The sequence below is a fragment of the Mucilaginibacter sp. genome, assembly GCF_965225845.1.
Classification (GTDB): Bacteria; Bacteroidota; Bacteroidia; order Sphingobacteriales; family Sphingobacteriaceae; genus Mucilaginibacter.
In genome coordinates, this window is sequence record NZ_CBDDBL010000002.1 from 749,728 (window position 1) to 980,413 (window position 230,686).

The 230,686-nt window shown below is 40.7% G+C and carries 175 protein-coding genes and 2 tRNA genes (1 of these 177 cut by a window edge); 84 read left to right on the forward strand and 93 right to left on the reverse strand.

Annotated elements, in window-relative coordinates:
* The 3 genes from ACYZ0U_RS07275 to ACYZ0U_RS07285 all read left to right on the forward strand — a co-directional run.
* A protein-coding gene (locus tag ACYZ0U_RS07275) for a PAS domain S-box protein (RefSeq protein WP_461451350.1) crosses the window boundary here: on the forward strand, window positions 1-1,005 show its end. Its footprint begins 1,545 nt before the window's first position; 1,005 of the gene's 2,550 nt are visible here — the last part of the coding sequence; the start codon falls outside the window, past its left edge; it ends in the stop codon at window positions 1,003-1,005.
* A gap of 43 nt (window positions 1,006-1,048) precedes the next feature.
* Complete coding sequence (locus ACYZ0U_RS07280; RefSeq protein WP_461451352.1) at window positions 1,049-1,897, forward strand: ThuA domain-containing protein; 849 nt, start codon at window positions 1,049-1,051, stop codon at window positions 1,895-1,897.
* Window positions 1,898-1,981: 84 nt separating this feature from the next.
* Window positions 1,982-2,055: transfer RNA gene (locus tag ACYZ0U_RS07285), tRNA-Arg, on the forward strand.
* Between the two features lie 127 nt (window positions 2,056-2,182).
* Here the strand turns inward: ACYZ0U_RS07285 and ACYZ0U_RS07290 are convergent.
* Window positions 2,183-2,443 carry a hypothetical protein gene (locus ACYZ0U_RS07290; protein ID WP_461451354.1) on the reverse strand — a complete coding sequence of 87 codons (261 nt, stop codon included), beginning with the start codon at window positions 2,441-2,443 and terminating at the stop codon, window positions 2,183-2,185.
* 154 nt (window positions 2,444-2,597) lie between these two features.
* Window positions 2,598-3,728 (reverse strand): pepsin/retropepsin-like aspartic protease family protein, encoded by a 1,131-nt coding sequence (locus ACYZ0U_RS07295; protein WP_461451356.1) that lies wholly within the window; start codon window positions 3,726-3,728, stop codon window positions 2,598-2,600.
* A gap of 232 nt (window positions 3,729-3,960) precedes the next feature.
* Here ACYZ0U_RS07295 and ACYZ0U_RS07300 point away from each other — a divergent pair, with 232 nt between their 5' ends.
* From ACYZ0U_RS07300 to ACYZ0U_RS07320, 5 genes are all read left to right on the forward strand, one after another.
* Window positions 3,961-4,353 (forward strand): glyoxalase superfamily protein, encoded by a 393-nt coding sequence (locus ACYZ0U_RS07300; protein ID WP_461451358.1) that lies wholly within the window; start codon window positions 3,961-3,963, stop codon window positions 4,351-4,353.
* Between the two features lie 168 nt (window positions 4,354-4,521).
* Complete coding sequence (locus tag ACYZ0U_RS07305; protein WP_461451360.1) at window positions 4,522-4,809, forward strand: DUF4174 domain-containing protein; 288 nt, start codon at window positions 4,522-4,524, stop codon at window positions 4,807-4,809.
* A gap of 28 nt (window positions 4,810-4,837) precedes the next feature.
* On the forward strand, window positions 4,838-4,975 hold the full coding sequence (locus tag ACYZ0U_RS07310; RefSeq protein ID WP_461451362.1) for a DUF2256 domain-containing protein: 138 nt from the start codon (window positions 4,838-4,840) through the stop codon (window positions 4,973-4,975).
* A gap of 167 nt (window positions 4,976-5,142) precedes the next feature.
* The gene (locus tag ACYZ0U_RS07315; protein WP_461451364.1) at window positions 5,143-6,114 is read left to right on the forward strand and encodes an NADP-dependent oxidoreductase; all 972 of its coding nucleotides are present in this window, start codon (window positions 5,143-5,145) and stop codon (window positions 6,112-6,114) included.
* Between the two features lie 5 nt (window positions 6,115-6,119).
* The gene (locus tag ACYZ0U_RS07320; RefSeq protein ID WP_461451366.1) at window positions 6,120-7,037 is read left to right on the forward strand and encodes a helix-turn-helix domain-containing protein; all 918 of its coding nucleotides are present in this window, start codon (window positions 6,120-6,122) and stop codon (window positions 7,035-7,037) included.
* Window positions 7,038-7,045: 8 nt separating this feature from the next.
* Here ACYZ0U_RS07320 and ACYZ0U_RS07325 read toward each other — a convergent pair whose 3' ends face one another.
* Window positions 7,046-7,765, reverse strand: a complete 720-nt coding sequence (locus tag ACYZ0U_RS07325; protein ID WP_461451368.1) for a hypothetical protein — start codon at window positions 7,763-7,765, stop codon at window positions 7,046-7,048.
* A 301-nt stretch (window positions 7,766-8,066) separates the two neighbouring features.
* Here ACYZ0U_RS07325 and ACYZ0U_RS07330 point away from each other — a divergent pair, with 301 nt between their 5' ends.
* On the forward strand, window positions 8,067-8,645 hold the full coding sequence (locus ACYZ0U_RS07330) for a Crp/Fnr family transcriptional regulator (protein WP_461451370.1): 579 nt from the start codon (window positions 8,067-8,069) through the stop codon (window positions 8,643-8,645).
* A gap of 88 nt (window positions 8,646-8,733) precedes the next feature.
* Window positions 8,734-9,627: an SDR family oxidoreductase gene (locus ACYZ0U_RS07335; RefSeq protein ID WP_461451372.1), complete on the forward strand. Its 894-nt coding sequence runs from the start codon at window positions 8,734-8,736 to the stop codon at window positions 9,625-9,627.
* Between the two features lie 78 nt (window positions 9,628-9,705).
* On the opposite strand, the gene ACYZ0U_RS07340 is transcribed toward ACYZ0U_RS07335, so the two are convergent.
* The 3 genes from ACYZ0U_RS07340 to ACYZ0U_RS07350 form a co-directional block, all read right to left on the reverse strand.
* Window positions 9,706-10,644, reverse strand: a complete 939-nt coding sequence (locus ACYZ0U_RS07340; protein WP_461451374.1) for a manganese catalase family protein — start codon at window positions 10,642-10,644, stop codon at window positions 9,706-9,708.
* Window positions 10,645-10,765: 121 nt separating this feature from the next.
* Entirely contained in the window at window positions 10,766-11,563 is a 798-nt protein-coding gene (gene cysQ, locus ACYZ0U_RS07345) for a 3'(2'),5'-bisphosphate nucleotidase CysQ (protein ID WP_461451376.1), read from the reverse strand.
* 79 nt (window positions 11,564-11,642) lie between these two features.
* Window positions 11,643-12,443 carry a glycosyltransferase family 2 protein gene (locus tag ACYZ0U_RS07350; RefSeq protein ID WP_461451378.1) on the reverse strand — a complete coding sequence of 267 codons (801 nt, stop codon included), beginning with the start codon at window positions 12,441-12,443 and terminating at the stop codon, window positions 11,643-11,645.
* Between the two features lie 460 nt (window positions 12,444-12,903).
* Here ACYZ0U_RS07350 and ACYZ0U_RS07355 point away from each other — a divergent pair, with 460 nt between their 5' ends.
* The 4 genes from ACYZ0U_RS07355 to ACYZ0U_RS07370 all read left to right on the forward strand — a co-directional run bounded on the left by ACYZ0U_RS07355 (window position 12,904) and on the right by ACYZ0U_RS07370 (window position 17,091).
* A complete protein-coding gene (locus ACYZ0U_RS07355; protein ID WP_461451380.1) occupies window positions 12,904-14,478 on the forward strand; it encodes a right-handed parallel beta-helix repeat-containing protein in 1,575 nt (524 codons plus the stop codon).
* Window positions 14,479-14,630: 152 nt separating this feature from the next.
* A complete protein-coding gene (locus ACYZ0U_RS07360) occupies window positions 14,631-15,422 on the forward strand; it encodes a CHAD domain-containing protein (RefSeq protein WP_461451382.1) in 792 nt (263 codons plus the stop codon).
* 5 nt (window positions 15,423-15,427) lie between these two features.
* Complete coding sequence (locus ACYZ0U_RS07365) at window positions 15,428-15,916, forward strand: CYTH domain-containing protein (protein ID WP_461451384.1); 489 nt, start codon at window positions 15,428-15,430, stop codon at window positions 15,914-15,916.
* Between the two features lie 50 nt (window positions 15,917-15,966).
* Window positions 15,967-17,091, forward strand: coding sequence for an AI-2E family transporter (locus ACYZ0U_RS07370; protein ID WP_461451386.1), 1,125 nt, complete (start codon window positions 15,967-15,969; stop codon window positions 17,089-17,091).
* A 10-nt stretch (window positions 17,092-17,101) separates the two neighbouring features.
* Here the strand turns inward: ACYZ0U_RS07370 and ACYZ0U_RS07375 are convergent, their stop codons facing one another.
* Window positions 17,102-17,320, reverse strand: coding sequence for a hypothetical protein (locus tag ACYZ0U_RS07375; protein ID WP_461451388.1), 219 nt, complete (start codon window positions 17,318-17,320; stop codon window positions 17,102-17,104).
* 106 nt (window positions 17,321-17,426) lie between these two features.
* Entirely contained in the window at window positions 17,427-18,002 is a 576-nt protein-coding gene (locus ACYZ0U_RS07380) for an alpha-ketoglutarate-dependent dioxygenase AlkB family protein (RefSeq protein ID WP_461451390.1), read from the reverse strand.
* Window positions 18,003-18,128: 126 nt separating this feature from the next.
* Here ACYZ0U_RS07380 and ACYZ0U_RS07385 point away from each other — a divergent pair, with 126 nt between their 5' ends.
* The 4 genes from ACYZ0U_RS07385 to ACYZ0U_RS07400 all read left to right on the forward strand — a co-directional run bounded on the left by ACYZ0U_RS07385 (window position 18,129) and on the right by ACYZ0U_RS07400 (window position 21,349).
* A complete protein-coding gene (locus ACYZ0U_RS07385; RefSeq protein WP_461451392.1) occupies window positions 18,129-19,307 on the forward strand; it encodes a metallophosphoesterase in 1,179 nt (392 codons plus the stop codon).
* A gap of 63 nt (window positions 19,308-19,370) precedes the next feature.
* Complete coding sequence (locus ACYZ0U_RS07390) at window positions 19,371-19,604, forward strand: hypothetical protein (protein WP_461451394.1); 234 nt, start codon at window positions 19,371-19,373, stop codon at window positions 19,602-19,604.
* A gap of 193 nt (window positions 19,605-19,797) precedes the next feature.
* Window positions 19,798-20,856: a type III polyketide synthase gene (locus tag ACYZ0U_RS07395; RefSeq protein ID WP_461451396.1), complete on the forward strand. Its 1,059-nt coding sequence runs from the start codon at window positions 19,798-19,800 to the stop codon at window positions 20,854-20,856.
* A 1-nt stretch (window position 20,857) separates the two neighbouring features.
* Window positions 20,858-21,349, forward strand: coding sequence for an isoprenylcysteine carboxyl methyltransferase family protein (locus ACYZ0U_RS07400; RefSeq protein WP_461451399.1), 492 nt, complete (start codon window positions 20,858-20,860; stop codon window positions 21,347-21,349).
* Window positions 21,350-21,494: 145 nt separating this feature from the next.
* Here the strand turns inward: ACYZ0U_RS07400 and ACYZ0U_RS07405 are convergent, their stop codons facing one another.
* Both ACYZ0U_RS07405 and ACYZ0U_RS07410 read right to left on the reverse strand, forming a co-directional pair.
* Window positions 21,495-23,033 (reverse strand): S10 family peptidase, encoded by a 1,539-nt coding sequence (locus tag ACYZ0U_RS07405; RefSeq protein ID WP_461451401.1) that lies wholly within the window; start codon window positions 23,031-23,033, stop codon window positions 21,495-21,497.
* A 65-nt stretch (window positions 23,034-23,098) separates the two neighbouring features.
* Entirely contained in the window at window positions 23,099-24,238 is a 1,140-nt protein-coding gene (locus ACYZ0U_RS07410) for a GAF domain-containing protein (protein WP_461451403.1), read from the reverse strand.
* Window positions 24,239-24,615: 377 nt separating this feature from the next.
* Between ACYZ0U_RS07410 and ACYZ0U_RS07415 the strand changes: the two genes are divergently transcribed.
* The gene (locus ACYZ0U_RS07415) at window positions 24,616-24,846 is read left to right on the forward strand and encodes a hypothetical protein (protein ID WP_461451405.1); all 231 of its coding nucleotides are present in this window, start codon (window positions 24,616-24,618) and stop codon (window positions 24,844-24,846) included.
* 12 nt (window positions 24,847-24,858) lie between these two features.
* On the opposite strand, the gene lysA is transcribed toward ACYZ0U_RS07415, so the two are convergent.
* Together lysA and ACYZ0U_RS07425 are read right to left on the reverse strand one after the other, a co-directional pair.
* Window positions 24,859-26,031 (reverse strand): diaminopimelate decarboxylase, encoded by a 1,173-nt coding sequence (lysA, locus tag ACYZ0U_RS07420; protein WP_461451407.1) that lies wholly within the window; start codon window positions 26,029-26,031, stop codon window positions 24,859-24,861.
* A 144-nt stretch (window positions 26,032-26,175) separates the two neighbouring features.
* Window positions 26,176-27,486: an aspartate kinase gene (locus ACYZ0U_RS07425; RefSeq protein ID WP_461451409.1), complete on the reverse strand. Its 1,311-nt coding sequence runs from the start codon at window positions 27,484-27,486 to the stop codon at window positions 26,176-26,178.
* 205 nt (window positions 27,487-27,691) lie between these two features.
* Between ACYZ0U_RS07425 and ACYZ0U_RS07430 the strand changes: the two genes are divergently transcribed.
* Window positions 27,692-27,886 (forward strand): cold-shock protein, encoded by a 195-nt coding sequence (locus tag ACYZ0U_RS07430; RefSeq protein ID WP_158990334.1) that lies wholly within the window; start codon window positions 27,692-27,694, stop codon window positions 27,884-27,886.
* Between the two features lie 142 nt (window positions 27,887-28,028).
* Window positions 28,029-28,424, forward strand: a complete 396-nt coding sequence (locus ACYZ0U_RS07435) for a YtxH domain-containing protein (protein ID WP_461451412.1) — start codon at window positions 28,029-28,031, stop codon at window positions 28,422-28,424.
* Window positions 28,425-28,494: 70 nt separating this feature from the next.
* Here ACYZ0U_RS07435 and ACYZ0U_RS07440 read toward each other — a convergent pair whose 3' ends face one another.
* On the reverse strand, window positions 28,495-30,369 hold the full coding sequence (locus ACYZ0U_RS07440) for a M1 family metallopeptidase (protein ID WP_461451414.1): 1,875 nt from the start codon (window positions 30,367-30,369) through the stop codon (window positions 28,495-28,497).
* 223 nt (window positions 30,370-30,592) lie between these two features.
* Complete coding sequence (locus tag ACYZ0U_RS07445) at window positions 30,593-31,099, reverse strand: DUF892 family protein (protein WP_461451416.1); 507 nt, start codon at window positions 31,097-31,099, stop codon at window positions 30,593-30,595.
* 159 nt (window positions 31,100-31,258) lie between these two features.
* Here ACYZ0U_RS07445 and ACYZ0U_RS07450 point away from each other — a divergent pair, with 159 nt between their 5' ends.
* Window positions 31,259-32,203 carry a Smr/MutS family protein gene (locus tag ACYZ0U_RS07450; RefSeq protein ID WP_461451418.1) on the forward strand — a complete coding sequence of 315 codons (945 nt, stop codon included), beginning with the start codon at window positions 31,259-31,261 and terminating at the stop codon, window positions 32,201-32,203.
* Window positions 32,204-32,208: 5 nt separating this feature from the next.
* Here the strand turns inward: ACYZ0U_RS07450 and ACYZ0U_RS07455 are convergent, their stop codons facing one another.
* Window positions 32,209-33,060 (reverse strand): beta-1,6-N-acetylglucosaminyltransferase, encoded by an 852-nt coding sequence (locus tag ACYZ0U_RS07455; RefSeq protein ID WP_461451420.1) that lies wholly within the window; start codon window positions 33,058-33,060, stop codon window positions 32,209-32,211.
* Window positions 33,061-33,471: 411 nt separating this feature from the next.
* Between ACYZ0U_RS07455 and ACYZ0U_RS07460 the strand changes: the two genes are divergently transcribed.
* The gene (locus tag ACYZ0U_RS07460) at window positions 33,472-35,208 is read left to right on the forward strand and encodes a phospho-sugar mutase (protein WP_461451422.1); all 1,737 of its coding nucleotides are present in this window, start codon (window positions 33,472-33,474) and stop codon (window positions 35,206-35,208) included.
* A 51-nt stretch (window positions 35,209-35,259) separates the two neighbouring features.
* On the opposite strand, the gene ACYZ0U_RS07465 is transcribed toward ACYZ0U_RS07460, so the two are convergent.
* Both ACYZ0U_RS07465 and ACYZ0U_RS07470 read right to left on the reverse strand, forming a co-directional pair.
* Window positions 35,260-35,682 carry a VOC family protein gene (locus ACYZ0U_RS07465; RefSeq protein ID WP_461451424.1) on the reverse strand — a complete coding sequence of 141 codons (423 nt, stop codon included), beginning with the start codon at window positions 35,680-35,682 and terminating at the stop codon, window positions 35,260-35,262.
* A gap of 91 nt (window positions 35,683-35,773) precedes the next feature.
* Window positions 35,774-36,814 (reverse strand): family 16 glycosylhydrolase, encoded by a 1,041-nt coding sequence (locus tag ACYZ0U_RS07470; RefSeq protein WP_461451426.1) that lies wholly within the window; start codon window positions 36,812-36,814, stop codon window positions 35,774-35,776.
* 637 nt (window positions 36,815-37,451) lie between these two features.
* Here ACYZ0U_RS07470 and ACYZ0U_RS07475 point away from each other — a divergent pair.
* The 3 genes from ACYZ0U_RS07475 to ACYZ0U_RS07485 all read left to right on the forward strand — a co-directional run bounded on the left by ACYZ0U_RS07475 (window position 37,452) and on the right by ACYZ0U_RS07485 (window position 43,046).
* Window positions 37,452-38,312, forward strand: a complete 861-nt coding sequence (locus tag ACYZ0U_RS07475; RefSeq protein WP_461451428.1) for a DUF535 family protein — start codon at window positions 37,452-37,454, stop codon at window positions 38,310-38,312.
* A gap of 131 nt (window positions 38,313-38,443) precedes the next feature.
* Entirely contained in the window at window positions 38,444-39,748 is a 1,305-nt protein-coding gene (locus ACYZ0U_RS07480; RefSeq protein ID WP_461451431.1) for an NRAMP family divalent metal transporter, read from the forward strand.
* Window positions 39,749-39,902: 154 nt separating this feature from the next.
* Window positions 39,903-43,046: a glycoside hydrolase family 31 protein gene (locus ACYZ0U_RS07485; RefSeq protein WP_461451433.1), complete on the forward strand. Its 3,144-nt coding sequence runs from the start codon at window positions 39,903-39,905 to the stop codon at window positions 43,044-43,046.
* Window positions 43,047-43,067: 21 nt separating this feature from the next.
* Here ACYZ0U_RS07485 and ACYZ0U_RS07490 read toward each other — a convergent pair whose 3' ends face one another.
* On the reverse strand, window positions 43,068-44,837 hold the full coding sequence (locus ACYZ0U_RS07490; protein ID WP_461451435.1) for an alpha-L-rhamnosidase-related protein: 1,770 nt from the start codon (window positions 44,835-44,837) through the stop codon (window positions 43,068-43,070).
* Window positions 44,838-45,033: 196 nt separating this feature from the next.
* Here ACYZ0U_RS07490 and ACYZ0U_RS07495 point away from each other — a divergent pair, with 196 nt between their 5' ends.
* From ACYZ0U_RS07495 to ACYZ0U_RS07510, 4 genes are all read left to right on the forward strand, one after another.
* Window positions 45,034-46,269: an MFS transporter gene (locus ACYZ0U_RS07495; RefSeq protein ID WP_461451437.1), complete on the forward strand. Its 1,236-nt coding sequence runs from the start codon at window positions 45,034-45,036 to the stop codon at window positions 46,267-46,269.
* 75 nt (window positions 46,270-46,344) lie between these two features.
* Complete coding sequence (locus ACYZ0U_RS07500) at window positions 46,345-47,589, forward strand: arsenic transporter (protein WP_461451439.1); 1,245 nt, start codon at window positions 46,345-46,347, stop codon at window positions 47,587-47,589.
* Between the two features lie 68 nt (window positions 47,590-47,657).
* Window positions 47,658-48,260, forward strand: a complete 603-nt coding sequence (locus ACYZ0U_RS07505; protein WP_461451441.1) for a 2OG-Fe(II) oxygenase — start codon at window positions 47,658-47,660, stop codon at window positions 48,258-48,260.
* Window positions 48,261-48,431: 171 nt separating this feature from the next.
* Entirely contained in the window at window positions 48,432-50,927 is a 2,496-nt protein-coding gene (locus ACYZ0U_RS07510) for an alpha-L-rhamnosidase-related protein (RefSeq protein WP_461451443.1), read from the forward strand.
* Window positions 50,928-51,079: 152 nt separating this feature from the next.
* On the opposite strand, the gene ACYZ0U_RS07515 is transcribed toward ACYZ0U_RS07510, so the two are convergent.
* Window positions 51,080-52,642, reverse strand: a complete 1,563-nt coding sequence (locus tag ACYZ0U_RS07515; protein WP_461451445.1) for a glycoside hydrolase family 28 protein — start codon at window positions 52,640-52,642, stop codon at window positions 51,080-51,082.
* 132 nt (window positions 52,643-52,774) lie between these two features.
* Window positions 52,775-52,848: transfer RNA gene (locus ACYZ0U_RS07520), tRNA-Asn, on the reverse strand.
* A 232-nt stretch (window positions 52,849-53,080) separates the two neighbouring features.
* Here ACYZ0U_RS07520 and ACYZ0U_RS07525 point away from each other — a divergent pair.
* Complete coding sequence (locus ACYZ0U_RS07525; protein WP_461451447.1) at window positions 53,081-54,025, forward strand: PfkB family carbohydrate kinase; 945 nt, start codon at window positions 53,081-53,083, stop codon at window positions 54,023-54,025.
* On the opposite strand, the gene ACYZ0U_RS07530 is transcribed toward ACYZ0U_RS07525, so the two are convergent.
* The 3 genes from ACYZ0U_RS07530 to ACYZ0U_RS07540 are packed head-to-tail and all read right to left on the reverse strand — an operon-like array spanning window position 53,997 to window position 55,099.
* Window positions 53,997-54,236, reverse strand: a complete 240-nt coding sequence (locus ACYZ0U_RS07530) for a cytochrome b5 domain-containing protein (protein ID WP_461451449.1) — start codon at window positions 54,234-54,236, stop codon at window positions 53,997-53,999. The two genes, ACYZ0U_RS07525 and ACYZ0U_RS07530, sit on opposite strands and share 29 nt — an antisense overlap.
* Window positions 54,229-54,918, reverse strand: a complete 690-nt coding sequence (locus ACYZ0U_RS07535; protein WP_461451451.1) for a lycopene cyclase domain-containing protein — start codon at window positions 54,916-54,918, stop codon at window positions 54,229-54,231. The genes ACYZ0U_RS07530 and ACYZ0U_RS07535 overlap by 8 nt, the downstream gene beginning before the upstream one ends.
* 40 nt (window positions 54,919-54,958) lie before the next feature.
* The gene (locus tag ACYZ0U_RS07540) at window positions 54,959-55,099 is read right to left on the reverse strand and encodes a hypothetical protein (protein ID WP_461451453.1); all 141 of its coding nucleotides are present in this window, start codon (window positions 55,097-55,099) and stop codon (window positions 54,959-54,961) included.
* Between the two features lie 246 nt (window positions 55,100-55,345).
* On the opposite strand from ACYZ0U_RS07540, the gene ACYZ0U_RS07545 reads away from it, so the two are divergent.
* Complete coding sequence (locus ACYZ0U_RS07545) at window positions 55,346-56,848, forward strand: phytoene desaturase family protein (RefSeq protein ID WP_461451455.1); 1,503 nt, start codon at window positions 55,346-55,348, stop codon at window positions 56,846-56,848.
* A 62-nt stretch (window positions 56,849-56,910) separates the two neighbouring features.
* Here the strand turns inward: ACYZ0U_RS07545 and ACYZ0U_RS07550 are convergent, their stop codons facing one another.
* From ACYZ0U_RS07550 to ACYZ0U_RS07605, 12 genes are all read right to left on the reverse strand, one after another.
* Window positions 56,911-57,618 carry a DUF4136 domain-containing protein gene (locus ACYZ0U_RS07550; protein ID WP_461451457.1) on the reverse strand — a complete coding sequence of 236 codons (708 nt, stop codon included), beginning with the start codon at window positions 57,616-57,618 and terminating at the stop codon, window positions 56,911-56,913.
* Between the two features lie 178 nt (window positions 57,619-57,796).
* Window positions 57,797-59,884: a hypothetical protein gene (locus ACYZ0U_RS07555; protein WP_461451459.1), complete on the reverse strand. Its 2,088-nt coding sequence runs from the start codon at window positions 59,882-59,884 to the stop codon at window positions 57,797-57,799.
* 87 nt (window positions 59,885-59,971) lie between these two features.
* A complete protein-coding gene (locus ACYZ0U_RS07560) occupies window positions 59,972-60,214 on the reverse strand; it encodes a DUF3253 domain-containing protein (RefSeq protein ID WP_461451461.1) in 243 nt (80 codons plus the stop codon).
* 41 nt (window positions 60,215-60,255) lie between these two features.
* Window positions 60,256-60,999 (reverse strand): 3-oxoacyl-[acyl-carrier-protein] reductase, encoded by a 744-nt coding sequence (gene fabG / locus ACYZ0U_RS07565; protein WP_461451463.1) that lies wholly within the window; start codon window positions 60,997-60,999, stop codon window positions 60,256-60,258.
* A gap of 85 nt (window positions 61,000-61,084) precedes the next feature.
* Window positions 61,085-61,297, reverse strand: coding sequence for a cysteine-rich CWC family protein (locus tag ACYZ0U_RS07570; RefSeq protein WP_461451465.1), 213 nt, complete (start codon window positions 61,295-61,297; stop codon window positions 61,085-61,087).
* Entirely contained in the window at window positions 61,297-62,076 is a 780-nt protein-coding gene (locus ACYZ0U_RS07575; protein ID WP_461451467.1) for a hypothetical protein, read from the reverse strand. The genes ACYZ0U_RS07570 and ACYZ0U_RS07575 overlap by 1 nt, the downstream gene beginning before the upstream one ends.
* Before the next feature lie 129 nt (window positions 62,077-62,205).
* Window positions 62,206-64,578: a ribonucleoside-diphosphate reductase subunit alpha gene (locus ACYZ0U_RS07580; protein WP_461451469.1), complete on the reverse strand. Its 2,373-nt coding sequence runs from the start codon at window positions 64,576-64,578 to the stop codon at window positions 62,206-62,208.
* 170 nt (window positions 64,579-64,748) lie between these two features.
* Window positions 64,749-65,723, reverse strand: a complete 975-nt coding sequence (locus tag ACYZ0U_RS07585; protein WP_461451471.1) for a ribonucleoside-diphosphate reductase small subunit — start codon at window positions 65,721-65,723, stop codon at window positions 64,749-64,751.
* A 416-nt stretch (window positions 65,724-66,139) separates the two neighbouring features.
* Window positions 66,140-66,505, reverse strand: coding sequence for a methionine-R-sulfoxide reductase (locus tag ACYZ0U_RS07590; protein WP_461451473.1), 366 nt, complete (start codon window positions 66,503-66,505; stop codon window positions 66,140-66,142).
* Between the two features lie 182 nt (window positions 66,506-66,687).
* Window positions 66,688-67,566 (reverse strand): succinate--CoA ligase subunit alpha, encoded by an 879-nt coding sequence (gene sucD, locus ACYZ0U_RS07595; RefSeq protein WP_461451475.1) that lies wholly within the window; start codon window positions 67,564-67,566, stop codon window positions 66,688-66,690.
* A gap of 234 nt (window positions 67,567-67,800) precedes the next feature.
* A complete protein-coding gene (dctA, locus tag ACYZ0U_RS07600) occupies window positions 67,801-69,030 on the reverse strand; it encodes a C4-dicarboxylate transporter DctA (protein WP_461451477.1) in 1,230 nt (409 codons plus the stop codon).
* A gap of 137 nt (window positions 69,031-69,167) precedes the next feature.
* Entirely contained in the window at window positions 69,168-69,719 is a 552-nt protein-coding gene (locus tag ACYZ0U_RS07605) for an isochorismatase family protein (RefSeq protein ID WP_461451479.1), read from the reverse strand.
* 135 nt (window positions 69,720-69,854) lie between these two features.
* Between ACYZ0U_RS07605 and ACYZ0U_RS07610 the strand changes: the two genes are divergently transcribed.
* Complete coding sequence (locus ACYZ0U_RS07610; RefSeq protein ID WP_461451481.1) at window positions 69,855-70,367, forward strand: hypothetical protein; 513 nt, start codon at window positions 69,855-69,857, stop codon at window positions 70,365-70,367.
* 143 nt (window positions 70,368-70,510) lie between these two features.
* Here the strand turns inward: ACYZ0U_RS07610 and ACYZ0U_RS07615 are convergent, their stop codons facing one another.
* From ACYZ0U_RS07615 to ACYZ0U_RS07645, 7 genes are all read right to left on the reverse strand, one after another.
* A complete protein-coding gene (locus ACYZ0U_RS07615) occupies window positions 70,511-70,726 on the reverse strand; it encodes a hypothetical protein (RefSeq protein ID WP_461451482.1) in 216 nt (71 codons plus the stop codon).
* A 17-nt stretch (window positions 70,727-70,743) separates the two neighbouring features.
* On the reverse strand, window positions 70,744-71,157 hold the full coding sequence (locus ACYZ0U_RS07620) for a hypothetical protein (RefSeq protein ID WP_461451483.1): 414 nt from the start codon (window positions 71,155-71,157) through the stop codon (window positions 70,744-70,746).
* A 57-nt stretch (window positions 71,158-71,214) separates the two neighbouring features.
* Window positions 71,215-71,805, reverse strand: coding sequence for an RNA polymerase sigma factor (locus tag ACYZ0U_RS07625; protein ID WP_461451484.1), 591 nt, complete (start codon window positions 71,803-71,805; stop codon window positions 71,215-71,217).
* Window positions 71,806-72,055: 250 nt separating this feature from the next.
* Window positions 72,056-72,976 (reverse strand): DUF6263 family protein, encoded by a 921-nt coding sequence (locus ACYZ0U_RS07630; RefSeq protein WP_461451485.1) that lies wholly within the window; start codon window positions 72,974-72,976, stop codon window positions 72,056-72,058.
* Window positions 72,977-73,078: 102 nt separating this feature from the next.
* Window positions 73,079-73,564 carry a hypothetical protein gene (locus ACYZ0U_RS07635; protein ID WP_461451486.1) on the reverse strand — a complete coding sequence of 162 codons (486 nt, stop codon included), beginning with the start codon at window positions 73,562-73,564 and terminating at the stop codon, window positions 73,079-73,081.
* A 99-nt stretch (window positions 73,565-73,663) separates the two neighbouring features.
* Entirely contained in the window at window positions 73,664-74,872 is a 1,209-nt protein-coding gene (locus ACYZ0U_RS07640; RefSeq protein ID WP_461451487.1) for a DUF3810 domain-containing protein, read from the reverse strand.
* A gap of 44 nt (window positions 74,873-74,916) precedes the next feature.
* On the reverse strand, window positions 74,917-75,453 hold the full coding sequence (locus tag ACYZ0U_RS07645; protein WP_461451488.1) for a DUF2911 domain-containing protein: 537 nt from the start codon (window positions 75,451-75,453) through the stop codon (window positions 74,917-74,919).
* 263 nt (window positions 75,454-75,716) lie between these two features.
* Between ACYZ0U_RS07645 and ACYZ0U_RS07650 the strand changes: the two genes are divergently transcribed.
* Both ACYZ0U_RS07650 and ACYZ0U_RS07655 read left to right on the forward strand, forming a co-directional pair.
* Window positions 75,717-77,366, forward strand: a complete 1,650-nt coding sequence (locus tag ACYZ0U_RS07650) for an ArnT family glycosyltransferase (protein WP_461451489.1) — start codon at window positions 75,717-75,719, stop codon at window positions 77,364-77,366.
* 138 nt (window positions 77,367-77,504) lie between these two features.
* Window positions 77,505-78,119: a hypothetical protein gene (locus ACYZ0U_RS07655; RefSeq protein WP_461451490.1), complete on the forward strand. Its 615-nt coding sequence runs from the start codon at window positions 77,505-77,507 to the stop codon at window positions 78,117-78,119.
* Window positions 78,120-78,462: 343 nt separating this feature from the next.
* On the opposite strand, the gene ACYZ0U_RS07660 is transcribed toward ACYZ0U_RS07655, so the two are convergent.
* The 3 genes from ACYZ0U_RS07660 to ACYZ0U_RS07670 all read right to left on the reverse strand — a co-directional run bounded on the left by ACYZ0U_RS07660 (window position 78,463) and on the right by ACYZ0U_RS07670 (window position 80,932).
* Window positions 78,463-78,978, reverse strand: a complete 516-nt coding sequence (locus ACYZ0U_RS07660; protein WP_461451491.1) for an SgcJ/EcaC family oxidoreductase — start codon at window positions 78,976-78,978, stop codon at window positions 78,463-78,465.
* 59 nt (window positions 78,979-79,037) lie between these two features.
* Window positions 79,038-79,859: a helix-turn-helix domain-containing protein gene (locus ACYZ0U_RS07665; RefSeq protein ID WP_461451492.1), complete on the reverse strand. Its 822-nt coding sequence runs from the start codon at window positions 79,857-79,859 to the stop codon at window positions 79,038-79,040.
* Between the two features lie 68 nt (window positions 79,860-79,927).
* The gene (locus ACYZ0U_RS07670) at window positions 79,928-80,932 is read right to left on the reverse strand and encodes a fumarylacetoacetate hydrolase family protein (RefSeq protein WP_461451493.1); all 1,005 of its coding nucleotides are present in this window, start codon (window positions 80,930-80,932) and stop codon (window positions 79,928-79,930) included.
* A 775-nt stretch (window positions 80,933-81,707) separates the two neighbouring features.
* On the opposite strand from ACYZ0U_RS07670, the gene ACYZ0U_RS07675 reads away from it, so the two are divergent.
* Both ACYZ0U_RS07675 and hppD read left to right on the forward strand, forming a co-directional pair.
* Window positions 81,708-82,865: a homogentisate 1,2-dioxygenase gene (locus ACYZ0U_RS07675; protein WP_461451494.1), complete on the forward strand. Its 1,158-nt coding sequence runs from the start codon at window positions 81,708-81,710 to the stop codon at window positions 82,863-82,865.
* 113 nt (window positions 82,866-82,978) lie between these two features.
* Complete coding sequence (gene hppD / locus ACYZ0U_RS07680) at window positions 82,979-84,103, forward strand: 4-hydroxyphenylpyruvate dioxygenase (protein ID WP_461451495.1); 1,125 nt, start codon at window positions 82,979-82,981, stop codon at window positions 84,101-84,103.
* 77 nt (window positions 84,104-84,180) lie between these two features.
* Here hppD and ACYZ0U_RS07685 read toward each other — a convergent pair whose 3' ends face one another.
* The 3 genes from ACYZ0U_RS07685 to rlmH form a co-directional block, all read right to left on the reverse strand.
* Complete coding sequence (locus tag ACYZ0U_RS07685) at window positions 84,181-85,179, reverse strand: cation diffusion facilitator family transporter (RefSeq protein WP_461451496.1); 999 nt, start codon at window positions 85,177-85,179, stop codon at window positions 84,181-84,183.
* A 35-nt stretch (window positions 85,180-85,214) separates the two neighbouring features.
* Window positions 85,215-86,144 (reverse strand): aspartyl/asparaginyl beta-hydroxylase domain-containing protein, encoded by a 930-nt coding sequence (locus ACYZ0U_RS07690; RefSeq protein ID WP_461451497.1) that lies wholly within the window; start codon window positions 86,142-86,144, stop codon window positions 85,215-85,217.
* Between the two features lie 120 nt (window positions 86,145-86,264).
* Entirely contained in the window at window positions 86,265-86,738 is a 474-nt protein-coding gene (rlmH, locus tag ACYZ0U_RS07695) for a 23S rRNA (pseudouridine(1915)-N(3))-methyltransferase RlmH (protein ID WP_461451498.1), read from the reverse strand.
* A gap of 66 nt (window positions 86,739-86,804) precedes the next feature.
* Between rlmH and ACYZ0U_RS07700 the strand changes: the two genes are divergently transcribed.
* Window positions 86,805-88,613 carry a MutS-related protein gene (locus tag ACYZ0U_RS07700; RefSeq protein WP_461451499.1) on the forward strand — a complete coding sequence of 603 codons (1,809 nt, stop codon included), beginning with the start codon at window positions 86,805-86,807 and terminating at the stop codon, window positions 88,611-88,613.
* A gap of 61 nt (window positions 88,614-88,674) precedes the next feature.
* On the opposite strand, the gene ACYZ0U_RS07705 is transcribed toward ACYZ0U_RS07700, so the two are convergent.
* The 3 genes from ACYZ0U_RS07705 to ACYZ0U_RS07715 form a co-directional block, all read right to left on the reverse strand.
* On the reverse strand, window positions 88,675-91,212 hold the full coding sequence (locus tag ACYZ0U_RS07705; protein ID WP_461451500.1) for a TonB-dependent receptor: 2,538 nt from the start codon (window positions 91,210-91,212) through the stop codon (window positions 88,675-88,677).
* Window positions 91,213-91,392: 180 nt separating this feature from the next.
* Window positions 91,393-94,212 (reverse strand): leucine--tRNA ligase, encoded by a 2,820-nt coding sequence (gene leuS / locus ACYZ0U_RS07710; protein WP_461451501.1) that lies wholly within the window; start codon window positions 94,210-94,212, stop codon window positions 91,393-91,395.
* Between the two features lie 142 nt (window positions 94,213-94,354).
* Complete coding sequence (locus ACYZ0U_RS07715; RefSeq protein WP_461451502.1) at window positions 94,355-94,621, reverse strand: DUF3072 domain-containing protein; 267 nt, start codon at window positions 94,619-94,621, stop codon at window positions 94,355-94,357.
* A 123-nt stretch (window positions 94,622-94,744) separates the two neighbouring features.
* On the opposite strand from ACYZ0U_RS07715, the gene ACYZ0U_RS07720 reads away from it, so the two are divergent.
* Window positions 94,745-96,511: an ArnT family glycosyltransferase gene (locus tag ACYZ0U_RS07720; RefSeq protein ID WP_461451503.1), complete on the forward strand. Its 1,767-nt coding sequence runs from the start codon at window positions 94,745-94,747 to the stop codon at window positions 96,509-96,511.
* A gap of 85 nt (window positions 96,512-96,596) precedes the next feature.
* On the opposite strand, the gene miaA is transcribed toward ACYZ0U_RS07720, so the two are convergent.
* The 9 genes from miaA to ACYZ0U_RS07765 all read right to left on the reverse strand — a co-directional run bounded on the left by miaA (window position 96,597) and on the right by ACYZ0U_RS07765 (window position 103,788).
* Window positions 96,597-97,526 (reverse strand): tRNA (adenosine(37)-N6)-dimethylallyltransferase MiaA, encoded by a 930-nt coding sequence (gene miaA, locus ACYZ0U_RS07725; protein ID WP_461451504.1) that lies wholly within the window; start codon window positions 97,524-97,526, stop codon window positions 96,597-96,599.
* A gap of 101 nt (window positions 97,527-97,627) precedes the next feature.
* On the reverse strand, window positions 97,628-98,293 hold the full coding sequence (locus ACYZ0U_RS07730; RefSeq protein ID WP_461451505.1) for an IS1096 element passenger TnpR family protein: 666 nt from the start codon (window positions 98,291-98,293) through the stop codon (window positions 97,628-97,630).
* A gap of 125 nt (window positions 98,294-98,418) precedes the next feature.
* A complete protein-coding gene (locus tag ACYZ0U_RS07735) occupies window positions 98,419-99,828 on the reverse strand; it encodes a CCA tRNA nucleotidyltransferase (RefSeq protein WP_461451506.1) in 1,410 nt (469 codons plus the stop codon).
* A 148-nt stretch (window positions 99,829-99,976) separates the two neighbouring features.
* Complete coding sequence (locus ACYZ0U_RS07740) at window positions 99,977-100,297, reverse strand: hypothetical protein (RefSeq protein ID WP_461451507.1); 321 nt, start codon at window positions 100,295-100,297, stop codon at window positions 99,977-99,979.
* 24 nt (window positions 100,298-100,321) lie between these two features.
* The gene (locus ACYZ0U_RS07745; protein WP_461451508.1) at window positions 100,322-100,888 is read right to left on the reverse strand and encodes an L-threonylcarbamoyladenylate synthase; all 567 of its coding nucleotides are present in this window, start codon (window positions 100,886-100,888) and stop codon (window positions 100,322-100,324) included.
* 2 nt (window positions 100,889-100,890) lie between these two features.
* A complete protein-coding gene (locus ACYZ0U_RS07750) occupies window positions 100,891-102,000 on the reverse strand; it encodes a glycosyltransferase family 4 protein (protein WP_461451509.1) in 1,110 nt (369 codons plus the stop codon).
* Window positions 102,001-102,108: 108 nt separating this feature from the next.
* Entirely contained in the window at window positions 102,109-102,927 is an 819-nt protein-coding gene (locus ACYZ0U_RS07755; RefSeq protein WP_461451510.1) for a 2,3,4,5-tetrahydropyridine-2,6-dicarboxylate N-succinyltransferase, read from the reverse strand.
* 194 nt (window positions 102,928-103,121) lie between these two features.
* Window positions 103,122-103,562, reverse strand: coding sequence for an outer membrane beta-barrel protein (locus tag ACYZ0U_RS07760; RefSeq protein ID WP_461451511.1), 441 nt, complete (start codon window positions 103,560-103,562; stop codon window positions 103,122-103,124).
* The gene (locus tag ACYZ0U_RS07765; RefSeq protein ID WP_461451512.1) at window positions 103,549-103,788 is read right to left on the reverse strand and encodes a hypothetical protein; all 240 of its coding nucleotides are present in this window, start codon (window positions 103,786-103,788) and stop codon (window positions 103,549-103,551) included. The genes ACYZ0U_RS07760 and ACYZ0U_RS07765 overlap by 14 nt, the downstream gene beginning before the upstream one ends.
* 210 nt (window positions 103,789-103,998) lie before the next feature.
* Between ACYZ0U_RS07765 and trxA the strand changes: the two genes are divergently transcribed.
* The 3 genes from trxA to ACYZ0U_RS07780 all read left to right on the forward strand — a co-directional run bounded on the left by trxA (window position 103,999) and on the right by ACYZ0U_RS07780 (window position 107,029).
* Complete coding sequence (gene trxA, locus ACYZ0U_RS07770; protein ID WP_461451513.1) at window positions 103,999-104,316, forward strand: thioredoxin; 318 nt, start codon at window positions 103,999-104,001, stop codon at window positions 104,314-104,316.
* 125 nt (window positions 104,317-104,441) lie between these two features.
* On the forward strand, window positions 104,442-105,362 hold the full coding sequence (locus ACYZ0U_RS07775; RefSeq protein WP_461451514.1) for a DUF58 domain-containing protein: 921 nt from the start codon (window positions 104,442-104,444) through the stop codon (window positions 105,360-105,362).
* 152 nt (window positions 105,363-105,514) lie between these two features.
* Window positions 105,515-107,029: a glycoside hydrolase family 130 protein gene (locus ACYZ0U_RS07780; RefSeq protein WP_461451515.1), complete on the forward strand. Its 1,515-nt coding sequence runs from the start codon at window positions 105,515-105,517 to the stop codon at window positions 107,027-107,029.
* Here ACYZ0U_RS07780 and ACYZ0U_RS07785 read toward each other — a convergent pair.
* From ACYZ0U_RS07785 to ACYZ0U_RS07795, 3 genes are all read right to left on the reverse strand, one after another.
* Window positions 107,026-108,378, reverse strand: a complete 1,353-nt coding sequence (locus tag ACYZ0U_RS07785) for an APC family permease (RefSeq protein ID WP_461451516.1) — start codon at window positions 108,376-108,378, stop codon at window positions 107,026-107,028. The two genes, ACYZ0U_RS07780 and ACYZ0U_RS07785, sit on opposite strands and share 4 nt — an antisense overlap.
* Window positions 108,379-108,464: 86 nt before the next feature.
* Entirely contained in the window at window positions 108,465-109,469 is a 1,005-nt protein-coding gene (locus tag ACYZ0U_RS07790) for a glycosyltransferase family 4 protein (RefSeq protein ID WP_461451517.1), read from the reverse strand.
* Window positions 109,470-111,746, reverse strand: a complete 2,277-nt coding sequence (locus ACYZ0U_RS07795) for a glycosyltransferase family 4 protein (RefSeq protein WP_461451518.1) — start codon at window positions 111,744-111,746, stop codon at window positions 109,470-109,472.
* Between the two features lie 252 nt (window positions 111,747-111,998).
* Here ACYZ0U_RS07795 and ACYZ0U_RS07800 point away from each other — a divergent pair, with 252 nt between their 5' ends.
* Window positions 111,999-112,691, forward strand: coding sequence for a helix-turn-helix domain-containing protein (locus ACYZ0U_RS07800; protein WP_461451519.1), 693 nt, complete (start codon window positions 111,999-112,001; stop codon window positions 112,689-112,691).
* Here the strand turns inward: ACYZ0U_RS07800 and ACYZ0U_RS07805 are convergent.
* The 5 genes from ACYZ0U_RS07805 to ACYZ0U_RS07825 all read right to left on the reverse strand — a co-directional run bounded on the left by ACYZ0U_RS07805 (window position 112,688) and on the right by ACYZ0U_RS07825 (window position 117,277).
* Window positions 112,688-114,196, reverse strand: coding sequence for an alpha/beta hydrolase-fold protein (locus ACYZ0U_RS07805; RefSeq protein WP_461451520.1), 1,509 nt, complete (start codon window positions 114,194-114,196; stop codon window positions 112,688-112,690). The genes ACYZ0U_RS07800 and ACYZ0U_RS07805 overlap by 4 nt on opposite strands.
* A gap of 265 nt (window positions 114,197-114,461) precedes the next feature.
* The gene (locus tag ACYZ0U_RS07810) at window positions 114,462-115,019 is read right to left on the reverse strand and encodes a cysteine hydrolase family protein (protein WP_461451521.1); all 558 of its coding nucleotides are present in this window, start codon (window positions 115,017-115,019) and stop codon (window positions 114,462-114,464) included.
* 14 nt (window positions 115,020-115,033) lie between these two features.
* Window positions 115,034-116,317 carry an MFS transporter gene (locus tag ACYZ0U_RS07815; RefSeq protein WP_461451522.1) on the reverse strand — a complete coding sequence of 428 codons (1,284 nt, stop codon included), beginning with the start codon at window positions 116,315-116,317 and terminating at the stop codon, window positions 115,034-115,036.
* Entirely contained in the window at window positions 116,318-116,626 is a 309-nt protein-coding gene (locus ACYZ0U_RS07820; RefSeq protein ID WP_461451523.1) for a hypothetical protein, read from the reverse strand.
* A 78-nt stretch (window positions 116,627-116,704) separates the two neighbouring features.
* The gene (locus ACYZ0U_RS07825; protein ID WP_461451524.1) at window positions 116,705-117,277 is read right to left on the reverse strand and encodes a Crp/Fnr family transcriptional regulator; all 573 of its coding nucleotides are present in this window, start codon (window positions 117,275-117,277) and stop codon (window positions 116,705-116,707) included.
* A gap of 307 nt (window positions 117,278-117,584) precedes the next feature.
* On the opposite strand from ACYZ0U_RS07825, the gene ACYZ0U_RS07830 reads away from it, so the two are divergent.
* Genes ACYZ0U_RS07830 through ACYZ0U_RS07840 form a run of 3 tightly spaced genes read left to right on the forward strand, consistent with a single transcriptional unit; the run spans window position 117,585 to window position 120,313 of the window.
* Window positions 117,585-118,325 (forward strand): (Fe-S)-binding protein, encoded by a 741-nt coding sequence (locus ACYZ0U_RS07830; protein ID WP_461451525.1) that lies wholly within the window; start codon window positions 117,585-117,587, stop codon window positions 118,323-118,325.
* 4 nt (window positions 118,326-118,329) lie between these two features.
* Window positions 118,330-119,703, forward strand: a complete 1,374-nt coding sequence (locus tag ACYZ0U_RS07835; RefSeq protein ID WP_461451526.1) for a lactate utilization protein B — start codon at window positions 118,330-118,332, stop codon at window positions 119,701-119,703.
* A gap of 22 nt (window positions 119,704-119,725) precedes the next feature.
* Window positions 119,726-120,313, forward strand: a complete 588-nt coding sequence (locus ACYZ0U_RS07840; RefSeq protein ID WP_461451527.1) for a LutC/YkgG family protein — start codon at window positions 119,726-119,728, stop codon at window positions 120,311-120,313.
* 3 nt (window positions 120,314-120,316) lie between these two features.
* Here the strand turns inward: ACYZ0U_RS07840 and ACYZ0U_RS07845 are convergent, their stop codons facing one another.
* Complete coding sequence (locus ACYZ0U_RS07845) at window positions 120,317-121,765, reverse strand: sialate O-acetylesterase (RefSeq protein ID WP_461451528.1); 1,449 nt, start codon at window positions 121,763-121,765, stop codon at window positions 120,317-120,319.
* Window positions 121,766-121,997: 232 nt separating this feature from the next.
* On the opposite strand from ACYZ0U_RS07845, the gene ACYZ0U_RS07850 reads away from it, so the two are divergent.
* Window positions 121,998-122,702, forward strand: a complete 705-nt coding sequence (locus tag ACYZ0U_RS07850) for a DUF3826 domain-containing protein (RefSeq protein ID WP_461451529.1) — start codon at window positions 121,998-122,000, stop codon at window positions 122,700-122,702.
* Here the strand turns inward: ACYZ0U_RS07850 and ACYZ0U_RS07855 are convergent.
* The 9 genes from ACYZ0U_RS07855 to ACYZ0U_RS07895 form a co-directional block, all read right to left on the reverse strand.
* Window positions 122,699-124,078, reverse strand: coding sequence for an FGGY-family carbohydrate kinase (locus ACYZ0U_RS07855; protein WP_461451530.1), 1,380 nt, complete (start codon window positions 124,076-124,078; stop codon window positions 122,699-122,701). The two genes, ACYZ0U_RS07850 and ACYZ0U_RS07855, sit on opposite strands and share 4 nt — an antisense overlap.
* A gap of 42 nt (window positions 124,079-124,120) precedes the next feature.
* Window positions 124,121-125,395, reverse strand: coding sequence for a TIM barrel protein (locus tag ACYZ0U_RS07860; protein WP_461451531.1), 1,275 nt, complete (start codon window positions 125,393-125,395; stop codon window positions 124,121-124,123).
* A 124-nt stretch (window positions 125,396-125,519) separates the two neighbouring features.
* Window positions 125,520-127,640: a bifunctional aldolase/short-chain dehydrogenase gene (locus ACYZ0U_RS07865; protein WP_461451532.1), complete on the reverse strand. Its 2,121-nt coding sequence runs from the start codon at window positions 127,638-127,640 to the stop codon at window positions 125,520-125,522.
* Between the two features lie 20 nt (window positions 127,641-127,660).
* The gene (gene rhaT / locus ACYZ0U_RS07870) at window positions 127,661-128,791 is read right to left on the reverse strand and encodes an L-rhamnose/proton symporter RhaT (RefSeq protein WP_461451533.1); all 1,131 of its coding nucleotides are present in this window, start codon (window positions 128,789-128,791) and stop codon (window positions 127,661-127,663) included.
* Between the two features lie 264 nt (window positions 128,792-129,055).
* Entirely contained in the window at window positions 129,056-130,624 is a 1,569-nt protein-coding gene (locus tag ACYZ0U_RS07875) for a sodium:solute symporter family protein (protein WP_461451534.1), read from the reverse strand.
* Window positions 130,625-130,641: 17 nt separating this feature from the next.
* Window positions 130,642-131,799 carry a four-carbon acid sugar kinase family protein gene (locus tag ACYZ0U_RS07880; protein ID WP_461451535.1) on the reverse strand — a complete coding sequence of 386 codons (1,158 nt, stop codon included), beginning with the start codon at window positions 131,797-131,799 and terminating at the stop codon, window positions 130,642-130,644.
* Window positions 131,800-132,849: a 4-hydroxythreonine-4-phosphate dehydrogenase PdxA gene (pdxA, locus tag ACYZ0U_RS07885; RefSeq protein ID WP_461451536.1), complete on the reverse strand. Its 1,050-nt coding sequence runs from the start codon at window positions 132,847-132,849 to the stop codon at window positions 131,800-131,802.
* Window positions 132,836-133,774: a dihydrodipicolinate synthase family protein gene (locus ACYZ0U_RS07890; RefSeq protein ID WP_461451537.1), complete on the reverse strand. Its 939-nt coding sequence runs from the start codon at window positions 133,772-133,774 to the stop codon at window positions 132,836-132,838. Before ACYZ0U_RS07890 ends, pdxA begins: the two co-directional genes overlap by 14 nt.
* A 3-nt stretch (window positions 133,775-133,777) precedes the next feature.
* A complete protein-coding gene (locus tag ACYZ0U_RS07895) occupies window positions 133,778-134,938 on the reverse strand; it encodes an iron-containing alcohol dehydrogenase (RefSeq protein ID WP_461451538.1) in 1,161 nt (386 codons plus the stop codon).
* A 594-nt stretch (window positions 134,939-135,532) separates the two neighbouring features.
* Between ACYZ0U_RS07895 and fbp the strand changes: the two genes are divergently transcribed.
* Window positions 135,533-136,582, forward strand: coding sequence for a class 1 fructose-bisphosphatase (fbp, locus tag ACYZ0U_RS07900; RefSeq protein WP_461451539.1), 1,050 nt, complete (start codon window positions 135,533-135,535; stop codon window positions 136,580-136,582).
* Between the two features lie 76 nt (window positions 136,583-136,658).
* On the opposite strand, the gene ACYZ0U_RS07905 is transcribed toward fbp, so the two are convergent.
* The gene (locus ACYZ0U_RS07905) at window positions 136,659-138,314 is read right to left on the reverse strand and encodes a polysaccharide lyase (RefSeq protein WP_461451540.1); all 1,656 of its coding nucleotides are present in this window, start codon (window positions 138,312-138,314) and stop codon (window positions 136,659-136,661) included.
* Window positions 138,315-138,622: 308 nt separating this feature from the next.
* On the opposite strand from ACYZ0U_RS07905, the gene ACYZ0U_RS07910 reads away from it, so the two are divergent.
* The 8 genes from ACYZ0U_RS07910 (at window position 138,623) to ACYZ0U_RS07945 (ending at window position 157,324) form a co-directional block, all read left to right on the forward strand.
* Complete coding sequence (locus tag ACYZ0U_RS07910; protein WP_461451541.1) at window positions 138,623-140,182, forward strand: MGH1-like glycoside hydrolase domain-containing protein; 1,560 nt, start codon at window positions 138,623-138,625, stop codon at window positions 140,180-140,182.
* A 209-nt stretch (window positions 140,183-140,391) separates the two neighbouring features.
* Window positions 140,392-143,136 (forward strand): alpha-d-galacturonidase, encoded by a 2,745-nt coding sequence (locus tag ACYZ0U_RS07915; protein ID WP_461451542.1) that lies wholly within the window; start codon window positions 140,392-140,394, stop codon window positions 143,134-143,136.
* 3 nt (window positions 143,137-143,139) lie between these two features.
* A complete protein-coding gene (locus ACYZ0U_RS07920) occupies window positions 143,140-145,995 on the forward strand; it encodes a glycoside hydrolase family 95 protein (RefSeq protein WP_461451543.1) in 2,856 nt (951 codons plus the stop codon).
* Window positions 145,985-149,551 (forward strand): malectin domain-containing carbohydrate-binding protein, encoded by a 3,567-nt coding sequence (locus ACYZ0U_RS07925; protein ID WP_461451544.1) that lies wholly within the window; start codon window positions 145,985-145,987, stop codon window positions 149,549-149,551. The genes ACYZ0U_RS07920 and ACYZ0U_RS07925 overlap by 11 nt, the downstream gene beginning before the upstream one ends.
* Window positions 149,552-149,568: 17 nt before the next feature.
* On the forward strand, window positions 149,569-152,331 hold the full coding sequence (locus ACYZ0U_RS07930) for a family 78 glycoside hydrolase catalytic domain (protein ID WP_461451545.1): 2,763 nt from the start codon (window positions 149,569-149,571) through the stop codon (window positions 152,329-152,331).
* A 12-nt stretch (window positions 152,332-152,343) separates the two neighbouring features.
* Window positions 152,344-153,474 carry a glycoside hydrolase family protein gene (locus tag ACYZ0U_RS07935; protein WP_461451546.1) on the forward strand — a complete coding sequence of 377 codons (1,131 nt, stop codon included), beginning with the start codon at window positions 152,344-152,346 and terminating at the stop codon, window positions 153,472-153,474.
* 8 nt (window positions 153,475-153,482) lie between these two features.
* Entirely contained in the window at window positions 153,483-154,913 is a 1,431-nt protein-coding gene (locus ACYZ0U_RS07940) for an arabinose isomerase (RefSeq protein WP_461451547.1), read from the forward strand.
* Window positions 154,914-154,918: 5 nt separating this feature from the next.
* Complete coding sequence (locus tag ACYZ0U_RS07945; protein WP_461451548.1) at window positions 154,919-157,324, forward strand: sugar-binding domain-containing protein; 2,406 nt, start codon at window positions 154,919-154,921, stop codon at window positions 157,322-157,324.
* A 147-nt stretch (window positions 157,325-157,471) separates the two neighbouring features.
* Here ACYZ0U_RS07945 and ACYZ0U_RS07950 read toward each other — a convergent pair whose 3' ends face one another.
* Complete coding sequence (locus ACYZ0U_RS07950; protein ID WP_461451549.1) at window positions 157,472-158,365, reverse strand: AraC family transcriptional regulator; 894 nt, start codon at window positions 158,363-158,365, stop codon at window positions 157,472-157,474.
* 393 nt (window positions 158,366-158,758) lie between these two features.
* Here ACYZ0U_RS07950 and ACYZ0U_RS07955 point away from each other — a divergent pair, with 393 nt between their 5' ends.
* The 19 genes from ACYZ0U_RS07955 to ACYZ0U_RS08045 all read left to right on the forward strand — a co-directional run bounded on the left by ACYZ0U_RS07955 (window position 158,759) and on the right by ACYZ0U_RS08045 (window position 196,236).
* Window positions 158,759-159,433 carry a DUF3826 domain-containing protein gene (locus ACYZ0U_RS07955; RefSeq protein WP_461451550.1) on the forward strand — a complete coding sequence of 225 codons (675 nt, stop codon included), beginning with the start codon at window positions 158,759-158,761 and terminating at the stop codon, window positions 159,431-159,433.
* 84 nt (window positions 159,434-159,517) lie between these two features.
* A complete protein-coding gene (locus ACYZ0U_RS07960; RefSeq protein ID WP_461451551.1) occupies window positions 159,518-162,778 on the forward strand; it encodes a SusC/RagA family TonB-linked outer membrane protein in 3,261 nt (1,086 codons plus the stop codon).
* Between the two features lie 12 nt (window positions 162,779-162,790).
* Window positions 162,791-164,710, forward strand: a complete 1,920-nt coding sequence (locus ACYZ0U_RS07965) for a RagB/SusD family nutrient uptake outer membrane protein (protein ID WP_461451552.1) — start codon at window positions 162,791-162,793, stop codon at window positions 164,708-164,710.
* A 67-nt stretch (window positions 164,711-164,777) separates the two neighbouring features.
* Window positions 164,778-166,448 carry a polysaccharide lyase gene (locus ACYZ0U_RS07970; RefSeq protein WP_461451553.1) on the forward strand — a complete coding sequence of 557 codons (1,671 nt, stop codon included), beginning with the start codon at window positions 164,778-164,780 and terminating at the stop codon, window positions 166,446-166,448.
* A gap of 17 nt (window positions 166,449-166,465) precedes the next feature.
* Entirely contained in the window at window positions 166,466-167,269 is an 804-nt protein-coding gene (locus tag ACYZ0U_RS07975; protein ID WP_461451554.1) for a hypothetical protein, read from the forward strand.
* Window positions 167,266-169,617: a DUF6298 domain-containing protein gene (locus ACYZ0U_RS07980; RefSeq protein WP_461451555.1), complete on the forward strand. Its 2,352-nt coding sequence runs from the start codon at window positions 167,266-167,268 to the stop codon at window positions 169,615-169,617. The genes ACYZ0U_RS07975 and ACYZ0U_RS07980 overlap by 4 nt, the downstream gene beginning before the upstream one ends.
* A gap of 3 nt (window positions 169,618-169,620) precedes the next feature.
* The gene (locus tag ACYZ0U_RS07985) at window positions 169,621-170,991 is read left to right on the forward strand and encodes a glycoside hydrolase family 140 protein (protein WP_461451556.1); all 1,371 of its coding nucleotides are present in this window, start codon (window positions 169,621-169,623) and stop codon (window positions 170,989-170,991) included.
* 23 nt (window positions 170,992-171,014) lie between these two features.
* A complete protein-coding gene (locus ACYZ0U_RS07990) occupies window positions 171,015-171,938 on the forward strand; it encodes a glycoside hydrolase family 43 protein (RefSeq protein ID WP_461451557.1) in 924 nt (307 codons plus the stop codon).
* Window positions 171,938-173,785 carry a sialidase family protein gene (locus ACYZ0U_RS07995; RefSeq protein ID WP_461451558.1) on the forward strand — a complete coding sequence of 616 codons (1,848 nt, stop codon included), beginning with the start codon at window positions 171,938-171,940 and terminating at the stop codon, window positions 173,783-173,785. The genes ACYZ0U_RS07990 and ACYZ0U_RS07995 overlap by 1 nt, the downstream gene beginning before the upstream one ends.
* Window positions 173,785-175,242, forward strand: a complete 1,458-nt coding sequence (locus tag ACYZ0U_RS08000) for a sialate O-acetylesterase (RefSeq protein WP_461451559.1) — start codon at window positions 173,785-173,787, stop codon at window positions 175,240-175,242. The genes ACYZ0U_RS07995 and ACYZ0U_RS08000 overlap by 1 nt, the downstream gene beginning before the upstream one ends.
* Before the next feature lie 7 nt (window positions 175,243-175,249).
* The gene (locus ACYZ0U_RS08005) at window positions 175,250-178,060 is read left to right on the forward strand and encodes a glycoside hydrolase family 2 TIM barrel-domain containing protein (protein ID WP_461451560.1); all 2,811 of its coding nucleotides are present in this window, start codon (window positions 175,250-175,252) and stop codon (window positions 178,058-178,060) included.
* The gene (locus tag ACYZ0U_RS08010; RefSeq protein WP_461451561.1) at window positions 178,057-180,825 is read left to right on the forward strand and encodes a glycoside hydrolase family 78 protein; all 2,769 of its coding nucleotides are present in this window, start codon (window positions 178,057-178,059) and stop codon (window positions 180,823-180,825) included. Before ACYZ0U_RS08005 ends, ACYZ0U_RS08010 begins: the two co-directional genes overlap by 4 nt.
* Before the next feature lie 49 nt (window positions 180,826-180,874).
* A complete protein-coding gene (locus ACYZ0U_RS08015) occupies window positions 180,875-181,960 on the forward strand; it encodes a sialidase family protein (RefSeq protein WP_461451562.1) in 1,086 nt (361 codons plus the stop codon).
* 10 nt (window positions 181,961-181,970) lie between these two features.
* Window positions 181,971-183,386, forward strand: a complete 1,416-nt coding sequence (locus ACYZ0U_RS08020) for a DUF4974 domain-containing protein (RefSeq protein WP_461451563.1) — start codon at window positions 181,971-181,973, stop codon at window positions 183,384-183,386.
* A 1-nt stretch (window position 183,387) separates the two neighbouring features.
* Window positions 183,388-185,310, forward strand: coding sequence for a right-handed parallel beta-helix repeat-containing protein (locus ACYZ0U_RS08025; RefSeq protein ID WP_461451564.1), 1,923 nt, complete (start codon window positions 183,388-183,390; stop codon window positions 185,308-185,310).
* A 2-nt stretch (window positions 185,311-185,312) separates the two neighbouring features.
* Window positions 185,313-187,487 (forward strand): alpha-L-rhamnosidase-related protein, encoded by a 2,175-nt coding sequence (locus ACYZ0U_RS08030; RefSeq protein ID WP_461451565.1) that lies wholly within the window; start codon window positions 185,313-185,315, stop codon window positions 187,485-187,487.
* Window positions 187,488-187,490: 3 nt separating this feature from the next.
* Window positions 187,491-190,793 (forward strand): glycoside hydrolase family 2 TIM barrel-domain containing protein, encoded by a 3,303-nt coding sequence (locus ACYZ0U_RS08035; RefSeq protein WP_461451566.1) that lies wholly within the window; start codon window positions 187,491-187,493, stop codon window positions 190,791-190,793.
* A gap of 7 nt (window positions 190,794-190,800) precedes the next feature.
* Entirely contained in the window at window positions 190,801-194,190 is a 3,390-nt protein-coding gene (locus tag ACYZ0U_RS08040; protein WP_461451567.1) for a glycosyl hydrolase, read from the forward strand.
* A gap of 6 nt (window positions 194,191-194,196) precedes the next feature.
* A complete protein-coding gene (locus tag ACYZ0U_RS08045) occupies window positions 194,197-196,236 on the forward strand; it encodes an aceric acid hydrolase (protein ID WP_461451568.1) in 2,040 nt (679 codons plus the stop codon).
* Between the two features lie 2 nt (window positions 196,237-196,238).
* Here the strand turns inward: ACYZ0U_RS08045 and ACYZ0U_RS08050 are convergent, their stop codons facing one another.
* The 6 genes from ACYZ0U_RS08050 to ACYZ0U_RS08075 are packed head-to-tail and all read right to left on the reverse strand — an operon-like array spanning window position 196,239 to window position 206,289.
* Window positions 196,239-198,557 carry a DUF5703 domain-containing protein gene (locus ACYZ0U_RS08050; protein ID WP_461451569.1) on the reverse strand — a complete coding sequence of 773 codons (2,319 nt, stop codon included), beginning with the start codon at window positions 198,555-198,557 and terminating at the stop codon, window positions 196,239-196,241.
* The gene (locus tag ACYZ0U_RS08055) at window positions 198,557-200,452 is read right to left on the reverse strand and encodes a glycoside hydrolase family 88 protein (protein WP_461451570.1); all 1,896 of its coding nucleotides are present in this window, start codon (window positions 200,450-200,452) and stop codon (window positions 198,557-198,559) included. The genes ACYZ0U_RS08050 and ACYZ0U_RS08055 overlap by 1 nt, the downstream gene beginning before the upstream one ends.
* Window positions 200,453-200,482: 30 nt before the next feature.
* Window positions 200,483-202,135, reverse strand: coding sequence for a UxaA family hydrolase (locus ACYZ0U_RS08060; RefSeq protein ID WP_461451571.1), 1,653 nt, complete (start codon window positions 202,133-202,135; stop codon window positions 200,483-200,485).
* Between the two features lie 10 nt (window positions 202,136-202,145).
* A complete protein-coding gene (locus ACYZ0U_RS08065; protein ID WP_461451572.1) occupies window positions 202,146-203,639 on the reverse strand; it encodes a tagaturonate reductase in 1,494 nt (497 codons plus the stop codon).
* Window positions 203,636-204,634: a pectinesterase family protein gene (locus ACYZ0U_RS08070; protein ID WP_461451573.1), complete on the reverse strand. Its 999-nt coding sequence runs from the start codon at window positions 204,632-204,634 to the stop codon at window positions 203,636-203,638. The genes ACYZ0U_RS08065 and ACYZ0U_RS08070 overlap by 4 nt, the downstream gene beginning before the upstream one ends.
* 2 nt (window positions 204,635-204,636) lie before the next feature.
* Window positions 204,637-206,289: a glycoside hydrolase family 28 protein gene (locus ACYZ0U_RS08075; protein ID WP_461451574.1), complete on the reverse strand. Its 1,653-nt coding sequence runs from the start codon at window positions 206,287-206,289 to the stop codon at window positions 204,637-204,639.
* A 229-nt stretch (window positions 206,290-206,518) separates the two neighbouring features.
* Here ACYZ0U_RS08075 and ACYZ0U_RS08080 point away from each other — a divergent pair, with 229 nt between their 5' ends.
* Complete coding sequence (locus ACYZ0U_RS08080) at window positions 206,519-207,550, forward strand: LacI family DNA-binding transcriptional regulator (protein ID WP_461451575.1); 1,032 nt, start codon at window positions 206,519-206,521, stop codon at window positions 207,548-207,550.
* On the opposite strand, the gene uxaC is transcribed toward ACYZ0U_RS08080, so the two are convergent.
* Both uxaC and ACYZ0U_RS08090 read right to left on the reverse strand, forming a co-directional pair.
* Window positions 207,543-208,946: a glucuronate isomerase gene (gene uxaC, locus ACYZ0U_RS08085; protein ID WP_461451576.1), complete on the reverse strand. Its 1,404-nt coding sequence runs from the start codon at window positions 208,944-208,946 to the stop codon at window positions 207,543-207,545. The two genes, ACYZ0U_RS08080 and uxaC, sit on opposite strands and share 8 nt — an antisense overlap.
* Before the next feature lie 113 nt (window positions 208,947-209,059).
* Window positions 209,060-210,100 (reverse strand): LacI family DNA-binding transcriptional regulator, encoded by a 1,041-nt coding sequence (locus ACYZ0U_RS08090; protein ID WP_461451577.1) that lies wholly within the window; start codon window positions 210,098-210,100, stop codon window positions 209,060-209,062.
* Between the two features lie 267 nt (window positions 210,101-210,367).
* On the opposite strand from ACYZ0U_RS08090, the gene ACYZ0U_RS08095 reads away from it, so the two are divergent.
* Window positions 210,368-210,985, forward strand: a complete 618-nt coding sequence (locus ACYZ0U_RS08095) for a NanQ anomerase/TabA/YiaL family protein (RefSeq protein ID WP_461451578.1) — start codon at window positions 210,368-210,370, stop codon at window positions 210,983-210,985.
* 5 nt (window positions 210,986-210,990) lie between these two features.
* Here the strand turns inward: ACYZ0U_RS08095 and ACYZ0U_RS08100 are convergent, their stop codons facing one another.
* The 4 genes from ACYZ0U_RS08100 to ACYZ0U_RS08115 all read right to left on the reverse strand — a co-directional run bounded on the left by ACYZ0U_RS08100 (window position 210,991) and on the right by ACYZ0U_RS08115 (window position 214,964).
* Window positions 210,991-212,343: an MFS transporter gene (locus ACYZ0U_RS08100; protein ID WP_461451579.1), complete on the reverse strand. Its 1,353-nt coding sequence runs from the start codon at window positions 212,341-212,343 to the stop codon at window positions 210,991-210,993.
* 22 nt (window positions 212,344-212,365) lie between these two features.
* Window positions 212,366-213,025, reverse strand: a complete 660-nt coding sequence (locus tag ACYZ0U_RS08105; RefSeq protein ID WP_461451580.1) for a beta/alpha barrel domain-containing protein — start codon at window positions 213,023-213,025, stop codon at window positions 212,366-212,368.
* Window positions 213,022-214,047, reverse strand: a complete 1,026-nt coding sequence (locus ACYZ0U_RS08110) for a PfkB family carbohydrate kinase (RefSeq protein WP_461451581.1) — start codon at window positions 214,045-214,047, stop codon at window positions 213,022-213,024. Before ACYZ0U_RS08110 ends, ACYZ0U_RS08105 begins: the two co-directional genes overlap by 4 nt.
* A gap of 257 nt (window positions 214,048-214,304) precedes the next feature.
* Window positions 214,305-214,964 carry an HAD family hydrolase gene (locus ACYZ0U_RS08115; RefSeq protein WP_461451582.1) on the reverse strand — a complete coding sequence of 220 codons (660 nt, stop codon included), beginning with the start codon at window positions 214,962-214,964 and terminating at the stop codon, window positions 214,305-214,307.
* Window positions 214,965-215,192: 228 nt separating this feature from the next.
* Between ACYZ0U_RS08115 and ACYZ0U_RS08120 the strand changes: the two genes are divergently transcribed.
* From ACYZ0U_RS08120 to ACYZ0U_RS08135, 4 genes are all read left to right on the forward strand, one after another.
* On the forward strand, window positions 215,193-216,908 hold the full coding sequence (locus ACYZ0U_RS08120) for a ribulokinase (protein ID WP_461451583.1): 1,716 nt from the start codon (window positions 215,193-215,195) through the stop codon (window positions 216,906-216,908).
* A complete protein-coding gene (locus ACYZ0U_RS08125; protein ID WP_461451584.1) occupies window positions 216,905-217,603 on the forward strand; it encodes an L-ribulose-5-phosphate 4-epimerase in 699 nt (232 codons plus the stop codon). The genes ACYZ0U_RS08120 and ACYZ0U_RS08125 overlap by 4 nt, the downstream gene beginning before the upstream one ends.
* 60 nt (window positions 217,604-217,663) lie before the next feature.
* Window positions 217,664-219,154, forward strand: a complete 1,491-nt coding sequence (araA, locus tag ACYZ0U_RS08130; protein ID WP_461451585.1) for an L-arabinose isomerase — start codon at window positions 217,664-217,666, stop codon at window positions 219,152-219,154.
* An 84-nt stretch (window positions 219,155-219,238) separates the two neighbouring features.
* Window positions 219,239-220,942, forward strand: a complete 1,704-nt coding sequence (locus ACYZ0U_RS08135) for a sodium:solute symporter family transporter (RefSeq protein WP_461451586.1) — start codon at window positions 219,239-219,241, stop codon at window positions 220,940-220,942.
* A 67-nt stretch (window positions 220,943-221,009) separates the two neighbouring features.
* On the opposite strand, the gene ACYZ0U_RS08140 is transcribed toward ACYZ0U_RS08135, so the two are convergent.
* Complete coding sequence (locus ACYZ0U_RS08140; protein ID WP_461451587.1) at window positions 221,010-221,717, reverse strand: NUDIX hydrolase; 708 nt, start codon at window positions 221,715-221,717, stop codon at window positions 221,010-221,012.
* 303 nt (window positions 221,718-222,020) lie between these two features.
* On the opposite strand from ACYZ0U_RS08140, the gene ACYZ0U_RS08145 reads away from it, so the two are divergent.
* From ACYZ0U_RS08145 to ACYZ0U_RS08155, 3 genes are all read left to right on the forward strand, one after another.
* On the forward strand, window positions 222,021-226,397 hold the full coding sequence (locus ACYZ0U_RS08145) for a two-component regulator propeller domain-containing protein (protein WP_461451588.1): 4,377 nt from the start codon (window positions 222,021-222,023) through the stop codon (window positions 226,395-226,397).
* 225 nt (window positions 226,398-226,622) lie between these two features.
* Window positions 226,623-229,160 (forward strand): DUF5686 family protein, encoded by a 2,538-nt coding sequence (locus ACYZ0U_RS08150; protein ID WP_461451589.1) that lies wholly within the window; start codon window positions 226,623-226,625, stop codon window positions 229,158-229,160.
* A 93-nt stretch (window positions 229,161-229,253) separates the two neighbouring features.
* Window positions 229,254-230,561 carry an APC family permease gene (locus ACYZ0U_RS08155; RefSeq protein WP_461451590.1) on the forward strand — a complete coding sequence of 436 codons (1,308 nt, stop codon included), beginning with the start codon at window positions 229,254-229,256 and terminating at the stop codon, window positions 230,559-230,561.
* Window positions 230,562-230,686: the final 125 nt, after the last annotated feature.

The following is a 230,686-nucleotide window of genomic DNA, read 5'->3' on the forward strand; positions in this document are numbered from 1 at the left end:
ATAGGCACCTGGTCCATTGATCCTGAAACGAACAGCCTGCGTACAACACCAAGGCTGAGAGAACTTTTTGGGTATGACCCGGACAAGGAAATGACCTTTGATGAGGCAATTGCTGAAGTTACCGATGAATATCGTGACAAGATATTGACTGAGATTGATAATGCCATAAAAACCGGCGGTGATTATGACTTTACCTATACCATGCGTCGGTTTAACGATGGTAAAATCATCTGGCTGCGGTCATTAGGAAAAGTTACTAATGACGAGGCCGGGAATATGGAATCCTTTTCGGGGGTAGTAATGGATATCACCGAGCAAAAGGAAGATGAGTTGCGCAAAAACGACTTTATTGGTATGGTGAGCCACGAGCTTAAAACTCCATTAACTTCTCTTAGCGCTATTGTACAAATGCTTGCCGGTAAAGCACGCAGTAGTAATGATAATTTTACTGCAGTTGCATTGGACAAGGCTTATACCCAGGCGCGTAGGATGAGCAGCATGATCAATGGGTTTTTAAATATATCCAGGCTGGAATCGGGCAAGATAAATATAAACAAACAAAAATTTAAACTGGATGAATTGCTGCGCGAAATGATAGATGAAACATTGCTTACAGCGGCAAGCCATTTGATCACGCTGCAAACCGTTAAAGCATTAACCGTATATGCTGACCAGGATAAAATAGGCTCGGTAATATCAAACCTGCTGAGCAATGCAGTTAAATATTCGGAACGCGGCACAACCATTAACGTAAATTGCAGTGTTGAAAATAATCAGGCCATTGTAAGCGTAAAGGACACCGGCCTGGGGATTAAACCACAGGATATTGATAAAATATTTGACAGATATTACCGGATAGAAAATAACAATACGCGGCATATCTCCGGCTTCGGAATAGGTTTATATCTAAGTGCTGAGATCGTACAAAGGCATAACGGCAAAATTTGGGTAGAAAGCGAGATCGATAAGGGCTCAACTTTTTATTTTAGCCTACCCCTGGGATAGGACTTGACTCAATAGCTATATTTAAGCGAAACTAATACCTGTTATGAAGCCTTTTAGAAAGTTAGGTAATTTATTATTAAGCTTATGTTTGCTCGTTGCATGTTCTGCCACCAATGCACAAGTCAATAAGCCGAAATTTCATGTAATAGCTTTTTACACGGCTAAAAACGATCAAGCACACATCAGTTTTGTGCATGAAGCTAATAAATGGTTCCCGTTGATGGCGAAGAAGTATCATTTTGCCTATGATTCTACCTCTAACTGGAGCAATATGAATGCGGAGTTTCTATCGCATTACCAGGTAGTATTATTTCTGGATACCCGGCCTGACGATCCGGCACAGCGCATTGCTTTCCAAAAATATATGGAGAACGGCGGCGGCTGGATTGGTTTCCACTTCTCGGCATTTGCGCTAACCCCTTCAGATTTCCCGGCTAACTGGGACTGGTACCATAATACATTCCTGGGTTCGGGGCAATATGTAAGCAACACCTGGCGACCTACCTCGGCGATTTTAAGGGTAGAGGACAAGCATCACCCCGTTACCAAAGGCTTACCAACGCTTTGGAAATCACAACCTAATGAGTGGTATCGATGGGAAAAAGATTTGCGCTTAAATCCCGATATCACCATCTTGCTTGCTATTGATTCAACCAGTTTTCCGCTGGGAACCGGGCCCAAGCAGAACGAAATTTGGTACAGCGGTTACTACCCGGTAGTTTGGAGCAATAAGAACTATAAAATGGTTTATATGAATATGGGCCATAACGATATAGATTACGAGCACCATACCAACAAAGACCTATCCCATACTTTTGATAATGCGCTGGAAGATAAGCTCATCATCAACAGCCTGATGTGGGTAGGCGAGGGTAAAAAGACAGCTAAGTAATTAACAGCTTGTTAATTAATAACTTGTATTTAAAATTGACTTTTTTGCGAGAATTTTGCATCTTTGCAACTGCAAGTAATTGCTGGTCCTATAGCTCAGCTGGATAGAGCAACAGATTTCTAATCTGTAGGTCTCAGGTTCGAATCCTGATGGGATCACAAATTTTTATAAAGCCTTTAGCCGTAAGCCTAGAGGTTTTTGTATTTTTGCGTTTTATATCAAACTAATCCAATCATTTAAAATATCTCATAAACAACGTACTATTAACGCTATTTGCGAAAAGTCCTATACTGCCTCTGCATAATTACAAATAAACCTCGCCAGCTGTTCCTGTTCGGCAACTGTGAAAACATCCCCATCGTAAATCCAGTAGCCTTTACTGTCAAATAATATCCTGCCCAGGTAACCAGGGTTATCGTAGGCAACATAAAGTTCATAAGCTATAATGGCGCCATCGGTTAGCGGTATAATTTTTACCACTTCGTCTGGTCCGTGTTTGCGCTTTACCCAGGCTTTGGCTTCCTTAAATAAATAAGTTGTATTCATAATATTCGCTCATCGCAATCAGAGGCAAATTTGTGTATTTTTTTACAAATTCAGGCACAAATTACTAAAAAAATTAGTATCTTATGCTTTGCTTGATTCGGATTACAGTACGAAATTATTTTGAGGGTGTGGCTAGAAGAAATCAATATGGAACTTAGTTATTCTTTAAACCTAACTTATTGTCGGTATAATCAAGCATGTATTCGTTGTTTATAAAATAATCGATACTGAAAATTGAGACATCAAGATTAGATACACCCGGGTTTTCTACATAGGTTAAATACTCATTAGGCACTATTGTGTAAGCGTAATTAAATCCTGAATTTAAAGTGGCAGAAACTGCGCTGCCCTGGGGCAACGTGGTAGTAATTTTTGCCGCGGTATTATCTTCTATATAACTGTAACCCGATGTTCCGCTGTCATATACAATATTGGCTGAAATGGTTTTATTATTGTAATTGATTTTACCTGCTATAACAGGATCGGCACCATAACGGGAATCATATTGAAGATTGGTCATCGTAAACCCCGAAGCTGATGAAAGATCAGAAGCTGTTAAACCCAATGTAATTACATTATCGGTAAGCGGGAGGCTATAGGCATCCGAAAAATTAGAGGTGCCTAATGGCCCGATTTTAAATCCTTTGGTTAAACCGGTGCCTGGATTGTAAAGGTTAAACGGACTTTGCAATATAACGTTGTTTGGAAAAGTTAAATCATATTCAGGGTCTGCACCAAATACATCAAAATCATGCGCAGGGCTAAGATTGCCTTTATTATCTGTCGCTTTATAATACAATAAAAATGGCAGGCGTTTAATGTTTATGATGCCGCCCTCACCTTGAGTACCGATAGTAACATTGGCGTAAGCCAGATTTCCGTATACCGTGTATAAATTCGCGTCGTCTCCATATTGAATGGAATCTGTTTGATTGGTGATCGTAATACCATCATAAACCGTAGAATCGCCGGTAAAATTAAACCCTTTATTAGTAATCAGGTTTGAGGGTATGATGCCGCTCGCATCAATAACCATACCGCCTGAGCCTGTGTCAAAAAGCAACGCGTTAAAGTCTTCACTTAATGTAACAGTACCAATTGTAGGAATAGGTATGAATATTTGCCTGTAAATTAATGAATCAAGTTGCTCATATACGGCGAATTTTAACGGTGTTGCATTGGTTACAGTGGGGGCCGACTTATTATCTTTTTTACATGAGGCAACAATTAACACTAAAAATGAGGCCACTATTAACGTTCTGTAAGCGAAGTAGTTGTTTTTCATAAGGGGTATTTAATCAGAACTATAACAACGTAAATTTTGTTATAATAATATCTTCAGGTGTTTCTATTTTTCCTACTATCAAAGATTTGTTACAATACTAGCGCATTAAAGGTAAAATTATGTTTAGTTAAGTAAGAATTTCATCCTGTGATGATTTCAACGCACCAACAGCATTTGCTTTATTTGCACTATTAACCAGGTATCACTAATTTTAATTCATTAAAAATAAGTTATGGCAAAAGTAATTCCCACACTCCGTATTTATAGTTACGCCAAAACAATTAAGTTTTATGTTAACTGGCTTGGTTTTAAGGTAGATTGGGAGCATGAGTTTGAACCCGGTACAACGCCCAAATTTTTACAGGTATCATTAAGGGATATTACGCTTTACCTGTCGGAACATCATGGCGATGGTAGTCCCGGTGTGCATATCACCATCCGGGATTTTGAAGGATTGAAACCTTATCACCGCGAACTCATTAATAAAAAGTACAAATATAACCGCCCCGGAATTGTGGTGCCTGAATGGGCGCCTGATACCATTTCTGTTACGGTGATAGACCCGGTGGGAAACCAACTCAATTTTACAGAAAAGATCAAAGTGACGGAAATCAAACCAAGTTAATCTTTGCGGCAGTATTTACGCAGCAAATGCAGGCTGAAATTTATTAAAACAAACCGGCGTTTAATTCATTATTGCTTATAATAAACCTTGAACTTCACCACACAATAAATTTTGGTATATAGCTTATGATCCCGGCTTATGAAATTAATGTTGATCATTTTTTTATCCATGGTTCAGGTAAATTCGTCTGAACGGATACTGGATATTTATGCAAGGGGTTTTCATGACCCGCTTTACATGCAACAAATGCGATTATTAAATGCGGACCCTAAAGGTTTGCAGGAACGGGATGTAATACTCAGGCAGCATTTTGGTACTTATGATTTTAAGATCGTGCTAACGGGTAAGGATGGAGGAAAAAAATATAGCTCCGGAAAAATTGTTACGCTGGCAAAACTATACGCCATAATTGATGCCATGCCAATGCGCAAAGCTGAAATGTTAAACAAAAACTGAATCTTTGCTTAAAATTGACCACGCTAGTATGAGATCAGTTAAAAAACAAGATCTGCCAGAAAAAATATGCCAAGTTTGCGGCAGGCCGTTTAGCTGGCGTAAAAAATGGGAAAAAGTTTGGGACGATGTAAAGTACTGTTCAGAAAAATGCAGGCGGAATAAGTAAGTACAACCCAACCCTTTCTTCCCATATTTTAGCTTTTGGTCGATGTTATCACCGCAGCTCTACTCGCATTCCTACCATCTCCGGTAATTTGGCTTAAACAAACCGTATTCAGGCTAAATATGTTGCTTAACTATTACAGAGCTTTGTATTAACAAAAAAGTAGATCTATGAAAGCAATAAGAGTTAATGAATTTGGTGGGCCTGAAGTGATGAAGCTGGTAGAAGTTGAATGCCCTGTTCCAAAACCTGATGAGATCCTGATTAAGGTTTATGCAAGCAGTGTAAATCCCGCGGATTATATCATACGCCAGGGCGGGAACGATTTATTGAGGCAGTTCCTGAAATTACCTTTGGGTCTGGGTTTGGATGCAGCTGGTATTGTTGAGGAAATTGGCAGTGAGGTAACTCAATTTAAAAAAGGTGACAAAGTTTATGGCGTCCCAAATTTTCCGGGAGATGGTGCTTACGCCGAATACATTGCCGCAAAGGCAAGTCAGTTTGCTTTGATGCCCGAAAATATAAGTTTTAACGAAGCCGGCGCAATCCCATCCTGCGCGCTGATCGCGTGGAATGGCATTGTTGATATCGGCAAGATAAAGGCTGGGCAAAAAGTATTAATTCATGGCGCGGCTGGTGGCGTGGGTAATTTAGCGGTGCAAATTGCCAGGGCAAAAGGTGCTTATGTAATAGGCACGGCCTCTGCCTATAATTTTGATTTTTTAAAAGAGCTTGGCGCTGATGAGGTGATCGATTATAGAAATCAGCAAATTGAAGATATATTGCACGATATTGACCTGGTATTTAATGCCTCGCCGGTGAGGGATAGCCACACGCGGTTAAACTCTGTAAAAGTATTAAAGGAGGGCGGCATGTATGTTTGTACCCAGCTTGATGTACCTATAAGCGAGGAAATTTTAAACGCGGCGGCGGCAAAGCATGCTACTGCCACTTTAGTTGGCGGCGGTGGTATAGGTTACGCGGCATCACTGCACGAAACTACCAAGTTGGTTGAAAAAGGTAAAGTGAAAGCGGTCATCAGCAAAGTGTATCCATTGACAGAAGTAGCCGAAGCACATCGCGAAAGCGCGACTAACCATGTATGCGGCAAACTGGTGCTGGAGATAAGAAAGGAAAATTAAAACAGATGAAACGGTTTAAAACGATAAGCGAATTCCTGCAATTTAGCAACCTGCCCAAGCCGGAGCACCCGTTGATATGCGTGATGCAGGTAGCTGCAAAAAGACGGCTAACCAGTGAAAGCGCCATGAGCTGGATGTACGACTTTTATTGTATCGCTATAAAAAGAGTTGCAACTTCGCAAAGTTTTAAACTAAAGTACGGGCAAAAAGAATTTGATTTTAATGAGGGCGTAATGTCGTTTGTTGCGCCTAACCAGTTATTAAGCCTTTCGGTTAACCGTACAGATGAAGAAATAACACAGTCAGGGTGGATGCTGCTCATTCATCCTGATTTTTTATGGAATACGCCTTTGGCCAAGACCATAAAACAATATGATTTTTGGGACTATTCCATCCACGAAGCTTTGTTCCTTTCAGAAAAGGAAGAAACAACCCTGATCAATATCGCCCAAAACATCCAGCAGGAATATCATTCCGACATTGATAAATACACCAAGCAGATCATCATTGCGCAAATTGAGAGTTTACTGAGTTATTCGGACCGGTTTTATCATCGCCAGTTCATTACCCGCGAAAAGGCTAACCATCAAATATTAGGGCGATTAAAAACTTTGCTAAATGATTACTTCAACAGTGAAGACCTGATCAACAAAGGCTTGCCCACAGTGCAACACATTGCAGATCAATTGAACCTATCGCCTAAATATTTAAGCGACCTGCTACGTGTGCTGACCGAAAAAACAGCCCAGCAACACATACACGACAAATTGATCGAAAAGGCTAAAGAAAAGTTATCCATTACCGAACTATCCGTTAGCGAAATTGCTTATGAGTTAGGTTTTAAACACCTTCAATCCTTCAGCAAATTATTTAAGTCTAAAACAAACCAAACACCTTTAGAGTTCAGGCAGGCGTTTAATTAAGGATATACTTATTTACTGCTGATCTTCAAAAAATCTGCCGACTGCCGTTTATCGATCGGGATGTTGCAAAACTCCTTATAACTGTTTGATAGATAAAGGATAAGGTTAAAACTACTGCTTGTGTAGGTTTTAATATCGGGTATATAAAGGATAATGAAGTTTGTGAGCTCCTGTCCCCTGATGGGCAAATAGTGTTGAATATTATCGGGACTAAATACTTTAACTATTTGGTCCTTTGTCGCTTCATCTATACCAATCTGCTCTTTCTTTAACTTTTTATTCTGATACCCCTTTGAGTCATTCAGCATAAATTTTACCCCGCCAATATAATTTCCGGCACCATCGGTTTGATACAATACACTATGGCTTCCAAGTGGGCCGGTTTCAACAGGTGCTGATAATTTGCCTGTTTTAAGTTCTTCGCCGGTTACTTTTACCTCATCAAGGTCCTTGTTTTTTAAGGTGAGGAAAACCTTGAGATAATTAAGGTTAGTGATATAAACCGTATCATTTGCATAAGCAATACTCGTAAATAACAACAGGTCATTAATTTTTGCATCAATAATAAACATACCATTAACATCAGAAGTTGTCCTATCGTGCGAGTTTAAGTTTTCGACAACAATACCACCAAGCGGTATGTGGGTATGATTTTCATATATCTGACCGCCAAATTTTTGTTGCGCAATGCATCCTTGGGAAATAAAACCACATAATGTGATTAACAAAAGCAGTTTTATGTAATATGACGAATTTGGTTTCAAGATGACTAAGGTTTTTAACACAACGTGTTTTTTGATTATTTATGTCAAAGTAATGCAAAATATGTCACTATGGCTACCATAAGGTTTTTCAATAGGAAAGCGATTTTTATTGAAGTCTCATCACCGATGCAAAATATGATTATGCATATGGGTAAGTAAATTAAGGATACATTTAATTGATATGAAAATATTTACATTGTAATTTTTAATAAAAAACACAAGATATACTAATAAAATTTTATGTCCTTTATTACATTTGGATAATATGTTTGCGGAGTTTGAAAAGTACATAAGGGCACAGGCGAAAATAACGGACGAGGATGTTAAACTTATGCGTGATACAGCTATCGTGAAAACGTTACGCCGTAAGGAGTTTTTGCTACGGGAGGGTGAAGTATGCCGATACAAAACATTTGTATCCAAAGGTTTTATGCGGACTTTTCGCATAAGCAATGATGGCACCGAGCATATTCTTCAATTCTCGCCTGAAAATAGCTGGACAACCGACCCCGAAAGCTTAGAGCATCAGACACCGTCATCCAATAATATTATTGCATCTGAACCGAGTGAGCTGGTGATGTGGACTAAAAATGATTTTAATTATTTGTTTGAGAAGATCCCTAATTTGAAGGATTACTCTCAAAAGCTGATCACCAGGAACCTTTATCTTACCAGGCAGCGCATGTTTACAGCGATCAGCGCAACTGCCGAAGAAAAGTACGACGAATTTATCCAAATGTATCCGGGAATAATATCACGCGTGCCTTTGCACATGGTGGCTTCATTCCTGGGTGTATCCCGCGAAACCCTTAGCCGCATCAGGCACGTACAGGTTAAACAATAATTTAAATGGTGATCTATGTCCTCGCTTTCGTGTTGGGGATTGATCAGATTTGCATTGTTAAATATCGTTTACCAAAAAAATAAAAAACATGCGTGTATTTGTAACCGGCGCAACGGGCTTTATTGGCTCGGCCATTGTTAAAGAATTAATAGGCGCAGGCCACCAGGTGCTTGGCCTTACCCGCTCGGACACTGGTGCTGATGCACTTAAAGCCGCAGGTGCCGAGGCTCATCACGGTACGCTTGAAGACCTGGAAAGCCTAAAAAGCGGGGCAGCAGCTTGTGATGGTGTTATCCATTGCGCTTTTATTCATGATTTCTCAAAATTCCAGGAAAGTTGCGCTACCGACAGGCTTGTGATCAATGCCATCGGCTCGGTATTGGAAGGTTCTAACCGTCCGCTTATTGTAACTTCAGGAACCGGTATGGGTATCCATTCGCCGGGACAGGTTGCAAGCGAGGACAGGGTAGCAACCGCTGAAACCGCACACCATCCCCGTGTAGCATCCGAAGAAGGTGCTGCCGATGTAGCCGCGAAAGGTGTAAATGTATCTATCATGCGCCTGCCACCATCGGTACATGATAAAAATGATCATGGTTTTGTTCCGGCATTAATAGGGATCGCAAAAGCAAAAGGCAAATCGGCATATATTGCTGATGGCACCAATCGCTGGCCTGCGGTACATCGGTTGGATGCCGCGCATTTATACAGGTTGGTTTTGGAAAAAGGTGAGTCAAAAACCTATAATGCTATAGGAGATTTTGGCGTACCAACCCGCGAGATTGCTGAGGTAATAGGCAAGCATTTAAACCTGCCTGTTGTAAGCTTATCTGCGGAAGAAGCAGGCGCTCATTTTGGCTGGTTAGCTGGTTTCTTTGGTTCGGATGTTCCGGCATCGGCCCAATTAACGGAGGAGCGTACCGGCTGGAAACCGACACACTTAGGTTTATTGGCTGATATTGAAACAAATTATTTCGGTTAATAAAATTTAAATTTGCCTGATCAAACAAAAAGAGCTTTTCAATTTGAAAAGCTCTTTTGTTTGTAAGCGATGCGATAATTAATTTTCAGAATAATCACTCCATTGAGCCACGCCTTTTGGGTCGGCGCTTTTTACTTCTTCGCTTTTTACCTGGCTCATTTTCTTGTCCATTTTTTCGGCAGCAGCCAGTTCCTTATCCATATTTTCAGGCTGTTCGGTCAAGCCGTTAGTTTCTTTAACATAGCTTATCGGGTCCTCTACATAAATAAAGTCTTTACCCATGCCTGGTATTTCACCTTCATTCCATGGTCCGCGTATTGAAGTACCGTTAGACATGTTGAAAGCCAGTTGTGTAAAACGCGGATCAGCCTGCAATACACCGGGAGGGAAGTTTGATTCGATACTATTTAATGCTGCTTCAAACATTTTGTAATGTGTTACTTCCCTGGTCATCAGGAATGACAGTGTTTCATGAATGTACGGGTCATCGGTAAACTTCATCAGGTGCTCATATACCAGTTTCGCCCTTGATTCTGATGCCAGGTTTGTACGAAGATCAACAGTCAAATCTCCATTTGAATTTACGTAAGAGGCGCACCATGGAATACCCTGACTATTTCTAAGCGTTGGGCCACCACCGGTAATAATACCAAACTGCGGGTTCGCGGTTAAAGCTTCATGAATGATGCTTTCCTTAGCGCCCTTACCGTTCATTACCTGCATAATTTCAGATTGGTCTGCCGCATCTTTTAATTCGCCATTAACGCCTTTTAAAAGCATTTGAATGGTTGCGCCAACAATTTCAAGGTGGCTCAATTCTTCGGTGGCAATATCCATGAGCATATCATACTTATCCGGATAAGGGTTTTTAGCGCCAAAAGCTTGCGTAAAATATTGCATGGCAGCAGCAAGTTCGCCATTTTCGCCGCCAAACTGTTCTAAAAGCAAGTTGGCAAAACGCGGATCGGGTTTAGAAACCCTTGCATTAAATTGGAGGTCTTTTACATGATGAAACATAATAATTGAATTTAGTTTTTTGATTTTTAATATATATATTTTCTTATTATGAAATATATTATACTAATTACAACTAAAAGGAATATAATGTTTCGCTTAAACTAAATAAAAGTTTAATATACTATAGGCTGACTTTTTTAATGCTGCAAATAAATCCGCCATTTAATAACGAGGGTTTATTATACACAAAAGCGCTTCCGTCGGGATTGGTCATAATTGCACCGCTGTTTACCGCAATTGCTTGCCCGGCAGCGGTATCCCATTCCATAGTTGGGCCCTTGCGATAGTATAACTGGGCGCTGCCTTCGGCTATCATACAAAATTTAATCGAACTGCCTACCGATATTGTTTTTGTGATGCTTAATTTATCCAGTATTGCGGTTTCTTCAGCAGTGGAATGTGTGCGGCTGCCAACGGCAGTCCACTCGGTAACATCCGCGGGTGGTTGAAGTTTTTGAATATCGCCGTTAGAATGGATCTTTTTACTGCCGATATGCTCGCCTCCGTAATACATTATATTGGTAATAGGTATGTATATAATCCCCAAAATAGGTGTATTTCGATTGATCAACGCAATATTTACAGTAAACTCACCATTACGCCTAATAAATTCTTTTGTGCCATCTAAGGGATCAACACACCAGTAATATTCCCAGTCTTTTCGTTCTTCATAAGGTATATCTTTTCCTTCTTCGGATAAAACGGGAATATCAGGAGTTAGCTCCATTAGTTGGGTTGCAATAACCTGGTGCGAAGCCGAATCAGCCAAGGTAAGCGGCGATTCATCCTTCTTATAACTCACGCTCAGATCGCCGGAGGCATCATTATAAACTTTTAATATTGCATCTCCGGCTTGTTTAGCTATACTAAGCAACTGGTCTATATCAATTGCGGTTGTATTATTTAGTTTGAAGATCATGATAATGCTTTGTATCGCATCGCAATATAAAAAGCATTTAGTAATATACCGCGCAGCATTAATTAATAGAGGACAATGATTAATTATCTTTTGAAATAGGTTTAGCTTTTAATAGTGCATATGTCCATTTTAACTGCTTCCACTGCAAATAAACGGCTCTTACAGCCAGGAAAAAAGGGTTTTTGCTTTCGCGCCAACCGGCGCGGTTTGCAGTACTTGGCTCGTCGCTGGTGTTAACCTGCTCAAATACGGTATTAAACTTATCAAAAATAATGGCCTTGCCTTTGTTTTTTATAAATGATATAGCCAGCCCAAATTCTGATTTGTCTACATTAACATGCGGCTGATACCTGCCGAATTTTTCAAGGAAATTACTCCTGCGTAAATGGGGGTGATCACTGTAAACATAAAATTTAATGTGATTATTGGCAAACGGCGATATGCTGAAAAGCATTTGCGAAAAGCCCTTGCCGTAAGGCTTGGTGTAAGGATATTTAAAGTATGCGTAAAAACGCACCAGGTCGAGTTCCTTATCGGTTTCCATAAAACCAAGCGCATCGGTAAAATGAGTTAAAAAGCCCTCAAGCGGTTCAAAGTCTTCCTGCACGTATAAAGTATAGGGCGTTTTAACGGCATCCTGACCTTTGTTGATATTCCCACCAAGGCCCTGGTTCTTTTCAGCGGTGATCAGCCTAAAATTATAAATATCCTGCAATGCGCGGATGGCTGCCACATGTTCAGCCTTGCTGCTATCGTCAGATACTACAATATCGCCAAAGGTTATTTGTTGAGCCTTAAACTTGCTAAGCAAATTGTTTAATGATTTGCTGCGATTATAAGTAGTTACCAGTAAAGTAATATCAGGAAAATGTGCCGCCACTGTAAATTATTTAATCTGATGAGTAATATAACTATTTACTGTATACGAAATTGTTGATACGGCAAGTTTCTTTTTATTGATTAAAAATATTTTGATTTATAGTTAGCAAACATAGTTTTTAAGGCAACTCCAATCGATTTATATAATAAAACTACTTTATTGACATGCATTAGCGATGTGTTTTTCGCCTCTTGCCTGCTTTTTGATTTTTTTTTAAAAAAATATGTTCCTGCTTTATTGGCAATTTTTACTGCTAAAACATATTAAGCATAAGTTAAAAGCTGTAAACAAAAATATATTTTTTTAAATGTGTACGAACACGCAAAATATTTTTATATATTTGAATTAAAGGTATTTAAAGATTGAATAATAGCATCATAAATATTTTTAACTGACCTGAAATATTGCGTACCCGAACACATTATTAACCTTATTTATTAATTAACCTAACATTCTTTTTATGAAAAATTTATTTGTATTATTTATTGCAGCTGCGGTATTTTGTGGCTGTAACAAGTCTTCGGTTAACCCAACATCACCAAAACTGGGTTCAACAGGCGATACCGGCAAGTCCTTTACCGGGCCGGGTACCAATTACTATGTGAATGGTTCAACCGGAAGTGATTCAAACACCGGGCTTTCAACATCGGTCCCATTAAAAACTATTTCGGCGGCACTGGCTAAAACTACCCAGGGCAATGCCGCAACCATAAACGTTCTTGCAGGTACTTATTCAGAGCGTTTAACATTTCCTCACTCAGGTGCATCTTCTTCAGCGCCAATTACGGTTACAAATTATAATGGCGCTGCTGTTTATCTTGATGGTACCAGTACCAATTCAGGGTCAAATACCAACATGATAACTATAACCAGCAAAAGCCACGTTCGCATAAACGGTATCACCATACAAAATGATATTATGGCCTACGCCAATGGAATTGATGTAACAGGAACAGGCACTGATGTGGAAATAAACGATTGCACCATTACCAATGTAGGCTGGACAACCAGCCAGACAGCTGTACCCTCATCATCAAATAACGCGCATGCTATTTTTATTGAAGGCACAGGTGCCTCAAGGGCATTGGCTTACAGCAATGTATACATTGGCTACAATACGGTTTATGGATGCGCGACCGGCTACAGCGAGGCCGTAACCTTAACCGGAAACGTAAACAATTTTTTATTGGAGCATAATGTAGTGCATGATATTCCCAATATTGGCATTGATATGTCTGGCCATTACAGCTACACCGGCGCGCCTGATAGCGTAAACTATGCAATGGGCGGAAATGTTAATTATAATACAGTTTATAATTGCGTATCAAAGGTAGCTACTTCGGGTGGTATTTATGTTGATGGCGGATCATACATCAATATCCAGGGTAATACGAGCTATGGCAATGGTGCAGGTATGACAGTAGGTTGCGAAAATAATGGCTACACTACTACCGGGATCAACATTCGTGATAACTTTATTTATAATAACGTAACAGCCGGTATTATTTATGGTTCAAACCAGGCAAGCAGTAAGGTTACTTACTCAACCTTATCGGGCAATACATTTTATGATAACTTTTCGCAAGGTGGTTATGGTGGCGAGGTAGAATATCAAAATACCGATCATTTAAATGTATTTGATAATATTATCGAGTCGCGCAGTAATGTAGTGGTTATCGCTTTATCAGGCTACACCTCAACAAACCTGACTATGGATTATGACGACTACTACACGCTAAGCGGATCATCAGGTACCATTACCTTTGACTTCGGTACTGCAGGCGGCTGGTATTCGTTCGCTAACTTCCAGGCGCAAACAGTAATTCCTAATGCAGAAGCACATGGCCTTTACAATATACCGGGCTTTACAACAGCAAGCTTGCCATCGCCTAACCTGCACCTAACAAGTTCATCGGTTTGCGTAAACCGTGGGTTGCCAAGTTATGTAGCCGCATCAGGCGAGCTTGACATTGACGGCCAGGCACGTGTGCAAAATTCAAGAGTTGATATTGGTGCTGATGAAACATCTTATTAATACAATTTAAATTTTCCTTTCCCCTGCATCTATGAGAAAGCCTTGCTATTAATTTAGTAAGGCTTTTGTAATTTGTAATACTGTTAAAGTTGCCCAGGCAAACATCTACCCAACAATTCTGTATATTAGTTATCGAAAAGTGTTTTTAAGGTATGAAAAGCAAAGAGCAGATAAAATATTTTGATGAAGAATGGGATGATATGGAGTCCTATCTCAAATCATTTTTAAAAAACGGCGACCAGGAAGATCTGCATCGGTTTAGGGTACAGGTTAAAAAAATAAATTCTTTTATTTTTTTGGCCGATAGCGATGATCATCACACAAAGTTGGGCAAATATTTTAAACCTGTAAAAAAAGTATTTAAGCAGGCCGGCATCATAAGGGATGCATATAATAACCTGGAATTAGCCAAAAAGTATAATATGCAGCAGGATGAATTTATTCTTGCTCAGCAAAAACTAATGGAAGATGCGGCAAATGACTTTAAGTTAGCTGGCAATAAATATCTTAAAAAATTAAAATCGGCACATAGTGAGATCCTGGAGAAAATTGAACCGATCAGTAATTTACATATCACCTTATTTTACGAAAATCAATTAAATCTTATTGCCAATAAATTGGCCGACCTTAAGTTTGATGATAGCTTGCACGAAGCACGGGCATTGGTGAAGATATTGGTCTATAATTATCAGTTGGTGCAGCCTGTTTTAGAAACAGGTTTTAACGAAGATTACTTACAAGATGTGCAAACTGCTGTAGGCGACTGGCATGACAATGAAGTTGCCATAGCACTATTTTCGGGTCACCCGAAACATGATAAGGCTGCTGTTAGCCGTTTAAAAAAGAAACATACCAAACTAAAAAATAATATTGTTAGCCTTGTAACTGATTTTTATGAACAGGCTACTACCGTTACCGAATTGCCTGTTGAACAAATAAGCTAAATACAATGGGAATTGAAATTGAACGGAAGTTTTTGGTTGATCATAATGCTTGGCAGGCCCTGAACAAACCCGCGGGTGTACAATACAAACAAGGTTATATTTTAAGTGACGATACCCGCACCGTTCGGGTACGCGTTACTGAACATCATGGTTATATTACCTTGAAAGGCCCATCGGGAGCCAACCGTATGAGCAGGGCCGAGTATGAATACGAGATACCCATTCCTGAAGCCGAAGAAATATTAAAAGGCTTTACCACCAATGGTACCCAAAAAACACGCTATCGCATCCCGGCAGGTGATTTTACCTGGGAGGTTGATGTTTTTTCGGGCGATAACGAGGGTTTGATCGTTGCCGAGATCGAACTCAAATCAGAACAAGATGTATTCGAAAAACCAGCGTGGATAGCCGAAGAGGTTACCGATGACGATCGTTATGCTAACTCCAGTTTAGCTTTGCATCCATTTAAATATTGGGCAAAACAAAACGACTAATAAAACGTAATTGTATTGCGTTTGAGCAGCCAATTAACCACACCAAAAGCATGACGACAGTAAAGCAATACCCTTTTTATTTAAAAGCCACTATAATACTCATTGGCATGTTTTACCTGGTAAGTATTTTGAATTTATTGAGCGGTATTTTAGTGCCATTTGCTTTTGCTGTACTGTTTTCAATTTTGTTAAATCCGCTTTATAACAGGTTGTTAAGTTTTAAAATACCTAAGCCGCTGGCAGTATTACTTACCTTATTAGCAGGCATTGGTTTTACTGCATTGGTTGTTTACCTGCTGTCAACCCAGTTTGTGCAATTCGGGCAGTCGTTCCCGATACTAAAAGTAAAGTTTGGTCAGATGATTGATAGCCTGGAGCAATACATCAGCCTGCAGTTTGGTATATCAACCCAAAGGCAGGTAGTATTTATAAAAGATGCGCTCAATAGCAGTGAGGCCGCTATTGGTACGCTGATTGGGACTGTATTCGGTACGCTGAGTATTATGCTGATTATCCCGATCTATATTTTTATGCTGCTGCTTTACAAAACGCTCATCCTTAATTTTTTGTACGAAGTTTTTTCCGAAAAGCACTCTAAAAGGGTGGGTGAGGTATTGGCGCAGACCAAAACCGCCATCCAAAGCTATATTGTAGGTTTGCTGATCGAGATGATCATTGTATCAAGCTTAAACTCCATCGCACTGATCATATTGGATGTTAAATATGCTATTCTATTGGGCGTAATAGGTGGTATTATTAATATATTGCCATACATCGGTGGCTTTGTAGCCATTTTATTGCCCGTGTTGATCGCTACTATTACCAAAGACGGCTATTCAACCCAGGTTGAGATCATTGTAGCTTATTTGCTGATCCAATTTGTGGATAGTAATATCATCTTCCCACGATTTGTATCGGTTAAAGTACAGATCAACGCGTTAATATCGCTCCTGGTTGTGTTTTTAGGCAATGCCATGTGGGGTGTTGCCGGTATGTTTTTAATGCTGCCTATAGTTGCCGTGCTAAAAATTATTTTCGACCGTGTAGAGGAACTGCAACCCTGGGGCAAATTATTAGGCGATGAGGTACCTGTATACCACATGGGCCAGGTTTGGGGCAAGCGAAAAAACCGTACACCAAAAAAAACTGTCCCTTTAAAAGAGGTTTTGGAGTAAGATACCTGATTTATCCGTTTAGCAGATCATCCACATACAAACGAACCGCCGGAAAATGCTTCGATAGTTTCACATAGCTGAAGTGGAATATCCAGATCAACAAACCGATAAGTGCCGCTATGATCAAGGCTATAATAAATCCGGCTTTAAATGCATCCTCCATTAATCCGCAGCCGGATAATGACATGGTTACCAATAAACATATCACAGGTAAAATTAACTTTTTCATAGCGATTTATTTTGGTGCTTGTATTGTTCTTAAGTATTGATAATAACCGCGTTTGTTGAACTTTGTTGAGATTATTTTAAAAACGATCAATGTATAAAATACGTCGTTATTCAATCATCCGCCGAAAAGTTAAATTTACCCTCGGCGTATTAATTTTCTTACTCTTCGGCAAAGAGTGCAGCCAGTTGGTTTGCGTTGCTCCCTTCATGATCAATAAACTGCCATTCTCCAACAATACAGAATGACTTTCTTTACTTACGCGATGTTTCAAACTAAACTTTCTTTCGGCACCAAAACTCATCGAAGCTATTGCTGAATCTTTACCTAATGATTTTTCATCGTCGCTGTGCCAGGCCATTCCTTCGTCGCCATTGTGGTATAAATTCAGCAGGCAGGAATTGAATTGCTCACCGGTTATATCTTCGGTCAGTTTTTTTAAAGATATTAATTCCGGTGTCCAGGGCAATGCCTGTTTTGTTGTGCCGGAGTATTTATAGCCGTAATTATTATTACCATACCAGGCTACTTTGCGCTTAGTGATAATATGCCTGCCGAAGATCTTCGCCTCATCGTTTTTCCAGTCGATGGTGTTAAGCAGTTTGTCCAAATAATGATCAGCGATTTGCTGATTCATCACCTTGCCATAATAAATTACAATCCCTTCATTATTGATGATTTCCATGGCACAAAGGTAAAACAGTAATTGTAGTGTAAAAACCCGGTTCTTGCGGAGTTATTGGCTGTAGTTAACTTTTTAAGTTTAATATTTGCCAAACAATGTAAGGCTATTAGCCTTAGGTATTTATATATGAGACAACGAATTCCCTTAATTATATTAGTTTGGCTGATAGCCGATGTTTATTTTTTTCACGCAGTAAAAATTCTAACTGATAATTCGCCAATTGCCACCTGGATATACTGGATGATTGATGCACTGCTTATCCTCGGTATCGTATTTTTCTTTTTCGTACGTAGAGGAGGCCGTCCATCTGGCGCTATTTCAATACTGATGGCAGGTTTACTGTTATCATCTGTACCAAAGATATTGGCCTTGCCGGTATTATTGGTAGAGGATATCGTAAGGCTGTTCCTCAACTTTCCGCCGAGGCAGTATTGGGTGAGCGCGCTGGCTGCGGTAGTTGCTGCTATACCGTTCTTTAGTTTGTTATATGGGATGATCGGCGGCCGTCATAACTATAAAGTTCATAAAGTAACCTTGCCTTTTGCTGATCTTCCAAAAGCTTTTGATGGTTTTACTATAACACAATTGTCGGATATTCATTCAGGCAGTTTTACCAGTAAAAAAGGCGTTGAGAAAGGTATTAACCTTGTAAATGCCCAACATAGCGACCTGCTTTTATTTACCGGCGATTTGGTAAATAACATGGCCTCTGAAATGGACCCGTGGATAGAATCCTTCGCAAAACTGAAAGCTAAAATTGGCAAATACTCGGTATTGGGCAACCATGATTACGGCAGTTATTCCAAATGGCCATCTAAAAAGGCTGAAGCGGATAACCTTTCCCGCCTGAAAGAAGTTCATAAAGAGATTGGCTTTAAATTATTGCTTAACCAATCCGTACAAATTGAAAAAGGCGGCGAAAAGATAGCGTTGATAGGGGTGGAGAACTGGGGCAAAGGTGGTTTTCAAAAATTTGGCGACCTGGATAAAGCTACTGCCAATGTTGATGACAGGGAGTTCAAGATCCTAATGTCGCATGATCCGTCACACTGGGAAGCAAAAACTTTGGAACATGAAAAGCATATTAATTTAGCGCTTGCAGGCCACACCCACGGTATGCAGTTTGGTATAGAGTTATTTGGCTTTAAGTGGAGCCCTGTAAAGTATGTTTATGAACAATGGGCAGGGCTTTATAAGCGAGGAGAGAAATATTTGTACGTAAACCGGGGCTTTGGCTTTATTGGTTTTAAGGGTAGGGTAGGTATATGGCCGGAAATAACCGTAATTACTTTAAAAAGTGTTTAATTTCCTTTATGAAACATCGTAAACATTTTTAACTTTGTGGCGTAATACTACTAAAAATAGCATATGAAAAAAGCAGGCTTAACAATTATGGTGCTAATGGCGATCCTAATGATCACATTTACAATTGTATTTTATCATAGTACAACTGATAACGTAGTTGATTCAGGCGGCTTTTGGGCATACATGTATGGAAAGGTTTCTGTGCCATGGCCGACATATAGCGCTGGTGTAGTTTTTCTAATGGGCCTTACCATGTATATTTCATCATGGGAGCAAAAAGCGCAACGTTATAATTAATTAAATCTTAGCCTTATAGATATTGAAGCCGCATTTATGCGGCTTTTTTTGTTATTATCATTTTTTTTAGCAATATAACTGCAAACAATGGCATCCAATTCGGCTTATATACAGTATATTTAGTTGTTTAATATGCGATTTCAACTAATTGAAATTAAACATGCTATTTAGCGTTACTTAGTAAAACCATTGTATGCCCTCAATAACAGCAGTTTCAAAAATTGAACTACCCTTTAAAATTTCGCAGCAAGAAGTAAAAGAACAGGCGCAGCTCATGTTCTCGGTTAACTTTCCGCAAACTAACAGGCTTATTTTCGCATTTGATAATACGGAGATTAAGACGCGTAACTTTTGCAAACCACTTTCTTATTACACCAGTACCACAACTTTTGAGGAGCGTAACCTGGAATATATCAATACCTCGCTGGAGTATTCGGTGCAGGCTGTTGAGGACGTGATCAAAAAATCAGGTATTAAAAAAGAAGATATTACCGATATTCTTTTTGTATCCACAAGCGGGTTAGCAACGCCAAGTATGGATGCGCTCATCATCAATAAAATGCGGCTCAACCCAAACATCAGGCGCATGCCTTTGTGGGGATTAGGTTGCGGCGGCGGCGTATCAGGCATGGCGAAAGCCAATGCTATGGCAGCAGCTGATCCAAATGCAGTTGTTTTATTAGTTGCAGTTGAGCTATGCTCGTTAACACTTATTAAAAGCGATTACAGTAAGAGTAATTTTATAGGCTCAAGTTTGTTTTCGGATGGTATTGCTGCCGTTATCATTAAGGGTGATAACCACGGTAAAGATGAAGCGGTAACCTATTTCGATTCGAGCAGTAAATTGTATTATGACTCGCTGGATGTAATGGGTTGGGAGTTTCAGGATACCGGCTTTAAGGTTTTATTTTCTAAAGATATACCAAGCTTTATTAATGAGCATGTTTTGGAAGATATTACTGCATTTCTGAATAAACATGATCTGAAATTAAGTGATATCAAGAATTTTATTTTCCATCCCGGAGGTAAAAAAGTGTTGGATGCATATACTAATGCTTTGGCTGTTGAAGGTGATTTTTTGCAAAAAACCCGCGAGGTGATGAATGATAACGGCAACATGTCAAGCGTTACTGTATTGTACGTGCTGGAAAAATTCCTGGAGCAAGGCTATGAGGATGGTTATGGTTTGATGATGGCGATGGGCCCCGGTTTTTCGAGTGAAATGGTTTTAGTGAAGATGAAGAACAAATAATATGTATTTCTACGTCTTCATTACATTTGTGATCATTCAGCGCTTATCCGAACTCTACATTGCCCGTGGCAACGAAAAATGGCTGCGATCGCAAGGCGCGGTTGAGTACGGCAAGGAACATTACCCGTTTATCGTCGCGCTGCATACGGCATTTATTATTTCGATGATCATTGAACATATCATCCGGGGAGATTCTCAAATTGAGTTTGTTTTCCTGATATTATTTATACTGTTATTATTATTCAAATTCTGGGCGTTATCATCCTTAGGCAAATATTGGAATACCAAGATCTTCCGTGTTCCCGGTGCTGGTCCGGTTAAAAAAGGCCCTTATAAAATATTTAAGCATCCTAATTACTTTATTGTTATTTGCGAGATTGCCATCATCCCAATGGTGTTCAATTTATATTATACTGCTATCATATTTACAGTACTGAACGCCATAATGCTTACGGTAAGGATAAGGGTTGAAAATAAAGTTTGGGCAAAATAAAAGAGGCTGGGTTTAAACCAGCCTCTTTTATTTTTACTCTTGTCGTTTTGACCAGAGGGAGAAATATTCTTCGCCTGGAATAACGAACTTTGTTTAATAGAAGATTTCTCTCTCGTTCCTCGTTCGCATTAACAGTGAGTTTATATTACTTTAAAGCGCTTTTATAAAACACTTCAGCGTCAGCTTTAAGTTTTTCATCAGTTTCCTTACTCACATAAACCATGTGGCCTGCTTTATAATAGTTAGTGATGATGTTGCCCCGCAAATCCGGGCGTAAACCCATGTGGCTGATCACGTACTCCGCATTGTAAACCGGGGTTGCCAAATCATAATATCCGCAAACCATATTCACTTTTAAATGCGGGTTTTGGGTCATAGCGGCACGCAATGTTTCTGATACATCTAAATAAGCGTTCTCGGTATTTTTGTAGCTCCATGGCCAAACGTTAGTTACTGCTTCATAAGGTATATCATTCCGGTAGTTCAAATCTTTGCGAATGTAAGCGTTAAATGCACCTACGAATAAGCCGTTCAGGTTGGCATCGCTTGGGTCGTATGACGGGTATTCGCCTGCATCATCGCTGTCTTCACCGCTAAAACGGCTGTCATAACGGCCTACTATCTTGCCATCGCTGCGTAATACTTCCTTAAAGAAACGGAAATCAGTTATCCTTTCGTTAGCTTTCCTGATATAATCTTTGGGGATACCTGTGAAGTAATTTAATGAATCGACAACTAAGTTAGTCAGTTCTGCAGGAGCCTGGTCGCCTAAACTTAAGAAACGCGAATATATACCATTTGCAAATATTTCGGATTTCTTAGTCAGATCAGCCGGACTTAATGATTCCAATTCAGGGCTTAATTTATGATAGTAAGAAGCAGTGTTGGCATAAGTTGGTAAAAAGTAGATATAGGGCATATCATTACCATTTTTAAAGTCGATCAGTTGGAAGTTTAACACTGATGAGATTAGCGTAATGCCATTCAGGTAGATGTTATAACGGTCAGCCAGGTATCCTGAAAGACCCGCGGCGCGGGTTGTTCCATAGCTTTCACCCGCGATAAATTTAGGGCTTCCCCAACGTTCATCTTTGGTGATATAAAGCCTGATAAAGTCACCTACCGAAGCCAGGTCCTCATTATAACCATGGAATTGGTTTACATCAACACCTTTATAAGCACGGCTGTAACCTGTTGATATCGGGTCGATAAATACCAGATCGGTAAAAGCAAGCCAGGTGTTTGGGTTATCACCATATTCATATGGCGCACCGCCTGCATCACCTTTGTCATCACCAAATTTTACCCGCACAGGTGAGATCGCTCCCATATGCAACCATATAGAGGCAGAGCCTGGCCCACCGTTAAATACGAATGTTACCGGGCGCTTCTCTTTCGTCTGGCCAGTATTAGTAGCTGTGTAGGCAACATAAAATAATTTGGCTAATAGTTTATTATCATCCTTGTCATGCATTGGCATGTAGCCTGCAGTGGCCTTGTAGGTGATGGTTTTGCCATCAACGGTAACCTGGTGATAAGTGACAACGGGTTTACCGGGTACGGTATCCCTTTTTTCAATAGTGGAGTCTTGTACAGTTACCTGTATGCTGCGTTTGTTTTGCGCATTTGCAAATACCGATGCAGCTAAAACTAAAGTTAAAGTTGTAGTTAGTAGTCTTTTCATGAAAAGGAGTTAAAATGAATAGACCAAAATAAGCTTTTATTTCAATAAAATAAAAGCTCACAAAATTATGCTACAACTGAAAGCGGCGTGCTGATGGTTTTTTCGGAATCTGCTACGATGATGCGGATCTTTTCATCCAGTTCATTAATGGTGAGGGACATCATATCGAAATAATCAAAATCCAGTTTTTCAATCTTAATAAGGTGCATTAACCCTAATAATGAAGCAACAGGGCGGCGTAGTTCATGTGATTGGATTATGGCTATACGGGTTAATGCCTCGTTTTGTACCTGGATTTGTTTTTCCTGTTGCTTGCGTTTGCTGATATCGGCAGAATTTAGTGCAACGCCGATAATTTCATCCTGTTTATTGCGAATGGGTACTAGTTTTATTTCACGCCAGCATTCAAATTCAGTACCGGGGCGAATTAGCAAATCGTGTTTGATCACCCTGCCTTTAAAAGCAACTTCAAAATATTTAGAGAAATGATTTTTATTTTTAGGATCAACAAAGTTCAATATCCTGTCGCCCGGCTTAATGTCATGATTATAAATACTGCTAATGTAAATGTTTGCAGGCCTGTTGTAAGCAACTACCTCCATATCTTTATTTACTAAAACGTGTATATCTGTCGAGCTGTCAAAAACGGCTTTCAATTTAAGTTCCGAATCTTCGATAGCTTTTTTGTGTAATAACGTTTGCTCATTTTGCAGCTCCATCACTTTTAGGCTCCAGTTAAGCTCTAAAAGATTTATAACCTGTTTTGATAAAACTAACAAAGAATTTTCCTGGTCGGCGGTTAATTTACGTTTCTCAAAATCAACTACACACAACGAGCCTACATTAAAGCCATCTTTTGTGGTTAAGGGCGCACCGGCATAAAAGCGGATATTAGCATCACCATAAACTAAAGGATTATTTAAAAAGCGGTCATCTTTGCGGGCATCCTCAATCTTAAATATGTCCTGTTGTTGAATAGTATATTTACAAAACGATATCTCTTTAGAGGTATGTTTCAGGCTAATACCTTTAGCCGCTTTAAACCATTGTGTACTATCATCAACCAAAGTGAACAGCGCGGCAGGCGTGTTGCAAATTTGCGCTGCCAGGTTAACAATATCGTTAAGATCTTTGGTAACAGCCGGATCGAGTTCAAGTTCTTTGAAACGTTTTACGGCTTCAAGGCGGTGCAGTTCCCTATCCATTAGTATGTGAGTAAACGTTTAAACATTGTAATAATAATAAACTGTGTATGTTTAAAATTTATGATATTTTAAAAAAAACACAGGTTTAAAGTTGAATAATATTGCATCTAAACGTAATTAACAAATGTTTAGTTGCCAAAATGGCAATAAAAGTGTTACTTAAGTTTAAAATTAATCTTTTAAGTAAATTTTAATTTTAAACGAAAACAAAAAAAATCTAATAACTACTCAGCGTTAATAATACATAATTTACCACGACATATATATGTTTATATTAGCAATGGATAAATTACGACAATGGAAAACGAAACGCCATTACCGCTAAGCCACATGGCTACCATTAATAAACCATCATTCTGATTTTTATATTGGCCTGCATGGGACTGTATGTTGCCAATAAAGTAATAACACCCGACAGGCTCGACAGTAGTTTTACAAATCCTCATGACCTGCTTATTGTTGGCGTAGCCTTTACAGGTTTGTTTCTAAATATATTAATAGTGTCAATAGTAAATAAGAAAGCCAAAAAGGTACTTACTTTAGCCTGCTATGTATTTGAATCAGCTAGTGTTTTAGCATTGTTATTCATCGTGTTTAGCAGGAAGTAGCACACTAATAAATTATTCAGAATAAATACTTTGTACTTTATCGCGCAAATTATAACCCGAAGCCATCACTTCGGCATAAGCTCCGGCAGTGCGGATAGCGATCAAATCTCCGCGAAAAGATTCAGGCAGGTCAACATCCTTACGGAAACAATCTGTGCTTTCGCAAATTGGCCCTACCACATCGTATTTAATGCTTTGTCCTGATTCTTGATCCCTGACTCTTGATTCTCCGGTCAAATTCTCAATCCCATGATAAGCCTGATATAGCATCGGGCGGATGAGTTCCGTCATACCCGCATCTAATATCAGGAAATTTTTTTTCAGTCCATTTTTAACGTAAAGCACACGTGAAATTAATGAAGCGCTTTGTGCAACCATAGCACGGCCTAATTCAAAATGTACCTCCTGTCCGGGCTTTACATTTAAAAAGTTTTTGAACACCTCAAAATAACTTTCAAAATCAGCCATCCCGTTGGTATCCGGGTTGTAATAATCTACGCCTAAACCACCGCCGGCATTCAATACTTTTACCGGGAAGCCATGATCCTCGAACCAATCCTGCATTTCGTTTATGCGGGTACAAAGGTTTTTGTAAACTTCCATGTCCGTAATTTGCGAACCGATGTGGAAATGTATGCCTAAAAATTGCAGGTTAAGGCAGGCGCGCAGGGCTTCAGCAACATCAGATAATTGCCAAATGTTAATGCCGAATTTATTTTCATCCAACCCGGTGGTAATAAAATGATGGGTATGCGCATCCACATTCGGGTTGATGCGAATAGCCACGCTGGCCGTTTTGTTTTTAGCTTTCGCCAGATCGTTTATAATGTGCAGCTCCTGTACCGACTCCACATTAAAGCAAAAAATATTTGCATCAAGCGCAAGGTTAATCTCTTTGTCAGACTTTCCAACGCCAGCGAATACAACTTTGCCTTTATCAAAACCATGATCTATGGCAGCCTTTACCTCGTTACCGCTCACGCAATCGGCACCCACACCAAACGACTGGATCATATCGAGCACCTTTGGATTAAAATTTGCCTTCATGGCATAATGCACATGGAAGCCATATTTAGCAGATGCATTGGTACATGCCGCTAAGGTTTTTCTTAGTACATCCATATTGTAATAATAAAATGGTGTTTCTAAGCTTTGAAATTTATTGATGGTATCGGAATTGAACATCGTATGCGATTTAAAAAATTATCATTGCGAGGAACAAACCAATCGCTATTAAACCATGCTCGTGCTGTATAGTTTAGAGATAGCTTTGTCCCTCGCAATGACGCGTGGGTAATAAATCCGAAATCGAAATTTCGAAATTGAAAATTAAAATAACCTGTTATGCAGGCTTCTTAAAGCCTCAGTTTTTTCTTCAGTTTTTACCAGTATTGATAAGTTGTGATCGCTGCCTCCGTATGATATCATACGTAACGGGATATGCTTAACCGCCTCTAATACTTTAGCGGCATAGCCATGCTTATCGGCACCGAAATCACCAACCACGCAAATGATCGTGTGGTTTTCATCGATCTCAACTGTTCCAAAGGCATTTAACTCTTTTTGGATCTCAGCAAGATGACTTATATCATCAATAGTAAGCGATACCGCTACTTCCGAAGTGGTGATCATATCAATAGAAGTTTTATAACGCTCAAAAACCTCGAACAGCTTGCGTAAAAAACCATGCGCCAGCAGCATACGGCTTGATTGTACCTTAATGGCAGTGATACCATCCTTAGCGGCAATGGATTTAATTTTATCCTTTTCGCTATCATTGGTAATTAACGTACCCGCGGCTTGCGGATCCATTGTGTTCAACAAGCGAACCGGGATCTTATATTTTTGTGCCGGAAAAACGCTTTGAGGGTGCAGGATCTTCGCTCCGAAATAAGCCAGCTCGGCAGCCTCATCAAATGATAACTGGGCGATAGGTTTAGTACCCTTAACAATCCGCGGATCATTATTGTGCATGCCGTCAATATCAGTCCATATCTGTACTTCCTTACTGCGGATACCTGCACCAATTAATGATGCGGTGTAATCGCTGCCGCCGCGGCGCAGGTTATCTATTTCGCCAAATACATTGCGGCAAATATAACCCTGGGTAATAAACAGGTTGTTAGCCGGATGTTTTGCCAATAAGGGGGTAAGCTTTTCCGTAATATAATCAACCACCGGTTCGCTGTCCTCATCGGTTTTCATAAAATCGAGCGCCGGTAACAATACCGATGGCACACCCATCTGCTTTAAATAAACATGGTATAGCGTGGTTGATAACAACTCGCCCTGCGCTAAGATGATCTTATCTTCAATAACAGAAAACTGGTCGTTAGCCAATTTACTTAAAAGTCCAAAGTGATAATCTATCACTTCTTTGCCTTGAGCTAAAAACTCGGGTTTGTTAAAAAGTTCTTTTATGAAAATTTCGTATTTATCCTTCAGCGTCTTTATCAGTTCGGCGGCCCTGGTCTTATCACCTGCCAGGTAAGCCTGGCCAATTTCCACTAAATTGTTTGTTGTTCCGGATACTGCGGACAATACCACGATCTGCCGTTCGCTTGGATCGATAATGTCCAACAGTTTCGTCATCCGTTCAGGACTGCCTACTGATGTTCCACCAAATTTTAAAACTTTCATTTTTGTTAAATTATACCTTAATGTATTGATATTCTCATACCAATTTTGCGGGGCTAAAAATAGGATTTTTAAAGAGTTATGGATAATATTAATGAAATAAAAATAGGGTATCGGTGATGTTTATGTCACTTTAAGTGCTAAAAAGCAACAAATTAGTGTTTTTTGGATTAAAATATCTATCTTGCGCACTTTAATAAATAATATAATGCAAAAAGAAGGAACAGTAAAATTTTTTAATGAAACAAAAGGATTCGGATTTATTACACCTAATGCAGGTGGTCAGGATGTATTTGTTCATTCTACAGGCCTAATCGACGAAATTCGTGAAAACGATAAAGTTGAATTCGAAGTTGAAAACGGAAGAAAAGGCTTGAACGCGGTAAATGTAAAGGTTATTTAATTATAATATAATCATCAATCGTACAGCATCCACTCCCAAAAGAGTGGATGCTTTTTTTTGCTTTAAATTTTTTAGCAATTACTTTAAACCTAATGCGTTAAATAGTGTTATATTATTATTCATCCACTAAAAGAAAAAGAAAATGAAAGATCAAACAAAGATTATAGCAGCACTTTTAGTAGGTGCTGCAGCAGGAGCTGCACTGGGTTTATTATTAGCGCCGGAAAGCGGAGAAAACACCAGGGATGGTATAGCTGAGTATATTAACGAGCTTATTGAAGCGGCTAAAGACAAAGCGCAAAACACTGCAAGCGGAGTTAAGGATTATACCAACAACGTTTATAACAACGCAAAATCAAAAGTTAATGATTTGGTTGGCAATGCACAAGACAGCGCTGAAGATGCTATTAATAATGCAAAATCAAAAGCTAATGATGTTGCTGACAATGCTAAAGCGTATGGCGAAGACGCCGTTAACAATGCTAAAGCAAAAGCTAAAAGCGACATTAACGATTTAAATACGATCATCCATAATTAAGAACACACTCGCTGTTTATAAAGAGAAAACCCGGCTTATTGACTGGGTTTTCTCTTTTTGGAGGAATTTTTTAATTATTCACCCATTTATTATTACTGATGTCGGCATCCATAAAAATGCCGTTATCTAAAAATATGGATTGTACAGCTTTATTAGTTTTAACATGTACAGCTATGTTTTTTTGATTTGCTTCCCAAACTGCCGGTGTTTGGTGCAAGGTTTCGGTTTTACCATCAGCATAATTAACCTTTACATCAAAAGGTATGGCAAAACCGCCAATGTTTTCAATGTTTACAACATAACCAGATGCATCTTTAACAGCACTTTTCAAATTCAAATCAATATAATTATTAGTGAAGAACCAATTATAAAAAAACCAATTCAGGTTTTTGCCTGATCCCGTGCTCATCGAGTTAAAATAATCCCATGGGATGGGGTGTTTTCCGTTCCAGTTGTTCATGTAAACATGCAGTGCCTTTTTAAAAAGTGCATCACCCAGCATATCTTTTAAAGCTATGTAGCTTAATGATGGTTTTACGTAGGCGTTATTGGCGTAACCGCGTGTTAATTCGCTGGTAGGGGTGATGATTGGTAAGTCTTCAGTAGTAGAAGGATCGAAGATCCATTTTTTTACACGGAAATTTTTATATACTTCTTCTGAAGTGGATTTGCCCACCTCTGTTTCACCTAAATACAACTCAAATGTGGTTGCCCAGCCTTCATCCATGTAACCGTAACGGGTTTCGTTAATGCCCATATAGAATGGGAAATAGGTATGCGCCATTTCATGGTCCTGTAACAATTCTGCATCTGCCATGTCGGTTTCATGGGTATCATTAACCATCATCGGGAATTCCATGTCCGCAAAGCCCTGGAAGGCGGTCATTTTTGGAAACGGATAAGGCACGCCCGGGAAACTATGCGATAAAAAGTCTAAGGCATGTATACCCCATTTTACAGCCGCATGAAAATCAGCTGATTTATCATCAAAAGCTGCCTGCATACTTGCCCGGCGATGGGTAGCATCGTCAACCACAACACTTGCGGCGTCCCAATCATAATGATCGCTCACACCAACAGCAAGATCACTGATGTGGTTTGCGGTCCATGTCCAGGTATTCACATCGTTTTGCGCTGTGATACTCTTTTTAGCCAGATCATCGGCAGTAACAATATGCATTACCGAATCACTTTTCATTGATTTCTGTAGCCTTTTAGCATATTCCGGCTGTAAAACCTGATTAGGGTTTTGCAGGGTACCGGTAGCCCAAACTATAAAGTTTTTAGGCACGTTAACGTTTAGCACGTAATCGTTAAAGTCATTATAAAACTCCTGGCGGTCATTAAATTCAAGCCTGTCCCAGCCGTTATAATCATCAAATACCGATACACGCGGATAAAAATATCCTATATAAAATGTAGTCGGATCTATTACACCTTCGCGGCCGCTTTTTTCAGAGAGCTCGTAATGCCAGGTGATGTTTAATTTTACGGAATCATGCGGCATTAGCGGTGTAGATAATTGTACAAATTGATTTGTACCTAAAGCTGTAGCGTTATCCCACTGTTTTTTAACACCGTTAACAAATATTGAATCAACCTGCATACCCGGTGTTAAATAATCAGGCGTGGTGTTTGAAAATCTTGTTGCGCCCGGGCGGTGTATATTCATTATCAGCTTTATGTTAAGCTGCTTTAAAGTATCGGGGCTGTTGTTAAAATAGGTAATAGTTTCAAAACCCTTAATCGTACGGTTAGGCGGCATTACAGTTATAGAGATATTATAATGACCTGTATTTTGCCAGTAGTTTTTCCCGGGGCGGCCATCAGCTTCGCGGGTGCCGTTGGCATAGGCTTTTTTAATATCGCGCGGCAGGTAAAGGCTTTGTGAATTTGCCTGCAATAGAAAACCGCAGCACAGTACGGATAGGATGAAATACTTCATTCGTTTTACAATTAAAAAATAAGATCAGTTTGTTAAAAATCAGTTCAAAAATACGTTTCTAACGCGTAAAAAGGAGGTAACAACTATATTACAAGTGTGAAATATTTTGCAAGTATTAAATAATTACTTACTTTTGATGTAGTTATTTTAATAGGGGTATTAAATAACTATATCGGGCCATCTGCTATTTAGTAGATGGCCTTCTTTTTAAGCCAATGGCTTATTAGCTTTTCGCCATGTATTGCTTTGAGATCAAATCAAAAAGATGGTCGGCATCAACCGACTCGTCAAAGCATTCAACAAGTAATTGAGTTACATCCTTCCATTTCAGGTGAATAGCGATGTTTTTTAACATCCGATATGCGGTAATATTTACATGTTCCAGCAATTGTACGTATAAAATCAAGTCCATATCTTTATTAATAGCTAAGCCGTCTTTTTCGTCAAGACAAAAGTTTTGCTTAACCAGTGACATAATTGGATTGCATTCCCTGTCCGAAGGCTTTTCATCGGCAAGCATAAAAATTTCATCCATTCTGATAATTTGATTTTTTACATCGTCCCAAAACTCGTTTAAACCTAATTGTAAATCATTAAATGATGCGATTTTAACTAATTCTTCAAGATGATCGTTAAGGTATCGTTTACCAAAATATAACCTGTTCAGGTTATGTATAAAAACCTGTTTTAACTCGTCTTTATTTAATTGAATTTGGGATTTAGGGGCCATTATTTTTAAATTAATTATTGTGGTTATGCCAATTAGCCATAAGTACATATGATGTTTAGCTCACTCAAAATTAATACTATTAATCTGATATTTTACTACGTTTAAATTTTCGCTATCCGTGCCTATTTAAGATACCTTTGTAAAATACTATTACAGGAAATGAAATATAAATTAGGCGATTTTGTACGGTTTGTTGATGAGAAAATGGAGGGTTTTGTCACCCGTATAGTTGATGAGCAAATGATTGGCGTTACCGGCGATGATGACTTTGAAATACCGGTATTGGCCAGCAAAGTAACCTTTGTGCACGGCTACGAAAATAACGGAAAAAAAAGTTTAGCTGCCGAAGTTATGCAAACACCGGTTGCCGAATTTATAACCAAGGGCGTTTATTTAGGTTTAGTAAACGATGCCAAAGTAAACTCGGTGATGCATTTTTATTTAATTAATGATACGTCTTTCCAACTATTGGCAGGGTTAACAACTGAAAGCCAGGATAAATATAAAGGTGAACAAGCCGAGATCATCGCACCAAAAAAGGCAGTTAAAATATACTCCGGCCAATTAGCTGATCTGCAGCTTTGGCCTAAGTTTATATTTAATATTGTTTTTTTTACCAATCAAAATATTAAGCCGGAAGCACCATTAGCTGTAACCGAAAAGATAAAGGCAAAAGATATGGCATCTGCCAAAAAGAAACTGCCATTGCTTGATCTTCAAGGTTGGTTAATTCAACTGGATGAGCCGGAACTGGTTATAGATGCTCAAAAACTGAAGGAAAGCTTTCATAAGCCTGCCGGGGAAAAACAGGAAATTACCAAACCAGCCGGTGAGGTTGACCTGCATATTGAGAAGTTACGCGATGACCACCAGCTTTTACACAGCTCGGAGATACTAAACATACAGCTTAGTTATTTTAACAAAGCACTTGATGCCGCTATTGTGCACCAATTGCCCGATATAACTTTTATACATGGCTCAGGCAATGGCACATTAAGGCAGGAATTGCATAGACTGTTGAGTAAAAATAACCGTATACAAACTTTTATGGATGCCAGGAAGGAAAAATTTGGTTATGGCGCTACAAAAGTTATACTAAAATAAATTTATTAAACGTTTTTTGTTGTTAGCGCGTCAAGACGGTCCAGTATTTTACTATCAACTTTCATGTCAAATTTTCGTGCAAAAAATTTACCTGAAGTTATTAACCTATCCGCGTCATTAACAGTAAAAATAGTAGGGCGCGAATTGCCATGCTGTTCAATAAAACGTAGGTTATCGTTAACCAGCTTGTGTTTCAATGGCGAATTCATTAAAATAGTTTGGAATAGTATCTCGTCAATTGCCCAGGTAGCCCTAAAAAAGCGCTTCAGTTTTGTGTTGTTTTTCAGGTAATTTATAGCGTAAAGCGCGCATTCAGGGGTAATAGTTAGCCATTGCGATCCGCCGTAAGCCTTTAGTTTTAATGGCAGCTTTCTATTGGGTAATATAGCGTTAGCAATGCGTTGCAAACTGTATTTACCGGGTAACCTAAAATCGCCGAAGCTGTATTTTGCAATGCGCTCATTTCCCTGTAGCCATTCATTATCATCAATTGATAGTAAGCGCATAAATGTTTTGTCCTGGTTATCAAAAAGAAAGTCTTGTATCTCCTTTATCGGCTTTAAAGGATAATCCTGCCCGCTTAAAAGGTTAATATGAGTATAATCTCTGCTTGCTTTTAATATTTGCTTAAATCCGATTAATGTAGATTCGATAATGCTGTAATTTCCCCAAACAGTATCTATTCTTTTATTAATAAAATAAGTGTTTTCAACATTCCCGATTTGGCGAAATTCATTAATGTTACTCTTATTATCCAGCTGTATATAAATATCGGCATCTGCATTACTTAGCTTACTTACAAGCCTTTTAAGTAATTCAGGTTCTTTGTGTGCCAGTATTAAATATGCAATTCTCATTAGGGGTATTTTACTCTATGAAAAGATAAAGACCTGCCGGATTTTATTACGCGTTATGGTTCGGGTTAAAATTCATGAAACAGCTAAATAAAAGCCATTGTATAAGACAATTTTGTTTAACTGACTGATAGATGTTAAGGAATAAAAAGAAATAAACCGTGGGGCTTTATTTCCTGATTTTCTTGTAGAAAAGGGCTTTAAAAAATATTTCATTTTAATAGGGGGCAACCATTGTAAATATACAAACATCTTTCATTTTGGGTGTCACATTAGAGAATTCTAATCTTTATTAATGTTTAATTAATTCCCACAAAACCCAATGCCTTTATTGTTGTTTGCATGTTATTAGTGTCCAATATTATTATCATATTTGGGCCAATTACATCAATATAAACACAATACAAAGCACTTATGCAGGAATTAGACCCCGCCATCCTTAGCAAAGCCAACTCATGGCTGCACGGAAATTATGACGATGATGTTAAACAACAAGTTCAAAAATTACTGGACGATAAAAACTACACTGAATTAACAGATGCTTTTTACCGCGACCTTGAATTTGGTACCGGGGGCTTACGCGGAACAATGGGGCCTGGTACAAACCGTATTAACAAATATACCATTGGCGCTGCTACGCAGGGTTTAGCTAATCACCTGAAAAAGAGTTATCCCGGCGAAAAAATAAAAGTTGCCATTGCGCATGATAGCCGCAACAATGCCGACCTGTTCTCAAACATTACAGCCGAAGTGTTCTCGGCTAACGATATACACGTTTACTTTTTTGAAGCATTGCGCCCAACACCCGAGCTATCATTTGCCATACGCACTTTGGGTTGCAAAAGCGGGGTGATGCTTACTGCGTCACATAATCCCAAAGAATACAACGGCTACAAAGCCTATGGTGCAGATGGCGGGCAGTTTGTATCGCCGGAGGATAAAGCGGTTATGGATGAAGTGGCTGCTATTAAAAGTATTGATGAGATAAAATTTAACCGTGTTGATGCTAATATTGAAATGATTGGCGAAGCGATAGATAATTTATATTTGGATAAAATCACGGAACTATCGGTATCTCCGGATGCGATCAAACGTCAGAGGGATCTGAAGATAGTTTATTCGCCGATACATGGTACAGGCATCACTTTGGTTCCTCAAGCCTTAAAACGTTTTGGTTTTGAAAATGTGATTTTGGTTGATGAGCAGATAACCCCCGATGGTAATTTCCCAACAGTTGTTTATCCAAACCCTGAAGAAAAAGAAGCCTTAACATTAGCGCTTAAAAAAGCACAGGAAGTTGACGCCGATTTAGTTTTAGCAACAGACCCTGATGCTGACCGTGTAGGCATCGCCGTTAAAAATACTGACAATGAATTTGTGTTATTGAACGGCAACCAAACCGGCGCCATGCTGATTAATTACCTGCTTACCGCCTGGGAAGAAAAAGGTAAACTTACCGGTAACGAATACATTGTTAAAACCATTGTTACCACAAATTTAATTGAGGCTATTGCCAATGCAAAACATGTTAAATTTTATAACACGCTAACCGGCTTTAAATACATTGGCGAATTAATGACCAGGTTTGAAGGGAAGCAAACCTTTATAGGCGGCGGCGAAGAAAGCTATGGCTATTTAATTGGCGAACTGGTAAGGGATAAGGATGCGATAGTATCAAGCGCGTTTATTGCGGAGATGACTGCTTATTACAAAGACAAGGGCAGTAGTTTATTTGAGGCATTGCTGGATACTTATGTGCAATATGGTTTCTACAAAGAAAAGCTGATCTCACTTACTAAAAAAGGTAAAACCGGTGCCGAAGAGATAAAGGAAATGATGGAAAAATTCCGTACCCATCCGCCGGCTACTTTAGGCGGATCAAAAGTGATCATGCTAAAGGATTATGAAAAAGGTACAGAAACTGATCTAACTACAAACACGACTAAAAAGCTTGAATTTCCTGCATCAGATGTATTGCAGTTTATCACCGGGGATGGCAGCATTATATCTGCACGCCCTTCAGGTACCGAGCCAAAAATAAAATTCTATTGCAGTGTGAACGGCAAACTGGAAAATACAACTGCCTACAAGGAAACAGATAAAAAATTAGATGATAAGATAACTGCGATAATGCAGGATCTGGGCGTATAATATTTTAGATTTATATAAAAAGCCGGGCCAATTTGGTCCGGCTTTTCTTGTTTAAGATTGTTCCTGGTTAACATAACTCAACATCCAGGTAATACCAAACTTATCAGTTAGCATTCCAAAAAATGCCCCCCAAAACTGGTGAGCCAGCGGCATTTTAATTTCGCCGCCTTCGGCAAGTTTATTAAACAAGCGGGTGTTTTCTTCTACACTCGCGGTACTAATATTGATCATGAAATTATTGCCTTGTACTACTGGTGGCGCACTGGCAGGGCAATCCATTCCGGCAATTATATCTTCACCAATAGGTAAAGACATGTATAATATTTTATTAGCCTGTTCCTCGGGCATGGCCGGCGCATTCGGTATATCACTCATCCGTGATACGGCAATAAAATCTCCGCCGAATATTGAGCGGTAAAAGTTAAATGCTTCTTCAGTTTGGCCGTTGTAAACAATGTTAATATTAGTTTTCATGCTGATAATTGGTTTATATAACAAATATAAAATAAAAAAAAGCCATACCTGCAATGGCAAGTATGGCTTTTATAAGGTTTAGATCTATTGTTTATTGATATACTCTTACATAATCTACCTGCATGGTTGAGCTGGTAAAGTTAGGGTCAACCGTTCCGCCAAAATTTCCGCCCATAGCTACGTTAAAGATAAAGAAGAATTTTGCATTGAAAGGTAACGATGGGTTGTTGGCAACAGTTTGATAAACCACGCCATCAACTGATATTTGAACTTGTAGCGGTGACCATTGTAAGCCATAAACATGGAATGTAGTGTTCGGGCTGGTTGTTTTTGTAGTAGCTCCATTTCCGTTGGCACCCGAGTGGCCCGGGTAATGCAGCGTGCCATAAATAACACCGGGGTTGTTGCCTATCTCTTCCATAATATCCATTTCGCCACAGGCTGGCCAGGGGTTAGTGGCATAGTCGGAACCAAGCATCCACAATGCAGGCCAGGTACCGCCGCCGGTAGGCAGCATGGCACGCATTAAAACTGTACCATATTTAAACGCAACTTTGTTTTCAGTAACTATACGTGCTGATGAATAGGGAAATCCGCTGCTGTTTTCCTTAATAGCTGTAATATTCAGATAGCCACCTTTTACATAGGCATTTTCGGCATTGCTGGTATAGTTTTCCAGCTCATTATTTCCCCAGCCATTGTTATTTCCTAAATTATAACTCCAATTGGCTGGGTTTGGCGGACCATCGGTATTAAATTCATCACTCCATAACAAGACAAGTTTTTTCCCTATCGCCACACTTGCGCTTCCTGTTGCTGTTAAGCCGGAATTGCTGGTTGCTGTAACGTTAATGGTATAAGTACCGGTTGCAGGATATTTATGTGTTAATGATACCGTACCTGAGTTAACATTTTGAACAGAGTCATCACCAAAGTCAATTGTGTAACTTGCTGCGTTGGTAGCTTTTGCTGTTAGTGTTACGTTACCACTGCTGTCTGTGGTAGCAACCGCGTTCACGGTTAAATTTGTTGGTTGAGTTGAAGCAGGGCCACCGCCACCACCGCTGTTGCTTTTACTGCATGATATTAAAATAATACTTAATACAATACCGGTTAGGATATATTTCATCATAATTAATTGGTTTGCTTGTTATTATAACTGGTTAAACAAATATAGTTTTCTTTTTTAGAAATTTAAGCCACTACATAATAAATAGCTTTTTGTTAAGCATTTTTTGCCTAAAAAGAAATGGAATATTTCATATTATAAAAAATTAATATTTTGATAATCAGATATTTATAAAATAATCAATAAAATATATTTGATTTTTTACTCCTTTTTGGAATATCTATTTTATCTTTATAATTAACTTATTTCTTGTAAAGATATGGAAAGTGGAAAAATAACGTATGAAAGCGTGTTTCAGTTTATTTTTGGTCTGGTTATAATATTAATCTTATCACAGTGTTTATTTAACAGCTTTACGCAATTATGGATGCATTTATTCCATTAAATAAACTTTAGCAATTAAATTATAATAATTGCGCGTTAAACCAATAACCTTATCAGGCCCGATTATTGCTCTACTGCCAATCTGGCTATGCTTACTTTTTATTGATAATGCTGCTTAATAATTAAATTTATCTTGAGATGAAATATTTAGTGTAACTATCTTGTGATAAGTTATTTTTTTATATTTTTCATATTATTTCAAGCATAATTTTCTTTACGTTTACATTATACCCCAAAAATTACTTAGAGTGTTTTAATGAAGCGAAAATTTTTGCGTTTATTTAAGTATGTTATTTTTAATAAATATGCTTTAAAAAACCTGCAAAGCCAGTTAAAATTACTTTTCGTGATCAATTATTTTAACCGCGAAAAATTGGTTCATCTAAGGACTAATCTCTACCATTTAACAGATTATCTATCCGGCGCGTTCACCACAGACGAAAAAGCGCAAATACTTTGTCATCATTATCGTTTTCTGCGAGAAACATTTAATACCCGGCAATTAAAGTTGATTTTTAATGATGGTGTTGAATTTTTTAGAGAAGAAAATGATAATGGAACCTATTCCATTGTTTTAAATACAAGTTCAACGCTTGAGTTTGAGGGTTCGCTCTCAATATTTCTGAAGTTTGATGATATTAAAATAGCAACCTTATCTTTCAGTATAGCTCCAGGGAGTATATTTAGTATCGATGAAGAGCATGTGGCTTACATTACCTGCACCCAGCGTATAGGGCAGCATAAACCACGGATATTAGCCGCAATAAAGCATTTTCGGGATATTGTACCATCAGTATTATTAATGAAATCATTCGAGGCTATGTTAACCAAACTTAATATCCACTCCTGTATTGGCATATCTTACAAAAATCAGCTTACGGCGCTTAAAAATAACGAAGACGAGAAATATTTCTCGTTCTACGATGCGCTGTGGATGAATTATGGCGGAATAGATATCGGCGGAAATTATTTAATACCGCTGCCATTGGGCCAAAAACCATTAATACTAATTAAGCAAACCCACCGGAACCGTACAGTTAAAAAGCGTCAAAAAATGAGGGAAATATATGACTCAACCATTCAAAAAATGGTTGCGTTCCTGGATGATCCAATCTAGGGCAGATGATTATTTCTTATTAACTCATTTTTGCTTATTTAATTAGCCGGAAATCTTATTATGAGGTATCTTTAGGAATTGTTATTAATAATAGTTTAATTTTATTCTTAATCTGTTACTTAAAAACCCCTATGAAATCAACCACCCTGCATCCTGTCAATGCTAAAAGAAAAAGAAAAATCTGGAAGTTCCTGACATTGCTTGGCCCCGGGTTGACCACCGGCGCCGCAGACGATGATCCATCGGGTATTGCAACCTATTCACAAACCGGTGCGCAATTTGGCTATGGCCAACTGTGGACGGCATTATACATGCTGCCATTCATGACAGCTGTTCAGGAGGCTTGTGCGCGTATTGGTTTGGTATCAGGAAAGGGGATTGCCGCGGTAATAAAAGAGCATTACAGCAAAACGGTTTTATATAGCGCAGTTGCGTTGGTTGTGATTGCTAACACTATAAATATTGGAGCTGATATTGGAGCTATGGCTTCAGCGGCGCAATTACTTGTGCCGCTACCATTCATAATTATTACTTTGTTTTTTACCGCTCTGATATTAGTGCTTGAGATTTTTACCAATTACAAAGTTTACTCAAAAATATTAAAATGGCTGGCGCTAGCTTTGCTCTCATACCCAATAACTATTTTTATTGTACACCAGGATTGGGGAACCGTGCTAAAGGCTTCCGTTATACCGCATATTGATTTTAACTTTCAGTTCCTGTTTATCATTACCGGTGTTTTGGGTACTACCATTACGCCCTACATGTTTTTTTGGGAAGCATCGCAGGAGGTTGAGGAAAATAAAACCTTAAAACTTGATGATGCGGGGAAGCCTAAAATAACCCCAAGGCATATTAAGAATATGCGTATAGATAATAATGTTGGAATGATTATCTCGGAGTTTACTACCTGGTGTATTATTTTGGTAGGTGCATCCGTGTTACATGCAAGTGGCGTTAAAGATGTTAAAACCGCTGCCGATGCCGCAAAAGCAATAGAACCCTTGGTGCATTCATTCCCGCATTCGGGCTATTTGGCTAAGGTTATATTTTCAATTGGTATCATTGGCTTAGGCTTGTTGGCTGTGCCTGTTTTGTCGGGATCAGCGGCTTACGCGGTATCTGAAGCGTTCAGCTGGCGGGCCAGCCTCAATCTGAAATTAAAAAGAGCGCATGGTTTTTACGGTGTTATCACCATATCTACACTTATAGGCCTAATGATAAACTTTGTAGGTATCGACCCTGTAAAAGCGTTGGTTTTTGCCGCCGTGCTAAATGGTGTTGCCGCTGTGCCATTGCTATTCCTGATTGCGCGTATTGCCCGTAATGAAACAATAATGGGTGAGCATAAAAGCGGGCAATTATCCAATATCCTGTTATGGTCGACCTTTGTGGGCATGGGTGCTGCGGCAATAGGAATGTTTTGCACTTTATAGATGTAAAAAGACCATTTTTACGTGTTCGAACACTTGGTAATTGTAATAAATAATTATAGCAATTTTTTTGATAATTTTTTTACGTTTGCGTTGATAATCATTTTATTCAGACCCCGGCAAGATAAACCCTTGCCAAAATATATCCAATTAAGCTATGAGAAAAGTATGCCTTTTAGTGTGTGCGTTATTTTTTGCATTTCAATCGTTTGCGCAAACAAAAAGCAGCATCTTTTGGAAAGAAGATTTTAATAGTTCAACAGGTAAACTACCTGAGGGCTGGAAAAATGTTGACATGAGCAACACCAACAGCGTTGAATGGATCGTAACTAATCAGCCTTATCCCGGATCATACCAATACCAGCAACAAGCACCGCCAATAGCATCTAAAAGCCGTGGTTATTACCTGCAATTTCAGCCGGGATATATGGTTGACGAAGACCAGCCAACCTGGATTAAAAAGAAACAATATCCTGATGCCTGGGTACAAAGCGGCGCTATTGATTGTTCAAATCACAGTTCGGTAATACTAAACTTTCAACAAACATTCCGTTATAACGATTTTAACCATGCAGCAGGCGCGGGCTTATATGTTGGTGTAAGTACCGACGGCCAAACCTGGACGGACTTCGACGTAAAAAATAACATTCCATCAGGTACTGATATGTTTAGCCCGATTGATCAGCAGCTAAATATCAGTAAAGTTGCTGCCGGTCAACCCAAAGTTTACATCCGTTTTTACTGGAAAGGTTATTATAGCTGGTACTGGATGATAGATGATATTTCACTATCCGAAGGCCTTAAAAAAGATGTTGCCATAGCGCGCCTAACCTCTAACAGCGAAAACGATAATACCTTTACGCATCATGATGTACTGACTGTAAAAGTTAAAAATAATGGTATCGAGCCTATTAAACAAGACTTTAAGGTTACCTGCCTTATTGATAATAAACAGGAACTTTCAACCACAGTTAATGCAAGTAAAAATCCTATCAATCCCGGAGAAGAAGTTAGCGTGAGTTTTCCTCCTGCTGATCTTTTAAGCAGGCCGTCTCATCAACTGGATTTCTCGGTAAAGCTGGATGGCGATGAGAATGCTGATAATGATAAATTGGCAATAAAAATATATGCAAAGGAATCTTACGTTGGTAATGTAACCTCTTTTAAGGCTGATAAAAATGAGTTTGATGTATCTGCCGGGATCTCAAAAGTTAAGGTGATCTTTTACAGCGATGATATCTTCAGGATCTGGCTAGCACCTGTTGGTGATTTTACCAATCCTGCCGGTAATGATATTGTTGAGCAATATACCGTTACTAACCCCCAGGTAACTGCAATTGATAAAGGCCCCTATTATCAAATAAAAAGTAAACAATGCGTTTTACGCGTGTACAAAACCCCTATGCGATTTGCTTTGTACGATATGACCAATACCCATAAGGTTTGGGAAGAGACCAAGCCTATAAGCTTTGGCGCAAAAACAACACAAAACATGGAGCGCCAGCCGAACGAATATTTCTACGGTTGCGGAATGCAGAACGGTTATTTTTCGCATCGCGGTAATGATATTTTGATTGAGAAAGGTAACGGCTGGGACAATGGCGGACGTGCGAACCCGGCGCCGTTTTATATGTCGACTGCCGGTTATGGGGTTTTCAGAAATACTTTTGATGTAGGTGTATATTCCTTTAAGCAAAACCTGAAGTTCACCCACAATGAGAATCGTTTCGATGCATTTTACTTTTATGGCCCATCCTTAAAAAAGATATTGAATGGCTATACCCAAATGACTGGCAGGCCATTCTTAATGCCGAGATGGGCCCTTAGCATGGGCGATGCCAATTGCTATAACAGGGGTTTAAAAAAGGGTTATGATACCAAGAACTATACCGGCAGCGGTATTAATGGTACGACGCCCGACGTAATAAAACTGGTTGCCGATAAATATGTAGACAACAACATGCCACGCGGCTGGATATTACCAAACGACGGCTATGGCTGTGGTTACGTAAAATTGGATTCTACTGTGATGGAACTGCATAAGCGTGGTTTCTATACCGGGCTTTGGACCGAGAACGGCATCGACAAGATAGCTAAAGAGGTAGGTACTTATGGTACGAGATTGTGTAAACTGGACGTAGCCTGGGTTGGTCCGGGTTATAAGTTTGCATTGGATGCCTGTAAATCTGCCTATAACGGTATTGAGGATAACAGTAACGGGCGCGGGTTTGTATGGAGCGTAATGGGCTGGGCCGGTACGCAAAAATATTCAACCGTTTGGAGCGGTGACCAAACCGGGAACTGGGAGTATATCCGTTTTCACATCCCAACGGTTATTGGTTCAGGATTGTCCGCACAAAATGCGGCAACGGGTGATGTGGATGGCATCTTCGGGGGCAGCGATTCTACTTATGTACGCGATTTGCAATGGAAATGTTTTACACCTGTATTTATGGTGATGAGCGGCTGGGCTAAAAAAGATAAGCAACCCTATATTTATGGTGAGCCCTATACCTCCATAAACCGCAAATATTTGGAACTTAAAATGCGATTAACACCATACATGTATACCTATTGCGAGCAAGCCCATGAAACCGGTGTCCCGGCATCAAGGGCTATGGTTTTGGAATTTCCGAACGATCCGGTAACCTGGGGTAAACAAACGCAATACCAGTTCATGAACGGTGAATCGTTCCTGGTTGCACCGGTTTATAAAAGCGAAGCAAAGCGCGACAGTATTTACCTGCCAAAAGGTACCTGGTATGATTACTGGAATGGAAAGGCATACGCTGGTGGCAGATTCGTGAACAATTATCCGGCCCCGCTTGATAAGTTGCCGGTTTTTGTAAAGGCAGGTGCCATTATTCCGATGTACCCTGCTATGAATTATGATGCTGAAAAGCGCGCCGACAGTTTAACGCTGGATATCTATCCATACAAAAAATCCACTTTTAATTTATATGAAGATGACGGCATAACCCGCGACTACCGCAAAGGTGCATTTGCAAAAACATTAATTGAAGTGCAGGCGGGTAATGGCGTACAAGTAAACATTCATGCTGCAGTTGGTGATTATAAAGGCAAATACACGAAACGTATTTATTTAGTTGACATTCACCAAAACTTAGCGCCAAAAACAGTAATGGTTAATGGTAGCGGCTTAAAAATGTACGCATCACTAAGTGATTTTAAAAATGCCAAAACAGGCTGTTATTTTGATGCGAATGAGGAGACAGGCGTATTGCATATTAAAACCGCCTACTTGAAAACGGATAAAGACCAAGTAGTTAGCATCAACTAATTACTAATTAAAGTGTATAGTTTAACTATACACTTTAATTATTTTAATGCCTTTTGGCGCTTGCACATCAATCCTGATTTTACCATTGGCTAATTTGGTGTCTTTTATTTTAACAACACCTTTAGGGGTTGGGTAAGTGCCTTCAGCAAAGGTCAAATTACCTAAATGTGGTTCTATCTTTAATATAGCACAACCTGGTACTATTACATTTACACCCAGCACGTATTGCGTTAAAAATGGAGTAGGGCCCGATGCCCAGCCATGGCAGAGACTATGCCTGAAGCCTTTATAACAAAAAGCGCCATAATCGCCGTGGATGTCTTTTTTGCCGGGAGGCACCAGTTCGTCAATCCTGCCGGCATTGGGCAGCCAGTCGATGTTAAAATCTTCCCAAAATGTAGTTGCGCCCAGCGAAAGCATTGGCCCCCAATAGTTTTTTATCGCATCAATTGCACCCTGGTAGTCACCTGCTTTTGCTTTGGCCTGCAGCATGTAATATCCAAAAAAGGTAGAGTAATTATGCACGCCACCAGCTGAAAGTATCTCATTAGCTTTCTCCGCAGGCATTAAACCGGATAACGACAATAAAGCTGCCGCTTGTTTTGACGCTCCCGGATCAGGTATATTCTTTTTTAATCTTTCCACCGCATCCTGGCATTTTTGGGCAGTGATCAGGTCGTTCAAATCGGTGCAAAGTTCAGCGCCCGCATTTAATGTCATCACCAGCATGGCCTGCAAACCGGCATGGATGGCCTTGGGGTCAGTACTTGATGGCCAATCGATGAACCTCGCACCATCGTTCAGGTTTTCGCTGTTATTAGGGTCTATCTTGGAAATGTATTGGTTTAAAAGGGCCGTTAAATAAGTTTTCTGTTGCTTTAAGTAATTCAGGTCGCCATTATGCATGTACCAGTCATGCTGGATCAGGATCCACCACATCGAATAAGAAACCATCCCGTTCATGTATTCAGGTAAGGGGGTTATGTTTTTTGCAAGGTCGAGGCTTTTGGGCACCACATCATTATTACCAAAAACCGCTGCAATGGTTGATGTTTCCGGATGCATATCACCCACCCAAACCAACCTGTCGCGCTTGATGCCATCCCACAAATAATCCTGCATGTTTAATTGCACAGTGTAAGCACCGGTCATCCATATTTTGTTCAGCAAGGTGTCACTGCATTTAAACGAGCCTAAATAGGGGAGATCCCTGAAAACGAATATCGCCCTCGCCTCTTTAAGCTTCAACTCTGCATTGTCATCAACCAAATCGATCCGCACAAACCTGAAACCTGTGTTGCCAATTTCCAGTTTGCCCAGCCAAGGTAGCGAAATGATAAAATCGCGCATAGCATGATCATTGGTGGCATTGTGTATAGTATCAATAGTACTCATCGCCTCGCTTGCTGATTCGCCAAAACGGATGTGGACCCTCACCGGTTTTCCGCCGCGCGGCTGATCTGTTACCAATTGTATACCGCCATGTAGCTCCCTGCCAAAGTCAAGCAGAATTCCTGCTTTACCTTTTTCGTCATTATGCATAATGCACAAGTCATTTCCTGAAAGATCAGCCTGTCCATCGCCGCTTTTCAGGAGTTTTTGTGCATTGATGATGTGCGTATCAACACCCGGTGTTTCCCACAAGATCCTCGTTGGCGAAAGATATCGCCTTACGGTTTCCTCGGTTTGAACGTCGTGCAAGTGCGTGCCTGCAAATACCGGCGGTAATTGCGCCTGGACGGTTTGTACAAGCAATAAAATCAAGGAAAAATAAGCGGCAGCCTTGTACATACAATTAAGTTAAACGAAGCTAATTTAAGATTAATAGTTTAATTGTACCTGATCGGTTATTTACACCACAAGGTATGCGCATTGTGCAGCATATTAATGTTGTTATATCTTGGATATAAAGCATTGAGCTCCAATTGATTTTGCAATGATAATTAGGCAAGGCAAACACAGGCGAAATAATTGTGTTCAGAACATTATGGATAAGTCAAATCCTAAAATATCAGCAAACCGGAACGTTATTTGGCCGCTGCAATCGCTTAATTTTTTTATGGCAGATATGCAGGCGGGCGTAGGCCCGTTCCTGGGGATATTTTTGCTGGCTCACGGCTGGAAAAGCGGCCTGATCGGTTCAGTAATGACCATCGGGGGTGTGGCCGGTATGCTGATGACCATTCCTGCAGGGGCTTTAATCGACCATACGAAACGTAAACGATTGTATGTTGCCATAACTGGTGTATTTACTATTCTTGCTTCGGCAATCATTTTACTTTCTCAAAATTTTTGGATTGTTAGTATTTCCCAGGTGGCTACCGCCATAGCAGGCGCTGCCAATGGCCCGGCGGTAGTAGGGATAACCCTTGGAATTGTAAAGCAATCGGGATTTAATAGGCAAAATGGTTATAACCAGGCGTACAATCATGCTGGTAATGTGGCAGGTGCAGCGCTTTCAGGTTATTTGGGAATGAAATTTGGAATGCCGGCTATTTTTTATCTTGCCGCTGTTTTTGGTTTACTTTCCATTATATCTATAATGCTGATCCCCGTAAAAGCAATAGATGATAAAGCCGCCAGAGGGTTGAAAGGTACAGGAGATGATGAAAAAGCAAGCGGCTTAAAAGTTTTATTAAAATGCAAACCACTATTGATACTTGCCGCTGCTTTGGCTTGTTTCCATTTAGGGAATGGGGCGATGCTGCCTTTGTACGGAATGGCAGCTGCAACAAAAAATCAGGCTAACGCAACTATGTTTGTAGCGATGACCATTATTATAGCGCAGGTGGTAATGGTTGTGGTATCGCTCGTTGCCATGCGTATGGCGGAGAAAAAAGGCTATTGGCTGGTCATACTCATATCGTTTATCGCGCTTCCGGTCCGCGGTTTGATAGCCGCACATATGATAAACGGGGTGGGATTATATCCTGTACAGATTTTGGATGGAATAGGTGCTGGTTTACAAAGTGTCGCAGTGCCAGGCTTGGTTGCTCATATCCTGAATGGTACCGGGCGGATAAATATCGGGCAGGGGGCAGTAATGACCGTTCAGGGACTGGGCGCATCATTCAGCCCAGCTATTGGCGGCTGGATTGCAGAGAATTTAGGTTACAGCTCCACCTTTTTAATTTTAGGTAGTTTTGCTATCATATCCGTCATCTTATGGTTGATATACTATAAATTACTAAAAAAAGCCTGTGAAAATAAATTGGAAGAGTGACTTCAAAATGTACAAAACTGATGAAATTAAACCAGAGATGCCTGTTCACGTATTTTCAAATTTTAAAATTTATTTATGAATAATACTGCTATCTGGATCATTTCGCTAATATCTGTTGCCGGGGTTATCATCCGTCCATTTAAAATAACAGAAGCAGTTTATGTAATTGCCGGGGCTTTGGTGTTACTTGTTTTTCAGCTAATTAAACCCGCAGCTGCTTTATCGGGGGTAATGAAAGGCCTGGATGTTTATCTTTTTTTAACTGGGATGATGTTGCTTGCCGAAACCGCGCGCGAAGAAAAACTCTTCGATTGGCTGGCTGCACATGCAACAGTGATGGCTAAAGGTTCGTCCAACCGTTTATTCCTTTTAATTTATATTGTTGGGGTAATTGTAACAGTGTTTTTATCTAACGATGCTGCTGCTGTTGTGTTAACGCCCGCTGTTGCCGCTGCCGTAAAGGCGGCAGAAGTGAAAAAACCACTGCCGTATTTATTAATATGCGCTTTTATAGCTAATGCGGCATCATTTGTTTTGCCCATATCAAACCCGGCTAATTTGGTTATTTATGGCAGTCATATGCCTCCTTTACTTCATTGGCTTGGGCAATATATTATCCCATCGGTTTTTAGCATTGCAGTAACTTATTTTGTACTTCATTTTACGCAACGCGCCTGCTTTAAAGATAAGGTAAAAACCAATATTCCTATCCCAAACCTATCTCAAGGTGGTAAAACTGCATTTATTGGTATTGCGGCTACTGCTGCTGTTTTATTGAGTTCATCTGCATGTGGTATTCAGTTGGGTTTGCCTACTGCAATAACGGGTATATTAACATCAGCAGTTGTGATCATTCGCTCCAAAAAAAATCCATTGATAGTTATTAAAGGCGTGTCTTGGGCGGTTCTTCCGCTGGTGGCCGGGTTATTTGTTATTGTAGAGGCGATAAACCAAACGGGATTAATTACACAGCTAACAACTATACTAAATAACAGTGTTTCAAAATCAATCACCGATACGACTTGGATAAGCGGCGGAATTGTGGCGGTAGTTTGCAACTTGATGAATAATTTGCCTGCCGGGCTAATAGCAGGTAGTGTATTACAGGTTGCCCATGTGCCCGAAACGGTGAAAAACGCTATTTTAATAGGGGTGGACCTTGGTCCGAATCTTTCTATAACCGGTTCATTAGCCACTATTTTATGGCTTGTTGCCCTAAGGCGTGAGAATCAAACCGTAAGTGCCTGGACATTTTTAAAATTAGGCAGCGTTGTAATGACAACCGCACTCATTGCAGCATTGGCCTCATTATGGATTTAGCTTTTTAAAAAGCAGCATTCATTTCTATTAATAGTTTACCGCCGGTATTTAATGTACCTTACATCGATTTGAATTTAATATTTGACGAATTGATCGACAGTTACCTGGCAACCAACGTGGGTATAGTCAGCAATTTTTTAAGTAAGGCGCTTTCAGGGCATTTGGCTGATAATATTACAAATCTTTATACAAATAACCTGCTGCTCTCTGCAGGAACGGGAAATAACCCACTGGTAAACCATGATAAACTGATTCGCAGCGACAAAATTTACTGGTTAGACCGTATCCATAACAACAGCTACGAAAATGCTTTTTTTGACCTGATGGATAGCTTTGTTATGTACCTGAACAGTACATGCTATGCAGGCGTTACCGGTTACGAATTTCATTATACTCTTTATGAAAAAGGCAGCTTTTATAAGCGCCATCTGGATAATTTCAAACAGAATGGCACTCGTGCCTTTTCCATGATTATGTATCTAAATACCGAGATTGATGGCGGAGCGCTACGTATTTACCAGGGTGATAAATATCAGGACGTTACCCCAAATGCAGGCAAAAGCATCTTTTTTAAAAGTAACGAGATAGAGCATGAAGTATTGATAACCCGATTACCACGAATGAGTATCACCGGATGGCTTAAGGTTAAGGCACAGGATCAATTGCTCTAATAATTTTCAATTAAATAATGATCTAAGTTATGATATTGAAATTCCTGGCTATGGTACATTGCGGGGGATGTATGATACAATTTGCGGGCAGGTATTATTTAATTGTTGATTCGCTGTCGAAAACATAAAATAAAGCAGGTTAAGCTATATTTGATCATCTAAAATTATATTATGCGTCGTCTCCTAATTGCCTTAATTTTTCTCTGTTTGGTTCAACTTTCATCAAAAGCGCAAATCAATCTTTCAGATAATAAAACATTTATTATAAAAACCGGCAAGATGTCTATGGTGATTGATTATAACCATAAAGCCGGTATAGTTTCGCTTATAACAGATGGAAAAAAAGTGGTGAATGGCGACGACGGGATATTTACTTCATTAAAGGTAAACGGCCTTAATTACTCTTCATTAAATTTAAAAAGCCAACCAAATATTACTAAATCCGGCAATACCATAAGCCTTACAGGTATAAATTATGGTGATAAAACGTTGAATATTACTGAGGAATGGAAATTTACCATCGGCACAGAATCAGTAAAATGGGAGATCAGGCGGACTTTATCAAAGGCGGTTGATATTGAAGAATCAGGTTTCCCGGTATTTAATTTTACCAGCATAAATACCTGGGAAGGCGCTTACCAGGGCTATGGCGGCATTGCCTGGTTTTACCTGTTCAACCAGCCAAATTGTACCTACGGTGTACACACCCGATCATCCGATTTTTGGAACAGCAAAAACGGGAACGGCTTAAATATAACCGTGAACTCGCCGGGAGAACAGGAAGCCATGAAGTACAGCCGCACTACCGGCGACAGGTTGAACTATACCATTACCGCCTCGGATAAGGAAATGGCTTTTAAATATGATAGCGGAACTAACCGCCGCCGGTTTATTAGGACTGGGACAGATGTTTGGGCGCCTTTTAAACTAAGCGCTGTTAATGCAACCCAAACTATAACCTTTACTTATTTTGATTATAACCAAAAATATGGTCGCGGTAAACTGGCCGGTTTAAATGACCAGCAAGTGAGCGGCGTATTGGGTACCATTGCCCGTGTTGGTGTGATCGATTCGCTGCATTATGGCGGTAATAGCTGGGCTACACCTTATGGGCCAATATGTTTACATGAACAGTATATTGCCCAGCTTGGCTTAGGTATTGATGACCCAAATTATTTAACCGGTTACAAAAGTTGCCTGGATTTTTATCGCGATCACGCCATCGAACCTGACGGCCGCATTTACCCGCGCTGGGCCTACACTAACGAAGACGCCATGCCCGGTAAGTATAACCAATATGGTTTTTACGAGGCACAGTGGGGGATGTTGTTAGATTCTCAACCTGATTTTGTGACCAACGTTGCCGAATTGTATGACCTAACCGGTGATAAAACATGGGTAAAAACACATCAGCTATCATGTGAAAAGGTATTGGACTGGTTGCTTAAGCGCGATAGTAATCATAACGGCCTGGTAGAAATGATGACGGATAGCACAGGCCAAAAACGCAGCAGCGACTGGATAGATATTATTTGGGCATCCTACGAAAATGCATTTGTAAACGCTAACCTTTACCACGCGTTAATTAAATGGGCCGAAGTAGAGCGCCAGTTACATAATGATGCAAAAGCAAGCTATTATAAAAAATTTGCGGCCAAATTAAAAGCCGGTTTTAACAAACCAACTACACAAGGCGGGTTTTGGGATGAGGAGAAGCAATGTTATGTACACTGGCGCGATAAGGACGGCAGCATACACGGTGACAACATGGTTACTCCGGTTAATTTTATGGCGATAGCCTACGGCATTTGCGATGATCCCGCCAGGAAAAAAATGATCCTTGACCAAATTGAGTCACAAATGCGGCATGAAAAGCTATTCTTTTGGCCGCTGGTGATGTCGTCATACAAACCGAGCGAAGGCAAGGAATACCAGTTTCCTTTTCCAGAGTATGAGAATGGTGACTTGTTTTTATCATGGGGAGCACTTGGCGTAAATGCTTATGCCGGGTATGATCCTGATATCGCTGTAAAATATGTTAAAAATGTTTTGGCGCAATATGGCAAAGATGGATTGGCTTACCAGCGCTACGGCAGGTTGAAGCAGGATGGGCGCGGCGATGACATTTTAGCCGGGAATAGCCTGACCACTGTAGGGCTATACCAGGCTATTTATGGCGTAAACCCTTTATATAACCGAATGTATCTTAATCCGCATATTACACCTGAACTTTCTGGTACGGAGCTTAACTACAACTTTCGAGGGCAAAAATTATTGATTAAGCTGGATACTGGTAATTATGCTATATCGAATGGGATATTCACTTTAGCTTGTGATCATGATTTTGGTTACAGTGCCTCAAAAAACGAATTTACTTACTATAATAAGGATAATTCACTTGCAGCGTTACAAGTTAAAACCAGCAATACTATTAAAATAAACATTACCCATTGGGACAGCCAAAAAATGAGCTGGATCCAACGCTACTCAATTAGGCAATCGGCACCGGTTGTTTATTTAATTAGCGGGTTAAAACCGGATAAGACTTATGCTGTAATGATAAATGGGACATCAATAAAAAAAATAAAGTGCAATACAGCAGGGCAGCTTATGCTAAAAAATATCGGAAAAATCGGGCAAGAGGTAGTTGTTAGATCATCAGAGTAGAAACATTTCAAAAATACGCGTGTACTATTTTCATAATAATCTTTCAAAGAACAATTTTCCCGCTTTCACAAGCGGATGGTACTGGATAATACAAATTTCGGGAAATGGGTTGAGATAAGTACTGACACTATTTTGTCAGTACTAGCTTTAGATCAATGGGTGGATTTTGTTAATCCTTTTGAGGTATCATCAAGATGTTCGTCTTCAACACATTTGAGTACGATCTGGCCGGGGCTTGTATAGGCAGTTAAGACAAGGTTAGTAATGTGCAACCCTTTCACATCTTGAAAAATGAGGGCAGGCCTGTAATCAGTATCATTCAAACTTAATTTAATGTTTTTAAATGTGACGCCTTCGGCATGGCGCACATAAAATGCCCAGGCGGGTATCTCGCCAAACATAGAGAATTCCGGGTAATCACCCGTTTTTTCAGGAAATTGGTCAAGTCGGCTTAACGCGAAATAGGCCTGAGCCTTGCTTGCCCGACCGGGGTAGCTGATTTCCACCTGGTCAACTACTACGTTTTGAACATTGTGGCCCGGGATGCCGGTTATGGACGATGGGAACGGGTTGTGATACCCTGGTTCTTCGGCACGAACATCATAGTTGATATCTCCCCGGATGAATGGGATCTGGACCTTAATATCGTGCAGGTAAATATTTTTTATGCTCCCTGCATTCCCGGTCCGCTTACCAAGTCGAATGAATATAGCGTTCCCGGTATTTACCGCGTCAATGTGTTCAACCTTAATGTTGTCAATAACCCCGCCATCCACACACTCAATCGCAATTGCCGAGCGGTAAGTATCCTTTATCTTAATATTTTCAATGGTGATGTTTTTAAAGCCGCCAAAAGATGCGGTGCCAAATTTTACCGCGCTTGCCCCGGATATGATGGTGCAGTTGCCCACATAAACCGAATCATCACAATAACCCGGATAATAAGATTTTAAACAGATGCCATCATCGGCAGAGTTTACGCTGCAGTTTACTATTCTTACATTTTTACAATCTGTAATATCGAGGCCGTCGTTGTTCCAATACGCCCTGTTGATTACCTGTATCCCGTCAACCACCAGGTTGGTGCACAACTCAAAGGTAAGCCCCCAGCAGCTTGCGCTTTTGAACGTTACGTTTTTCAGGCTCACCTGTTTACATATTTCAAACCCGATTAATTTGGGCCTCATTTTTTCATTGGGCCTGTTAGCGCCTGCAGAATAATTCGGGTCAATTACAATACCGGCATGATGCAGGCTATCGATATTTAAAGCCAGCGCGGTTCCCTGCCCGTCAATAATTCCCTCTCCCGAGATTGATAGGTTAGTGGCTTTATAGGCGACTAACAGTGCCATATGAGGCAGGTCGTCTTTCTTAGGCGTTTCGGGTAGTTCCGGCATTTTAATTTTGTGGTAATCTGCAGGGTTTGTACTACCGAGCAGCACAGCATCCTTTTCAAGGTACAGTTCAATATTATCCTTCAATTCCAGCGAACCGGTAATAAATCTCCCGGCAGGAATGATCACCTTACCGCCGCCACGACTAAACGCCAGGTCGATAACCTGTTGAATAACTTGGGTATTTAATGTTTTTCCATCGCCAATTGCCCCATGTTGGGTAATATTATATTCAGCCCGGTTTTGACCAAAACTTTTGATTGAAATGATCGGGAGAGTAAATAAGAGAAGTAAAATGATAAGGTATACCCGTAATTTCATAACCTGTTTCAAGCTGTTCCGTTTTTCTGATTTAGCAACTATAAAAATGCTCAATTTTATATCAAAAGTGAGAAAAAGCTGATTTTAAAAATTGGGTATAAAAAAAGCCTAGCGGACGTGCTAGGCTTTATGCTCCTGAGGCTGGGCTCGAACCAGCGACCCTCTGATTAACAGTCAGATGCTCTAACCAGCTGAGCTACTCAGGAATCATTTTCCGTTTTGGAGTGTGCAAAAGTATAATTTCTGAGGTAATTACGCAACGTTTATTTCAAAAAAAATATAAATTACTGAAAATGAGTGAAAAATTTTGTTTTTGAGATTTTGCAGATGATAAAGTTAGTAATCATATTAAGCTATATACCGCCTAAATAGGTTACATACAATATTAAAGATTGAAGTTTCCTGTAAAATCGCAATATTTGCGCAAATACTATATAAATGAGTTTAGTTGTTATTGGCACCGTAGCGTTCGACGCTATTGAAACACCTTTTGGTAAAACGGATAAAATTGTTGGTGGCGCGGCTACTTACGCGAGTTTAGCGGCATCGTACTTTAGCGATGATGTTAAAATTGTTGCTGTAGTGGGTGAGGATTTTCCGCACAGCGAGATCGAGGAATTCCATATCCATCATATTGATACCGAAGGGCTGCAAATAAAACAAGGCGAAAAATCATTCTTTTGGTCGGGAAAATACCATAATGATATGAACAGCCGCGATACGCTGATCACGGAGTTAAACGTATTAGGCGACTTCGATCCTATCATCCCTGAAAATTACCAGGATTGCGAATACCTAATGCTGGGTAACTTAACCCCGCAGGTACAGCAAACGGTCATCAAGCGCCTTAAAAATCGCCCAAAACTGATCGTAATGGATACCATGAACTTTTGGATGGATATTGCCATGGACGATCTGCTGGAAACTATAAAATTAATAGACGTTTTAACTATTAACGACGCCGAAGCCCGCCAGTTATCCGGCGAATATTCTTTAGTAAAAGCTGCTGCTAAAATATTGCAGATGGGCCCAAAATACCTTATCATTAAAAAAGGTGAGCATGGTGCGCTATTATTTGGCGAAAGCATGGTATTTTCAGCACCGGCATTGCCATTGGCTGAAGTTTTTGATCCAACCGGAGCTGGTGACACTTTTGCCGGTGGGTTTATAGGATATTTAGCTAAAGTTGACGATATTAATTTCACCAATATGAAGAATGCGATCATTTATGGTTCAGCATTAGCATCATTTTGTGTAGAGAAATTCGGTACTGAGAAGATCAAGAACCTAACCCAGGAAGAAATTGCTGCAAGAGTGCAGGAATTTGTGGTTTTATCACAATTTTCAATTGATATTAAGGCTTCAATTGTCCAACAGATGTAAAGCGTTCAAAAACTTCGTGGGTATGCGGGGCATCGGCTAATTCAGGGGTTAAGTCTTGACCAGCCCAGTGCTCATAATGTTGTCCTTTGCGCCATAAGCGACTTTCTGTTACGTCATATATAATGCCGTTGCAGGCTACCCATATTTCGGGCTTGTCCTGCCCATTTCGCAGGGCAAGTTGTGATTTTGTATATTGAGGCAGCTCAGGCATGTTTAAATATAATTGATCTCCGTTTAAAATATTCAAAAAGTGCTACATTCATCATTAACAACGCCATACAATAAAAATGGTCTTCAACAGGTATTGTACCCAATCTTAAACTCATATTTTGCGCATTATTATACATCACCACAGGAATTGAAGTAAGTATACCATTAATGATGTAAAACGGAACAAGCACCACTGCAAAAGCCATGTAAAAGCGGTTAAGCCATCGGGCCTTGTAAATAAATTGCAGCAGGATCAACAAAAAAGCCAACAGGGTAAAGGTGACCCGTGTGTATAACTGGTGATGGTAAATTACTAGGATCAAAATAGAGAAAATAATTATCGCGTTGGAAATAATGCGTGTCAACCGCGAATCCAATTCCCGGCTTACATAGTAATTGAGGCAGACGTATATAAAAATGCAGGCAAATGGTATTGTTAAAAAAAAGAAGACTTCTTCAATAGGTAAGTGCAGAAATGTTATGCCAGTAATATAATTAGGGTTAAACGACCATACACCATCTAAAGTGAAAAGCACATCCCAAAACAAAAAAAGCAGCCCGGTTATTGCCAATCCGGGCCAGATAAATTTCCAGCTTTTATAAAAATGTACTTTTTTATCAAAAGAAAGCGCCAGCGGAAAAAGTATGGTGAAAAAATTAATAAGCAGGTAAGTAAACTTCACGGGGCAAATTTAATATTTTAAGATAGTTAATTATATTAAGTTAAGCTTTGCTGAAGAATTGCCTTGCAGTAAAGCGATAGTTTTTTAGTATACGACATTGCAGAACAGGGTTGAGGCTGATCTTTTGATCTATCGATTTAAAAGTAATTTCGCGAAACTCCTTTTTAGCTATGTTTATCATGCTGATGAAAGTTATGTACTATTTCATCCGCGCAGCGCAAAAAACCATAGGTAGCATACCCAGGCACGTGCAATTTTTTGTCAAATGCCTTTATCCCAATACTAAACGCAGTGGTGTATTTTTCTGTAACTAGCTTGTTGCGATCAAAGCAGGCTTGGTTATAAAGGTCGGTTTGATCTGCTGGCATAAACTTATTAAAACTACATAAATTTCCTGCACATTGTTTTTTAGTTAAGACCAAACATTTTGTCTAATTTCGATGCTATGCTGTCGAACAACAATAAACATATTGCAATAATAGGCTCGGGTTTCGCAGGATTATCTGCCGCCTGTGTTTTGGCGAAAGAAGGATTTAAAGTTACCGTTTTAGAGAAAAATGATCAGCCCGGCGGTAGGGCAAGGGTTTGGAAGAAAGATGGCTTTACCTTTGATATGGGCCCGAGCTGGTACTGGATGCCGGATGTATTTGAGAACTTTTTCGCGCTGTTTGGCAAAACTCCGCAGGATTTTTATGACTTAAAAAGATTAGACCCTGGTTATCGTGTTTATTTTGGGCAGGACGATGAAATGGATGTCCCGGCTAATCTTGAGGCTTTAGAAGCACTTTTTGAAAGCATTGAACCCGGCAGCAGCAATAACTTAAAAGAGTTTTTAAAACAAGCCGAATACAAATACAAAGTTGGAATGGGCGAATATGTTTTTCGCCCTTCGCATAATTTAGGCGAATTTATTGATTGGAACCTGATCCGAAAAAGCTTCAGCATGCAGTTGCTTACCGGTATGAGCAAGCATGTGCGTAAGTATTTTAAAAATCCCAGGCTGATCAAATTATTAGAATTCCCGGTTTTGTTTTTAGGCGCAAGGCCGCAGGATACACCTGCCATGTACAGCATGATGAATTATGCCGACCTGGTTTTAGGTACCTGGTACCCGATTGGCGGCATGAACGAGATTGTTAAAGCGATGGTAAGTATTGCAGAAGAACATCAGGTCGATATAAAACTAAACACTGAAGTACTCAAAATTGAAGTTGAAGATGAAAAGGTAAAATATATCATCACCAATAATGGGATTATAGATGCTGATTTTGTGATAACCGGGGCGGACTATGAACATTCCGATCAAAAATTAATAGATGAACCAAATAGGAATTATGACCGCAAATACTGGGATAGCCGTACCATGTCGCCATCGAGTTTGTTATTCTACATTGGCTTAGATAAAAAACTGGGTGACATTAAGCATCATAATTTATTCTTTGATGAAGATTTTGACCAACATGCCGAGGATATCTATACCAAACCCAAATGGCCACAAAAACCATTATTCTATGTTTGCTGCCCGTCAAAAACAGATTCAACTGTCGCACCGGATGGGTATGAAAATTTGTTTTTCCTTGTACCGCTTGCCCCGGGTTTAGAGGATAGCGAGGAACTGCGCAAAAAATATTTCAAATTGATCACAGACCGCTTTGAGGCTATCACCGGTGAAAGTATTCAACACAACATCATTGTAAAGCGCAGCTACGCCATGGATGATTTTAAAGCGGACTATAACTCCTTTAAAGGCAATGCTTATGGTTTAGCCAATACGCTGGGGCAAACCGCTTTTTTTAAACCTGCTATGCGGGCAAAGCATATTAAAAATTTGTTGTTTACCGGGCAGTTGACTGTTCCGGGGCCGGGAGTTCCACCCGCTTTAATATCCGGACAAATAGCAGCCGCGGAAGTGATTAAATATTTAAAATAGCCTGTACAAAAATAGCCCTGCAATTGCAAGGCTACCAATGTTGTAGGGTATATATTTTGTTATTAAGAACTCATTGTACGTGTACGTATTACTGCAGGCCTTGGTGTAGATGGCTGCAAACTTAACTGGTTGATGATACCAATAACCTCTTTAGGCAAATCATCAATATTTTTTTGCGGGTTATGATGAACTTCTCCTACGCCGTAACCTCTCCAAACCACTTTGCGGGTTCTGCGGTCAATCATGTCAATAATTAAGGTGCCTTCTTTGTAATGCTCCTGATCTTCATAAGTTAAACCTCCGCTGTAAGCAAATGGAGCGCCGTAATAGTAATAAGGGCTAAAACCACCCCAACCCCAGCCTCTGCCGCCGAAACCCCAGCCAAGGCCATATCCGCCCCAGCCGTAGCCACCCCAACCGCCCCAGCCACCCCAACCATAGCCTCCCCAGCCGTAGTTAGAATAGTAATTGATTCTTGTACCCCTGCCAACAGTAGTAGTATAGCTTATCAACAGATCCGGTTGTTTTTGTGAAATAGATAAGCCTTTACTTTCTAATGCGGAAGTAGCGGCATCTTTAATTTTAGCATCAGCAATAACAACATTACCCGGCGCTTTACCTTTACCGCTGCCCATAGGCATCCATGCGAAAGTATGATAACGGCTCATGTTGGTTGTATTAAGGCCGGCAGTGTAATAGTTATAACTTTCACAAGATGAAAGGCCGGCTGTAATCAATACAATCAGCCCGAGGTAAATTGATCTTTTCATGGTATTATGCGTAAAGTTGAATATTATATTAGACTATAAACCTGTAAAAGGTTTAATAGTTAAATGTTAAATTTTTTAATAAATTTTAGCTATAACAAATCTATCAAATCGCAAGCCAATATAAGGATGGGTGCGTAATTTCTTTGTTAGAAATAGATTAAAAAGGGATTAAAATCGGTTAAATCAATCCTTCACGTTTCCTGGTGAACCATTCTATACTCAGCAAGGCCAAAATCAGTATAAAAACCCACTTAATATCCACCAGGTCGCTGTAATGCTTGTCCTCATAAACTATTGTTTTGATGTTGTCATTCTTCCTGATCAGATCGGCCAGTTTGTTAATTTCTGAAGGTAATAGCATTTGCCCGCCGGATTGTTTGGCAATGGTATTTAACAAGCGGTGATTCGCCGTACTTTGCCGCGCCTCTAAGTTTAGCGCCTTTACCGTGAACCTGCCATTGGCTGTGAATGTTTTGTTGCCGACTTTAGTACTTACATTGTAAGCGTATTCGTCAGCCGGAAGTGTGCCCGCATTTAACTGGTAGCTTTGCCCGTTACGGGTGAAAAGAAAACTGTATTGCTTCCCTGAATTTGATTTGAGGTCTGCCTTTACATCAGGCGTATTGATCAGCTCCAGGGCATCGTTATATAATTCAGCATTCAGCATAACCTCATCACCATCATCAAAAATATTTTTAGCGGGATAAACCCTGAATTGCTGACGGTTGGCATTGGCAGTTAAATACTGCACACTTTGATCCAGTAATTCCTCAATAGCATGGTGGTTACCTTCGGCTTTGTATTCGGCTAACTGCCATTTCCATAAACCTTCGCCGGTTAAAACAGCTATGCGTTTGCCATCTTCATCAGCAAAAGAAAGCAGGGGGTAGGTGGTGGCTATTTCCCCGATCTTTTGCTTTAATAATACCTGGTTGCCAGGCGTAGAGGAATAGTTGCCAAAGGGTGCCTCCAAAGGCGGGAAGGTGCTTATTTTTTGTCGTGTTGAATCAGGCAGGGTAAATGCCGAAAACTCCGGTACAGGCAGTGCAAGTGCTTCCTGTATCTGGTCGCCATTGGCGAAAATCTTTACCTGATGCTGTGCATCGTTAAAATCCTGCAGATTAGTTTGTGCCCCAAGCATATACCATAGTGGTACCTTGCTTTTAACAATCGCCTGCAAGGCAGGCGAAACACCCGCCGTTAACTGGTGTAGAATAACGAGACTATAATCAGCAGGTTTTATGGTAGAAAGATCAGATAACATCACGGCTTTTACCTCGTAATCCTTGTCGCTTTCAATATCCTGTTTTATCACATTGATATCCGGGTGCAGGTAGTTATATACCAGTAATATCTTTTGTTTGGCATCAATCACCTCTACATAAATGGTTTCGCTGTTGTTTTGGGTTAACAGCTCATTTTTTATTGGCGCTATGCTGATATTAAACCTTCGGATCCCTTTTTTATCTGCATTCAGTTTTATGGGCACCAGTTTTTGAAAAGCATCCGAATTAATGGCAATGTTTTGGCTTGATACCTCTTTGCCGTCTTCTGTAATATTAAGGCGCATATTTTCGCCTTTGCTTTGGTAGGCCTCTGCCAAAACCTCTATCTCAAAATCGTTACCTAAAAAAGCGGTTTTATTGTAGTTTACATTGGCAATCAACAGGTCGCGTTTAGGTATGGTATTGCCTTCGGCGATGGTATAAATGGTTGATTTAATGTTGCGGGCTTCATATTGCGGGTCTGTCCCTTGATTATACAGGCCATCGGTAGCCAATATTACGGCGCCGATGTTTTGGTTTACATAACGCTGGTTCAGTTGCTTTAATGCAGATGATATATCGGTTTGCTTGCCATTAAATTTAGCCGATAATCCATCATGAAGCGTTCTATCAAAATTAAACTCGTGGATTTCGTAGTTATTACCAAGTGATGATTTTAACTGAGCTATACCCGAATTGAGGTTAGCGTTTTTTTGATTGGATGTTGGGAATAATTTAATAGATTCTGAATTATCCTGCAAAACCAGGATCAGGGGTTTTTGTGGCTGATAGCTTACTGTTTTTACCAAAGGGGCCAGCAACAGTAGTGATAAAATAAAAACCGCCAAAGCGCGTACAGCAAACAAAACGTAACTAAAATTACCGGTAAGATTGATTGGCTGGCGGTACATCAACCACCCGTATAAAATACCCAGCAGCAGGCAAGCTAACGCCCACCATCCTGAAACCGCTCCCCATGTGATCAAAAATAAAAACAGCATATCCGGTAAACCAAATATGCTGTTTATTTATGAATTTTATAGAATTGTAATTCTTCGTTCAGAATGACAAAGGGCAACAACGCATGGTTATTCAATTATTCTAATCCTTATCGGCCCTTTTATATGATCTGTATCTACCGGGATTCCCTTTTGCGTAATGGACACTTTGCCTGCTTTGTGCAATACAATTGCTTCCATGCGGACATCATCCATGTGCTTACGCCAGTCTTCAGGAAACATTTGCCGGGATACATCGCTCGGGCAAATGGTTTTGAGTGGCCCGCGTTCGGCAGCCATTGAAAGGATTGTTTCAGCGATAGGTTTTGACATCTGAATAACTAATCTCCAATCACGAACTTTTATTTTCTAAGCTACAACATCCCGCCATCAACCGGGAATACCTGCCCGGTTATGTAAGTTGCCATGTCCGATGCGAGGAAAACGCAGCAATTGGCTACATCGGCAGTTTCGCCGGCACGTTTAAGCGGAATTGCTTGCGCCCAGCCCTCAACAACTTTAGGATCTAATACATCCGTCATTTCGGTGCGGATAAAACCCGGAGCAACTACGTTAGTACGTATATTTCTTGAACCTAATTCCTTAGCTATTGATTTGGAAAAACCGATAATACCTGCCTTTGATGCCGCGTAATTGGCTTGCCCCGCATTACCCTGTACACCTACAACCGAACTCATGTTGATGAACACACCGTCGCGGTTTTTCATCATGATTTTTGATGCCGCTTTGGTAACATTGAAAATTGATTTTAGGTTTACATCCATTACTTCGTCCCATTGCTCTTCGGTCATGCGCATTAACAAACCATCTTTGGTGATACCCGCGTTGTTAACCACAATATGCAGTGTACTGAAATCGGCAATAATATCAGCGATCAATTTTTCGGCTTCATCAAATTTAGAAGCATCCGAGCGGTAGCCTTTTACGGTTGTACCATAGCTTTGCAGTTCTTGCTCTAAAGCCTGTCCTTTTTCAACAGACGACAGGTAGGTAAAGGCCACGTTGGCGCCATGCTCTGCAAATTTTTCTGCTATTTTACGGCCTATGCCCTTTGACGCACCTGTAATCAGCGCGGTTTTTCCTTCTAATAATTTCATGAAGCTTAATAAATTCGTTTTCGGGGAGCGAAGATAATTATTTTGACCGAAAGATGGAAAATCCCTGCTGTTGAAATACTAACGGCTATACATTTACAATTTGGGCTATGTATTCCTTTTGCAATTCCAGCAGGCAATTGGCACACAGGCAACCATCAAACAGTTCGCTTATATACTGTGTTTCGTTTAAGGTTAACTGTACTTTGGCACACTGGCATTTGGTGAATGAATTTGCTTTACATTCAAAGGGTGCCCTGCAGCGGTCGCAATGTACGGTTTCGTGTTTTTGTTGGATCATTAATTAAAATGATAAGTTAACGTTAAGTGCCCTGAGAATGTTTTGTAAGATAAGGCACTGTAACTTGACGATACATAAATATCCTCGTCTGTAAAGTCTAAATCAGTGGCTTGAGAGCCTGAGAATAAAAAATTGTATTTAGCCTCAAGGCCTAAACTCAGGTTATCACTTACCATAACGTCAACTCCTAACTTTGGCGCTATAAATTGCTGGCTGTACGTTGTGTTATAGGTGCTTGTATTACCTTCTCCGTCGTTACTTGAAAAATTAAAAAAGTTAATGTAATTGCCAAAATCCAAACCGAAATAAACTTTAGCGTTATCTGCTATTGGTACGTTATATGCAGCGCCTACGTATGTTTCTAATGAATTGTAACTTCCGTATTGCAGGTATCCCTGTGTTGGGTCGTTACCGACAAAATAAGCGGTATCAACTTTAGCCTTATAGGATACATAACCAATACTGGCATTAAAGGTAAAATTGTTGTAATAATTTAAATAGCTAAAGCTAAAGGTAGGTGCCGCTTTAAATGATTGGCTCATGTCGCCTTGCGGCAAATCATAGCCTGCACTTAATGATAACGCCCATGACCTGTCCCCGTTGCCTCCGTTTCCCCCGTTGCTGTCACCATAAGTTAAACCCTGATTGTTACGTTTTGGCGGATCAGTCGCGGAGTACATTTGCGCATTTACTGATGTGTACAGCAACACTAATAAAGCAGTGAAAAATATTGACCGGAAAGATCTTTTACAAACCATTGCAAGGAAATTATGATACATACGGCTAAGGGTTGAATGCTTAAAAGTAAGTAAAATTATGTGTGAACAAAAAATCCGTAGCAAATAATTATAGCTTTAACTATTAATTATTAACTACGGATTAATGTTTAACAATTAAGCTATTAATTGTTATGCTGAGCAAGTTACGCAACCTTCTTCCATTGAGCAAGATGGTCCTTCTGGTACATCGTTTACTAATTCTGCAACTACTTCAGGTATTACAGCGTCCATGTTTTTGCCGCCCTGGTTCTCTACCGTAAACTTAACAGCTTGCGATGCCGCTTGTGTACGCAGGTAGTACATGCCGGTTTTTAAACCTTTTTTCCATGCGTAGAAGTGCATTGAAGTTAACTTGGAAGCATTTGGCGCATTGATGAACAGGTTAAGTGATTGCGATTGGCAAACATAAGCGCCACGGTCGGCAGCCATGTCAATAATGCTGCGCATTTTTATTTCCCAAACTGTTTTGTACAATTCTTTTACATCAGCAGGGATTTCAGGAATGTCCTGGATAGATCCGTTTGCTGTGATGATCTTGTCCTTCATCTCAGTATCCCAAAGGCCACGGTTAACTAAGTCACGCAATAAGTATTTGTTTACTACGATGAACTCACCGCTTAATACACGACGGGTATAAATGTTAGATGTATATGGCTCAAAGCACTCATTATTACCCAATATTTGTGAGGTTGAAGCTGTAGGCATTGGTGCAACTAATAATGAGTTACGTACGCCATGGTTCATTACATCTAAACGCAGGTTTTCCCAATCCCAACGGCCGCTCTCCGGTTTAACATTCCAAAGGTCGAACTGAAACTGGCCTTTGGACAAAGGTGAGCCTTTGAAGGTTTCATAAGCGCCATCTTTTATTGCCAGGTCTTTAGAAGCTGTCATTGCAGCAAAATAGATGGTTTCAAATATTTCGATGTTCAGTTTCTTGGCTTCGTCGCTTTCAAACGGCATGCGCAACTGGATAAAGGTATCAGCCAAACCTTGTACACCTAAGCCGATAGGGCGGTGGCGCAGGTTTGAATAACGGGCTTCTTCCACAGGGTAATAATTGTTATCGATAATCTTGTTCAGGTTGATGGCAGCCTGGTAAGTAACCTCGTATAATTTGTTATGATCAAATATGCCGTTCTGGATGTAACGGGGTAACGCTAATGAAGCCAAATTACAAACTGCAACTTCGTTAGCATCGGTGTACTCCATAATTTCGGTACAAAGGTTCGAGCTTTTTATAGTACCCAGGTTTTGCTGGTTTGATTTGCTGTTGGCAGCATCTTTATACAACAAGTATGGTGTACCTGTTTCAACCTGTGCATCTAATATCGCGAACCAAAGTTCCTGTGCTTTTATAGTTTTGCGGGCACGGCCTTCTTTCTCGTATTTTTCGTATAATGCTTCAAATTCTTTACCAAAGCAATCCGCTAATCCCGGTGCTTCGTGCGGGCAAAACAGGCTCCAGTCCTCGTTAGCCTCAACGCGGCGCATGAATAAGTCAGATACCCAAAGGGCATAGAACAAATCACGTGCACGCATTTCTTCTTTACCGTGGTTTTTACGAAGGTCTAAAAAGTCAAACACATCTGCATGCCAAGGCTCTAAATAAATAGCGAAAGCGCCTTTACGTTTACCGCCGCCCTGGTCAACATAACGGGCAGTATCGTTAAACACTTTCAGCATTGGGATGATGCCGTTGCTGGTGCCGTTTGTACCGCTGATGTATGAGCCTGTAGCCCTTACATTGTGGATGCTTAAACCAATACCACCAGCGCTTTGTGAAATTTTGGCAGTTTGTTTTAATGTATCATAAATACCTTCAATGCTGTCATCCTTCATGGTTAATAAAAAGCATGAAGACATTTGAGGTTTTGGTGTACCAGCATTAAACAGGGTAGGCGTGGCGTGTGTAAACCAGCGCTCGCTCATCAGGTTGTATGTTTTGATGGCGCTATCAATATCTTCTTTGTGGATACCGATAGATACACGCATAAACAAATGTTGCGGGCGTTCAACTATTTTACCGTCGATCTTCAACAGGTATGATTTTTCAAGCGTTTTAAAGCCGAAATAATCGAAACCAAAGTCGCGGTCGTAAATAATGGTGCTATCTAATACTTCAGCATTTTTTTCTATTACTTCCCATACATCCTCAGCTATTAATGATGCGTTTTTGCCTGTTTTTCCATCTACATATTCATACAGCTTGCGCATCGTCTCAGAAAAAGACTTGGTGGTATTTTTATGCAGGTTTGATACCGCTATACGCGATGCCAGTAATGCATAATCAGGGTGTTTTGTGGTTAATGATGCAGCAGTTTCAGCAGCAAGGTTGTCTAGCTCCGATGTAGTTACACCGTCAAACAAACCCTCAATTACTTTCTTTGCCACGTCGATCGGGTCAACTAAATGAAACCCATAGCATAGTTTTTCAATGCGTGCGGTAATCTTATCAAATTTTACCGATTCTCTTTTTCCGTCTCTTTTTATTACAAACATTTTCCTGAGTATTTAGTAGCTGGTTACTGAATATTTTCTTTTTTTAAGTATCAAGTCGCTAGTATCAAGTAGCAAGACTCTCATTTTTCCTTTTTATATTGATGATTTTAGTTTAATAGTTAGTAAGCAAGTCAATCTAAATACTTGATACCAGCTACTTGATACTAATCCTAAAAGTCATCATCTAATGAAAAGCTCTTGCTGTCTGCCGTAGCGTTCAGCACGCCGCTTTTCTGGTAATCGCCCACGCGTTTTTCAAAGAAGTTGGTTTTGCCCTGCAGCGATATCATCTCCATAAAATCAAACGGATTGGTAGCGCCGTATACTTTATCGTAGCCAAGCTCGCCTAACCACCTGTCGGCAACAAACTCAATGTACTGGCTCATCAGTTTGGCGTTCATGCCAATCAGGTTTACCGGTAGCGCATCGGTCACAAACTCTTTCTCGATCTCCACCGCGTCGGTGATGATCTTGGTTGCTTGTTCCTTTGGTAATTTATGCTCAAGCATACGATACAACAGGCAGGCAAACTCGCAGTGCATACCTTCATCGCGAGAGATCAGTTCATTACTGAATGTTAAGCCCGGCATTAAACCACGTTTCTTTAACCAGAAGATAGAGCAGAAGCTACCGGAGAAGAAAATTCCTTCCACAGCGGCAAAGGCTATCAAACGTTCAGCAAAAGATCCGTTGTTTATCCAACGCAAAGCCCATTCCGCTTTTTTGTTTACACAAGGCACAGTGTCAATGGCGTGGAATAAACGATCTTTTTCGATCGGATCCTTAATATAAGTATCGATCAGCAAAGCATAGGTTTCAGAGTGGATGTTTTCCATCATGATCTGGAAACCGTAAAAGCAACGCGCTTCAGGTAACTGAACTTCGCTCATGAAGTTAATGGCCAGGTTTTCATTCACAATACCGTCGCTGGCTGCAAAAAATGCCAGGATGTGCGATATGAAATGCCTCTCACCGCTGCTCATTGTTTCCCAATGCTTCATATCATCAGAAAGATCGATCTCTTCGGCCGTCCAAAAGCTGGCTTCACATTTTTTGTACATCTCCCAAATAGCGGGATACTTGATCGGCAGGATCACAAACCTGTCCTTGTTCTCTCTGAGTAATAATTCGTCTTCCTGTTTCATTTGTGCCTCTTTAATTTTGGTGCCGACAAAAGACAATTAACCGCCTGCGTTCTCCGGATGAAGCAGTAGCTAAAAGGCTTTCGACAAAACCTTGTTCGTGAAAGTTTTGACAAGCTACACTGGCCGGTTCCTGAAAATTTCAGTTAAACTTAGTGCGTTTAAGCCGGTAACCTGTGTAGCATTTGTAAGAACTTGTTAATCCAAATATAAGGGCTAAATGATGTTGTTTGGTAGCGATAGTTTTACACAAGAGGCCGAGTTGTTAACAAATTGCCGTCCTAATTATTTTGAGATGAGCATGTTATAGACATTGGAATGACAAAGTAAGAATTTTGTCATTTAGAAATGATGGTGGAAAAACTTGTAATCGCACTGCCAATAATTCTTTCATTGGCAGTGCTTTACAACCTTGGGTTTTATTTAACCAGCGGTACAAATTTCATGGATAGTGAGTTTACACAATGGCGTGTGTTTTTTGGTGTTAAATACTCTCCCTCGAAAACGTGGCCCAAGTGCGCACCGCAATTAGCACATACAATTTCCACACGGCGACCGTCGGCATCGGGTACGCGTTTTACAGCTCCGGGTATCTCATCATCAAAGCTCGGCCAGCCACAATGCGACTCAAACTTAGTTGCCGACTCGTACAAAGGCGCATCGCAACGCTTGCACACATAAACGCCTTCGGCTTTATTGTTTAATAACGAACCGGTAAACGGGCGCTCAGTACCTTTATGTAGTATTACGTATTCTTCTTCGGGTGTTAATTGATTGTATTCCATTATTGATTACGATTGCACAGATTGTTGATATGATTTCGCCGATTTTTATCCTTTCGGCTTATATAAATATACGACAAATTTTGGGTGGATTTTGTTTGTGGGGAGGATGTTTACAATGGGTTGACCAACAAAAAATCCCGGCCATAAGCCAGGATTTTCTATACCTTGATACTCGATACTAATTACTTGATACTATTTAGAAGTTCAGCCATTGCAGCACCAATTTCAGCTGGTGATTCAACAACTTTAATACCGCATTCGGTCATGATCTTCATTTTCGCGGCTGCAGTATCGTCGGCACCGCCAACAATTGCACCCGCGTGGCCCATACGGCGGCCCGGAGGCGCTGTTTGGCCTGCAATAAAACCAACAACCGGTTTAGTGCCGTTTGCTTTAATCCAGCGTGCAGCTTCAGCTTCCATGCCACCACCAATTTCACCTATCATGATGATTCCGTGAGTTTCAGGGTCATTCATTAATAACTCAACAGCCTCTTTAGTAGTAGTACCGATGATAGGGTCGCCACCAATACCGATAGCAGTAGTGATGCCCATTCCGGCTTTAACAACCTGGTCAACCGCCTCGTAAGTAAGCGTGCCTGACTTTGAAACCACACCGACGTTACCTTTTTTGAAGATAAAGCCTGGCATAATGCCAATTTTAGCTTCATCGGCAGTGATAATGCCCGGGCAGTTTGGCCCGATAAGGCGAGTATCCCTGTCGCTGATATATTCTTTTACCAGGATCATATCCTTTGTAGGGATACCTTCGGTAATACAAACAATAACTTTAATTCCGGCTTCGGCAGCTTCCATAATGGCATCGGCAGCAAAAGCAGGAGGTACAAATATGATAGATACATCAGCGCCTGTTTTATCAACAGCGTCTTTTACAGTGTTGAAAATCGGCCTGTCAAGGTGGCTTTGGCCGCCTTTGCCCGGCGTAACACCGCCAACAACCTGCGTACCATAGGCAATCATTTGCTCAGCATGATAAGTACCTTCTTTACCGGTAAAACCCTGAACAATAACTTTTGAATCTTTGTTTACAAGAACACTCATTGCTGTTTTTCTAATTTAGTAGCGCAAAGCTAAAATATTTTTGTGCCCTGCGATGCTGTTGGCGTAATTTTTTTGTAAAAGTTTGGTTGGATTGATGCGATCTGTATCAGAACGTCATTGCGAGGAACGAAGCAATCTCTACATAGGCAGGTCGGCTTTGCAAGTTCGCTCTGTATAGCATAAAGATTGCTTCGTTCCTCGCAATGACGCGCGGTGAGTACTTGCTGATTAAAGTTATTCCTTAACCGCCACAAATTCCCCCTCACTCTTAGCAACCACAATCGTTGCGATCCCATTCCCTATCAAATTGGTAATAGCCCTCGCTTCCGACATAAACCTGTCTATTCCCAGCAAAATCGCCACGCCTTCAATCGGGATTATTTTAATAGCCGCAAGGGTTGAAGTCAATACAATAAAACCACCACCGGTTACCGCCGCTGCGCCTTTGGAGGTGAGCATCAGGATACCGATGATTACCAGTTGCTGTTCGATGCTGAGATCGATATGGAAAACCTGCGCTAAGAAAATAACTGCCATCGACATATAAATAGTAGTACCATCCAAATTGAAACTGTATCCGGTAGGGATCACTAAACCAACAACCGATTTGGAGCAGCCGTATTTTTCCATTTTTTCGATCATACTGGGCAAGGCGGATTCAGAGGAGGAGGTGCCTAATACCAGCAGTATTTCATTCTTAATATATTTAAGATAATGCCACAAGCTGAATTTGTAAATGCGGCAAACGATATTCAACACTACAAAAATAAACAGGAACATGGTGAGGTATACCGACCCCATTAACTTCATCATAGGCTGCAACGTGCTGATACCGTAAGTTCCCACCGTATAAGCCATCCCGCTGAACGCGCCGATAGGGGCAAGCCGCATGATAAGCTTCATGATATTGAAGAATACCTTGGAGATCTTGTCGATACCTGAAATGATAGATTTACCCGCTTCGCCCATTTTGCTGATGCCATAGCCAAAAAGTATCGCAAAGAACAACACCTGCAAAATATCGCCGGTAGCAAATGCATTAAATATATTGGAGGGTACAATGTGCGTTACAAACTCTCCCCAATGCATATCGGCAGCGGCTTTTTGATACTCGGCTAATTTTCCTGTTTTGTCGGCTACAGGATGATTAATAAAACCATCACCGGGTTTAAGCACATTGGCAACTACCAGGCCGATAATCAGGGCAAAGGTGGTCATGATCTCGAAATACAGTATCGCCTTGCCGCCAACACGGCCTACTTTCTTCATATCATCCACACCTGCAATGCCTAACACGATGGTGCAGAAGATGATCGGCACGATCAGCATGGTGATCATGTTGATGAAAGTTTTGCTGATAATTTGCGCGGTTGGAGCGAAGCCTTTAAAGCATGCACCCACAATAACACCCAGAACAATGCCTGTTATTACCTGAAAAGTTAAGTTGGATAGTAAACGCCTCATAATTGAATAACAATTATAGCGAATAAATTACGGTTTTATAAGCAGCCGTTTCTATTGAGATAGGATATTTATCGCAGACCTATGCAGATGTATTTAACCCTAATCAAGGCTTTTAGCATTGGTTAGGGCTAATCTGTTTATACAAATTTCAGGATATTCTCGGTTGTATCAACTTCGCCTAATCTTGGGAAGATGAATTTAAAGCTGTGCGCATGCGCATCGGCAAACATGTCAGTCATGGCATCGCTGGCAAAAGTTAAATTATAACCTAAAGCGGCAGCGTTACGCGCGGTACCTTCAACACCTATACTGCTGGAAATACCGGCAATAACTATACCTGTTATACCTGCTTTTTTAAGCTGCGCATCAAGGTCGGTGGTGTCAAAAGCCCCCCAGGAAGATTTGGTAACGAAAATATCCGAGTCAGTTGTTTTTAGCTCGGGAATGATCCCGGTAAAATCAGCAGGAAGCGAACCGTGTGACGGTGCAGGCTCCTTACGTGATGGTTTAAATTTCGCAGGATCGACATTAACAATTACAACCGGTCGGCCAGCTTTGCGGAAAGCGTCGGCTAATTTTACTGTATTTTCAATTACACCGGCAACCGGGTGCGCTAACGGGAGCGCAACAATACCGTTTTGCATGTCGATCAATACAAGGGCTGTTTTTTCATCTAAGGCAGTAATCATAGAATTTATTTTGATGTTTAATTTAATAAGGCAAACTTACAAGTTTAACTAACTATATCAAAAAAATAATTTTCATTAAATAAACATTTTGCCTGTGTATTGGTAGTAGTACTAACAAGTTAAATCACACATATCATGAAGTACGCATTTATTTTTGGTACAAGCGCTTTTATAGTTCCCCATGGCGTTATCACCGTAGCCGATGAAGACAACGCAAAAGACATACTGAGCGTTCGCTCTGTTATTAAAGATACCGACCCCGATTCATTTTTTAGCATCGATTTGGATATCAGTGATGCCCATGGCAACTATATCCGCTTGACCGGCAGCAAACCTGAAAGCGAAGGCAGCTATAAAGTTACACAGGAACGCAATAGCGTTAAGGTGTTGAATGCTGATGGATCTTTATTGATACAGGTGCATCAATTAGATGAAGATGTTGCCATGAATTTGGAGCATAACATTACTGCGGAGTTTGAAGTTAACATGCCTTTAACATTTATTCGTATTAACGGCGACTTTATGGCAGAAGGTATACATGTTGTATCTGAAAACGAAAAGCTTTGGGTTAATGAAGATTCATGGGCGACATCGGCACTGGCCGGCAAAAGCAATCTGCGCTTTACTGCTGACGGTGTTGTATTATAAGATAAATTACTGCGATCTGAGTTTTGCTACCGGTAAAGTTTGGATCACATTTTAGTTTTATGATCTCTCTTGTCATTCTGAACCCGGTGAAGAATCTGCAGTGGGGTATAAGCGCAAAGATGCTTAGTCCTTAGCATGACAAATTAATCCACCAACTCGTAACAATCAAAACCTGCGGTTTGCAAGGTTGATTCTACTTTGCGGGGACAAAGATTGTTGCCTACAATGCGCAACACGTGGTCGCAATCTTCCAGGTCGAAATTCCAATCTTGAATAGCCGGCATGGCAGTTAGCAAGGGTTTTACCTTGCTAACTGCTTGCTTATCGGCAACATTAGTTACAAATACCAGTATGTCCATGCCGATGATATTTAAAATTAATTATTGGGTTCAGTTGCTTTAGGTTCTTCGGTTTTAAAATCCTCCCAGCCGCTAAACCTTCCGCCACGACGATGATCGCCAAAACCTCCGCACATGCGTTCGCTCATTTTTTGTTTAAAGCGTTCCTTTTCTTCCGGGGTCATGTTCTTAAACTTTTCTTCCATTTTGCGGCGCATCCACGGGGCTCCGCCACCACCGCCCCAGCCGCGGCCGCCTTTGCCAAAGCCAAACAGGATCTTGCATAAAATAAATATGCCCATAGCCTGCCAAAAGGTGATTATACCTACGTGCAATATTGCTGGCAGCAGGTTGTTCCAAAGCTGCATTACCACAAAGCTTATCAGCGTTAATACTGCGGCAGCAATTATGGGTATAAAAATAAACTTGCCTCTAAAAAATATTCTTTTCATTTCTTTAATTTTTTTTGTAATTATTTGTTTTGCAATGCACTCAATAGGGCTTTGCCGTTAATATTCTGTAATTTCTGTATACAATTGTTTCAGCCGCTTGCGCAGGTGTAATACCGCGTAGCGCTTTCGTGTAACCAGCGTTTGTACATTATCGCCGGTTAGTTCTGCCATCTCGGCAAATGATATATCCTCCAATTCATTCCAGATGAAAACCTGGCGTTGTTTTTCAGGCAGCTCATCCAGCGCCAAAAACAGTTGTTCCCAAAACAGATTGCGCAGGTATTCAGTTTCGGGAGTTGCTGCTTCGGTTAACAGGATAGCCTTAAAATCGGTACCATCATCGTCCATATCCTCCTCGTTGCCCGCCAGCATGTCGTCCAACAGCGTTTCTGATTTCTTTTTATGCTTGTCGGTAATTTTGTTGGTGGCAACCTTGTACAACCAGGCGCCTGTTTGTTCAATAGGTTCGGAGTTAATGACCGTACTAAACTGGTACCATACATCCTGCAGGATGTCTTCGGCATCGGCATCGTTTTTTACCCTGCGGCGGATAAAACTCAACAGGTTTTTACCATACGATTTTATTGTTTGTATGACGTGGCTGTTGTTATCCTGGGGCATTACGGCTGTTACCAATGTATTGTGCATTTAAATATAAAGACGATTATGTTATAAAAACATTTTAAATTATTTAATAAAAAAAGCAGCGCCGGTTTCGGCGCTGCTTTTTTTATTAAATAATGAGTAGAAATCGGTTGATTGGAGATTAGTTGGATGGTTAATATGACTCACCCCGACATCGCTTTGTTTGTCGATACTCTTCGACTACGGCGGAAAGAGGGCAAAAAATTTTTCAGCTTATGCACAGCACTTTCAACTTTTAACCTTCAACTCAAAATCAATGATCGGTCGTATTGATGTCCGAATGGATCTTCATAGGCATTTTCATTCCGCCGGGTATCTTAGGGTTATCAAGGATGTCAAGATTGCCACCTATATCCTGTTTTAATTTTTCTTCTATCACCCAGCCGGTTTTTTTGTCGGCTTTAATATCAGTAACAATGGTGCCGCTTAAGTCGTATTTTACAGGCATGCCATTTATTTGCGCAGGCGTGCTGGTTATAGCTGTACTTACTTTGGAGTCTCCGTGAATCTGGTAATAGGTATCGGTAACATCCTGTAACTGGTAGGTTGAAACCAAATTAGCCGACATAACCGACTGCATACTGGTTTTAATAACCCACGAATCGTTTTTGGCTACTTTAACCGAGGGGTAGATTGCCAGCGTTTGCTCCAGGTTTCCTTTAAAAGCGGTTTCGCCAAATGACTGCATAAACTGGGCCTTCATTTGCGCTTTTTGTGTTTCATCAACCTGGGGCAGGTTTGCGAAAATAGCGTTGATAATGTTTTCAATATTTTTTACCTCCAGCACATGCCCGGTTCTTGTAACCGTTACCGAAAACGGTTTATTGATCATCCCGGCTAAAAAAGTGGATGACATATCCTTGGGGTCTTTGTTGTCGGAGTTCATTTCAACGGTACCTGCGGGCGATACTACCTTTAGCCCGATGCTTACATAGCTTACCTGCATGTGGTAAATTGTATCCATAACATCGGTAACATTAAAGGCGGTTTTGGCTGCCATGTCAATAGCGATATTTACATCCTGCCCGTTATAGGTTTGCGTAATGGACGATGTTACGGTACTATTGGTAAAGTAGGTATTGCCTTTAACCAAATTGAGGGCAGGTTTATACTTTTGCGCCTGGCAATTTGAAAGGATCAGCAATAAAAATAATGAGCTTAAAAGGGTTTTCATGAATGAAAAATTTGATGGTTTATTTAGTTTTAAAAAGTATGGAGGGTGTTTAGGCTATCCAAAGATAGGGTTTAATAAATAGGAACAATAAACAGAAGCCGATTATTCTACAAAATCCTTTTGTTCAACTTTTACAAAGCCGCCGCTGTTATCAGTGCGGATAAATACGTGCACACTATATAAAAAGTTATCAAAAATATAAATGTTATTATACTGATCTACACCCTGGAAATTCTTTTTCAGCTCCGCCGTTTGTGCCTCGCCAATTAAAGTAAGCAGGTATTTGGTGTTAGTGCTCTTATAAATTACAGTATGTAATACCTTGTCACTTTTAGTTTTTACACCGTCACCAATTATAACAGTTTCCGGCTTTGATGCGGCTGTAATACCTATGTAGTGATGAAGTATAAATCCGTTGGGCGATTGCTCGGTGTATTCCTGCCTAAAAGGCTTGCCCGAGGTTAAAAAGTTATTACCGTCAGTCAAATTAATGGTAGCCAAGTTAGTCAGGTCCGACATCGAGATACTTTGCGTGTGCGCGCTTAATCCACCTAAGCACAAAGCCATTACAACCAGCAGTTTTTTCATTTTATCAAATATATATTTTTTTCTGTTAGGTGCGAAGTGAATATTTGGAGCGAAGGGATATTTGGAGCGAAATTTTCAGAGCGAGAGCGGGTAAGTTGCTTATTTTATCACTGGCTCTGACACCTTGCTCATAACTTTTTTATCACCGGCTTCCGGTCCCGGCTCTGTCAACTTCGCTCCCCGCTCCTTCTCCCACGACATTACCAACCTTACCATTCGGTTATAGGTTTTCAATCCGTTGGGCTGATTGTTAGCCTTTAGAAAATCATTATAAAAAACACTGCTGATCATATCTATGGGCCCTTCATGTGATAGCCAGAAGTTACGCTCGGTAACGAAATCCTGGTGCACTGCCGGCAGTACACTTTTTTTTAGCTTGATCTGGAGTATGCTGTCGCGCATATGGAGGTCGCCCATGCATTCATCCACCACCTCATGCCAGGCAGAGTAACGCAGCAGGCGATCTTTTGACCTGATGCCTACTAAAAACCCTACAAAGTTGGCTTCATCCTCAGCGCCGTACCCCATTTGGTGCGATAACTCGTGACAAGCCACAAACGGCTTTAAAAATACCGGCATCTGGTAATTGATCTGCGATTCGGTGGTGAACGGATTATAATAGCCCGATGTACCTAAATAATTAAGTAGCGGTGTAAACAGCGAGAGTTTAATACCAGGCTTGTAAGACGAGAAATCCTTTGAACTATCTGACATGGACTGTACAGCCTTAATAGCTGTTTGCGTGATGGCTTTATCTTCCTGTTGCAGGTCAGCAGTGGTAACTCGCAATCGGGTAGCATTGGCACTATCAATAGCTAATTGGGCGAGGTTATAAAGCTGAGCGATAGAATAATCGCTGTCGGATAGCTTAAGTCGTTCGCCTGCTGATGGCCGGTAGTAATTCAATCCCCACAAAAAATAAAAACTAAGTATTACTATTTGCAGGATGATGATCATCGTCAGTAACAATAACCCTGCTGGTTTAAACTGTTTTTTAAACAGCAGCCTGAATAACTTTATTACATAGTAAACAATAAACCCTATAGCTACGAGGTATAAAACATCGCCCGCACTAAAAGGGAATAAATTAAATACCGGGTGAAAGATATGGCAAATAATAGGGTAGATGCCGGTTGAATAATAACGCTCGATAGCGTCAGGATGGGCCTCAAGCAATTGCAGCAAAAAATAAATAACGGCTAATATTACAATGGTTACAATGCGTTTTTTTACAATACTACTTTTCTGCTTTTGGCGCATGGCGGTAAATATAGCGCATAAAGTATCAGCGTAAAAACAAAAAGCCACCGGAAGATGATCCCGGTGGCTTTTATATAAAATTGTTAACGATATTATTTCACGCTAACCGGAACATCAAGCTCGTCCCAAATCAGGTGGAAAGCTCTTGGATCAATTGTATACAATAATCTTTCGTGTTTACCTGCCACTTTAGGTGTTACAGTTACACGTAAAACATCTTTAGTTGAATCGTATTTAAAAGCGCCCCATTGATTGGCCACGCTGTTAAAAATAATAGTCCACGATTTTTCGTTAGGGATAGCGAAAAACCCGTAAGTACCTGCAGCCAGTTTTTTACCTTCAACCAAAATATCTTTGGTGGTAGTAAAACGGGTTGCTTCGTTAGCGCCGGTACGCCAAACAGTTTTGTAAGGGACTAAGCCACCCCAGATCTTGCGCCCTCTCACTGATGGGCTTCCGTAATTAATAGTAATAGTTGAACCGTTTACCATAGCGCTTACACTATCGCGCGGACTTGGAATAGCTTTTTTAGATGGCTTTTCCATTGGCATTTGCGCAAAAGCAGCGCTGGTAAACATACAGGCAAATACCAAAAACAGTACAGCCTTTAAACGAATTGTTGTTTTCATAATGAGATGAATAAAAATGATTTATGATGTAAAGATAATATTAGCAGCTTATTGTTACAGGAACTGTCAAAAAAGTTAAATATTATGACTGTTAGATCAATATTGGCACGAATTATGAACAATAATAAACACTAGAAGCTCACATTGCAGTTAGGAATAGACCTGTAATAAGGTTAAACAATTGTTGTGAGTTTTTGCCCTTGCCGTAAGGCAGGGGTTTTTTTATTTTCGGATATTTGCCGGCAGATTATTTACTTTGCTGCATGAAGGACCAAAACAAGCCATTTTTTATATTACTGTTTGTTTTGGCCTTGATCGTTAATTTTTCAGGCGTCAATGTAAAGTTCTTTACCGACGATCCCGGGCTTTATGCCTCAATCGCCAAAAACCTACTTTATAAACACGAATTTTTTGAGCTGTTTACCTATAACCAGGACTGGCTGGATAAGCCGCACCTGCCCTTTTGGGCAGTGATGTGCAGTTTTAAATTCTTCGGCATTAGCGAATGGGCCTACCGGCTGCCCGCGTTGTTATGTTTTATGCTGGGCTTGTGGTACACCTGGCTCTTCAGCAAAAAATATTACGGTACCGAAATTGCCGCTATGGCAGTTTTGATTTTGATGACCTCGCTCAGCATCATCATGAGCAATACCGACGTACGCGCCGAGCCTTACCTGATGGCCTTTGTGACCGGCAGCATTTACCATGTGGCCCGCTTGCACGAGCGCTTTAAATTGAGCGACCTGCTGCTTGCCGCACTGCTCACAGCCTTTGCCTTAATGACCAAAGGCCTGTTTGTAATGTTGGCTATTTATGGCGGATTATTAGGCCAGGTTTTGTTTGAACGAAATTTTAAAAGCCTGTTTAGCTGGAAATGGCTGGCTTTGGCAATATTGGTCGTTCTATTCATCACACCCGAGCTTTACGCGCTGTACATCCAGTTTGACATGCACCCCGAGAAACTGGTTTTCGGGACGCACAAGGTATCAGGCATTAAATGGTTTTTGTGGGATAGCCAGTTCGGCAGGTTTGTAAACAAGGGGCCGATCACCCATAAATCAGGCGATGTGTTTTTCTTTGTTCACACGCTGCTTTGGGCCTTTGCGCCGTGGTGCCTGGTATTTTACTACGCGGTGTTTAAAAACCTTAAAAGCATCTACCAAAAACAAAAACTATCGGAATATTATACCCTTTGCGGCGGATTATTATTACTCCTGCTATTTTCATTGTCGAAGTTTCAGCTGCCGTTTTATACCAATACCATTTTCCCGCTATTCGCGGTGGTTACAGCGCCGTATTGCTTTAAGCAGCTCAGTAAATTCGGTACCGGGTTCAGGCTGGTTGGGCAGTGGGTTTATATTCTGGCTTTCCCGGTTTTGGTGTTGATCATTAATTACTTTTCGAGCCCGGACAAGGAATGGTGGTTTTATGTGGATGTAATAATAGCTGTTTTGGTGGTCGCCGCTGTCTGCTACAAGGTCAAGCTAAACCACATTAAAGTTTTCCTGGTGAATTGTACGGTGGTGCTGTTTGCCAATTTCTACCTCGATACTACATTTTACCAACAGATAACCGCTTACAAAGGACAGATAACGGCAGCAAATTACCTGAACCAACCCCGGTTTAACCACCTGCATGTTTATTCCCTTCGTACAGAAAATAATATCTTTCAATTCTACAACCAAAAGCATGTGGATTTGATCCCGCTGGAACAATTCAAAAATTTTAAACCTGCAGATAGCGCGGTGTTTTATATAAACCAGCCTTCGATGGATATTCTGGTACAGAACAACGCGCAGTTTAAGATTTTGCAAACTTTTGTTGATTATCCGCAGGAGAACATACTGCCTAAGTTTATTAACCGGGCCACGCGCGATCAGGTATTGGCGAAGGTTTATTTGATAGAGAAGTAATAAATTAACTGGAAGAAAAAGCATTGAACACAGCTAAAATACTGTAAACCGCAGGGTCTCTCGTAGAGGACCCTGCGGAGACTATAAGATATTCATCTTATCGATTATAGTTATTAATATATTTGGTAAAAATAACTCATGATTAACGTTGATTATAATCCATACTACTTAGACAGTTATCATAAAGTTGATGAAAGATACCTGATCCTGAATGTTTTGCCGATACACTATGGCATTCCATTCGACGACTTAATCCACCAAATACATATTCGGACAAAACAAGATATTTCAGAATCTTCATTATTTGGTGATTACGGATTTGATAGATACATTAAAGACGATGTACCAATTTTTATTTGTGAAGAAGAAGCTCTAAAAGGTACGTTGAGCATTTTTGAAGGAATGTTTGAATCAGAAAGTGAAATAACATTTACGATAGATTATATTTCAATAGAACAAAAGACCGTAGAAAAAACCGCGTCTGATTGGAAAAAGGAATTTATAAAGTTAAGCGAGCGACAAAGTAAGCTGATTGAATTTAAGGCAAAAGACTATAAAACGGTTCGATTGCAACTTAGCGCTGAATATAAAGAATTGTTTAATAGCCGCATTCAATTTGTCAAATACAACTTTATGAGTGAAGAAGAAAAATCTTTAAAGATTTTTGAAGAATCAATCTTTAAGTATGTTATTAAAGCTGCTGAAGATGCCAACCCTGGTTATAAATTAATGCAACATTTGTTTCGAAAATAACCCCTGTTCCCGCAATCGTCCCGCTTGTGGCAAACATGCAAAGCAATACAAATGCAAAAACAATAGCACCAACCACAAGCGGGACGCTTGCGGGAGCAAAAGGTTTTTAAATACTTAGTTCGCCAATTTTCTTCAACCCCAATATCGAAAAATCACTATCCGCTTGTTTAATGATATTACCCAGCATACCTAAGCCGGTTATCTCCATTTCCACCAAATCATTAGGTTGCAGCCATTGGGGCCGGTAGTTAGAGTTGGTGAGTTCTGTAAACCGCAGGGTCCTCTGCGAGAGACCCTGCGGAGACTGGAAGACCCTGCGGTGACTGGACAGGACTTGAATTAATTATTTATTCATATTCAACACTGGGTTGCTATGAGCGGCGTGGGAATTAACAGGCACGTTTTCTGCAGATGTTATCAGCCAGTTGCCATGCTTTTTTACCAAAACCAGTAAGCTTATATTATCCTCATCGCCGGCTTTATTACCGCCGTGGTCTATACCGTCGGGCGGATAATAGGCGCCTACGTGGTTTAGGATATGGACTACGGCAACATCGGGCGTAATAAATCTGACGTCGGTTTTAAGTGTGGTTAGCGGTGTGTTTTTAAACATTCCATTGTGAAAGGTTTGATGAGCATATTTCACCTGATCGCGGCCCTGCCACCACATACCCACTACGTTTACCCAGTCGCAATCTTCGGTAGTGTAAGTAGCAATATCGTTAAAGTTGTGGTTGTTCCAGCTTGTGCCGAATGCACCTAAAGTTTTGTTGATACTTTTAATGTCGGCAGCGTGCTGCTGCGCCATGCCTAAGGTTGAACCTGCTGCCAGCATAATTGATAGGATTAATGTTTTCATTTGTTTTTTCTATCAAAAGTAGGCCTATGCCCTATCCCTAAATAGTACAAACGCGACACCTAAGAAAAAATATTGGACTGCAACCTGAAAGGTGTCAACGAAAGCTCGTGCTCCATAAAGCCTGGTGTAACACCGGCAAATTCTTTAAAATCACGAATAAAGTGCATCTGGTCGAAATAGCCGCATTGGTAGGCAATGGCCGTCCAGGTAAGTTGCGGGAACTTTTGGTGCATACGGTATGCTTTGGAAAACCGGGTAATACGAGCAAAAAGCTTAGGCGGCAAACCAATGTATTTATTACAGCGGCGCTCGAACTGCCGTGTACTCAGGCCCGCCTGCGAAGCAAGATATGCAATGGACACGTTTCCGTTAAAATTGACGAGTTGTGTAATAGCCGAGGTAAAGGGTGATTCTGCATGGGCTTGTTGCTGCATCAGGAATTTCTCGATCTCGTTTTTGATCGCAATAGCATCTTTAGCTTCGTTTAATTTTTCGTGCACCTCGTTAACCACGTTGCCAAACACATCTTCACCATCGCATACGTAATCCAGGATATCATGCATAGGGAATTTAACCAGCCGGTGCAATGCCCCGGGCTGAAAACCCACCCTCGCCACTAAATTATTGTGCCCCATTTTGATATTCACCCGCATTAATTGCGGACCGATGATCATACATTTTGGGCTCGGGCGAAATTGTGTTTCGCCGAAAAACTGCGTATCAACCGGGTCATGAATATAAAAGTACAACGCATGCTGCGGCAATGGCGGAAAAGGCGTAACCAGCGACTCCTGCGACATAGGCACCTTATTACCCGACACCATGATGTTATGCACCAGGTGTTGTAAAGACGGATGTGGTTTAAAGAATTGTGCCTGCAAAATAAGCGTTGATTTATTGAGTTAAATATACTAATTGGCAGTTAGATACAGAAATTATTATATTATAACTATATGGTTACTTTTTTCAATCCCAATATCGAAAAGTCACTATCCGATTGTTTGATGATGTTGCCGAGCATGCCTAAACCCGTTACTTCCATTTCAACCAAATCATTAGGTTGCAGCCATCGGGGCCGGTAGTTAGGATCGTTCAATTTGCCGGTGCCGTTCAGCTCCAGGAAGCAGCCGGTGCCTACCGTGCCGGAGCCGATGACATCGCCCGGGAAAACGTCGCAGCCATAAGCGCAGCGTTCAATGATCTCGGCGAATGTCCAGTCCATATCGGCCAGCGTGCCTGCGGATACTTGTTGGCCGTTTATGTGGCAAATCATTTTCAGGTCGTAACTGTTACCGGTGTGACCGGGTTTGGTTGCTACTTTGTATTGTTCAAGTTCATCTGGCGTTACCAGCCAGGGGCCAATCACTGTAGAAAAATCCTTGCCTTTTGCCGGACCAAGGTTTAGGAGCATTTCCTCCATTTGCAGGGTTCGGGCGCTCATATCATTCATGATCATGTAGCCGGCGATGAAGCTGTCGGCCTCGGCGGCGCGGATATTTTTACCTTTTTTGTTGAGGACGACGGCTACTTCCAGTTCGAAATCGAGTTGCTGAAAATGGTCGGTCATACACTCCACTTCGCCGGGGCCTTGGATGGCGTTGTGGTTGGTAAAATAGAATACCGGGTATTGGTCAAATTCGGCAATCATGGCTGCTCCCCTGTTGCGGCGTGACGTTTCCACATGCTGGCGGAAGGCGTAAGCATCACGGCAGGATGTGGGGTGCGGTACGGGGGCTATCAGTTCAAAAAATAGTTCTTCGCGGGCTTCGAGTTTGCCGCTGCTGATGGTGGCGTTTATCTTTTGCGCGCGCTCCATCAGCTCATCACCACCCCACAAAAAATCGTTCATGTTATTGGGTATCAGCTTATCGCATGAATGCAGGTTAAAGATATGCCCATTGATGTAAATACCCAGGTGCTCCCGGTCTTCGGTTTTGTAGGATACTAATTTCATGTTTATAGTGGTTGTTAATTCAAAGCTAAGTAATTTGATTGAATTGTTGAGTGGGTCATTTTTGAGTGGGTGAATTGTTGATCTCTTCGTCTCACGCATATCGCCTCACCCCGACTTTGCTACGCTCGTCGACCCTCTCTTCGCCTGCGGCGGAAAGAGGGTAAAACAACCTAATTTTCCCCCTGTTTCCTCTTTGTAGAAAAGAGGTTGATAAGCGATGATAAACCGGGTGAGTTACTCATCAACTGTTTCACAAACGTTCCAATGTGGGTAAAAACGGGTTATTTTCACCACTTTTTTAGTCGGTTTAACGCATTTTTCAGGTCAAATCAGGCCAGTTTCAGGCAAAATGACGGCTTATTAGCCTTCAAATGCCTTTAAAAACACCATTTTCGACCTGTTTTAAGCCGTTTTTGGGGTTAAAACTGCACTAAATGAACCACTTGTTTCAATTGTTATGATAGAACTCAATTAACCATTAAACCCAATTAAACACTCATAAAAAAGACTTGCATGGTAAACATTTAAAGCCTAATTTTGGTTAAATCATTATGAGCATTCAAAAGCATTTTTATTTTTCCCTTGGCCTTACTTCTATGAGTGATGCCTCTTCGTTCAGGGATGCTATGCTCAGTTCTATCGTACTGGCTCAGTACTAATTACCTCTTTTCCAGGATAGATTTTCGTTGCCGATAATTTCGGTTCATTCCTGCTATTTCCCATTTTTTTTAGATTTTCATTTCGTAAACCGCTAATAATAAACCAATTATTTGTTATGCCTATTTACCACACGTTAGGAAAAATTCCGCCAAAGCGGCATACGCAATTTCGTAAGCCCGATGGAACTTTATACGCCGAAGAACTGGTATCAACCGAAGGGTTCTCCAGCCTTTACTCACTGGTTTACCATGCTTACCCGCCAACCATTGTTAAGGAGCTGGGCGAGCCGTATTCCGTTGAACCCAAGATCGCCCGCGAGAAACATCTGAAGCATACCAGCCTTATTGGCTTCAACGTGCAACCCGAAGATGACTATCTGCAAAGCCGTAAACCGGTACTGGTAAACAGCGACTTACATATCTCGCTGGCAGCCCCACGCAAATCTATGACCGACTATTTTTACAAAAACAGCCAGGCCGACGAGGTGGTGTTTATCCACCAGGGATCAGGAACATTGAAGACCGGTTTTGGTAAGATCAAGTTTCAATACGGCGATTATGTGATCATCCCGCGCGGTACGATTTACCAGATGGAATTTGATACACCGGATAACAGGCTGTTTATTGTGGAGAGCTTTAGCCCTATCCGCCCGCCGAAGCGTTACCGCAATGCTTACGGTCAGCTGATGGAGCATTCGCCCTACTGCGAAAGGGATATCAAACGACCGACCGACCTGGAAACGCATGACGAAAAAGGTGACTTTAAAGTGCTCATCAAAAAGCAAGGATTGATCTATCCATACACCTACGGCACACATCCGTTTGATTTTATTGGCTGGGATGGTTTCCATTACCCGTGGGCGCTTTCTATCCATGATTTTGAACCAATAACCGGCAGGTTGCACCAACCGCCACCGGTGCACCAAACATTTGAGGGTAATAACTTTGTGATCTGCTCATTTGTGCCGAGGAAGTTTGATTATCATCCATTATCCATCCCCGCACCATACAATCACAGCAATGTGGATAGCGACGAGGTATTATACTACGTTGACGGCGATTTTATGAGCCGCAAGCATGTGGTTAAGGGACAGATCACCCTGCATCCCGGAGGCATCCCGCACGGGCCATCGCCGGGTTCGGTAGAGAAATCCATCGGCAAAGAATCAACTGAAGAATTGGCAGTAATGATTGACCCGTTTCGCCCGCTAATGATCACCGAAGAAGCCATTAAAATAGAAGATCCGAATTATTATAAAGGCTGGGCTGAATAAAACATATTGTCATTGCGAGCGTAGCGCGGCAATCTCGTCGCTTGCAAAGAACGCGACGAGATTGCTTCGTTCCTCGCAATGACAAAACAAAAAACATTAAAGAAAACACAATCATGGAAACACAAACATTAGATAAACCGATCCAAACAAAAGACTTTTTACCACTGAATGGTACCGACTACGTAGAATTTTATGTAGGCAATGCCAAGCAGGCAGCTCATTATTACAAAACCGCTTTCGGTTTCCAGGACCTGGCCTATTCAGGGCCGGAGACGGGTGTGCGTGATAGGGCATCATACGTATTACAGCAAGGTAAAATTCGCCTGGTGCTGACTACGCCTTTGCATTCCGACCATCCTATCGCGGAGCATATTAAAAAACATGGCGATGGAGTAAAGGTGCTGGCTTTATGGGTTGATGACGCTTATGACGCTTATCAGCAAACCACAAGCCGCGGGGCTAAGCCTTACCAAAAACCGCAAACTATGAGTGATGAAAACGGCGAAGTTCGCAGCAGCGGCATTATGCTTTATGGCGATACCGTACACCTGTTCATCGAACGTAAAAACTACAATGGTTTGTTCCTGCCGGGATACAAAAAAATGGACACTGCTTATCATCCAACCGAAACAGGTTTGTTATATGTCGACCATTGTGTAGGTAATGTGGGCTGGCATAAAATGAACCAATGGGTTGATTTTTATGCTGATGTGATGGGATTCAGGAACATTCTGACCTTTGATGATAAGATGATCTCAACCGAATATTCGGCGCTGATGAGCAAGGTGATGAGTAATGGAAACGGTTATGTTAAATTCCCGATAAATGAACCGGCTGAAGGCAAAAAGAAGTCGCAAATCGAAGAATATTTGGAGTTTTACGAAGGCGAAGGTGTACAGCATATGGCTTTAGCTACCAGCGATATAGTTAAAACAGTAACCGATCTGCAAAGCCGTGGAGTTGAGTTTTTAACCGTACCGACTTCATATTATGATGAATTAACTGATCGTGTAGGGCATATTGACGAGGACTTAGACCCACTGAAGAAACTCGGCATTTTAGTTGACCGCGATGACGAAGGTTATTTGTTACAGATCTTTACCAAACCTGTTGAGGATAGGCCGACGGTTTTCTTCGAGATCATTCAACGCAAAGGTGCCAAGTCATTTGGCGCAGGTAATTTTAAGGCTTTATTCGAGGCTATTGAACGCGAGCAGGATTTGAGGGGTAATTTGTAATTTAATAGTTCACAATTTCCTAAAACAACAAAGCCCCCGAATTTCGGAGGCTTTGTTGTTTTATAGTTTAGAGTAGCTTAGCAATCTACATGCTTACAATCTTCGGTAGAAAACTCCGGCTCGAATGTGCTGTGGCTGATATCTAAATGTTCCATCCGGTGGCGCAGGTCGTGTTTAATATTATCGAACGAGTTCATATAGGTGGGATCTACTACCAGGTGAGCGGTTAACGCATTTTCGGTAGTACTTAGAGCCCAAACGTGCATGTGGTGCACATCAATAACACCTTTGCCCTTTAATAATTCAGCTTTGATTTTGGCAAGGTTCATTTCCTTTGGTACGCCGTCCATTTCCAGTCTCAAGCTGTCGTTTAATAAACTCCATGTACCACGAAGGATGGTTATCGCAATCAGGATACTTACAATGCTGTCAATAATGTACCAATGCGTAAAATAGATAATAACACCCGAAATTACTACACCTAATGAAACAACAGCATCCATAGCCATGTGCATGTAGGTGCTTTTTATGTTTAAGTCACCGTCCTTGCCTTTCACAAAAAGATAAGCAGTGAAAGCGTTTACACCAATACCGATCAAAGCAACCCAGGCCATCGTTCCGCCTTCAATTGTTGCGGGATGAATAAACCGGATAATCGCCTCGTAAACAATTACGCCCACTGAAGCAAACAGGATAACCGCGTTAAAAAAAGATACGATAATGGTAGAGCGTTTGTAGCCATAGGTATACTTACTATTAGCGCTTACTTTAGTTAATTTAAAGGCTAACAATGCTAAGGCCAAGGCCGCAACATCGCTCAGGTTATGGCCCGCATCAGTCAATAGGGATAATGAGTGGATATATAAACCGGCAATAACCTCAATGATAACAAAAGCCGAGTTTAAAATAATGCCGATAACAAATGCGGCATTTAAATTCTCGATTTTTGGAGCGTCGTGATGATGGTGACCAAATAATCCATGCGAATGATCGTGATCATGTGAATGACTATGGTCATGCGAGTGTGAATGATCATGAGAGTGATTGTGATCGTGCGAATTTGAATGATCTGCCATAGCGCAAAGGTAGGTAAATTATGCGCACAATCAATTTAATGGATGAATATCAGCCACAATATCAACAGCAACAGCGCGTATTTAACAGCGTAATACAAATTGTAATTATAAGCCTTTAGCTTTTTACCTACTGTGCGTATTGAGTAAATATAACGGAAGACTTTATTGATATTGCCGGTTTTATCTTCGCCCATATTAGGCGAAGCCGCAGCCGCCATAATAAACCAACCGAAAAATTTATTCCAGCCCCGGCCAAACATGGTTTTTACCGGGCGTTCTACATCACAAAACAGAATGATGCGGTCTATATCCGTTTTATTTTGCGCGTAATGAATGTAGGTTTCATCAAATAACACATCTTCGCCGTCTCTCCAGGCATAAGGCTGCCCATCAACCACAATATTGCAAGCATCGGAATTTGGGGTTATCAAACCCAGATGATAGCGCAGTGAACCCGCGTAAGGGTCACGGTGCATCAATAACTCGCTGCCTGCAGGCAATACCGCGAACATCGCCGCTTTCACAGATGGGATCTGTTTTAATAACTCAACTGTTTGCGGGCAATATTTGGTAGCTGACGGATGAAAATCATCATACCATTTTAAATAAAAGCGCTTCCACCCACGGCGGAAAAAGGAATTGAAGCCAACATCGTTCAATTTATCTGATCCTTTGATCAACTCCTCCTGTTCCAACAATAAAGCTTCATCGCGGATAGTTTCCCACTTACTTTTTAGCAGGCCCAGTTGCGGAAATGATTCAGTTTTGATATAAGGTTGATTTTCTACTCCTGACAGCGCATACATGGGTACATTAATGGGCGCCATAAAGGTAGAGTGATCGGTTAACTGCCTGAAAAATTTATACCTCACCTTGCCACGGTAGTGAATGATGATGGTTGAAATTATCAATACGTAAAAGAAAATAAACTTTCCTGATACGAGTTCAGTGGCAATCTGGTGCATTGTGGGAGATTTAATTAACCGAAAAGATAAATATCGGTGCTAAATCAACTAATTAAAAGAACGTAAAAGGGTTTTTACAAAAATGTGACTGTAGCAAAATTGTAATAATAGGAGCCAGGTTTACTCATGATGGTAAGGCTCGCCTTTAATTATCGTGAAAGCGCGGTAAAGTTGTTCTACAAAAAACAGGCGCACCATTTGGTGCGAGAAGGTCATTTTTGAGAGCGATATTTTATCATTCGCGCGTTGGTAAACAGTTTCATCAAAGCCGTAAGGCCCGCCAACTATAAAGATTAAACTGGCAGTCGCGCTTATATTTTTCTTCTCTAAATAAGTAGCGAATTTTTTCGAGGTAAACTCCATCCCGTTTTCATCCAGCAGGATCACATGATCAGTTGGGACGATCTTTTTCAGGATCATGTCCGCCTCTTTGCTTTTTTGCTGGTCAGGTTTAAGGGCTTTGGTATTTTTAAGTTCAGGAAGGTCGATCAGCTCTAATTTCGTGTAGTACTTCAGGCGTTTAACATACTTTTCAATCCCATCTTTTAAGTAAGCGTCTTCAGTTTTGCCAACTGTTAAAAAAGTGATCTTCATATCAACCAACAAAATAAACGTTTATTTAAAATATAAGTGCTTATTTAGCCTGAATTTTTAAATACGATGGAACAGGATATCCTAAACGATTATACACAACGCATAACCACTGCCAAAGCTGAGGTTGACAAATATAAAAAACTGATCAATACCTATTCCTTTTTACGATTAGGGTTGATCGCACTGTTAGTACTATCTATTTACATAGCTAACTCGCAAAATAACTTTACCATTATTGCCACTACCGTAGTTATCGTGCTATTTGTTTTCGCCTGGCTTGTTTCTAAACAAAGTGCCTTTGAGGATGAAAAAAAGTATTTTGAAAACCTGGTAAAGGTTAACGAAAACGAGATCAATAGCATACTGCACCACATCAATATGTACGACAATGGTGCAATTTTTAGCAATGAAAAGCACTTTTACAGCGCCGACCTTGATATTTATGGTAGCTTGTCGCTGCATCAATTGATTAATCGATCTGCTACAGCAGCAGGGAATGTGAAGCTTGGTGAATGGCTAAATGCGCCATCAGAAAAAGAGACCGTTTTATTTCGCCAAAATGCTATTAAAGAAATAACCTCAAAACCCAATTGGAAGGTAGATATCCAAGCCCGTCTTTTATTTGCGAACAGTAAAGATGCCATCCAATTAAATAGTTTGTTTGCCTACTTGCGCTTACCACTTGCTATTCCCGGCGAAAAATGGTTGAATACCTATATAAAACTCGCTCCATGGTTATTGACTGCCGCTATTATAGCCAGTATTTATTTTTCGCCGGTAACATTTATCGCAATAGTTTTGGTACTTTTTAATTTTTTAATATTAAATTCCAAAGCTGACGTAATCGTAAAATCGGCATCCATAGCTGATAAAATAGGTAAGGTTTTGGCCAATTATGCGGTTGTTTTAAAGGTGATCGAAACCGAAAAATGGCACTCAGAAAAATGCATCGAATTAAACAGCAAACTTAATAACGGGCAAATCAATAAAAGTATTGAGGAATTGGCCAAGCTGATCAATAAGCTTGGCTATAACCTTATTATGATCGTGAATTTCATTCTAAACATTTTCTTTCTATGGTCGCTTAAGCAGGTTATCGCTATTGAAAACTGGAAACGCACTAACAAACAGGAAATTGAAACCGCCTTCGATGTGATCGCCGAGTTTGAGGCGCTGATCAGTCTTTCGTCCTTGGCTATTAATTATCCTAAATGGTGTTTCCCGCAAATAGCCTATGGCGACGCCTACACCATCACTGCGAAAAACATCGCTCACCCGCTTATTAGCAATAAATTCAGTGTAACTAATAATTATGAGTTGAATGATACTTTTAAGGTAGATATCATCACCGGCTCCAACATGGCAGGTAAAAGTACCTTCTTGCGCACTATCGGCATCAATACCGTATTGGCTTTAGCAGGTGCACCTGTTTGTGCTGATGAAATGACAGTATCGGTTATTACAATTGTTAGTTACATGCGAATTAAGGATTCGCTTAATGAAAGCACCTCAACCTTTAAAGCCGAGCTCGACCGGCTGCAAATGCTCCTTGCCGCTGTGGAAAACGAACCTAAGGTTTTCTTTTTAATAGATGAAATGTTGCGCGGTACAAATTCAGTTGACAAATATTTAGGCTCAAAAGCGGTTATTGAGCAACTCATCAGCAAAAAAGGGGTGGGGATGGTGGCTACGCACGACCTACAGATTGCCGAGTTAGAAAAGAAATACCCGGATTATATCCGCAATTTCTACTTCGATATACAGGTAGTTGATGGCAAAATGCTGTTCGATTACAAGATAAAAGATGGCGAATGCAAAACCTTTAATGCTTCGTTATTATTGAAGCAGATCGGGATTGATGTTAACGCCATATAGTTAACCACAAAAAAGGCCCTTGTAAAACAAGGGCCCTTTAAATATTACAATTGTGGTTTTATTATCTTGTGCTTCCGCCTGCTGCAGGTGCGCCGCCCGGGCCGCCCTGGTCGTCCTGTTTTTCTTCGTCAGGATTGTTACCATTCTTTGGTTTAGGGTTGCTGAAGGTGATTTTACCAAAGCTGTAGCTAAACGTTAAACCAACCGAACGGAATGGGAACGCGGTACTGCTGGTTTGAACCAGGTCGGCACTGGTTATATTTTGGTTAAAATATTTATATTTATTAAACGGTTGCAAAACATTAATACCAATTGAAGCTTTTTTATTGTCAAATTGCTTCCTTACACCAAAGCCTAATAAGCTGAATGATGGATTAGTACCCTGTATAGTGCGGCGTGGTGAATTCTCAATAGCGAAAACCTGGCCCACTATGCTTTTCAGGTCAACTTCAGCCATTCCAAAAGCGTTGTACTGTACATAGGTGCCTTGTGAGCTGTGGTCGGCTGCAAAAAAACCTGTTGGATCAGGACTATAAGTATATGCATTAATGCTTCCCCTTATGGTTAGGATTTTGATCGGATTTATCGATCCGAAAAAGCTTGATCCCCATGAATTATTGCTACCAATATTTTGGTAAGTACTTAATGTACCCACACCAGTTTGCGTTGCTGCAGCAGCAGAAACATCCGGAGCTAATATACTTTCAATTAGACCGTTGATATGCTTATAGTAGATAGAGAAATTGATAACTGATGTTTTAATAAACGTGTTATAATTTAACTCAATAGTTTGTGATATCTCCGGGCGAAGATCAGGGTTACCTTCCGATTCGCTTTGCGGATTGCTCATGTTTATAAACGGATTTAAAAAAGTTAAACTTGGGCGTGTGATACGTTTGCTGTAACTCAATTTAAATGTGTTTGACGTACCTACCTGCTTTTGAATAGTGAAGCTGGGTATAAACACGTTATAATTTTGTGTTACCGGCGGAAGCTCCTGGTCGGTGGTTGTGGCTTGGCCATTAATAGTAGTGTTTTCAAACCTGCCACCTGCCAATATGGTGTAATTTTTTGGTAAGGTGAAGGTTAATACAGTATAACCGGCATACACATTTTGATTATAATCATATATATTGCTCAGGTCAGGTAAAAGATTATCCAAATCTCCATCTCCGTTTAAATCAGTACCAAAAATGTCAAAATCACTGTTTAACCTCCTGATGGTAGTTTTACCGCCAGCTTCCAGTTTTAACAGCTTGTTTATTGGCAGCGTATAATCTGCCTGGAAAGTGTATTCATTGTTTGTACCGTCATTTATACCTCTTTGCGGATCATAAGGAGATTCGCCGGTGTATGTATTAGTATAGTTAGTATTAACAATACTGTGGCTCCATTGGGCTGATAAGTCCAACTCCTCACCATCTTTGTGAAATTTGTGGGTATAATCAACACTCCAGTCAAAACCATCAAAAAGATTATGCTGTACTGTATTATTAGTATATTGATAACCGTAGGTAGTATCAGGCCCGGTGGTATGTGAACCGTTTGTTGACGGACCGGTTTGATTAAACCCGCCTCTGTTATATCTGAATGTAGAAGTCAGGCTATTGTAAGCATTAACCTCGTAACCTGCAGTAATAGAACTGATAGTACCATACCTTTTAATATCGCTGCTCCTGGTGGCACTGTTATTAGTTACTTCGCCGGTAGTAGGGTCAGTAATGGTTTGGTTAAAGTTAGTCAGAGATGTTTGAGGCCAGGTTAAGTTACCACCAATATTTGCCGACAGGCTAAACCTGTTTTTGTTATAATTTAAGTTGAAGTTACCGTTGTTTTGGCGTGTGCCGATACCACCGCTAACCGAACCGCTTAAACCTGAAGCATTTTTTTGTTTGGTGATGATATTAATAATACCTGCCGAACCTTCCGCATCATATTTTGCGGATGGCGAAGTGATCACCTCAATGCTTTTGATCTGATCGGCAGGGATGGTTTTTAATACGTCAGATAGACTTGCCGACATAGCACCCGATGGTTTACCGTTGATCAACACCTTAACGTTTGCATCGCCACGTAAGGAAACATTACCGTTGATATCAACAGCTACCAACGGCACTTTTTGTAGCACGTCGCTCGCGTTGCCGCCTACGTTGGTAATATCCTTTTCGGCGTTGTAAACAATTTTATCAATATGGTTTTCAATAAGCGGTGCCTTTGCGGTAATGGTAACTTCTCCAAGGTCGCCGTTATCCGGCCTTATCTTGATATTGCCTAAACTTGCATCGGGTTTTGATGCCGTGGTAACGATAGGGTTTACCGTTTTAGTTTTATAGCCGCCAACAAAGGTGATGGTTAGTTTGTAGCTACCGGGTTTAATATTATATATTTTAAAACCGCCTGATTCGTCGGTAAGCATACCATTTATAGGTGCTTTGCCGTTGCTCAGGTAGATAGCAACACTGGCGTAGGCAACCGGTTTTTTGGTGACAGAATCAATTACGGTTCCGGCAATTTTACCGGTTATGCTTGGGCCGCCAAACTGCGCCTTTGCAGTAAGTACAGAGCTTAACAATAAAAGAAATATGTAAAAACGCTTCATTTGATGGGTGATTTTCAATTTGGAGGCGAAAATACCCGAAATGTTACAAACAAAATGTCATTTTTATAAATATCTGCTGCAACATATTGTAAATGTTACACTATTGATTAATGATTAATTAAATAGAGATTACAGGTTGATAATTATCTAATCTCTAACTTCCGTTTTCTAAAGTCTAAATCACACCACCATATTCACAATCCTGCCTTTTACAACGATCACCTTTTTAGGTGATTTACCATCCAGGTACTTTTGTACATCGGCATTTGCCAGTACAAAAGCCTCGGTATCGGCGGCATCAAGACTTAACGGGATACTCAAGTTCATTTTTGTTTTGCCGTTGATGGATATCGGGTATGCAAAATCGTCCTCAACCAAATAAGTGCCGTTGAACTTAGGGTATGAGGCGTAGCTTAACGTACCTGCCTCGTTACCTAATAAGGTCCACAATTCCTCGCACATGTGCGGCGCATATGAAGAAAGCAGGATCACCATATCCTGCAAAACAGCCTTGTTATTGCACTTCAGATCGGTCAATTCATTAACCGCGATCATAAAGCTGGAAACCGAGGTATTGAAGGAGAAGCGTTCGATATCTTCCTCAACCTTACGGATGATCTTATGCAGCGATTTTAACTCTGCCTTTGATGGCTCAGCATCGGAAACAGTAAATTGCCATTGCTCGTTATGGAACAACCGCCAGAATTTACGCAGGAATTTGAATACACCCTCAATACCATTGGTATTCCAGGGTTTGCTTTGCTCCAGCGGGCCGAGGAACATCTCGTACATACGCAAAGTATCGGCACCATAACGGGCGATCAGGTCATCCGGGTTAACCACGTTGAATTTGGATTTGGACATTTTTTCGACCTCAACGCCACAGATGTATTTGCCTCCTTCTAAAATAAAATCAGCGTCGGCATACTCTTCGCGCCATTTTTTGAATTTTTCTCTGTTGAGCACATCGTTCTCAACAATATTTACATCAACATGAAGCGGCGATGTTTTATATTCTTTGATCAATCTATAAGATATAAAAGTGTTGGTCCCTCTCCCTTCTTCATCAACCAAACGGTATACAAAATTACTTCTGCCCTGTATCATCCCCTGGTTGATCAGCTTTTTGAAAGGTTCTTCCTCAACAACCAAATTCAGATCCTTCATAAACTTGTTCCAGAAACGGCTGTATAGCAAATGCCCGGTTGCGTGTTCGCTGCCGCCGATATACAAGTCGACGTCCTTCCAGTATTCCACCGCTTTTTTAGATGCGAATTCATTATCATTATGCGCATCCATATAACGGTACCAGTACCAGCTGCTGCCTGCCCAGCCCGGCATGGTCGAAAGTTCATATTCTCCCAAAGGGTGTTTCCAGCCGGTAGCACGGCCCAAAGGCGGCTCGCCGCTTTCAGTTGGCAGGTATTTATCAACTTCAGGTAATACCAGGGGCAATTCACTTTCTTCAATTAAATAAGGCAGGCCATCTTTAAAAAATACCGGTACCGGCTCGCCCCAATAACGCTGCCTGCCGAAAATGGCATCGCGCATCCTGAAGTTTACTTTTGCTTTACCTGCACATATTTCTTCCAGTTTAGCTACTACAGCTTTTACAGCCTCGTTGTAAAACAAACCGTTTATAAAATCCGAGTTGATATAACGGCCCTCTTTCGTCGGGTCGGCCTCAATCTCAATCTTCTGGATATCCATGATTGGCACTATCGGCAGATCAAAATGCCTGGCGAATAAATAATCACGCTGGTCTCCACTTGGTACCGCCATTACTGCGCCCGTTCCGTAACCGGCTAATACATAATCGGCTATCCAGATCTGTACCTTTTCGCCATTAAGCGGGTTAAGTACATAGCTGCCGGTAAATGCGCCCGATACCGTTTTGGTATCCGCCATACGGTCAAGTTCCGACTTCTTTTTAGTTTGGGCTATGTAAGCCTCAACGGCATCTTTTTGTCCAGGCGTAGTCAATTCCTTCACCAATTCATGTTCAGGAGCCAATACAACAAAGGTCACACCGAATATGGTATCTACGCGGGTGGTAAAAACTTCAATAAAATTGCCGGATGCCAGTGACTCAGAGCGCTCTTCGCTCCCTCCACCCGGTCCCAAAATCGGAAATTTAACCGACGCCCCGGTACTCTTCCCAATCCAGTTTCTTTGCATTTCTTTTAAAGGCTCCGGCCAGTCAATGGTATCCAGGCCTTGTAAGAGGCGTTCGGCATAGGCGGTAATGCGCATGCTCCACTGCATCATTTTCTTTTGTTCAACAGGGTAACCGCCGCGCTCGCTAAAGCCGTCCTTAACCTCATCGTTTGCCAGTACGGTACCCAAAGCCGGGCACCAGTTTACAGTGCTTTCACGCAGGTACGTCAACCGATATTTTAATAACTCTGCCTGCTGTTCGTCGTGGCTCATGGCTTTCCAGTCGGCGGCAGTAAAGTTTAATGCTTCTTCGTCACATACGGCATTTATACCACTTGAACCCAATTTTTCAAAGTGGTGAACCAACCTGCTTATAGGTTCGGCTTTTTCAGCGGTTTTATTATACCAGGAGTTGAACAGCTGCATAAAGATCCACTGCGTCCACTTATAATAATCCGGCGAACTGGTGCGCACCTCACGACTCCAGTCAAACGAAAACCCGATCTGGTCCAGCTGCCTGCGGTAGGTAGCGATGTTAGTTTCGGTAGTAATAGCAGGGTGCTGCCCGGTTTGTATGGCGTACTGCTCAGCAGGTAAGCCAAATGAATCGTAACCCATTGGGTGCAATACGTTAAAGCCCTTTAAGCGTTTGTAACGTGCAAAAATATCAGAAGCGATATAGCCCAGCGGGTGACCAACATGCAAGCCTGCCCCTGATGGATAAGGAAACATATCCAGCACATAGTATTTAGGTTTTGTGCTGTTATCCTCGGCTTTAAAAGTTTGGTGATCGGCCCAAAACTGTTGCCACTTTTGCTCTATATCTTTAAATTGATAGTCCATTTTGTTATTACGCGTATGTGGCAGCGAAATTAACAAAATCCCTATGAGTTTGATAGTTAATTAAAAGGGAAAAACTTAAAAGGTAAACTACCTGCCCAAAAACCGTTTACTAGTTGCAATGTGTTTAATAAAACAGCAGGGTTTAGTTATCTAAGCCCCTGCCTGTTTTATGTTGGAGTTCCTCAATGCGTTTTGATGCATCTGCCTTGCTCAAAGTTTCATCAAAATCTTCACCTGCTTCGGCAGATAATGTAGTTAGATAAGAATGTTGCGCCCCGGTCATCGGCTCATCGCCTGTGGTCCACTCATCCGGGTCTTTGATCGTGTTCGATCCTTTTATTTCTCCGTTTAAGCCGGTTGTTTCTTCACCTGCGTTGCGATTTCCTGATTTATTTTCTTCAGTTTTCATAATATTTCTTTTTATTATTAACGTTGTTTTTTTTAGAAAGTTTTGGAAATGCTAATTATTTTAGCTAAATTTAATTGTTAATATTTTAAGATAACACCTGATCCGCTCAATTACACAAGAGCGATGGCTCATGCCATCTCTCAAAAATCTATTTATATTTGCCCAATGGAGCATATTATCCCCGCTAAGCAACTAAACTGGCTTTATATTTTTATTGCACTGGCTATTGCGGTTAATTTTAGCGGATTGTTTGTTACCATAATGGGCCCGGATGCAGCTCTATACGCTACCATTGCCAAAACCATGGTACTGCACCATGACTACGTAAATTTGGTGGTAAACGGTCACGACTGGCTCGATAAACCTCATTTTCCCTTCTGGATAGCTGCCTTATCATTCAACCTGTTTGGGTTTACTACCTGGGCCTATAAATTGCCGGGAATTTTGTTTCTGCTGATGGGCGCTTTGTATACCTATTACTTCGCTAAAAACTTGTATAACGAGAGGATTGCGTTATGGTCGGTTTTGATATTGCTGACTGCCCAGCATATCCTGCTATCTAATAACGATGTCCGCGCCGAGCCTTATTTAACCGGGCTCATTATTGCAGCGGTGTATCATTTTTACAGAGCGAATATTCGTAATAATTACTGGCATTTGTTAGCCGGCTGTATTTTTACCGCCTGTGCCATCATGACTAAGGGAATGTTCGCTATTATTCCTATCGGCGGGGCGATTGTTGGTCAATTAGTCATCACACGGGAATGGAAAAAGCTTTTTAACTGGAAATGGTTAGTGGCGATCATCCTTACCCTAGCATTCATCATTCCTGAACTGTATTGCCTGTATTACCAGTTTGATGTTCACCCGGAAAAGGTAGTATTCAGCCATATCGGCGTTTCGGGTATCTGGTTCTTTTTCTGGGATAGTCAATTCGGGCGATTCTTTAATACCGGGCCAATCAAAGGCGGCGGGGATCCGTTCTTTTTTCTACATACTACGCTTTGGGCATTTTTGCCATGGTCGCTGTTATTTTTTGTATCAGTGTACCGCTTTATAAAAACCGGCATCAAAAACGTAAGAGGGCAGGAGTGGTATTGCATCAGCGCCGGGCTGCTTACTTTTTTGTTATTCTCGGCATCAAAATTCCAGCTGCCGCATTACATGAATATAGTGTTCCCATTTTTCGCCATTATCACGGCGCAGTATCTGTATAACGTTCAATTGTCTAAAAGCATTAAGGCTATCCGCATTACCCAGATAGTTGTGATCTCTGTTATGATCACAATCATCTGCATTCTCGAATATTTCTTTTATTCGGAACTGACAACCCCGGTTTTAGTTATACTATTTTTGCTGTATGTAGCCATGGTTATGGTTCCTAAAATAGTAAGTAATAACGGCATTCAGCGCATTATCATTAGTACAATACTCGTCGCATTTATTGTGAATGTGTACCTGAACATGGCCTTTTACCCAACGCTTGTTAAATACCAGGGCGGTAGCGAGGCAGCGAGGTGGATCGATCAGCGTGATACTAAAAAGTATCCCGTTTATCAATGCGATAATGATGCCTGGCCAATGGAATTTTATTTGAATCGTCCATTGCAGATGATCGATCCCGATACTGTAAAATCAACACCCAAAGGCACTTTTTATTTATACGCTAACGCGGATGTGATAAAAAGGATTAAAGCAAAGGGTTGGCCACTTTTAATTGTAGATACCTTGCAGAAGTATACCATAACCCGTTTAAAGGGCAGTTTCATCAACAAAAACACCCGTCAAAAGCAATTAACAGTAATGGAGATTGTGCTGGTGAATGCGCCGGGCATACCGGTACTGAATAAGTTAAGTATTGATCCTAAGTCTATTCACAGGCCATTGTAATAAGCAATATTATTCGGGGAACGAAGCCGATAACAGGGATAAAAGTAATTATCCATTATAAATTGAGATAAATGAAGCTTTGAGATTACAGCTTATCCGGATTTTCTTGAACCTGTTTAACGATATTAGGCACTACATCCTCGCCATCGGCCTCAAACCAGTGAAAGTCTTTATCCTTGCGGAACCAGGTTAACTGGCGCTTGGCAAAATGACGGGTGTTTTGTTTGATGAGATCGAGGGCTGTTTCCAAATCTGTATTTCCATCGAAATGATCAAATAGCTCGCTATAGCCAACAGTATTCAGCGCGTTTAAATTACGGTAGGGAATAAGCGACCTTACTTCATCCAATAAGCCGGCCTCCACCATTTTATCAACACGATAGTTTATCTGCCGGTACAAAATATCCCGCGGTAAACTCAGCCCGATCTTTACAATGTTAAAAGCACGTTTGTTAACTGTGGCTTTTCGGTAGTAAGATATGGGCTTGCCGGTAGCTTCAAAAACTTCGAGGGCGCGTATTAAACGTTGCGGATTATGGATATCAACCTGTTCATAGTACTCCGGGTCGATCTCTTTAACACGTTCCTGCAAATGCATAATACCTTGCTCGGTAAAATCCTGGTTTAACCTGTGTCGTATGCCCGGTTCGGCGACAGGTAGCTCATCAAAACCCTCGCAAACGCCTTTAATGTACAAGCCAGATCCGCCTGCCATCACCACAACATCGTGTTCCTTAAACAGCTCATCAAGCAAAGCCAAAGCCTGCTTTTCGTAATCGCCAACACTAAAGCTTTCGTGAATAGAGTGCGAATTAATAAAGTAATGTTTTACGGTAGCCAATTCCTGTGCATCTGGCTTGGCGGTACCAATACTCATTTCGCGAAAAAACTGGCGCGAATCGGCAGATATTACAACCGTATTATAGTGCTGCGCAATTTTAATGGCTATTGCTGTTTTACCAACAGCAGTAGGACCGGCTAATACAATGAGGGTTTTGTTGGTGTTGTAATTCATATTATGGTCCATAGGTGATGGTCAATAGACCATAGCAAAATTAATACCTTAATTTACCGGCAACTTTTTGCTATGATCCATAACTATGGTCCATCGACCACTTAATAGTCATCATGTGATTTTTCGTCATCGAAACCTTCGTTGTCAGAAAACTCGCTGCCAAATTCATCCTCTTCTTCTTCGTCGTCATGGCCTCCGCCGTGTACTCCCGGTATCTCGGTTTCTTCTTCTTCGGTATCCAATACGCCGGTTAACTCATCCGCGTCTTCAGGGTTAAAACCAAGTTCTTCCTGTAAAAAGTCAAAGTCGCCTTCTTCTTCGGTTGCCGGTAACGATGCTATATTAACCACGTTACCAAATTGTTTAGGCGCTTCGCCAACCGATTTAATTACAGCGGGATAGGTTACGCCTTTAGCTTCATCTAATATGATCTTCATTAGCTCCACATGAAAATCAAATGGGCGGTCGAAGTTAAAAGTGTAGTAAAATTTTTGGTGCGGATCATCAATAAAGCTGCTCAGTTTTACTTTGTCCATCAACGATACCCCGCGGTCTATCCTGCGTTGGTTTGGTAAATAGGTGATCTCTTCGCCTTTGGTCCACTGATCATTGCTGATGTAGAAAGACGAAGGATATTCGGGATTGTAGCCTGTTGACTGGTGAATAGCGCGATGAAGATCTTCGAAAGATTGATTCGATTTTACATCGATCTCTCTTATCACATCATCGTAGTCTTCAAAAGTAACCCTGAACCTGTATAGTGCCATTTTTTTATGTAGTAGATTTTAAGCTAACAAAAATAATATTTTAATTTTATTCTGATTCCAGAAGTTTTAGTTGATATGTACAGCATTTTGAATAGTGCCTGTAAAAATATCGTTTCAAAAATTCATTAAACCCTTGCCACAACTTTTAAGCCAATTTCCCGGCCTTTTGCTATTGTATATTCAATTGCCTCCTCGCGCGAGTTTGGTATTTCGCCTTCGAGGATGGCTTCGCGTATCTGATTTTTAATAATTCCCACCTCACGGCCTTCTTTTATACCAAATAACTGCATAATATCCAGCCCGGTAACCGGTGGTTGCCAGTTTCGCATATTATCGCGTTCCTCAACATCTTTTAATTTTTGTTGAACGAGGTCGAAATTCTGGCGGTATTTTTTTACCTTATATTCATTTTTTGTAGTAACGTCTGCTTTACACAACAGCATTAGTCCTTCAATGTCGTCACCCGCCTCAAAAAGTAAACGTCGCACCGCCGAATCCGTCACGATAGTCTGCGATAAAACAATTGGCCTTAAATGCAGCTGAACCAGTTTTTGTACCTGCTTCATTTTTTCATTCAAAGGCAACTTCAACTGCGCAAATATCTTGGGTACCATGCGTGCGCCTTTGTCTTCATGCCCGTGAAAGGTCCACCCGTGGCCTGCCTCAAAACGTTTGGTGGCTGGTTTGGCAATATCATGCAATATAGCCGCCCAACGCAACCAAATATCACCGGTTGTTTCGCAAATGTTATCCAACACCTGCAAGGTATGATAAAAATTGTCCTTATGGCCTTTTCCGTCAATATAATCAACACCATAAAGATCTACCATCTGCGGGAAGACCTTGCGCAGCAACCCTGTATCAAACAAATAATTAAAACCGATAGATGGCTTAGGCGATAAAATGATCTTATTCAATTCGTCCGTGATCCGTTCCTGTGATACAATGCTGATCCTGTTAGTATTGGCTTTTATCGCTTCTATTGCGATCTCATCGATCCTGAAATTCAATTGCGATGCGAAGCGGATAGCACGCATCATCCGCAAAGGATCATCCGAAAAAGTTTCCACAGGATTTAGCGGTGTGCGGATCAGCTTGCTTTCCATATCGGCCATGCCGCCAAAGGGATCAAGCAATTCTCCGTAAGTATCCGGGTGAAGCGAAATAGCTAAGGCGTTAATGGTAAAATCACGGCGTTTTTGATCGTCCTCCAAAGTGCCGTTCTCAACTAATGGTTTACGTGAATCTAAACGGTATGATTCTTTGCGTGCACCAACAAATTCAATTTCCAGATCCTGGTATTTCAACTGCGCCGTACCGAAATTTTTGAATACGGCCAGTTTTACATTCAATTTTTTAGCAACTTTCTCCGCAAAATCTATCCCGTTACCCATCACCACAATATCAATATCTTTTGATGGGCGATTCAAAAAAATATCCCGTACAAATCCGCCAATAGCATAAGTCTGTAAATGATTTTCGCCTGCTATTTTTGATATAATTTTGAATACCGGGTGGTGGAGGTGTTGTTTCATGTAATAGGGCAAAATTAGCAAATTATTTTTGCTCCGGATGTTTCCCCTCTTTCCGCGCGAGGGCAAGTGTAATGATTTCAGAGTGAGTAGGATAAGCGCAAATGCTCGTTTAAATCAAAAGAATAATTAAGGAATGTGCTGTTTTAAATTATCGTCCGCGACTTACAACTTTCCCCTTATTATCTATTTCAGCTTTACAGTTAGGGCAGGTAGTCCAACCATAAAGCATCTCGTTTTTGTTTTTTGGAAACCTTAGCCTGGGTAGTCTTGCACCACAATTTGGGCAGTATTTAACTGTCATTGTAGCCCCCCAAATAATGATAAATGCAGAGCCGAATAAACAATACGCTACAATATTAATGGGGCCAAAAACAGGTTTGGGATTTCCAATATTGTTATAATTGTATAATACAAATGCTATAAATAATAAAATAAACATAGCATATTGTTTCTTATTTGGCCCGCTCATGATTTATATCACCTATTAAATTGTTTATCTCCTTATAAACTCAAACTTACCACCAGGTTCCAACCGCATAATAGTTGATGGGTTTTTGATCTCCATACTATGCTGGTCGATATCCACCACGTAATCAACTCCGTCGATGATCTCCTGGTCAACTTGTGAAAAATATTGCGGTGATGGCTTACCGCTGATATTTGCTGAGGTAGACACCAAAGGTTTTTTCATCCGCTGGATCAACTGCTCGCAAAAATCGTTTTTAACTACGCGTATGGCAATGCTGCCATCTTTATTAATTAAAGCAGGCGATATATTCTTAGCCCCTGGCATTACTAAAGTCAACGGATTTTCGGCAAACTCGATCAAATCATAAGCAATATCCGGCACTTCGTTTACGTAGCTTTGCAGTTTATTATCGTTATCCAGCAAAATGATCATGCTTTTGGCTTCATCACGCTGTTTTAGGCGATAGATCTTTTGTACGGCCTCGGTATTGGTGGCATCGCAACCTATGCCCCAGATAGTATCCGTAGGATAGAGGATGATCCCGCTATCTTGTATTATTTTAAATGCTTTGGCAACTTCGTCTCTAAGCATGGTTATAAATTATTATATAATTGCGTAAGCTGGTTAGCCAGCTTAGCATCTTCAAAATTAAGGGAATATTCTTTGCCTTTGGCAATCATTTTTTCACGCAGCTGCCCGGTATTTATTACGGCGTTTAATTTATCCGCCAGATCGGTGTGATTATCAGGTTCAACATAAATACTGCCGCTTCCGCCTGCTTCTTCTAAACAAGAACCCTTTGCCGCTATAACCGGTGTGCCGGAAGTGATCGCCTCTAAAACTGGTATGCCGAAACCTTCATAACGCGATGGATAGACAAAAACCTTAGCTAACTGGTATATAGCGGGCAGATCGGCAAAAGCGACATCATGTAAAAAAAAGACACGATGATTCAGATCGTTAGCAGATAGGTAGGATTTAACTGCTTTTAAATACTTAGTCGGTTTGCCTACTACAACCAGGGGAATGTCAACAGCAGGCAAAGCTTTAACCAGCAATAGCAGGTTTTTGCGCTCCTCAATCGTGCCAACACTTAAAATAAAATCAACGGGTAAATTATATTTTTCGGCGACTATCTTTTTTTGCTCCGCAGATTGTTCTGCCTTGAAAATAGGATCGCAACCCTGGTAAATTACTTTTATTTTAGCCGGGTCTACATGCAGTAGTTCAACCAGGTCATCTTTGGTTTTCTTGCTGATCGCGATGATCTTATCCGCAACGGTGCAAGCTTTGGCAACCTTCAACTTGTAAATAGTGCGGCTAATGCTCCCAAATTGCTCCGGGTAACGCATGAATATGAGGTCATGTACTGTAACAACGGATTTTATGCCGGTTTCGGCAATACCGATGGGCAATTCGTGGCTTAAGCCATGGTAGATGTTGATACCGTCGCGTTGCAGATCTTCCACAATACCCTTACTCCTCCACCATGATTTTACGAGCTTACCAATGGGGATAACCGTTTTTATATTTTGGAATTGCTGCAGGAAATTAAGCCTTGGATTTGGCTTTACCTCCGGGCTGTACAGGTAATAGGTGTTTTCAGGATGATACTGTGCCAGCGCCCTAACCAGCCAACGGCTGTAATTACCCAGCCCGGTGTTGTTTAAAAAAAAGCGCTTGGCATCATATCCTACTTTCATATTTTTTAGATGTGAGAGTTGAGCTATGAAATTTGAGATTAGCTGCAACTTGAAGCGCTGTACTTCATAAAGGTTTTAGTCTCAAATCTCAAATCTCACTTCTCAAATCTATACCGCTACATTATTCACCCGCAAAGCATCGTTTAATGATGTCTTTTTATCGGTTGATTCCTTGCGCTGGCCGATGATAAGGGCACATGGTACGTGATATGTACCACCCGGGAATTCTTTAGGGTATGAACCCGGTATTACAACCGAACGTGCAGGCACAATGCCTTTATATTCAATTGGTGTTTCTTTTGTAACATCGATAATTTTGGTTGATGCGGTTAAAACCACGTTAGCACCTAAAACCACTTCCGATTCTAGATGTACGCCTTCAACTACGATAGCCCTCGAACCTATAAAGCAATTATCCTCAATGATAACCGGTGCCGCCTGAACAGGCTCTAATACACCACCAATACCAACGCCACCGCTCAGGTGAACGTTCTTACCGATCTGCGCGCATGAGCCTACAGTTGCCCAGGTATCAACCATGGTACCTTCATCAACATAGGCGCCAATATTTACGTAAGATGGCATCATGATAACGCCTTTAGCCAGGTATGCGCCATAACGGGCAATACCATGAGGAACCACGCGAACGCCTTTTTCCTTATAGTCTTTTTTCAACAGCATTTTGTCATGGAAAACAAAAGGGCCAACCTTTATTTCTTCCATATTCCTGATCGGGAAATATAGAATAACCGCTTTCTTCAGCCACTCATTCACGTGCCAGCGGCCACCGATGCTTGGCTCAGCAACGCGCATTTCGCCATTGTTCAGGCGCTCAATTATGGTTTCAATAGCAGTAATATAATCTTTATCTTGTAAAAGGTTCCTGTCTTCCCAGGCCTCTTCAATCATTTTTCTGTAGTCTTGCATCAGTAAATTAAATATTTTGGCAAATTAACAGAATTTTAGCGAAAAAGGGAATGGCTGATTCGATTGCAGTACTTAATATTTGCTATTAACATTAACTCATTTTAACTGAATTTCCGAATTCCATTTATTTTTTGCAGGTCTTTAATCGCACTTAAGGTATGCCTTATCTGCTATGTGCTATCATCTTTCCGGCCTTAAAAGATGGTATAACCCACCGAAGCCATAAATACTTCATTTTTTGTGTTATTTGTTCCGGATTGCTCAATATTTGTTAAATCGTGTTCAAACCCAGCGCTTATTGATATGCCGTTGTTTAATTCAAAACCACCTAAAGCACCTAAGCCAAAGTCGAAGCGTCGCAAGCCCTCGCTTCCGAAATTGGAGTTTGTTTCCGAGTAAGTTGTAGTGGTATTGCCGTTACTGGTTATTATTTCCGTTGTTTTACCTTTACCTGAAAGGCCATAGGCTAGGTAGGGTCCGCCACCAATAAAAAATTTGCCGCCCTTTACCGGCATATTATATAAAAAGTTAACGGGTAGTTCAAGGTAATCAATGGAAAGTTTACTTTTTGCTGTAAAATTTTCGCCGCCATTAGCTGCGTTTTGATCAAGTAACGCAACATTATTTGTTTTCACCCTTAACAGTATAATACAAACTCGGCATTATTGAAAGTTTCCCGAAATCAAGATCACTAAAAACTCCGGCATGAAAACCTGTAAGGGGAGAGTTATCGTTGTTTGTGTTATTTTGCAAGCTAAAAATGGATTCGTTTAACCCGCCCGTTATACCGAATTTTACAGTTTGTGCAAATAAATTATTTGCAGCCATCATTAATAAAAAAGAAAAGACGATTTTTTTCATGGAGTTAATAAGGTTTGTTTTTTAGAATATGATCAGCCAGTAGACTAATAATCGTATAACGCAGTGATATAAATAAAATTGTAGATATTGACTGTCCTAACTCTTAATTTTCTTTTTCACCCGTTTGTCACATTGTCACATTGGCAGTTAATCATTTGTGGCAAGTAATTTGAATAGCATATATTTGTATAACAAAAACAAAAAAATATCATGGCATTAGAAATAACAGATGCAAACTTTGACGAGCTTGTATTAAAATCAGATAAACCGGTTCTTATTGATTTTTGGGCAGAATGGTGTGGTCCTTGTCGCATGGTTGGCCCTGTAGTTGAGGAAATCGCTAAAGAATATGAAGGAAAAGCTATTGTTGGTAAAGTAAATGTTGATAACAATCCAGGCATTTCCATGAAATTCGGTATCCGCAACATCCCTGCCTTATTGTACTTTAAAAACGGCGAAATTGTAGACAAACAAATTGGTGCAGTGCCAAAATCAGTGTTAGCTGGTAAATTAACTGCTCAGTTATAATATATTTAAGTATTTAATTACTTGGAAAAGCGTTACATATGATGTGACGCTTTTTTTGTAAATAATAATTTTTAGTCTTGATTCTTGTGTCTTGACCCTTAATTCTAAATAGATATATTAGCATTATGCTCCGCCTCAATAACGATCAGCAAATTCGTCAATTAGCAAATCTCGAACTCCTTGCCCGCCAGGTGGTTGAAGGTTTTGTTACGGGCTTGCATCAAAGCCCGTTTCATGGGTTTTCGGTGGAGTTTGCCGAGCATCGGCTTTATAATAATGGGGAATCTGTAAAAAACATCGACTGGAAATTGTTTGCCCGTACCGATAAGCTGTTTGTTAAACAGTTTGAGGAAGAAACCAACCTGCGCTGTTTTTTATTGTTGGATACTTCTTCGTCCATGAATTTCCCTGAGAAAATCACCAATAAACTGGAGTTTTCTATTTACGCTGCGGCATCGTTAATGTACCTGTTTAAAAAACAGCGCGATGCCTTTGGTTTGTGCCTTTTTTCGGATAAAATTGATTGGATGAGCGCTGCAAAATCAACCGCGAGTCACCTGTTTTATTTATATGCCCAGTTAGAAAAAGCATATAACGAGCCTAATGCAAATACCAAAACCGATATAACCGGCGTATTGCACCACATTGCCGAGCAGGTTCACCAGCGATCCATGATCATTATTTTTAGCGATATGCTGGAGAATAATATGGATGAAGCTAAATTGAATGCCTTGTTTGCCGCCATCCAACATTTAAAATACAATAAGCACGAAGTAATTATTTTCAACGTAAACGATAAGCAAAAGGAGCTTGAATTTAACTTCGATAACCGCCCGCACCAGTTTATTGATATGGAAAGCGGCGAGAATATCAAGGTTCATCCTAATAAAATTCGTGATGCTTACCAGAAATCATTTCAATATTATCGCCACCAGATAGAGTTAAAATGCGCTCAATATAAAATTGATATGGTTAATGCTAATATTGAAGACGGTTATCACAATATTTTAAAGCAATATTTAGTTAAACGTAATAAGATGATTTAAGTCTTACTTTTCAAGTCAAACATTTATCAAATAACAACCGTATCAAATAATAATTGCGTAATTTAATAATGCTAAGTGTATTTTTTACAATTTTAAATTGTTGAAATCAATTTAGCAGGAATAGTGTTAAAGTATAAAGTAGTTTTTTACATATGAGATTATCTGTTGAGCGAAAACCCATCAAAATTTATCCAGATCCGAAGCGTGTCATTGCAAGATTCTTTTTTAACGGCAACGAACGTGCAAAAGAGGTAATCAAACGTGTAATGCAGATTAGTGAGGATGAGGCATTTGCTATTATTTCGCCCTTTTTGCAGGAATATTCCAAGCGGCACCGTAATATAACCCGGTTGTTAAACCGCCATTGCAGCAAACTAAAGCCGCTTATTGCCGAGTTGAAAATTGACTACGATACTCTTACAGTTTATCGCAAGTTATTGATCGGATCTTATTTTACGCACGAATATTCTATAGAATCAGCTGCTTTTTTTAATCCCTCAATCATTGAAGACCCGGATCAAAGCGAATTGAAGGATGGTGAAAAGCGCGTGATCATAAGCTTTAGGGCAGTAGGCGAGGGGCACATTTCGTCTATCACTTTCCGCAGGGCGTTGCTCGATAAAAATAATGATATTACCGTGTTACCTGCCGGCAGTTACATTGATGAGGCTGAAATTGTGCGTAACGCGGTTTACAACAAAAAACTTTTCTTTGATAAAGCGGTATCAACCCAAATAAATATTGATGTTTTAAAAGAGGTAGAGGGTAAGCTCGATCATCACTTTGAATACTCAAACCTTCGCAGTATTATCCTCGATTCGCAAAAATTGCAGGAAGACGATATGAAGAAACTGGAATACGACAAGGTTTTATGGCTTGCGGATTCTTATTACGAGATCGTTTTTTCGCTGGATACGGACATTTCCGACCGTGTAATATTCCCGATATCGGAATACGAGCGTAAGGGTATTGAAGATGCCCGCTTTGTGGAGTTTAAGCATGATGATGGTACATCGGTTTATTATGCGACCTATACTGCTTACGATGGTGCGCTGATTATGCCGAAACTGTTACAAACTAACGACTTTTATAACTTTAAAATTATGCCTTTGTATGGCGATGGCGCACAGAATAAAAACCTGGCCCTGTTCCCGCGAAAGGTAAACGGTAAATATGTGATGATCTCGAGGATTGATGGTTGCAATAACTACATCATGTATTCTGATAAGATCAACATCTGGGAAAAACCGGTTTTATTGCAGCAGCCTAAATTTACCTGGGAGTTTATTCAAATTGGTAATTGCGGTTCACCGATTGAAACCGAATTTGGCTGGCTAATGATAACCCATGGGGTTGGGCCAATGCGTCGTTACGTTTTAGGCGCAAGCTTGCTGAAATTAGATGATCCGGCCGTAGAAATCGGCAGGTTAAAAGAGCCCTTGCTGATCCCTAACAGTGACGAGCGGGAAGGATATGTACCAAATGTATTGTACTCTTGCGGCTCAATAGTTCACAATGGCAAACTGATCATTCCTTATGGTATTTCTGATTCATCAACCGGGTTTGCCGAGATTGACCTGAATGAATTGCTAAATAAGCTGCTACAGGATGGTTCATCAACCAGCCACGAAATGAGTACCGAGAAAAAAGAACTGGTTAATAATTAGATTGATCGCGCTTCTGCAAGCGACCTTGCTTTTTGTGGTTCAATGATAGTGATGTAAATAATTATGCCTGCTATAATTATACCGGCCGCGCCTGCAATGTAAACCCAAGGGCTTGTAAACAGAATAAATAACCATATGATTATCCCGATAATAGCAGGCAGGGGAAAGAGCCACATTTTATAAGGCCTGATGTCTTTTGGTTTTTTCCAATGCCAGTATAATACTCCGGATGATTGACCCACAAATTGCACGATGATCCGCATAGTTAATATGGCTGTTATCACCTCAGTTAGTTTAAACAACAGGCTGAAGATAAAGCCTAAGCCGCCCATAAATAGTAAAGAAATATAAGGGAAATTCTTTTTAGGGTGAACCTTGGCAAAAACCTTAAAAAAGTTTCCATCCACAGCGGCAGCGTAAGGGATACGCGAATAACCCAGCATAACCGCAAACAATGACGAACTGGCTATAATTAATATAAGCGCCGTGGCTATCTTAGCAACAAACGGATTATACAATTGCTGAAAATAAGTACTTATAATAAAGTTTGATGATGCGATCTGCTGCCAGGGCATGGCGCCCGAGATCATGATCTGCATTCCCAGGTATAAAATAGCAATGCCGCCAACTGATAGAAATATTGCACGGGGAATGTTTCTATCAGGGTTTTTGATCTCGCCGCCTAAATGGCACACGTTATAATAGCCCAAATAAGAGTAAACAGTTTTAAGCGATGCCTGCCCCAGGCCAACAAAAAATATCGGCGTTAAATCAAAGGCGTCTTTACTAAATGTAAAAGCCCAATGCGGGTTAAAGTGCCTGAATCCGGAACCAATCAGCCATAGAAAAGTACCACCGGTAATGATCCATAACAGCACCGATATTTTACCAATACTTTTAATGTTACGATAGAGTAATATGGTAACTAAGATTACTAAAGCGCCACTCACGATTTTTTGCTGTATGGCATCTAAACTTACGAGGTAGGTTAGGTATTTTGAAAAGCCTATCGCTGCGCTGGCTACTACTAAAGGTGCTTGTATCAATGTTTGCCACACCAATAGGAACGACATCATTTTGCCAAACCTATTCTCATACACTTTCTGTAAAAATACATAGCTGCCGCCTGCCATTGGCCATTTGGCGCCCAACTCTGCCCATACCGACCCATCTAAAAAAGCAAGTAGGGCACCTAAAATCCAGGCCAGAATACATTGAGGGCCGCGCATAGCGCCGACTATTAAAGGCAGGGTGATGAATGGGCCGATACCCACCATATCAATCATGTTGATGGCGGTGGCTTGGGTTAGTGATAATCCGCGTTCTAAGGAGGGAGCAGTTTCTGCCATTTGGTTGTTACAAGGTTTTAAATATACAACCAAAAAGTTAGTGAAAGGAACCTGAATATAATTTCAGCGTAAAATGTAAATGCAGTCTACTTTAATATGCGTTTATATAATTCGAAATAATCATCAACCATTTTCTCGCTCGAGAATTTTGAACTTGCCCAATTGCGGCAATCCTGGCGTTTAATATTTTTTAGATTTGCTACCGCTTCGACAGCCTCATCAACGGTATTTACCAAAAAACCCGTGTTCTCCGATTGGATAAGCTCCGGCATTGATCCTTTATTGAAAGCAATAACAGGCGTACCACAAAGCATAGCCTCCGCAACGCTCATTCCGAAAGGTTCATTAAAATTGATAAGGTGAAGCAAAGCGCTTGCATTTCCTAATAACTCATTCCGCTTCTCAGGGCCGGCATGGCCAATGTATTGGATCTGATCGCCTAAAAATGGCTCAACTTTTTCATGGTAATAATTCTCATCCTGTATTATACCCGCGATCAGCAACTTGCGCTTACTTTTTTGAGCGATCTGTATCGCTTCGGCGCAGCCCTTATCATGGTGAATCCTGCCGAAATAAACAAGGTAGTCTTCAGGCTGATCTACAAAATCAAAATCTTCTATATTAAGCCCATTATAAACTGTAGCTAAGTAATCCAAATCCGGGCTCCTGTCAGAATCACTTATCGATACATAATGCCCGATGGAATTGTATTTTTTATAAACCGGGATAATCTTTTTTGATGAAAAACCGTGTATAGTGGTAATTACGGGTGTTTTGATCAAACCCGAATAAGTAAGCGGTAAAAAGTCAAAGTTATTGTGAATGATATCAAACTGGTCCGCCTTTTCCATCAAATTACTGATGTGCAGGCATTCCAAAACTTTGGCATCCTGTGTACCGTCTTCTTCGTATCCCTGCGCACAAACGGCATCCAGTTTTCCTGATGTAATCGAATCCCCTGTAGCAAAAAGCGTCACTTCAACGCCTTTTTTAACCATGCCTTCGGCAATGTTCGATGCGATTTGTTCCCACGGGCCGTAGTGCCTGGGCGGTGTGCGCCAGGCAACGGGCGATAATACAGCTACCTTCATTTAGCAGATCTCCAGTCTTTGGCCAATCTTGTTGTACTCATATTCCAACTCGAACGCTTTCAGTACGGTTAAATGCGATATCAGGTAGGCTAACGTGCTTTCGGCTCCCTGGTTACGGTTGATGCCCGTTGGCAACAAGCCATCGCAGCATCCTTTGGTTTCATGATCATATAATGGTGCCCGTAATGTGTTTTCACCCAAGAACCATTTGTAACAAATGAACATTTTCTCAATATATTCCGGTTTTCGGAAGATCTGGTACGCCTGGAAATGCATCAATACCATTGCCATAGTTTCAATAGCCTGCTGGTCGAATATTGGGAACGTGCCGCCTTTATGGTACCAGCCCTCATTACCAACCGGACTTAGATAGCCGTTTGATAATGTGAGGTCATCCAAAAACGCCATTGATTCCAGGGCGATCTCTTTTGCACGTTCATTACCGGTAATTTCCGCAGAGTGTAATAGTGCCAAAGGCAATATAGCGTTATCGTAAGTCATTTTTTCTTCGAACCAATGCCATTCGGCATCATGATGGCGGTCGTAAGCATCTATTAAAGGCTGGGTGAGCTCGGCTAACTCCCTAATCATTCCTTCATCAGTTGGGAATGCCTGTAAGTATAGCGCTATACCTATGATGGTGTTAGCCACACCTCTTAGGTGTTTCAAGGCTTTAAAGTGAGGAATGGAGCGCTGGAAGATTTCCAAAGCAAACTCACGGTATGAGTTACTTGCCGCGCAACTGATCAAATGGCCTAATGCCCAAATGGTACGGCCGAATGAATCTTCCGATCCAACCTCATCCAAATACTCACGGCTAAAGCTTAAGAAATTACGGAAGTTACCATCCTCGGTTTGCATATAATGGATATAACTCAGGTAAACCGGCAGCAGTTCAAATGCTTCCTTGCTTTTATTACGCTGATAGGCCATCAGCGCCATAATCAGCGCACGGGCATTATCATCCAAACAATAACCTTCCTTTAAATTCGGGATACCATATTTGGCGTGCTGCACAATTCCGGTATCATCTGTTAAACGTACAACGTGTGTTAAACTGAATTTTGGTAATATTTCAGGGTCGACTATACTGTTACGCAATATTTGATCGCTAAAGCTATGTGTACGTGATGATTCCTGGGCAACTTTTATAAATTCGGCACCGATAACAGGCCAGCGTAGGTGCAGGCCATATTCGTAAGCATTGTCTTTTAACTCTTGTAAAATGCGGTCTTGTGCTAATAGCTCATTTACAATATCAGCTAAAGCCTCACTATCCTTAAAATCAAATAAACGGCCACGGTTATGGTCCAACAATTCCTGTGCATGCCAGTATGGGGTTGATACCACTGCTGCACCAGAGCCCACCGCGTATGATAATGTACCGCTGGTAATTTGCGCCTCATTTAAATACGGTGTAACGTAAATTTCGCAGGCGGTTAAGTAATTAACCAGTTCCTCCTCAGATACAAATTTATTAATGAAGGCCAGGTTTTTTGATACACCTAATTTAGCCGCAAGCGACTTTAAAGAGTCCCGATATTCCTCACCCGAACTTTTGATTACCCCCGGGTGCGTATTGCCTAAGATCACATATACCACATCAGGGTTTTTCTCTACAATTTTTGGCAATGCTTGTATAACTGTTTCCAGCCCTTTGTTCCTGCTGATCAAACCGAACGTAAGCAATACACGGTGGTTTTTAAACTGCGAGAGGTTTTTTACCGGGTTATCTTCAGGCGCCTCAACATCAGGAACCCCATGTTCTATAATTTGTATTTTTTCAATAGGAATCTCGTAGATCGTGGTTAAAAATTCAACCGCCCTTTTGCTCATCACAATAATTTTGGCTGATTGCTCGGCGATCTCTCTAATAATAATACGCTGAACGTAACTTGGCTCCCTTAATATAGTATGCAGAATGGAAATTAAAGGTTTCTCCAATCTATTGATCAACGGAAGAATATAAATACCGCTTTCGCCACCATAAATACCAAATTCATGCTCCATGATACATACATCGGCAGTACTGGTGTTGATATAATTTGCTGCGCGGATATAATCTTTCTGGTGATTTTGGCGGATGATGTATTTTACTTCTTCGGGATATTCATATTCGTGCATATCTTCCGAATCATTCATAGCAACTACAAAACCGCCTTCCAGCAGACTTTTTCTATTAGGAAAGTTTGCACTAACGGCACGCATTAAATTGTTATTGAAGGTTGCAAGTCCGCATTCGCGGGGCGGATAGGTTGAGATATATGCTATTTTCATAAGTAGATAGAATGTATTTATGGATAGATCATCCTGAATTATTGTACGCTTGTCTATAATTATAGACGTGATTTATGCACAATATGTCTGTTTAAACAGGATTAAGGCACTTTTTGAGTGCAGTCATCTATATGCGCTATACTTGGCATAAACCATACCAATTTTAATGCTTACAGGTTGTATAAAATTATAAACATTTTCCATGATCTCCTGTTATAACTTTAAGTTAAAATAAAACCAAGCCATTACCCCATGTACAGTGATAAGATCACAGGAGCCAACATTAAAAGTGCAAGGCTCGCTAAAAATTATTCGCAGGATTATATTGCAGGAAAATTGGGTATTTCACAAAATGCTTATAGCAAGCTTGAACTGGGCTACATCAGAATTAAACTGGAAAACCTGATCATTATAGCTGATGTGTTAAATATTCCCATAACTGGCTTGATCGAAATTCCGGGCGCGCAGCCGGATGTCGTCGCAATTAACAGGATAGATATTGTCCCCAAAATATTAGAAATTATTTGCCAGTCTACAGGTATGGGGTTTGCAGCAGTCGCCCGTGTTACAGATAGTAAATGGATAGCGTGTAGTGTATGTGATAAAATTGGTTTCGGACTTAAGGCAGGTGATGAGTTAAAGCTGGAAACCACTATTTGTAACGATATACGACAAAGCGGCGAGGGTGTGATAATTGATGATGTAAGTAAAGATAAGGTTTTTGCAAACCATTCTATTCCGGCCCTGTATGGTTTTCAAAGTTATATTTCCATTCCGATTACGAGGCAGGACAATTCATTTTTCGGTACGCTTTGCGCGATAGATCCCAAACCAGCGAAAGTAAACAACCCGGAAACTATCGAACTGTTCAATTCTTTCGCTGACCTGATCTCTTATCATCTAAATACAATAGAACAAACCCCGACTAAGCTGAAAATTGCTTAATTGTGGGTGGCCGGTTGGTTTTTTGCCAGCCAATCATTGTATTTCTTTTCTAAAAATGTATAGCCGTCTTTCCAAAATTCTGGCGTAGCTACGGTAAAATGATCGCCGGGATAATATTTAAATACAAATTGAGAATTTAACTTTTTCATTTCGCCCTCAAGCATAACTACTGCGTAATTCAATAAAAAGTTATCCTGTTTACCTACAGTTACGCGTACTTTACCATCAAGGTCACTTTTTACCTGATCCCAATTAGTACGCAGGTATAATGAAATGTCATAATTTTTCCAGTGCGAAAATACGTTAGTATCGATCTCACCGGTTTCGAAATTACAGATTCTTTCAGGTTCGCCATCAGCACCTTTCGGACTAAATACTGCATCAAACGAGTGCATTTGCTCACCGCGATAAATTACATGCTCCATGCGGTAGCAATCCTTCATATCAAACCAGGGAAAGTAACCAGCTACCGTACCTGTTTGGTTTAGCGTACTATCCTTACCATAAAACATATTTTCATGCTTATACAGATTCACCTTTTGAAAACTCCTGAAATCGACAGGATCAGGCGAGCTTGACCAGCAACCGTCAAACACTTTTGGGTAGTGTGTTTGTAGCCAAAGAACTGTCCAGCCCCCGCTGCTGTGGCCGGTTAGCAACCTGGCTCCGTTACAGCGGTAAGTTTTCTCTATCAATGGGATAGCTTCGGTAGTTAATGCATCACCCCAGGGCCCGTTGTTGTTGCTATTGGCATAAACAGAATGACCAAGTGAGCAATTACCATCCAGGTAAACCATAATAACTGCTGTTGTATCAATAGGGGTTGACGGATTAGGCCAGCCCGAATAACGATGATAATCACCGCCATAGCCCGATACCTGGTATAATACCGGGAATTTGCGGTTGGTATCTGTAAAATATTCTTTTGGTAATACAACCGCTGCGTTAATAGTAACTGGCCTTTTTAGGAAGTTACTTAGCAACGCAGATGGCGCTTTTAACTGCTTAACATATGGTGTTTCCTTGAAAGTTGGCTCAGGAACTATTTTGGTGGCTACCAGGTTGAATACTTTTTTGTAGTCTTTGGTGATATTTACCTTTTGTGTTACGCTGTATAAATTACCCGGACTTTCAGCTATCGATCTTCCACCCAAATTACGGTCCCAAACAGCCTGTACATAATATTCGCCACGTTCCATATCTGACAATAGCGCAGGGTACGACGTTGCTTTATCGTCAAAAATAACACTACTGCCGGGTTTTACATTTTTAACATATACAGAAAAGCACGGAAAAAGCTCAATACCGGCTTCACCTTCTTTAGGCGTTTTTTTATCTTTTGAAAGATAAAGCAGTACGTGCCCGGTAAATGGTTTATTATAAATGCTATCCGCATAACTCACCTTAAATTGCTGTGCGAATGCAGAGTTAACAAACGCTATAATACCTAATATAATTAAGATGCATTTAAAGTTTAACATTCTTTTTCGTGTAATTCTATTCATTGTGATAATATTTTTTGGTATAAGCCATACAATAATGTGCCATAAAATAAATAGTTGTTTCTCAGTTTTTTATATTTTATTTTTTCAGGAAGGGTGTACGGTATTGTTACAGCCATGTTCAGTTACGATGCAATGTAATCATAATTCATAAGCACAGTTTCCTAAAATAAATATTTGCTCTCACAAACAAACAAACAGATTTTGCCGTAAAGCAAAAATGGCGCTACCCGTAATTGCGCCATTTTATTTATCTTGCTAATGCTTTCTAAATCCATTCCTCCAGCAAAACAACGTCTGCCTGACGTGGGAAAATCTTGGTCATTAACAGGTTATGAACTTCTTCATCCGGGTCCATGCAGCAGTCTGATAATACGGTCATCATATAATCCTTATCGGCGGCCTCTCGAACGGTTGACAGCACTACGCCACGGGTTGCTATACCGGTAAGTATCAAATGGTTTATACTTTTCGCTCTTAAAACAACTTCAAGGTCGCTGCCGGTAAAGGCACTTACCCGGCGTTTGATTACTGTGATATCATTAGCCTGGGGCGCTATATCAGGGTGAACTTTCATAAATACGTCCATATCCATCGCGCCGTAGCGTGCTTTTCCTTCGCCAAAACTTTTATTATTGAGGCTTACTTCCGGCGCACCCGGCCTAAAACCGACTACCACATAAATAACCGGTACATTCTTTTCGCGTGCATTAGCGATGGCTTTGGCAACCGGGCCAAGTATCTTTTTCCCTTCGGGCGACATTTCCAATATGCCTACCTGCATATCCATCACCAACAGGGCCGATCTTTTTTGTATTTGTTCCATTTGTATATGATATTTTAATTTAACGTTTGCTCTTGTGGTTCAGTTTCTATCGGTTTAGCTGTTTTGTTCTTATTGAATTTATCTGCGCTTAAATATTTAAAGAAGATCGCGGCAATAATAATTGACAGTATCCCCTGGTAAAACAACGCGTTTTGCGCGCCAATTTTTTGCGATACTGCACCTACCAGCAAACTCCCAACAGGTAACATACCGAAATAGCCCATCGCTACATAGCTCATCATCCTGCCGCGCATGGCTTTGTCGGAGTTTACCTGTATTAAAGTGATGCAAATGGTAGTTTGCGACATAGTACCAAAGCCACAAATCACGGCAAATACCATAGCCAACCCAAAGTTGTTTAAGTGCGAAAAGCATATCAGTCCGATTCCTAAGATCACTGTATTAATGAGCAGAATTATTTTCAAATCGCTGCCCGGTTTTAATGATGCCAGGAAGATGGTTCCCGCTACCGCGCCAATGCCTATAAAACTATTGATATAGCCAAAAGTGGCGGCATTACCTTTAAATATCACCTTGGCAAAAACCGGCAATAAAGTATTATAGGGAAGTACCATCAAGCTTATTAAAACCAACATAATTAACACCATGCGGAGTATAGGCGTATCTTTCAAATAGTTAAAGCCCTGGCTCAGGTCGGCACCTATTTTATTTTTTGTGGGCGATGGGGTATAAGGGCGCAGCTTCATTAACAATAATGAGGAGATAATTGCTATAAAGCTTACCGCGTTTAGTAAAAAGCAAATCCCCGCACCAAACTTAACCAGCACTAACCCCGAAAGCGCGGGGCCAACCAATCGTGCTATATTATTCATGGCTGAATTTAGCGCAAGGGCGTTTGGCAGGTCATCTTTATTATCTATTAATTCGTGTACAAGCGGTTGCCTTACAGGCACATCAAACGCGTTAATGATGCCTAACAGCACACTTAGGCTAAGGATCTCCCAAACAATATAATGATGGGTCAGGATAAGAATAGTCATCAATACGGCCTGAATCATCGAGGCAGCTTGGGTGATGAGCAGCGTTTTATAACGGTTATACCTGTCGGATATGATGCCGCCATATAACGAAAGTATAAAGGATGGAAATTGCGTTGCAAATACGGCAACGCCCAACATAAATGATGAATGAGTAATTGTGAAAATTACCCAATAAACGGCTGTACGTTGCATCCATGTGCCGATTACCGAAATAGACTGTCCTGAATAATACAGGGCATAGTTACGATTCCGAAATGCCCTGAATGTACCGATCCTGGTCTTTTTAACAACTTCCAATTATTCTTTGTCCTTTTGCTGGAAATGGTTACTTAGCATCAGGCTCATCGCTATTGCACCAGCTGAAAACAGAATTACCGATAATGTATTGCCATCAGCCATCAAGCCATTTCTGAACAGTAGAAAGCCTGCAAGCAAATTAAATAAACCCCAGATCGCATTTACCGGGGCGGATGATAAACCTTTACCAGGTGGCTTGGCAAAAGGCGTAGGGAATTTATCACCACAGATACCTTTTACAAAATGCGGGATAGCATTGGCCAAAAATGCCCCGGCAAAAAAATCAGCTAAATAAGTATACCATTCCATATGATGTGTAATTTAATATTGCAAAGGTGAAGCAAAAAGACGAAATGAACCTGTGACAATAATCACAATCGATCAGATCTAAACGTTCTTCGCGCGGATGCGGCTTAAGGTTTCGCGGGTAACCCCAAGATAAGAGGCTAATTGCGATAGTGGTACCCGCTGTAACAAACGCGGGCTGTTTTGCTCAATAAAGCGATACCGTTCAGTAGGGGTGTAGATCTTAAATAGCTTGCTGTGCTCTTCGGAGGCTAACAGCAGGTTAATAGCTAGCCGCCGGAAATACCTCCCAAGCTCCGGATGGTCAACAAGTTTAGGTGATAATGATCTGAAATTAATTATCCATACTTCTGCATCTTCTGCAGCTTCAATATTAAATTCAGAAGATTGCCTGCTGCGGTAGCTATTTAAATTTGCCGTAAAATTACCTTCAAAAGTAAAATTCAGGTTTATCTGCACGTCATCTTTGTTGTAATAGGACCGTAAATAGCCTTTGTTAACCAGATAAAATACTTTGCAAACCTCACCCTCCTTTAGTACGATATCGCCTTTTTTAAAGAATTGCATTTGCGCGCTACTGATCAATAAGTTCTTGTCTTCAGCGGGTAAATCCAAAACTTTATCAATATAAAGCTCAAGCGTGTTTGTATCCATACTTACAATACAAATATCTTTATTTTGCCGGCATTAGCAAATGAATAATCACCCTGTAAGATCTAACAAATTAAAGAAATTTTATTCTGATAAATTCTCATCAGTAATTTTGAATCTCGCTATAAAACTAAATGTTTTCATGCCAAAATCATCTAACATCCTGCTAATAATCTATAATATAACAGTATGTATTATCCCTTAAATTGCATCCTGATAAGCTTTAAGGTAATCTGTGCTTAAAATTGCATTTTTCACAGTTAAATCATACACCGAAGGGCTAGTTCCAATTATAATATTTGAACAGAAAATGCGAGTAGGCCTTTTTATTCCGTGTTATGTCGACCAGTTTTATCCTCGTGCGGCAATTGCTACGCTGCAATTACTCGAAAAACTGGGAGTTGAAGTTGTTTATCCTAAAAACCAAACCTGTTGCGGGCAACCGATGGCCAACTCTGGTTTTGAGTATTTAACAGGCGGTTGTAATAATTTATTTATCGAAAATTTCGAGGAATTTGATTACGTGGTTTGTCCTTCGGGCAGCTGTGTTTTACATATCAAACATCATTTACATTCAACTGCTAATGAAGCTGCTGCGGTAGCCTTACGCGATAAAGTATACGAACTTACCGAATTTATGACCGATATATTAAAGGTTGAAAAACTGGAAGCAACATTTCCGCACAAAGTCGGGCTGCATCAAAGCTGCCATGGGCAACGCGGTTTACACCTGTCGCAAATGACTGAATTGGTTGCTGACGATTTCTCGAAACCGCGCCAATTATTAAATATGGTTGAGGGTTTGGAGTTGATGACGCTTGATCGTAAAGATGAATGCTGTGGCTTTGGAGGTACATTTTGCGTGGCCGAAGAAGCGGTATCTGTAAAAATGGGGCAGGACAGGGTAGCCGATCACCTGAAACATGGAGTAGAATATATTACCTCTGCCGATCTTTCGTGCCTGATGCATATGGAAGGCATATTACACAGGCAGGGCAGTAAAGTAAACGTAATTCATATTGCCGAAATATTAAACGGCAGCAAAAATTAAGGAGATGAGTGCAGCAACTAAGGATCACGCGGAATTAGCGGAAGTATTTAATAAAGATAATGAACGTGTTGACTGGCACGATGAAACCCTTTGGTGGATAAGACAAAAGCGTGATATAGCCGTACATAAACTTCCGGAATGGGAATTATTACGGGAGACTGCTTCGCAGATCAAAAATAATGTGCTCTCCAATTTAAGTAATTACCTGCAGGAGTTTGAAAAAAATGCCTTGGCCAACGGCATTCAGATACACTGGGCTGCTGATGCTAAAGAACATAATGCGATTGTGCTTGAGCTTATTCAACAGAATGGCATAACTCAAATGGTAAAAAGCAAATCAATGCTTACCGAGGAATGCCATTTGAATGAGCACCTGGAAGCAAATGGTATTGGTGTGATCGACTCTGACCTCGGTGAGCGGATAGTACAGTTAGCTAAAGAAATGCCCAGCCATATTGTATTGCCCTGCATCCATAAAAAAAAGGAAGAAATAGGAGACCTGTTCCATATCCATTTAAATACACCAAAAGGTAATGCCGATCCACAATTTTTAACTGAAACAGCACGGCAGCATCTTCGCGACACTTTTTTAACCCGCAAGGCTGCACTTACCGGAGTAAACTTCGCGGTAGCTGAAACCGGTGAATTTGTGGTTTGCACCAATGAAGGGAATGCCGATATGGGTGCGCATTTAGCCGATGTACACATTGCCAGCATGGGGATTGAAAAGATCATCCCTGAAAGAAAACATTTAGGTGTTTTTCTGCGCTTGTTAACGCGAAGCGCTACGGGGCAGCCTATAACAACTTACTCCAGCCATTTTGTTAAGCCGCGCAAGGGGAAGCAAATGCATATTATTTTAGTTGATAATGGCAGAAGTGTACAATTGGGCCGGGAGGATTTTCGTAACTCATTAAAATGTATTCGTTGTGGCGCTTGTATGAATACCTGCCCGGTTTATCGTCGCAGCGGCGGGCATAGCTATCATTATGCAATTTCAGGGCCTATTGGCTCCATCCTGGCGCCAAACCTGGACATGGAAAAATATGCTGATCTGCCATTTGCATCAACGCTTTGCGGCTCATGCTCCAATGTATGCCCTGTAAAAATTGATATTCACGACCAGCTTTATAAATGGCGGCAGGTGATCGTTAAAAATGGTTACGTGCCAGCTGCAAAAAAAGCAAGTATGCAGGCAATGGCCTGGGTGCTGGCTTCACCGGGCAAATACCACATGGCTGGTAAAGTAGCAAGGTTTACCATGAAGTTGGCACCTTTTGCGGTTAATAATCAGTTAAACCCATGGTACAAACATCGTGATATGCCCGAAGTGCCCAAACAGTCTTTTGGCGAATGGTATAGCAAAAACAGAAAATAAAATAACCTAAATTTTAGTAAAAGTGAATACCAGGGATAAAATTTTATCGGCAGTAAATCAAAACCAACCGGCATTTGTCGGATTGCCTGATATTGATCTTTTAAAAGGCGATCATACTGATCTGACCGCTAAATTTATCAATACCATAACCGCGATCGGCGGTAAGGTGGTTACGGTAAAAAGCATAGCAGATGTCCGCTACTACCTATTAAAAAGTAAGGTTCCTGACAGTCGTGAGATTACAACCGTGCCGCTTTTGGGCGACATTATGGAGTTAATCACCAGTACGACCAAACAAACCCACAGCCTGGAAAACGTTGACTACGCTATTATTGAAGCAAACTTTGCAGTAGCCGAGAATGGCGCTGTATGGGTAACCGAAGACAGGTTATTCTCAAGGGTACTGCCATTTATTTGCCAGTATTTGGCGGTAATTGTAAATGCGCAAAGCATTGTACCAACCATGCACGAGGCTTATGCTAATATCGGTAATGATAAATATGGTTTCGGGACATTTATCGCAGGCCCGTCAAAAACTGCTGATATTGAGCAATCGTTGGTATTAGGGGCACACGGCCCACGTACAATGACCGTTTTCCTGATCGAATGAAAATTATTGAAAGCTGTAATCCCAATCATCAGTGCGGAATGAAGAGACAGGCAAACCGTCGGTGCCAAAAAGATCCCCTACAACAAAGTCTTTAAAGGCATAACGTACGGCAACAGGTTTTGCCACCTGGCTATTGCTTACCGTTACATAAGCGCCGCTTATTTCCGCTTTGGCAGGATAGAAATGTTTATCCTCTCCGGCTATTTCAAATGTATTCAACTCCTTTAAAAATGAGGTTAGCCCGTTAACGGCATATTTAAACTTAATGATAGCAGAACTACCCTTTATGGTCATGGAGTCATAGGCCGGGCTATGGTAGCCAAAACCGTTTATTCCGTAGACTTCAGCCAAAGCAAGATAAGCCAAACGTTCGCCAACTTGTTGTTTTCTTGGTGGATGGATAGTTGCTTCTTCGCCGATATCCATGGTTACTGCCATTCCAGAGTTAGGAATTTTATTTTCTGCTAAACGCTGTACATCACGTACAAAAGCAGAGTTATATTTGCCGCCTTTATGGTAAGGCGGTAACTGCGCATAGTTATAAGGTGCTATCTGCACATAATAAAAAGGAAAATTGCCGATACCCCATTTCTGGCGCAGATTCTTTACAAAATCAACAAACAGGGAATCATATTGCGCCGGAAAATCATAATTAGATTCGCCCTGGTACCAGATGGTGCCCTTTATGCCGTAACCAATTACGCCATGTAACATGGCATTATACAAGGTAGTTGGCGTACGGCTAACTTCTTTAATAGAATCGGTAAGGGTTGGTATTTTAATTTCCGGATAAGGCTTTAACTCTTCTGCATCCATCCACGCTTGTATTGATGATCCGGCATAGGCACAGCAAATTAAACCGACAGGTACATTCAGCATCTTATTCAACAATCGTCCATAATAATATCCTGCCGAACTAAACTTAGCCACCGATTCTGGCGATGCTATCTGCCATTGGCTTGGTTTTATATCTGCTTGGAGCGCAATTGTTGAACCATGCGGTACGTTAAACAAACGAATAGTTGGATTTTTCGATTCCAGAATTGCTTCGTTCGAGTTCAATATAGGCTGGCTTTTATAACCTTTCATTGGTATTTCCATGTTTGATTGTCCGGCGCAAAGCCAAACTTCGCCAATTAGCACGTTATTTAGTATTAATGGTTTGCCATCACTTATGGTTACCTGGTAAGGGCCGCCATAAGCAGGTGTTGTTACCTTTACCATAAATTTACCTGTTGCATCCGCATCGGTTTTATATGTTTTTTTATCCCAAGATGTTGTAATGCTAATATGGCTACCCGCTTTATCCCAACCCCAAAACGGTACGGCTGATTGTTGCTGTAATACCATGTTATCAGTAAACAAACCGGCCATTTTTGCCTGGGCATCAACTTTACAAATATTAAATGCGAGGCATAATAGCATTGCGAATATCAAACGACGTAAATTCATTTTTAAAGATTTTGTGCCTGTGGTTATTTTATTACGAAAAATAAATCAGGCTATAATTGGTTCTCTTTACCAAATGTAAATTATCTTTTTTTTATTGTTGATGTGATTCGGCTGATAAGGTAAGATTGTATAATCATTGGATAATTCATTTTAATTTATGGCAATAAATGCGGGTAACTTTACTTTCAACAATTATTCTGCTTGCCAATTGCAGCATAAACTAAATTTAATCATGAAGAAAACATATATTATTTGCGCCGGCCTTGCCGCGATATTATTTACTACCAATTTATTTGCGCAAACTCCCGCAAGTCCTAAAACAGAAACTAAACCAAACAAGAATGACCCTGGGGTAAAAGCTGATCAATTTGTAGCCGCACTTAATCTTGCCGATACGGCTAAGGCATCAAGGGTAAAGACGGTTATTTTAACACACATGATAGCTGTTCGGGACTGGCACAATAGTCATTCATACAATTTAGTGCCCGAAGGTGCCGACCCAATAAATGGAAAAGTTTATACCCAGTTACAACGCCAGTTTATCATTGATTCCACCATACCTAAAACCGTGCATGATGCGTTAATGGCTGGTTTAAAACAAGATCTTACTGAAGATCAAATTGCAGTGATATTAGACAAGTATACCATTGGGAAACTTGAGTTTACTATGAACGGTTATAAGGCCATTCTGCCTGATATGTCGCCGGCTGATGAAGCTTTTATCATGAAAGAACTAAAAGAAGCGAGGGAAGAAGCTGTTGATTACAAGGATGTGAAGAACGAAATGTCGACCATCTTTAAAATACACAAAACTCATGTTGAGGATTATATCTACAGCAGCGGCCGTAACTGGAAAACCATTTATAAGTCTTATGTAGATAAGGTAATTGCTGCTAAAAAAGCCGGCAAAGGCACCAGCGAACCGGTTGAAAACTAAGTTGTTGTAGGGTGCGGAATTGAATAATACTTCAATTCCACCAAATCAGAAGGCAAGGATTTACCATTCCATTGATGATGTATAGCTATCGCGGTTCCTACCGCAGTAGCCTGCGCCATAGATGCCGCAAAAACTTCCAGTTCAGGAAAAGCATTTGCTAACAAGTTCATGTAGATAGAATTCTTACTGAAGCCACCATCTACAAAGATTCTGCGCACATTTGTGCCTTGTAATATTCGGCTGGTTGATTTATACTGCTGGTCCATAATGTCAAGAATCAACTGATGGTACGCCTCTGTATAATTTTTAAATGAATCTAAGTTTCTTTTTGAAAATGCAGACTCATGGCTCGAAACAGGTTGCAAACCGGGATCTTGATCTTGTTTAAGCTTTTTGATAATATCCTGATCATAAGCTATTGATTTAAACAAGGAAGTATTTACATCAAAATGAGCCGCGATCTTTTTTACCTGGATCTCATGCTCATTACCGGCAAACAGGCGTGATGCTTTTACAGGCGAACCTTTGTACTGCATATAACACAAGCAATCATTATCCAAATCCTCGTCCGTCAGCGGCAAATTATTGAATGGATTTAAACTGATACACCAGGTACCGGTGCTTATCAATATAAAAGGCTCGTTAAAATTTACAAGATAGGGGATTAAAGCGGCCGAGCTATCATGCAAGCCAACGCCGGCAATGAATTCATGATCGCCCATTTTGCCCGGCAGTATATTGTAGGCAGGTATTACCGGTGCGAATTTTTTGTCAAGTCCTTCTTTGTAAACCCAATCGTGGTAATCATTTTTTTCAAAATCCCATAAACCGGTATGGCAGCCAATACTTGTAATATCTGTATAGGTTTTACCGGTTAACAAAAAACTTAGATATTGAGGTAAGTGAAGACTGTATTTTATCTTGTGGTACAACTCCGGCTTTTTATATTTAAGGCGGTATAATTGCATGCCCGAATTCAAATTACCTAAAACAGGTGACGAAGTTTCCCGCGCCAACTTTGCTTCGCCGCCGTATGTATTGTAGAATTGCCATTTTAGCTCAGCGGGGAATTCCTTCAGGTAATTATACAAAGGTGCTACCGGCTTAAAATTTTCATCCAGGTGCACAAAGCTGGCGCCGTAGGTTGAAAAATTAACCGCTTTGATCTCGAATTGATCGAGTTTGAAAACTTCACGAAGCGATTCAAAAACAGATAATTCCAGGCTTTCTAAATTTTCGCACGGATCGCCATCTTCGTCAACAGTTTCAATAAAGCGAGCGCACTTTTCGTAAACCATCTGGTAATGCTCATCAAAAAGAAAAAGCTTTTTGTTGGTTTTACCTACATCAAATATGGCTATTACTGGTATACTCATTGTTTTCTTTAAGCCCTTTTTTGGAGAGGATTTAGGAGAGGTTTATAATCCGGTGGCTACCGTTTTTAATCCGCGTTCTTTAATCAGGTTTTCTCTTACTTTTAAACTTCTGTAAGTTTTTATGGGATCGATAGCGCCGCCATTACGTAAACTTGCTTCAGCAACTAATGGCCTTACATCGGTACGATAAGCGGTTTGCAATATTTCCTGCGCAAGCGATACGTCATTATTTTTTTGCGCTGCGGATAAGGAAGCCTTATCAATTAAAAGTGCTTGTGCATAAGCTATTTTTATAGCCTGTACAGATTGCAGCAAATCTTCGATAGGATCCTTTAAATTATGCGAGGCATCTATCATCCAGCCTATGTCAGTTGCATGGTTCATACCCCGGGCATCCATGCCTTCAACCAGCTCATTAAATATCAGGAACAATTGATATGGGTTGATGCTGCCTACGGTCAAGTCATCATCACCATATTTCGAATCATTAAAATGGAATCCGGCAAGTTTGCCTTCCATCAGCAATAATGATACGATCTGCTCAATATTGGTACCCTGCAAGTGGTGACCAAGATCAACCAATGTTTTTGCCTTGTCGCCCAATTTAGATGCTAATAGGTATGATTGCCCCCAATCGCCGATTGTGGTGGAGTAGAAGTTAGGCTCGTATGGTTTATATTCAACCCAAACTTTCCAATCATCAGGTAATGCCTCGTAAATTTCCTGCAAACTCTCCAATGTGTTTTTGAAAGCGTTACGGAAGTTAAGCTGTCCCGGAAAATTAGAGCCATCAGCCAGCCAAACAGATAAGGCTTTTGAATTTAACTCGATGCCATATTTAATCACCTCGATGTTGTGGTCTACAGCCTGTTTGCGTACAGCTTTATCCACATGGTGTAACGAGCCAAACTTGTAGCTGTGTTTTTGATCTTTTTGATCCTGGAATGTATTAGAGTTCACTGCATCAAAGTGTAAACCATTTTGCGCAGCCAAAGCTTTAATAGCTTGCGCGTTATCAGGAATATCCCATGGAATATGCAAAGAAATAGAATTGCTTGATTTGTTCAGTGCATGGATAACACCAACATCTTCGATCTTTTCTTCCAAACTGCGCGGTTCTCCGCCACCCGAGAAACGGCCAAAACGTGTGCCTCCTGTACCCAAAGCCCAGCTTGGTATCGCGATGTTGAATGCAGCCAATTTATGCATTATATCGTCCAGTTTCTGTACGTCGGCAGCCACATAATTAAACTGTTGCTGATGTTTGCCGATGAGCACATTGTTAAGCTCATCAACTTTATATTTATCTATTTGCATAAGCCCCTCCCAAACCCTCCCCGGCAGGGAGGACTTTAAATCGTTAAATTATTATGGTTATATAATTATTAATGTTTGTTTTTTCAAAAAATCTCCGCATCCGGGAAAAAATTTCAAGGGGGGCTTATCTTACAAATCCTGCAGCTACGCCACCATCTACATTGATCACGTTTCCGGTTGATTTATTTAACAAACCACCTGTTAATGCGAAGCAGGCATTGGCAATATCAAGCGGAAGGATAACCTCGTTCAATAAAGTTCTTTTAGCATAATAGGCAGGTAATTCTTCAACAGTTACGCCATAAGCTTTGGCGCGGCCTTCAGCCCAGCCACCTGCCCAAATATTGCTGTCGCTAATCACGGCATCCGGGTTGATTACATTCACACGGATATGGTCTGCGCCTAACTCGGCGGCATTTAGTCTGCTTAAATGTAATTGCGCGGCTTTAGCGCTACCGTAGCCGGCGTTATTAGGCCCGCTTACTAATGCATTTTTGCTTACAATGTTGATGATATCACCACCGATAGCTTGTTTCTTCATCACCCCAACGGCTGCCTGTGTAACCAGGAACTGGCCTTTTACCAATACATCATATAATAAGTCCCAATCTTTTTCAGTATGGTCAGCAATAGATTTAGAGATAGATAAACCTGCGTTATTTACAATCAGATCCACACCACCAAAAGCTAAAATGGCTGTTGCAATGGCTTCCTGAATTTGCTCTCCGTTAGTAACATCCAGCATAGCAGTTGTATAGGCATCTTTGCCATATTTTTTTTTAAACTCTTCACCTGCGCCTTCCAGGCGTTCAGCATTCATGTCATTCAAAACAACTACGGCACCTTCCTCTACCAGTTTTTTAGCGATTGCTTTACCAATACCGCCAGCGCTGCCTGTAATTAAAGCAACACGGCCGGACAATGCCTTTGGTTTAGGCATGCGCGATAATTTAGCTTCTTCCAATAACCAATATTCAATATCGAAAGCTTCCTGGCGTGGCAATGAGGTGTACTCTGAAATTGCTTCAGCGCCTTTCATTACGTTAATGGCGTTGATGTAAAATTCAGCGGCTACACGGGCAGTCTGTTTATCCTTTGCAAAGGTGAACATGCCTACACCCGGGTATAATATAACAACCGGGTTCGCATCACGAATTTCCGGGCTGTTTGGATGTTTACAGGTGTTGTAATAGTCCTCGTACATTTTGCGGTAAGCTTCAAAAGCCGGAGCTAATTTTGCTTTGATCGCGTTTACGTCGCTTAAATCTTCACCGGCCTCCAATTCCAAAACCAGCGGACTAATCTTAGTGCGCAGGAAGTGATCCGGGCAACTGGTACCCATTGGCGCTAAACGCTCCAGATCATTTGAGTTGGTATATTCTAAAACACGTGCATCATCTGTAAAATGACCGATCATCTGCACTTTTGATGAGCAAAAACCACGCAGTATAGGTGCTAATGCAACCGCTTGTTTCTTACGATCTTCAGCAGGCAGGCTTTCCAGTTTTTGGCCTCCAAATATTGGTCCTTTTTTACCGTAGTTTTGTTCCAGGTAGTCAGCACATTTTTCAATTACCTCAAGGGTATTCATGTAACTTTCATAAGCGGTATCGCCCCAGGTAAATAAGCCGTGAGAGCCTAACATGATACCGCGGATATTCGGGCTGGCATCTAAACAAGCTTTTAATTGTAATCCCAGATCAAAACCAGGGCGTTGCCAGTCAACCCAGCCTATTGCACCGTCAAATAGTTCTTCAGTTATTTTTTTACCATCTTTTGCTGCCGCAATAGCAATAGCCGCATCCGGGTGCAAGTGGTCAATATGTTTAAAAGGTAAAAAGCCATGCAATGGGGTATCGATAGATGGTGCTTTTGAATTCAAATCGAAAATGCTGTGGTTAAATAGCTCTACCATTTCATCTTCAAACTCAATACCATGGTATACGTTTTTTAAACTGCGCAACCTATCAACATATAATGCCGCCAGTCCGCTTTTTTTCAAAGTACCGATGTCGCCACCTGATCCTTTAATCCACATCACCTCAACCTCTTTACCGGTAAGCGGGTCTTTATCCATTACTTTACACGAAGTATTGCCGCCACCGTAATTGGTAAGGCGAAGATCGGCTCCTAATAAGTTTGAGCGGTATATTAACAGGGCTACCTCATCGCCGGCTAATTCAGCCGCCTTGGCATCGTCCCATAAATAACTTACATGCTTAAATTGTGTTGTGCTAACAGACATAATATTTATTGATTGAGTTTTTATTTTCTTAATTTAATGTTAAAACTTGTTTTTGACTGGGCAACTTCTTTGTCCTTTATTGAATTCCCTTTACCTACTACTAAAACCGATAGAATAATAACCGCTATACCTGCTATAACGGTTAGTAATGCCTTTTTGCTTACACCTTTCCATTCTTTTAATACAAGGCCCCAAGCGTTAGCTATAAGTATGATGAATGCCATGTGTAAGATCCACGAGCTGGCGCCATTACCCAGCCTGCTTTCACCCATGCCATAAAAAAAGAACTGCAAAAACCAGGTTGTACCTGCCAATGCCGAGAAAATATAGTTTTTAAGAAGGGGAGTCTTTTGATCGGTATAATCACCAAACGTTTTATTGCGGGCATTGAGTATCATACACCAAATAAAGTTGGTAGTCAATCCGCCCCAAAGTATAACAATGTAAACCACGTTATTCTGAAAAAGGAAATTGCCCTGCCCTTGATGTGCTGCCATCCAAACGGTATTTGCCTGGTCAGCCATGGTTTTACCGGCTTCAATACCAAAATTAAAACAGGCACTTAACACACCTGATACAATAGCTACGGCAATACCCAAGCCAAAACGGTAATCTTTATTATCAGCAACATCGGCTTTGCCGGCCATTAATTCTTTCTCTTTCATCATCCCGGCTTTACCGCAAATAATTATACCTACTACAGTTAAAGCAATGCCCAGTAAAACCAGTTGCCCCCAATGCGAGGTGGCTAAGTCGGTAATGGTATCTTTCCCTGCCTGCGGAACGAAATTGTAATAAACAGATGGTATAATGGAGCCAAATACGGCGCATAAGCCCAATATGATAGTACTGCCTAAGGATACACCAAGATAGCGAACGCCTAAACCATAAGTTAAGCCTCCTATACCCCAGAGTAAACCGAAAAAATAGGTCAGCAATAAAATACTGCCATTGGTATCATGGATGATCTCGGCAAAATGAGGGATGGTTAGCCAGGCAGCCAAAGGTGGTACAATCAGCCACGAAAACAGGCCACCCACTATCCAATAGCTTTCCCATGCCCAGCCTTTAACCTTTTTGTAAGGGATATAAAAACTGCCGGAGGCAAACCCGCCAATGAAGTGGAAAATAACACCAAAAATAACTTGCATCTATAAAAGGTTTATAAAAATTGGCTAACAATAAACAGTACTAACGGCAAATATTATCTTAAAATATCATGAGCCGGTTTATGTTTTAAAGCTGGACGGAATTAAACAAATTGCCTGATTTTTCGTTCGCTATTATATTCAAAGCTATTATGATGAGTACCTTGTTTTTTATGAAAGGTTATCATGATAATATAATATCTTACCATTGCTACATTGGCCTATTTAGCTGTAAAGCCTGGTAGCAGAAAAAAATATTCATAATAATTATTGTTTGCTTATATCCGAATTTCTTTTAACATGCAACCATCCGCTATATAATAATTTCTTGTCAATATCTGGTTTAGGGAAAAACAAACTGCCAACATATCCAACAATAATCACTACCAGGTGGCTATAAACACCCAGCATCAATTTATTTTGATTGAAGTTGTATTTTCCAAGATTTAATAATAATGATTTATAATGGCCCGACCCAATTTGCGTTGACGTAAGAAAGGCATAAGCTGTAAATATAATACAGGCAAGAATGCCAATAGTCACGCCTTGCCTGTTAGCACGCGCGCTGAATAATCCCAGTAAAAATATGCCGGAAATTCCACCCGAAAAGATGGCATACAATGTAAACACGATCCCTAAAACACCTTCATCACCAGCGGAAAGATATAATGCGGCGATCAGCAGTGCGCCGATTCCTGCCAATACAACGATCCATTTACCGGCTTTTAGATATTCTTTATCAGTTTTGTTGGGGTAGAAGCGTTTATAATAATCTTCAACGCCTACTGCAGCCAAGCAATTCAAATCTGCACCCAGGCTGCACACTGCCGCAGATACCAGCGATGCTATGATCAACCCGACAACGCCTGTAGGCAGGCTATTCACAATAAAATAAGGGAAAACAGCATCCGGGCGTATGCCTGCGGGTATTGGGTTTTGCTTGTAGTAAACAAACAGGGCTGTGCCTATCAGCATAAATAAAGCCCAAACAGGCACTAATAAAAACACACCCATTAATGATGCCCTAATAGCAGACCTATCAGATTTTGCCGTTAAATAACGCTGAACGATAGTTTGATCTGTACCATATTTTTGCACGCCATAAAATATGCCGTTAATGGCCATTACAATAAAGGTTAACTTTTTAAAATCGAAATCATAGGGCCCAAAACCTGTTCTTCCGTTTGCTTTGGCTATATGCCAGGCTTCCGTTGCGCCACCATGGATGGAATAGATTAAGATGATCAAGCAAGCAACACCACAACCAAAAAGCATAAAGCCCTGGATAACATCAAGCCAGATAACAGCCTCGATACCGCCTAATAATGCCAGTATAATAATAACCACACCAATTACCCCGATGATAACCAATGTGTTTACACCAGACATATTTGCCAGCGCTAAGGATAGCAGAAAAAATACTGTCCCCATTTTTGAGAAATGGGTTAACACGAAACCTAAAGAACTGTAATACCTGGCAAATGACCCGAAACGTTTTTCGAAATATTCATACGTGCTTAGTCCGATAACTTTGCGATATAGTGGTACAATAAACCAGATCATGGTTAATAACACAATTGGTACCATTAAACCCTGTACCAATAGAATCCAGTTGGATGAATAACCTTCACCGGGGTAGGCAAGAAAGGTAATGCTGCTGATTAGTGTTGAAAGAATAGATAATCCAATAGCCCATGAAGGAATTTTGCCATTGGCAGCAAAATAGCTTTGCGTTGATTTTTGACCTTTCGAAAATCGAAATCCGAAATAAACAGTAATAAATAAAAAAGCAGCTATAATACCATAATCGAGTATATGCAGGTGTGCTGTATTCATTTATTTGGCAAGTGTTATTAAAAATTCCAGGTATTGGCAGGCCATTGGTAACTACCGGGTTTAAGCGTTAAAAAAAGATCGTCAATACCTTCGACTTTCATTTTGATAACACCAGGGCCAAGTTCCGCAACCGGGGAAAATTTATTAAAGTTTAAACGGTTTATAATTGCGGCAGCTGTTGAGCCGCCTTCTACTAAAAGTTCATTTATAGCAATTTTTTGAAAAACCTTTTCAATAACCCTTGCTTTTTTATCACGTAAATCAGCAGCGGTTATTGCAACTTTTCGGGTTGTATTTTCATCAATAGCAACAATGGCCTTTTTATGTATTTTTAATAAAGATACTATTTCATTTGCCCAATTATCAAACAGGCTTTCTTCATTTTTTGCTGTCGCGATAATTACTTTCGGCATATAACTTATAGGCCCCTCATTATAGGCAACTTTTTTAACCAATTGCCTGCTGTCATCATGCGTAGTGCCACAAACAAATAGTTTTAATGGTTCAATTTGTTCGTTGTTTTGATAGCTGGAAATTTGACCGCTTATATTTAGTGATTTAAGAAATGCTTTAAATATTCCGGCGCCACCGGCTAAAAGTGTTTCTGTATCAAGTTGGTTTACCCAGTGAGCTAAGTCTTCTTTGGTCTCGCAGTTTCCAACTATAATTCCGGTATCGGGAAGTTCATCAGTATGATCTGTTAAATAGATGTCACCATCTTTAACCCTCAGCATTGCATGAATTTTATTACTGCTCATCGAAAATTCAGGGTCGTGAGCGAAGCTGGTTAAATGTACAGGCTGATCATTTATGAAATACTGCCCTTGTTTTATGATCCGGCCAAATTGTGGATTAGGCGCGATTAGTAAAGCTTTTTTTAAACCCAGTTTTTGCAGATGTATTTTAAGCTCAGGTATTATATGCCCCCGCAAAACCGAATCTGTTTTTTTGAATATAACGTCCGGTTTTAACAGGTTGAGGATTTCTGTTATCTGCTCTGTTACTTTTAAAGCATTCTGCAACGGCATTGATCGCGTATCAGTACAAATAACTAAAACGTCAGCGTTTGAGTTTAAGCCGGGTTTGGTAGTCAGCTCTATTTTTAAGTTGTATTTTAGAGCTAAACCTCCAATTTCAGCAGCGCCGGTTAAATCATCAGCAATTACAGCTATCATTTAAAAAATCACCTGGTTTTTGTAACGGCTCAATTGTACAGCCGATTCAATTGCCAACAACATCGCATCCGGACTCGCTATGCCTTTACCTGCAATTTCAAATGCGGTGCCATGGTCAACTGATGTACGGATGATCGGCAAACCAAGCGTAATATTTACACCTTTTACACTCGCCATTTGCTGCTTTTCGGCGTCCCATTTAAATCCTGATAGCTTAAAAGGGATATGCCCCTGGTCATGATACATAGCTACTACACCACCATAGGCGCCTGTTGCTGCTTTGGCAAATAATGTATCCGGCGGTACAGGGCCTTCTACATTATAACCCCGGGCTAATGCTTCCTGAACAGCAGGCATAATTTCCATATCATCCTCGGTACCGAATAAGCCACTGTCACCGGCATGCGGGTTAAGCCCGGCAATGCCAATTTTAAGGTTAGTTTCTCCTAAACTTACCAGTCCGTTATATAATAATTCCACAACCTCAAGTATTCTTTCTTTTTTTACCAGGTCACAAGCCTGGCGTAAGGATACGTGGGTTGATACGTGGATCACCTTTAAATTATCTTCAACCAATAACATTGCATATTTATTGGTATGTGTAAAGTGAGCGTATATTTCGGTATGCCCGGCAAAATGGTGCCCTGCTTCGTTTATGGATTTTTTGTTGATAGGGCCGGTAACGGTAGCATCAATTTCGCCTGTCATAGCCAGTTCAATCACTTTTTTTACTGATCCAAATGCGGCATCACCTGCCATGGCTGATATCTCACCGAAAACAAGCTTGTTCATTTTTACATTATGCAAGTCGAAAACGTCGATTACACCAACATTGAATTTGGCTTCTTTTACGCTTTCAATCGAATGAATGGCAACATCAATTTTAAGGCGTTTAATAATATCCGCAAATACGCGGGCATCACCAACTAATATCGGGTTGCAAATATCATATACCTCCTTGTTCATTAATGCTTTAACAGCAATTTCGGGACCGATGCTCGCGGGATCGCCCATGGTTATCCCGATAGTAGGTTTATCAAACGTTTGCATCACTATTCATTATTAAGTTTTCCTTCTCAACCTGGTGGCGGAAGTGTTTCAATATTTTATTTCTCTCGTCGTCTCCAAGCGGATATATCGGTGGCATCACATACTCATCGCATAAATCAAGTTCATGCATACATACCTTTAGTGCCCATAGAGATTCACCCAACAGCTTGCCTTTTTGATAAACATCGCCCATAGCGTCAGATAGCTTCTGAAACTTATAAGCCCTTTCATGATCACCGTTTTTAACGGCTTTATACAATCCGTCATAAATATGCGGACAAAGGTTTCCTGTGCTTGGTATCAATCCATCGCTGCCATTGATGAGCGCCTCGGCAGATTTTGGAGCCCATCCTAAGAAATGACAAAAATCATCGCGTTCGGCCCACAAAAAGTGAGATTCTTTTAACCTCTCCTCACTGCGTTCAGAATCTTTTGTACCGATAACTTTTTCGTGATAACTCAATCGGTCAATTATTTTTAACGGGATAGACATGCGTGTAGTAACAGGGATATTATAAATGATCACTGGTCCCGGAACCTGTTCTATCAAATTCTCAAAATACCGAAGCATTTGGTCATCCGAAAGATTATAATAGGATGGGAGCGTAGCTGCAACTGCGTCAACACCATTATCAAAACAAATTTTTGCCAGCTTTACAGAATCCTCTAAACAGTTTGCCGATATGCCTGCATAAAGTACATCATCAGTCTGTTTTAATTTTAACGCAGCAACTATGAAATCTTTTTTTAGGTTGAATGATAAGGATGTTGATTCGCCGGTAGTGCCATTAATAAAAGGCATTACATGGTGTTTATGTAAATGATGGAGCATTTTTTCCAATGCGCCATAGTCTAGCTTAAGGTCTTTGGTAAGCGGTGTAACAGCGGGGATAACTACCCCTTTATATTTTTCTTTATTGGTCATCTGTTAATACGCTTTTTGGTAAATGTTAATAGCATCTTCTTCACTTATATGTCGCGGGTTGTTTTTTAACAAGCGCTGAATTTTTAAAGCATCTTTAGCCATTTGAGGGATGGCATCCTGTGGTATATCTACATCTCTTAAACGGGCAGCAACTTCGCAGTCGGCAATTAACTGCTTTACTTTTTCAATTCCTTTTTTTGCTGTTGCAAGATCATCCCGTTCCCGTTCACAGCCCAGAGCTACGGCAACATCGGCATAGCGCAATGGTGCAGCAATCATGTTATATTCCATAACATAAGGCAACAATAAGGCATTGGATAAGCCATGTGCCAGGTGGAATGAACTACCTAACGGGTATGATAACGCATGAACACCTGCCGTATTCACCGGGCCTAAACAAAAGCCGCCTAATAAACTGCCCATGGCAACCTGGCTGCGTGCTTCTTCATCTTTTCCGTTTTTTACAGCTTTAACTAAATTTGCTGCGATCAATCGCATGCCCTCATAGGCATACATATCAATAAATGGGCGCGAAAATTTATTGGTATAAGCCTCAAGGCAATGGGTTAAGGCATCCAAACCGGTTGCCGCGGTAATGGCCGGCGGAACACTTATGGTTAATAGCGGATCAACGTAGACAATATCGGGCACTAAAAACGGACTGATAATACCTTTCTTCTGGTTATCAATATCATCAATCAAAATAGCATTTGGCGATACTTCGCTTCCGGTACCCGAAGTTGCCGGAGCGCATATTAGTTTTATATTACGCCCTTTCAACAGGCCAATCCCTGCTATATCTGCAAGCGTTTGATCATTATCCAATTGTGCGGCAATCAATTTTGCCATATCCAATACACTGCCACCACCAATACCAATTACAACATCAGGTTTAATCCTTTTTGCATCGATAAGCAGGTTTTCAAAATCATTAAAAGTTGGTTCCTGAACTATACCGGTATTTACCGCAGTTAAGAGTCCCGCTTTGCCTAATTCACTTATAAATGCATCTAACATACCCAAAAGCGGTTGTATGGTTACAATAAACGCGCTTTTGCAACCCAAGCTTATAATTTCGGACGGTAGTGATGCCAGGCAACCATTGCCAAAAACAAGCTTCCCTGGAAAATTGATAGAAAAGCTATGCGTATTATTTATAATCATGTTAATCACCCGGGTATAATTACCGGTTCAATTGGTTAATGCTTTATTTAGCAAAATCATCGCCAAAGCTTGTAATATTGCAGGTTTTATAATTGCTTAAATTACTCTTATGAATTTTGTGTTTTGTATGGTATCTTTTCAATAGTGTATATTATATTATCATGGCTCCTGTAAGTTATAAAACTAAGGGTCAGTACATTAATACAGCATCTCACTAATCAAGCTTTTAGATTTATATAAAACAAATGTATTAGCGGGATTAATATTAGGGTTGTATAATTTATGCAAGTAATTGTATAATATTATCATTAAGTGGAATTATCAATTATAAATATTTATTAAAATTGAAAATATTTCCTAAGTCTTAAATCATAGTTTTTTATAAATAAATGCTCATTTTGACTTACGTAACCTCATATTATACAGTTATTGAACTATTTACGACAACGATTAAGTAAATATTACTGCTTTAAAACTTGATGTTACAGTAACCTGAAGATAACTTTGTAGGAAGTTAAGATATTATAATATCCAAGATATATAAGCCTATGTCGCAACTCCAAATGATAGCGACAAATAATTAATGATAAGTACATGGTAGCAGTAAAGACATTAGGTCAATTTATTATTGAAAGGCAGGACGATTTTCCTTATGCAAAGGGAGAACTTTCGCGCTTGTTACGCGATCTGGCCATTGCCGCGAAAATTGTGAACCGCGAAATTAACAAGGCCGGGCTGGTCGATATTTTAGGTGAAGCCGGTACCATAAATGTACAAGGCGAAGGCCAGAAAAAGCTGGATGTTTATGCCAACGAACAATTTATAGCTGCATTAACAAGTGGCGGCGAATGTTGCATTGTAGTATCTGAAGAAAATGATGAGCACATTTATATTGATTCAGAGGTATCTAAAGATGCTAAATACATCGTGGCGATAGATCCGCTGGATGGTTCATCAAATATTGATGTTAATGTGGGGGTAGGTACTATATTTTCCATTTACCGTCGAAAATCGGTTACCGGTAAGGCTACGCTGGAGGATATGCTACAGAAAGGTACCGAACAAGTTGCCGCCGGTTATATCATTTATGGTTCATCAACCATGCTGGTTTATACCACAGGTAAAGGAGTAAACGGCTTTACGCTCGACCCTTCAATAGGTGAATTTTGTTTGTCGCACCCTAATTTAACTATTCCGAAGGATGGCATAATTTATTCTATTAACGAAGGATATTATACCCATTTTCCTGACGGGGTTAAAAAGTATATAAAATATTGCCAGGTAGAGGATAAGCCAACCTCACGGCCATATACTTCACGCTACACTGGCTCCATGGTTGCCGATCTGCATCGTAACATGATCAAAGGAGGGATATTTATTTATCCGAGCACTGCAAGTTCCATCAAAGGAAAACTGCGCCTGGTATATGAGTGTAACCCAATGGCTTTTATCATTGAGCAAGCAGGTGGCTTGGCGTCTGACGGCTACAAAAGGATCCTTGATCTTGATGTGAAAGAATTACACCAGCGCTCGCCAATATTTATAGGCTCAGAAAACATGGTGAAGAAGGCTGAAGAATTTATGGCTTCATTTTCACCTCAAATACTTAAAACCACCTTTGAAGGTGCTGTTACAATTCAGTAAACCAACCCTTAACCATATCTAAAAAAAAACCCGGTGCGCATTTGCTACCGGGTTTCTTATTTTAATTGAGTTTGTATTAATCTTTATAACCAATGGGCACAACCCTGTTCAATGGCACCAGGCCATTTAAATAAACTTCGATATTAGTATAGCCATTGCCATTTTTTGCAGGCAATGCAGCATCTTTAGGGTCATTTGGATTAAGGCCATGGCTAATTTCATATTCATCAGGCATCCCGTCATGATCGGTGTCTTTGTAAGGCGTTCCTCTATATTCAGGATAACCCCCAACTTGCGATATATCAGTAATAATACCTTTTTTGTAGGATGAGTCCGGCAACCGGTGTTTAACCCATTGTTTGCCATTGCTGTTATCGCTTCCTTCAACATAGGTTATTTTTCCGGTCCTAACATCGTTAATGATGCGCTTATCAACAGCATCTCGTTTCGGCAGGAAACAACCCACATTATTCAATACATAATCATAAGCCTCCTTGGCTGATATTACAGTTATTGGCGCTATCGGGAAAGGTTTATTAACCCTAATACTGTCGGTATAACGGCCTGCATCAGGCAATTCACCAATTTGTATGCCACCAGCCCAGTTGTCGTTGGTTACTTTATCATCACCTTCCATAATATTACCATGAGCGTATACACGGCCAAACAATCCTTTACTTTCCGGCGATCTACCCGATTCAGGTTTCAGGATCCTGTGCCCAACAGGTTTGGCAATGTCAGTTATGGGCCCTGGTTTGTAATAATTATTAAAGAAGTTAAATAGCGAGTTGTTATCGCCGCCATCAGCGCTGCGGTCCCACCAATTGAAAATCACGTTATTAACAAAGCCAAAATCGCCATACATGCCTACCGACGGGTTGCGGCTGATGTTGTTAGCCCAAAGATCACGCATGAAGGTACTGTTCAAACCGCCAAGCGTACTGCCAAAAGCGTGGTTATAAGTATCAAGGCCTTCGGCAAACATGCAGTTTTGCATGGTAATGTTTACGGTAGGCAGTTTATCCCCGTTCTTTTTACCTGTACGGTTATATACGTGGCGATACATCGACATAACCTCATCTAAACCCCAGCTGCCGGATACGTGGTCTATCATAATATTACCGACCGGGTTGCCGCCGAAGGCATCGTCCCTGCGGGTAACATCCGTAGCGCCTCTGCGGAAACGTACAAATCGTACTACCACATCATGAGTATCAACCCAAACAGATTCTCCTGCTATACAAATACCATCGCCCGGTGCACTTTGTCCTTCTATGGAAATGTATGGCGCCCTTATGCTAATTGGCTGACTTAAATGAATAATCCCGGCAATATTAAATACCACAATTCGCGCACCACCTTGCTCGCAGGCATCACGTAGTGAGCCAGGTCCGTAATCGTTCAGGTTAGTGACTTCAATCACCCTGCCGCCACGACCTCCGAACGAATACATACCACCACCCTCAGCTCCCGGGAACGCGGGGATTTTAGCTTGAGGCAGATCTGATGGTTTAGCCGCCCAGGGAATGTAAGGCTTTCCGTTTTTTTCGTCGCGTTCAATAGCGGGCATTGCTTTTGCAAATGCAGCATCAGAGCGTTGTTTTTCGATGTTATAAATAGAGTCCGACTTGGCCTGCATGGCAGGAGGTACCCGTGGGTATTGTGCTTGTGCAGTTTGATAAGTTCCGGTTAATCCCGCAAGAGCAGCCAGAACAATAAGTTTCTTCTTCATTTTTGTTAATATAATAGCGTATGTAAACAGGTTATAATTGAATTGGCATCAATAAAGCTAACAGGGTATTTGTGTCAGCATCTGTTTCCAAATATCTACTGTATATAAAATTGTTTTTTGTATGATATTTTCTATGTAATATACAATTTTAGCAGGTATGCTTTAATCACTTGCTTTTTAATGATAAATACCTATAAATTTACATTACCAGTTATAAATAAAACAATCGTAGTGATTTTTGAATGTCAGGACATTCAGCGTTATCTATTTGTCAAACCAAAAATAAATTCTAAATTGATACAGGTAAAATGAGGGTCAAATTAATTATAATCGTTATATTTGTATGTGTAGCTAATCAGCTATGCATTGCTCAGCAACATCAATATGTACTTAGAACAAATACGCTAAAATCATACGTAGATTATTTCAATTCTATTGATACCGAAACGGTAAAAAATTACATTACCAATGATCATGCTGCTGAATGGATGGCTTCAAACGTACCTTTGTTTGAGTGCCCGGATTCAGCAATCGAAAAAATATACTATTACCGCTGGTGGACCTTTAGAAAACATTTGGTTAAAACGCCGGATGGCTATGTGTTTACCGAATTTATAACCAACGTAAACTGGGCCGGGGAATACAATACGGTGAGCAGTGCCGTGGGGCACCAGGTTTACGAAGGCCGCTGGCTACGCGACCCGGAATACATACGTGGCTATATTAATTTTTGGTTGTTTGATGATCCTAAGCAAGCTAAACCGCATTTGCATGCCTTTAGTAGTTGGATTGATGATGCAGTTTATAATTTTTATCTGGTAAATCCTGATAAGGAGTTTATCAGGCAAATTCTGCCGGCATTAAATAATGATTACCGCCAATGGGAAACAGATCGGCAATTACCAAGCAAAATGTTTTGGCAGTATGATGTACGGGATGCGATGGAAGAATCGATAAGTGGCGGCAGGCACGTTAAAAATGAGCGCCCAACAATAAACAGTTACATGTATGGTAATGCGAATGCGCTAAGTAAAATGGCAGCACTTGTTGGTAATGATAGCCTGCAAACCAAATATCAGCAAAAGGCAAGCCAGCTTAAACATTTGGTACAGGATAGCTTATGGGATGACAGCGCGAAGTTTTTCGAAGTTAAAACGCCTGCAGGCAAGTTTGCAAATGCGCGCGAAGAACTTGGTTTTATCCCCTGGTACTTTGATTTACCTGATGATAAAGCAAAATATGCCGAGCAATGGGATCAGCTAACAGACACCAAAGGTTTTAATGCGCCCTGGGGTATAACCACTGCCGAACGTCGCCATCCATTATTCCGTACCCATGGCAGCGGTCACGGCAGCGAATGGGACGGCGCGATTTGGCCTTTTGCTAGTACGCAAACACTTAAAGGACTGGCAAATTTGCTAACGGATTATAAGAATCAAAATAACATGTCGGCAAAGGTATTTTATGATCAATTTCATAAATACGCCATGTCTCATATCAAACGCGGGGTACCTTATTTAGGCGAATACCAGGATGAAAAAACTGGTTATTGGTTAAAAGGCGATAACCCGCGCAGCAGCTATTACAACCACTCAGGGTTTTGTGACCTGGTGATAAATGATCTCGTTGGGATAAAGCCACGGGCCGATAATGTGTTTGAATTATTCCCGCTTATCCCGAAAGATCAATGGGCTTGGTTTTGTTTATCGAATGTATCATACCACAACCGTTTATTTACCATTTTGTGGGATAGGAACGGATCGAAATATCATCATGGAAACGGACTTTTTTTATATGCTGATGGCAAGCTGATCTATCACGGAAATGAATTAAAACATATAACCGTCGCGCTAAATCACAAAGGTTAGTAACGATGCAGTTAATGCTAACATTGTACAATATCTTGAAAAAAAGTAACAGTATTTATTAGCGCCCCGCTAATAGATTTGATGTTATTACCATAACCAATATTATTTTTTAAACCTAAGTTTAGCATTAACACCAGGTACTTAAGTTTTTGATTGATTTTTATTTTTTCGAAAATCTTTTCATTAAAGGCTTACCCTTTTTAAACCATATGAGAATCAAAATTTCCTTGATAATTTGTCTTTGCATTTTTTGCGTTGGAATATGCCGTGCTGTAGGCAATATGCCGGGTAAAAACGTAACTATTATTACTATTGACAATTCCAGCCCTCGTATTAGATATGGTGCAGAAAAGCTGGCAGAAAAATTAAAAGCATATGGTTATAAGGTTAGAACAGTGCATCAATTAACTGTTGCTGGCAATACGATAAGTATTGGTTTGTTGAATGATGCGATTATAAAAAAGGCTTTTGCATTCAACCACATCCATTTTTCAAAAACTCCCGGCAAGGAAGGCTTTTCTATAAGCTCAGCCAATAATAATATTGTTATAGCCGGCGCTGATAATTCAGGCGTGCTTTATGGTTGTTTGGAACTGGCAGACAAAATACGCGCGGGTGGCAGTTTGCCAAAGCAAATCAATATATCTGATCAACCTGAAATGGTATTGCGCGGTGCATGTATCGGCATACAAAAACCTGAACTTTTACCCGGTCGCGGAACTTATGAGTATCCATATACTCCTGAAAATTTCCCATGGTTTTATGATAAGGCTTTGTGGCTGCGTTACCTGGATTCATTGGCTGAAAATCGTATGAACTCGCTCTACCTGTGGAGCGGCCATCCGTTTGCTTCGCTGGTTAAGGTAAAGGATTATCCTTACGCGCTTGAGGTAGACGAAGCTACTTATGATAAGAACGTGGAAATGTACAATTTTCTGACCCGCGAAGCAGACAAAAGAGGCATCTGGATCATCCAGGGATTTTATAATATCATTGTATCTAAACCTTTCGCTGAAAAAAATCACCTGAAAACGCAGGATCGTAACCGGCATATTGTGCCAATTATTGCTGATTATACAAGAAAGTCTATCGCCGCATTTGTGCAAAAATATCCAAATGTGGGTTTACTGGTTACTTTGGGTGAGGCAATGGAAGGCGTTGGCCAGGATGATATTGATTGGTTCACCAAAACAATTATTCCCGGTGTAAAGGATGGTTTGCATGCTTTAGGCCGTACGGATGAACCACCAATTGTGCTGCGGGCTCATGATACCGATGCACCGTCGGATATGAAATATGCCAAACCATTGTATAGAAACCTATATACCATGATCAAATACAATGGCGAGGCATTAACTACTTACACGCCGCACGGCCCCTGGGCTCAGTTGCACCAAAAATTAAGTAAACTCGGCCCTGTTGAGATTGAGAACGTGCATATCCTGGCTAATCTGGAACCTTTTCGGTATGGATCAGATGATTTTATACAAAAAAGTGTACAGGCAATGCATAATACCGATGAATCGAATGGCATCCATATTTACCCACAAGCATCTTATTGGGATTGGCCTTACAGTGCCGATAACACCTCGACACGCTTATTAGAAATGGACAGGGATTGGATTTGGTACAAGGAGTGGGCTCGTTATGCCTGGAATTGCCATCGGGATAGAAGCGATGAAGTTAAATATTGGTCGCAGCAATTGGCAAACAAATATGGTTGTAACAATGAGCAAGGAAAAGATATCCTGACAGCCTATGAGCAGTCGGGCGAAATATCACCTAAGATATTGAGACGCTTTGGTATCACCGACGGTAACCGCCAAACCATGACGCTGGGCATGACCATGAATCAGCTCGTCGACCCTGAAAAATATGGTTTGTTCTCCCTGCTTTATAATTCTGAAGGGCCTGAAGGTGAAATGCTTAGTGAGTATGCGGCAAAAGAATGGAAACATGAGCTGCATACGGGCGAAACGCCTGTACAAGTAATGCACGATATTATTGCAGAAGGTGATGCATCTGTAAAAGCGATTGATAACGCCTCATCAGGTATTACTGAAGATAAACAAGAATTTAACCGTCTTAAAAACGATATGTATTGCTACAATGCCATGGCTAACAGTTACGCACATAAAGCGGCGGCGGCATTGTTAGTTCTTCGCTATAAGTACTCGAATGATATTACTGATTTGGATAAAGCACTACCAGAGTTACAGACCAGCTTAGCTTATTACCAGCAATTAGCAGATCTTACAAAAAATAGTTACCTGTATGCCAACAGTATGCAAACCAAGCAGCGCAAAATACCATTGGGTGGTAATGATGGAAAAAATAAAACATGGGCTGAGCTACTGCCATATTATCAAAAGGAGTTGGACAATTTTAAACGGAATATAGATTCATTAAAATCTTCACAGGCTACCGCTAACCAAGCGCAAAAAATCCAATTAACGGATGCTGTTGTGAGTATATCCGATGAATCGTTCTATAAATTAACCGCAGGGGAACAGGTTTATACCGATTCAGCGGGGATTATTAAAAATGTCGCTCCGGAACTATCAGGTTTAAAAGGTATTAAATTTTCCAAAGCCGATCAGGAAAAAAACGGAACCTCAATAAAATTCAGCAACTCAAAGCCGGTAAAGGTTTTGGTTGGCTATTTTGCCAGTAAAAATGCACAATACTTACAGGAACCGCAACTGGAAACCGATGCGAGTGCAAATGATTACGGGCAGGCAGATGTTAAAATTTCCAATGCTATCCAGATTGAGGGCTTGCCGCCGGTTAATATTCATACGTATTCTTTTAAGCCGGGCGATAATGTACTTACCCTCGGTAAAGGCGCTTGCGTGATTTTGGGGATTGTTAATGACAGCGAGAATATCCCAGTTTATGATGCCGGCTTAAGTAATGAAGGTAATATACGCGATATGAGGTGGTTGTTTAACTAAATTATGATAAAAAACAGTAGATCACATAATATAACACGGCTTATAGCGGTATTAACTGTGCTGACTATTTTTTATGCTGATTTTGCTGTTGCGCAATCAAATACCACTTTAAAACTCTGGTATAAACAACCCGCCCAAAAGTGGACCGATGCACTGCCCATTGGTAACGGCCGTTTAGGAGCGATGATATTTGGCGGTGCAAATGAAGATCGCATTCAGTTTAATGAACAAACTTTGTGGACCGGTGGCCCCAGAGCATACGCCCGTAAAGGTGCAGCAAAATATTTACCCATTATCCGCCGTCTGATCGCTGAAGGCAAACAAGCCGAAGCGGAATCCATTGCCCAGGAACATTTCATGGGGATGAAAAGCCATGAATTTACCTATAATGCTGATTCTATCGGCTGGATAAAAAGAATGCGCTCGGACACTGGCTATTCGGCTGCTGAGTTAGACGACAGCAAATGGAAAACCATCGTTCAGCCGCAAGTTAACGGCTGGGAAGTGCTTCCTGGTTTTGAGGGTTTGGATGGCGCGATATGGCTTCGCAATAGCTTTGATGTGCCTGCGGATCTCTCGGGCAAAGTCATGGTTTTAAAAATTGGCCGCGTGCGCGATATGGATTTTACCTATGTAAACGGACATTTGATTGGGGCTGCCAATGATACTAAAAATCGTACTTACACTATCCCGGCAGGTTTGCTTCATCCCGGCAAAAATACCATCGCCATACAGGTGCTCAATTTTTATGATAAGGGTGGATTAACTACTGTAAAAGAAAGACTCGGTGTTTACCAAAAAGATGCCCCCGCAAATTTTATCCCGCTAAAATCAGGTTGGAAATACGTGATCCAAGATGATTCACCGCCAGCTCACCCTGCATATAATGCCGAATACCAACCCTTTGCCGATCTCTACTTACAATTCCCTAAACAGCAGGTATCAAACTATACCCGCGATCTTGATCTGACTAAAGCCATCGCGCATGTTACCTACCAATCAAACGGTACAACCTATACCCGCGAATACTTTTCAAGCGCACCCGATCAGGTTATAGCGGTACACCTAACAGCAAGCCAGCCCGGCAGCATAACCTTTAACGCGTTACTTAAAACCTTACACAAGTCTTTCAATATTTACAAAGTCGACGCCCATACATTGGCATTATCGCTTAAAATTAGCGATGGCGTATTGCGGGGCGTTAGTTATTTACATATTGAGGCGATAGGTGGCAAAGTAGTGGTAGATGCAAATGATATAACTGTTAGCAACGCTAACCAGGCTACGCTATACCTAACCGCAGCAACCAATTTTAAAAGTTATAAAGATGTTTCCGGCAACCCTGATGCAATTTGTAAAAATATTATCAGCAAAATTTCAGGTAGAATTTATGCGATTATAATGGCCGCTCATGTTAAAGATTATCAATCTTATTTCGATAATTTCTTTCTTTATTTAGGGTCTACTCCAAATGATAGCTTACCTACTGATGAGCGCATCCTAAAATTCAGCAATACTGCCGATCCTGCTTTGATAGCCTTATATGTGCAATACGGCCGTTATTTGCTGATTTCATCATCACGCCCGGGCAATAGCCAGCCTGCAAATTTACAGGGACTTTGGAACGATCTGCTGACACCACCTTGGGGTAGTAAATTTACCACCAATATCAATTTAGAAATGAATTACTGGCCTGCCGAGGAATTAAATCTATCAGCATGTAGTGCCCCGTTTTTTAATGCGGTTGACGATCTGGCGCAAACCGGCAAAGCCACAGCCAAACTACACTACAATGCGCCCGGATGGGTACTACATCACAACACTGATATATGGCGCGGAACCGCCCCCGTAAATTCCTCAACCCATGGTATTTGGGTAAGTGGCGGCGCATGGCTTTGCCACCAGTTATGGGAGCATTATTTGTTTACCAAAGATCAGGCATTTTTAAAAAACCGGGCTTATCCCGATATGAGCAGCGCGGCTGAGTTTTTTGTTCATTTTTTAACCAAAGACCCTAAAACAGGCTACCTCATCAGCACACCATCAAATTCACCCGAGCATGGCGGCTTGGTTGCCGGGCCGTCAATGGATCATCAGATTATTCGTGATCTGTTCAAAAATACAATTGCTGCTGCCGGTGTTTTGGGCATCCATAATAAGTTTATAGATACACTGAAATCCATGTACGGCCAAATCGCGCCTAATAAAATTGGTCGCTATGGTCAATTACAAGAGTGGATGGAGGATAAAGACGATACCGCCGATACCCATCGCCATGTATCGCACATGTGGGGAGTTTATCCCGGTACGGATATTACGTGGGACACTCCGGCTTTAATGAAGGCTGCCGAACAATCTCTCAAATATCGTGGCGATGAAGGAACAGGATGGAGCATCGCCTGGAAAGTAAACTTATACGCACGCTTAAAAGAGGGCGACCACGCCTTGCGTTTATTCGATATGCTGCTTTCACCCGCTGATGTAAGCTCAGGAAAAGAAAAGGGTGGCGTATATCACAACTTATTTGATGCCCACCCACCATTCCAGATAGACGGCAACTTTGGCGGCGCCGCCGGACTTGCCGAAATGCTGTTGCAAAGCCAGGGCGATGCGATAGAGATTCTGCCGGCATTACCAACAACTTTACCCGTTGGCAAAGTTGCTGGCATCTGTGCAAGAGGTGGCTTTATATTAAGTTATAGTTGGGTTCATGGGCAATTGCAATACATTAAGGTAACATCTACAACAGGCGGCAATTGTAAATTGATGTACCATGGTAAAATAGTCAATATCATCACTCAAAAAGGCGCGAGTTATGATTTCGATGGCTTATTAAATCGTATGGAAAATGTTAAATGATAAGCAGCTGTATGTAAAAAGTATTTGCCGATGGCTTTGCCACATGGCTTTTGTGCTTTTTATAATGGCTGCTTGCCAAACAGCTTTAGCGCAAAATATCCGCCAGGAAATATTATTAAACAACAATTGGCACACCACTGCCGATGAACATAACATAAACGCCCATAAAGGTTTTGAAAAAGCCGGTTTCGCTGATAAAAATTGGCTAACCGTCGATGTACCACATAACTGGGATACTTACGGAGGTTATCGCCGCTTAAAACATGGCAATCTTCATGGTTACGCCTGGTACCGAAAAACCTTTATAATTACCAAACAGCAGCCGGGTAAACGTTATTTTTTGTGGTTCGAGGGAGTTGGCTCATATGCTACAGTATGGCTTAACGGCAAACAGGTGGGTTACCATGTCGGTGGTCGTACCACTTTTACGCTCGATGTTACCAATGCGATCAAACAAGGTTCCAACCTCCTCTGCGTTCGGGCTGATCATCCGGCTTTTATCAGGGATCTTCCCTGGGTATGCGGCGCCGACTCTGATGATCCGGGGTTTTCCGAAGGTTCGCAGCCGATGGGGATCTTCAGGCCTGTCCACCTCATCTTTACCAACCCAGTGAGGGTGGAGCCATTCGGTATCCATGTTTGGAATGATACCACAGTTTCCGAAAGATCAGCCACACTAAACCTAGAAACAACAGTTAAAAATTATAGTAATAAGCCTTGCGAAGCAACAGTTACAAACCAACTATTTGATGCTAATGGAAAGGTAGTTGCCGAAACAAAATCAGTAATCAATCTCGATGCCAATGCAACCGGCATTGCAAAGCAGATCATGCCGCAAGTAAAACAGGTTCATCTATGGTCGCTCACCAATCCGTATTTGTATACCGTTAAAGCACAAGTAACAATCAACGGCCACATGGTCGATCAAACGTCTATTACTTATGGGATCCGTTGGATAAGCTGGCCCATCGGCCGTAATAACGGCGATAACCGTTTTTACCTAAATGGCAAACCTGTATTCATCAACGGCATAGCCGAATACGAGCATTTAATGGGTAATAGCCATGCCTTCAGTAACCAGGAGATAAAAGCGAGGGTAATGCAACTACGGTCGGCTGGTTTTAATGCGTTCCGCGATGCGCATCAACCGCATAATCTGGAGTATCAAAAATATTGGGACAAGCTGGGCGTCCTGTGGTGGCCGCAATACACTGCACACATCTGGTATGATACGCCGGAGTTCAGGAATAACTTCAAAGCGCTGTTACGGGATTGGGTCATCGAGCGAAGAAACAGTCCGTCGGTGATTTTATGGGGATTGCAAAACGAAAGCCGTTTACCTGAGGATTTCGCGAAGGAGTGTTCCGATATCATCCGCAGCCTTGATCCAACCGCCTCATCCCAACGCAAAATAACAACCTGTAATGGTGGTAAAGGAACCGATTGGGATGTGCCGCAAAACTGGTCGGGTACGTATGGCGGCAATGTATTTGATTACGCTTCAGATCTTCAAAAAGACATTTTAGTGGGCGAATATGGCGCCTGGCGCAGCCTTGATCTGCATACCGATGGTTCATTTGCCCAAACTACAGTTTTAAGCGAGGATAGGATGAGCCAATTGCTTGAGACAAAAGTCAGGTTAGCAGAATCGGTGAAAGATAAAGCCGCAGGACAATTTATGTGGCTGCTATATTCGCATGAAAATCCGGGCCGGGTACAGGGTGGAGAAAGCGAACGCGAACTGGATAGAGTTGGCCCTGTAAATTATAAAGGCTTGTTCACCATTTGGGGGCAGCCAACAGATGCGTTTTATATGTACCGGGCCAATTATACTGATAAGCATAAGGAGCCAATGGTTTACATTGTATCGCATACCTGGCCCAACAGGTGGCTAACTCCGGGTAAAAAAGATAGCATTAGCGTATATTCCAATTGCGATGAAGTGGAATTGTTCAATGATATAAATGGTAAATCTTTAGGCAAAAGGACGCGACAAGGTATCGGTACTCATTTTCAATGGGACGGCGCTGACATAAAATATAATTTGCTCTACGCGATAGGTTATGTAGATGGAAAAGCCGTCGCAAATGATGAAATTATATTAAATCATCTTCCTAAAGCACCGGGTTTAAAAGATCAAACGGTAACATTTTCACAAATATTAAAACCTGCAGTCGGCTATAAGTATTTATACCGAGTTAATTGTGGAGGCCCTGACTACACTGACAAGCACGGTAACCTATGGATGGCTGATGTTCACAAAACCAGCAAGCAAACCTGGGGCTCCGTATCATGGACGGATGATTATGCCGGGATGCCCGCTTTCTTCGGAAGCCAGCAAAGGAGCTTTGATATAATCCAGTCTACTAACGATGAACAGCTACTTCAGTCGTACCGCTTTGGGATGAATAAACTAAAATATCAATTCCCGGTACCGGATGGCGATTATAAATTAGAACTGTTTTTTACAGAGCCCTGGTATGGCATTGGCGGCGGAATGGATTGCACTGGCTGGCGGATGTTTGATGTAGCGGTCAATAATAAAACGGTGATCAAAGATCTGGATATCTGGAAAGAGGCAGGCTGCGATAATGCGATTAAAAAAACCGTTAATGTACATATAACAGGCGGCCAATTGCAGATCTCCTTCCCGCATACCGCGGCAGGCGAGGCTATAATTTCTGCCATCGCGATAAGTACGCTTGATCAAAAAGCAGTAGCAGCGCCATCATCAGGTAACGATATTAGAGACTTAAAAATTCAAGGTGATAGCAAATCATCGGTACAGTCATGGTTAGATATTGGCCAGCAAGCTTATACTGATGCCAACGTACTTTTTAGCCAGTTGCCGCCGTCACTATATGGCGCTGATTGGATCAAAGCCCCCAAACAGGGTTCAAATATAGCAAGCTTTACTGTCCATGATACTTCAGATATTTACATCGGCATTAATGCAAAGTCTAATGAAATCCCATCCTGGTTAAAAGATTTTTTGTCCACAGGCTTAATTATGCAAACTGATGAAAATGGCGGCACTAACCTGTCGATCTATAAAAAGCGGTTTAACAAAGGGGCAACCATTCATGTAGGTAAGGTTAACAACAATCAACAATATATTGTGGCTGCGTTGCCTGTTACCACACTAGCACCAGCCGTCGATTTAAAAAGATCTGTAAAATATGATGTTGCCAATGCTTCAATCGACGGTAGCGGAATAATACTGGATACTTTAAATAAGAAAACGGTATTACGGTTCACAGTAGCAGCCGGCTCGAAAGCAATATTGATGATCAATCCCGGTGTGGCAGATACTTATAACTTGAGCTTTAAATATTACAACAACAGCACGCAGGTTTTTAAAGTAAACATGCAATTACAAGCCGCTGATGGAACCATTATGAAAACTGAAATATTAAATTTTAAACCGCTTACCAAAGGTAAATCGGGTACAGTAACAACTTCAACCAACGGCAGCATCAACGCGGGAAATTACAAGGTGCTATTAACAACTATTGACGCGAAAGGCTTGATTATATCGGGACTGGAAATGCAGTAATAATAATTTGTAAAACGATGATCAAAAGACTCTACATACTTATTTTAATGCTGCCATTGCAGATTTTTGCTCAGGATTTGAAAGTGATCAACTTGATGTGTGAATATAAGCCTGATCCTAAAGGCGTGGAGTCTGCATCACCTAAATTAAGCTGGGAACTACAATCCGATCAAAGAAATACCCTGCAAACCAGCTACCACATTTTGGTTGCCGATAACAAGGACGCTTTAACCAAAAACGTAGCTAATATGTGGGATTCAAAACAAGTTCCATCATCCGCATCTATACAAATTAGCTATAAGGGCAGGCCTTTATTGGCTGCCAAAACTTATTACTGGAAGGTAATGGTTTCGGATAATCATCACCATTCCGAATGGAGCGCTATTAACAAATGGCAAATGGGTTTATTAACGCCAGCCGACTGGTTGAATGCAAAATGGATAGCTTACGCTAAAATGCCTGATTCTATGAGGATGGTACCGTTCCCGGCGGGTAAAGGCCCCAAAGGGTTGCCACCAAATAATGATGTGCTCCCATTATTGCGCAAAACATTCACGATAGATAAACCATTGAAAAAAGCCACTATGTATATCAGTGGTCTAGGCCATTTTGAATTGAGTTTGAACGGAGCTAAAGTCGGCGATCACTTCCTCGATCCGGGATGGACGCAGTACGATAAGCAGGCTTTGTATGTTCCTTTCGATCTGACAGAAAAGTTGGTGCAGGGCAATAACACCCTGGGAGTAATGCTGGGCAATGGGTTTTATTTTATCCCCAGGGATAAACGCTACAGGAAAATGACCGGAGCTTACGGTTATCCGAAGTTGATCTGTCGTTTAGTTTTGGAGTATAAGAATGGTACAATCGGTAACCTTGTAAGTGATGAAAGCTGGAAGGCAGCTCCCGGGCCAATAACTTTTACCAGTATTTATGGTGGCGAAGATTATAATGCTAACCTGGAGCAACCGGGATTTAATACGGTAAATTTTGATGATTCAAATTGGAAAAATACTGTAATCGTTGATGGTCCGCCACAATTAAATGCGCAGGCTGCTGATCCATTACGAGTGATGCAACAATTTACGCCAATTAGTAAAAAACAGTTGGATACCGGAGTTTGGGTTTATGATTTAGGTCAGAACGCTTCGGGTATTCCGCAAATTACTATTCAGGGTAAAAAGGGCGATACCGTTAGAATAATCCCTGCTGAAATATTACATGATGACGGCACGGCCAATCAAACAGGATCAGGCAAACCGCACTATTACGATTACGTACTAAAAGGCGATGGCCCGGAAACCTGGCACCCTCAATTCACTTATTATGGGTTTCGTTATTTACAGTTGGAAGGATCAGTTCCGCACGGTGAGGTCAACCCAAAACAATTACCTGTATTATTGGATGTAAGAGGTTTGCATACCCGCAATTCAGCAGCAAAAATTGGTGAATTTACCTGCTCCAATGAGCTGTTTAATAAAACATTTACACTGATTGATTGGGCAATGAAAAGTAACATGGCAAGTTTGTTTACAGATTGTCCGCACAGAGAAAAATTAGGATGGCTGGAGGAGGCTCATTTAGTGGGCAGTTCCCTGCATTATAATTATGATATTCATCGCCTTGCCTTGAAATGCATTAATGATATGCGCCTTGCACAAACGCCCGATGGTTTGATACCGGAAATTGCCCCCGAGTTTACCAAATTCGGCGAACCATTTCGGGACTCCCCTGAATGGGGAAGTAATGCAATTATCTTTCCGTGGTATGTGTATGAGTGGTATGGTGATAAGGAAGTGCTCGCCGAAAATTATGACATGATGAAGCGCTATCTGGATTATCTGGGCAAGCAAGCCAAAGGGCATATCCTGACAGAAGGCTTAGGTGATTGGTATGACCAGGGACCGAAAGCGCCGGGCTATTCACAACAAACACCCAAAGGCATTACAGCTACAGCCTTTTATTATTATGATTTAGGTATAGTGTCCAATATTGCCACGCTTTTAGGTAGAACTCAGGATGCTATAGCGTATAAAAAATTAGCTGTAGCCGTTAAACAAGCTTATAATAAAGCTTTTTTTAATCCTCAAACCAAACAGTATGGCACCGGCAGTCAAACAGCTAATTCCATATCAGTGTATATGGGTTTGGTTAATGAAAAGGATAAAGCTGCTGTGATCAACAATATTGTTAAAGATTTGCGCGACAGAAGCAATGCGTTAACTTCAGGTGATATCGGGTTTCGATACCTGCTAAAAGTTTTGGATGACGCAGGCAGGTCGGATGTTATATTCGATATGAATAGCCGGTCTGATGTTCCCGGTTACGGTTATCAGCTGGCACATGGCGCAACTGCATTAACTGAATCATGGGGGGCATTGCCTCAGGTGTCAAACAACCACTTTATGCTTGGCCATATTATGGAATGGTTTTATGGCAGAATTGGGGGAATTCGCACTGCGCCCGGAGCAATTGCAATGAAAAAAATTGAAATTAGGCCCGAAGCTGTAGGTGATGTTACTTATGCTAAAGCCAGCTACAATTCGCCATACGGTGCTATCGTTTCTGATTGGAAAAAACAAAATGAAGGTTTTGACCTAACTGTTCAGATACCGGCAAATACTACTGCCACTGTTTATTTGCCCGCAAGTAAAACCAGCACATTATCTGAAAGTGGCAAGGCATTAACAAATAATAAAGCTGTAAAATTAATCGGCTACAAAAACGGCAAAGCACTGATAGCAGTCGGATCAGGGACTTACCATTTTACATCCAATAATTAAAAGATAATTACCATGAGATATAAACTTTTAATCCTGATAGCATTTATTTTCCAATATGCACTCAATAATACGTTTGCGCAATCAAAGCAGGATTCTGTTCCTGCCAATGTAATGCAGCAAATATATAACGAGGTGAAAACCCCATATAAATATGGTTTGGTGATGGTGCCGAATGATAACTCGCAAAAAGTGGATTGCCCAACTATTTTCAGGAAAGATGGGAAATGGTTCATGAGTTATTTTGTTTTTAACGGGCGTGGTTATGAAACCTGGCTGGCTAATAGCAGGGACTTGCTGCATTGGCAAACCATGGGGAAGATCTTATCATTCTCCGATACTACCGATTGGGATAACAATCAAAAAGGTGGCTATTTTGCTTTAGTAAATACAAAATGGGGAGGTTCATACGCCTTGCAAAAATATGATGGTAAATACTGGATGTCGTACTTCGGTGGGCATGAGCGGGGGTATGAAAAAGGTTCGTTGTCTCTGGGTATCGCTTATACAGATCAGGATCCTACAACAGCGCATGAATGGTCGCGCTTAGATCATCCGGTATTAACCCCGACGGATAGTAATGTGAGCTGGTGGGATAACCACATTCAATACAAAGAAATGATAATCTGGGATAAAACTAAGTTGACCGGTCATCAATTTGTGATGTATTACAATGCCAATGGCGATAGCGTTGATAAAAAACGCGGTGCTGAACGAATTGGCATGGCAACATCTGATGATATGATTCACTGGAAAAGATTTGGCAAAAACCCAGTCTTAAATCACGGTCCTGGAATAACAGGAGATCCGGATATACAGAAGATAGGGGATGTGTATGTGATGTTTTATTTTGGTGCATTTTGGAAGACTGGCCCCGGTGGTGTATTTAACCGCTTTGCCTGCTCCTATGATTTAGTGCATTGGACAGATTGGAACGGTGCAAAGCTCATCCAGGCATCTGAGCCGTTTGATAATGAATTTGCACATAAGTCATACGTAGTTAAATGGAAGGGCGTAGTTTACCATTTTTATTGCGCGGTTAATAAATCGCAACAGCGGGGTATAGCCGTAGCCACATCAAAAGATATGGGTAAAAGCACACTGAATTTTATTGCGCCACCTGTCAAGGTTAAAAAAACTAAATAGCTTGAACCATGCAATCAAACAAATTGAAAATCGGGTTATTCGGTATTGGGCTTGAAGCTTACTGGCAGCAGTTTGAAGGCTTAAAAGAAAGATTAGAAGGGTATCTTTCAGTAGTTAGTAATAAATTATCGGCTATTCATCCAAACATTATCAACCTTGGATTAATAGATAATGCTGAAAAAGCCTTTGATGCAGGTAGCCGTTTGAGAAGAGAGGAAGTAGATCTTATATTTTTATACGTAACAACCTATGCGCTTTCATCAACCGTATTGCCAATAGTGCAGCGGGCTAAAGTGCCGGTGATAGTTTTGAATTTGTCGCCGGATGCATCAATCGATTACCAAAGTTTTAACCAAATGACGGACCGAACTAAAATGACCGGGGAATGGTTGGCTTATTGCTCGGCATGCTCTGTACCTGAAATTTCAAATGTATTTAACCGAACCGGCATTAAATTTCATCAGATAACAGGGATGTTGAATGATGACCCGGAATGCTGGGATGAGATTACTGAATGGGTTCAAGCAGCAAAAGTAGCACATGTTATGGCTTACAATCGTTTGGGTTGCATGGGGCATTATTATAGTGGAATGTTGGATATTTACGCTGATCTCACCCTACAATATGCCACTTTTGGCGGCCACATTGAACTAATAGAAGTTGATGAATTAGCTGGCCTTAGAAAAGAGGTAACTCATGAAGAAATAGCTGCCAGGATAAATGAATTTGATCAGATTTTTGATGTACAATTAGATTGCACCATTGAAGAGTTGGAAAGAGCGGCAAAAACTTCAGTAGCCCTCGATAAATTAGTTGATAAGTATAATTTAGGTTCAATGGCCTACTATTATAAAGGTGAAGGTAATTTTGAGAATGAAGATACCATTAGTTCCATTATTCTTGGTAATTCCATGCTGACAGCCAGAGGTATACCAGTTGCGGGAGAATATGAAATAAAAAACGCCCAAGCCATGAAGATAATGGATTCCTTTGGCGCCGGCGGTTCATTTACAGAATACTATGCAATGGATTTTGCTGCCGACGTGGTATTAATGGGGCACGACGGGCCGGGACATATCGCTATCGCCGAAGGTAAAACTAAAGTTCGCCCGCTAAAAGTATATCACGGCAAAATTGGACGCGGCTTATCTGTTGAAATGTCTGTAAAAAATGGGCCGGTAACTTTATTGTCGGTAGTAGACCAGGCTAACGGAAAACTAATGTTACTGGTAGCCGAGGGTGAATCTGTGGCCGGCCCGGTATTACAAATTGGCAATACCAATAGCCGTTATAAATTTAGCTTAGGCGCCCGAAAATTTGTGAATAATTGGAATAGTTTTGGTCCGGCACATCATTGTGCGGTTGGTATCGGCCATATTGCTTCAAAAATTAATAAACTGGGGCAATTGCTTAATATAGATGTTATACAAGTTTGTTAATAGATATGAGACTGCTTTATGTTTTAATTCTTGCTGGTTTTAACTGGTGTTTTACTGCATCTGCACAATCTGCGCGTAAAGTTGAAAATTTTGATAGCGACTGGAAGTTTTTGTTAGGCGACGATAGTCTTGCAAGATATTCCAAGTTTGATGATGCCAACTGGAGATTACTTAATCTGCCGCATGACTGGAGCATTGAAGGTAACTTCAGCGAACAAAATCCTACTACACAAGCCGAGGGTGGTTTGCCGGCAGGAATAGGTTGGTACCGCAAAACTTTTACGGTATCTGAATCATCCAAAAGCAAACAGATATCGATTAATTTTGACGGCGTTTATCATAATAGCGAAGTTTGGATAAATGGGCATTATTTAGGCAAACGGCCTAACGGATATGTATCCTTTAGTTATGATATCACACCATACCTAAATTTCGGCACTCAAAAAAATGTGATCGCAGTAAAAGTTGATAATTCCGATCAACCTAACTCGCGCTGGTACTCCGGTTCTGGCATTTATCGCAATGTATGGCTAACAATAGTAAATAAAATACATTTCAAGCAATGGGGGAATTTTATTACAACGCCTGAAATATCAAGTACATCTGCAACAGTGCATATCAAATCCACAATTAACGCATGTAAAAATAACCTTCGCCTGAAAGCAGTTATTTATGATGCGAGCGGAAAAGTCATAATTAAAAAAAATATCTCAGTTAATTATGAGGATGGAACAAATCTAACTTCTACTGATTTAATTGTCAATAATCCCCAATTATGGTCGCCACAACATCCGTACCTCTACAAAGTGAATTTGCAGATATTAAAGGGAAATAAAGTGCTCGACAATTGCACTATTAACACAGGTATCCGGTCGTTTATATTCGATTCCAAAAAAGGGTTTGCATTAAATGGTGTTCATATCAAGATCAAAGGTGTTTGTATGCACCGTGATCTCGGCGCTTTGGGATCAGCAATAAATACTGATGCTATTGACCGGCAACTGAAATTGCTGAAAGACATGGGTTGTAACGCTATCCGCACTTCACACAATCCCCCAGCCCCTGAGTTTTTAGATCTGTGTGATAAAATGGGTTTTTTAGTGATGGATGAAGCCTTTGATATGTGGGCGAAGAAAAAAAGCAAACACGATTATCATGAAGATTGGGCAAAATGGCATGAGCAGGACTTAAAAGATCAAATTTTACGAGACCGCAACCATCCCTCAGTTTTCATTTGGAGCATAGGCAATGAAATTAGAGAGCAATTTGACAGCAGCGGGATACGCATTACCCGTGAACTGGTTAAAATCGTAAAAAATCTTGATGATACCAGGCCGGTAACATCAGCTTTAAGCGAATCAGATCAGAAGAAAAACTTTATCTACCAATCAGGTGCACTGGATTTAGTTGGCCTGAATTACCATACTGAAGTTTATGCGGATTTTTTGAAAAATTACCCTGATCAGAAATTTATCGCTACCGAAACAACGTCTGCATTGGAAACCCGGGGGTTTTATGACACGCCAACTGATTCTACGAGGCATTGGCCACAAAGCTCAAAAATTCCTTTTACACAGGGCAACAGCCAGTTTGCTGTAACAGCTTATGATAACGTAGTAGCTTATTGGGGCGCAACCCACGAGGATACCTGGAAAATTATCAAAAAATATGATTTCCTTTCAGGGTTATTTGTTTGGACTGGTTTTGATTATATCGGTGAGCCTACACCGTACCCATGGCCTGCACGTAGTTCTTATTTTGGTATAATAGACCTTGCAGGATTCCCAAAAGATATTTATTACATGTACCAAAGCGAATGGACAAATAAACCGGTACTTCATTTAATACCGCACTGGAACTGGAAACCGGGGCAAATTGTAAATGTTTGGGCATACTTCAGTCAGGCTGATGAGGTTGAGCTGTACTTGAATGGCAAATCATTAGGAGTAAGGAAGAAGCAAGGTGATGAGTTGCATGTATCATGGCCTGTAAAGTTTGAACCGGGAGTTTTAAAAGCTATATCCCGAAAAAACAGTAAAACTGTACTAACTCAGGAGGTTCGTACAACAGGCAAATCGGCAAAAATTCTTTTAACTGCCGATAAGAGTTTAATCAAAGCAAGCGGTAAAAGCCTTGCATTTATAAAAGTAACTGTAACAGATAAATATGGAAACATTGTTCCTGATGCTGATAATCTAATAAAATTCACCATAAAAGGCCCTGCAACTATTGCAGGAGTTGACAATGGTTCACAAAGCAGTATGGAAAACTTTAAGGCAGATCATCGAAAAGCGTTTCATGGTTTATGCTTATTAATTATCCGTTCGGAAAATAAAATAGGCGACATTCTTGTAACCGCTAAATCATCTGATTTAAGTTCAAATGAGCTCATTTTAAAAGTGGTTAATTAAGTGTAAAAAGTACACTAAAGCATTTTTGGACTATGTGTATTATATGGGGAGCCTAAGGCAGAAATATGTTAATATTTAATTATGAAATATTAGCATAGAAGACTTACTTAAGCCTAAAAAGAAAGTTAATACAATATTTGTGTTGTTCTAATTAACTTTGACCATCGGGTTTCCCTTCAAATACCTTTTTTTGTATTCAAGTGGTGTCATGTTAGTTACTTTTTTAAAGTGCCTGTAAAAGTTTGAAATGTTGTTAAAGCCGCACTCAAAACAGAGTACTTCGGTAGGTAATTTATCTTCGATCAAAAAACGGCAGGCGTGGCTTATCCTAATCTCTGTCAAAAAATCCGAAAAAGTTTTTTTGGTCATCAATTTAAAATACCTGCAAAACGATGTTACACTTAAATTGCCGATCGCTGCTATTTCCTGCAGGCTAATTTCTTTTTTATAATTTGCTAAAGTGTACGAACAAACCTTATTTAGACGTAGCGTATCTGACTCATTAGATTGATGAAATTCATTGTGCGACAATGTAATACTTTCATAATCTTCGTTCTCGGCCAAAGTTTTAAGTATGGATAATAATACAATTATCCTGTCAAGATTTGACGCATTGACTGCCGAATACATTAATTTGGCCAGCTCCGCTTTTGCCGGTCCTTTAACAACAATGCCACTTTTTGCCTTTTCAAACAAGTTGTTTAATAAATACGCCTCTGGTAAATTCAATAGGTAACGCCCCAGGCAGTCAGGCAAAAAATGTATAACAATCACTTCAACATTTAAACCGGAATCCGGTTGAAAATACTCTTCTTTACAACGCCAGCAGTGTGGTAGTTTTTCTCCTAATAGCAATATTTCGCCTGACGAAAAATTGCTGATATTATCACCAATAAATCGTACACCTTCACCTTTAATAACATAATGTAATTCCAGTTCAGGATGATAATGCCATATACCTCTAAAGGTTGGCAAAATATCATGCCTTATACTGAATGAATTTCGTGGTTGTACAGGAACCTTTAGAAAATGCGGCTTCATGATACCTATTATGCTTTGAAAAAATAATAAATGGTTTATTTGAATTGGATATTCAAGATAATTTTTTAAAAGTAGTAAAAAAGTAGTTGCTTAAAGCAAGCTATTCAATAATTCTTACTTTATGCCTATTAACGTTACACTCAGTAATTTGTTATGATAAAATTATACAATAAGTTGATAAATACGAGTAATAATACCGATAGTCAATAATTGATATTTGTTAAAGGTAGTCTGGTTTATTTATTCAAAACCGCTATCTATTTATAAACCAAATAATAACTATACATTTTATTAAAATTAAGTTTGACCTTATGGTTCAAAATTAATGATTGTTAATAGTACACCTATTATTTATGCTGATTAAGGCACAGATGAAATGTAAACTAAATTTATATGATGAGAAAATTCCTGGTAACAATTGTTTTATTTGTAAGTAGCCTGACAGTAAGTTTGGCCCAAACCACCCCTGCTGAACAGGATAGCTATACCCAGGTAATAACCAAACGTTCCGAAAAAATAGTTTCAGCATTGGGGATAACTGATTCCGTTAAATTTAAACAGGTGCAGGCCATCATAGTTGATCAGTACCGTGCTTTAAGCAGTATCCACGATATACGCAACGTGAAAGTTAAAGATATAAAAGAGAAGGACGGAGACGACAAAACCAAAGCAAATGCCGAAACCGCTACTATTGATAGTAATGTGGAAATACAACTGGCCAAACAACATGCTGATTATATTAATAAATTAAATACTGAACTTACTCCTGCGCAAATTGATGCGGTCAAAGATCAAATGACTTATAAAATATTGCCTTTAACATATAATGCTTATTTGGATGAGTTGCCTGATTTAACAGAGGCGCAAAAAGTACAAATTAAAGCCTGGCTAGTAGAAGCACGTGAACATGCTATAGATGCGGAGTCATCAGAAAAGAAACACGCCTGGTTTGGAAAATATAAAGGCCGTATAAATAATTATTTATCTGCACAAGGTTACGATATGAAAAAAGCTGCTGAAGAATGGCAAAAACGTATTAATGCTAAACAACAGGAGCAAAAAGGATAAAAGTGTGGTGGGCGCACTTTTTAGTTAATATGTGAAATATTAATAACAAACAACTAAACAACCAATTAAACTAAACTTAATTTTATGAGAAAAATTTACCTCTTATTTTTAGTACTGCTGCTGTTAAGCATCAGCAATGTGCTAAAAGCACAGAACCGTACCGTATCGGGTGTAGTTCTTGACGAAAAGAGCCAGCCACTACCTGGTGTAACCGTACAGGTTAAAGGAAGTAGCGCAGCCACTGTTACCGATGTAAATGGTAAGTACTCCTTAAAAGTTACCAACTTACAAAACGTGGTGATAGGCGTGAGCTTCGTAGGTTATAACTATCAATCCAAAACATTAAGGGTTGGTGAAAAGAACGCTGATTTTACCATGGTTCCTAATAATAAAGATCTTGAAGAGGTAGTTGTTGTTGGTTATGGTACGCAAAAAAAATCTACCTTAACAGGCTCGGTAGCTACCATAAGTCCTAAGGATGTTCAGGATATACCTGGCCTTAATTTTCTCGGTACTTTGGTTGGGCAAACCCCCAATTTAAGTATAAGTGAAAACGCCAGGCCAGGCCAACCTACATCCAGCGTAATGATTCGTAATCCTGTAACTCTTAATTCAAATGGGGGTATAACCTCTCCGCTTTTCATCATTGATGATGTACAGCGAACAGAGGCAGATTTTGACCTTTTAGATGCGAGTGAAATTGAAAGTATTTCTATATTAAAAGATGCTGAAGCCGCGGTTTATGGTGTGAATGGTGCAAATGGAGCAATTATAGTGCGTACCAAAAGAGGAAAGATGGGCGCGCCAAAAATTAGCTTTTCAAGCCAGTTTGGTACCTCAAATGCTATGCAGTTGCCCAAATATCTTACCGGTGCAGAAATGGCCAATTGGAGCAATGCCTATACCCAAACGAGTGTTATGTCACCTACGGGTGTATTTACAGGCGACTCAGTTAAAGCTAACGGCTACGATGTATTAAACAATAAATTGAATACCAGTTGGTATACTCCAGACGAATTGGCCTATTTTTCCAATCCGGCTAATAACCAGAATTGGCTTAAAAACTATTTTCATGCAGCCGATGTGGAACATGAAAATCTGAATGTATCAGGTGGTACTGATAAAGCTACCTATTTTATATCAGGTAATTTTACAAATCAAAACTCAAATTTTTCGGGTCTTGAAAATTACAAATGGGGCTTGCGGGCAAATGTAGAGGCAAAACCTGCAAAGGGTTTAACAGTTGGAGTAAACCTTAGTTTTGATTATTCATATGCAGAGGAATTTTGGATGAAATATCCATCCGAAAATCTTAATAATGACGTTTTGATACTTGGTGAGCACTTGCCATGGATGCCATATTTTATTAATGGGAATCCTGTGTATTCCGTCGGAAACAGTAGTGTTGCAAACACAATTGATCTTGTAAACTTCCCGCTTTTACAAAGCTCAAATAACTTTGAACAACAACCTGACTACGTTACCAACTTTTTAGCCCATGTTGATTATGAAATACCCGGTATTAAGGGTTTGTCGGCTGGTTTCTCATTCAATGATAATATAAATACAGCATTCTCATCACAATACGGAACTTCATTTACTTATTACATATATTCAGGAACAGGCGATAATCTTCACATTCCAGGCGGAACTATAGGCACTGCAAAACCAATATCCAACGGAAATGATGTTACCTTTAGCCCTGACCTTGTAAAAAGCTATCAGTTAGACGCAAAGCTTAATTACCAGCGTAGTTTTGGTAAAAATAATATTTCTGCCTTGGCAATATATGAACAAACAGGCAACAGCGGCGATGGAGTAGTTACAGCAGTTACAAACCCTATAATTGGAGCTTTACCAAATGATAATTTTGCTACAGGTACTCAAACTGTAAATCAAGCCAACAGTCTTGTGTATGAGTATGCTTTTGAATCATTTATACAGCGTTTAAATTATGATTATGACGGAACCTATCTTTTACAGCTTACTGGTCGTGAAGATGGTACCACATACTTTGCACCTGGCAAAAGATGGGGAGGATTTGGACAAGTATCAGCAGGTTGGGTAATTTCGAATGAACCATTTTTTAAAGCTGCTGCACCTTGGGTTGATCAGTTAAAAATACGTGGGGACTGGGGTTTATTAGGAACATCATCTGTAAATAAATCTGCTTATGAGTATTTTCAACAATACAATATAGGGCAAGGTAGCAGTGGCGGTGCCGTGTTTGCTGAAGGAAGCCGTGGCAATGGTATTACAGCTGCCGCACTTCCGAATCCGGATGCTACATGGGATCATAAATTTGAGACAGATTACGGCATAGATGCATCATTTTTGAAGAACCGTTTAGCAGTAACTGCTGATTATTATTTTACACATGCTTATGACATGCTTGCAGCTACCTCTGCAGCTACACCCTTAACCGTTGGAAACACAGCACCGGTTGAAAATTATGGTTCGGTAAATAACTTTGGTACAGAAGTCACTATTACTTGGAGAGATCACATAAACCAGAATTGGAGCTATAATATTACTGGATTTTATAGCTGGAGTGATGATAAAGATCTTTTGGTGCCGCAGGCTGCAGGTATAATAGGTACTGCCCAGGATCGCGACGGAAAATCTGACGATGGTGGTGTTTTCGGTTATCAAAGTTTAGGTTTGATTCGCACACAAGCACAAGCTAATGCTATTATCGCCTCCAGGGCAACAGAAGCTGGCGGCGCAGCGAATGTTAAAATATTTGGTTTAACACCGGCACCTGGTATGATAAACTACGCCGACTTGGATCATAATGGTATAATTGGCCCCTCAGCCACAAACGCTTATGCTGATGAAAAATACTTAAGCAATAAAGCAAACAACCATAATGCGGTAGGATTTAATTATGGAATAACATACAAATCTCTTAGCATAAATGTTGTTACCGGCCTTTCGTGGGGAGGTACCGGCCAGTTAGGTAGTTATGACTATGGTACATATTATTCGGCTCATGGTGATTTGCAGGAAAACAGGACTGCCCTATGGAATGAAGGCTACTGGACACCTCAAACTCCGAATGCTAAATTACCTAATCCTTATTATTATGCTGATTATGCAGTAACAAGTAATTTTTGGTTTATCAACAGTTTTAGCTGGAATATCTCACAAGCTAATTTATCTTATTCAGTACCTCCAAAATGGATAAAGCATGTAGGTCTTGCAAGCGCACGTTTATTTACACAATGTACCAACGTTGCATATTTAGTTAACCCCTATCCCGAGTCGTTTAGAGCGCCTGGAACAGGAGTGAATGTTTATCCACAGGAGAGGACAATAACATTAGGTATAAATGCAAGTTTTTAAATAATTAAAAAAATGAAAAAAGTATATTACATAGTATTAGCAAGCCTGTTTTCAACATTGCTGCTAAATATAATAAGTTGTAAAAAAGTACTTAATGATAAAGTACCCGAATCTACTTATACTTCAACACTTTTGTTCAGCGACTCAGTGGTGGCGGTACAGTATATCAACTCAATTTACACGGCCAACCTGCCGGGATGGGCAGGTAACGGTGGTTCGCTAAGCACAATTAGTACTACTGGTGTTGGTAACTTAACGGAAGAATCATATTCAAGCAATACATTTACTCTTGGTACTGTTACTACGTCTACGGTTGGAGATTTGGGTTCAGCAAATGCAAATAATAATAATTATGCAAAAATTCGTAATATAAACGATTTTATATCAAATTTGCCCGCAAGTCCTATACCTGTTGCTACTAAAAACAGGTTTAAAGCCCAAGCGTTGTTTTGGCGAGCATACCGCTATTTTGATTTAGTTAGATTGTATGGTGGCGTTCCACTTGTTTTAACACCATTGCCTGTTGTTGGTACTGCTGCTAAACAGGCTGACGAATTACCACGTAATACTACTACACAAACCTTCAATCAAATTGTTGCTGATCTTGATACCGCAATTGTATATCTTCCTAATAACTGGCCGGGGCAAGATTATGGCCGCATTACCAGGGGGGCTGCACAAGCGTTCCTTGGCAGGGTGTTGCTGACTTGGGCAAGCCCGCAGTTTAATGTTAATAGCGATGCAACCCGGTGGCAGGCTGCCTATACTGCGAGCACTAATGCCATCGCAACATTAACTGCAAGTGGCTACGGTCTTTATCCAACATGGGATGTAACGATGTGGACTACACAAGGTGGTACAAGCACCGGTGCTGCGATAGCAAAGCCGGTAAATCCTGAAGCTGTAATGGTTACGGAATATAATACTCTTAATGATCAAAATCTTGGTTTTAATAATACCTTAACAGAGTCAAATACCCCAAAATCATTAGGTGGGGCCGGTTCAAACGCCCCAACCTGGAATGAGGTAATTGCATTCCCCATGGCCGATGGTAAAGTACCTAATTTAACGGGTAGCACACCAAACGCGTCTACCAAATATCCTTGGGATCCGGTGCATTTTTATGACAATCGCGACCCTCGTTTTGCGCAAACTATAGCGTATAACGGTTGTTTATGGCCACTCCAAGGTAATGCGACAAACAGGCTTTGGACTTATTTTTATTACACATCAAGCTCAAAAACTACTACAACGGAAACTGGCGGCAGCAGTTCAACAGGATTTTATTGTCGCAAGGCCGTAGACCCAAATCTTTCACTTGCAAATCTACCTTACTCAGGTATCAATTGGCAAGAGATTAGGTATGCTGAAGTATTGCTAAATCAGGCTGAGGCTGCCGCCATGATAGGTAACTCAACAGTTGCGTATAACGATCTGATAGCGATACGTAAAAGAGCGGGTATTCAAGCCGGAACAGATAACATGTATGGGCTTACCACCGGTTTAACTGGTACGAGTTTGGCTATGGCAGTATTATATGAAAGGCAGATAGAACTCGCCTACGAGGGTAAACGTTATTGGGATTTGAGACGCTGGAAATTATTGGAGAGTACTTTGAATGGAATAAAAAGGGAAGGATTAACGATTGTATTGAAGCCTAACAGTAGTAGTTATACTGATTACCTTGCAGCTACTCGTAATAACCTGGTAACTACCTCTGGCCTTGATGCTATTTACACACAGTATTTTAGTTACTCTCCTGTGAGCGTTGGGTCCGGTAGTACATTAGGTGAATTATTTTACCTGGATGCTACTCCTATTGCTTATCAGCCTGCAGATTATTTCTTTGGTATAACACCTAACTCAATTATCAGCGATCCAAATCTTCAGCAAAACAATACTTGGGGCGGTCCGTTCGATCCAACCCAATAGCAAAAAACACAAAGGGACAGGCTTAATAGCTTGTCCCTTTGTTGATATATTTATTTATTAATTAACTATGAAAAAAAGTACAGGTTTATTTTTATTTGCGGCACTCTTGGGATTAGCAAATCATTCATTTGCTCAATATCCTGACGTGCCGAAAAGCGTTAAGGCAGAGAGTGATTCATTAATGGCCAGAACCATGCGGCATTCAGATTCTGCATGGAAAGTGGCGTTTCCGATAGTACAGGCAGAGGAAAGGGCAGGAAAACCATATGTGCCATGGGCAGCCAGGCCAACGGATTTGCCGCAAGCAAAAATACCTGCATTTCCGGGTGCCGAAGGTGGCGGTAAATTTACTTTTGGTGGCCGTGGTGGTAAAGTTTATGTAGTAACAAGCCTGGCTGATGATGGCCCGGGTACATTACGCTGGGCATGTGAGCAGGGTGGTGCACGTATCATTGTATTTAATGTTGCAGGTATCATCCATATAAAAACACCAATAATTGTTCGCGCACCTTATGTTTCTATTGAGGGGCAAACGGCTCCCGGCGATGGGATATGTGTGGCAGGGGAATCATTTTGGGTAAATACCCATGATGTTGTTATCCGTTACATGCGTTTTAGAAGAGGTGAAACCAATGTTGGCCGTCGTGATGATGCTTTAGGTGGCGATCCGGTTGGTAACATCATTGTGGATCACACTTCTACAAGCTGGGGATTGGACGAAAATTTTTCTATGTACCGCCATATATATAGCCCGGCCCCTGGTATGGTAGATGAAAAATTGGGTACCGTTAACATCACTGTTCAAAATTGTATTTATGCAGAAGCGTTAGATTATTGGAATCACTCTTTCGGCAGCACAACAGGTGGTGAAAATAGTACACTTATACGCAATATGTGGGCTGACAATACCGGCCGTAACCCTTCAATTGGTTGGAATGGTATTTACACATTTGTAAATAACGTTGTGTTTAACTGGCACCACCGCTCAATGGATGGCGGTGATTATACCACCAACTATAACATCATCAATAATTATTTTAAACCGGGACCTGTAACACCTAAAGATGAGCCAGTAGGCCACCGTTTGTTAAAACCGGAATCAGGCCGCAGCAAGCTTAAAGAAAAATACTTCGGGCGCGTGTACGCCAGTGGCAATATTATGGAAGGCTATCCTGAAGTAACCAAAGATCCCTGGAACGGTGGTATACAAGTTGAGGAAACCAATGGTAAAGAATTACCTGATGCAGGGAAATACAAAGCTTACATGAAATCTGACGAGCCATTTCCGATGGCACCGGTAACTATCATGTCGGCAGAAGACGCTTACAAGTTTGTTGTAAACAATGCAGGTGCAACCTTGCCTCATCGTGATGCTGTTGATATTCGTATTGCTGAGCAGGTTCGTACAGGAAATATCGCTTACAAAGAAATGAAAACTGATACTGATTTTCAGTTCAAAGTGCGTAAATTACCAAGAGACTCCTATAAACTGGGTATCATAACTGCTCCATGGCAGGTTGGCGGTTATCCTGATTATAAAGGAACTCCTTATAAAGACAGCGATAATGACGGAATGCCGGATTCATACGAAATTGCTCATGGCTTAAATCCAAAAGATCCAAGTGATGCAAGCAAAATGGCAAAGAACGGGGGAGGATATACCAATATTGAAGTTTATATTAATACTGTGGCAGAAAAAGGCGAACATCCGATGCCGCCATCAGGTAAACTAAATTAATACTGGTAATTTTAACAATGAGTTTTCATAGAGGTAATACAATTGGTTTATTAGTCAGGCTATTGATTGGGGGTATATTTATTTATACCCCCGCTTTAGCGCAAAAAGGTAAAAATAAGGATCTGCTACCGGTATCAGTTGGCGATAACGGTAAATTAGTTTACCAGGCCGATAAAAATGGAGACCGCATTCCTGATTTTTCTTATTGCGGTTACATGGCGTCGGAACAACCAATTCCTACTGTTCCTGTCAAAGTAGTAGTCCCTTTAAAAAAAGGTGATGCTACATTACGTATTCAATCAGCTTTAGATTATGTTGCCTCACTGCCAATTGATGCAAACGGTTTTCGTGGTGCTGTTTTGTTGGATAAAGGAACATATGAGGTCGATGGTTCACTAAAAATAACTGCATCGGGTATAGTATTACGCGGTAGCGGAATGGAAGCTAACGAGACTGTTTTATTAGGTGCCGGAAAATCAAGAGCCACATTAATTCAAATCGTTGGCAAAAAAGATCAGAAACGATCAAAAGAAATTAATATAACAGACGGTTATGTACACGTAAATGCCCTTACTTTTCATATCGCTAATGCAAATGGTTTAAAAGTGGGTGATATGATTATTGTTCATCGCCCAAGCACACAGGCATGGATAACCAAATTAGGAACCGACCATTTTGGCGGGGGCTTAACCGCATTAGCCTGGAAACCCGGAGAACGTGATATAAATTGGGACAGAACAATAACGGCCGTAAAAGGCAATGAAATAACTATTGACGCTCCGCTAACAACAGCTTTAGATAGCACCTACGGCGGCGGATGATAGCAAAATATGAATGGCCGGGCCGCATCAATCATGATGGTATAGAAAATTTGAGTTTACAATCAACCTATGATATTACAAATCCGAAAGATGAAGCTCATCGCTGGATGGCTATCACAATGGAGGATGTATCAGATGCCTGGGTTCGGCAGGTGATATTTGAACACTTCGCAGGATCAGCTGTTTTTATCGAAGAAACAGCTAACCGTGTAACTGTTGAAGATTGTAAATCATTATCCCCTGTATCCGAAATTGGCGGGCAACGCCGTAACACGTTTTGGACAACAGGCGGGCAAACACTTTTTCAACGCCTTTATTCAATAAATGGCATCCACGATTTTGCTACCGGTTATTGTACACCGGGGCCAACTGCATTTGTGCAATGCAGCGCCTGGCAGTCGTTAGGTTATAGTGGCGGTATTGATAGCTGGTCATCAGGTGTTTTATTTGATGTTGCAAATATTGATGGCGAGCCATTAAGCTACATGAACAAGGGCCAGGATGAGCAAGGCGCGGGGTGGAATATTGCTAACAGCGTATTATGGAACTGTAGTGCAGCACATGTGGATTGCTACCAGCCACCAACCGCACAAAATTGGGCGTTTGGTACCTGGGCTCAATTTGGCGGAGATGGCTATTGGTATGCATCAAACGAGATCTTATCCCCACGTAGTTTGTATTACGCTCAATTATCTGATCGTTTAAATAAAGATGTAAGCAGGCAAGCCGCTATTTTACGTATTGAAACAGAGCCATCAAGCAGCCCAACAGTTGCAGAAGCAGCCGTATTAATGGCAGCCGCCCGAAAACCAGCTACAACTATTGGAGATTGGGTTGATGAAGCGCCAAAAAGAAACGCTGTCAACATAACTTCATCAGGCGCAAAGACAATTGACGAAATTGGATACAAACAGCCTGCTTTACCTGCAAGGTTTCCAAAAATGAGTATCACCAACGGCTGGATAGTTCGTGGTAATACCGTTTTAGAAGGCAAACATTTTGAAGCCCCCTGGTGGAATGGAAACGTTAAGCCGGATTATATAAAAACACTTGCAAAACCTGATGTTACCCGCTGGGTACCGGGTAGAACAGGAACCGGTTTGACAGATAACCTGGATGACGTTGCCGCATGGATGCAAAAAGATAACATTGTAGTACTTGAGCATAACTACGGCTTATGGTATGAGCGTCGCCGTGATGATCATGAACGCATCCGCCGGATGGATGGCGATGTTTGGCCACCATTTTACGAGCTTCCATTCGCGCGTAGCGGGAAAGAACTGGCCTGGGATGGCTTAAGTAAATATGATTTAACCAAATACAATGTGTGGTATTGGAGCCGGCTTAAACAGTTTGCCAATATTGCTGATGAAAAAGGTTTAGTACTGTTCCACAACAACTTCTTCCAGCATAACATTATTGAAGCAGGCGCACATTATGCAGATTTTCCATGGCGCACAGCAAATAATATCAATAACACTGGTTTCCCGGAGCCGGTTAACTATGCAGGCGACAAACGGCAGTTCATGGCTGAACAGTTTTATGATGAAACTGAACCTACAAGGCGCAAATTGCTGATTGCCTACATTGATAAATGTATGGACAACTTTGCCGATAACACAGGTGTAATTCAATCCATAAGCGCTGAGTTTACTGGTCCGCTGCACTTTATGCAGTTTTGGGTTGAAACTATTAAGCAATGGGAACTAACTCATAAAAAGAAAGAAATTATTTGCCTTGGCGCAACAAAAGATGTGCAGGATGCAATTCTTGCTGATCCTGCAAAGGCTTCGGTAATTGACGCGATTGACATTCGTTATTGGTATTACGAAGGCAATGGCAAACTTTATGCGCCAAATGGGGGGCAAAGCCTTGCTCCACGCCAGGAAGAACGTATTTATAAGCCAAAGGCACCCAATTTTGAAAATGTTTATCGTGCAGTGCATGATTACAAGGTTAAATTTCCTTCTAAGGCAGTTTTATATTCTGCCGATGCTTATGACCATTTGGGATGGGCAGTATTTATAGCAGGCGGATCATTACCGGCGTTACCAGCTACTACTGATAAGCAGTTTTTAACGGATGCATCAGCAATGTTGCCGGTTATTTTACCGGGCGATCCAAAAGATCAATGGGCTTTAGGAAATTCTGCTAAAGGATATATTGTCTACACCAATTTAAACGATGTGAAACTTGATCTTGCTGCAAATGCAGGTTATCAAGCTAAATGGATCGACCCAAAAACAGGCGAAGTATTAGCAGGTGAAGAACAGGTAAAAGGCGGCAATAATGTCGACATTAAAAATCCAAAAAGCGGCGAAGCCATTTTGTGGTTGATGCGTAAGTAAATTATGATAAAAAGGATAGTTCTGTTTGGTATAGTTTCATGTTTGCTTTTTTCCTTTAAAGGCGATCCGGCTATTGATCTGCAGCCTTTAAATATTTCGGCTAATAACCGGTTTTTTATTACAGGTGGTAAACCATTTTTTTGGTTAGGCGATACCGGCTGGTTACTTTTTTCAAAAATGAAGAGAGGTGATGCTGAAAAATACCTTGATATCCGAAGCGAACAGGGTTTTAACGTGATTCAAATAATGGTGATCCATAGTTTGTCTGAAACTGATGCTTATGGAGATTCTGCGTTGACACACAAGGATATCACTAATCCGAAACTTGCAGACACGTCGCTCAATAATTATTGGAACAACATTGATTGGGTAATAAAAAAAGCAGCCGACAGGGGTTTGTATGTAGCGCTTGTACCTATCTGGGGTTCTGTGGTAAAAGCAGCGCATACAACCCCGTTACAAGCTAAAACTTACGCCACTTTTTTAGCTGAAAGATATAGGCAATATCCCAATGTAATTTGGATGAATGGGGGTGATATTGCAGGTTCCGACTACATGGATGTATGGAATACGATTGGCAATACACTGCACGCGCTGGATCCGGGTCATTTGATTACCTACCATCCACGCGGACGAACACAATCATCCAAATGGTTTCACAACCAAGACTGGTTGAGTTTTAATTCCGTTCAATCAGGCCACCGAAATTATAGCCAGGATACATCAAAAAATGACCTTAATTACGGTGAAGACAATTGGCGTTATATTCAGGATGATTACAAAAAGATCCCGGCAAAACCTACGCTTGATGCTGAGCCGTCTTACGAAAAAATACCTTACGGTTTGCATGATATAACCCTGCCACGCTGGACAGACGCCGATGTAAGGCGTTATGGTTACTGGTCGGTTTTTGCGGGAGCTTGCGGATATACTTATGGCAATAATGATGTAATGCAAATGCACCAGCCAGGCGATAAGGGCAGTGCTTACGGCTCAAAAGATTATTGGGATAAATCTATTAATGACCCCGGCGCGCAAGAAATGGTGTATCTAAAAAAGCTAATGTTATCACGCCCATATTTAGAGCGTGTACCCGATCAAAGTTTAATAGCCGGAGTTCAAGGAGAGCGATATAACAGGCTGATAGCCACACGTGGAAAAAAATATGCATTTGTTTATACCTATACAGGTAGGAATATTACTATAAACACCGGACAGTTGCCGGGCAACAAAATTAAGGCATCCTGGTATAGCCCGCGTAACGGTAATATTACCGCTATTGGTGTGTTTAATAAAGCAAAAATCACGAAATTTAATCCTCCGGGCGATCCTGCAAACGGAAACGATTGGGTGCTGATAATCGACTCGATATAAACCTGGGAATAGTGATGGCGGGAATGAAAAAAATATATGTTTTAGTGTTATTAGGCTTGGTTTTGTCTTCGTGCAAAACCCGGAAAGACGTTTATCTTTTTACTTCATTTAATGAGCCTGCCACCGGTGGTTTAAGGTTGTTGTATAGCCACGATGCTTATCATTGGACAGATCTTAACCACATATTTTTAAAACCTGAGATCGACACCGATAAAATTATTCGTGATCCCTCAATAAAGCAAGGGCCTGATGGAATTTACCATTTAGTTTATACCATCGCCTGGAAGAATGACACCGGCATCGGTTATGCTGAATCGAAAGACTTGATACACTGGTCGCCAGAGCAACGAATTAATGTAATGGCTGATGAGCCGACCGCGGTTAATGCCTGGGCACCGGAATTATTTTATGACGATTCTCAAAAACAGTTTATTATTACCTGGGCATCTACTGTGCCTTTTCGTTTTTCCAAAGGGGAGGAAGATGAAAATAATAATCACCGCCTTTATTATACCATAACTAAGGATTTTAAAACTTTTACACCCGCGAAGCTATTTCTTGATCCCGGTTTTAGCGTGATAGATCCGGATATTGTAAAGATCGATACAAGTAAATATGTTTTAGTAATAAAGGATAACACCCGCCCGAATCGCAATATTTTGGTGGCGTTCAGTAATAACCCGCTTGGGCCTTATACAAACTATTCCAAACGCTTTACAGAGATGTATTCCGAAGGGCCAACCATTACAAAAGCCGGTAAGGATTGGCTAATTTATTACGATTCTTATCGTCTTAAAAAGTTTGGCTGCATGCGTACGAGCGATTTTAAAACTTTTACTAACATAAGTGATTCGGTAAATGTACCGCAAGGGCATAAACACGGTACCATATTCAAAGTGAGCGAAAAAACTCTTCGAAAATTAAAAGCAGCATCAACACAGGGCTAATGATGGTTAAAATTAAAATATATCTATTTTTTGTGGCGATAACAGTCTTCTGCATTAAAGCAAATGCGCAGGATACGGTGCGTTATTCAGGTAATACCGTTGCTGATGTTGATTACCACAATGGCAGGTTAACCCCGGTAATAGGTGTGCACAGCATGGAAATATTTCGTGCTAACCGCGAATACCCGGAACAGGCTGATGGATTTGGATTTACCTACAATCACCAGCCTATGTTGGCGTATTGGAATAATACTTTTTACGTAGAATATTTAAGTGATAAGGTAGGCGAGAGTGTTCCGCCTGGGCAAACCCTATTGATCACATCAAAAGACGGGGCAGCCTGGTCAAAACCAACCGTTATTTTCCCACAATATAAAATCCCTGATGGTACAACTAAAGAAGGCCATCCCGGTGTCGCTAAAGACCTGTACGCGGTTATGCACCAGCGCATGGGCTTTTATACCGCCAAATCAAAACGTTTGCTAGTGCTTGGTTTTTACGGGATTTGTTTAGACGCCCATGATGATCCTAACGATGGCAAAGGTATAGGCCGGGTTATTCGCGAGGTTTATCCTAATGGAAAATTTGGCCCAATCTATTTTATCCACTACAACCCAAAGTGGAACGAAAGCAATACTTCATACCCATTCTATAAAACCAGTAAGGATAAAGGCTTTGTTCAGGCTTGTGACGCGCTAATGGCTGATCCGTTAATGATGATGCAATGGCAGGAAGAAACAGATCGCGGAGATCCATTGATCCCGCTGCACAAAGATTATAAAGCATTCAATTTTTACCATTTACCTGATGGAAGGGTTGTTGGTTTATGGAAATATGCCTTAACTTCTATCAGTACTGATAACGGTAAAACCTGGCCGGCCAATGCGAGCCGTGCACCACGCTTTGTGACCAGCAATGCCAAAATATGGGGGCAACGAACTTCCGACGGAAAATATGTTACCGTTTATAACCCTTCTGAATTCCGCTGGCCGCTGGCTGCTTCGGTTAGTCAGGACGGGTTAAATTATACCAATCTGTTGCTGATTAATGGCGAAATCCCAACCATGCGCTACGGTGGCAACTACAAATCATACGGTCCGCAATATACCCGCGGTATTATAGAAGGTAACGGCGTGCCGCCTGATGGTAAGCTGTGGGTTACCTATAGTATGAATAAAGAGGATATTTGGGTATCATCCATTCCCGTGCCACTAACTCAAATTGCTACCGCTCAAGCTGATGAAGATTTCAATACTCTGCCTGCCGGAAAAGAGCTTGAAAAATGGAATACCTACAGCTCACTTTGGGCACCAGTTAATATAGATAAAGCACCCGATGGATCAAAAGCGCTTATGCTTAAGGACTGGGATAAATTTGACTACGCCAAAGCAGAACGCATAGTACCCGAATCAAAAAAACTGATTGCTGATTTTACCATTATCACCGCGCAAAATAACACGGGTATGCTGGATATCGAGTGCCAGAATGCTGCCGGAGATGCCGCCCTGCGTTTAACCTTTGATTCAACCGGTATATTCAGGGCCAAAACCGGCTATCGCTCCAAAAACATGCTGAAGTATGTAGCTAACCAGGCTTACCATATCACCATCAAATTAAATACTGATACGCGCTTTTACACCGTAAATGTGAATGGTAAAGATGTGCTGACAAACCTGTTTTTCGCCCCTGTACTTTCTGTGGAGCGCATAGTTTTTCGTACCGGCGATGTAAGGCATTTCCCAACTGCCGATACCCCAACTGATCAGGATTACGATCAGCCCAAGGCAGGCGAGCCGGCATCGACAGCTGCTTTTTATATCAAATCATTTAAAACAACTACCTACTAATGTTTAGTAAAAAATATATCATTTTCCTTTTTATATTAAGTATTAGCTCGTTGATATCACATGCTGCTGTAATTTTACCCAAGATTATGGGCAACGGTATGGTATTACAACGGGATAAACCAGTACCCATATGGGGAACTGCTGTAGCCGGTGAAACCATTACGATTAAATTCAATAACCAAGTCAAAAAAGCTATTACCGATGCTTCAGGTAAATGGCAAATCATGCTTGATCCTATGTCTGCATCAGCTATAGGACAGATGATGGAAATAAGCGGGACTAATACAATTAAACTGAATGATATTTTAGTAGGGGAGGTGTGGCTATGCTCCGGCCAGTCTAATATGTCCTACGAAATGCGGAAAAATAGTAAAGTTCGCAGACCTGATACAACAACAGCTAATACTCCAATTGACGAACTCGACAGGGCACACAACCCGCAGATTAGGATATTCCTGGTAACCCAGCATAATTTAAGGATGCCCGACTCCACCCATTCAGGCTGGGATATAGCCGAAGGAACAGCTTTGCGCAACTTCTCCGCAGCTGGGTATTTCTTTGCGAAGAATCTTAACCATGATCTGCATGTTCCGGTTGGTATTATCTGCTCCGCGATAAGCGGCAGCAGGATCGAACCATGGATGCCAACCGAAGCATTTGATGCCATTCCTTATTTCAAGCAAAACAATGTAAAAGTGGATGGTGATCCCGGTAAGCTTTATGTAAATATGATCGCTCCGATAGCGCCTTATGCAATGCGTGGGTTCCTATGGTACCAGGGCGAAAGCGGAGCGTATTTGGGCGAAACCATCAGCTACACATACAAAATGGAGGCGCTTATTAATTGGTGGCGACACATTTGGGGTGATAATAATCTGCCTTTCTATTATGTACAAATAGCGCCTTTTTACTATTCAAGAGCGAAAAGCAATGTCACTTACACCATCTACACTGAGCCTGAATTTCGCGAAGCGCAAACTATGGCACTTAAAATTCCGCATACGGGTATGATTGTCACTACTGATCTAAATGATTCATTAACCAATATTCACCCGGCATTTAAATGGGTGGTTGGTCGCCGTTTAGAATTACAGGCACTGGCAAACACCTATGGTGAAAAAAATGTAGTTTTCTCCGGCCCGATGTATCAAAGTATGCAGGTTAACGGGAATAGGATCATTCTCGATTTTAAATACACAGGCGATGGCTTGGTAAGCCATGATGGTAAACCGCTTGACTACTTTGAGATATCAGGCAGCGATGGCAAATTTGTGAAAGCGAAAGCTATTATTGAAGGCAATAAAGTAATTGTTTCGTCGCCCGAGGTACCCCACCCGGTGGCTGCGCGCTTTGCCTGGACAGAAGTTGCCGAACCCAATTTCTACAATAAAAATGGATTGCCTGCGGTGCCTTTCCGCACGGATAATCCGCTAAAATTTATCCTAACAGCTAATTAATCTGAGCATGAGATATGCCCGCTTTAAAATATTAATTTGTTTACTGCTAACCATTCCGGCAGTAAGCTCCTACGCTCAAAAAACGCAGATCCAATTTCTATCCGGCACAGGGAGCGATCACACCGTAAATTGGCAGTTCTATTGCACCGCAGGCCAAAACTCCGGTAAATGGACAACCATCCCCGTGCCATCAAATTGGGAACTGCAAGGCTTCGGCAAATACAATTACGGGTTGGATAAGGACAGCCTGAAAGGAAAAGAACAAGGACTATACAAATACAATTTTAATATACCCGCATCATGGCGGGGCAAGGTTGTAAACATCGTGTTTGATGGCTCCATGACAGATACCAAGGTCCTAATTAATGGTAACCAGGCCGGCGAAATTCACCAGGGCGCTTTCTATCGCTTTAAGTACAATATCAGTAAATTGTTAAAATACGGACTAAATAATTTGTTGGAAGTTACGGTTTCCAAATACTCCGCAAATGCTTCAGTAAATGCTGCTGAACGTAAAGGCGATTTCTGGGTTTTCGGTGGGATCTTCAGGCCGGTATTTTTAGAAGCTTTCCCAAGGGAACACATCAGCCATTTTGCTATTGATGGTAAAGCTGATGGCAATTTCAAAGCTGAACTGGCACTGTCAAACATCCAAAGTCCGGGTATAATTACCGGGCAATTTTTTACGATTAGCGGTCAAAAAGTAGGAGTGCCTTTTTTTACCAATGTTAAGGCTGGTGATACATCCGCTTTGATCAAAACACATTTCATTTCGCCTAAATTATGGTCGCCTGAATTCCCAAATCTTTATAATATAGTTTTTACGCTTCAAAATAACGGAAAAATAATTCATACTGTACAGCAACGCTTCGGATTTCGCACAGTTGAACTGCGCGAGCATGATGGCATTTATGTAAACAATGTTAAGGTTAAATTTAAAGGTGTAAACCACCACTCATTTTGGCCAACAACAGGAAGGGCGCTAAATAAAGAAATTAGCATTGCTGATGTTAAACTCATTAAGGATATGAATATGAACGCGGTGCGTATGTCGCATTATCCTCCGGATGATCATTTTCTGGATGTTTGTGATTCACTGGGGTTATTTGTATTGGATGAATTAACCGGTTGGCACCATGCTTATGATACTCAAGTTGGTTCAAAATTAGCTAAAGAAATGATCTCGAAAGATGAAAATCACCCATCGATCGTCATTTGGGATAACGGCAACGAGGGTGGCTTCAATTATGATCTCGACCATTGGTTTGATGATCTGGATATCCAGAAACGGCCATTGATCCACCCATGGGCAGTTTTTCGGGGTACTAACACACAGCATTATATTAATTATGACTATGGCACCAACACGGCCATGCACGGCCATGATGTATTCTTCCCGACCGAGTTCTTACATGGGATTTATGATGGGGGCGCGGGTGCAGGTTTAAATGATTATTGGGAACAGATGTGGCATACACCTATATCAGCCGGTGGTTTCATCTGGGTTTTTGCAGATGAGGCTGTTGTGCGAACTGATAAAAACGGATTGTTGGATTCCGACGGCGATCATGGTCCGGATGGCATTTTAGGTCCATATCATGAAAAGGAAGGTAGCTATTATACAATTAAAGAGGTATGGAGCCCTATACATATCCAACCAAAAGAAATCACACCAGCTTTTGATGGTAAATTACAATTAGAGAATAGGTATTTGTATACCAATTTAAAGCAATGCAGCTTTACTTACAAACTGGTTAAGTTAAGTAACCCTTATCAAACCAAAACGTCGGCAACATTGTATGGTACAATCGCTTCGCCGGATGTGGTGCCGGGGCAATATGGTTCGCTAAATTTAAATTTACCTGCCGGCTGGCAAAACTATGATGTACTGTATGTCACAGCCTTCGATCCATACAAGAAAGAATTATTTACCTGGAGCTGGCCTATAGCAAGTTATGCTGCGATAGCTAAACGCATGCTTGTAACTGCAGGCAGCAATAAACCTGAAATTAAAGAAACCGACTCCCTGTATAAAATTAGCGCTAACGGCATCAAGTTAGAGATAAACAGAAACTCAGGCATCCTAAAAAAGGTAACTAATAAAAAAGGAGATATCCCGTTGATCAACGGGCCAATATTAGCTGAAGGGCAGGATAAAGCTGGTTTCCAAAAATTAACTTACCGCTATACTGCCGATACATTAGTTGTTGAAGCAGAGTTCGCTAAAAAAACTACCGAAGCGCAGTTACGATGGATGATATTTCCGTCGGGGTTGATTCGATTAGATGTAAAGTACTGGCCAATTGGCGAAGAAGCCAACCTCCTAGGGGTAAGCTTTAGCTATCCTGAAAAGGACGTAAGAGGGATGGAGTATATGGGCGATGGTCCTTACCGTGTTTGGAAAGACAGGATGAAAGGCGTTACCCTTAATGTTTGGAACAAAACCTACAACAATACCATCACCGGCGAAGACAGCACCAAACTCATCTACCCGGAATTTAAGGGCTACTACTCCAATTTATATTGGATGAAACTGCAAACCACTACCCAGCCAATTACCATTATTTGTGATAGTAGGGATGTGTTTATGCGCTTATTTACGCCGCAATATCCAAAGCTTACTTACGGTAATAACATAGCCCCGGCATTTCCAGCGGGCGATATCTCGTTTATGCATGGTATACCGCCAATCGGTACCAAATCCCAAAAACCGGAGAAGCTGGGTCCGGAAGGGCAACTGAACCAATATTTTAATTACGATAAGCATATCGAAGATGCGCTATCGCTCACCCTGTACTTTGATTTTTCCGGCAAATGATAAAAAGATCGATCCATATTGCCTTTGTACTATCCGGTATCTTAACCTGTTGTATCAATAATGCAGCTTTTGCAGCCATTGGATTCACCGATCTGCGTTGCGAAATGCTGCACAATCCGCAAGGAATTGGCACCACGCATCCCCGTTTAAGCTGGCAAATAACGAGCCATCAGCGTAATACGATGCAAACTGCCTATGAAATTATTGTCGCATCATCTCAAAAAAAATTAGCTCTAAATCAGGGTGATCTTTGGGATTCGCACAAAGTATTGTCTGATAAATCCATTATGGTTACTTACACAGGTAAGGATTTAATCAGTCGTTCACAATGCTATTGGAAAGTTCGGGTATGGACAACAAAAGGGGCAAGCGAATGGAGCAACCAATCTGCCAACTGGAGCGTTGGTTTACTAAACCCAAGCGACTGGCATGCGAAATGGATAGGTTACGAACACGGTTTCCCATGGGATAGTGTGTCGAAGTTTTCAAGGTTGTCAGCAAGGTATTTTCGAAAATCATTCCAAAATGGTCAAAAGGTAAAAAAAGCTACCGTCTATATTGTAGGATTAGGGCATTACGAGCTTTATATTAATGGTAAAACAATCGGCGATCAGGTTTTAGCTGAAGCGCCAACTGATTATACCCAATCGGTTTTATATAATACGTTTGATGTTACCCAAGCCATTAAAAATGGACAAAATGTGATAGGCACGGTTTTAGGTAACGGGCGCTATTTTACCATGCGGCCGAAATATAAGCCTAAAAAGATCAAAGAATTTGGGTTCCCAAAACTACTGTTGCAATTGGAGATAACCTATGCGGACGGCAGCAAAAAGACCATCATCAGTGATGATAGCTGGAAGTTTACCGCCGATGGCCCGATCAGGACTAATAATGAATACGACGGCGAAGAATACGACGCCACGAAAGAACTCACAGGTTGGAATTTAGCCGGTTACAATGATAATAATTGGTTAAGACCTGAATTGACCGACGCTCCCGGAGGTAAAGTTGATCCACAGGTGAATGAGCCGATAAAAGTTGTATCAACTATAACACCTGTCAGCATTATACAGACAAAGCCGGGCACCTGGATAATGGACATGGGCCAAAACATGGCCGGCTGGGTACAAATGAAAGTAAGTGGTGATCATGGTGATAAAGTAACTTTACGTTATGCGGAAACATTAAAAAAAGATAGTAGTTTGTTTACTGCTAACCTGCGGGATGCCAAAGCGACTGATACTTACACTTTAAAAGGCGGAGGCAAAGAAGTTTGGCACCCGGTTTTTGTTTATCATGGATTCAGATATGTGGAGATCACAGGGTATCCGGGTACGCCTAAGATAGAAGGTTTTGAAGGGCAGGTAGTTTCGGATGCAATGACTAATACCGGGCAGTTTGAAACCTCAAATCCGCTAATTAATCAAATTTATCATAACGCTTATTGGAGTATTTTAAGTGATTATAAAGGAATGCCGGTTGATTGTCCGCAACGTAACGAACGCATGCCATGGCTGGGTGATCGCGCGATAGGCTCATTAGGTGAGAGTTTTATTTTTAATAATGATAACCTATATGCAAAATGGCTGAATGATATCCAGCAATCGCAAAAACCGGATGGTTCAATTCCTGATGTAGCACCTGCTTATTGGAATTATTACAGTGATAACATGACCTGGCCCGGAACTTATATTTTAGTGGCAGACATGTTATACAGGCAATACGCAAATAAAGTGCCGATAGCAAATCATTATGCCTCAATGAAAAAATGGCTCGGTTATATGCATGATAAATATGCTAAAGATAATCTGATGACCAAGGATAAATATGGCGACTGGTGTGTGCCACCGGAATCACCGGAACTGATCCATTCAAGGGATTCTTCGCGCAATACTAACGGAGAATTGATCGCTACTGCTTATTACTACCGTATGCTGGATCTGATGCAGGGTTTTGCCAAATTATTAAATAAGCCTGACGATGCCCAGGTGTTTTCGAAGTTAAAAATAAAAACAAAGGAAGCTTTCAATAAAAAATTCTTTGATCCCAAAACTTCGCAATACGACAATAATACTGTTACAGCTAATTTATTGCCCTTGTACTTTGGAATAGTGCCCGTTGACGATAGGGCAGCAGTGTTTCATAATATCGTTAATAAGATCACTATCGATGCGCATAGCCATATCAGTACAGGAGTAATTGGCACACAATGGCTTATGCGGGGTTTAACGGAATTTGGCCGTACAGATATTGCTTATCATATTGCTGCCAATGATGATTACCCAAGCTGGGGTTACATGGCCAAACGCGGAGCTACAACTACCTGGGAATTATGGAACGGCGATACTGCCAATCCCGAAATGAACTCACGCAATCACGTGATGCTTTTAGGCGACTTGATTGCCTGGTTTTACCAGGATATTGCCGGCATAAAATCTGTTGATCCTGGCTTTAAAACCATCATCATGAAACCGGAACCTGTTGCAAGTTTGGATAGTGTTAAAGCATCTTACCAAACACCATATGGATTATTAAAAAGCAGTTGGATAAAACAATCGGGCAATTTTAAATGGATGATAACTATTCCTGCAAATACAAATGCGGTCGTTTATGTGCCGGCAAAGCAGTTGAAGGATATTACAGAAAATGGCATAAGTTTATCTACAGCTAACGGGTATAAGTATCTTGGTGAAGAAAATGGCAAGGTTAAAATTGAGATCGGATCAGGTGTTTATAATTTGGAGGTGAATGATGTTAAATAGCAAAATATTAAATATTGCATTAACTGCTGTTGCATGTTTGACATTTACATTGAATACAACTGCGCAGCTTAAATTGTGGCAGCAGGGTATTGTTAAAGATAAATTTATCTTCGAAAAAGCGCCGTATCCTGAATGCCACGCTGCAACAATTGCCGAAACTAAAAAAGGACTGGTAGCCGCCTGGTTTGGCGGTACAAAGGAACGCAACCCGGACGTTTGTATATGGGTTAGTCGCCTGGTAAATGGTAAGTGGACCGAAGCGATCAATGTTGCAAATGGGGTTCAGAATGATACTTTACGGTATGCTTGCTGGAACCCGGTTTTGTACCAGGTTCCAAACGGTGATTTGTTTCTCTATTACAAAATTGGCCCGTCGCCTGCAAAGTGGAAAGGGTTTCAGCGCATCTCGAAAGATGGAGGCATTACATGGTTAGCCCAACAAGCCTTGCCCGATGGTATTTTAGGGCCGGTAAAAAATAAACCGGTTATGCTGAGTAATGGTAATATTTTATCACCATCAGGTACAGAAAGCGGCGGCGCAAAGATTCATTTCGAGTTATCAAAAGACAAATGCCAAACATGGATGATAACCGGCCCTGCCGGCGATGGAAAAACTATTAAAACATTACAGCCAACAATTTTAGTTCATAAAGATGGCAGCATACAGGCGCTATGCCGAACCCAAAACAGGGCTATTTATGAAACATGGTCGAAAGATAATGGAGTTACCTGGTCGCCGCTTATGCCAACATCGCTGCCAAATAATAATTCCGGTATAGATGGCGTAGCATTAAAAGATGGTCGCTTACTATTGGTTTACAACCACGTTTTACCGCCGGGAAACTTAGCCAAGGGTGCACGTACCCCACTGAATGTGGCAATTTCAAAAGATGGAAATACCTGGTACGCTGCGTTGATCTTGGAGGATTCGCCAATCAGTCAATATTCATATCCTTCAGTTATTCAAACTGAAGATGGCATGGTGCACGTGGTTTATACCTGGCGCAGGCAAAGAATTAAGCACACGGTGATCGATCCGTCAAAATTAATATTGCACGAGATAAAAGATGGCGAGTGGCCTAAACTGGATGGTTACACCGCACCGGTAGTAACAGGTGATACAAAGGATTTATAAACATAAGCTGATGAAAAGATACGGATCATACATTTTAGGTTTGCTTTTATTCGTACCGGTATTATTGTTTGCGCAACAGGATACCGATCATGAATACCGGAAATCGTTAAAAGATGTTTTGGATGAAATACAAACCCGGTATCATGTAAAGATAAAATACACTGACGACCAGGTAAAGGATAAATATGTAAACTATGCCGACTGGCGTTTTAGAAACACAGTAGATGAAACCCTGACAAATGTTTTGGCACCGGTGGATATGAAGGTGAATAAAACCGGCCCATCATCTTATAAATTAAAAGATTACGAATACAATGTATGGTCGGTTCAGGATGGCTGGGCAAAGCTAGACAGCATTGCCAATTTATATCATGATGAAAAAAGCTGGGAGCAACGCAAAGCATTGCTCAGGCCGGAGCTATACAAAGCGCTTGATCTGTCCCCTTTGCCGGCAAAACCAGATTCTAAACCGATCATCACTACTAAAAGAATTTATAACGGCTACACTGTTGAAAACATTGCAATTGAGATATTACCTGGATTGTACATCAACGGTTCGCTTTATAAACCTTTGCATTACAAGGGTAAAATACCGGTAATGCTAAGTCCGGACGGGCATTGGGAAAAACAACGATACCGTGCTGATTGCCAGTTGCGCTGTGCCACGCTTGCCCGAATGGGATGTATGGCTTACAGTTATGATCTTTTTGCCTGGGGCGAATCATTGCTGCAATTTAAACCCGAAGATCATCGTACCAGCATAGCGCAGGTAGTGCAAAACCTCGGCGCAATCCGTATTATTGATTACCTGCTAACTTTAAAAGAAACCGATCCGGCGCGTTTGGGCATCAGCGGAGGTTCGGGCGGCGGAAGCCATACTGTTTTAATGGCTGCAATTGATCCGCGGATCAAATTAAGTGCACCAGTAGTTTCGGTGTCTTCTTATTTTTATGGCGGATGTCCTTGCGAAAGTGGCATGCCCATCCACATGGTTGGCGGTGGTACGGATAACGTGGAGCTGGCCGCTATGGCTGCACCTAATCCGCAATTACTGATCACTGATGGGAAAGACTGGACAGCACATATGCCTGAACATGATTTTCCATATCTGCAAAAGGTTTATGGTTATTACGGCGAATCAAACAAGGTAGAAAATGTGCATTTACCAAACGAAGGACATGATTATGGCCCGTCTAAACGGAACGCGCTTTATCCATTTGTCGCGAAATACTTTCATCTCGACATTAAAAAGATCGAGGACAAGAATGGTAAAATAGATGAGTCGGAGGTTACAATCGAAAAAGAGCCTTTGATGTATGTTTTTGGCGATCATGGCCAATATTTGCCTAAAGATGCTATTATGGGTTATAATAACCTATTAAAGGTTTTCGCGACTGCCCCAAGAGAAAAGACTGCCAAATATTGATATGAAAAAACTTGTTTTTTTATGGAGTATTTTATTATTATCGCTTGTCAGCCTAAAAAGCCGGGCTGCCGAAATATGGGTGGCGACCAATGGTAACGACGCAAACACAGGAACCAAAAATAGTCCAAAATTAACCTTAGCCGCGGCACTTCGCCATGCGAGAGAGTTACGCAGGTTGAATGATCCATCGATAGCAGGTGGGATCCACATTATTTTAACTGGTGGAGAGTATGTTTTGGATGAATCCATTTTTATTCGGCCCGAAGATTCGGGAACATCATCATCACCTACAATTATTGAGAACGCTTCGGATGAGAAAGCTGTCTTAACCGGTGGTGTTAATACCACTAATTGGAAAAAATCGGTAGTACACATTTCTGGGCTGCCCAAACAGTCACAAGGCAATATTTGGGAAGCCAATATTCCGGAAGTCGGTGGAGGAAATTTATTGTTCAGGCAGTTGTGGGTGAATGGTACTAAAGCAACCCGCGCACGGGAAAGCAATACCGACGAAAGCATGAACCGTATTTTATCCATTGATAAACAAAAACAGGAAATATGGATCCCGCTGCCAAAATCCGGTTTGCCAAAATCTCCCGGACAAATGGAAATGGTTATTCACCAGATGTGGGCCATTGCCAACCTTCGTGTTAAATCGATAGAAATAGATGGTAACAAAGCAGGCTTAACTTTTTATCAACCTGAAAGCAAAATTGAATTTGAACACCCCTGGCCGGCACCGGTAATTGATAAGACTCATAAAATGAATGGTAATTCGGCATTCTATCTAAACAACTCGATAGCTTTTTTAGATAAACCGGGAGAATGGTACGAGGATTTAAAATCCGGGAAAGTATATTATTGGCCGCGAAAAGGTGAAGATCTAAACCATTCAAAAGTTGTTGTCCCGTCCCTTGAAAAGTTAGTGCAGGTTTGTGGCACTATTGACAGGCCTGTTAGCTATGTGTTTTTTAAAAGAATTAATTTTGAATACAGTACCTGGCTGCGACCATCGCAAAAGGGGCATGTGCCTTTACAGGCGGGCATGTATTTGCTTGATGCCTATAAATTAAAAATTAAAGGTACACCTGAAAAAAGCGGCTTAGAAAATCAAGCCTGGGTAGGCCGTCCGCCTGCTGCAGTTGAGCTAACTTACGTAAACCATACCGGCTTTGAGGGCTGTACATTTACACACCTGGCCTCAAGCGGTTTGGATTATATTAGGGGTGATCATGACGATAAAATTAAAGGAAATTTATTTTCTGATATTGGTGGTACAGGCATCCAGATTGGTACTTATTCTGATGAGGGATTAGAAGCGCATTTGCCGTATAACCCAAAAGATACCCGTGATGTATGTACAAATGAGCATATCGAAAACAACTTAATAACTGATGTTACTAATGAGGATTGGGGTTCCCTCGGTATTAGTGCAGGCTATGTAAAGAAAATTATAATTGAGAATAACGAAATTAGCGATGTTTCATATTCCGGAATAAGCTTAGGCTGGGGATGGACGAAGGCTGCAAATGCAATGAGCGATAATATTATTCGTGCAAATAAAATACATCATTATGCCAGGCATATGTATGATGTTGCAGGTATTTATACCTTATCGGCGCAGCCAAACACTGTTATAGATAGTAATTATGTAGATAGTATTTACAAGGTTTCCTATGCCCATGATCCTGAACATTGGTTTTATTTATATTGTGATGAGGGCTCATCATACATTACCGTAAAAAATAATTGGTGCCCGTCGGAAAAGTTTCTGAAAAATGCCAATGGCCCGGATGATGTGTGGGAAAATAACGGTCCGCAGGTATCAAATTCAATAAAAGAATCTGCCGGTTTACAAATACCTTACCAATATTTACTGAAGGGCATAAAAGTAAATCCCGACAATCAACCTTTAAACCATTAATCATGCTGAAGAGACGTAACCTGATATTTATTTCATTTTGGTTGTTACTTTCATTGTTTAATATAACCGCCAGGGCACAAAAGGCATCATGGATATGGTATCCCGGCGATTACGAGGTATGGCTGAGTAATAAGGTACAGAACCGTCGTACAGAGCGTGGCACCTTTCTGCCGCCATTTTGGAAGTTGGATAGTCATTATGTTTTAATGAACTTCCATAAAGATTTTGAACTTGCTTCACCCGAGGATGCCCATTTGTACGTAGAAGGGCAATATAACGTCAGTATAGATGGAAGAACCTTGCGGGGGTATCCAACTATATTGCATATACCTGCAGGTAAGCATAAAATTAGTTTGAAAGTATATAATCAAGCTGCTGTGCCTGCCATATTTGTGCAGGGGACGTATTTGGTGTCAGACACATCATGGTTGCTAACCTATGAAGATAAGGAATGGATAGACGCTACGGGAAAAACCTCGGACGTATCGGCAACAAAATACCGCAATGCTGATAGTTGGGATTTTACCGATCCAACTGTTTTGCCATCTACCTACCATTTACCGGTTGAAGAACATAAGGCGGCAAGTATCATTAAAAAGTCCCACTCTTTATTTATTGATTTTGGGAAGGAAACATTTGGTTACATCAAATTGCTTGGAGTAACAGGCAATGGTAACGTGCACTTGTACTTTGGCGAATCACCAAATGAGGCAATGGACACGGCGCTTTGCGAATTATCTGATAAAGTAACCATCAACCAAAGCGGCGGCGATTATACTTTTATTGGTTCAAGGGCTTTCAGGTATGTAAATATTCAATACGATGATAACATCGAAATTAACGATGTTTCCATGTTGTATGAATATTCACCAGTTACGCAGCGCGGTAGTTTTAAATGTTCTGACAATGAGATTAATAAAATTTGGGATGTAGCCGCTTACACTTTGCACCTGAATACCCGTGAGTTTTTTATAGACGGTATTAAACGCGATAGGTGGGTATGGTCGGGCGACGCTTACCAAAGCTATTTGATGAACTATTACCTGTTTTTCGATTCGCCAACAGTTACGCACACATTGCAGGCTCTGCGTGGTAAGGATCCTGTAACCAGCCATATTAATACCATAATGGATTATAGCTTTTACTGGTTTTTAGGGATAAGCGATTATTATCAATATACAGGCGATAAGATGTTTATTCAGCAAAACTACCCGTCTATGAAAACGATGATGGATTTTTGTTTAGGCCGAAGGGATGCTGATGGTTTAGTGCAGGGTTTAACCGGTGATTGGGTATTTATTGACTGGGCCGATGGCCTGAGCAAACAGGGTGAAGTTAGTTTTGAGCAGATATTATTATGCCGCAGCCTGGAAACAATGGCGCAATGTGCCCTGATAGCCGCTGATCATGAATCAGCAGAAAAGTATGGCAAAATAGCAGCTGACCTTAAAGCTAAAATATTTAAATATTACTGGAGCAATCAAAAACATGCATTAGTTCACAGTCGCATTGACGGTAAACCGACTGACAATGTCACCCGTTACGCCAACATGTTCTCTATATTTTTTAATTACCTGGATGAAAAACAAAAACAGGATGTTAAAAAATACGTGCTTTTGAATAATGACGTACCCAAGATCACTACACCCTATATGCGTTTTTATGAGCTGGAATCATTATGCGCGATGGGCGAACAAAGTTATGTACTAAAACAAATAAAAGATTATTGGGGTGGAATGTTGAAACTTGGCGCAACATCTTTTTGGGAAGAGTATAACCCCGCCGATACGGGTGCAAATATTTATGCCATGTATGGCAGGCCATACGGTAAAAGTTTGTGCCACGCCTGGGGTGCAAGTCCTATTTATTTGCTGGGGAAATACTATTTGGGTGTTAAGCCAACCTCGCCGGGCTATAAAAATTATATGATTGAACCAAACCTGGGCAGCTTGAAATGGATGCAAGGAACAGTTCCAACTCCTAACGGTGACATACAAATATACGTGAGTACCAGTCAAATAAAGGTAAATGCACAGGATGGCATAGGAATACTCAGGTTTAAAAGCAGTACAATTCCCAAATGTAAACAGGCTAATATCATAGCGAAAGGTGATAACATATTTGAACTTCAGGTAACAAAAGGAACATATTTTACAGTCGATTATAAGGCCTTGTAATAAATGAAATTTTTCCTGAAATATTTGCTGCTCATCCTTGGGCTTTTGCCCGTTTTGTCTCATGCCCAATTGGTCGATAAAACACCTGCTGCAGTTCCAGTCGCTCCCCGTATTTACCGTTTTGATCCTTGGGAAGATCCTTCTGTTGACGGAATAAACCGCCAGGCTGCACATGCTACGGCTTATTCGTACAGCAATCTGCAAGATGCCTTGTTAGGCGACCGGGATAAATCGCGGATGTTATCATTAAATGGTTATTGGGATTTCTCTTATTCGCCTACACCGGCTGATACCCCTGCCGGTTTTTATAAAAGGAGGGTAACAGGATGGAAAAAGATCATTGTTCCGTCAAGTATGGAAATGCAGGGATATGGCAAGCCAATTTATAAAAGTGCAGTTTACCCGTTCAGGCCGGTTAACCCACCGTATATGCCTACAACTGATAATAGCGTAGGCAATTTTCAGCGGACATTCACTATTCCCGAAAACTGGAAAGATATGAACATCACTCTGCATTTTGGCGGGGTAAGCTCTGGCTTTAAAGTTTGGTTAAATGGCATGTTTTTGGGTTATGGTGAGGATAGTTTTTTACCATCAGAATTTAATATAACACCTTACCTGCATGCCGGCGAAAATGTACTTTCGGTTCAGGTGATCAGGTGGACTGATGGTTATTTTTTGGAAGACCAGGATCAATGGCGTTTAAGCGGGATCCATCGCGAAGTGATGTTGCTTGCTGAACCTAAAATACGCATAGCCGACTTTTTCTATCAAACCAAACTGGATAAAGATTATAAAGATGCCACCTTTGAGCTAAGGCCGAGAATTGAAAACCTTACCGGAAATGAAATATCCGGCTACAAACTGGAAGCGCAGCTTTACGATAAAAATAATAAGCCCGTTTTTGAAAAGCCGTTGGAAAAAAGTGTAGAAAGTATCATCAACGAGATCTATCCGCGCTTAGGAAATGTAAAGTTTGGTTTGATGGAGGCCAAAATTAAAAACCCGGATAAATGGAGCACCGAAGCCCCTAATTTATACACACTTACATTAGCTTTAAAGGATACTACCGGGCTTATACTCGAAGTGAAAAGCTGCAAAGTTGGTTTCAGGAGCGTTGAGTTTTCAAAAACAAATAGCAAGCTACTGATCAATGGTAAAGTAACTTATTTGTACGGTGTAAATATGCCCGATCATGATCCGATAAAAGGCAAGGCATTGTCGCGTGAGGATATTTTGCGCGATGTACAAACCGTTAAGCGTTTTAATTTTAATCTTATCCGCACAAGCCATTATCCTCATGATCCCTATTTCTATGAGTTATGTGATCAATACGGTATCATGGTGATTGATGAGGCAAATTTGGAAACACATGGCCTTGGATCTAAGTTAAGCAATGACCCAACCTGGGCAGGTGCTTACATGGACCGGATGACGCGAATGGTGATGCGCGATAAAAATCACCCAAGTATTATCATCTGGAGTTTAGGTAACGAAGCGGGCGAGGGTCCCAACCACGCGGCAATGGCAGGCTGGACACACGACTTTGACATAACCCGCCCCGTGCATTATGAACCCGCGCAGGGAACACCGCAGGCAGAAGGATATATCCCGCCGGATGACCCTCGTTACCCAAAAGCTAATGATCACTCGCATCGTTTACAAAATCCTATTGATGAGCCATATGTAGATATTGTTAGCCGGATGTACCCGGGATTGTTTACTGCTGACCTTTTAGCCTATCAAAAGAATGGCGATCATCGGCCTATATTCTTTGTGGAATATTCTCATGCGATGGGTAATTCCAACGGAAACTTAAAGGAGTTTTGGGAAATTTGGCGCAATACACCACGTATTATAGGTGGCGCGATTTGGGAGTTTAAAGACCAGGGATTATTAAAAAAGGATGCTAACGGCGTTCCGTTTTATGCTTATGGTGGCGACTACGGCGAGAAATACTTTGATGACTTCACGATCAAAGGTTTAGTGGCACCCGATGGCAGGCCAAAGCCGGCCATGTACGAGTGCAAGCATGTTTTTCAACCTGCTGAATGTAAATTGGTTGATTCAACTAAATTCATTATCAATATAAAAAGTTGGAACTCGGTAGAATCACTTAAAGATTATACGGTTACGCTGCAAGTACGTGAAGACGGCAATATCATCTCAAAAAAAGGGTTGCCTCCAATCGATATTGCACCTTTTGGTGATATCAATTATTCAATTGCCAGGTATTTGCCTGTAATGAAATCCGGGCATGAATATTTAGCTGATATCCATTTCACTTTATCCGAAGATGAGCCATGGGCATCAAAAAGCTTTGAAATAGCTGCTGATCAGTTTGCGCTAACCCCGGTTCCGATTATTAAAAATAATGAAAAGAATTATCCTGCAATTTCATTGAATAATAATCCAGATGCTTATGTAATGAGTGGCGGAAATTTTAAAATTTCAATTAGCAAGACAAATGGAGCCTTAACTTCTTACCTAATCAATAATCAGGAACAAATATTTGCGCCTCTTTTGCCGCATTTCACTCGTCCGCTTACTGATAATGACCTGCGTGGTTGGAAGTCATACAAAAAGCTTAAGTCATGGTATAAGGATAGTGTAATGCTAAAAAATGTATCTGTCCTAAAAATAAACAGCAGTTTAATTAAAATAATAAGCAACTACACGCTTATAAGCGATAGCTCGGCTGTGCGGGTAAATTATTTTATTAATGGCAAAGGTGTTATTAAAGTTGATTATGAACTGATCAACAAACCCGGTTTGCCGAATATCCCGGAGGTTGGGATGCAATGCGGGATAAAGCGTAGTTATGATAATATCAGTTGGTATGGGCGCGGTTTATACGAAAATTATATTGATCGCCGCACAGGTTTCGAGGCCGGGATTTATGAGCAGCCCATCAATGAATTTAATGAGCCATATGTGGTGCCGCAAGAAACGGGTAATCGTACCGATGTACGATGGATGTACCTGGCTGGTAAAAGTTCAAACGGCTTATTGGTGGTGGCTGATAGTTTGCTTAGCATGAATGCGTGGCCGAATACCGAAAAAAATATGGAAACTGCTAAGCACACTAATAAGCTTAAAGATGCAGGGTTCATAACTTTAAATATCGATTTGCTGCAAATGGGCGTTGGTGGAAACGATAGCTGGTCGGATGTTGGGGCGCCGCTGGAAAAATACCAGATACCTGCAACAAATTACAGTTACAGTTTTTATTTGCTGCCCGGCAAAATCGATATAAAAAATATAACTAAACTTTCACGTGATATAAAATTTAATGCAGATAAGTAATTAAGGTATGAAAAAGTACTTCATAACGTTTTTATGCTGTCTTAATTTATTTGTGCTGAATACTTATGCTCAATCAAAACCCGACGCTATAAAACAAATCTTTCTGCATCCGCCCGAATCTGCCAAACCGTGGATCTATTGGTACTGGATGCAGGACGCGGTATCGAAAGAAGCGATAACCGCCGATTTGCAATCAATGAGAGATGAAGGCATTGGCGGTGCTTATTTAATGCCGATTAAAGGCCCTGCGAATCCGCCGTTTATTGATCCACCGGTTATCCAGTTAAGTAAGGAATGGTGGGCAATGGTAAAATTCGCTATGAGCGAAGCTAACAGGATCGGTGTAAAATTGGCTTTTCATGATTGTGATGGCTTTGCCGTGGCTGGCGGTCCATGGATAACACCGGAACTATCGATGCAAAAGGTGGTCTGGTCAAAAATATTGGTTAGCGGTGGCAAATTGTTTAACGATACATTAGCTGTACCCAAACATTACAAAGATTATTATCGCGATATTAAAATATTGGCTTATCCGTCACCTGAAGGTAGTGGCATATCGACACAAAATATTGTCCCTAAAGTAACCTCCAGTACCGGCGCCGACGTTCAATTTCTTGCATTTTTGGGTAATAAAACCAATTTTGCAAGCAGCGAACCTTGCTGGATCCAGTTGGCGTTTGTTCAGCCTTTTACCTGCCGTTCATTGGTAATACATACTAATGCCAGTAATTATGAGTCGGAAAGATTATTGGTTGAGGTCAGCAATGACGGTATCAACTTTCAAACTTTAACCCGCCTTGAGCCACCACGCCACGGCTGGCAGGATGGGGACGCGCAAATAACAAATGATATTCCGGAGGCTACAGCGAAATATTTCCGTTTCGTTTATGATAAAGCAGGCTCAGAACCGGGATCAGAAGACCTGGATTTTGCTAAGTGGAAGCCATCTTTAAAGTTGTCAGGAATTGAGTTATCGTCAGAAGCTAAGATTCATCAATATGAAGGCAAAAATGGCGAAGTATGGCGGGTAAGCAAAAGAACTACCATAGGACAACTACCGCAAGACCAGTGCATTCCTAAAGACAAGATCATCGATATAACGTCAAACCTGGATACTGATGGCAAACTAAGATGGAATGTGCCGCCCGGCAACTGGACGATCTTACGCATAGGCCATACATCAACCGGGCATACTAATGCCACAGGTGGTGCAGGAATGGGCTTGGAGTGCGATAAGTTTAACCCTGTGGCTGTAAAACTGCAGTTTGATAATTGGTTTGGTGAGGCTGTTAAACAGGCCGGCCCTGATCTGGCAAAACAGGTTTTAAAAATATTCCACGTAGATAGCTGGGAAGCAGGCAGCCAAAACTGGTCGCCGGTTTTTGCAGGGGAATTTAAAAAGCGCAGAGGTTATGACATTGAACCTTATCTGCCGGTAATGGCAGGCGTTCCGGTACAAAGCGCCGAGGTTTCTGAAAAAGTATTAAGCGATGTTCGTGAGACAATTGCTGAGCTTTTAGTAGATAACTTTTTCGGAACGATGGCTAAACTCGCCCATGCGCAGGGTTGTGAATTTAGTGCCGAAAGTGTTGCGCCAACTATGGTAAGCGATGGCATGCTGCATTATAAAGATGTTGATTTGCCAATGGGCGAATTTTGGTTGCGCAGCCCAACACACGATAAGCCGAATGATATTTTGGATGCGATTTCTGGTGGCCATATCTACGGTAAGAATATTATCCAGGCGGAAGCATTTACGGAGTTAAGATTAATGTGGGACGAGCATCCGGCTATGTTAAAAGCCATTGCCGATAGAGAGTTTGCACTTGGTATCAACCGATTTACCTTCCATGTTGATGTGCACAACCCATGGCTTAATCGTAAACCAGGGATGACCTTAGATGGTATAGGTACATTTTTTCAGCGCGACCAAACCTGGTGGAAACAGGGCAGGGGATGGGTGCAATACATCCAACGTTGCGAAGCAATGCTACAAATGGGACGCCCGGTAACTGATATTGCTGTTTTTACAGGCGAAGAAACACCACGACGCGCCATTTTAACTGATCGGCTTGTTAGCACACTGCCCGGTATTTTTGGTGATAAACGGGTTAAACAAGAAGCCGAAAGACTTGCCAATATGGGTGAGCCTATGCGCATTATCCCTGACGGCGTGAGTAGTTCGGCAAATATGGCAGAGCCGCAACAATGGATAAACCCAATGCGCGGTTATGCTTATGATTCATTCAATCTTGATGCTTTGCTACGATTAGCAACTGTACACGAAGGACGAATCGAATTGCCGGGTGGGGCAAGTTATGCTGTTTTAGTGATTCCCCGATCGCGCCCAATGTCGCCGGATAGCAGCTTAATGTCGCCGCAGGCCATAAAAAAAATACAACAATTGGTTAAAGATGGCGCGACCATTATTATGAGCGATAAACCTGCTCATGCGCCGGGAATGGAAGATGATGCCGTGGTTAAAGAAGTTTATAACCAGCTTCTAAATGAGTCGAACCACAAAGGAAGATTAATTACAGGTATTTATAAAGATGATAGCTTTGATAAATTAGGAATTACGAGAGATGTAATTATTACCGACTCAACCGGCGGATTTGCTCATAACATTGCGTGGAACCATCGTACAGGTAAGGGGTTTGACAGCTATTTTATTTCAAACCAGGATAACGGACAACGCACGATCACAATTTCTTTAAGAGTGAACGGTAAACTACCGGAACTGTTTAATCCATTGACAGGCGAAACTAAAGTTGCCGGCGACTGGAAAATGATAAATAGCCGTACGATTTTAACAATTAAACTTGATACCAGCGGATCTGTGTTTATTGTTTTGAGAAAACCTGTAACATCATCAATCGCAAATCAATATAAAAACTGGCCTGCTATTGTACCTGTGAAAACACTTGGGCAAAACTGGAGTGTTCAATTTGATAAAGCTTTCGGGGGACCTGAAAAATCAGTGCAATTCACAACCTTAGCTAACTGGATTAAAAATGTTAACGATGCTATTAAATATTATTCCGGTACGGCAGTTTATGGCCAAACTTTTAACTGGATCAGGGAGAAATCCAACAACGATTTATGGCTTGATGTAGGTAAGGTGTATAATCTTGCCGATGTTTATGTTAATGGTGTTTTTTGCGGAACGGCGTGGACTTATCCTTACCGCGTAAATATTGGAAAGGCTTTAAAGACAGGCAAAAATGAGATCAGGATTGAAGTGAGTAATACTTGGGCCAACCGCTTAATTGGCGACCATGCATTGCCTGAAAATAAACGAATTACCTGGACAAATGCTGTTTATCGTTTGGATGACAAGCCCTTATTACCGGCAGGTTTAATTGGCCCGGTGAAGATTGTTCAGTTAAAATATTAGTGTGACATGAAAGGAGAAGTGATGAAAAGAATTGTTTTGATGTTATTGGGAATTGTATGCCTTAACGGTTTACAAGCACAGGATAAGGCGTTAGTAAATACATCTGCCAGCCCGTATGCGAAACTAAGCAGCGTAAATATGGGCGATGTTACCTGGACAAATGGTTTTTGGGCAGATAGGTTTAAAGTGTGCCGGGAAACCATGATCCCCAATTTATGGAAAATCTATAGTGACCCAAAATTGGGCCATGCTATACAAAATTTTGAAATAGCTGCGGGCTTGGATAGCGGGCAGCATGTTGGTCCGCCATTTCAGGATGGGGATTTTTACAAACTGTTTGAAGCTGTCGCGGTGATGTATTCCGCCACTCATGATCCAAAGCTTGATGCTTTAATGGATAATACCATCGCTTTGTTTGCCAAAGCACAACGGACAGATGGTTACATCCATACACCAACTTTAATTGATGAACGCCAAAATCCTAAAAAAACTAAAGCATTTGAGGACAGATTGAATTTTGAAACTTACAATCTGGGGCATTTGATGACGGCAGCTTGTATCCATTATCGCGCTACAGGAAAAAAAAATTTTCTGGATATAGCGATAAAGGCAACCGACTATCTGTATCGATTTTATAAAACCGCTTCGCCAGAGTTAGCGAGGAATGCCATTTGCCCGTCGCACTACATGGGTGTAGTTGAAATGTATCGCACTACACATGATCCTAAATACCTTGAGCTGGCTAAAAACCTGATCGATATTCGTGGATTTATGAAAGATGGTACGGATGATAACCAGGACCGCATACCTTTCAGGCAGCAAACTGAAGCCATAGGGCATGCTGTTAGGGCTAATTACTTGTACGCAGGCGCTGCAGATGTTTATGCAGAAACAGGTGATACCACTTTAATGCATACACTCAATTTAGTTTGGAATGATGTGGTAAACCGCAAATTATACGTAACGGGTGGTTGCGGCGCTTTGTATGATGGCGTTTCGCCTGACGGAACATCTTACTTGTTGAAAGATGTTCAGGAAGTACACCAAGCTTATGGTCGTGATTACCAATTGCCCAACTTCACCGCGCATAACGAAACCTGCGCGAGTGTTGGCAATGTGCTTTGGAACTGGCGCATGCTTCAAATTACAGGTGATGCTAAGTATGCCGATATTATGGAGTTAACCTTGTACAATGGGATGCTTTCGGGTATTAGCCTGGATGGTACAAAGTTTTTTTACACTAACCCGTTGAGTGTTTCTGATGATCTGCCTTTCAGGCAAAGATGGTCGAGGGATAGGGTAGGCTATATTGCTTATTCAGATTGCTGCCCGCCAAATGTAGTACGTACTATTGCTGAAGTAAGTAATTACGCTTACAATATCTCGGATAAAGGGTTGTGGGTGAATTTATATGGGGGGAATAACCTGTCGACAAAATTAAAAGATGGATCAGAAATTAGACTAGGCCAAACAAGTAATTACCCATGGAATGGCAGGGTAAACTTAAAGTTTGAACAAACACCTGGAAAAGAATTTTCTGTTTTCCTGCGGATACCGGGCTGGTGTAAAAATGCGGAACTAATGGTGAATGGCAAACCCGCAGGTGTTAAATTAATCTCAGGAACTTATGCTGAAATTAACCACAAATGGAAAAAAGGTGATCAAATAACATTAAACATGCCGATGCCGGTAAAGTATATTGAGTCCAACCCGTTGGTTGAAGAAACACGTAACCAAGTTGCCGTAAAGCGCGGGCCAATAGTTTATTGTTTAGAATCTGTTGATCTGCCTAAAAGGGATAAAGTAAATCAAATAGCACTTTCATCAAGGTTAAGCTTGAACCCGCAGTTGATCAGGATAGACAATAGCAATATTGTGAGCCTGACGGGCATAGCCGATGTTAGGAATGAAGGCAACTGGAGCAATAAATTATATAAAGAAATATCATTAAACACGTCTACCGCAAACATCAGGCTGATACCTTATTACGCATGGGATAATCGCGGGCATACAAATATGGAAACCTGGATCCCTTTTGACAGGTAAAGTTAAAGCATATTGATTACATCTTTTTCGCGCTCTTTAGGCAAAATGGTAAGCGATTTGAGCTTGCCATTTTTAACCGTGGCTTCAACAGTGGTATTGTATGGCGCGTGGAGTTTAAAATGCACATCCATGTTTTTAGGCCAGGCCGGGAACAGGTAGATCTTTTTATCATCAACCTGCATTAGCATTTCCTGTAACCCAATCATGCCTGTGCCACCCCAGTTATGGTCGGGTGCCCAATCAAAGCCTGGCCCCCAAAATGCAGGGAAACGACGGCCTGAATTTTTTAGTTTGAAGATGGTTAAGTCAATAGCTTCTTTAGTTAATCCCATCCGTGCAGCAAAAATATTATCCTGTTTCCATCCGATTCCGCTTCTGAATTTTATGGCAAGGGTATCATACTTCCAGGTATTAATGGCAACATCCAGGTCAGGTTTTCCAATGCCATAAATTCCCCACGGGAAAACCGGGTATAGCTGCATACTTTCAACATTGTTTACATTTTGCCATAGTTTTGCAGGCGCGATAGTTTTATGTCCGTTTATCTCCGTAAAATTAACCGGCGGGATACGTTTCAACATTACCTGCCAGGTCTTACGCTCGTCTTGGGTTAAATATTCCAGTGGTAACGCTAATAAAGTTTTCAGTACTGTTTGCAACCCGGCGATGGTAGAGGTAGCGTTATAAGCCATTTTATAAGTTTCACCCGCTGATCCCGGGTAAAGCACCAAATAACCATTTGCATCAAAGGTTTTCGCGCCTCGTTTTTTGGCAAGATATTGGTAATGTTCATTAAAAAATGTAAGGCAACTTTCAATAATCGGGATGTACTGCTTAATATCCCCTCCTGTATAGCGTTGATTTTCGAGCATCATCTGGCAAAATTCCAATACTGTATCCCAGTGATATTCCAGCCAGGCATTGTATTCTACACCTTTGTCAAAATCAGCGGGTCGTTTGTAACCATATTCTGCCATATTTGGCAAGCCGAAATTTTCTAACTGTTCGGTAAAACTTGCACCATCGTGCCCCCAATAAAATTTGCTTCTTAGTTTGGCATTATGTAATGACCGGAGGTAGAATTTAAACTCTGACCTCATCATATCAAAATCTCCGCTTTTTAGCATCGGCCAATAAACCAAACGCTGATTTTGGGCAGTCATTAAACCACCACCCCAATTACGAAAATCCGGCGTAAATTTATAAGTGGTATCAACATTTTCAGGGTCATAAGTAAACAAACCGCCGTTAAATTTGGTAGGATATTCCCCAAATGCATTACATCCCAGCATATACCGGAACAGCTGGTAATTGCGACCAGCCTGCCATTCAGGATTATTTGCATCAATTTTATTCGGATCAATACAGATAAAACTTCGATCCCAAAATTGTTTCCACCAGTTTTGGGTGGCTGCTAAAGCAATTTTTTTGTGCGATGCAGCATCTTGCTCAATACTATCAAGTTTTTGTACCCAAAGTTGTGGTGTCGCAATATTTTCGGTATTCAGGTATATTTCTAGGTCTTGTTTTTTTTTGGCTTTAACAGATCGCAATGCCCATCCTTCAAAATCCGTACTTTGATATTTGCCCGTGTAAGTACCTGCAGCTCGTATTCCATCGCCTTTGATTATTCCTCCAAAAACTAATTGATAAAGCGGGTTATAAAGCTGGGATTTAACAGCATTCAATCCTTCTTCTGCAACAGTAGCATCAAAAACAGTTGAATCTTGGTTTTGGTGATAGAACTGCACCCCATTGTTTTTAAAGCTGATGTTATCTTTCAACGTTTTAACAACCCCATCAGGGAGCCATTTACGCGAATCCTGGTTGTTCTCTTTGCCGTTCGAATTTCTGTCGCGGTATCGCCAGCTTTCATAATCAGCTTCGGTTGTTATAGGTTGATTGCTATTAATTTCCACATGAATAACCGGGCGATAGACATCAACCCAAAGCTTTACCTGTGTGTTTAGGTTGTCGCATTTGCCCTTGATGATAACCGAGCCGTCCTGCAACACCAGTTCCTGTTTGAAATTTGTTCCTGCAAAGGGATTGGGAAATAGTTTTATGCGCACACGGCCCAGTTTAAGAAAGGTGTTGTTTTCATCAAATGTGCTGCTTTTTGACATGTAAAAATACAGGTCACCTTTCTCCACCCAAACATTCAAGCCAATATCGCCACCTCCGCAGGGCATAGATTCACCTGAATTTTTGCTCTGGCTGTTCCAAACCAAATTGTATGATTTAAGTTCTGCCGTTTGCGCACCGGTTTTAAATGCAGCCGCATACATGATGAGACAAAAGAACAGCAGTTTACATTTCATTATTTTGCGGGTAACTGTTCACTTAACCAGTTCACCAGATCATTAGCAGCTTCGAAGTTTTGGAAATCATAAGGCAGCTTTCGTCCGTCGGTGTATTCATTGTAAAACCAGGGGTCGCCAACGGCAAAAACAGTTCCCTTACCATATTTAGCTACTGCGATGATCACATCACCTTTATCCGTAAGCGCCGAAACAGCGGGGGGAGCAACTTTTAATGTAGCGATATCTTTTACATAAATCTTTTTAGCTGTTTTAAAAATCATATTTCCTTGGGGAATGTAAATAGCACCTGTTTCAAATTTGGTGCCTTGTACATGGTTACGACTATCTAAATTAAATTGCATGCCGAATTTCGCGAGCAGTTTGTTAAGGTGCGTAAATTCAGCGTTTCCGGTATCGTTATTCAATACTACCAGTTCACCGCCTGTTTTAACCCAACTGGTTATTGCTTCAATATTTACTGGTTCAATATATTTGGTGTTTGGATTTTCAGCCGGAATATCCGGATCTACAATAATATAAACACTTGCTTTACTTAAGTTTTGGGTGGTCGGCGCATCGTAAAGTGTGCCGGTTTTAAAGCCATAATTATTAAAAATATGCCCGAAAGTTGAAAAACCATTGTTAGTCATTTCATCCCATTTGTAATGGTAGGAGATAGTACGGCCGGTAATATCCTTTCGGTGCTCATTATTAAAATAACTATCAACCAAAACAGTTTTTCCTTTACCGGCTGATAGATTTTGCAGGCGCTCAATTTCTACACTTGCCAATATAAATGCGGCAATTCCTTTAGCATCATTTTTAACAACCTTTTCTCTCATGTAATAATTGTAACTACCATCGCGATAGGGTTTTCCGCCTAAACCGCCAACTGCAACTGTCCCATTGAGGTTTACCTGGCCCGTACCATCGGTTTCAACAAATTTATCCAATACGCCCTGGTAGCCTTTTTGCGCAACTGTCAAATAGCTTACGGGCAAATAACCTTCCCTGGCAGCTTTTGCCAAAGCATACACAAACATGCACGATGCTGAGGCTTCCGGATAATTTCCCGCTTCGGTTGGTTTATCCAATATTTGGTACCATAAACCTGTTTTAGGATCCTGTGATTTTTTTATGGCAATGGCAAGGCGGTTAAGTATGGCCAATAATTCCGCCCGTTTAGAATTTTCAGTGGGGAATTTATCAAGCACATCAACCAAAGCCATAGCATACCAGCCATCGGCACGTCCCCAAAAATTTTGCGACAAGCCGGTTTTTGGGTCAGCCCATTGTTCTTTCTTGGTCGCATCCCAGCCGTGGTATAACAAGCCAGTTTTCGGGTCGCGGGCATGTTTTTCTATCAGGATAAATTGGTTTGCTATATCATTAAATGCATTATCATCATGGAAGGTATAGGCATATTCAGTATAAAATGGTTCGGCCATGTACAACCCGTCGAGCCACATCTGACCGGTATATCGTTTTTTATGCCAGAAACCACCGTCGGCCGTACGGGGCTGATCTTTTAATTGCTCACGGATATGCAAAGCTGCTTTATAATATTTTTCCTTTTCGGTAACATTGAAAAGCATCAATGCTATTCGTCCACACATTACATTGTCAAGCGTGTAATCATCTTTTTTATACCCCTTAATGCTGCCATCTGGTCCGATTAAGGCATCCATGTAATTCTGGATAAATTTGAAATACTTTTTATCACCGGTTTGCATCCAAACCTGTTCAATTCCCTGCAATACTACACCTTGCTCGTAACTCCAGCGCGCGGCAGAAGTATCTTTCCACAAATTCATAGCAGTAGCAGCCATCCGCTGCGACCACGGTTGTTTTTGGGCATTAACTAGGGTAAAACACGGAATAAATAATATTACGATGCAAATGATCTTTCTCATAGGAACTAATTGGTGATGCCGGGTATAAATTTATAAAGAAACGCCTCTTTTCCAGGGAATAAAATCATTTTGACCGTGCCTAACCGCGCTTACTTCAATTTCGCCGCTGGCTACTTTTACCACATAGTCCAGTATGCGTTCGCCGGCCTGTTCAATGGTCTCATCGCCTTCAACAATAGTACCTGTGTTGATATCGATGATATCCTTCATTCGGTTATATAAAGTGGTATTGGTAGCAATTTTAACCACAGGCGTTATCGGGTTACCGGTTGGCGTACCCAAACCTGTTGTAAATAATACAATGTTAGCGCCCGAGGCAACTTCGGCAGTAGTTGATTCCACATCATTCCCGGGTGTACACAGTAAATTAAGTCCCGGTTTGGTCACCTTTTCAGGATAATCCAGTACGTCGGTAACGGGTGAGGTACCACCTTTTTTTGCCGCGCCTGCTGATTTTATCGCATCAGTAATTAAACCATCTTTAATATTTCCGGGCGATGGGTTCATATAAAAACCGGAACCGGCTTCTTCAGCACGTTCGCTGTAGGTTTTTACTAATGATGAAAAACGGTCGGCTTTACTTTTATCTACACAGCGGTCAATCAGGTTTTGTTCAACGCCGCATAGTTCCGGAAATTCAGCTAATATAACTGATCCGCCTAAAGCAACCAGCATATCCGATGTATAACCAATAGCCGGATTTGCCGATATACCCGAAAAACCATCAGAACCACCGCATTCCAAACCGATAGTCAGCTTGCTTAATGGGGCAGGTTTACGTGTGTTTTGATTGGCCTGGATCAAACCCGCTAAAGTTTGACGGATGGCCAGTTCCATCAGATCAGTTTCCAGACCAATTTTTTGCTGGTCTAAAATATATAATGGTTTGTTAAAATTAGGTGAACGTTTGCTGATCTCCTCCTGTAAAGTTTTTACCTCGGCATTTTGGCAACCCAGGCTCAAAACAGTTGCACCCGCAACGTTTGGATGAGTTATATAACCTGCCAGCAAACCGCATAGGGTAGTGGAATCCTGGCGTGTACCGCCACAACCACCAGTATGGCTCAAAAATTTGATACCGTCTACATTCGGGAATAATTTATTTTGTGCCGATGACTGGCTATCTTTATCTATCTCGGTATATAAAACCTCGTTCAATCCCCCGCCTGATTTTACCATTTCAATCAGCTGCTGCGCTTTTACTTCGTAAGTTTTTTTACGGCCATAACCTAAAGGTTTAACCAGGGCTTCCTGCAAAACTTCAATGTTGCGGTTCTCGCAAAAAACCATAGGCACAACAAGCCAGTAGTTAGCTGTGCCAACTTCGCCATTATCGCGGTGAAAGCCATTGAATGTAGCGCTTTTCCATTTATCTATATCCGGTTTATCCCAGTTGGTATGATCGGTACCTTCATGAAAACCGCTTGCGGCATGTTTGATATTACCAGTAGTTAATAAACCGCCAACGGGAATATCAGACTGCGCTTTACCAACCAACACGCCATACATAATCACTTCTGCTCCTGTCGGAATAGCGTTTATGGCGAATTTGTGTTTTGCCGGAATAAATTCAATTGGGGTATATGAATTGCCCTGGTATGTTACCGATTCGCCTGCCTGTAAGTCGGTAAGTGCTACCATCACATTATCTTTCGGATGTACTTTTGTTATTTTCTGTTTCATGATGCTTATATTAAACTACCGGGGCAAGTGTTCTTTTTTCTGCCATGATCTCATCCAGGTTGCTTATAACTGCTTCCTTAAAGCCGGGTAAAACGGATAGATCAGTATCCCAAAGTTCTTTATTACTTAAAATATCTTCTACAACAGCGCTTGTATTGCCCAATTCCCATGCTTTGCTCAATACAGCAGCATTGCTATCTGTAACCATATAATTTTTGTTTTTGACCGAGCCTGTATAATTCCCATCAGCATTTACCTCAATTTTCATGAACCTTATAAATGCCGCAAAACCCAGAGCCATGTATTGGGGTACAGTGTTTTTTAGTTTATAATAGTTTAATAGTAATGGCAATACACGCATTTTTAGTTTGGTGCTGTATTGTACCGATATGCTTAACCACTCATGCCGGATATTGGGGTTACGATAGCGATCCAACACCTTTAAAGCAAAATCCATTGCTACCTGTAAATCAATTTTATAAGGGATCGATGGGATGATCTCTTTTAACGCAACAAGCGTAATGAATTTCTCAAAATCTTCGTTATCCATGGCTTCTTTGACCGTTGCAAATCCATTGACAATAGCTAATGCGCAGCTTATCGTATGTGAGCCATTCAATAAGCGTAATTTTAATTCCCTGAACAGTTCAATATCCGGTGTGATGACAACTCCCTTATCAGCTTTGCTGAATGAAAGTACTGAAGCGACCTTTTCATCACCTTCAATAGCCCAAAGACTATAAATTTCCGACATGATATGCAACTCATCTTCATAGCCGCGCTTTTGGGTAAGTTCAGCCGCCAATTCCTTAGCAGGTTTACCCGGCACTATCCTGTCGACCAATGAATTGCAGAAGGTGTTATGATCTTCCAGCCAATCCATAAACTCATGCTCCAGGTTGTTTAAATGGGCCAGCTCAAATACGATGGATTCCAGTTTTTTACCGTTATCAACAATTAATTCTGTTGGTACGATGATCAAACCGCTATCCGCGCTTCCTTTAAAAGTTTTATAACGCTCATATAAAACAGCCAGTAATTTGCCGGGGAATGAAGCGGGTGGCTGCTTACGCACATCCTCTTTTATAAACTGTATGCCCACCTCGGTAGTATTGGAAATGATCAGTTTCAGATCCGGGCTTCGTGCAACTTTTAATATTTCTGACCAGTCATTAGCGGCTGATAATACCCGGCTGATGCTTGAGCAAATAACCTCTTCGCTAATTTCCTGTAAGTTCTCAATTCCTTTTGAATAGATGGTATAAAGGCCATCCTGTTTATCAAAATCTGATGCTGAACCTGTATCGGTAGATTTGATCACCACCACGCGTCCATTAAAAATGCCTTGTCTGTTCGCTTTATCTATGAAATAATCAGGCAGGCCGCGCAAAAGTACGCCGGTACCAAATTGCAGCACTTTTTCGGGCAAGCCAAATATGGCTTTATCCGGCATTTGCAGGCCCGGGACTTGAATATTTGCTAAGTTATCTTTTGATAGGATCATAATTTTAATGATTGTTCAACATCCCAGCCATCTTTACCCGACAGGATATTTTTTATGGTATATGATTTAATTTCCGTTGATGTAAGTTGGTGCGACCAGGCAGCACGTCCGGAAATATGCGCACCAGGCCCAGTGCTCTTGTATTCAGCAAAAAATGCTGTTTTTTCATTGTCGGGGTTACGCCAGTTATCCCAGCCAGCGGGAACAATGCGACTTTCCATTATGGTGTTGATATACACTGCTTTCGCATAAGGCCGCCATGGCCGCCCGAGGTATACTTTTTTAACTGTTGAATCCGCAATCAGATCGCAATCGAAAAATACAAAACCGAATTGTTGTCTTGGCGTGGTTGATGGCGCAGTGATGTAAGAATCGGACAGATTTTTAATCGTGCAATGATCAAAAACAACTGTTGCCTCGCCAAAAATAAAATCGGTTGTTCCTTGTATTAAGCAATCCTTATAATACTGTCGACTATTCTCTGTAGCAGCATACAAAGTATCCTGGTTACCCAATAATTTACAGTTTTGTATAATAGCCCTGTCTCCTTCAATATGCAAAGCTACTGCCTGTCCAACCCGGCCCGCGGTATTCTCGATAGTTAAATTTTCTGCATGGAAATCATTTCCCTGCACCAATACAGTATAAGATGTATAGGTAGTAAATTTGTCTTTGCCAAAGGCATCTGTACCACCCGTATTTGCTTTGCCAGAATAATCAGCATTTGTGATGACCGTATTTTCCTTATCCTCACCCACTAATGATATTTTAGTTTTCCATGAGGGGATGACCAGTTTCTCGTGATAGATGCCTTTTTTGATAAAAATAATAACCTGTTGCTGGGAAAGATCGCGAACAGCATTCACAGCTTGTTGTATGGTTTTAAAATCGCCGCTGCCATCCTGCGCTACCGTAAAATGAGTAGGGTAGGTGGTAACCTGCGCCATGAGCATAGCAGGAAAAGTGAGGCAAATCAACAACAATAACTTCTTCATAATTAATTACCGGCTATGGTTATCGCGGATGCATCAGCACCTTTTTTAAACTCGGTTTTGTCTGTTGCTTTAGCAGTATCCGTATGCAATACTTTAATTTTAGCTGAACGTTTGCCGCTTACTGAAAATAGGGTTTGTGCGTTTGAAAAGTTTATATGATCAAAGTTAATATCATGGCTATTTTCAATGTTAATAAGCGGTAATGTATTCTTACATTCAAGTTCTACATTTTTAAGGCTGATGCCCGTTCCTTCAATAATATCTACGCCTTGGTTTGCTTTTAGTACCAGGTTTTGCAGGTGTATGTTTTTAATATTCATTTCAGGCAATCCCCTGACCTGTAAACCTTTTGCGGCACCATCGCACACCACGTTATCTACATAAAAATTGCGGAATTGCGGTGTGGCTTCGGTAACAGGGATTTGAGTTGCTTCAGTGCCTGTTCCATCATCGCCCGGCGATTTACCCATGTAATACATATCAAATAGGATAGCATCGGTTACGATGTTACGCATGCTGATATTTTTGATGTAGATGTTTTCAACAATACCGCCGCGACCACGGTTTGTTTTAAAACGCAGGCCAACATCGGTGCCGATGAATGTGCAATCCGAAACAAAAATATTTCGAGCGCCACCCGACATTTCGCTACCGATAACAAAGCCACCATGGGCGCGGTAAACCACATCATTGAGAACGATCACATTTTCAGTAGGCTTGCCGCGGCGGCGGCCTTCTTCATCCCTGCCTGATTTAATGCAGATGCCATCATCTCCTGCATCAAAAGTGCTGCCTTCGAGCAATACATTTTTGCAGGATTCTATATCTATGCCATCCCCGTTTTGCGCATTCCAGGGGTTGCGAACATGAATGCCTTTAATTGTCAGGTCTTCACAAATTAAAGTATGCAGGCACCATGCCGGTGAATTTTGAAAGGTAACATCCTCCAATAAAACACGCTTACAATTGGTAAGCACCAGCATGTTGGGGCGAAAGAAATCTTTCAGCGGTTCATAGTCGCTTATTTTTTTGCCGGGTTGGATAGTACCCGCATCCGGTGTTTTTAAGCCATTGATATAACTTTGTGATGGGTACCAGGTTTTGCCATTTTCGCTTACAACGCCACCCGATGCAACCAGTTTATCCCATTCCTGCCCGGTTAAGCGCTCTTTGCTGATCGCGCGCCAAACGTCGCCGTTGCCGTCAATTATTCCATCGCCTGTTATGCCGATATTCACCAGGTCAGTGCCAGAAATAGGGGATTGGTTTCGCACTGCTGCATGGCCCTCATAATTGCCTTCAACTAAAGGATATTGATTTTTGTCGCTTGTAAATTGTAATAGTGCCGCACGGCTAACGTGCAGGTTTACATTGCTTTTTAATTCGATTGGCCCTGTAAGCCATAAGCCCTGTGGTATTAATACTACGCCGCCACCTTTTAAGCTACAAGCAGTAATAGCCGCGTTTATACATTTGGTATTTAAGGTTATACCATCTGCCTTAGCACCATATTTGATGATATTGAACGTATCTTTTTTAAATATGGTCCGTGCAATTTGTGGCAGGTGCTGCCATGAATATTCCTGGGCATGAAGTGTTAAATTACCTGCAATTAAAAAAACGGCAACGCTAAATATTCTTTTTAAAATAGGCATGTTTTGATGGTTGTCCGGCTAATATGCCGGATGATTTAACTGGTTATCTAACAAATTTAAAGCCCCTGATGTTAATAATGAAGCATATGCCCAACTAAAACCACGCAAACGTTTCCGTAAATGGATATATAGGTTTAGTGTAATTGAAATATGGCTGTAACCGGGCTTAGTTTAGTTGATTTTTTAATTTAAATTAGCCGCTCGAAACAATTATTGTAAGCCATTCTTAATGTTTGAATCATACACCATAAAGGATATTGCCAAGGCGCTGGGTTTATCAACTTCAACAGTATCGAGGGCGTTGAATGGCAGCTATGAAATTGGCACCGAAACAAAAAAACTTGTTCTTGAATACGCAGAAAAGATCAATTACCGACCTAATCCAATAGCTTTAAGTTTAAAAGATCATAAAAGCCATTCGATAGGAGTGGTAGTTTGCGAGGTTGCCAATGATTATTTTTCGCAGGCCATAAACGGGATAGAATCCATTGCTTACAATCGAGGTTACCATGTTATAATTACCCAAACCCATGAGTCATTTGATCGCGAGATGGTTAATGTGCAGCACTTGCTTTCCAGGCATGTTGATGGATTATTGGTTTCTTTATCATCCGAAACTACCGACATTAGCCAGTATAAATACCTGGTTGATAAAGGCTTCCCGATCGTTTTTTTTGACCGCCTTGCCAATGGCATTGAGACCCACAACATCAGTATAAATAATTTTAAAGGCGCTTATGATGCTACGGAGTTATTGATAAACTCGGGCTTTAAAAAGATAGTGCATCTAACAAATTCAAATAATTTACTGATCAGTAAAGAACGTTTTGAAGGTTACAAGGCTGCGCTTGATAAAAACGGGCTTGTCTTTGATGCTTCCTGGTTAAAATATTGCGACCACGGTGGTATGATAGCCGATGAGGTAGAAACTGCCATTAAAGAGTTAATGGAACCGGATGATAAACCGGATGCGATTTTTGTAGCCAGTGACAGGCTCACAATCAACTGCATGCATATTTTAAAAAAGCTCGGAATCAAAGTTCCTAATGAAATAGGAGTGGCAGGCTTTACCAATTCTGATGTAGCCGACCTGTTCAATCCGTCGTTAACTGTTGTTCGCCAGCCTGCATTCCAGATCGGGCAAATGGCAACTGAAGTGCTCATCAAAACCATCGAAAGCAAACGGCCAATTGAAGAATACGCTGTTATGCAACTGGAGTCCGAGCTTATTGTTCGCGAATCCTCAAAAAAGCCTATTTAAAACTGAAATAGTTTTTGGCGTTGTAATAGCATATGTCCTGCACAATTTTACCTGTCCATTCTACATCATTTGGCAATTCGCCGTTTTCAATATCCTCAGCCAATAAATTGCAAAGTAATCGCCTGAAATATTCGTGGCGCGGATAAGAAAGAAAGCTGCGTGAATCTGTAAGCATACCCACCAGTTTGCTTAATAAACCCATGCTCGATAGTGAATTGATCTGTTTGGTCATACCATCTTTCTGATCCAAAAACCACCAGGCCGAACCAAACTGCATTTTACCTGCAACCTTACCATCATTATAATTACCAGCCATAGTCGCGAATAATTCGTTATCCGCCGGGTTCAAATTATAAAGGATAGTTTTTGCCAGCTGGTTAGTGCCATCCAGTTTATTCAAAAAGCGCGATAATGCCTGAGCCTGTGTAAAATCACCAATGGAATCATAACCTGTATCCGGGCCAATTTCACGATGGGCTCGGGCATTGTTGTTACGGATAGCGCCTAAATGGTATTGCTGCACCCAGTTTTTTTCATGATCCCACAAAGCAAACTCGTGCAACATAGCCGATTTAAACTTTAATACCTCAACGGCCGCTAACGTTTTACTGGAACGGATCTTTTCGAAAATCTTACTGATCTCATCCGCAGTATAATCTTCAGCATAAATTTGCTCCAGGCCATGATCTGAAACCGTGCAACCATTATCGGCAAAATAATCGTGGCGTTTTTTTAATGCTGCCAGATAATCGCTGTAACTGCTGATATTGGTATCGCTAACCGCTTCCAATTTAGCCATGTACTGGTTTAATCCTGCAACATCATCGGCGTTCATCGCTTTATCAGGCCTGAATGCCGGGTAAACCTTAACGTTCCAGTTACTTTGTTTTATTTTTTGATGATATTCAAGATTATCTATCGGGTCATCAGTAGTACAAATCACTTCCACATTCATTTTGGTAATGATGTTTTTCACACTGTATTTCGGTGTTTGCAGTTTTGCGGTACAATCATCATAAATTGCTTGAGCAGTTTTTGGTGAAAGTATGTGGTGCACATCAAAATAACGCTGCAACTCTAAATGCGTCCAGTGATACAACGGGTTGCGCAGGGTGTACGGAACTGTTGCCGCCCATTTCTCAAATTTTTCAAAATCAGTTTTTGTACCGGTAATGTATTGCTCATCAACACCATTGGCTCGCATAGCGCGCCATTTATAATGATCTCCTTTTAACCAGATGTCGGTTAAATTAGCAAAGTTTATATCGCCTGCTATTTGCATCGGGTCCAGATGGCAATGGTAATCTATGATCGGCATTTTAGCTGCAAAGTCATGGTATAAATGTTCCGCGGTGCTGCTTTGTAATAAAAAATCCTGGTTCAAAAACGGTTTCATAATAATTGGTATTGGCAATGAATGCGCACCAAAAGTAGGTTGGTATTAAATAGCAGGCAAGTTTTAACCCGTTATTATTTACGCAAACGTTTCCGCCGGAGTTATCAATAGGATTACTTAACCGGGATGTTTTTTGTAGAATCCCTCATGAATAAATCAGCGGGTAACACAATTGTCTCAAATTCTGTAACCGGACGTTTGCTTTCAATCAGGCTGATGAGCATTTCGGTTGCTTTTTTACCGATTTCAAACCCGGGCTGGTAAATTTGTGTTAAAGATGGGTTTAACACATTAGCCAAATGGGTGTTGGTAAAACCGATCAGTGCAATTTCATCGGGGATATTAATTCCTAACTTGTGCAATAATGCAAGCGTTGTGGTAGTTATCCTGTCAGATGCAGTAAAAATCGCATCAGGACGGTTTTTTGAATGCAACAACTCATTCAGCACATCCTCAACCTCATTAAGGTCTTTACCGCCATGCGGGCAATATTTTATATGGCTTTCATTTATACCAATACCGTTTTCCACTAAGGCATGCTTGTATCCTTTTAGGCGTTCTGCCGTGATAGACACATTTACCGAGCTTGTAATGTGCGCTATTTTTTTAAATCCTGATTGAATTAAATGCGTAGTTGCTTCATAAGCTCCACGAAAATTATCAGCAACAACTTTGTGCGTTTCTATTTCATCAGTTACCCTGTCGAAAAATACAATGGGCAGGCCCATCTCATGCAGCTTTTTCAGGTGGTCCAGGTTTTTTGTTTCGGTAGAGAGCGAGATCAGCAAACCATCAATAGCGCGAACGGTTAAGTGGTTTACATTTGACACCTCGCGATCGTACGATTCATGCGTTTGGGTAATGGTAACGTTGTAACCTTTGCTGTAAGCTACAGATTCGATCCCATCAATCACCTGCGATAAAAAATGGTTGTCAATAGTCGACACTACAATTCCTAACGATTTGCTGTTACCACGTTTAAGGCTTTGCGCCATTGGGTTAGGATGATAATTATGCTTTTTGGCGCATTCTAAAACCAGGTTCTTGGTTTTTTCGCTGATTTCGTGGCTATCTTTTAATGCTTTGGAAACCGCCGACGCAGATATACCCAGTTCCTTTGCAATATCTTTTATAGTAACAGCCCCGAAATTCATTTTTTTGTTTTGATGATATTACCGATAAGCGCCATTGGTAAGCGCAGGCGGTAAACTTATGAAATTAAAAGTAAATAAAATTAATGTGATAGTTGAAGAAAGAACATTCAAATTTACAAAAGAACGATGAAAAAAGCACTGACACTGTTTTGCCAGTAACTTGTTTACGCAAACGTTAAAGTAAATAATAGGCAATATTTTACCGTTTTAAAACTTTAGCTTGTAATATTGAGATTATTAATCTTCGGTTAAATTATTAAAACCTACATGATGAAAATTTCCTGGTCAGTGAAAAAGTGCGCGCTTTTGCCTGTATTGATATTTATTAGCGGTAGCGCCGTAGCACAAAGCGATTCGGTTAAACAAGCGAACGAATGGGTGAAAAGTAAAGTTTGGGCGAAAAACCTTAAGATAAACGTTTATCCGGATGTGAACAGCGTTGAATTTGAACGCCAATACAACGCTAACAAAGAGGCTTGGGATAAAGCTTTCGCGTTTTTAGCTGATAAAGCAAAACTGGACACCTTAGCGCCGGGCATGTATCCTATTGATGGTAGACTTGTTTATGCAAGCATAACCGATGTTCCTTCAAAAACTGATGAGGCTGCTAAATGGGAATCGCACAGAAAATATATTGATCTGCAATACGTAATACATGGCGCCGAGAAAATGGAGGTTACACCAATTGCCAACGCAACAGTAACCGAACCTTATAACGAGGGTAAAGATGCCGCGCATTACACTGCCGATGGTAAATTTTACACAGCAACTCCGGCTGAGTTTTATCTTTTCTTTCCTTCAGAAGTGCACAGGCCAAACATGAAAGCCGACGGTTACGCAGGAAAAGTGAAAAAGCTCGTTATTAAAATAAGTTACGTGCAGTAAGCTGGTTATACCAGTATTTGCTGTGGCTTACGGGTTAAGATCCTGATGATAGTCCACGCGATAATGTATGCCACTGCTGATATAAAAAACATGATCATATAAGCAGTTTGCGGGTGTGAATGATAGTTAGTGTTTAAAATCCCGGATAATCTTTGGATGATGACACCACCAAGGCCGCCTGCCATGCCGCCGATACCCGTTACCGAGCCAACTGCTTTTTTAGGAAACATATCAGATACTGTTGTAAATAAATTAGCCGACCATGCCTGGTGCGCCGCAGCGCCAATACAAATTACAGCGATAGCCAGCGTAGCAGCGTAATTTCCGAATATTTCTTTATTTCCAAAGTATTGTGTCAATAATAAAAACAGCGGAAATAAAGCGATAATAAACATGGCTGTCATTCTTGCTTTGTATACAGGCATGCCGCGGTTTATCATCGTCCTCGGCAAATTTCCGCCAAAGGTGCTACCTAAAATTGAAATGGCATAAACCGTAAACGTTGGCCACATAATGTGGTGGATATCCATTCCGAATTGCTTTTTCAGATAATCGGGCAGCCAGAATAACAGGAACCACCAGATTCCATCAGTAAGGAATTTACCCCAAAAGAAGGCCCAGGTTTGCGGATATTGGAATAACTTCCACCAGGATACTTTTTCGCGTACAGCCACATCTTCAGAGGCAGCCGCGTGTACGGCTAAATCATCCTCATTGATGTAATCATGTTCTTCTTTAGAAATGAATTTGCATTTATGTGGTGGGTTATACAGTAAGAACCAAAATATCAACCATAAAAATCCTGCCGCACCGGTAACAATGAAAGCCATTTTCCAGCCTAAGGCTTCGCCATAATGGATCAGGCACCAGGGAACAAACAAAGCGGCTATCATTGCGCCGATGTTAGAACCACTGTTAAAAATTCCCGTAGCCAGCGCGCGTTCTTTTTTCGGGAACCATTCAGCAACTGTTTTTATAGATGCGGGGAAGTTACCTGCCTCGCCAATGCCGAATAAGCTGCGTACAACAGCATGCATCACAACTGAACTGCCTGCAAAGGCATTCAAAATCCCGAATGTTGACCAAATGATGAGCGATAATGCAAGACCAAGCTTGGTGCCGATCTTGTCAATCACTAATCCTGCTAAAACAGTAACACTGGCATAAAACAGAGTAAAAAATGAGGTGATGTAAGAATAATCGTTATCTGTCCAACCGAAACCGCCTTTGGCAATGGGCGTGCAAAAGTAATCCTTCACATAGCTGATCACCTGCCTGTCCATATAATTGATGGTGGTGGAAAAAAGGAGCAAAGCTGCTATTACCCATCTGTAGTTCCCTACCTTATCATTTGCCATATTGGTTTATTTAGCATTGGTTTTACCTGACAGCTTTTACCAGTTGCAGCGCATGCTGCGTGTTAGTGTATAATTGATCGTACAAACCTCTGGTTAAAATATCCTTAGTAATTAATTTGCTGCCCATCCCCACAGCGCAAACACCTGCGGTGAACCAACTGCTAATGCTATCGACGTGCAATTCAACGCCACCGGTTGGCATAAACAGCTGGCCGGGAAATAATTCCTTTATCGAACTTAAAAATGCAGGGCCTAAAATATTGGCGGGAAATAGTTTGATTAGGTCCGCGCCGTTTTGCTGGGCGCGATGGATTTCGGTTGGCGTCATACAACCCGGGCACCAAAGCAAATTATGAGCATGCGCTACCATAGCAACCTCGGGGTTTATAATCGGCGCGACAATGAAATCAGCCCCGGCGGCAATAAAATCTTTAGCTTCGGCTGCTGTTTTTATGGTGCCTATACCTAAATGTAACTCTGGCATTTCATCCTTCTGGGCTTGTTTTAAAACCTTGAAGTTTTCAAGCGCAGCAGGGCCACGATTAGTATACTCAAACACCCGAACACCGGCTTTGTATAAAGCACGGGTAACATCAAGGCTTATGATTGCATCTTCATGAAAAAATAAAGGCAACATGCCCTGCGCTACAATGCTATCAAGTATGGTTTGTTTGGAGCTCATTTTATGGTTATGTTTTTTATTTCTTTAGCGGTACTTGTGGTAGTATCGCCTTTTATAAACAGCTTATCAAAGGCTGCCAATGTAGCAAAATTAAGCGTCCTTTCAGGACTAAGCCCGTTATAAAAACCATAAATCAGTCCTGCCATAAAGCAATCGCCACTGCCTACTTTATTCGCAATTTGTTTTGCTGAATGATCAACAGTACTGTAAAACTCTTTGTTAGCATAAAGTGCTGTGTAATAGTTAATCCCGCTATCAGCATCAAACCTGAATGTATTGGCAACCGTGGTACATTTGGGGTAATGTTCAATAATATGCTTTGATGTTTTAAGCGCCGCTTTTAAGTAGTTTGCTTTTTCGCCTATGGTATGCAAGTCGGTATCAACCGGTATCCCAAGCATGTTTTCGGCAGCCCATACATTGCCCATAATCAGGGTGCAATATTTGGCTAAACGTGGCATTACCTCAACAGGGCTCTTGCCGTATTGCCATAGTCGCGACCTGTAATTTAAATCGAGTGAAATCGTTATGTTTTTTTCAGATGCGGCAATTAAAGCTTCCTCGCAAACATCAGCTATGTTTTGATTGATAGCCGGGCATATCGCACTGAAATGAAACCAGTTAACACCCTCGAGTACTTTATCCCAATCAATCATCCCGGTTTTCAGTTCTGCAAAAGCAGAACCAGCGCGATCATAGATCAGGGCATCATGTTTAAGATCGGCACCGCTGGTTAAATAATAAAGGCCAACACGGTTGCCGTGGTAATAAGTATCTGATACATTGATCTTCTTAGCTTCAAGAAAAGAACGGATCTGCGCCGACATACCATTTTCGGGCAGCGCAGTTATATATTTTGACGGGACATCCCATAAAGCGAGCGCGGTGGCAACATTTAGTTCGGCGCCGCCAATGTAAAAAGGTACACAGTTTTCCTTAAGCCAGTTTCCACCGGCATCCTGGCTTACCCTGAATAATAATTCGCCGAAGCATAAAACAGAACCGGATTGTTTTTTATTCATTTTTAGTTTACACATCAACCGGTACTAAGTAATTATAAATTTACCGGTTGGATTTTATTATTGGCTGACTCAAAAGTATAGTTGCAAAACAATGCATTCAAACTTTTGGGTTATAATATTTACTCCATCGTTATAGTATGCTTGACTCATACAATTGGTTTATATAACATAAATTTAACGCTAAAGCTGCTATTTTAGCTGTAAATTATGCTCATTTAACTGCATTTTTTAATAGCATTAGGTGCTGCTACAGCCGATCAATCAAAAAGCGCTTTAAAAAAGCTATCTGTATAATCCGCCGAAAAATGTACTATATTATCAAGATGGCTAAATTCGCTTTGCTCGTGGGTGGTTGTTAATATGGCACATTTCATCCCGGCATTAAACGCGGTCTCGGCGCCCTTTGGGGTGTCTTCAAGCACTAAACAATTTTCGGGAGCGATGTTCAATTGGGTAGCGATGTTCAAAAAAGTTTCCGGATGAGGTTTACTGGTTTTAACATCATCGGCACTAACAATTGATTTAAAATATTTATGTAGATGCAGCTTATCCAACACAAAATTTATATTAAAAGGGATGGCAGCCGAACCAATCCCCATTGGGATATCGCGATTATATGCATCGTTCAACAATTCCTGCAATCCCGGTAATAATTTTAGATGAGGCAGAAACTCTTTCTGGTAACGCGTTTCTTTTTCGATAGATAGCGCGTTGATCTCGTCCTGCGTAAATCTCCCTTCTCCAAACACCCTGATCAGCACTTCCTGGTTTTTGCCATACATTTCTTTTTTAGTGTCTTCCCAGCTCAGGTTGGCACCAAGCTCATTGTTAAACATATCGCGCCAGGCACGGGTATGAAATTCCATATCATCTATCATTGTTCCGTTTAAATCAAACAATAATGCTTTTACATTCATGTATTTTATTTTTTGGTATCCGTAAAATTAAAATATAATCGCTTATTACAACTTAATAATAAGTATAGAATTTACACTAATAAAGGTTTATATAGCCTGGCCAATATTGTAACTTTTCCAATACATATTAGCATCTGTTTTTTATGGCTTAGGGCAGAGATAAATTTTTTTTATGAAATATTTCTTTTCTTAAATAAATTAGTGTTATTTGTACAATTATAACCAATTATGAGTAAAAATTCTTTTGTGATCGGGGTCGATTACGGCTCTGATTCCGTTCGCTCGGTAATTATTAACGCAGGTAATGGCCAGGAGGTTGCTTCGGCAGTTTACAATTATCCCCGCTGGCAAAAAGGCTTGTATTGCGACCCTGCTAATAACCAGTTCAGGCAACATCCTTTGGATTACATTTCAGGACTTGAGACCACCATTAAAGAATGCATCAAGCTGGCAGGGGATGATTTTGATCCCGCCAATATCAAAGGATTATCTGTTGATACCACCGGCTCAACCCCGGTTGCTGTTAACAGTGCAGGTGTACCCCTTGCGCTAACGCCCGGTTTTGAGGAAAACCCCAATGCCATGTTTGTGTTATGGAAAGACCATACCGGGGTTAATGAAGCTGCAGAGATTAATGAGCATGCTAAGAAATTCCCTCTAAACTATCTAAAATATGTAGGTGGTATTTATTCGTCGGAATGGTTTTGGTCTAAATTGCTTCATGTAATACGAGTTGATAAAAAAGTGCGCGATGCTACCCACTCATGGGTTGAACACTGCGACTGGATCCCGTTTTTGTTAACAGGCGGCACTGATGCTAAAAACATAAAACGCGGTGTGTGCTCTGCCGGCCATAAAGCTTTATGGGCTGAAGAATTTGGCGGCTTGCCGCCTAATGAATTCTTCTCATCGCTCGATCCGTTATTGGATGGCTTTACAGCTAAATTATTTATTGAAACATCTACCTCTGATCAAAAAGCAGGGTATTTAAGTAAGGAGTGGGCTGAGAGGTTAGGTTTATCAACCGATGTGGTTGTAGGCGTTGGTGCATTTGATGCACACATGGGCGCGGTAGGCGGACAGATTGAGCCTTACCATTTAAGTAAGGTGATGGGTACCTCAACCTGCGATATCCTCGTTGCGCCTGCCAGTGAAATGGAAGGCAAATTGGTACGCGGTATTTGCGGACAGGTTAACGGATCCGTAATTCCGGGAATGATAGGGTTGGAGGCAGGGCAATCTGCGTTTGGCGATACTTATGCCTGGTTCAAAAATATCCTGTCATGGCCATTAAATAATTTGCTGTCGCAATCATCGGTAATTGATGCCGCGACAGCTTTGGCGTTGCAGGAGGAAATGGCTGAATTAATCATTCCTGAATTAAGCAAGCAAGCGGCTTTGTTACCCATTGAAGAATATAACGAGCTGGCTGTAGACTGGTTTAATGGTCGCCGTACGCCTGATGCGGATCAAATGTTAAAAGGTGCATTGACTGGCCTTAGTTTGGGTACAGATGCGCCAAGAATGTTCCGCGCACTGGCTGAAGCTACATGCTTCGGAGCAAAAAGTATAGTAGAGCGTTTTATTGAGGAGGGAATACCTGTTAAAGGGATTATAGGTATTGGCGGTGTGGCTAAAAAATCGCCGTTTGTAATGCAAATGATGGCTGATGTTTTGGGTATGCCTATCCGTATTCACCAGTTTAAACATACCTGCGCTTTAGGTGCGGCCATGTTTGCTGCGGTAGTTGCTGATATCTATCCAACCGTAGAAGATGCAATGGCAGCCATGGGGCGTGGTTTTGATGTGGAATATTATCCGAACCAAGAAAATAAAGCGGTTTATGCGAAACGGTATAAGCAATATCAGCACCTGGGTGATTTTGTAGTCAAGGAAATTGCCAATAAATCCAAATCATCTCAAACACAAACAGTATTGTCATGAGTAAATACGATTACATAAAAAAAAGCGCCTACGAAGCTAACATGCAGTTGCCAAAACTAAATTTGGTACTTTTTACCTTCGGTAATGTTAGTGCAGCCGATCATAGCTTAGGCGTTTTCGCTATTAAGCCAAGTGGTGTGCCTTATGAAGATTTATCGCCCGAAAAAATGGTTATTGTTGATTTCGACGGTAAAACCATTGAGGGAGAGTTGAGGCCATCATCCGATACCAAAACCCACGCGGTGCTTTACAAACATTGGTCAGATATTGGTGGCATCGTTCATACCCATTCTACTTACGCAACAGCCTGGGCGCAATCACAACGTTGCATACCGATCTTCGGTACAACCCATGCAGATTATTTAACGGTAGATGTACCCTGCGCGCCACCAATGAATGATGAGATGATCCGCGGGGATTACGAATATCAGACCGGTTTCCAGATCATGGATCATTTTGAGAAAGAAAGAATAAGCCACAAAGAGGTTGAAATGGTATTGGTTGGAAATCATGCACCGTTCAGCTGGGGTAAATCTGCCGAAAAAGCGGTTTATAATAGCGCCGTTTTAGAGTCAATTGCGCACATGGCTTATCTTACCGAACAGATCAACCCGCAGGCTAAACGCTTGCAGGATTCCCTGATCAAGAAACACTTCGAGCGGAAGCACGGCCCAGATTCTTATTACGGACAATAATTTGATGGTACAGTAAACTCATCAATCAATTACATAAACACTCAATCAAAATATATATATATGATCGACCTGAAAACATTGGAGGTATGGTTTATTACCGGCAGCCAGAATTTATATGGAGAAGAAACACTTAAAAAAGTAGCCGAGCACTCGTTAGAGATTGCAAACGGATTAAATGGCGCACAGCAAATACCTGTAAAGGTGGTTTACAAACCAACGGTAAAATCAACTGAAGAAATTTACGCTATTATACAAGCAGCCAATACTGCTGAAAACTGTATAGGCATAATTGCCTGGATGCATACTTTTTCTCCTGCTAAAATGTGGATCCGCGGTTTAAGCATTTTGCAAAAGCCATTGCTGCATTTACATACGCAATACAATCGCGATATTCCGTGGAGCAGTATTGATATGGATTTTATGAACCTTAACCAAAGCGCCCATGGCGACAGGGAGTTTGGATTTATTGTATCCAGGATGCGCAAAAATCGTAAGGTTGTTGTAGGCCATTGGCAGGATACCGATGTGTTAGCGCAGATAAGCACCTGGGCACGCGCGGCAGCAGGCTGGCACGATTGGCAAGGCGCTAAGTTTGTCCGTTTTGGGGATAATATGCGTTTTGTTGCCGTTACCGACGGTGATAAAGTTGAGGCCGAATTGAAATTTGGGTTTTCAGTAAATACTTATGGTATTGGCGATCTGGTAGCCGTTATTAATGGCATCAGCTCGACTGAAATCGAAGCACTTATCAACGAATATGAGGCATCGTACACAATGGATGCGGCTTTGCTTAAAGGTGGTGAAAAACATCAGTCGGTTTATGAAGCTGCACGAATTGAATTAGGCTTAAGTAAGTTTTTAGTAGACGGGGGCTTTAAAGGATTTTCAGACACATTTGAAGACTTGCACGGCATGGTACAATTGCCTGGTATTGCCGCGCAGCGCCTGATGGCTGATGGTTTTGGTTTCGCCGGTGAAGGCGACTGGAAAACCGCGGCTTTGGTTCGCGCTTTTAAGGTAATGGGTAGTGGACTTAAAGGCGGTAACGCTTTTATGGAAGATTATACCTATCATTTCGATCCTAATAATGCCTTGGTTTTAGGGTCGCATATGCTTGAAGTTGACGCATCGCTGGCAAAAGATAAACCGGCTTTAGAGGTTCATCCTTTAGGAATAGGCGGCAAAGCGGATCCTGCCCGCCTGGTGTTTAATGTAGCCGGCGGCGAAGCGTTAAATGCATCGATAGTTGATATGGGCAACCGTTTCCGTTTATTGATAAACGAGGTTGAAGCTGTGGAACCACAAAATGACTTGCCTAATTTACCTGTAGCAAGAGTGTTATGGAAACCATACCCGGATATGAAAACAGGTTGCGCAGCATGGATTTATGCAGGTGGCGCACACCATACAGCCTACAGCCAGAACCTGACAGCAGAACATCTGCAGGACTTTGCAGATATGGCCGGGCTGGAATTTATAAGGATAGGAAAAGATACCAAAATAGACCAGCTGCGAAATGAATTGCGGTGGAATGATATTTACTATAAATAATGCATATTGCAACAAATATCCGTGTGCTGCTGATGAGAAGATGTGCACATGGTATGCCACCACAATTAAACCAATTAATAACAAATGAATAAGTTTTCAACTATTGATTACGTAATATTCGTCATCTACTTTTTTGTGGTGTCGGGTTATGGCTATTGGGTATACAGCCGTAAAAAAAAGGAAAGTATCTCGGGTAGTCATGATTTTTTCCTGGCCGAAGGTTCATTAACCTGGTGGGCTATTGGCGCTTCGCTTATCGCGTCAAATATTTCGGCAGAGCAGTTTATCGGTGCCAGCGGGCAGGGTTTCCAGGTGGGTTTGGCGGTCGCGGCTTATGAATGGGTTGCAGCTATTGCGCTGATTATTGTGGCGGTTTGGTTTATACCGGTGTATCTTAAAAATAAGATATTTACCATGCCACAGTTTTTAGAGACAAGATATAATAAAACCGTGAGTTTGATAATGGCTATATTTTGGCTGTTCTTATACATATTCGTTAATCTTACCTCTATTTTATTCCTGGGCGCGCTTGCTATTAACAGCCTGGCAGGTGGCGGGTATTTGCATGAAATTATCATAGGCCTTGCTGTATTTTCATTAGTTATTGCATTAGGCGGTATGAAAGTAATCGGTTTTACAGACGTTATCCAGGTACTTGTATTGATCATTGGCGGTTTAGCCACCACCTACATCGCACTTACGTTAGTGAGCGAGCATTTTGGATTAGGAAAAGATGCCATTGCGGGTTTTAATGCGCTGTTAAAAGATTCGCCGGATCACTTTAAAATGATGCTGCCAAAACCGGGACCGCATTCATCGCAGGAAGATGTTGACAAATACTTATTATTACCAGGCATCGCCATGTATTTTGCCGGTCAATGGATAGTGAACCTGAACTATTGGGGTTGCAACCAATACATTACACAACGTGCTTTGGGCGCAAATTTAAAAACGGCGCGTACAGGTATTTTATTTGCAGGTTTAATGAAACTGGCAATGCCTATAATTGTAATATTACCGGGTATAGCAGCTTATGTATTATACAAGAATGGCGGGTTGCAGCATGAAATGACTGTTGGCGGCCACCTTAATCCTGATAATGCTTATTCATCGGTATTAGGATTTTTACCTAATGGGTTAAAAGGCCTTTCGGTAGCGGCATTAACTGCAGCAATTGTTGCTTCGCTTGCGGGTAAGGCAAATAGCATATCAACTATTTTTACACTCGACATCTACAAAAAGTATATTAAAAAAGATGCTGATGATAAGTCGATGGTGGTTATGGGTAAAATTATTATTGCGCTTGCGTTATTCATATCTATCCTGCTAACGTGGAAAGATATTATGGGCATAGGAGCAGAAGGTGGATTTACTTACATCCAAAAGTATACCGGCTTTATCAGCCCGGGTATATTTGCTATTTTCATACTTGGATTTTTCTGGAAACGGACAACCGGTCCTGCAGCAATTACTGGTATTATTATGGGATTCGCTATGTCGGTGTTATTCAATAATTATGCGCCGCAATTGTTTGGTCATAATACATTCCTTTACACTGCTTATTACAACAGCAGCAGCCATCAGTATGAAATACCATTCCTGATCTGTATGGGGCTGTCGTTCTTATTTACAATGATATCAATAATAGTAGTAAGCCTTGCCGGTCCAAAAATTGACAAAAAGGCATTGTCGCTGGATAGGGCAATGTTTAAGGTTGAGCCATCAACATTAGCGTTAATAGTTACTACATTGCTATTATTAACAGCACTTTACGTTAAATTCTGGTAATAGATATAGCTAAATGAAAAAGGGCGTGCCATTATGGTACGCCCTTTTTGTTTAATATCACTTCAAACTAAAAAATAAGATTGGTAGGGTTAGGGATCAGGTTTAAAAACGCCTGGAACTTGGCATAATAATTTTGCATGTTAAGCTGGTAGTAAAATGCCCCGCGCCTTGAACCTGATTTATCTTTATCAGCTTGTTTTACTAATAAGCCGGTTGCCAAAATGCGTTTGCTAAAGTTTCGCTTGTCGATTTTAGTGTTGTAAACGCTTTCGTATAAGCTCTGTAATTGTGGTATGGTGAACCTGTTGGGCAGTAATTCAAATAAAATAGGGTGGAGGGCTGCTTTATAGCGCACACGTTTTTTTGCTAATTCTACCATATCCTGGTGATCGAAAATTAACTTAGGCATGCGTTTTAATGAGAACCATTCAGGGTGATAATCAGAGCTGAGCTGTTTTTGATACTTATTAATATCAAGCAAAGCAAAATACGCTGTAGACACAGTCCTTTCAATTGGATCACGGTTTGGGTCGCTAAAGGTATGAAGTTGTTCCAGGTATACGCTGTCTAACCCTGTAAGCTGTTTTAATACACGGTTTGATGCCTGGTCCAGGCTTTCATTTGCCTGTACAAAACCACCCATCAGGCTCCATTTTCCCTTTTCGGGTTCTAATCCCCGCTGTATTAAAAGGATTTTTAAAGTATCCCCGTCAAATCCAAAAACTATACAATCAACCGCCTGTAAAACGCGGTTTTGGTTAGCATATTTGCTCATTTAAAGTACAAAGGTAAAAAAGTGTTGTTTATTTAGGTTGAACTCAATATAAACAATAATAGGTATTTTTTGTGAAACAACTTAAGTGTTTGTTTTACAATTAAGTAATTTGGTTTTATTCCCAATAACCCTGAGCTAATTATTGCCAATAAGGGATTATATGCGCTAAATATAGATTTGATCTTGAAAAGCTAATTAATTGTTAAGCCTATGTTTATATACGATTATGTTTTTGATTGTGCCCAACACCAAGGTTAAGCTTGGCGTATAAAACGCCAAAATAGAAATTAACTACGCTACATAATGCCTTCGCAAATTATAAGAAATTTTTTCATATACATTGTCACTATATCAATTCTTATTCATCCGGGTTTATCTTTTTCACAATCTCATCAGCTTCATTTTGATCATCTGAAAACGGGTTCGGGCTTATCGGATCTTAACCCGACATGTATATTGCAGGACAGCAGGGGATTTATCTGGATAGGGACATGCAATGGTTTAAACCGTTACGACGGATATAAATTCCTGGTTTTTAAAAATAATTCAAATGACGCAACCAGCATCAGTAACAATTATATCAGGGATATTGCCGAAGATAAAAATGGCAATATATGGGTTGCCACCATTGGCGGTTTAAATATGTTTAATCGCAAAACAGACAGATTTTACCGTTTCGTCCATGATGATAAAAACCCTAAAAGCCTGTCTGATAACTTTATTAATAAAATCACATTTGATATTTCAGGTAAATTATGGGTTGCTACCGAGTTAGATGGTTTAAATCTGCTTGATCCTAAAACAGGTTTCTGTAAGCATTATTTAAATAATAAAACCAACCCAAACAGCCTTAGCGGCAATGACGTAACAACACTTTTTAAGGATAGCCGCAATAACGTTTGGATTGGGACAATAAAAAATGGATTGTGCTTGTTCAACAGCAAAACGAATACGTTCACTGATTACAAACACATCGATAATGATGATAAATCCATATCGGGAAATTATGTAACCGCCATTTTTGAAGACAGCAACAAGCATCTTTGGATCGGAACTAAAGAAGACGGATTAAATTTATTTGATGAAACTACTCATACATTCAGCCATTTTCAACATGATCCGGAAAATACCGGCTCGCTAATAGATAATAGCATTTTAAGTGTTGCTGAAGGGCAGAACCACGAGATTTGGATAGGAACTGAAAGTGGCGGTTTAAGTGTTTTTAGCCTTTCGAAAAATCAATTTTTAAATTATTATAATGACCAAGCTGATAATACCACCCTATCAAGCAATTGTTTAAGTACAATTTTAAAGGATAAAAATGGTGATATGTGGCTTGGCGCCTTTGGAGGCGGCATTAATCTTTATAAAATTTATAAAAGCGATTTTGTGCTTTACAAGCATAGTTCAAATTCCAATAGCCTCTCCAGCGATTCGGTAACCAGCATATATGAAGATGCCGCGCACAATATATGGATAGGGACCGATGGCGGAGGTTTAAACGAGCTTAACGTGCAAACAGATGGTTTTACTGTTTACAAAAGCCAGGACCCAACAAAAAGTAAACTGGGCGGAAATTCCATATTAAGTATTAAGGAAGACAGCAGCAAAAATCTTTGGATAGGTACCTGGGGCAATGGCGTAAGCTTATTTAACCCAAATACAAAGCAGTTTAAAATATTTAAACATGATGTAATTAATAGCGCCAGCATAGGTGGTAATAATGTTTCATCAATTGTGCAAACCTTAGATCATAGGATCTGGCTTGGGCTGTTCGGTGATGGATTAGACCTTTACCAGCCGAAGTCGCAAAATTTTATCCATTATAAAAAGAAATTAAATGATCCGCATAGCTTAAACAGCGATAAAATAAATACGATGTTGTGCAACCGCGACGGAAATTTATGGATTGGCACAGATGACGCCGGCATAGATGTACTTGACCTTAAAACCAACTCGTTTACATTTTTAAAGCATAACCCGCGGACAAACAGCCTGAGCAATAATAATGTGCTTGACCTGTTTGAAGACCAGGCCGGTAATATATGGATAGCTACCGCAGGCGGATTAAACTTATATAATTCAAAAACCCATCATTTTAAAGTATTTACTACAAAAAGCGGTTTGCCAAGCGATAGTATAAAAGCAATTTTAGAAGATAACAAAGGAAAACTATGGGTAAGCACACAAAACGGCCTCGCCGAGTATAACCCGAATAATAATAGCTTTAAAAATTTTACAGTAGAAAATGGCTTACAGGGAGATGATTTTAATCCGCATGCTGCGCTTAAAACTGAAAATGGTACGTTATATTTTGGCGGCGTTAATGGAATGAATTCCTTTGTTCCGGGTGATATTGTTGAAAAACCTTATAACCCCACATTGGTGTTAACACAATTCAAAATATTTAATGATACCGTTAATGTTGCTAAAAATGCAAATGATCCTTCGCCGTTAAAAGTCGATATTTCAGAAACACGTTCAATTAAATTAAATTATTACCAGTCCGGTTTTTCATTTGAGTTTGCATCATTGGATTTCTTGAAGCAAGACAAAAAGCAATATGCTTACATGCTGGAGGGATATGATAAAAACTGGCATTACTCCGGAAGTAAAAACATTGCTGTTTATAACAATGTACCTGATGGTAAATATGTTTTTAAAGTCAAAAGCCGGAACAGCGAAGGCAAGTGGTCATCTCATACTTTAAGTGTTTCTATTGAAATTATACCTCCGTTTTGGTTAACCTGGTGGTTTATAACCGCTGCGGTAATTTTAGTGCTTCTTGTCATATCCGGAGCATATCGCTATCGTGTAAACTCGATCATAAAAAAGAAAGAGGTTCTGAAATTATTGGTGAAAGAGCGTACCAACGAGTTACTGATTAAATCAGAAGAATTACAAACGCAATCTGAAAATTTGCAGGCTTTGTACGAGGAAATGCAGGCGCAGTCGGAGGAACTTCAAGCCATCAATGAGGAATTGCAGGATCAATCTGAAGAATTGCAGGCAGTAAACGAGGAATTATTATCGCAATCAGAAAAATTGCAGTTAAAATCAGAAGAATTAGAGGATCAGAAAAATAAAGAACACGCTGCAAGGGATGAAGCTGATAAAGCAAACCAGGCAAAAAGTATTTTCCTGGCCACAATGAGCCATGAAATACGGACACCAATGAATGGTTTGATTGGTATGGCATCGTTGTTAAGTGAAACTCAGCTGAACGACGAGCAACGCGAATACACCGAAACCATCCTCAATTGTGGTGATAACCTTATCAGCGTTATAAATGATATCCTGGATTTCTCAAAAATTGAATCAGGTAACATGGATATTGAGCAGGAAGACTTTAACCTGCGGCAAAGTATAGAGGAGATAATGGATCTTTTCTCGCCTAAGGCAGCTGAACAAAACATTGATTTACTTTACGAAATTGATTATACCCTTCCTAAAATAATAAAAGGAGATAGCATGCGCCTTAAACAGGTTGTTATAAATTTAATAACCAACGCGATAAAATTCACATCAAAAGGTGAGGTGCTGATCAAAGTTTTCCAAACCAGGCAACTTTCTAATAATGATATGGAGTTGTGTTTTAGCATTTCAGATACCGGTATTGGAATTCCTGCAGAAAAACTTTCAAGCCTTTTTAAAGCATTCTCCCAGGTTGACTCTTCAACTACCCGCAAATACGGCGGCAGCGGTCTTGGCTTAAGTATAAGCAAGCAGCTTGTAAACCTAATGGGCGGTAAAATATGGGTTGAGAGTACCTATGGCAAAGGGTCTACATTTAATTTTACCATCATTGTAAAATCTGCCGATCAATTAAAAAGCAGTACGTCATCACCCTTAAACTTAAATTTATTAGAAGGTAAAAAAATACTGATTGTTGATAATAATAAAACAAACCTTTCTATTTTAAAAAGCCAGTTAGCCTATTGGAAAGTTATGCCAATAGCCTGTTTGTCGGCTATAGAAGCACTGGAAATATTAGATAGAGAAAAAGACATCAAACTAATTATTTCGGACATGAAAATGCCTGAAATGGATGGTATAGAGTTTGCGAAACAAATTAAGGCAATGCCCCGGCCTGTGCCTATCATTATTTTAAGTTCTATTGGCGAAACGAGTAAGAAAAAATACCAGGATCTGTTTACCGCAATGTTGGTAAAACCGGTAAAGCAGGATCAGTTATTAAAAAGCATGCTGCTACAGCTTGAAGAAAAAGATATCAATACACCGGATGCGCAAAAGCAAGCCAGCATCCTTGATCCTGATTTCGCTTCGCAATATCCAATGAGAATATTGGTTGCCGAAGATAATTTGATCAATCAAAAACTAATAGAAAGAATACTAAATAAATTAGGTTACCAAATTGACATTGCCAATAACGGCCGGGAAGCAGTAGAAAAAAATAGCGAGAATAACTACGATGTTATCATAATGGATATCCAGATGCCGGTAATGGATGGATATCAGGCTACTGAACTGATACGCGAAATATCAACCGTACAACCGTACATAATTGCAATGACTGCTAATGCATTAGCCGAAGACAGGGAGATTTGTCTTAGCCACGGCATGGATAACTATATATCAAAACCAATGAAGATTGATATTTTATTATCTACCCTGCAAAAAGTCCCTACAGCTAATTCAAAACTTTTAGATGCACACTAACGTTAATTGTTTAAATATTCGGTTTACTTTATGTGAGTATTAAGCTAAAATTATTGTTTGTATACAGGTTATACTACAATTTATATTCAAATTTTAGCGTTAATTTTGCAGTATGACGTTGAGACCGTGACTTTCTAACTCAATTTTTATTTTAATTTAAGTCATTTGTCTGCATTTTATTTGAATCATACCATCAAAATATATACTCCAAAACTAATCGTTTTTTTGAGTTTCGCCGCTTTGTTGATTATAAAACCGATCTACGGCCTTACACAGGATAGCCTAAAAACTACAATCAGTGGAAAAGTGATTGACGCCGTTACAGGTGAAATTATACCGATGGTTACTGTTAAAGTATCAGGAAGTAGCATAAGCACAAGCACTAACAACCTTGGCCGGTTTAAGCTTATTATTGATAATACCTATAAACAGCTCTCTTTTAACTTTGTTGGTTACCAGGCTATTATTAGAAATATTCACCCCGGGAAATCCAACGAATTGCTGGTTAAGATGCGCAGCAGCCAAACGCAGCTGAAGGAAGTTAAAATAACATCCGGCAAAAAGTTAAAATACCGTAATAAAGGAAATCCTGCAGTTGAGCTTATACAGCAAGTTATTGATCATAAAAACATCAATCAGCCAACGAGTGCTGATTACCTGCAATATAATCAGTATGAGCGGATCGGGTTATCGTTTTATAACTTATCCGATAAATTCTTAAATGGAAAGTTTTTTAGCAAGTATAAGTTTTTGCTTGATACGGCCCAGGTAATCAACGGGCAAAAGCAAACTGCTTTGCCGGTATTTTTCAATGAAAAGTTATCGCGTTATTATTACCGGAAAAAACCGCAGAAGGCGATAACTATTTTAGATGCACAAAAGCAAACCGATATTGTTAAATTTATTGATACGGCCGGGCTTGATATCTATTTAAATAGGTTGTATGGTGATAAAATTGAAATTTATGATAATAATATTTTCATTCTTACCAACCAGTTTTTAAGCCCGATTGCTGATCATGCCCCCGATTTTTATAAATTTTTTATAGTTGACACCATACAGGTTGGCAAGCAAAAGTTAGTGGAATTGAATTTTACGCCTCGTAATAAAGGAGATCTGCTTTTTGAAGGTAAAATACTTGTAACGCTTGATGGGAGGTATTCAGTTGCATCATGCGAGTTGAATGTAAATAAACAGATCAATATTAATTTTATGCGCAGCCTGAAAGTGAAGCTTGACTTTACACCTGATAGTAGCAGGCGCTATGAATTAATAAAAAGTGATGTAACCGCCGATTTTGGGCTATTTAAAAATAAAGGAGCCGCCGTTTTTGGTGAAAGAATAGTATTCTATTCAAATTACAAGGTGAATAAACCACAGCCTGCAATATTTTATACCGGTAAAAGTATGCAACAGGAACCCAATGCCGATCAGTTGGATACCACATACTGGGCTCAGCACCGTAGCGATACGCTTACCAGGCAACAGGCACAAATTTATGCCCATGTAAATACGTTAGAGGGTATGCGATCATATAAGCGACTCACCTGGTTTGCATCAACATTTTTTGGTGGATATGGAGACGCGGGCCCGGTAGAAATTGGACCGACAGGTGCTTTCCTGGCATATGATGATGTAGAAGGTTTGCGTTTAGAGTTGGGAGCCCGTACCACGCCTAAATTTAACAAAACAATTTACCTGGAAGGGTATGGTGCCTATGGCACAAAAGACGGGCAATTTAAATATGATCTAAGTACTTATATCGCGCTAAATAAAACACCTTTTTATAAGTACCCTAATGATTATTTTAAAATAAGTTATTTGTATGATATCAATATACCCGGTTATAGCTATTTTATTAACAATCAACAAGAGGCTTTGGCGTCATTTCATTCCGGCAAAAGTGACTTCTACTTATACAGCAGGATATTCAGCATTGATTACGTAAAAGATTTTGAAAATCATTTTTCATATGATATAACTTTAAGAAACTGGACACAGCAGGCCGCGGGTACATTGGTTTACCAGTACAATACTCCGGGTAATCCATTAGTTGATTTTTTAACCACTACCGAGGCCGGCATCAGGTTGCGATATGCACCCCACGAGCAAATAATACAGGGTACTCAATATAGACGTACAATTTACAGCAAATATCCCATAATTAATTTACAGATCAACCATGGTTTTAAAGATATACTAAATGGTTCGTATAATTTTACCGATATAAATACAACCATAGTTAAACGGTTTTATCTTTCGCAACTGGGGTTTACAGATGTAACCTTATTGGGTAATTACCTGGCTGGCAAAGTCCCGTTCCCGCTATTAAATATTAGTCCGGCCAACCAGTCGTTTGCTTATCAGCAAGATGCTTATAATTTGATGGATTACCTTGAGTTCGTTAGTGATCATTACGCAGGTATAAATGTCACACAAAGTTTTAATGGATTTTTCCTGAATAAAATCCCCCTGGTAGAACATTTAAAATTGCGCGAATACTTTACCTTTAAAGCGTTGTACGGAGGATTAAGAAATGAAAATAATCCGTTCTATTCATCTAATCTTTACAAATTCCCTTTACCGGCAAATGGCACCAATGGTACCTATGCTTTAGGAAACACGCCTTACATTGAAATGGGACTTGGTATCGGTAATATTTTAAAATGTATCAGGGTCGACGTGATTCGCAGGTTTGATTATCTTGATCATCCAAACATTTCTCCCTATGGGGTTAAGTTTAGTTTTAATCCCGATTTATAGTTGATATAACAACAAGAAAAATCATTTGGCATCCAAATAACTGGTTTATCAATTTATTGTATAACTTAAAGCTTTGATTATAAGTAAAATAAATTGGAAGCTGAAAAAACCAATGAAGGTCTACATCGGGTTATAGGTGTTCGCGGGCTTGCTGCAACAATCATCAATAATACTATTGGCTCGGGTATTTATGTGCTGCCGGCAATTGTTAGTATTCAAATGGGGGCCGCAGGCATATTTGGTTACCTTTTTTGTGGAATTATGCTGGTTTGTATTATGCTTTGCTACAGCGAGATAGGAAGCAAAATAAGTAAAAGCGGCGGATCCTATATTTATGTGGAAACCGCCTTTGGCCCCTTTTGGGGCTTCATAGTAAGCTGGTTGTTCTTTTTTGGTTATGGTATATTAGGGAGTGCCGCCATGATGAATGTAGTTGCTGATGCTATGGCCGTAATATTTCCTGTTTTTAAAAGCCCTTTAATACGCGCTTTGCTTTATTTTCTATTGCTGGGTACAATGGCGCTGGTAAATGTTAGGGGAGTGAAAAGAGGGGTGCATTTTATACAATTTTTAACCGTGGTAAAATTACTGCCACTCATTGCAATTATATTTTTAGGGTTTAGCCATATTCAAATCAGTAATTTTCATGCCGGGCCGTTGCCATCAATAAAGACATCCGGCGAGACTGTTTTGGTGTTATTTTGGGCATTTGTGGGTTTTGAAACTTCGTTAAGCGTTAGCGGCGAAATAAAGGATTCAGGCCAAACAGTTCCGCGTGCTATTTTACTTGGCGCCGGTATGGTTTTTATATTTTATATATTGATACAGATTGTTGTACAAGGTGTTTTAGGCGCTCAGGTAGGACAGTTTAAAAACGCTCCGCTTGCTGCGGTTGCTGATCATATTATAGGCCCTGCAGGCGCAACTTTACTTCTTGTATTTACGATGATCTCTTGCTTTGGTAATACCAGTGGCGACGTAATGGCTACGCCGCGATTATTATTTGCCGGCGCAAAAGATGGCTTGTTTCCCAAGCAACTGGCAAAAATGCACCCTAAATTTGCTACTCCATATATAGCTGTTATAACCTACGCTACGCTAATATTTATTTTTGCTGTTTCGGGTGGTTTTAGGGAATTAGCTGTTTTAGCAAGCGGTTGTTTGCTTTTGGTATACCTTGGTGTGGTTTTAGCTATGCTAAAATTAAGGACAAACAAAACAGAACCAGGCAAAAAAACATTTAAAGTTCCAGGCGGCTATCTGATACCGATTTTTGCAATTGCAGCCATTATTTGGTTATTGATTAGCTTAAGTACTAAAGAAATTATATCAACGGCAATCTTTATCGCAATTATTGGGTTAGTATATTTTGTTATGAAAAGATTCAGGAACAAACAATAACCATAAATACGATCCTATATTAATAAACAACCAATATGTTTACTAAAAAACGACTTAATCTTAAATTACACTTAATCGTTATTACATGCTTAACAGCAATAATTTTCTTGCTTTCATTTATTAAT

Bases quoted from the DNA above. Each gene is read 5' to 3' on its own strand.
- ACYZ0U_RS07290 (WP_461451354.1), bottom strand. From the start codon at position 2,443: ATGAATACAACTTATTTATTTAAGGAAGCCAAAGCCTGGGTAAAGCGC.
- ACYZ0U_RS07490 (WP_461451435.1), bottom strand. From the start codon at position 44,837: ATGTACAAGGCTGCCGCTTATTTTTCCTTGATTTTATTGCTTGTACAA.
- ACYZ0U_RS07730 (WP_461451505.1), bottom strand. From the start codon at position 98,293: ATGGCACTATACAGGTTCAGGGTTACTTTTGAAGACTACGATGATGTG.
- ACYZ0U_RS07360 (WP_461451382.1), top strand. From the start codon at position 14,631: ATGAAAAGCAAAGAGCAGATAAAATATTTTGATGAAGAATGGGATGAT.
- araA (WP_461451585.1), top strand. From the start codon at position 217,664: ATGATCGACCTGAAAACATTGGAGGTATGGTTTATTACCGGCAGCCAG.
- ACYZ0U_RS07685 (WP_461451496.1), bottom strand. From the start codon at position 85,179: ATGGCAGATCATTCAAATTCGCACGATCACAATCACTCTCATGATCAT.
- ACYZ0U_RS08140 (WP_461451587.1), bottom strand. From the start codon at position 221,717: ATGAGCAAATATGCTAACCAAAACCGCGTTTTACAGGCGGTTGATTGT.
- ACYZ0U_RS07580 (WP_461451469.1), bottom strand. From the start codon at position 64,578: ATGTTTGTAATAAAAAGAGACGGAAAAAGAGAATCGGTAAAATTTGAT.
- ACYZ0U_RS07855 (WP_461451530.1), bottom strand. From the start codon at position 124,078: ATGAGTATACCAGTAATAGCCATATTTGATGTAGGTAAAACCAACAAA.
- ACYZ0U_RS07570 (WP_461451465.1), bottom strand. From the start codon at position 61,297: ATGATCCAACAAAAACACGAAACCGTACATTGCGACCGCTGCAGGGCA.
- ACYZ0U_RS08055 (WP_461451570.1), bottom strand. From the start codon at position 200,452: ATGAGAAAGATCATTTGCATCGTAATATTATTTATTCCGTGTTTTACC.
- ACYZ0U_RS07340 (WP_461451374.1), bottom strand. From the start codon at position 10,644: ATGTTTCATCATGTAAAAGACCTCCAATTTAATGCAAGGGTTTCTAAA.
- ACYZ0U_RS07890 (WP_461451537.1), bottom strand. From the start codon at position 133,774: ATGACCAATAAAGAAAAATATAAAGGGGTAGTTATCCCCGCTGTTACA.
- ACYZ0U_RS08020 (WP_461451563.1), top strand. From the start codon at position 181,971: ATGAAAAGATACGGATCATACATTTTAGGTTTGCTTTTATTCGTACCG.
- ACYZ0U_RS07990 (WP_461451557.1), top strand. From the start codon at position 171,015: ATGAAAAAAATATATGTTTTAGTGTTATTAGGCTTGGTTTTGTCTTCG.
- ACYZ0U_RS07925 (WP_461451544.1), top strand. From the start codon at position 145,985: ATGTTAAATGATAAGCAGCTGTATGTAAAAAGTATTTGCCGATGGCTT.
- ACYZ0U_RS07625 (WP_461451484.1), bottom strand. From the start codon at position 71,805: ATGCACAATACATTGGTAACAGCCGTAATGCCCCAGGATAACAACAGC.
- ACYZ0U_RS07445 (WP_461451416.1), bottom strand. From the start codon at position 31,099: ATGGCCCCTAAATCCCAAATTCAATTAAATAAAGACGAGTTAAAACAG.
- ACYZ0U_RS07975 (WP_461451554.1), top strand. From the start codon at position 166,466: ATGAGTTTTCATAGAGGTAATACAATTGGTTTATTAGTCAGGCTATTG.
- ACYZ0U_RS08050 (WP_461451569.1), bottom strand. From the start codon at position 198,557: ATGAAATGTAAACTGCTGTTCTTTTGTCTCATCATGTATGCGGCTGCA.
- ACYZ0U_RS08060 (WP_461451571.1), bottom strand. From the start codon at position 202,135: ATGAAACAGAAAATAACAAAAGTACATCCGAAAGATAATGTGATGGTA.
- ACYZ0U_RS07585 (WP_461451471.1), bottom strand. From the start codon at position 65,723: ATGAAACAGGAAGACGAATTATTACTCAGAGAGAACAAGGACAGGTTT.
- ACYZ0U_RS08080 (WP_461451575.1), top strand. From the start codon at position 206,519: ATGTTTGAATCATACACCATAAAGGATATTGCCAAGGCGCTGGGTTTA.
- ACYZ0U_RS07965 (WP_461451552.1), top strand. From the start codon at position 162,791: ATGAAAAAAGTATATTACATAGTATTAGCAAGCCTGTTTTCAACATTG.
- ACYZ0U_RS07450 (WP_461451418.1), top strand. From the start codon at position 31,259: ATGAAATATAAATTAGGCGATTTTGTACGGTTTGTTGATGAGAAAATG.
- ACYZ0U_RS07470 (WP_461451426.1), bottom strand. From the start codon at position 36,814: ATGATGAAATATATCCTAACCGGTATTGTATTAAGTATTATTTTAATA.
- ACYZ0U_RS07430 (WP_158990334.1), top strand. From the start codon at position 27,692: ATGCAAAAAGAAGGAACAGTAAAATTTTTTAATGAAACAAAAGGATTC.
- ACYZ0U_RS08075 (WP_461451574.1), bottom strand. From the start codon at position 206,289: ATGCCTATTTTAAAAAGAATATTTAGCGTTGCCGTTTTTTTAATTGCA.
- cysQ (WP_461451376.1), bottom strand. From the start codon at position 11,563: ATGATCTTCAAACTAAATAATACAACCGCAATTGATATAGACCAGTTG.
- ACYZ0U_RS07920 (WP_461451543.1), top strand. From the start codon at position 143,140: ATGATAAAAAACAGTAGATCACATAATATAACACGGCTTATAGCGGTA.
- ACYZ0U_RS07530 (WP_461451449.1), bottom strand. From the start codon at position 54,236: ATGCCTGAGCTGCCTCAATATACAAAATCACAACTTGCCCTGCGAAAT.
- ACYZ0U_RS08070 (WP_461451573.1), bottom strand. From the start codon at position 204,634: ATGAAGAAGTTATTGTTGTTGATTTGCCTCACTTTTCCTGCTATGCTC.
- ACYZ0U_RS07845 (WP_461451528.1), bottom strand. From the start codon at position 121,765: ATGAATTTACGTCGTTTGATATTCGCAATGCTATTATGCCTCGCATTT.
- ACYZ0U_RS07380 (WP_461451390.1), bottom strand. From the start codon at position 18,002: ATGGAAATCATCAATAATGAAGGGATTGTAATTTATTATGGCAAGGTG.
- ACYZ0U_RS07765 (WP_461451512.1), bottom strand. From the start codon at position 103,788: ATGAAAAAAATCGTCTTTTCTTTTTTATTAATGATGGCTGCAAATAAT.
- ACYZ0U_RS07775 (WP_461451514.1), top strand. From the start codon at position 104,442: ATGCTCCGCCTCAATAACGATCAGCAAATTCGTCAATTAGCAAATCTC.
- ACYZ0U_RS07785 (WP_461451516.1), bottom strand. From the start codon at position 108,378: ATGGCAGAAACTGCTCCCTCCTTAGAACGCGGATTATCACTAACCCAA.
- ACYZ0U_RS07675 (WP_461451494.1), top strand. From the start codon at position 81,708: ATGCCTATTTACCACACGTTAGGAAAAATTCCGCCAAAGCGGCATACG.
- rhaT (WP_461451533.1), bottom strand. From the start codon at position 128,791: ATGCAAGTTATTTTTGGTGTTATTTTCCACTTCATTGGCGGGTTTGCC.
- ACYZ0U_RS07365 (WP_461451384.1), top strand. From the start codon at position 15,428: ATGGGAATTGAAATTGAACGGAAGTTTTTGGTTGATCATAATGCTTGG.
- trxA (WP_461451513.1), top strand. From the start codon at position 103,999: ATGGCATTAGAAATAACAGATGCAAACTTTGACGAGCTTGTATTAAAA.
- ACYZ0U_RS07375 (WP_461451388.1), bottom strand. From the start codon at position 17,320: ATGAAAAAGTTAATTTTACCTGTGATATGTTTATTGGTAACCATGTCA.
- ACYZ0U_RS07515 (WP_461451445.1), bottom strand. From the start codon at position 52,642: ATGAAATTACGGGTATACCTTATCATTTTACTTCTCTTATTTACTCTC.
- ACYZ0U_RS07605 (WP_461451479.1), bottom strand. From the start codon at position 69,719: ATGATTACTGCCTTAGATGAAAAAACAGCCCTTGTATTGATCGACATG.
- ACYZ0U_RS07330 (WP_461451370.1), top strand. From the start codon at position 8,067: ATGTTTGCGGAGTTTGAAAAGTACATAAGGGCACAGGCGAAAATAACG.
- ACYZ0U_RS07805 (WP_461451520.1), bottom strand. From the start codon at position 114,196: ATGAATAGAATTACACGAAAAAGAATGTTAAACTTTAAATGCATCTTA.
- ACYZ0U_RS07525 (WP_461451447.1), top strand. From the start codon at position 53,081: ATGAGTTTAGTTGTTATTGGCACCGTAGCGTTCGACGCTATTGAAACA.
- ACYZ0U_RS07780 (WP_461451515.1), top strand. From the start codon at position 105,515: ATGAGATTATCTGTTGAGCGAAAACCCATCAAAATTTATCCAGATCCG.
- ACYZ0U_RS07355 (WP_461451380.1), top strand. From the start codon at position 12,904: ATGAAAAATTTATTTGTATTATTTATTGCAGCTGCGGTATTTTGTGGC.
- hppD (WP_461451495.1), top strand. From the start codon at position 82,979: ATGGAAACACAAACATTAGATAAACCGATCCAAACAAAAGACTTTTTA.
- ACYZ0U_RS07615 (WP_461451482.1), bottom strand. From the start codon at position 70,726: ATGGACATACTGGTATTTGTAACTAATGTTGCCGATAAGCAAGCAGTT.
- ACYZ0U_RS07305 (WP_461451360.1), top strand. From the start codon at position 4,522: ATGGTTCAGGTAAATTCGTCTGAACGGATACTGGATATTTATGCAAGG.
- ACYZ0U_RS07295 (WP_461451356.1), bottom strand. From the start codon at position 3,728: ATGAAAAACAACTACTTCGCTTACAGAACGTTAATAGTGGCCTCATTT.
- ACYZ0U_RS07955 (WP_461451550.1), top strand. From the start codon at position 158,759: ATGATGAGAAAATTCCTGGTAACAATTGTTTTATTTGTAAGTAGCCTG.
- ACYZ0U_RS07795 (WP_461451518.1), bottom strand. From the start codon at position 111,746: ATGAAAATAGCATATATCTCAACCTATCCGCCCCGCGAATGCGGACTT.
- dctA (WP_461451477.1), bottom strand. From the start codon at position 69,030: ATGAGGCGTTTACTATCCAACTTAACTTTTCAGGTAATAACAGGCATT.
- ACYZ0U_RS07705 (WP_461451500.1), bottom strand. From the start codon at position 91,212: ATGAAGCGTTTTTACATATTTCTTTTATTGTTAAGCTCTGTACTTACT.
- ACYZ0U_RS08005 (WP_461451560.1), top strand. From the start codon at position 175,250: ATGAGATATGCCCGCTTTAAAATATTAATTTGTTTACTGCTAACCATT.
- ACYZ0U_RS07650 (WP_461451489.1), top strand. From the start codon at position 75,717: ATGAAGGACCAAAACAAGCCATTTTTTATATTACTGTTTGTTTTGGCC.
- ACYZ0U_RS07945 (WP_461451548.1), top strand. From the start codon at position 154,919: ATGAGACTGCTTTATGTTTTAATTCTTGCTGGTTTTAACTGGTGTTTT.
- ACYZ0U_RS07735 (WP_461451506.1), bottom strand. From the start codon at position 99,828: ATGAAACAACACCTCCACCACCCGGTATTCAAAATTATATCAAAAATA.
- ACYZ0U_RS07655 (WP_461451490.1), top strand. From the start codon at position 77,505: ATGATTAACGTTGATTATAATCCATACTACTTAGACAGTTATCATAAA.
- ACYZ0U_RS07610 (WP_461451481.1), top strand. From the start codon at position 69,855: ATGAAGTACGCATTTATTTTTGGTACAAGCGCTTTTATAGTTCCCCAT.
- ACYZ0U_RS07745 (WP_461451508.1), bottom strand. From the start codon at position 100,888: ATGCTTAGAGACGAAGTTGCCAAAGCATTTAAAATAATACAAGATAGC.
- ACYZ0U_RS07280 (WP_461451352.1), top strand. From the start codon at position 1,049: ATGAAGCCTTTTAGAAAGTTAGGTAATTTATTATTAAGCTTATGTTTG.
- ACYZ0U_RS07660 (WP_461451491.1), bottom strand. From the start codon at position 78,978: ATGAAAACATTAATCCTATCAATTATGCTGGCAGCAGGTTCAACCTTA.
- ACYZ0U_RS07480 (WP_461451431.1), top strand. From the start codon at position 38,444: ATGAAATCAACCACCCTGCATCCTGTCAATGCTAAAAGAAAAAGAAAA.
- ACYZ0U_RS07910 (WP_461451541.1), top strand. From the start codon at position 138,623: ATGAGGGTCAAATTAATTATAATCGTTATATTTGTATGTGTAGCTAAT.
- ACYZ0U_RS08110 (WP_461451581.1), bottom strand. From the start codon at position 214,047: ATGAATAAAAAACAATCCGGTTCTGTTTTATGCTTCGGCGAATTATTA.
- ACYZ0U_RS07435 (WP_461451412.1), top strand. From the start codon at position 28,029: ATGAAAGATCAAACAAAGATTATAGCAGCACTTTTAGTAGGTGCTGCA.
- ACYZ0U_RS08125 (WP_461451584.1), top strand. From the start codon at position 216,905: ATGAGTAAATACGATTACATAAAAAAAAGCGCCTACGAAGCTAACATG.
- ACYZ0U_RS07690 (WP_461451497.1), bottom strand. From the start codon at position 86,144: ATGCACCAGATTGCCACTGAACTCGTATCAGGAAAGTTTATTTTCTTT.
- ACYZ0U_RS07715 (WP_461451502.1), bottom strand. From the start codon at position 94,621: ATGAAAACTGAAGAAAATAAATCAGGAAATCGCAACGCAGGTGAAGAA.
- ACYZ0U_RS08100 (WP_461451579.1), bottom strand. From the start codon at position 212,343: ATGGCAAATGATAAGGTAGGGAACTACAGATGGGTAATAGCAGCTTTG.
- ACYZ0U_RS08135 (WP_461451586.1), top strand. From the start codon at position 219,239: ATGAATAAGTTTTCAACTATTGATTACGTAATATTCGTCATCTACTTT.
- ACYZ0U_RS07720 (WP_461451503.1), top strand. From the start codon at position 94,745: ATGGCTCATGCCATCTCTCAAAAATCTATTTATATTTGCCCAATGGAG.
- ACYZ0U_RS08065 (WP_461451572.1), bottom strand. From the start codon at position 203,639: ATGATCCTATCAAAAGATAACTTAGCAAATATTCAAGTCCCGGGCCTG.
- ACYZ0U_RS07800 (WP_461451519.1), top strand. From the start codon at position 111,999: ATGTACAGTGATAAGATCACAGGAGCCAACATTAAAAGTGCAAGGCTC.
- lysA (WP_461451407.1), bottom strand. From the start codon at position 26,031: ATGTTCAATTCCGATACCATCAATAAATTTCAAAGCTTAGAAACACCA.
- ACYZ0U_RS07475 (WP_461451428.1), top strand. From the start codon at position 37,452: ATGAAGCGAAAATTTTTGCGTTTATTTAAGTATGTTATTTTTAATAAA.
- fbp (WP_461451539.1), top strand. From the start codon at position 135,533: ATGGTAGCAGTAAAGACATTAGGTCAATTTATTATTGAAAGGCAGGAC.
- ACYZ0U_RS07940 (WP_461451547.1), top strand. From the start codon at position 153,483: ATGCAATCAAACAAATTGAAAATCGGGTTATTCGGTATTGGGCTTGAA.
- ACYZ0U_RS07670 (WP_461451493.1), bottom strand. From the start codon at position 80,932: ATGAAATTAGTATCCTACAAAACCGAAGACCGGGAGCACCTGGGTATT.
- ACYZ0U_RS08115 (WP_461451582.1), bottom strand. From the start codon at position 214,964: ATGAATGTAAAAGCATTATTGTTTGATTTAAACGGAACAATGATAGAT.
- ACYZ0U_RS07935 (WP_461451546.1), top strand. From the start codon at position 152,344: ATGAGATATAAACTTTTAATCCTGATAGCATTTATTTTCCAATATGCA.
- ACYZ0U_RS08045 (WP_461451568.1), top strand. From the start codon at position 194,197: ATGAAAGGAGAAGTGATGAAAAGAATTGTTTTGATGTTATTGGGAATT.
- ACYZ0U_RS07970 (WP_461451553.1), top strand. From the start codon at position 164,778: ATGAAAAAAAGTACAGGTTTATTTTTATTTGCGGCACTCTTGGGATTA.
- ACYZ0U_RS07755 (WP_461451510.1), bottom strand. From the start codon at position 102,927: ATGCAAGACTACAGAAAAATGATTGAAGAGGCCTGGGAAGACAGGAAC.
- ACYZ0U_RS07645 (WP_461451488.1), bottom strand. From the start codon at position 75,453: ATGAAAACAACAATTCGTTTAAAGGCTGTACTGTTTTTGGTATTTGCC.
- ACYZ0U_RS07750 (WP_461451509.1), bottom strand. From the start codon at position 102,000: ATGAAAGTAGGATATGATGCCAAGCGCTTTTTTTTAAACAACACCGGG.
- ACYZ0U_RS07835 (WP_461451526.1), top strand. From the start codon at position 118,330: ATGAGTGCAGCAACTAAGGATCACGCGGAATTAGCGGAAGTATTTAAT.
- ACYZ0U_RS07850 (WP_461451529.1), top strand. From the start codon at position 121,998: ATGAAGAAAACATATATTATTTGCGCCGGCCTTGCCGCGATATTATTT.
- ACYZ0U_RS07555 (WP_461451459.1), bottom strand. From the start codon at position 59,884: ATGCTGTTTTTATTTTTGATCACATGGGGAGCGGTTTCAGGATGGTGG.
- ACYZ0U_RS07825 (WP_461451524.1), bottom strand. From the start codon at position 117,277: ATGGATACAAACACGCTTGAGCTTTATATTGATAAAGTTTTGGATTTA.
- ACYZ0U_RS07590 (WP_461451473.1), bottom strand. From the start codon at position 66,505: ATGGAATACAATCAATTAACACCCGAAGAAGAATACGTAATACTACAT.
- ACYZ0U_RS07575 (WP_461451467.1), bottom strand. From the start codon at position 62,076: ATGTATCATAATTTCCTTGCAATGGTTTGTAAAAGATCTTTCCGGTCA.
- ACYZ0U_RS07500 (WP_461451439.1), top strand. From the start codon at position 46,345: ATGAATAATACTGCTATCTGGATCATTTCGCTAATATCTGTTGCCGGG.
- ACYZ0U_RS07865 (WP_461451532.1), bottom strand. From the start codon at position 127,640: ATGTCTGTTAGCACAACACAATTTAAGCATGTAAGTTATTTATGGGAC.
- ACYZ0U_RS08030 (WP_461451565.1), top strand. From the start codon at position 185,313: ATGCTGAAGAGACGTAACCTGATATTTATTTCATTTTGGTTGTTACTT.
- ACYZ0U_RS07550 (WP_461451457.1), bottom strand. From the start codon at position 57,618: ATGAAAAGATCAATTTACCTCGGGCTGATTGTATTGATTACAGCCGGC.
- ACYZ0U_RS07930 (WP_461451545.1), top strand. From the start codon at position 149,569: ATGATCAAAAGACTCTACATACTTATTTTAATGCTGCCATTGCAGATT.
- ACYZ0U_RS07510 (WP_461451443.1), top strand. From the start codon at position 48,432: ATGCGTCGTCTCCTAATTGCCTTAATTTTTCTCTGTTTGGTTCAACTT.
- ACYZ0U_RS07620 (WP_461451483.1), bottom strand. From the start codon at position 71,157: ATGAAAAGAATATTTTTTAGAGGCAAGTTTATTTTTATACCCATAATT.
- ACYZ0U_RS07385 (WP_461451392.1), top strand. From the start codon at position 18,129: ATGAGACAACGAATTCCCTTAATTATATTAGTTTGGCTGATAGCCGAT.
- ACYZ0U_RS07560 (WP_461451461.1), bottom strand. From the start codon at position 60,214: ATGTCAAAACCTATCGCTGAAACAATCCTTTCAATGGCTGCCGAACGC.
- ACYZ0U_RS07390 (WP_461451394.1), top strand. From the start codon at position 19,371: ATGAAAAAAGCAGGCTTAACAATTATGGTGCTAATGGCGATCCTAATG.
- ACYZ0U_RS07405 (WP_461451401.1), bottom strand. From the start codon at position 23,033: ATGAAAAGACTACTAACTACAACTTTAACTTTAGTTTTAGCTGCATCG.
- ACYZ0U_RS08025 (WP_461451564.1), top strand. From the start codon at position 183,388: ATGAAAAAACTTGTTTTTTTATGGAGTATTTTATTATTATCGCTTGTC.
- ACYZ0U_RS07635 (WP_461451486.1), bottom strand. From the start codon at position 73,564: ATGAAAAAACTGCTGGTTGTAATGGCTTTGTGCTTAGGTGGATTAAGC.
- ACYZ0U_RS07440 (WP_461451414.1), bottom strand. From the start codon at position 30,369: ATGAAGTATTTCATCCTATCCGTACTGTGCTGCGGTTTTCTATTGCAG.
- ACYZ0U_RS07895 (WP_461451538.1), bottom strand. From the start codon at position 134,938: ATGATTATAAATAATACGCATAGCTTTTCTATCAATTTTCCAGGGAAG.
- ACYZ0U_RS07950 (WP_461451549.1), bottom strand. From the start codon at position 158,365: ATGAAGCCGCATTTTCTAAAGGTTCCTGTACAACCACGAAATTCATTC.
- ACYZ0U_RS07485 (WP_461451433.1), top strand. From the start codon at position 39,903: ATGAGAAAAGTATGCCTTTTAGTGTGTGCGTTATTTTTTGCATTTCAA.
- ACYZ0U_RS07465 (WP_461451424.1), bottom strand. From the start codon at position 35,682: ATGAAAACTAATATTAACATTGTTTACAACGGCCAAACTGAAGAAGCA.
- ACYZ0U_RS07320 (WP_461451366.1), top strand. From the start codon at position 6,120: ATGAAACGGTTTAAAACGATAAGCGAATTCCTGCAATTTAGCAACCTG.
- ACYZ0U_RS07495 (WP_461451437.1), top strand. From the start codon at position 45,034: ATGGATAAGTCAAATCCTAAAATATCAGCAAACCGGAACGTTATTTGG.
- ACYZ0U_RS07315 (WP_461451364.1), top strand. From the start codon at position 5,143: ATGAAAGCAATAAGAGTTAATGAATTTGGTGGGCCTGAAGTGATGAAG.
- ACYZ0U_RS07630 (WP_461451485.1), bottom strand. From the start codon at position 72,976: ATGAAAACCCTTTTAAGCTCATTATTTTTATTGCTGATCCTTTCAAAT.
- ACYZ0U_RS08145 (WP_461451588.1), top strand. From the start codon at position 222,021: ATGCCTTCGCAAATTATAAGAAATTTTTTCATATACATTGTCACTATA.
- ACYZ0U_RS07700 (WP_461451499.1), top strand. From the start codon at position 86,805: ATGGAACAGGATATCCTAAACGATTATACACAACGCATAACCACTGCC.
- ACYZ0U_RS08040 (WP_461451567.1), top strand. From the start codon at position 190,801: ATGAAAAAGTACTTCATAACGTTTTTATGCTGTCTTAATTTATTTGTG.
- leuS (WP_461451501.1), bottom strand. From the start codon at position 94,212: ATGGACTATCAATTTAAAGATATAGAGCAAAAGTGGCAACAGTTTTGG.
- uxaC (WP_461451576.1), bottom strand. From the start codon at position 208,946: ATGAAACCGTTTTTGAACCAGGATTTTTTATTACAAAGCAGCACCGCG.
- miaA (WP_461451504.1), bottom strand. From the start codon at position 97,526: ATGAATTACAACACCAACAAAACCCTCATTGTATTAGCCGGTCCTACT.
- ACYZ0U_RS07995 (WP_461451558.1), top strand. From the start codon at position 171,938: ATGATGGTTAAAATTAAAATATATCTATTTTTTGTGGCGATAACAGTC.
- fabG (WP_461451463.1), bottom strand. From the start codon at position 60,999: ATGAAATTATTAGAAGGAAAAACCGCGCTGATTACAGGTGCGTCAAAG.
- ACYZ0U_RS08120 (WP_461451583.1), top strand. From the start codon at position 215,193: ATGAGTAAAAATTCTTTTGTGATCGGGGTCGATTACGGCTCTGATTCC.
- ACYZ0U_RS07860 (WP_461451531.1), bottom strand. From the start codon at position 125,395: ATGCAAATAGATAAATATAAAGTTGATGAGCTTAACAATGTGCTCATC.
- ACYZ0U_RS07425 (WP_461451409.1), bottom strand. From the start codon at position 27,486: ATGAAAGTTTTAAAATTTGGTGGAACATCAGTAGGCAGTCCTGAACGG.
- ACYZ0U_RS07310 (WP_461451362.1), top strand. From the start codon at position 4,838: ATGAGATCAGTTAAAAAACAAGATCTGCCAGAAAAAATATGCCAAGTT.
- ACYZ0U_RS07395 (WP_461451396.1), top strand. From the start codon at position 19,798: ATGCCCTCAATAACAGCAGTTTCAAAAATTGAACTACCCTTTAAAATT.
- ACYZ0U_RS07415 (WP_461451405.1), top strand. From the start codon at position 24,616: ATGGGACTGTATGTTGCCAATAAAGTAATAACACCCGACAGGCTCGAC.
- ACYZ0U_RS07960 (WP_461451551.1), top strand. From the start codon at position 159,518: ATGAGAAAAATTTACCTCTTATTTTTAGTACTGCTGCTGTTAAGCATC.
- ACYZ0U_RS07905 (WP_461451540.1), bottom strand. From the start codon at position 138,314: ATGAAGAAGAAACTTATTGTTCTGGCTGCTCTTGCGGGATTAACCGGA.
- ACYZ0U_RS07740 (WP_461451507.1), bottom strand. From the start codon at position 100,297: ATGAGCGGGCCAAATAAGAAACAATATGCTATGTTTATTTTATTATTT.
- ACYZ0U_RS08105 (WP_461451580.1), bottom strand. From the start codon at position 213,025: ATGAGCTCCAAACAAACCATACTTGATAGCATTGTAGCGCAGGGCATG.
- ACYZ0U_RS07455 (WP_461451420.1), bottom strand. From the start codon at position 33,060: ATGAGAATTGCATATTTAATACTGGCACACAAAGAACCTGAATTACTT.
- ACYZ0U_RS08010 (WP_461451561.1), top strand. From the start codon at position 178,057: ATGATAAAAAGATCGATCCATATTGCCTTTGTACTATCCGGTATCTTA.
- ACYZ0U_RS07460 (WP_461451422.1), top strand. From the start codon at position 33,472: ATGCAGGAATTAGACCCCGCCATCCTTAGCAAAGCCAACTCATGGCTG.
- ACYZ0U_RS08000 (WP_461451559.1), top strand. From the start codon at position 173,785: ATGTTTAGTAAAAAATATATCATTTTCCTTTTTATATTAAGTATTAGC.
- ACYZ0U_RS07830 (WP_461451525.1), top strand. From the start codon at position 117,585: ATGCGAGTAGGCCTTTTTATTCCGTGTTATGTCGACCAGTTTTATCCT.
- ACYZ0U_RS08095 (WP_461451578.1), top strand. From the start codon at position 210,368: ATGATGAAAATTTCCTGGTCAGTGAAAAAGTGCGCGCTTTTGCCTGTA.
- ACYZ0U_RS07915 (WP_461451542.1), top strand. From the start codon at position 140,392: ATGAGAATCAAAATTTCCTTGATAATTTGTCTTTGCATTTTTTGCGTT.
- pdxA (WP_461451536.1), bottom strand. From the start codon at position 132,849: ATGCAAACGTTTGATAAACCTACTATCGGGATAACCATGGGCGATCCC.
- ACYZ0U_RS07980 (WP_461451555.1), top strand. From the start codon at position 167,266: ATGATAGCAAAATATGAATGGCCGGGCCGCATCAATCATGATGGTATA.
- ACYZ0U_RS07810 (WP_461451521.1), bottom strand. From the start codon at position 115,019: ATGGAACAAATACAAAAAAGATCGGCCCTGTTGGTGATGGATATGCAG.
- ACYZ0U_RS07880 (WP_461451535.1), bottom strand. From the start codon at position 131,799: ATGATAGCTGTAATTGCTGATGATTTAACCGGCGCTGCTGAAATTGGA.
- ACYZ0U_RS08035 (WP_461451566.1), top strand. From the start codon at position 187,491: ATGAAATTTTTCCTGAAATATTTGCTGCTCATCCTTGGGCTTTTGCCC.
- rlmH (WP_461451498.1), bottom strand. From the start codon at position 86,738: ATGAAGATCACTTTTTTAACAGTTGGCAAAACTGAAGACGCTTACTTA.
- sucD (WP_461451475.1), bottom strand. From the start codon at position 67,566: ATGAGTGTTCTTGTAAACAAAGATTCAAAAGTTATTGTTCAGGGTTTT.
- ACYZ0U_RS07540 (WP_461451453.1), bottom strand. From the start codon at position 55,099: ATGATAAACATAGCTAAAAAGGAGTTTCGCGAAATTACTTTTAAATCG.
- ACYZ0U_RS07400 (WP_461451399.1), top strand. From the start codon at position 20,858: ATGTATTTCTACGTCTTCATTACATTTGTGATCATTCAGCGCTTATCC.
- ACYZ0U_RS07335 (WP_461451372.1), top strand. From the start codon at position 8,734: ATGCGTGTATTTGTAACCGGCGCAACGGGCTTTATTGGCTCGGCCATT.
- ACYZ0U_RS07790 (WP_461451517.1), bottom strand. From the start codon at position 109,469: ATGAAGGTAGCTGTATTATCGCCCGTTGCCTGGCGCACACCGCCCAGG.
- ACYZ0U_RS07875 (WP_461451534.1), bottom strand. From the start codon at position 130,624: ATGAATACAGCACACCTGCATATACTCGATTATGGTATTATAGCTGCT.
- ACYZ0U_RS07300 (WP_461451358.1), top strand. From the start codon at position 3,961: ATGGCAAAAGTAATTCCCACACTCCGTATTTATAGTTACGCCAAAACA.
- ACYZ0U_RS07410 (WP_461451403.1), bottom strand. From the start codon at position 24,238: ATGGATAGGGAACTGCACCGCCTTGAAGCCGTAAAACGTTTCAAAGAA.
- ACYZ0U_RS07985 (WP_461451556.1), top strand. From the start codon at position 169,621: ATGATAAAAAGGATAGTTCTGTTTGGTATAGTTTCATGTTTGCTTTTT.
- ACYZ0U_RS08090 (WP_461451577.1), bottom strand. From the start codon at position 210,100: ATGAATTTCGGGGCTGTTACTATAAAAGATATTGCAAAGGAACTGGGT.
- ACYZ0U_RS07370 (WP_461451386.1), top strand. From the start codon at position 15,967: ATGACGACAGTAAAGCAATACCCTTTTTATTTAAAAGCCACTATAATA.
- ACYZ0U_RS07820 (WP_461451523.1), bottom strand. From the start codon at position 116,626: ATGGAATGGTATACTTATTTAGCTGATTTTTTTGCCGGGGCATTTTTG.